The 225,528-nt window shown below is 70.1% G+C and carries 221 protein-coding genes, 3 rRNA genes and 2 pseudogenes (2 of these 226 only partly in view); 94 read left to right on the forward strand and 132 right to left on the reverse strand.

The window, feature by feature from the left end; all coding sequences use genetic code 11:
- Together OG866_RS18615 and OG866_RS18620 are read right to left on the reverse strand one after the other, a co-directional pair.
- Positions 1-507 carry the start of an FG-GAP and VCBS repeat-containing protein gene (locus OG866_RS18615; protein WP_329336092.1) on the reverse strand. It extends 870 nt beyond the left edge of the window, so 507 of the gene's 1,377 nt are visible here — the first part of the coding sequence; it begins with the start codon at positions 505-507; its stop codon lies off the left edge, out of view.
- A 16-nt stretch (positions 508-523) separates the two neighbouring features.
- A complete protein-coding gene (locus tag OG866_RS18620) occupies positions 524-979 on the reverse strand; it encodes an ATP-binding protein (RefSeq protein WP_329336094.1) in 456 nt (151 codons plus the stop codon).
- Between the two features lie 117 nt (positions 980-1,096).
- Between OG866_RS18620 and OG866_RS18625 the strand changes: the two genes are divergently transcribed.
- The 3 genes and pseudogenes from OG866_RS18625 (at position 1,097) to OG866_RS18635 (ending at position 2,896) form a co-directional block, all read left to right on the forward strand.
- Positions 1,097-1,951 carry a helix-turn-helix domain-containing protein gene (locus tag OG866_RS18625; protein ID WP_329336096.1) on the forward strand — a complete coding sequence of 285 codons (855 nt, stop codon included), beginning with the start codon at positions 1,097-1,099 and terminating at the stop codon, positions 1,949-1,951.
- Positions 1,948-2,127 carry a DUF397 domain-containing protein gene (locus OG866_RS18630; protein ID WP_329336098.1) on the forward strand — a complete coding sequence of 60 codons (180 nt, stop codon included), beginning with the start codon at positions 1,948-1,950 and terminating at the stop codon, positions 2,125-2,127. Before OG866_RS18625 ends, OG866_RS18630 begins: the two co-directional genes overlap by 4 nt.
- 14 nt (positions 2,128-2,141) lie before the next feature.
- Positions 2,142-2,896, forward strand: a pseudogene (locus OG866_RS18635) (PIG-L deacetylase family protein).
- 9 nt (positions 2,897-2,905) lie between these two features.
- Here OG866_RS18635 and OG866_RS18640 read toward each other — a convergent pair.
- A complete protein-coding gene (locus OG866_RS18640) occupies positions 2,906-4,825 on the reverse strand; it encodes an AMP-dependent synthetase/ligase (RefSeq protein ID WP_329336100.1) in 1,920 nt (639 codons plus the stop codon).
- A gap of 266 nt (positions 4,826-5,091) precedes the next feature.
- Complete coding sequence (locus OG866_RS18645) at positions 5,092-6,375, reverse strand: acetyl-CoA C-acetyltransferase (RefSeq protein WP_329336103.1); 1,284 nt, start codon at positions 6,373-6,375, stop codon at positions 5,092-5,094.
- A gap of 103 nt (positions 6,376-6,478) precedes the next feature.
- Between OG866_RS18645 and OG866_RS18650 the strand changes: the two genes are divergently transcribed.
- Both OG866_RS18650 and OG866_RS18655 read left to right on the forward strand, forming a co-directional pair.
- Positions 6,479-7,744, forward strand: a complete 1,266-nt coding sequence (locus OG866_RS18650; protein ID WP_329336105.1) for a 3-oxoacyl-ACP reductase — start codon at positions 6,479-6,481, stop codon at positions 7,742-7,744.
- Entirely contained in the window at positions 7,744-8,610 is an 867-nt protein-coding gene (locus OG866_RS18655; protein ID WP_329336107.1) for a MaoC family dehydratase, read from the forward strand. Before OG866_RS18650 ends, OG866_RS18655 begins: the two co-directional genes overlap by 1 nt.
- On the opposite strand, the gene OG866_RS18660 is transcribed toward OG866_RS18655, so the two are convergent.
- The 10 genes from OG866_RS18660 to OG866_RS18705 form a co-directional block, all read right to left on the reverse strand.
- A complete protein-coding gene (locus tag OG866_RS18660) occupies positions 8,594-8,947 on the reverse strand; it encodes a hypothetical protein (protein WP_329336109.1) in 354 nt (117 codons plus the stop codon). The two genes, OG866_RS18655 and OG866_RS18660, sit on opposite strands and share 17 nt — an antisense overlap.
- Before the next feature lie 70 nt (positions 8,948-9,017).
- On the reverse strand, positions 9,018-9,674 hold the full coding sequence (locus tag OG866_RS18665) for a TetR/AcrR family transcriptional regulator (RefSeq protein ID WP_329336111.1): 657 nt from the start codon (positions 9,672-9,674) through the stop codon (positions 9,018-9,020).
- Positions 9,675-9,765: 91 nt separating this feature from the next.
- Complete coding sequence (locus tag OG866_RS18670; protein WP_329336113.1) at positions 9,766-10,077, reverse strand: DUF4229 domain-containing protein; 312 nt, start codon at positions 10,075-10,077, stop codon at positions 9,766-9,768.
- 115 nt (positions 10,078-10,192) lie between these two features.
- Positions 10,193-10,714, reverse strand: coding sequence for a GNAT family N-acetyltransferase (locus tag OG866_RS18675; RefSeq protein WP_329336115.1), 522 nt, complete (start codon positions 10,712-10,714; stop codon positions 10,193-10,195).
- 28 nt (positions 10,715-10,742) lie between these two features.
- A complete protein-coding gene (locus OG866_RS18680) occupies positions 10,743-11,390 on the reverse strand; it encodes a UdgX family uracil-DNA binding protein (protein ID WP_329336117.1) in 648 nt (215 codons plus the stop codon).
- A gap of 79 nt (positions 11,391-11,469) precedes the next feature.
- The gene (gene mqnE, locus OG866_RS18685; RefSeq protein WP_329336119.1) at positions 11,470-12,633 is read right to left on the reverse strand and encodes an aminofutalosine synthase MqnE; all 1,164 of its coding nucleotides are present in this window, start codon (positions 12,631-12,633) and stop codon (positions 11,470-11,472) included.
- Between the two features lie 42 nt (positions 12,634-12,675).
- Positions 12,676-13,131: an Lrp/AsnC family transcriptional regulator gene (locus tag OG866_RS18690; RefSeq protein ID WP_079306730.1), complete on the reverse strand. Its 456-nt coding sequence runs from the start codon at positions 13,129-13,131 to the stop codon at positions 12,676-12,678.
- A gap of 79 nt (positions 13,132-13,210) precedes the next feature.
- A complete protein-coding gene (locus tag OG866_RS18695) occupies positions 13,211-13,867 on the reverse strand; it encodes a UbiX family flavin prenyltransferase (RefSeq protein ID WP_329336123.1) in 657 nt (218 codons plus the stop codon).
- A gap of 135 nt (positions 13,868-14,002) precedes the next feature.
- Complete coding sequence (mqnP, locus tag OG866_RS18700) at positions 14,003-14,905, reverse strand: menaquinone biosynthesis prenyltransferase MqnP (RefSeq protein WP_329336125.1); 903 nt, start codon at positions 14,903-14,905, stop codon at positions 14,003-14,005.
- On the reverse strand, positions 14,902-16,359 hold the full coding sequence (locus OG866_RS18705) for a menaquinone biosynthesis decarboxylase (protein ID WP_329336127.1): 1,458 nt from the start codon (positions 16,357-16,359) through the stop codon (positions 14,902-14,904). The genes mqnP and OG866_RS18705 overlap by 4 nt, the downstream gene beginning before the upstream one ends.
- An 89-nt stretch (positions 16,360-16,448) precedes the next feature.
- On the opposite strand from OG866_RS18705, the gene OG866_RS18710 reads away from it, so the two are divergent.
- Together OG866_RS18710 and OG866_RS18715 are read left to right on the forward strand one after the other, a co-directional pair.
- Positions 16,449-16,829 carry a PLD nuclease N-terminal domain-containing protein gene (locus OG866_RS18710; protein ID WP_329336129.1) on the forward strand — a complete coding sequence of 127 codons (381 nt, stop codon included), beginning with the start codon at positions 16,449-16,451 and terminating at the stop codon, positions 16,827-16,829.
- Positions 16,829-17,713, forward strand: a complete 885-nt coding sequence (locus OG866_RS18715) for a LysR family transcriptional regulator (protein ID WP_329336131.1) — start codon at positions 16,829-16,831, stop codon at positions 17,711-17,713. Before OG866_RS18710 ends, OG866_RS18715 begins: the two co-directional genes overlap by 1 nt.
- Here OG866_RS18715 and OG866_RS18720 read toward each other — a convergent pair.
- Positions 17,610-18,560: a DMT family transporter gene (locus OG866_RS18720; protein ID WP_443063647.1), complete on the reverse strand. Its 951-nt coding sequence runs from the start codon at positions 18,558-18,560 to the stop codon at positions 17,610-17,612. The two genes, OG866_RS18715 and OG866_RS18720, sit on opposite strands and share 104 nt — an antisense overlap.
- 217 nt (positions 18,561-18,777) lie before the next feature.
- On the opposite strand from OG866_RS18720, the gene OG866_RS18725 reads away from it, so the two are divergent.
- Positions 18,778-20,178, forward strand: a complete 1,401-nt coding sequence (locus tag OG866_RS18725; protein WP_329336132.1) for a purine-cytosine permease family protein — start codon at positions 18,778-18,780, stop codon at positions 20,176-20,178.
- On the opposite strand, the gene OG866_RS18730 is transcribed toward OG866_RS18725, so the two are convergent.
- Positions 20,160-20,756, reverse strand: a complete 597-nt coding sequence (locus tag OG866_RS18730; protein WP_329336134.1) for a hypothetical protein — start codon at positions 20,754-20,756, stop codon at positions 20,160-20,162. The two genes, OG866_RS18725 and OG866_RS18730, sit on opposite strands and share 19 nt — an antisense overlap.
- Before the next feature lie 46 nt (positions 20,757-20,802).
- A complete protein-coding gene (locus OG866_RS18735; protein WP_329336136.1) occupies positions 20,803-21,129 on the reverse strand; it encodes an ArsR/SmtB family transcription factor in 327 nt (108 codons plus the stop codon).
- 104 nt (positions 21,130-21,233) lie between these two features.
- Between OG866_RS18735 and OG866_RS18740 the strand changes: the two genes are divergently transcribed.
- Positions 21,234-22,214, forward strand: coding sequence for a quinone oxidoreductase family protein (locus tag OG866_RS18740; RefSeq protein ID WP_329336139.1), 981 nt, complete (start codon positions 21,234-21,236; stop codon positions 22,212-22,214).
- Here the strand turns inward: OG866_RS18740 and OG866_RS18745 are convergent.
- Together OG866_RS18745 and OG866_RS18750 are read right to left on the reverse strand one after the other, a co-directional pair.
- On the reverse strand, positions 22,211-23,953 hold the full coding sequence (locus OG866_RS18745) for a protein kinase domain-containing protein (RefSeq protein ID WP_329336141.1): 1,743 nt from the start codon (positions 23,951-23,953) through the stop codon (positions 22,211-22,213). The genes OG866_RS18740 and OG866_RS18745 overlap by 4 nt on opposite strands.
- Positions 23,950-24,675 (reverse strand): LppU/SCO3897 family protein, encoded by a 726-nt coding sequence (locus OG866_RS18750; protein ID WP_329336143.1) that lies wholly within the window; start codon positions 24,673-24,675, stop codon positions 23,950-23,952. The genes OG866_RS18745 and OG866_RS18750 overlap by 4 nt, the downstream gene beginning before the upstream one ends.
- A gap of 87 nt (positions 24,676-24,762) precedes the next feature.
- Here OG866_RS18750 and OG866_RS18755 point away from each other — a divergent pair, with 87 nt between their 5' ends.
- Together OG866_RS18755 and argG are read left to right on the forward strand one after the other, a co-directional pair.
- On the forward strand, positions 24,763-25,359 hold the full coding sequence (locus tag OG866_RS18755) for a TetR/AcrR family transcriptional regulator (protein WP_329336145.1): 597 nt from the start codon (positions 24,763-24,765) through the stop codon (positions 25,357-25,359).
- Between the two features lie 103 nt (positions 25,360-25,462).
- Positions 25,463-26,917, forward strand: coding sequence for an argininosuccinate synthase (argG, locus tag OG866_RS18760; RefSeq protein ID WP_329336147.1), 1,455 nt, complete (start codon positions 25,463-25,465; stop codon positions 26,915-26,917).
- A 103-nt stretch (positions 26,918-27,020) separates the two neighbouring features.
- On the opposite strand, the gene OG866_RS18765 is transcribed toward argG, so the two are convergent.
- Positions 27,021-28,388: a cytochrome P450 gene (locus OG866_RS18765; protein WP_329336149.1), complete on the reverse strand. Its 1,368-nt coding sequence runs from the start codon at positions 28,386-28,388 to the stop codon at positions 27,021-27,023.
- Between the two features lie 108 nt (positions 28,389-28,496).
- Positions 28,497-29,756: a PucR family transcriptional regulator gene (locus tag OG866_RS18770; protein ID WP_329336151.1), complete on the reverse strand. Its 1,260-nt coding sequence runs from the start codon at positions 29,754-29,756 to the stop codon at positions 28,497-28,499.
- 92 nt (positions 29,757-29,848) lie between these two features.
- On the opposite strand from OG866_RS18770, the gene OG866_RS18775 reads away from it, so the two are divergent.
- A complete protein-coding gene (locus OG866_RS18775) occupies positions 29,849-30,298 on the forward strand; it encodes a nucleoside deaminase (RefSeq protein WP_329336152.1) in 450 nt (149 codons plus the stop codon).
- Positions 30,279-31,268, forward strand: coding sequence for an isopenicillin N synthase family dioxygenase (locus OG866_RS18780; RefSeq protein WP_329336154.1), 990 nt, complete (start codon positions 30,279-30,281; stop codon positions 31,266-31,268). Before OG866_RS18775 ends, OG866_RS18780 begins: the two co-directional genes overlap by 20 nt.
- On the opposite strand, the gene OG866_RS18785 is transcribed toward OG866_RS18780, so the two are convergent.
- From OG866_RS18785 to hemL, 8 genes are all read right to left on the reverse strand, one after another.
- Positions 31,255-31,665, reverse strand: a complete 411-nt coding sequence (locus OG866_RS18785; RefSeq protein ID WP_329336156.1) for a hypothetical protein — start codon at positions 31,663-31,665, stop codon at positions 31,255-31,257. The two genes, OG866_RS18780 and OG866_RS18785, sit on opposite strands and share 14 nt — an antisense overlap.
- A 63-nt stretch (positions 31,666-31,728) precedes the next feature.
- Entirely contained in the window at positions 31,729-32,826 is a 1,098-nt protein-coding gene (ccsB, locus tag OG866_RS18790) for a c-type cytochrome biogenesis protein CcsB (protein ID WP_329336158.1), read from the reverse strand.
- The gene (resB, locus tag OG866_RS18795) at positions 32,823-34,526 is read right to left on the reverse strand and encodes a cytochrome c biogenesis protein ResB (RefSeq protein WP_329336160.1); all 1,704 of its coding nucleotides are present in this window, start codon (positions 34,524-34,526) and stop codon (positions 32,823-32,825) included. Before resB ends, ccsB begins: the two co-directional genes overlap by 4 nt.
- A 3-nt stretch (positions 34,527-34,529) precedes the next feature.
- Positions 34,530-35,252 carry a cytochrome c biogenesis CcdA family protein gene (locus OG866_RS18800; protein ID WP_329344183.1) on the reverse strand — a complete coding sequence of 241 codons (723 nt, stop codon included), beginning with the start codon at positions 35,250-35,252 and terminating at the stop codon, positions 34,530-34,532.
- A 64-nt stretch (positions 35,253-35,316) separates the two neighbouring features.
- The gene (locus OG866_RS18805) at positions 35,317-35,949 is read right to left on the reverse strand and encodes a TlpA family protein disulfide reductase (protein ID WP_329336162.1); all 633 of its coding nucleotides are present in this window, start codon (positions 35,947-35,949) and stop codon (positions 35,317-35,319) included.
- Positions 35,950-36,015: 66 nt separating this feature from the next.
- Positions 36,016-37,287, reverse strand: a complete 1,272-nt coding sequence (locus tag OG866_RS18810) for a polysaccharide deacetylase family protein (RefSeq protein ID WP_329336164.1) — start codon at positions 37,285-37,287, stop codon at positions 36,016-36,018.
- Between the two features lie 112 nt (positions 37,288-37,399).
- Positions 37,400-38,083, reverse strand: a complete 684-nt coding sequence (locus OG866_RS18815; RefSeq protein WP_329336166.1) for a histidine phosphatase family protein — start codon at positions 38,081-38,083, stop codon at positions 37,400-37,402.
- Positions 38,080-39,399 (reverse strand): glutamate-1-semialdehyde 2,1-aminomutase, encoded by a 1,320-nt coding sequence (gene hemL / locus OG866_RS18820; RefSeq protein ID WP_329336168.1) that lies wholly within the window; start codon positions 39,397-39,399, stop codon positions 38,080-38,082. Before hemL ends, OG866_RS18815 begins: the two co-directional genes overlap by 4 nt.
- Before the next feature lie 512 nt (positions 39,400-39,911).
- Between hemL and OG866_RS18825 the strand changes: the two genes are divergently transcribed.
- On the forward strand, positions 39,912-40,349 hold the full coding sequence (locus OG866_RS18825; protein WP_003974483.1) for a hypothetical protein: 438 nt from the start codon (positions 39,912-39,914) through the stop codon (positions 40,347-40,349).
- A gap of 64 nt (positions 40,350-40,413) precedes the next feature.
- On the opposite strand, the gene OG866_RS18830 is transcribed toward OG866_RS18825, so the two are convergent.
- A complete protein-coding gene (locus tag OG866_RS18830) occupies positions 40,414-41,748 on the reverse strand; it encodes a tyrosine-type recombinase/integrase (protein WP_329344184.1) in 1,335 nt (444 codons plus the stop codon).
- A gap of 554 nt (positions 41,749-42,302) precedes the next feature.
- Between OG866_RS18830 and OG866_RS18835 the strand changes: the two genes are divergently transcribed.
- The 6 genes from OG866_RS18835 to OG866_RS18860 all read left to right on the forward strand — a co-directional run bounded on the left by OG866_RS18835 (position 42,303) and on the right by OG866_RS18860 (position 49,055).
- Positions 42,303-42,536 (forward strand): helix-turn-helix transcriptional regulator, encoded by a 234-nt coding sequence (locus OG866_RS18835; protein ID WP_443063538.1) that lies wholly within the window; start codon positions 42,303-42,305, stop codon positions 42,534-42,536.
- A gap of 579 nt (positions 42,537-43,115) precedes the next feature.
- Positions 43,116-44,285, forward strand: a complete 1,170-nt coding sequence (locus tag OG866_RS18840; RefSeq protein WP_443063539.1) for a DUF3631 domain-containing protein — start codon at positions 43,116-43,118, stop codon at positions 44,283-44,285.
- 375 nt (positions 44,286-44,660) lie between these two features.
- Positions 44,661-45,068, forward strand: a complete 408-nt coding sequence (locus tag OG866_RS18845; protein ID WP_329336171.1) for a plasmid mobilization protein — start codon at positions 44,661-44,663, stop codon at positions 45,066-45,068.
- 4 nt (positions 45,069-45,072) lie between these two features.
- Entirely contained in the window at positions 45,073-46,749 is a 1,677-nt protein-coding gene (locus OG866_RS18850) for a mobilization protein (RefSeq protein WP_329336173.1), read from the forward strand.
- Positions 46,750-46,984: 235 nt separating this feature from the next.
- Positions 46,985-48,634: a hypothetical protein gene (locus OG866_RS18855; RefSeq protein WP_329336175.1), complete on the forward strand. Its 1,650-nt coding sequence runs from the start codon at positions 46,985-46,987 to the stop codon at positions 48,632-48,634.
- 25 nt (positions 48,635-48,659) lie between these two features.
- On the forward strand, positions 48,660-49,055 hold the full coding sequence (locus OG866_RS18860) for a hypothetical protein (RefSeq protein WP_329336177.1): 396 nt from the start codon (positions 48,660-48,662) through the stop codon (positions 49,053-49,055).
- 38 nt (positions 49,056-49,093) lie between these two features.
- Here the strand turns inward: OG866_RS18860 and OG866_RS18865 are convergent, their stop codons facing one another.
- The 4 genes and pseudogenes from OG866_RS18865 to OG866_RS18880 all read right to left on the reverse strand — a co-directional run bounded on the left by OG866_RS18865 (position 49,094) and on the right by OG866_RS18880 (position 51,570).
- Positions 49,094-49,549, reverse strand: coding sequence for a WbqC family protein (locus OG866_RS18865; protein ID WP_329336178.1), 456 nt, complete (start codon positions 49,547-49,549; stop codon positions 49,094-49,096).
- A 74-nt stretch (positions 49,550-49,623) separates the two neighbouring features.
- Positions 49,624-49,905, reverse strand: a pseudogene (locus OG866_RS18870) (WbqC family protein); the annotation flags it as partial.
- Complete coding sequence (locus tag OG866_RS18875) at positions 49,841-50,530, reverse strand: YdcF family protein (protein ID WP_329336179.1); 690 nt, start codon at positions 50,528-50,530, stop codon at positions 49,841-49,843. The gene OG866_RS18875 and the pseudogene OG866_RS18870, both read right to left, overlap by 65 nt.
- Positions 50,527-51,570: a helix-turn-helix domain-containing protein gene (locus tag OG866_RS18880; RefSeq protein WP_329336180.1), complete on the reverse strand. Its 1,044-nt coding sequence runs from the start codon at positions 51,568-51,570 to the stop codon at positions 50,527-50,529. The genes OG866_RS18875 and OG866_RS18880 overlap by 4 nt, the downstream gene beginning before the upstream one ends.
- A gap of 119 nt (positions 51,571-51,689) precedes the next feature.
- On the opposite strand from OG866_RS18880, the gene OG866_RS18885 reads away from it, so the two are divergent.
- From OG866_RS18885 to OG866_RS18900, 4 genes are all read left to right on the forward strand, one after another.
- Positions 51,690-52,100, forward strand: coding sequence for a hypothetical protein (locus OG866_RS18885; RefSeq protein WP_329336182.1), 411 nt, complete (start codon positions 51,690-51,692; stop codon positions 52,098-52,100).
- Positions 52,097-52,528 (forward strand): hypothetical protein, encoded by a 432-nt coding sequence (locus tag OG866_RS18890; RefSeq protein ID WP_329336184.1) that lies wholly within the window; start codon positions 52,097-52,099, stop codon positions 52,526-52,528. Before OG866_RS18885 ends, OG866_RS18890 begins: the two co-directional genes overlap by 4 nt.
- A gap of 68 nt (positions 52,529-52,596) precedes the next feature.
- The gene (locus OG866_RS18895) at positions 52,597-53,718 is read left to right on the forward strand and encodes a hypothetical protein (RefSeq protein ID WP_329336186.1); all 1,122 of its coding nucleotides are present in this window, start codon (positions 52,597-52,599) and stop codon (positions 53,716-53,718) included.
- Entirely contained in the window at positions 53,715-54,068 is a 354-nt protein-coding gene (locus OG866_RS18900; protein ID WP_329336200.1) for an ASCH domain-containing protein, read from the forward strand. Before OG866_RS18895 ends, OG866_RS18900 begins: the two co-directional genes overlap by 4 nt.
- Before the next feature lie 726 nt (positions 54,069-54,794).
- Here OG866_RS18900 and OG866_RS18905 read toward each other — a convergent pair.
- The gene (locus OG866_RS18905) at positions 54,795-55,331 is read right to left on the reverse strand and encodes a helix-turn-helix domain-containing protein (RefSeq protein WP_329336202.1); all 537 of its coding nucleotides are present in this window, start codon (positions 55,329-55,331) and stop codon (positions 54,795-54,797) included.
- Between the two features lie 330 nt (positions 55,332-55,661).
- On the opposite strand from OG866_RS18905, the gene OG866_RS18910 reads away from it, so the two are divergent.
- The 4 genes from OG866_RS18910 to OG866_RS18925 all read left to right on the forward strand — a co-directional run bounded on the left by OG866_RS18910 (position 55,662) and on the right by OG866_RS18925 (position 58,193).
- Positions 55,662-56,096, forward strand: coding sequence for a hypothetical protein (locus tag OG866_RS18910; RefSeq protein ID WP_329336204.1), 435 nt, complete (start codon positions 55,662-55,664; stop codon positions 56,094-56,096).
- A gap of 258 nt (positions 56,097-56,354) precedes the next feature.
- Entirely contained in the window at positions 56,355-56,627 is a 273-nt protein-coding gene (locus OG866_RS18915) for a multiubiquitin domain-containing protein (RefSeq protein WP_329336205.1), read from the forward strand.
- Positions 56,605-57,789 carry a ThiF family adenylyltransferase gene (locus OG866_RS18920; protein WP_329336207.1) on the forward strand — a complete coding sequence of 395 codons (1,185 nt, stop codon included), beginning with the start codon at positions 56,605-56,607 and terminating at the stop codon, positions 57,787-57,789. Before OG866_RS18915 ends, OG866_RS18920 begins: the two co-directional genes overlap by 23 nt.
- Entirely contained in the window at positions 57,786-58,193 is a 408-nt protein-coding gene (locus OG866_RS18925) for a DUF6527 family protein (RefSeq protein ID WP_329336209.1), read from the forward strand. Before OG866_RS18920 ends, OG866_RS18925 begins: the two co-directional genes overlap by 4 nt.
- Positions 58,194-58,465: 272 nt before the next feature.
- On the opposite strand, the gene OG866_RS18930 is transcribed toward OG866_RS18925, so the two are convergent.
- The 3 genes from OG866_RS18930 to OG866_RS18940 all read right to left on the reverse strand — a co-directional run bounded on the left by OG866_RS18930 (position 58,466) and on the right by OG866_RS18940 (position 62,869).
- The gene (locus tag OG866_RS18930) at positions 58,466-59,644 is read right to left on the reverse strand and encodes a winged helix DNA-binding domain-containing protein (protein WP_329336211.1); all 1,179 of its coding nucleotides are present in this window, start codon (positions 59,642-59,644) and stop codon (positions 58,466-58,468) included.
- A gap of 188 nt (positions 59,645-59,832) precedes the next feature.
- Positions 59,833-62,298: a molybdopterin oxidoreductase family protein gene (locus OG866_RS18935; protein ID WP_329336212.1), complete on the reverse strand. Its 2,466-nt coding sequence runs from the start codon at positions 62,296-62,298 to the stop codon at positions 59,833-59,835.
- Positions 62,299-62,392: 94 nt separating this feature from the next.
- The gene (locus OG866_RS18940) at positions 62,393-62,869 is read right to left on the reverse strand and encodes an SRPBCC family protein (RefSeq protein WP_329336213.1); all 477 of its coding nucleotides are present in this window, start codon (positions 62,867-62,869) and stop codon (positions 62,393-62,395) included.
- Positions 62,870-62,974: 105 nt separating this feature from the next.
- Here OG866_RS18940 and OG866_RS18945 point away from each other — a divergent pair, with 105 nt between their 5' ends.
- From OG866_RS18945 to OG866_RS18970, 6 genes are all read left to right on the forward strand, one after another.
- Complete coding sequence (locus tag OG866_RS18945; protein WP_329336215.1) at positions 62,975-63,319, forward strand: DUF3040 domain-containing protein; 345 nt, start codon at positions 62,975-62,977, stop codon at positions 63,317-63,319.
- A gap of 112 nt (positions 63,320-63,431) precedes the next feature.
- Positions 63,432-64,964, forward strand: coding sequence for an FAD-dependent oxidoreductase (locus OG866_RS18950; RefSeq protein WP_329336217.1), 1,533 nt, complete (start codon positions 63,432-63,434; stop codon positions 64,962-64,964).
- Between the two features lie 74 nt (positions 64,965-65,038).
- The gene (locus OG866_RS18955; protein WP_329336218.1) at positions 65,039-65,224 is read left to right on the forward strand and encodes a hypothetical protein; all 186 of its coding nucleotides are present in this window, start codon (positions 65,039-65,041) and stop codon (positions 65,222-65,224) included.
- 280 nt (positions 65,225-65,504) lie between these two features.
- Complete coding sequence (locus tag OG866_RS18960; protein WP_329336220.1) at positions 65,505-66,191, forward strand: HemK2/MTQ2 family protein methyltransferase; 687 nt, start codon at positions 65,505-65,507, stop codon at positions 66,189-66,191.
- Positions 66,175-66,405, forward strand: coding sequence for a CDGSH iron-sulfur domain-containing protein (locus OG866_RS18965; RefSeq protein ID WP_329336222.1), 231 nt, complete (start codon positions 66,175-66,177; stop codon positions 66,403-66,405). The genes OG866_RS18960 and OG866_RS18965 overlap by 17 nt, the downstream gene beginning before the upstream one ends.
- Positions 66,402-67,406, forward strand: coding sequence for an iron-containing redox enzyme family protein (locus tag OG866_RS18970; protein ID WP_329336223.1), 1,005 nt, complete (start codon positions 66,402-66,404; stop codon positions 67,404-67,406). Before OG866_RS18965 ends, OG866_RS18970 begins: the two co-directional genes overlap by 4 nt.
- Positions 67,407-67,421: 15 nt before the next feature.
- On the opposite strand, the gene OG866_RS18975 is transcribed toward OG866_RS18970, so the two are convergent.
- The 7 genes from OG866_RS18975 to OG866_RS19005 all read right to left on the reverse strand — a co-directional run bounded on the left by OG866_RS18975 (position 67,422) and on the right by OG866_RS19005 (position 72,500).
- Complete coding sequence (locus OG866_RS18975) at positions 67,422-67,832, reverse strand: nuclear transport factor 2 family protein (protein WP_329336225.1); 411 nt, start codon at positions 67,830-67,832, stop codon at positions 67,422-67,424.
- Positions 67,833-67,834: 2 nt separating this feature from the next.
- Complete coding sequence (locus OG866_RS18980) at positions 67,835-68,641, reverse strand: MBL fold metallo-hydrolase (RefSeq protein WP_329336227.1); 807 nt, start codon at positions 68,639-68,641, stop codon at positions 67,835-67,837.
- Positions 68,642-68,711: 70 nt separating this feature from the next.
- Positions 68,712-69,329, reverse strand: coding sequence for a DsbA family protein (locus OG866_RS18985; RefSeq protein ID WP_329336228.1), 618 nt, complete (start codon positions 69,327-69,329; stop codon positions 68,712-68,714).
- Positions 69,330-69,594: 265 nt separating this feature from the next.
- A complete protein-coding gene (locus OG866_RS18990) occupies positions 69,595-70,089 on the reverse strand; it encodes a MarR family winged helix-turn-helix transcriptional regulator (RefSeq protein WP_329344187.1) in 495 nt (164 codons plus the stop codon).
- Positions 70,090-70,178: 89 nt separating this feature from the next.
- Positions 70,179-70,841: a hypothetical protein gene (locus OG866_RS18995; protein WP_329336230.1), complete on the reverse strand. Its 663-nt coding sequence runs from the start codon at positions 70,839-70,841 to the stop codon at positions 70,179-70,181.
- Positions 70,842-70,884: 43 nt separating this feature from the next.
- Positions 70,885-71,577, reverse strand: a complete 693-nt coding sequence (locus OG866_RS19000; protein WP_329336231.1) for an NAD(P)-dependent oxidoreductase — start codon at positions 71,575-71,577, stop codon at positions 70,885-70,887.
- Between the two features lie 11 nt (positions 71,578-71,588).
- On the reverse strand, positions 71,589-72,500 hold the full coding sequence (locus OG866_RS19005) for an EamA family transporter (protein ID WP_329336233.1): 912 nt from the start codon (positions 72,498-72,500) through the stop codon (positions 71,589-71,591).
- Positions 72,501-72,585: 85 nt separating this feature from the next.
- Here OG866_RS19005 and OG866_RS19010 point away from each other — a divergent pair, with 85 nt between their 5' ends.
- Complete coding sequence (locus OG866_RS19010; RefSeq protein ID WP_329336235.1) at positions 72,586-73,479, forward strand: LysR family transcriptional regulator; 894 nt, start codon at positions 72,586-72,588, stop codon at positions 73,477-73,479.
- Here the strand turns inward: OG866_RS19010 and OG866_RS19015 are convergent.
- The 5 genes from OG866_RS19015 to OG866_RS19035 all read right to left on the reverse strand — a co-directional run bounded on the left by OG866_RS19015 (position 73,472) and on the right by OG866_RS19035 (position 79,143).
- Positions 73,472-74,671 (reverse strand): ArgE/DapE family deacylase, encoded by a 1,200-nt coding sequence (locus OG866_RS19015; RefSeq protein ID WP_443063648.1) that lies wholly within the window; start codon positions 74,669-74,671, stop codon positions 73,472-73,474. The genes OG866_RS19010 and OG866_RS19015 overlap by 8 nt on opposite strands.
- 354 nt (positions 74,672-75,025) lie before the next feature.
- The gene (locus tag OG866_RS19020; RefSeq protein WP_329336239.1) at positions 75,026-76,438 is read right to left on the reverse strand and encodes a HAMP domain-containing sensor histidine kinase; all 1,413 of its coding nucleotides are present in this window, start codon (positions 76,436-76,438) and stop codon (positions 75,026-75,028) included.
- A complete protein-coding gene (locus OG866_RS19025) occupies positions 76,439-77,236 on the reverse strand; it encodes a response regulator transcription factor (protein WP_329336241.1) in 798 nt (265 codons plus the stop codon).
- Positions 77,237-77,353: 117 nt separating this feature from the next.
- Positions 77,354-78,025 carry a CE1759 family FMN reductase gene (locus OG866_RS19030; protein WP_329336242.1) on the reverse strand — a complete coding sequence of 224 codons (672 nt, stop codon included), beginning with the start codon at positions 78,023-78,025 and terminating at the stop codon, positions 77,354-77,356.
- Positions 78,025-79,143 carry an LLM class flavin-dependent oxidoreductase gene (locus OG866_RS19035; RefSeq protein WP_329336243.1) on the reverse strand — a complete coding sequence of 373 codons (1,119 nt, stop codon included), beginning with the start codon at positions 79,141-79,143 and terminating at the stop codon, positions 78,025-78,027. Before OG866_RS19035 ends, OG866_RS19030 begins: the two co-directional genes overlap by 1 nt.
- Positions 79,144-79,267: 124 nt before the next feature.
- Between OG866_RS19035 and OG866_RS19040 the strand changes: the two genes are divergently transcribed.
- Positions 79,268-80,692: an MFS transporter gene (locus OG866_RS19040; protein ID WP_329336245.1), complete on the forward strand. Its 1,425-nt coding sequence runs from the start codon at positions 79,268-79,270 to the stop codon at positions 80,690-80,692.
- Positions 80,693-80,771: 79 nt separating this feature from the next.
- Here the strand turns inward: OG866_RS19040 and OG866_RS19045 are convergent, their stop codons facing one another.
- Positions 80,772-81,665, reverse strand: coding sequence for an NADP-dependent oxidoreductase (locus OG866_RS19045; RefSeq protein WP_329336246.1), 894 nt, complete (start codon positions 81,663-81,665; stop codon positions 80,772-80,774).
- Positions 81,666-81,811: 146 nt separating this feature from the next.
- Between OG866_RS19045 and OG866_RS19050 the strand changes: the two genes are divergently transcribed.
- Complete coding sequence (locus OG866_RS19050) at positions 81,812-82,222, forward strand: winged helix-turn-helix transcriptional regulator (protein WP_329336248.1); 411 nt, start codon at positions 81,812-81,814, stop codon at positions 82,220-82,222.
- Here OG866_RS19050 and OG866_RS19055 read toward each other — a convergent pair.
- Both OG866_RS19055 and OG866_RS19060 read right to left on the reverse strand, forming a co-directional pair.
- Positions 82,219-82,695: a MarR family winged helix-turn-helix transcriptional regulator gene (locus tag OG866_RS19055; RefSeq protein WP_329336250.1), complete on the reverse strand. Its 477-nt coding sequence runs from the start codon at positions 82,693-82,695 to the stop codon at positions 82,219-82,221. The two genes, OG866_RS19050 and OG866_RS19055, sit on opposite strands and share 4 nt — an antisense overlap.
- Positions 82,696-82,818: 123 nt before the next feature.
- Complete coding sequence (locus tag OG866_RS19060; protein ID WP_329336252.1) at positions 82,819-83,310, reverse strand: hypothetical protein; 492 nt, start codon at positions 83,308-83,310, stop codon at positions 82,819-82,821.
- Positions 83,311-83,419: 109 nt separating this feature from the next.
- Between OG866_RS19060 and OG866_RS19065 the strand changes: the two genes are divergently transcribed.
- Positions 83,420-83,755 carry a YnfA family protein gene (locus OG866_RS19065; RefSeq protein ID WP_329336254.1) on the forward strand — a complete coding sequence of 112 codons (336 nt, stop codon included), beginning with the start codon at positions 83,420-83,422 and terminating at the stop codon, positions 83,753-83,755.
- Positions 83,756-83,768: 13 nt separating this feature from the next.
- On the opposite strand, the gene OG866_RS19070 is transcribed toward OG866_RS19065, so the two are convergent.
- A complete protein-coding gene (locus OG866_RS19070) occupies positions 83,769-84,203 on the reverse strand; it encodes an ester cyclase (protein ID WP_329336255.1) in 435 nt (144 codons plus the stop codon).
- Between the two features lie 188 nt (positions 84,204-84,391).
- Between OG866_RS19070 and OG866_RS19075 the strand changes: the two genes are divergently transcribed.
- Genes OG866_RS19075 through OG866_RS19085 form a run of 3 tightly spaced genes read left to right on the forward strand, consistent with a single transcriptional unit; the run spans position 84,392 to position 86,608 of the window.
- The gene (locus tag OG866_RS19075) at positions 84,392-85,156 is read left to right on the forward strand and encodes an SDR family NAD(P)-dependent oxidoreductase (protein ID WP_329336256.1); all 765 of its coding nucleotides are present in this window, start codon (positions 84,392-84,394) and stop codon (positions 85,154-85,156) included.
- Complete coding sequence (locus OG866_RS19080; RefSeq protein WP_329336258.1) at positions 85,156-85,305, forward strand: hypothetical protein; 150 nt, start codon at positions 85,156-85,158, stop codon at positions 85,303-85,305. The genes OG866_RS19075 and OG866_RS19080 overlap by 1 nt, the downstream gene beginning before the upstream one ends.
- A 40-nt stretch (positions 85,306-85,345) precedes the next feature.
- Positions 85,346-86,608, forward strand: coding sequence for a GNAT family N-acetyltransferase (locus OG866_RS19085; RefSeq protein ID WP_329336261.1), 1,263 nt, complete (start codon positions 85,346-85,348; stop codon positions 86,606-86,608).
- Positions 86,609-86,646: 38 nt separating this feature from the next.
- Here the strand turns inward: OG866_RS19085 and OG866_RS19090 are convergent, their stop codons facing one another.
- Entirely contained in the window at positions 86,647-87,840 is a 1,194-nt protein-coding gene (locus tag OG866_RS19090; RefSeq protein WP_329336262.1) for an RtcB family protein, read from the reverse strand.
- A 204-nt stretch (positions 87,841-88,044) separates the two neighbouring features.
- On the opposite strand from OG866_RS19090, the gene OG866_RS19095 reads away from it, so the two are divergent.
- The 3 genes from OG866_RS19095 (at position 88,045) to OG866_RS19105 (ending at position 91,276) form a co-directional block, all read left to right on the forward strand.
- Positions 88,045-88,866, forward strand: a complete 822-nt coding sequence (locus OG866_RS19095) for a DUF3558 domain-containing protein (RefSeq protein ID WP_329336264.1) — start codon at positions 88,045-88,047, stop codon at positions 88,864-88,866.
- 108 nt (positions 88,867-88,974) lie between these two features.
- A complete protein-coding gene (locus tag OG866_RS19100) occupies positions 88,975-89,880 on the forward strand; it encodes a DUF3558 domain-containing protein (protein WP_329336266.1) in 906 nt (301 codons plus the stop codon).
- A 115-nt stretch (positions 89,881-89,995) separates the two neighbouring features.
- Positions 89,996-91,276 carry a DUF2637 domain-containing protein gene (locus OG866_RS19105; protein WP_329336268.1) on the forward strand — a complete coding sequence of 427 codons (1,281 nt, stop codon included), beginning with the start codon at positions 89,996-89,998 and terminating at the stop codon, positions 91,274-91,276.
- Positions 91,277-91,352: 76 nt separating this feature from the next.
- On the opposite strand, the gene lysS is transcribed toward OG866_RS19105, so the two are convergent.
- Entirely contained in the window at positions 91,353-93,086 is a 1,734-nt protein-coding gene (gene lysS, locus OG866_RS19110; RefSeq protein ID WP_329336270.1) for a lysine--tRNA ligase, read from the reverse strand.
- A 246-nt stretch (positions 93,087-93,332) separates the two neighbouring features.
- Here lysS and argS point away from each other — a divergent pair, with 246 nt between their 5' ends.
- Positions 93,333-95,090 (forward strand): arginine--tRNA ligase, encoded by a 1,758-nt coding sequence (gene argS / locus OG866_RS19115; RefSeq protein WP_329336271.1) that lies wholly within the window; start codon positions 93,333-93,335, stop codon positions 95,088-95,090.
- Positions 95,091-95,125: 35 nt separating this feature from the next.
- Here argS and OG866_RS19120 read toward each other — a convergent pair whose 3' ends face one another.
- Positions 95,126-95,545: an ATP-binding protein gene (locus OG866_RS19120; protein ID WP_329336273.1), complete on the reverse strand. Its 420-nt coding sequence runs from the start codon at positions 95,543-95,545 to the stop codon at positions 95,126-95,128.
- A 113-nt stretch (positions 95,546-95,658) separates the two neighbouring features.
- On the opposite strand from OG866_RS19120, the gene OG866_RS19125 reads away from it, so the two are divergent.
- The 3 genes from OG866_RS19125 to OG866_RS19135 are packed head-to-tail and all read left to right on the forward strand — an operon-like array spanning position 95,659 to position 97,408.
- Positions 95,659-96,486, forward strand: a complete 828-nt coding sequence (locus tag OG866_RS19125; protein WP_329336275.1) for a helix-turn-helix domain-containing protein — start codon at positions 95,659-95,661, stop codon at positions 96,484-96,486.
- Positions 96,483-96,662 (forward strand): DUF397 domain-containing protein, encoded by a 180-nt coding sequence (locus OG866_RS19130; RefSeq protein WP_329336277.1) that lies wholly within the window; start codon positions 96,483-96,485, stop codon positions 96,660-96,662. Before OG866_RS19125 ends, OG866_RS19130 begins: the two co-directional genes overlap by 4 nt.
- On the forward strand, positions 96,662-97,408 hold the full coding sequence (locus OG866_RS19135; RefSeq protein ID WP_329336279.1) for a DUF4253 domain-containing protein: 747 nt from the start codon (positions 96,662-96,664) through the stop codon (positions 97,406-97,408). The genes OG866_RS19130 and OG866_RS19135 overlap by 1 nt, the downstream gene beginning before the upstream one ends.
- On the opposite strand, the gene OG866_RS19140 is transcribed toward OG866_RS19135, so the two are convergent.
- Complete coding sequence (locus tag OG866_RS19140; protein WP_329336281.1) at positions 97,374-98,627, reverse strand: aminotransferase-like domain-containing protein; 1,254 nt, start codon at positions 98,625-98,627, stop codon at positions 97,374-97,376. The genes OG866_RS19135 and OG866_RS19140 overlap by 35 nt on opposite strands.
- A gap of 212 nt (positions 98,628-98,839) precedes the next feature.
- On the opposite strand from OG866_RS19140, the gene OG866_RS19145 reads away from it, so the two are divergent.
- Positions 98,840-99,034 carry a hypothetical protein gene (locus tag OG866_RS19145; protein WP_329336283.1) on the forward strand — a complete coding sequence of 65 codons (195 nt, stop codon included), beginning with the start codon at positions 98,840-98,842 and terminating at the stop codon, positions 99,032-99,034.
- Here OG866_RS19145 and OG866_RS19150 read toward each other — a convergent pair.
- Complete coding sequence (locus OG866_RS19150; RefSeq protein ID WP_329336284.1) at positions 98,980-100,287, reverse strand: helix-turn-helix domain-containing protein; 1,308 nt, start codon at positions 100,285-100,287, stop codon at positions 98,980-98,982. The genes OG866_RS19145 and OG866_RS19150 overlap by 55 nt on opposite strands.
- Positions 100,288-100,462: 175 nt before the next feature.
- Between OG866_RS19150 and OG866_RS19155 the strand changes: the two genes are divergently transcribed.
- Complete coding sequence (locus OG866_RS19155) at positions 100,463-101,164, forward strand: DUF4232 domain-containing protein (protein WP_329336286.1); 702 nt, start codon at positions 100,463-100,465, stop codon at positions 101,162-101,164.
- On the opposite strand, the gene hemB is transcribed toward OG866_RS19155, so the two are convergent.
- The 6 genes from hemB to OG866_RS19185 all read right to left on the reverse strand — a co-directional run bounded on the left by hemB (position 101,158) and on the right by OG866_RS19185 (position 107,986).
- Positions 101,158-102,162, reverse strand: a complete 1,005-nt coding sequence (gene hemB / locus OG866_RS19160; RefSeq protein WP_329336287.1) for a porphobilinogen synthase — start codon at positions 102,160-102,162, stop codon at positions 101,158-101,160. The genes OG866_RS19155 and hemB overlap by 7 nt on opposite strands.
- 141 nt (positions 102,163-102,303) lie before the next feature.
- The gene (locus tag OG866_RS19165; RefSeq protein WP_329336288.1) at positions 102,304-104,013 is read right to left on the reverse strand and encodes a bifunctional uroporphyrinogen-III C-methyltransferase/uroporphyrinogen-III synthase; all 1,710 of its coding nucleotides are present in this window, start codon (positions 104,011-104,013) and stop codon (positions 102,304-102,306) included.
- The gene (hemC, locus tag OG866_RS19170; RefSeq protein WP_329336290.1) at positions 104,010-104,969 is read right to left on the reverse strand and encodes a hydroxymethylbilane synthase; all 960 of its coding nucleotides are present in this window, start codon (positions 104,967-104,969) and stop codon (positions 104,010-104,012) included. Before hemC ends, OG866_RS19165 begins: the two co-directional genes overlap by 4 nt.
- The gene (locus OG866_RS19175) at positions 104,966-106,699 is read right to left on the reverse strand and encodes a glutamyl-tRNA reductase (RefSeq protein ID WP_329336292.1); all 1,734 of its coding nucleotides are present in this window, start codon (positions 106,697-106,699) and stop codon (positions 104,966-104,968) included. The genes hemC and OG866_RS19175 overlap by 4 nt, the downstream gene beginning before the upstream one ends.
- The gene (locus OG866_RS19180; protein WP_329336294.1) at positions 106,696-107,463 is read right to left on the reverse strand and encodes a redox-sensing transcriptional repressor Rex; all 768 of its coding nucleotides are present in this window, start codon (positions 107,461-107,463) and stop codon (positions 106,696-106,698) included. The genes OG866_RS19175 and OG866_RS19180 overlap by 4 nt, the downstream gene beginning before the upstream one ends.
- Positions 107,464-107,698: 235 nt before the next feature.
- On the reverse strand, positions 107,699-107,986 hold the full coding sequence (locus OG866_RS19185; RefSeq protein WP_329336296.1) for a glutaredoxin family protein: 288 nt from the start codon (positions 107,984-107,986) through the stop codon (positions 107,699-107,701).
- Positions 107,987-108,104: 118 nt separating this feature from the next.
- Here OG866_RS19185 and OG866_RS19190 point away from each other — a divergent pair, with 118 nt between their 5' ends.
- The 3 genes from OG866_RS19190 to OG866_RS19200 all read left to right on the forward strand — a co-directional run bounded on the left by OG866_RS19190 (position 108,105) and on the right by OG866_RS19200 (position 111,634).
- A complete protein-coding gene (locus OG866_RS19190; RefSeq protein WP_194083959.1) occupies positions 108,105-109,025 on the forward strand; it encodes an HAD family hydrolase in 921 nt (306 codons plus the stop codon).
- Between the two features lie 351 nt (positions 109,026-109,376).
- Positions 109,377-110,153, forward strand: a complete 777-nt coding sequence (locus OG866_RS19195) for an ECF subfamily RNA polymerase sigma factor, BldN family (protein ID WP_329336298.1) — start codon at positions 109,377-109,379, stop codon at positions 110,151-110,153.
- A 245-nt stretch (positions 110,154-110,398) separates the two neighbouring features.
- Positions 110,399-111,634, forward strand: a complete 1,236-nt coding sequence (locus OG866_RS19200; RefSeq protein ID WP_329336300.1) for a DUF5667 domain-containing protein — start codon at positions 110,399-110,401, stop codon at positions 111,632-111,634.
- A gap of 64 nt (positions 111,635-111,698) precedes the next feature.
- Here OG866_RS19200 and OG866_RS19205 read toward each other — a convergent pair whose 3' ends face one another.
- The 12 genes from OG866_RS19205 to OG866_RS19260 all read right to left on the reverse strand — a co-directional run bounded on the left by OG866_RS19205 (position 111,699) and on the right by OG866_RS19260 (position 125,010).
- The gene (locus OG866_RS19205) at positions 111,699-112,757 is read right to left on the reverse strand and encodes a lysophospholipid acyltransferase family protein (RefSeq protein WP_329336301.1); all 1,059 of its coding nucleotides are present in this window, start codon (positions 112,755-112,757) and stop codon (positions 111,699-111,701) included.
- 14 nt (positions 112,758-112,771) lie between these two features.
- Complete coding sequence (locus tag OG866_RS19210; protein WP_329336303.1) at positions 112,772-113,845, reverse strand: NAD-dependent epimerase/dehydratase family protein; 1,074 nt, start codon at positions 113,843-113,845, stop codon at positions 112,772-112,774.
- A 236-nt stretch (positions 113,846-114,081) separates the two neighbouring features.
- Complete coding sequence (locus OG866_RS19215; protein WP_003948845.1) at positions 114,082-114,180, reverse strand: 30S ribosomal protein bS22; 99 nt, start codon at positions 114,178-114,180, stop codon at positions 114,082-114,084.
- Positions 114,181-114,301: 121 nt separating this feature from the next.
- Entirely contained in the window at positions 114,302-114,514 is a 213-nt protein-coding gene (locus tag OG866_RS19220; RefSeq protein WP_004984898.1) for a helix-turn-helix domain-containing protein, read from the reverse strand.
- A gap of 129 nt (positions 114,515-114,643) precedes the next feature.
- Positions 114,644-115,459 carry a phosphatase gene (locus OG866_RS19225; RefSeq protein ID WP_329336304.1) on the reverse strand — a complete coding sequence of 272 codons (816 nt, stop codon included), beginning with the start codon at positions 115,457-115,459 and terminating at the stop codon, positions 114,644-114,646.
- Positions 115,460-115,922: 463 nt separating this feature from the next.
- Positions 115,923-117,098 carry an acetoin utilization protein AcuC gene (locus OG866_RS19230; RefSeq protein WP_329336305.1) on the reverse strand — a complete coding sequence of 392 codons (1,176 nt, stop codon included), beginning with the start codon at positions 117,096-117,098 and terminating at the stop codon, positions 115,923-115,925.
- Complete coding sequence (locus OG866_RS19235) at positions 117,049-118,266, reverse strand: MFS transporter (protein ID WP_329336307.1); 1,218 nt, start codon at positions 118,264-118,266, stop codon at positions 117,049-117,051. The genes OG866_RS19230 and OG866_RS19235 overlap by 50 nt, the downstream gene beginning before the upstream one ends.
- A gap of 82 nt (positions 118,267-118,348) precedes the next feature.
- On the reverse strand, positions 118,349-119,062 hold the full coding sequence (locus tag OG866_RS19240) for a VC0807 family protein (RefSeq protein WP_329336308.1): 714 nt from the start codon (positions 119,060-119,062) through the stop codon (positions 118,349-118,351).
- An 81-nt stretch (positions 119,063-119,143) separates the two neighbouring features.
- Entirely contained in the window at positions 119,144-119,788 is a 645-nt protein-coding gene (locus OG866_RS19245) for an HAD family hydrolase (protein WP_329336309.1), read from the reverse strand.
- A 61-nt stretch (positions 119,789-119,849) separates the two neighbouring features.
- Positions 119,850-119,966, reverse strand: a 5S ribosomal RNA gene (rrf, locus tag OG866_RS19250).
- Between the two features lie 96 nt (positions 119,967-120,062).
- Positions 120,063-123,183: ribosomal RNA gene (locus OG866_RS19255) — 23S ribosomal RNA — on the reverse strand.
- Between the two features lie 301 nt (positions 123,184-123,484).
- Positions 123,485-125,010 (reverse strand): 16S ribosomal RNA (locus tag OG866_RS19260).
- Together the 16S, 23S and 5S rRNA genes form the textbook arrangement of a ribosomal RNA operon.
- A gap of 842 nt (positions 125,011-125,852) precedes the next feature.
- On the opposite strand from OG866_RS19260, the gene trpS reads away from it, so the two are divergent.
- A complete protein-coding gene (gene trpS / locus OG866_RS19265; protein WP_329336310.1) occupies positions 125,853-126,872 on the forward strand; it encodes a tryptophan--tRNA ligase in 1,020 nt (339 codons plus the stop codon).
- A gap of 46 nt (positions 126,873-126,918) precedes the next feature.
- Here trpS and proC read toward each other — a convergent pair whose 3' ends face one another.
- The 3 genes from proC to OG866_RS19280 form a co-directional block, all read right to left on the reverse strand.
- A complete protein-coding gene (gene proC, locus OG866_RS19270) occupies positions 126,919-127,728 on the reverse strand; it encodes a pyrroline-5-carboxylate reductase (RefSeq protein WP_329336311.1) in 810 nt (269 codons plus the stop codon).
- Positions 127,729-127,849: 121 nt separating this feature from the next.
- On the reverse strand, positions 127,850-128,638 hold the full coding sequence (locus tag OG866_RS19275) for an ABC transporter permease (protein ID WP_329336312.1): 789 nt from the start codon (positions 128,636-128,638) through the stop codon (positions 127,850-127,852).
- On the reverse strand, positions 128,635-129,471 hold the full coding sequence (locus tag OG866_RS19280; protein ID WP_329336313.1) for an ABC transporter ATP-binding protein: 837 nt from the start codon (positions 129,469-129,471) through the stop codon (positions 128,635-128,637). Before OG866_RS19280 ends, OG866_RS19275 begins: the two co-directional genes overlap by 4 nt.
- 253 nt (positions 129,472-129,724) lie before the next feature.
- On the opposite strand from OG866_RS19280, the gene OG866_RS19285 reads away from it, so the two are divergent.
- Positions 129,725-131,167 carry a SulP family inorganic anion transporter gene (locus OG866_RS19285; protein ID WP_329336314.1) on the forward strand — a complete coding sequence of 481 codons (1,443 nt, stop codon included), beginning with the start codon at positions 129,725-129,727 and terminating at the stop codon, positions 131,165-131,167.
- On the opposite strand, the gene OG866_RS19290 is transcribed toward OG866_RS19285, so the two are convergent.
- From OG866_RS19290 to OG866_RS19300, 3 genes are all read right to left on the reverse strand, one after another.
- Positions 131,131-131,898, reverse strand: coding sequence for a class I SAM-dependent methyltransferase (locus OG866_RS19290; RefSeq protein WP_329336315.1), 768 nt, complete (start codon positions 131,896-131,898; stop codon positions 131,131-131,133). The genes OG866_RS19285 and OG866_RS19290 overlap by 37 nt on opposite strands.
- A gap of 74 nt (positions 131,899-131,972) precedes the next feature.
- The gene (locus tag OG866_RS19295) at positions 131,973-132,476 is read right to left on the reverse strand and encodes an EamA/RhaT family transporter (protein WP_329336316.1); all 504 of its coding nucleotides are present in this window, start codon (positions 132,474-132,476) and stop codon (positions 131,973-131,975) included.
- Positions 132,477-132,619: 143 nt separating this feature from the next.
- Positions 132,620-132,949, reverse strand: a complete 330-nt coding sequence (locus tag OG866_RS19300; RefSeq protein ID WP_329336317.1) for an SH3 domain-containing protein — start codon at positions 132,947-132,949, stop codon at positions 132,620-132,622.
- 181 nt (positions 132,950-133,130) lie between these two features.
- On the opposite strand from OG866_RS19300, the gene OG866_RS19305 reads away from it, so the two are divergent.
- Positions 133,131-135,221 carry a serine/threonine-protein kinase gene (locus OG866_RS19305; protein ID WP_329336318.1) on the forward strand — a complete coding sequence of 697 codons (2,091 nt, stop codon included), beginning with the start codon at positions 133,131-133,133 and terminating at the stop codon, positions 135,219-135,221.
- Positions 135,222-135,330: 109 nt separating this feature from the next.
- Here the strand turns inward: OG866_RS19305 and ilvD are convergent, their stop codons facing one another.
- The 4 genes from ilvD to OG866_RS19325 all read right to left on the reverse strand — a co-directional run bounded on the left by ilvD (position 135,331) and on the right by OG866_RS19325 (position 139,800).
- Positions 135,331-137,184: a dihydroxy-acid dehydratase gene (ilvD, locus tag OG866_RS19310; RefSeq protein WP_329336319.1), complete on the reverse strand. Its 1,854-nt coding sequence runs from the start codon at positions 137,182-137,184 to the stop codon at positions 135,331-135,333.
- Positions 137,185-137,306: 122 nt separating this feature from the next.
- Positions 137,307-137,933 (reverse strand): TetR/AcrR family transcriptional regulator, encoded by a 627-nt coding sequence (locus OG866_RS19315; RefSeq protein ID WP_329336320.1) that lies wholly within the window; start codon positions 137,931-137,933, stop codon positions 137,307-137,309.
- On the reverse strand, positions 137,930-138,754 hold the full coding sequence (locus OG866_RS19320) for a sugar phosphate isomerase/epimerase family protein (protein ID WP_329336321.1): 825 nt from the start codon (positions 138,752-138,754) through the stop codon (positions 137,930-137,932). Before OG866_RS19320 ends, OG866_RS19315 begins: the two co-directional genes overlap by 4 nt.
- A gap of 113 nt (positions 138,755-138,867) precedes the next feature.
- Complete coding sequence (locus OG866_RS19325) at positions 138,868-139,800, reverse strand: Ppx/GppA phosphatase family protein (RefSeq protein WP_329336323.1); 933 nt, start codon at positions 139,798-139,800, stop codon at positions 138,868-138,870.
- Positions 139,801-140,039: 239 nt separating this feature from the next.
- Here OG866_RS19325 and OG866_RS19330 point away from each other — a divergent pair, with 239 nt between their 5' ends.
- A complete protein-coding gene (locus tag OG866_RS19330) occupies positions 140,040-140,810 on the forward strand; it encodes a hypothetical protein (RefSeq protein WP_329344189.1) in 771 nt (256 codons plus the stop codon).
- A 29-nt stretch (positions 140,811-140,839) separates the two neighbouring features.
- Here the strand turns inward: OG866_RS19330 and OG866_RS19335 are convergent, their stop codons facing one another.
- Positions 140,840-142,528 carry a BACON domain-containing protein gene (locus OG866_RS19335; protein ID WP_443063540.1) on the reverse strand — a complete coding sequence of 563 codons (1,689 nt, stop codon included), beginning with the start codon at positions 142,526-142,528 and terminating at the stop codon, positions 140,840-140,842.
- A 188-nt stretch (positions 142,529-142,716) separates the two neighbouring features.
- On the opposite strand from OG866_RS19335, the gene OG866_RS19340 reads away from it, so the two are divergent.
- From OG866_RS19340 to disA, 3 genes are all read left to right on the forward strand, one after another.
- Positions 142,717-143,409 (forward strand): hypothetical protein, encoded by a 693-nt coding sequence (locus OG866_RS19340; RefSeq protein WP_329336327.1) that lies wholly within the window; start codon positions 142,717-142,719, stop codon positions 143,407-143,409.
- Between the two features lie 77 nt (positions 143,410-143,486).
- Positions 143,487-144,896, forward strand: coding sequence for a DNA repair protein RadA (radA, locus tag OG866_RS19345; RefSeq protein ID WP_329336328.1), 1,410 nt, complete (start codon positions 143,487-143,489; stop codon positions 144,894-144,896).
- A gap of 82 nt (positions 144,897-144,978) precedes the next feature.
- Positions 144,979-146,103, forward strand: a complete 1,125-nt coding sequence (disA, locus tag OG866_RS19350) for a DNA integrity scanning diadenylate cyclase DisA (protein ID WP_329336330.1) — start codon at positions 144,979-144,981, stop codon at positions 146,101-146,103.
- Positions 146,104-146,107: 4 nt separating this feature from the next.
- Here the strand turns inward: disA and OG866_RS19355 are convergent, their stop codons facing one another.
- Positions 146,108-146,938: a hypothetical protein gene (locus OG866_RS19355; protein ID WP_329336332.1), complete on the reverse strand. Its 831-nt coding sequence runs from the start codon at positions 146,936-146,938 to the stop codon at positions 146,108-146,110.
- A 410-nt stretch (positions 146,939-147,348) separates the two neighbouring features.
- On the opposite strand from OG866_RS19355, the gene OG866_RS19360 reads away from it, so the two are divergent.
- The 5 genes from OG866_RS19360 (at position 147,349) to cseC (ending at position 152,012) form a co-directional block, all read left to right on the forward strand.
- On the forward strand, positions 147,349-148,329 hold the full coding sequence (locus tag OG866_RS19360; protein WP_329336333.1) for an A/G-specific adenine glycosylase: 981 nt from the start codon (positions 147,349-147,351) through the stop codon (positions 148,327-148,329).
- Between the two features lie 236 nt (positions 148,330-148,565).
- The gene (locus OG866_RS19365) at positions 148,566-149,108 is read left to right on the forward strand and encodes a SigE family RNA polymerase sigma factor (protein WP_059193955.1); all 543 of its coding nucleotides are present in this window, start codon (positions 148,566-148,568) and stop codon (positions 149,106-149,108) included.
- Entirely contained in the window at positions 149,093-149,815 is a 723-nt protein-coding gene (locus OG866_RS19370) for a hypothetical protein (RefSeq protein ID WP_443063541.1), read from the forward strand. Before OG866_RS19365 ends, OG866_RS19370 begins: the two co-directional genes overlap by 16 nt.
- A 134-nt stretch (positions 149,816-149,949) precedes the next feature.
- Positions 149,950-150,654: a two-component system response regulator CseB gene (gene cseB / locus OG866_RS19375; protein ID WP_329336337.1), complete on the forward strand. Its 705-nt coding sequence runs from the start codon at positions 149,950-149,952 to the stop codon at positions 150,652-150,654.
- Between the two features lie 11 nt (positions 150,655-150,665).
- Positions 150,666-152,012 (forward strand): two-component system sensor histidine kinase CseC, encoded by a 1,347-nt coding sequence (cseC, locus tag OG866_RS19380; protein ID WP_329336339.1) that lies wholly within the window; start codon positions 150,666-150,668, stop codon positions 152,010-152,012.
- A gap of 200 nt (positions 152,013-152,212) precedes the next feature.
- Here the strand turns inward: cseC and OG866_RS19385 are convergent, their stop codons facing one another.
- The gene (locus tag OG866_RS19385) at positions 152,213-153,787 is read right to left on the reverse strand and encodes an MDR family MFS transporter (protein ID WP_329336341.1); all 1,575 of its coding nucleotides are present in this window, start codon (positions 153,785-153,787) and stop codon (positions 152,213-152,215) included.
- A 120-nt stretch (positions 153,788-153,907) separates the two neighbouring features.
- On the opposite strand from OG866_RS19385, the gene OG866_RS19390 reads away from it, so the two are divergent.
- Positions 153,908-154,504, forward strand: coding sequence for a TetR/AcrR family transcriptional regulator (locus tag OG866_RS19390; protein WP_329336343.1), 597 nt, complete (start codon positions 153,908-153,910; stop codon positions 154,502-154,504).
- Between the two features lie 7 nt (positions 154,505-154,511).
- Here the strand turns inward: OG866_RS19390 and OG866_RS19395 are convergent, their stop codons facing one another.
- Positions 154,512-155,066: a M23 family metallopeptidase gene (locus OG866_RS19395; RefSeq protein ID WP_329336345.1), complete on the reverse strand. Its 555-nt coding sequence runs from the start codon at positions 155,064-155,066 to the stop codon at positions 154,512-154,514.
- A 365-nt stretch (positions 155,067-155,431) separates the two neighbouring features.
- Between OG866_RS19395 and OG866_RS19400 the strand changes: the two genes are divergently transcribed.
- From OG866_RS19400 to OG866_RS19410, 3 genes are all read left to right on the forward strand, one after another.
- The gene (locus OG866_RS19400) at positions 155,432-158,503 is read left to right on the forward strand and encodes an NACHT domain-containing protein (protein WP_329336346.1); all 3,072 of its coding nucleotides are present in this window, start codon (positions 155,432-155,434) and stop codon (positions 158,501-158,503) included.
- Positions 158,504-158,620: 117 nt separating this feature from the next.
- Positions 158,621-159,211: an HAD family acid phosphatase gene (locus OG866_RS19405; protein ID WP_329336348.1), complete on the forward strand. Its 591-nt coding sequence runs from the start codon at positions 158,621-158,623 to the stop codon at positions 159,209-159,211.
- Between the two features lie 60 nt (positions 159,212-159,271).
- Entirely contained in the window at positions 159,272-162,301 is a 3,030-nt protein-coding gene (locus OG866_RS19410) for an NACHT domain-containing protein (protein WP_329336350.1), read from the forward strand.
- 67 nt (positions 162,302-162,368) lie between these two features.
- Here OG866_RS19410 and OG866_RS19415 read toward each other — a convergent pair whose 3' ends face one another.
- Positions 162,369-164,894: an ATP-dependent Clp protease ATP-binding subunit gene (locus tag OG866_RS19415; protein ID WP_329336351.1), complete on the reverse strand. Its 2,526-nt coding sequence runs from the start codon at positions 164,892-164,894 to the stop codon at positions 162,369-162,371.
- A 556-nt stretch (positions 164,895-165,450) separates the two neighbouring features.
- On the opposite strand from OG866_RS19415, the gene OG866_RS19420 reads away from it, so the two are divergent.
- Positions 165,451-166,293, forward strand: coding sequence for an SCO3374 family protein (locus OG866_RS19420; protein ID WP_443063649.1), 843 nt, complete (start codon positions 165,451-165,453; stop codon positions 166,291-166,293).
- Between the two features lie 9 nt (positions 166,294-166,302).
- On the opposite strand, the gene OG866_RS19425 is transcribed toward OG866_RS19420, so the two are convergent.
- The 10 genes from OG866_RS19425 to OG866_RS19470 all read right to left on the reverse strand — a co-directional run bounded on the left by OG866_RS19425 (position 166,303) and on the right by OG866_RS19470 (position 174,916).
- The gene (locus tag OG866_RS19425) at positions 166,303-166,638 is read right to left on the reverse strand and encodes a histone-like nucleoid-structuring protein Lsr2 (RefSeq protein ID WP_329336353.1); all 336 of its coding nucleotides are present in this window, start codon (positions 166,636-166,638) and stop codon (positions 166,303-166,305) included.
- 225 nt (positions 166,639-166,863) lie between these two features.
- Positions 166,864-167,412 (reverse strand): amino-acid N-acetyltransferase, encoded by a 549-nt coding sequence (locus OG866_RS19430; protein WP_329336354.1) that lies wholly within the window; start codon positions 167,410-167,412, stop codon positions 166,864-166,866.
- A gap of 9 nt (positions 167,413-167,421) precedes the next feature.
- A complete protein-coding gene (locus OG866_RS19435) occupies positions 167,422-167,868 on the reverse strand; it encodes a BlaI/MecI/CopY family transcriptional regulator (RefSeq protein ID WP_329336355.1) in 447 nt (148 codons plus the stop codon).
- 135 nt (positions 167,869-168,003) lie between these two features.
- Complete coding sequence (locus OG866_RS19440) at positions 168,004-168,189, reverse strand: hypothetical protein (protein ID WP_329336356.1); 186 nt, start codon at positions 168,187-168,189, stop codon at positions 168,004-168,006.
- A 202-nt stretch (positions 168,190-168,391) separates the two neighbouring features.
- The gene (locus OG866_RS19445) at positions 168,392-169,297 is read right to left on the reverse strand and encodes a hypothetical protein (protein ID WP_443063650.1); all 906 of its coding nucleotides are present in this window, start codon (positions 169,295-169,297) and stop codon (positions 168,392-168,394) included.
- A gap of 166 nt (positions 169,298-169,463) precedes the next feature.
- Complete coding sequence (locus OG866_RS19450; protein ID WP_126273529.1) at positions 169,464-170,261, reverse strand: type III pantothenate kinase; 798 nt, start codon at positions 170,259-170,261, stop codon at positions 169,464-169,466.
- A gap of 5 nt (positions 170,262-170,266) precedes the next feature.
- Positions 170,267-171,244 (reverse strand): carboxylating nicotinate-nucleotide diphosphorylase, encoded by a 978-nt coding sequence (gene nadC / locus OG866_RS19455; RefSeq protein WP_329336358.1) that lies wholly within the window; start codon positions 171,242-171,244, stop codon positions 170,267-170,269.
- A gap of 5 nt (positions 171,245-171,249) precedes the next feature.
- Positions 171,250-172,965, reverse strand: a complete 1,716-nt coding sequence (locus tag OG866_RS19460; RefSeq protein WP_329336360.1) for an L-aspartate oxidase — start codon at positions 172,963-172,965, stop codon at positions 171,250-171,252.
- A complete protein-coding gene (gene panC, locus OG866_RS19465) occupies positions 172,962-173,963 on the reverse strand; it encodes a pantoate--beta-alanine ligase (protein WP_329336361.1) in 1,002 nt (333 codons plus the stop codon). The genes OG866_RS19460 and panC overlap by 4 nt, the downstream gene beginning before the upstream one ends.
- Complete coding sequence (locus OG866_RS19470; protein ID WP_329336363.1) at positions 173,960-174,916, reverse strand: Rossmann-like and DUF2520 domain-containing protein; 957 nt, start codon at positions 174,914-174,916, stop codon at positions 173,960-173,962. The genes panC and OG866_RS19470 overlap by 4 nt, the downstream gene beginning before the upstream one ends.
- A gap of 174 nt (positions 174,917-175,090) precedes the next feature.
- Here OG866_RS19470 and OG866_RS19475 point away from each other — a divergent pair, with 174 nt between their 5' ends.
- Positions 175,091-176,254, forward strand: coding sequence for a threonine aldolase family protein (locus OG866_RS19475; protein WP_329336365.1), 1,164 nt, complete (start codon positions 175,091-175,093; stop codon positions 176,252-176,254).
- Positions 176,255-176,409: 155 nt separating this feature from the next.
- Complete coding sequence (locus OG866_RS19480; protein WP_329336367.1) at positions 176,410-177,510, forward strand: DUF5937 family protein; 1,101 nt, start codon at positions 176,410-176,412, stop codon at positions 177,508-177,510.
- 18 nt (positions 177,511-177,528) lie between these two features.
- Here OG866_RS19480 and OG866_RS19485 read toward each other — a convergent pair whose 3' ends face one another.
- The 3 genes from OG866_RS19485 to OG866_RS19495 all read right to left on the reverse strand — a co-directional run bounded on the left by OG866_RS19485 (position 177,529) and on the right by OG866_RS19495 (position 180,168).
- A complete protein-coding gene (locus OG866_RS19485) occupies positions 177,529-178,161 on the reverse strand; it encodes an AAA family ATPase (protein WP_329336368.1) in 633 nt (210 codons plus the stop codon).
- Positions 178,162-178,210: 49 nt separating this feature from the next.
- On the reverse strand, positions 178,211-178,882 hold the full coding sequence (locus OG866_RS19490; protein WP_329336370.1) for a response regulator transcription factor: 672 nt from the start codon (positions 178,880-178,882) through the stop codon (positions 178,211-178,213).
- Between the two features lie 83 nt (positions 178,883-178,965).
- Positions 178,966-180,168 carry a sensor histidine kinase gene (locus OG866_RS19495; RefSeq protein ID WP_329336372.1) on the reverse strand — a complete coding sequence of 401 codons (1,203 nt, stop codon included), beginning with the start codon at positions 180,166-180,168 and terminating at the stop codon, positions 178,966-178,968.
- Between the two features lie 118 nt (positions 180,169-180,286).
- Between OG866_RS19495 and OG866_RS19500 the strand changes: the two genes are divergently transcribed.
- A complete protein-coding gene (locus tag OG866_RS19500) occupies positions 180,287-181,327 on the forward strand; it encodes an SAM-dependent methyltransferase (protein WP_329336374.1) in 1,041 nt (346 codons plus the stop codon).
- Here OG866_RS19500 and OG866_RS19505 read toward each other — a convergent pair.
- Positions 181,292-182,443, reverse strand: a complete 1,152-nt coding sequence (locus tag OG866_RS19505) for an NADH-quinone oxidoreductase subunit D (protein ID WP_329336375.1) — start codon at positions 182,441-182,443, stop codon at positions 181,292-181,294. The genes OG866_RS19500 and OG866_RS19505 overlap by 36 nt on opposite strands.
- Before the next feature lie 31 nt (positions 182,444-182,474).
- Here OG866_RS19505 and OG866_RS19510 point away from each other — a divergent pair, with 31 nt between their 5' ends.
- Both OG866_RS19510 and OG866_RS19515 read left to right on the forward strand, forming a co-directional pair.
- Complete coding sequence (locus OG866_RS19510) at positions 182,475-182,978, forward strand: PH domain-containing protein (RefSeq protein ID WP_329336376.1); 504 nt, start codon at positions 182,475-182,477, stop codon at positions 182,976-182,978.
- Positions 182,975-184,318 (forward strand): PH domain-containing protein, encoded by a 1,344-nt coding sequence (locus OG866_RS19515; RefSeq protein WP_329336378.1) that lies wholly within the window; start codon positions 182,975-182,977, stop codon positions 184,316-184,318. Before OG866_RS19510 ends, OG866_RS19515 begins: the two co-directional genes overlap by 4 nt.
- A 136-nt stretch (positions 184,319-184,454) precedes the next feature.
- Here OG866_RS19515 and OG866_RS19520 read toward each other — a convergent pair whose 3' ends face one another.
- Complete coding sequence (locus OG866_RS19520) at positions 184,455-185,939, reverse strand: hypothetical protein (protein ID WP_329336379.1); 1,485 nt, start codon at positions 185,937-185,939, stop codon at positions 184,455-184,457.
- A 133-nt stretch (positions 185,940-186,072) separates the two neighbouring features.
- The gene (locus OG866_RS19525; protein ID WP_329336382.1) at positions 186,073-187,200 is read right to left on the reverse strand and encodes an alpha/beta hydrolase; all 1,128 of its coding nucleotides are present in this window, start codon (positions 187,198-187,200) and stop codon (positions 186,073-186,075) included.
- A 233-nt stretch (positions 187,201-187,433) separates the two neighbouring features.
- Here OG866_RS19525 and OG866_RS19530 point away from each other — a divergent pair, with 233 nt between their 5' ends.
- The 6 genes from OG866_RS19530 to OG866_RS19555 all read left to right on the forward strand — a co-directional run bounded on the left by OG866_RS19530 (position 187,434) and on the right by OG866_RS19555 (position 192,694).
- Positions 187,434-189,245 (forward strand): phosphatidylglycerol lysyltransferase domain-containing protein, encoded by a 1,812-nt coding sequence (locus OG866_RS19530; protein WP_329336384.1) that lies wholly within the window; start codon positions 187,434-187,436, stop codon positions 189,243-189,245.
- 111 nt (positions 189,246-189,356) lie between these two features.
- Positions 189,357-190,325 carry a dihydropteroate synthase gene (folP, locus tag OG866_RS19535; protein WP_329336385.1) on the forward strand — a complete coding sequence of 323 codons (969 nt, stop codon included), beginning with the start codon at positions 189,357-189,359 and terminating at the stop codon, positions 190,323-190,325.
- A complete protein-coding gene (locus OG866_RS19540) occupies positions 190,322-190,828 on the forward strand; it encodes a nuclear transport factor 2 family protein (protein WP_329336387.1) in 507 nt (168 codons plus the stop codon). Before folP ends, OG866_RS19540 begins: the two co-directional genes overlap by 4 nt.
- Positions 190,829-191,154: 326 nt before the next feature.
- Positions 191,155-191,514, forward strand: a complete 360-nt coding sequence (folB, locus tag OG866_RS19545; RefSeq protein ID WP_329336390.1) for a dihydroneopterin aldolase — start codon at positions 191,155-191,157, stop codon at positions 191,512-191,514.
- Entirely contained in the window at positions 191,511-192,122 is a 612-nt protein-coding gene (gene folK / locus OG866_RS19550; RefSeq protein ID WP_329336391.1) for a 2-amino-4-hydroxy-6-hydroxymethyldihydropteridine diphosphokinase, read from the forward strand. Before folB ends, folK begins: the two co-directional genes overlap by 4 nt.
- 86 nt (positions 192,123-192,208) lie before the next feature.
- Positions 192,209-192,694 carry a DUF3180 domain-containing protein gene (locus tag OG866_RS19555; protein ID WP_329336392.1) on the forward strand — a complete coding sequence of 162 codons (486 nt, stop codon included), beginning with the start codon at positions 192,209-192,211 and terminating at the stop codon, positions 192,692-192,694.
- 15 nt (positions 192,695-192,709) lie between these two features.
- On the opposite strand, the gene folE is transcribed toward OG866_RS19555, so the two are convergent.
- The 6 genes from folE to dacB form a co-directional block, all read right to left on the reverse strand.
- Positions 192,710-193,315, reverse strand: a complete 606-nt coding sequence (gene folE / locus OG866_RS19560; protein WP_329336393.1) for a GTP cyclohydrolase I FolE — start codon at positions 193,313-193,315, stop codon at positions 192,710-192,712.
- A gap of 123 nt (positions 193,316-193,438) precedes the next feature.
- Complete coding sequence (gene ftsH / locus OG866_RS19565; protein WP_329336395.1) at positions 193,439-195,478, reverse strand: ATP-dependent zinc metalloprotease FtsH; 2,040 nt, start codon at positions 195,476-195,478, stop codon at positions 193,439-193,441.
- A gap of 196 nt (positions 195,479-195,674) precedes the next feature.
- Positions 195,675-196,235 carry a hypoxanthine phosphoribosyltransferase gene (hpt, locus tag OG866_RS19570; protein WP_329344192.1) on the reverse strand — a complete coding sequence of 187 codons (561 nt, stop codon included), beginning with the start codon at positions 196,233-196,235 and terminating at the stop codon, positions 195,675-195,677.
- 53 nt (positions 196,236-196,288) lie between these two features.
- Positions 196,289-197,386, reverse strand: a complete 1,098-nt coding sequence (gene tilS / locus OG866_RS19575) for a tRNA lysidine(34) synthetase TilS (RefSeq protein WP_329336398.1) — start codon at positions 197,384-197,386, stop codon at positions 196,289-196,291.
- 175 nt (positions 197,387-197,561) lie between these two features.
- A complete protein-coding gene (locus tag OG866_RS19580; RefSeq protein WP_329336400.1) occupies positions 197,562-198,692 on the reverse strand; it encodes a zinc-dependent metalloprotease in 1,131 nt (376 codons plus the stop codon).
- Positions 198,693-198,774: 82 nt separating this feature from the next.
- Positions 198,775-200,352, reverse strand: a complete 1,578-nt coding sequence (gene dacB / locus OG866_RS19585; protein ID WP_329336401.1) for a D-alanyl-D-alanine carboxypeptidase/D-alanyl-D-alanine endopeptidase — start codon at positions 200,350-200,352, stop codon at positions 198,775-198,777.
- A 79-nt stretch (positions 200,353-200,431) separates the two neighbouring features.
- Between dacB and OG866_RS19590 the strand changes: the two genes are divergently transcribed.
- The gene (locus OG866_RS19590) at positions 200,432-200,923 is read left to right on the forward strand and encodes an inorganic diphosphatase (RefSeq protein ID WP_194078292.1); all 492 of its coding nucleotides are present in this window, start codon (positions 200,432-200,434) and stop codon (positions 200,921-200,923) included.
- Positions 200,924-201,059: 136 nt separating this feature from the next.
- Complete coding sequence (locus OG866_RS19595; RefSeq protein ID WP_329336403.1) at positions 201,060-202,733, forward strand: threonine/serine ThrE exporter family protein; 1,674 nt, start codon at positions 201,060-201,062, stop codon at positions 202,731-202,733.
- A 96-nt stretch (positions 202,734-202,829) separates the two neighbouring features.
- Here OG866_RS19595 and OG866_RS19600 read toward each other — a convergent pair whose 3' ends face one another.
- Positions 202,830-203,711, reverse strand: a complete 882-nt coding sequence (locus OG866_RS19600; RefSeq protein ID WP_329336405.1) for a DedA family protein — start codon at positions 203,709-203,711, stop codon at positions 202,830-202,832.
- Positions 203,712-203,844: 133 nt separating this feature from the next.
- Here OG866_RS19600 and OG866_RS19605 point away from each other — a divergent pair, with 133 nt between their 5' ends.
- A complete protein-coding gene (locus tag OG866_RS19605) occupies positions 203,845-204,210 on the forward strand; it encodes a YbjQ family protein (protein WP_329336406.1) in 366 nt (121 codons plus the stop codon).
- 18 nt (positions 204,211-204,228) lie between these two features.
- On the opposite strand, the gene OG866_RS19610 is transcribed toward OG866_RS19605, so the two are convergent.
- The gene (locus OG866_RS19610) at positions 204,229-204,990 is read right to left on the reverse strand and encodes a MerR family transcriptional regulator (RefSeq protein ID WP_329336408.1); all 762 of its coding nucleotides are present in this window, start codon (positions 204,988-204,990) and stop codon (positions 204,229-204,231) included.
- Between the two features lie 120 nt (positions 204,991-205,110).
- Here OG866_RS19610 and OG866_RS19615 point away from each other — a divergent pair, with 120 nt between their 5' ends.
- Entirely contained in the window at positions 205,111-206,394 is a 1,284-nt protein-coding gene (locus OG866_RS19615) for an ion channel protein (protein ID WP_329336409.1), read from the forward strand.
- Between the two features lie 23 nt (positions 206,395-206,417).
- Positions 206,418-207,818: a glutamate decarboxylase gene (locus OG866_RS19620; RefSeq protein ID WP_329336411.1), complete on the forward strand. Its 1,401-nt coding sequence runs from the start codon at positions 206,418-206,420 to the stop codon at positions 207,816-207,818.
- A 3-nt stretch (positions 207,819-207,821) separates the two neighbouring features.
- Here the strand turns inward: OG866_RS19620 and OG866_RS19625 are convergent, their stop codons facing one another.
- The 6 genes from OG866_RS19625 to OG866_RS19650 all read right to left on the reverse strand — a co-directional run bounded on the left by OG866_RS19625 (position 207,822) and on the right by OG866_RS19650 (position 213,329).
- Entirely contained in the window at positions 207,822-208,577 is a 756-nt protein-coding gene (locus tag OG866_RS19625; protein ID WP_329336413.1) for an ABC transporter permease, read from the reverse strand.
- A complete protein-coding gene (locus OG866_RS19630; RefSeq protein ID WP_329336415.1) occupies positions 208,574-209,512 on the reverse strand; it encodes an ATP-binding cassette domain-containing protein in 939 nt (312 codons plus the stop codon). The genes OG866_RS19625 and OG866_RS19630 overlap by 4 nt, the downstream gene beginning before the upstream one ends.
- Positions 209,513-209,585: 73 nt before the next feature.
- A complete protein-coding gene (locus OG866_RS19635) occupies positions 209,586-210,227 on the reverse strand; it encodes a PadR family transcriptional regulator (RefSeq protein ID WP_329336416.1) in 642 nt (213 codons plus the stop codon).
- A 10-nt stretch (positions 210,228-210,237) separates the two neighbouring features.
- A complete protein-coding gene (locus tag OG866_RS19640) occupies positions 210,238-210,789 on the reverse strand; it encodes a DinB family protein (RefSeq protein ID WP_329336418.1) in 552 nt (183 codons plus the stop codon).
- 106 nt (positions 210,790-210,895) lie between these two features.
- Positions 210,896-212,356 (reverse strand): aldehyde dehydrogenase family protein, encoded by a 1,461-nt coding sequence (locus OG866_RS19645; RefSeq protein ID WP_329336419.1) that lies wholly within the window; start codon positions 212,354-212,356, stop codon positions 210,896-210,898.
- Between the two features lie 148 nt (positions 212,357-212,504).
- Positions 212,505-213,329, reverse strand: a complete 825-nt coding sequence (locus OG866_RS19650; RefSeq protein WP_329344195.1) for a helix-turn-helix domain-containing protein — start codon at positions 213,327-213,329, stop codon at positions 212,505-212,507.
- A 355-nt stretch (positions 213,330-213,684) separates the two neighbouring features.
- Between OG866_RS19650 and OG866_RS19655 the strand changes: the two genes are divergently transcribed.
- Positions 213,685-214,170, forward strand: a complete 486-nt coding sequence (locus OG866_RS19655; RefSeq protein WP_329336420.1) for an ATP-binding protein — start codon at positions 213,685-213,687, stop codon at positions 214,168-214,170.
- 92 nt (positions 214,171-214,262) lie between these two features.
- On the opposite strand, the gene OG866_RS19660 is transcribed toward OG866_RS19655, so the two are convergent.
- From OG866_RS19660 to rpmG, 8 genes are all read right to left on the reverse strand, one after another.
- Positions 214,263-214,523 (reverse strand): DUF397 domain-containing protein, encoded by a 261-nt coding sequence (locus OG866_RS19660; protein ID WP_059194009.1) that lies wholly within the window; start codon positions 214,521-214,523, stop codon positions 214,263-214,265.
- Between the two features lie 148 nt (positions 214,524-214,671).
- Positions 214,672-215,139, reverse strand: coding sequence for an SRPBCC family protein (locus OG866_RS19665; protein WP_329336422.1), 468 nt, complete (start codon positions 215,137-215,139; stop codon positions 214,672-214,674).
- Positions 215,136-215,492, reverse strand: a complete 357-nt coding sequence (locus OG866_RS19670) for an ArsR/SmtB family transcription factor (RefSeq protein ID WP_329336424.1) — start codon at positions 215,490-215,492, stop codon at positions 215,136-215,138. The genes OG866_RS19665 and OG866_RS19670 overlap by 4 nt, the downstream gene beginning before the upstream one ends.
- A 69-nt stretch (positions 215,493-215,561) precedes the next feature.
- Entirely contained in the window at positions 215,562-215,933 is a 372-nt protein-coding gene (locus OG866_RS19675; RefSeq protein WP_329336426.1) for a VOC family protein, read from the reverse strand.
- 65 nt (positions 215,934-215,998) lie between these two features.
- Positions 215,999-216,235 carry a 30S ribosomal protein S18 gene (rpsR, locus tag OG866_RS19680; RefSeq protein ID WP_329336427.1) on the reverse strand — a complete coding sequence of 79 codons (237 nt, stop codon included), beginning with the start codon at positions 216,233-216,235 and terminating at the stop codon, positions 215,999-216,001.
- Positions 216,236-216,240: 5 nt separating this feature from the next.
- Positions 216,241-217,722 (reverse strand): GTP-binding protein, encoded by a 1,482-nt coding sequence (locus OG866_RS19685; RefSeq protein WP_329336429.1) that lies wholly within the window; start codon positions 217,720-217,722, stop codon positions 216,241-216,243.
- Entirely contained in the window at positions 217,722-217,979 is a 258-nt protein-coding gene (locus OG866_RS19690; protein ID WP_329336432.1) for a type B 50S ribosomal protein L31, read from the reverse strand. Before OG866_RS19690 ends, OG866_RS19685 begins: the two co-directional genes overlap by 1 nt.
- 8 nt (positions 217,980-217,987) lie before the next feature.
- Positions 217,988-218,152 (reverse strand): 50S ribosomal protein L33, encoded by a 165-nt coding sequence (gene rpmG, locus OG866_RS19695; protein ID WP_329336434.1) that lies wholly within the window; start codon positions 218,150-218,152, stop codon positions 217,988-217,990.
- A 63-nt stretch (positions 218,153-218,215) separates the two neighbouring features.
- On the opposite strand from rpmG, the gene rpmB reads away from it, so the two are divergent.
- The 4 genes from rpmB (at position 218,216) to OG866_RS19715 (ending at position 219,940) form a co-directional block, all read left to right on the forward strand.
- Positions 218,216-218,452, forward strand: a complete 237-nt coding sequence (gene rpmB, locus OG866_RS19700) for a 50S ribosomal protein L28 (RefSeq protein WP_329336435.1) — start codon at positions 218,216-218,218, stop codon at positions 218,450-218,452.
- Positions 218,452-218,757 carry a 30S ribosomal protein S14 gene (rpsN, locus tag OG866_RS19705; protein ID WP_329336436.1) on the forward strand — a complete coding sequence of 102 codons (306 nt, stop codon included), beginning with the start codon at positions 218,452-218,454 and terminating at the stop codon, positions 218,755-218,757. The genes rpmB and rpsN overlap by 1 nt, the downstream gene beginning before the upstream one ends.
- A gap of 45 nt (positions 218,758-218,802) precedes the next feature.
- Positions 218,803-219,300 carry a hypothetical protein gene (locus tag OG866_RS19710; RefSeq protein WP_329336438.1) on the forward strand — a complete coding sequence of 166 codons (498 nt, stop codon included), beginning with the start codon at positions 218,803-218,805 and terminating at the stop codon, positions 219,298-219,300.
- A 109-nt stretch (positions 219,301-219,409) separates the two neighbouring features.
- A complete protein-coding gene (locus OG866_RS19715) occupies positions 219,410-219,940 on the forward strand; it encodes a DUF4232 domain-containing protein (protein ID WP_329336440.1) in 531 nt (176 codons plus the stop codon).
- Positions 219,941-219,946: 6 nt separating this feature from the next.
- Here the strand turns inward: OG866_RS19715 and OG866_RS19720 are convergent, their stop codons facing one another.
- The gene (locus tag OG866_RS19720) at positions 219,947-221,068 is read right to left on the reverse strand and encodes a DUF2786 domain-containing protein (protein ID WP_329336442.1); all 1,122 of its coding nucleotides are present in this window, start codon (positions 221,066-221,068) and stop codon (positions 219,947-219,949) included.
- Between the two features lie 65 nt (positions 221,069-221,133).
- Here OG866_RS19720 and OG866_RS19725 point away from each other — a divergent pair, with 65 nt between their 5' ends.
- From OG866_RS19725 to OG866_RS19735, 3 genes are read left to right on the forward strand one after another with little or no spacing between them, the layout of a single operon-like run.
- Positions 221,134-221,760, forward strand: coding sequence for a LysE family translocator (locus OG866_RS19725; protein ID WP_329336444.1), 627 nt, complete (start codon positions 221,134-221,136; stop codon positions 221,758-221,760).
- Between the two features lie 56 nt (positions 221,761-221,816).
- Positions 221,817-222,554: a Clp protease N-terminal domain-containing protein gene (locus tag OG866_RS19730; RefSeq protein ID WP_329336446.1), complete on the forward strand. Its 738-nt coding sequence runs from the start codon at positions 221,817-221,819 to the stop codon at positions 222,552-222,554.
- A 39-nt stretch (positions 222,555-222,593) separates the two neighbouring features.
- Positions 222,594-224,273 (forward strand): bifunctional 3'-5' exonuclease/DNA polymerase, encoded by a 1,680-nt coding sequence (locus OG866_RS19735; protein WP_329336448.1) that lies wholly within the window; start codon positions 222,594-222,596, stop codon positions 224,271-224,273.
- Between the two features lie 28 nt (positions 224,274-224,301).
- Here the strand turns inward: OG866_RS19735 and OG866_RS19740 are convergent, their stop codons facing one another.
- Positions 224,302-225,528, reverse strand: partial view of an AfsR/SARP family transcriptional regulator gene (locus tag OG866_RS19740; protein WP_329336450.1) — the final stretch only. The gene runs 1,968 nt beyond the window's last position; the window shows 1,227 of its 3,195 coding nt (coding positions 1,969-3,195); the start codon falls outside the window, past its right edge; it ends in the stop codon at positions 224,302-224,304.

Here is a 225,528-nt window from a genome sequence, read left to right on the forward strand (position 1 = left end):
ACCGGTCTCGATCTGCTTGCCGAAGCCGTAACCGGCGTGGGCGGTGACCTTGAGACGGACCGCGCCGGTGCCGGAGAGGCCGGACTTCGCACCCCACAGGATCGTGACCGCACCCGCGCTCGTCTTGGTACCGACCTTCTCGGTGAAGTCGGCGACCGCGAGGTCGGCGTAGCCGTCACGGTTGAGGTCGGCGGCGGCCATGTCGTCACCGAAGGCGTCGACGTAACCGCCCGCGTCACCGGGCGTGCCCGGGATACCCGCGCTGGCCTGCGTGAAGGTCTTGGTGGTGGTGCCGGGACCGGTTGCCGTCCCGTACGTCACGACGACCCCGCCGCTGAGGTCGCCGGTCACGAAGTCGCGGTAACCGTCGCCGTTGAAGTCGTCGGCGTACTTTGCCGGGGTGGCGGCGGTCGCGGTGCCCACGGAGAGGGTGAGCAGCCCGCCGGCCGCCAGGGCGACGGCCGTGGCCGAGGCGAGGGCCGGGCGGAGGGTGGTGCGCGTGAACATGCGTCTCCTGCGTGATCTAAGTCTGGTGGCTGGGAGACTCACGGCGGCGGGTGATGGTTGTGGCAGGTGACCCGGGTTCCTTGAGGGGGAGTTCGGCCCAGACGGTCTTGCCGACAGTGCGCTCCGTGACGCCCCAGGCCTGCGCGAGCAGTGATACGAGGATCAGGCCGCGGCCGTTGGTGGCGTCCGGGTCGGTGACGTAACGGAGTCGGCGGTCGTGGCGGGCGTCGCTCACCTCGATACGGACCGTGTCCTCGGGAGTGAGCCTGAGGCGGAGTTCGAAGTCGCGGCCGGGGACTCTGCCATGGGTGACGGCGTTGGCGGCGAGTTCGGCGACGACCTGTTGGGCGGTGTGGTTGACCTCGCTGTCGTAGGGGTGGCCCCAGGTGTCCAGCTGGTGCGCGGTCAGGCGTCGGGCCAGGCGGGCGCCGCGAGGCGTGGCGCTGAGGCGGGTGGAGATTTCGGTGTTCACGTGACTGAGCGTGGTGGGTTGTCTTTACGCTGGCCAGGTGCGACTCGGCGACGGTGGGTAGTTGTACGGGTGCGGTGGGTTGGGTGTACGGCTTGTCGGGTGGGAGGGGTGAGGTGGGTGAGCGAGCGGAGGGCGGAGACGCCTGCGGAGGTGGAGGGGACGACCGGGTTGTTCGTCGCGCTCGGCAAGATGCTGAGGTTCCTGCGCGAGCGGAAGGGGCTGACGCAGAAAGAGTTCGGGGAACTGGTGGGATACGGACCAGACGCTGTCTCGGCCATGGAGCGCGGGGTGCGGACGCTGCGGCCCGAGGTGCTCATCAAGGCGGATGAAGTACTCGGCGCCGGTGGGTTGTTGCTGGAGGTGATCCCGGAGGTCGAGTCGGCGATGACGAAGGCTCGGACTCGGCATCCGGAGTGGTACCGGGATTACGCGGGGTTGGAGGCGGAGGCGGTTGAGCTGCATTTCTACGCCAACAACGGCGTCCCCGGGCTCTTGCAGACCGAGGATCACGCACACGTCGTCTTCGCGAAGCGGCGGCCGTTTCTCGACGAGGAGACGATCGAGAGGCGGGTCGCGGACCGGCTCTCACGACAGCAGGTCTTCGAGCGTCGGCCAGCGCCGATCGTGAGCTATGTCCTCGAAGAGGTTGTGCTGGACCGGCCTATCGGCGGGCAGCGCGTGCACGCGGACCAGCTGCGTCGCCTGCTGAGCGTGGGGCAGATGCAGAACGTCGAGATCCAGGTGATGCCGACGGCGGTTGAGGAACACCCCAACCCTGGAAGCGGGTTCAACCTGCTGGTGCCCAAGGGGCATGGACAGGTGGCTTACACCGAGGCTCAGGGGTATCCCCGGTTGATCACCGATCCGGAGGAGGTCCGGAAGATCGCGGACCGCTATGGAATCATGCGGGCGATGGCGCTCTCCCCCTCGGATTCCCGGAAGTTGATCGAGCAGAAGCTGGAGGAGCTATGAACAACGAGCAGCTCACCTGGTTCAAGTCCAGCTACAGCGACGGCGAGGGCGGCGAATGCCTCGAAATCGCCACCTGCCCCCACACCATCCACCTCCGCGACTCCAAAACCCCCGAGGCCCCGCACCTCACGCTGGCCCCTTCCACCTGGGCTGCCTTCATCGGCGTTTTCAAGTGACCGTTGGGGCCGCCGTGCCCCTCCCCAGCCTCCTCGCCGTCCTCGCCCACCCCGACGACGAGTCCCTCTCCGCCGGTGGCGTCCTCGCCCAGCACGCCGCCTCCGGTGCACGCACCGCCGTGGTCACCGCGACCTGGGGCGAAGACACCCACCGTGCCGGTGAGCTGGCGGATGCGCTGCGCATCCTCGGCGCCGGGAAGCCACGGATGCTGGGGTACGCCGATGCGCGCGTGCCGGAGTCGGCGGCCGGCCGCCCGCGCCTCTGCGACGCGCCTCTCGACGCCGTCGTAGGGGAACTCGTCGCGCATATCCGGGAGTTCCGGCCCGATTTCGTCGTCACTCATGACGCCTACGGCGGGCTCACCGGGCATCCCGACCACATCCACACCCACCGGGTGACCGCCCTCGCGGTCCAGGCAGCCAACTGGCCGCACCTCTACCCCGAGGCCGGCGGCCCTGGCAGCCCACGGCCCTCTACCTCGCCACCCACCCCGACTCCGCCGCCCGTGAGCTGGGCGGGCAGCTTATGCGGCCGGGGCGGGCCTGGTACAGCGTCCCCGACGAATGGATCGCGGCCGCCATCGACGTAAGCCCTTGGATCGATACGAAGCTCCGCGCCATCGCCGCCCACCGTAACGAGGTCGTACGCGGCGCCCTGCCCGGGCGGCTCGCCGCGTTGCCGTTCGCTGAGCGGGCCCGGCTGATGTCCACGGAGTGGTACGTCGGCCACGGCGCCGCAAGCCCCGCGCCGCCCCGGCCGACGTTGTGAACCCCGCCCTCAGCGCTCGTACAACCCCTCGATCTCCCGAGCGAACTCCTTCATCACCGTCTCCCTCCGCAGCTTCATCGACGGTGTCAGATGTCCCTCCGCCTCCGTGAAGTCCCGGGGCAGGACCTCGAAGCGGCGGATGGATTCCGGGCGGGAGACCAGCTTGTTCGCCTCGTCCACCGCGCGCTGCATGATGGCCCGCAACTCGTCGTCGCCCGCCAGAAGTTCGGCCGGGACCGGGTGCTTGCCGTTCATCTGGCGCCAGTGGGTGATGCCCTCCATGTCGAGGGTGATCAACGCCGCGACATAGGGGCGGCGGTCGCCCACCACCATGCACTGGGAGATCAGGGGGTGCTGGCGCAGCCAGTTCTCCAGGGGGGCTGGGGCGACGGTCTTGCCGCCCGCCGTGATCAGGAGCTCCTTCTTTCTGCCGGTGATCGTCAAGTAGCCCTCGTCGTCCAGGCTGCCGATGTCGCCCGTGGCGAACCAGCCGTCCGTCGACGCCGGAGTGACACCGCCCGCGTTCGGGTCCCAGTAGCCGCGGAACACCGGGCCGCCCGCGAGGAGGATCTCGCCGTCCGCCGCGATGCGGACCTTCATGCCGGGGAGGGGCCAACCGACCGTGCCCAGACGGGACTTCAGCGGAGGCGTCACCGTCGCCGCGCCCGTCGACTCCGTCAGGCCGTAGCCCTCGTAGATCTCCATGCCCGCCCCGGCGAAGAACGCGGCGATGTTGCGGCCGAGCGGTGAGCCGCCGGAGATGATGTGGCGGACCCGGCCGCCCATGGCGTTGCGGATACGGCGGTAGACCAGGGGGTCGTAGAAGGTGCGGGCGGCCTTCAGGGCCGTACTCGGGCCTCCGCCCGTGCCCGCCGCCTTCGCCTCCAGCGCCTCGCCGTAGCGGATCGCCACGTTCGCCGCGCGGTCGAAGGCCGAGACCCGGCCGCCGCTCTCCGCCTTGGCGCGCGCGTTGTTGAAGACCTTCTCCAGCATGTAGGGGATGACGAGGAGGAACGTCGGGCGGAAGCTGGCCATGTCCGCCAACAGGTCCTGCGACTTCAGGCTCGGCGCGTGGCCCAGGCGGACCCGGGCCCTGATACACGCCACCGCCACCATGCGGCCGAAGACATGGGACATGGGGAGGAAGAGGAGGGTCGCCAGTTCCTCGTCCGAGCGGGACTTGAAGACCGGGTGGAGGATCTCGATCGCGTTGTCGACCTCGGCGAGGAAGTTGCCGTGCGAGATCGCGCAGCCCTTGGGGCGGCCGGTGGTGCCGGAGGTGTAGATGACGGTGGCGAGGGTGTCGGGGCCCAACATGCCCCGGCGCACGTCGACTTCGGCGTCGGGGACCTGGGTGCCGAGCTCCGCCAGGCGGTCGACGTGGCCCTTCTCGATGACCCACAGGTGGCGCAGGTCGGGCAGGCGGTTCAACTCCGGGCCGAGGGCGGAGGCTTGGGACACCGTCTCCGTCACCAGGGCCACCGCGCCCGAGTCCTGGAGGATCCAGCGGGTCTGGAAGACGGAGGAGGTGGGGTAGATGGGGACCGTGACCAGGCCGGCCGCCCAGGCGGCGAAGTCGAGGAGGGTCCACTCGTAGATCGTGCGGGCCATGACGGCGATACGGTCGCCGGGCACAAGGCCCTCCGCTATCAGGCCCTTCGCCAGTGCCAGCACCTGTGCGGCGAAGTCGGCCGCCGTCACGTCCGACCAAGCCCCGTCCGGCGTACGCCGACTGAGGACCCGGTCCCCGGGGGCCGCCTCCGCGTTCTCGAACGGCAGGTCGGCCAGGGAGCCGTGCGTCACCGGCGGCACGACCGGCGGGACCGCGACCTCCCGGACCTCGCCGTCCAGCCGGCGTATCTCCGGTGCCACGAGCACGGGCGCGCCGTCGTAGTCGGTGGCAGCGGCATAGGGCAGGGACGACGACATGGGCAGCTCCTGGGGCGCGCAGCTGGATACCGCTCTGCTGCATAGGTACGCACCGGGCGTACCCGGACGTTCACCGGCGAGTGCGACTTGTGGGGTTACCGGCGGTTAGGGGTCGTGGGGGACCCGGCGATCCTAGGAGGCGCAGGTGGCGAGCTTGTGAGGGTTCAGGGAGCCTCTCGGGCCGGGTCTGTGCAACATCTGGCGCAAAGTGAGCGTTTGTCAGCTATGCGTGAACCAATGCCGGGAAACGGCCCTTACTACGGCCCTTACTTCGGCCGTTCCAGCACCGCCGTCACCCCCTGCCCGCCCGCCGCGCACACCGAGATCAGCCCGCGCCCCGAACCCCCGCGCTCCGCCAGCAACTTGGCCAGCGTCGCCACGATCCGCGCGCCGGTCGCGGCGAAGGGATGCCCGGTGGCGAGGGACGAACCGGCCACGTTCAGGCGGGCCCGGTCCACCGGGGCCAGCCCCGCCTTCTCCCAGGCCGCCAGCGTCGCCAGCACCTGGGACGCGAACGCCTCGTGCACCTCGACGAGGTCGAAGTCGTCCATCCCGAGCCCGGCCCGCTCCAGCATGCGCGGCACGGCGTGCGCCGGGGCCATCAGCAGGCCCTCCTCGGCGGGGTCCCCGGCGACGAAGTCCACGGCCGCCGTCTCGTACACCGTCAGATACGCCAGCGGTTGCAGACCGCGCTGCTCCGCCCACTCCTCCGAGGCCAGCAGGACGACCGCCGCGCCGTCGGTGAGGGGCGTCGAATTCCCCGCCGTCATGGTCGGGTCGGGTCCGTCGACGCCGAACACCGGTTTCAGTGCGGCCAGTTTCTCCACCGTCGAGCCCGGGCGCAGGTTCTGGTCCCGGTCCAGACCCCGGAACGGCACCACCAGGTCCTGGAAGAAGTCGCGTTCGTACGCCGCCGCCAGCCGCTGGTGACTCGTCGCCGCCAGCTCGTCCTGGGCCTCGCGCGAGACACCCCAGGCGTGTGCGGTGACGGCCGCGTGCTCGCCCATCGACAGACCGGTGCGGGGCTCGGCGTTGCGCGGGATGTCGGGGACGAGGTGGCCGGGGCGGACGCGGGCGAGCGCCTTGAGGCGGCCCCCGAGGGACTTCGCCCTGCGGGCCTCCAGCAGGATGCGCCGCAGGTCGTCGTTGACGCCGAGGGGCGCGTCGCTCGTGGTGTCCGCGCCGCCCGCGATCGCGGACTCGCTCTGGCCGAGGGCGATCTTGTTGGCGGCGGCGATGACCGCCTGGAGCCCGGTGCCGCAGGCCTGCTGGATGTCGTACGCCGGGGTCGTCGGCGCCAGCTTCGAGCCGAGGACCGTCTCGCGGGCCAGGTTGAAGTCGCGGGCGTGCTTGAGCACGGCACCGGCGACGAACTCGCCGACCGCGCCCGGCTGTTCGAGGCCGAAGCGGGTCACGAGGCCGTCCACCACCGCCGTCAGCATCTCCTGGTTGGAGGCGGTGGCGTACGGGCCGTCGGAGCGGGCGAAGGGGACGCGGCTGCCGCCGACGATCGCGACCCGGCGCGTCACGGGTGCCCGAAGAAGGCTCATCTCGACCTGCTCCTCATGCGTGACATAGGCGTGTGTGACATAGGATTACCTCCGGTAACCTTACTCCAGAGTCAGCAAGAGAGCACCGAGTGGGGAGACGGCCATGGCCGACCGCTATCTGCGCTTCACCGGCACCGCGCCCGGCCGTTTCCTGACCCGCCGACTGGGCCTGCCGCAACCGGCGGAACTCATCCGCTGGTCACCCGAGAGAACCTCTCTCCAAGGCGAGGTCCTCCACCTCACCGCGGGCAAGCCGGCGCCCACAGCTGTGGAGCACCCCTCCGCCGTCGTCCTCGACGCCACCGGCGTACAGGACGTCGACGGCCTCGCCGGCGTCCACGCGGCCCTGCACCCCGTCGTCCGGTCCGTCGCCGCGAGCGGCCGGATCGTCGTCCTCGGCGCCCCCCTCGACCCCGCCGACCACCACCAGGCCGCCGCCCAGCAGGCCCTGGAGGGCTTCACGCGCTCGCTCGGCAAGGAGATCGGCCGGGGCAGGACCGTCAATCTCGTACGGCTCACCGACCGGGCCGCCGCCGAGTCCACCCTGCGCTTCCTGCTCTCGCCCAAGTCGGCCTATGTGAGCGGGCAGGTGATCGAGGTGGGCGCCGCAACGGCAGCGGTCACCGTCGACCCGGACCTGCCCCTCGCCGGTCGCACCGCCCTCGTCACGGGCGCCGCACGCGGGATCGGCGCGGCCGTCGCCGAGACGCTGGCCAGGGACGGGGCCCATGTCGTCGTACTGGACGTACCGCAGGCCGAGGCCAAGGCGCGGGAGCTCGCGCGTCGACTCGGTGGCAGCGCCCTCGCGCTCGACATCACCGCGGCCGACGCGGGCGAGCGCGTCGCCGCGGAACTCCCCGACGGCATCGACGTGTTGGTCCACAACGCCGGGATCACCCGGGACCGTCGGCTCGTCAACATGCCTGCCGACCTGTGGAGTTCGGTCCTCGACGTCAATCTCGCGAGCGTACTGCGCACCACGGACGCACTGTTCGCCGCCAAGGCGATCAAGGAGAACGGCCGGATCGTCGCCACCGCTTCCATCGCGGGGCTCGCCGGGAACGCCGGGCAGACCAACTACGGGGCCAGCAAGGCGGGTGTGGCCGGCCTGGTGCGCTCCCTCGCGCCGCGCGCGCTCGCCGAGCACGGGGTGACGGTCAACGCCGTGGCCCCCGGGTTCATCGAGACGAAGATGACGGCCGCGGTGCCGCTCCTCATCCGTGAGGCGGGCCGCCGGATGAACTCCCTTGCCCAGGGCGGCCTTCCGGTCGACGTGGCCGAGACGACGGCCTGGCTCGCGCACCCGGCGTCGGGTGCGGTGAACGGGCAGGTCGTACGGGTCTGCGGCCAGAGCCTGCTGGGGGCGTGATGACGGACGTCACCCTGCGCCGCTCCCCCGCGCTCGCCCCACTGCTCGCCCGGGGCGCGCTGCTGTCCCTCTTCAAGCGGCCCCGCCCGGACGCCGACTTTCCCCGCACTCGCCTTGTCCTGCCCGCCCTGCGCGTCGATCTGGCTCGGCTGGCGGCGTACGAGAGGGTGTGCGGGTTCGCCACGGGCGACGACGCGCTGCCGGTGACGTATCCGCATGTACTCGGCTTCCCGCTGGCGATGCGGCTGATGAGCGCCCGGGAGTTCCCGCTGCCGCTCCTCGGCCTGGTCCACACGTCGATCGGGATCACCCGGCACGGGCCGCTGCCCGCGACCGGGGCGTACGAACTCACGGTGTACGTCGCCGAGTTGGCACCGCACCGGCGCGGCACGGAGGCGACGGTCGTCACGGAGGTGCGGGTCGGCGAGGACGTCGTATGGGAGTCGCACAGCACCTACCTGGCACGGCACCGCACCACGACCGCGACCGCGACCGCGTCCGAGCCGGCGGCCGAGCGCGTCGGGCAGGCGCCGCTGCCCCCGCTCGCCGAGTGGCGGCTGGCCGGTGACATCGGCCGCCGGTACGCCGCCGCGTCCGGCGACCGCAACCCCATCCACCTCCACCCGCTCACCGCCCGCCTCTTCGGCTTCCCGCGCTCCATCGCCCACGGCATGTGGACGGTCGCCCGCTGCCTCGCCGCGCACGGCACCCCGCACGTGGGTGAGGTGCGGGCGGAGTTCAGGGCACCGGTGCTGCTGCCGGGGACGGTGACGTACGGGGCGGAGGGCGACCGCTTCGAACTGCGCGGCGGGGACCGGGTCCATGTCACCGGCGTGGTGAACGACCGGGTCACCGACGGACGTTGACCCCGCCGATGAGCCCCCAGGCGTCGATGCGGACGGTCGGCCCACCGGGCGCGGCCGGGCCGTCGTCCCGCACCCCGCCCAGCCGGATGCCGTGCACCTCCACCCGCACCTCGGGCCGGACCCTGAGGCTCACGCCCCCGATCAGGCTCAGCTTGGTGATACGCAGTTCGGCGCCGTCCGGGATGTCGACGTCCGTGAGGTCGATGTCGGCGCCGCCGATGAGGGAGGCGGTGAGGGTGCGCTCATGGAGCGTCGCGCCCTGGAGACGGTGACCGCCGATCAGGCTCACCTTGATGTCGGTCTTCCGCGGCTGCTGTTCCCCGTTGCTCTTCGTCATGGGGACGAAGGTACGGCCGGAGCCTTCCCCTCCCCCAGTGTCCGGCGTCCGGCATCCCTCATGACAACTGTCATGCCTCGGCGGCGACCACGGGCGGCGACCAGGGCCGCCCCTCCATGAGGTTCCCCAGCCCGGCCCAGGCGAAGTTCATGAGGGTGGCCGCGGCCTGCCGTGCCGTGACACCCGGCGTCGCGTTGGCCCACGCGGCAAGTGACTCTGCGGCCCCCACCAGCGCCTCCGCCAGCCCGGCGACCTCCCGTTCGGGCAGATCCGGATCGCGGTGCGCCTCCCGGGCCGCGACCACGATCAGCTGCGTCACGAACGCGACGATCTCCTCCCGCATCGCCGTGACCTCGGCGACGAACGCCTCACCGTGGATCCGGGCCTGCAAATGCAGCACGGACCAGCCGTCGGGGTTGCCCCCGGTGTGGGTGAAGAACGCCAGCAGCCCGTCCCAGAGCTGCCGGTCGGCGGGCAGATCGGTGCGCACGCCGACCCTGATCGCCGCGGTGAGCGCGTCGGCCTCGCGGCGGATGCAGGCGGTGAAGAGGTCTTCCTTCGAGTTCAGATACAGGTACACCAACGGCTTGGACACGCCCGCCAGTTCGGCGATCTCATCCATCGACGCGGCCATGTACCCCCGCTGCCCGAAGGTCCGCACGGCAGCGTCCAGCATCTGCTGCTCCCGCACCGCCCGCGGCATCCGCTTGCTCCTCACGGCACCCATGGGGCAAGCCTACGGGCGGATTTCACAGAAACTTCCCTCAGCGCCCCGCCCAAGCGAGACAGCGAGGACGGGCCGCGAGAGCCGAAGCGGCTCAGGAAGCCTGCGGTGCCTGGTCGCCCTGTGCTCGCGCCGCGTCGTCCGCGCCGTCCTCCTGGTTGCGGTTGGCGTCCAGGTTGGACTTCATGCGGTCGACGCGCTCGGCGACCTGGATGGAGGCGCGGTCACGCTCCTTGCGCAGGACGACGAAGCTGATCGGGGCCGAGATCAGCAGGGAGAGGAGGACGATCCACATGCCGTTGGAGTCGCCGAGGCCGCGCGGGGCGACGCCGGAGTAGACGAGGCCCCAGACGACCACGAGGCAGCCCACGAAGATCCCGAGGCGCATCAGTGTGTAGCGGAGCATCTCAATCCACTCTTCCGTTCCGGCTGAAAGTTCCCCTGAACATTCCCAAAGGGCACCTTCCAGTGAAGCACGCCCCCTCCCCGATCTTGCAGGGGGCCTCAGGTCACCGAGCTCCTCAGAACAGCGGCAGCCACATCATGATGTCGTCGCGATAGTCCTCCGCCGAGACCCGCAGCCCGCCCGGCACCCGGCCGACCTCCTTGTACCCGGCGGACGCGTAGAACCGCTCAAGCCCGAGCCCACCCCGGCAGGTCAGCTTCAGCGCTTCCAGGCCGAGAGATCGCGCGTGCTCCTCCACCGCCGCCAGCAGAGCCCGCCCGTGCCCGCCGCCCTGCAGCGCCGGGTCGACCATGACCGTGTAGAGCCAGGCGTAGTGGCTCTGGAGGCGGTGCGCGTTGAACCCGAAGAAGGCGGTGGCCCGCAGCCCGCCCTCCGCATCGAAGCCCGCAAGCAGCCGATGCCGCCCCGCCGCGGTCGACTCCGCGTACCGGTCCACGTCCGGCCGTACGTCCTCGTACGTCGTCGTCCCGACGAACCCGACCGCCCCACCCGCGTTGTTCACGTCCACCCACAGGCGGGTCAGCTGGTCGAGCAGGGTGGGGGTGACCTCGGGGTCGAGGCGGTACGTCAGGTCCATGATCCCCGAGTCTAGGCAGGGCCCCCGTTCACCCCAGGGCCCGGGCGGCCACCCCCAGATCGGCCACGAGTCCCCGGTACGCCGCCTCCCGGTCGTCCGACCTCAGCACGGCGGACGGATGCACGGTCGGCACCAGCCGCTCGGCCCTCCCGTGGATCTCCTTCTCCAGCACGGTCCCCCGCACCTCCGTCACCCGGAACGACGACCCGAGCAGCGCCTTGCCCGCGGTGGCACCGAGAACGACGATCAACTCCGGCTCCACGACCGCCAGTTCCGCCGCCAGCCAGGGCCCGCACGCGGTCATCTCCCGCAGACTGGGCGCCTTGTGGATCCGCCGCTTACGCGGCTCGGCCCGGGTGAACTTGAAGTGCTTCACGGCGTTGGTGACATACGCCTCCGCCGGATCGATCCCGGCTTCGGCAAGGGCCCGGTCGAGCAGCTTCCCGGCGGGCCCGACAAAGGGTTTCCCTTGCCGGTCCTCCTGATCACCGGGCTGCTCACCCACGAGCATCACGCGCGCGGACGCCACACCCTCACCGAAGACAGTCTGGGTGGCGTCCCGGTGCAGCGGGCAACCCCGGCAGTCGGCGGCGGCGCGACGGAGCGCAGGGAGCCCGCCCCGGTCAGGAACAAAGGGCTCTGCGGTGTACAGATCCTCGGGCGCCTTCGTGATCATGCGCCCCGAGTACCCACCTGAGGGGCGCGGGGAACTGCGCGACCAGCCCCCACCCACCCGCAGACAAAAAAGGGCGAGGTCACACCCTCATCGGCTGAGGCGACTCCCGACGCCCCGCGTCAGGCCCCTCGTACTCCCGAATCACCTCGTACCGAGTGTTCCGCTCCACCGGCCGGAACCCCGCGTCCCGGATCAGGTCCAGCAGATCGTCCCGCGTCAGCTTGTTCGGCGTACCGAAGTTGTCCGCGTCGTGGGTGATCTTGTACTCGACGACCGAGCCGTCCATGTCATCGGCGCCGTGCAGCAACGCCAGCTGCGCGGTCTGGACGCCGTGCATGACCCAGAAGACCTTGACGTGCGGAACGTTGTCGAAGAGCAGCCGCGAGACCGCGAAGGTCTTCAGCGCCTCCGCACCGGTCGCCATCTGGGTACGGGCCTGGAGCCGGTTGCGTACCTTCCCGTCCTTCATGTCGACGAAGTCGTGCTGGTAGCGCAGTGGGATGAAGACCTGGAAGCCGCCGGTCTCGTCCTGGAGCTCCCGCAGCCGCAGCACGTGGTCGACACGGTGGCGGTGCTCCTCGATGTGGCCGTAGAGCATGGTGGCCGGGGTCTTCAGACCCTTCTCGTGCGCCAGCCGGTGGATGCGGGACCAGTCCTCCCAGTGGGTCCTGTGGTCCACGATGTGCTGCCGGACCTCCCAGTCGAAGATCTCGGCGCCACCGCCGGTCAGGGACTCGAGGCCCGCGTCGATGAGCTCGTCGAGGATCTCGGACGCCGTCAGCCCGCTGATCGTCTCGAAGTGGTGGATCTCCGTCGCCGTGAAGGCCTTCAGGGAGACGTTCGGCAGGGCGGCCTTCAGCTCGCGCAGGGAGCGCGGGTAGTAGCGCCACGGGAGATTCGGGTGCAGGCCGTTGACGATGTGCAGCTCGGTGAGGTTCTCGCCCTCCATCGCCTTGGCGAGCTTCACCGCCTCCTCAATGCGCATCGTGTACGCGTCTTTCTCCCCCGGCTTGCGCTGGAAGGAGCAGTAGGCGCAGGAGGCCGTGCACACGTTGGTCATGTTGAGGTGCCGGTTGACGTTGAAATGGACCACGTCACCGTTCTTGCGCGTGCGCACCTCGTGCGCGAGCCCGCCCAGCCAGGCCAGGTCGTCCGACTCGTACAGCGCGATGCCGTCCTCGCGGGTCAGCCGCTCACCGGCCCTGACCTTCTGCTCCAGCTCGCGCTTGAGCCCGACGTCCATGCGTGACACCTCTCTCAGACCGACTGCGGATAAACCGTACGCCTACGCCTCTTCCGGAAGCTCTCCGACCCGGTTCTCCCACTTGGTGGAGAGCACGATGGTGGTACGGGTCCGGGAGACACCCTTGGTCCCGGACAGCCGCCGGATGATCTTCTCCAGGCCGTCGACGTCGCTCGCCCGCACCTTGAGCATGAACGAGTCGTCGCCCGCGATGAACCAGCAGTCCTCGATCTCCGGCAGGTCCTTCATCCGGCGGGCCACGTCCTCGTGGTCGGCGGCGTCGGAGAGGGAGATGCCGATGAGGGCGGTGACGCCGAGGCCGAGCGAGGCGGCGTCGACGGTGGCGCGGTAGCCGGTGATGACACCGGCCGCCTCCAGCCGGTTGATGCGGTCGGTGACGCTGGGTCCCGACAGACCGACGAGGCGGCCCAGCTCCGCGTAGGAGGCCCGGCCGTTCTCCCTCAGGGCCTGGATGAGCTGCCTGTCCACCGCGTCCATGCGATCGAAGCCTTCCGCTGAAGAGGATCCCGAAAGTTCCCGAAGTGATGAGAGGTACTGCGACTTGCTCAGATGGCGCCTACGTCGTGCGGGTTCCGGACCCGCCGCCGAGTTCGCCCTTCCACCGCCGGTACAGCCGGTGCTCGACCCCGGCCGCGTCGAGGACCCGTCCGGCGACGAAGTCGACGAGGTCCTGGATGTGGGTGGCCCCGGCGTAGAAGGCGGGCGACGCCGGTACGACGGTCGCGCCGTGGTCGTCGAGGGCGACGAGGTGCCGCAGCGTCTGGCCGTTCAAGGGGGTCTCCCGTACGGCGACGACGAGCGTGCGGCGCTCCTTGAGGGTCACGCTCGCGGCACGCTGGAGCAGGTCCTTGGAGAGCCCGAGGGCCACTCCCGCGACGCAGGCGGTGGAGGCCGGCACGATCAGCATGCCCTTGCTGGGATACGACCCCGAGGACGGCCCGGCCGCGAGGTCACCGGCGTTCCAGTACCGCACGCGCGCGATGTCGGCGTCGAAGGTCCCCGGCTTTCCGTCGGCCCCCCTGGCCAGCCATTCCCGCAGGTCGTCCTGCCAGTGCGCGTCCCGGAAAGCGATCTGGGTCTCGTCCAGCAGCGTCAGCCGCGAGGCCCTGCTGACGACCAGGTCGACGTCCTCCCCCGCCTCCAGCAGCGCCCGCAGCACCGCAGCCGCGTACGGCGTCCCGGAAGCTCCGGACACCCCCACGATCCAAGGCACGCGCTGCGTTTCTCCTGCGTTCACCCTCCCGAGCCTACCGGCGGGTCAGGGAGACTTCAGGACCGGTGGGGCGCTTCGGGGTCGACGGGGAGGCCCCGCCATGGCTGTCCGAGCCGCATCCGAGCCGCATCCGAGCTACACGGTCAGGCCCCGGACCAGCAGATCCAGCAGCGCGCACACGAACAGGGCGATCCCGATGAAGCCGTTGACGCTGAAGAACGCCCTGTTCAGGCGGGTCAGGTCATGCGGGCGGACGATGTTGTGCTCGTAGACGAAGGCTCCCGCGACGATCATCAGACCCACCCAGAAGAACCCGCCGGCGTCCGTGGCCACGGCGTACCAGACGAGGAGGGACATGGTCAGGAAGTGGCAGACCCGCGCTCCCCAGATCGCGGCCGGGATGCCGAAGCGGGCCGGGACCGACAGGACGCCGATCTCGCGGTCGGTCTCGACGTCCTGGCAGGCGTAGATCAGGTCGAAGCCGCCGATCCAGATGCCGACGGCGAGGCCGAGGAGCACTGCGTCCCAGGACCACTCGCCGGTGATGGCGAGCCAGCCGCCGACCGGGCCCATCGCCTGGGCGAGGCCGAGGATGGCCTGGGGGTAGTTCGTGAACCGTTTGCCGTAGGGGTAGACGACCATCGGGATGACGGCGACCGGGGCGAGGGCCAGGCACAGCGGGTTCAGCAGGGCCGCCGAGCCCAGGAAGATCACCACCGCGACCAGCGCGCCCGTCCACGCGTGCCTGACCGACATCGCGCCGGTCACCAGCTCACGCTGGGCCGTGCGCGGGTTCCGGGCGTCGATCTCGCGGTCGATGATCCGGTTGACCGCCATGGCGAAGGTGCGCAGGCCGACCATGCAGATGGTGACCAGCAGCAGCCGGCCCCAGTGGATGTTCTTGTCCCACTCGAACATCGCGGTGAGCGCCGCGATGTACGCGAAGGGCAGCGCGAACACCGAGTGCTCGATCATGACCAGTCGGAGGAAGGCCTTGGTGCGTCCCGGCTGGGGGATCGCGGCAGACGCTGAACTCACAGTCCGTATTCCTTCCACCGGCGGTCCACCTTCGCCGCCGTCTCCGGGTCCGACACCACCATGTCGGGCCAGCCGCCGTCGCGCGTGTAGCCCTCCTCGGGCCACTTCCTCGTCGCGTCGATCCCCGCCTTGCCACCCCAGAACTGCTGGTAGGAGGCGTGGTCGAGATGGTCGACCGGTCCTTCGACGACCGACAGGTCGCGCGCGTAGTCCGTGTTGCCGAGGGCCCGCCACGCCACCTCGTGGAGGTCGTGGACATCGCAGTCCGAGTCGACGACCACGATCAGCTTCGTCAGGGACATCATGTGGGCGCCCCACACAGCGTGCATCACCTTTTGGGCGTGCTTGGGGTACTTCTTGTCGATCGAGATGATCGCGCAGTTGTGGAAGCCGCCCGCTTCGGGCAGGTGGTAGTCCAGGATGTCCGGCACGATGATCTTCAGCAGGGGGAGGAAGAAGCGCTCCGTCGCCCGGCCCAGCGGTCCGTCCTCTGTCGGGGGCCGTCCTACGACGATCGACTGAAGCAGCGGCCGCTTGCGCATCGTCACGCAGTCGATCGTCAGCGCGGGGAAGGGTTCCTGCGGGGTGTAGAAGCCCGTGTGGTCGCCGAAGGGCCCTTCCGGCAGCATCTCTCCCGGCTCCAGCCAGCCCTCGATGACGACCTCGGCCTGCGCCGGCACCTGGAGCGGCACGGTCTTGCAGTCGACCATCTCGATCCGCTTGCCGGCGATGAACCCGGCGAACAGGTACTCGTCGATGTCACCGGGGAGCGGGGCGGTCGACGCGTACGTCACGGCCGGCGGACAGCCGAAGGCGATCGCGACCGGGAGGCGTTCACCCCGGCGGGCCGCCACCTGGTAGTGGTTCCGGCTGTCCTTGTGGATCTGCCAGTGCATGCCGATCGTGCGCTTGTCGTGGCGCTGGAGGCGGTACAGACCGAGGTTGCGGATGCCGCTCTCGGGGTCCTTGGTGTGGGTCAGGCCCAGGTTGAAGAAGGAACCGCCGTCCTGCGGCCAGGTGAACAGCGCCGGGAGCTGGTCGAGGTCGACGTCGTCACCGGTGAGGACGACCTCCTGCACGGGCGCGTCCCCCGACTTCACCTTCTTCGGCGGTACGTGCGTCATCGCGCCGAGCTTGCCGAAGGCCTCCCGCACACCCACGAAGCCGTGCGGCAGCTCGGGACGCAGCAGCCCGCCGATCTTGTCGGAGATGTCCTCGTACGACTTCAGCCCCAGCGACTTCAGCAGCCGCCGGTCGGTCCCGAAGACGTTCATCGCGAGGGGCATCGAGGAGCCCTTCACGTTCTCGAAGAGAAGCGCGGGGCCGCCTGCCTTGTTGACCCGGTCGACGATCTCCCCGACCTCCAGATACGGGTCGACCTCGGCCTTGACGCGCTTGAGGTCGCCCTCGCGTTCCAGGGCCCTGAGCAGCGAGCGAAGATCGTCGTAAGCCATGCGTTCCAGTATCCGGTACCGGCTACCCTGGCCCCGTCACCGGGGCCGTCCCACGCCCCGCCACCATCTCCTGGGGGAACGCACCACTCATGCTCAGGTATCTGCCCTTCCTGCTGGTCCTGGCGCTGTGGATCTACGCCTTCATCGACTGTCTGAACACCCCCGAGGAGCAGGTCAAGGGGCTGCCGAAGGTGGTCTGGGTGATCATCGTGCTGCTCTTCGGCGAGGTCCTGGTCGGCCCGGTCGCCTGGCTGGTGGCCGGCAAGCAGCGGGGGCCCGCCACGGCGGGCGGCGCGCCGACGGGCGGAGCCCGGTTCGTCGCCCCGGACGACAATCCCGAGTTCCTCAAGTCCCTCGCCGAGGACAACAAGAAGGACGAGGCCCTCCTGAAGGACTGGGAGGCCGACCTCCGTCGCCGCGAGGAAGAACTCCGCAAGAAGGAACAGGGCGAGGACCCCAAGGACGCCTGATGGAGCTGCGGCTGCTGGTCACCTTCGAGAAGGTCGCGACCGTGCTCAGCTTCACCCGGGCCGCCGCCGAGCTGAGCTACGCCCAGTCCAGTGTCACCAGCCAGATCCGTGCCCTGGAGGACTCCCTCGGCGCCCAGCTCTTCGACCGGCTGGGCAGCCGGATCCGGCTGACGGAGGCCGGGGAGCGGCTGCTGCCGTACGCCCGCCGGATCATCGAGCTGAGCGAGGAGGCGCGGGCGGCCGTCGCCGGGACCGAGGAGCCCTCGGGCACGCTCGCCGTGGGCACCATGGAGTCACTGACCTCGTACCGGCTGTCCCCGCTCCTGGAGTTCTTCCACCACCGCTATCCGAAGGTACGGCTGTCGCTGCGCACGACCCTCGGTGACGAGACCCGGCAGGCGCTGCGGCAGGGCACGTACGACGTGGGCTTCCTGATGGAGGCGGAGACGGCGCATCCGGGCCTGGAGAGCGAGGTGCTGGCGGTGGAGCCGCTGGCGCTGGTGGCGGCGCCGGAACACGCGCTCAAGGGGCGGAAGTTGACGACCGCCGACCTCCTGGGCCGGCCCCTGCTGGCCACCGAACCCGGCTGTGCCTACCGTGACTTGTTCGAGCGGGAGCTCAACTCGCTCGGCGGACCGGCCGACTTCATGGAGTTCGGCACGATCGAGGCCACCAAACGCGCGACGGCGGCCGGTCTCGGCATCGCGCTGCTGCCGGAGATCACGGTCGCCGCCGAACTCGCGGAGGGCTCCCTCGTACGACTGGACTGGGAACCGCCGTTCACACTCCGGACGCAGCTCGCGTGGCGGTCCGGGAAACGGCTGCCGGCGCATGCCCGGCTGTTTCTGGAGCAGGCGCGGAAGCTGGTGTCCGAGCAAGGGTGACCTTGAGGCTCGCCAGCACGATCAGCGGGACGCCCAGCGCCTGCACGAGGCCGATGTGGTGGCCGTACACCGCCCAGTCCATGCCCATCGCGACGGCCGGGTAGACGAAGGCCAGGACGGCGATCTTCGAGAGCGGCAGCCGGGCGTAGGCGGCGTACATCAGGACGTACATCAGCCCGGTGTGGATGAACCCGAGTCCGACCAGCCAGCCCCAGCCGCCCGCGCTCGTGCCGCTCATCGCGCCGAAGTCGGCGAAGGGGAGCAACAGCGGGATCCCGACGAGGACTTGGACCAGCGCGATGAGATGCGGCCGGACGCCGGTGATGCGCTTGGTGACGAGGGTGGACAGACCATAGAGGAGCGCGGCGAGCAACGCCTGGCCGACGCCCAGCAGATAGGAGCCGCCGCCGGTGAAGTCCCCTGGTGTGACGCCTGATACGAGGATCAGTCCCGCGAAGGCCAGGCCGATCCAGCCCGCCTTGGCGGCGGTGAGCCGCTCCCGGAAGAGGAGCGCGCCCAGCAGCACCACGTAGAACGGCTGGGTGTGGTAGACGACCGTGGCGACGGAGATCGAGGTGTTCTCGTACGCCTCGAAGAGGAACACCCAGTTGAAGACGATGAACACGCCGCCCAGGACGGCGAGTCCGAGGGTGCGCGGGGTGAAGCCGTGGTCGCGGAGCCAGCCGCGGGCCAGCACGTAACCGCCCAGCGCCAGGGCGCCGAAGACGACGCGGAAGAAGACGACGTCGAAGGGGGAGGCGCCCGACTCGACGACGAAGACGCCGAGGGTGCCGGAGAGGATCATGGCGGTCGCGAGTTGCGCGATGCCCTTGCGCTCGGAAGTCATGTCGGAAGTCATGTCGGAAGTCATGTCCTGACCGTAGGAGCGGGCATCGGCGCAGGTCCACGCGCCAGTGGGGCGTCCTGCCGATGGGCCCATCGGCCCCGCCGATGGGTGCGGGCCGGACGCCGGCCGGTGCGTGCAGGTTGTACGCCGGTGGGCCGTCCGATGCGGACAATGCGCCCCTGCCGGGCGGGCCGTCGGGGCCGGACACTTACCTCGCATGACGACTGCCACCACGGCCGGCACGGCCGCCCCCGCGTACGGCGACAAGGTCATCGCCGTCGAGACGGCCGGCTCGGAGCCGATCCCCGACGCCGAGCGCCACGGTAGCCCGCTCCAACTGCTGTGGACCTGGGCGTCCCCCAACATCGAGTTCGCGACGGTGTACATCGGCGTGATCTCGGTGCTGTTCTTCGGGCTGAGCTTCTGGGAGGCGACGGCGGCACTGCTGCTGGGCACGGGCCTGGGCGCGGTGACGCACGGCGTGCTGTCGCTGGACGGGCCGCGCTTCGGCGTCCCGCAGATGGCGATCGGCCGGTTCGCCTTCGGATACCGCGGCAACCTGCTCCCGTCCGGGGTCAACGCCTTGGTGGCGGGGGTGGGTTGGTTCGCGGTGAACAGCGTGAGCGCGGCTTTCGCCCTCAACACGCTGACAGACCTGCGGCCTCTCCCCTCCCTGTTGATCGTGGTCGCGGCCGAGATCGTGATCGGCTTCATCGGCCACAACTTCGTCCACGCCTTCGAGAAGTACGCGTTCCCGGCACTGGCGGTGATCTTCCTGCTGGCCGGGGTGTGGACCTTCAAGGAGGCCGGTGACCTGGGAGCCGGCGCGGGCGGCGGCATCGGCGGCTTCCTGCTGGCGTTCAGCACGGCCTGGGGGTACGCGGCGGGCTGGAACCCGGGGGCGTCGGACTACTCGCGCTATCTCCCGCGTACGGCCGGCCGGTTGCGGACGGCCGTGTATCCGGCGGTGGGCCTGTTCGTGTCCATCGCGGTGGTGTCGGTCATCGGCGCGGCCTCGGCGACGATCGTGGCACCGGAGAACGCGACCCCGACGGGCGCCTTCACCGGCCATCTCCCGGGCTGGCTGAGTGACTTGGTGCTGCTGGCGATCATCCTGGGCGCGGTGTCGGCGAACGCGCTCAACGTCTACTCGTCGGCGATGTCGATCACGTCGCTCGGGCTGAAGCTGCCCGCCTGGCTGGGGCGGAGCGCGATCGTCGTGCTGTGCGGGCTCGCCGGTACGGGGGCGGCGTGGGCGTCGCTGGCGGACGCCGGGCACGCGTACGAGGCGTTCCTGCTGGTGATCGCCTACTGGGTGGGGCCGTGGCTGGGCGTGGTGCTGGTGGAGCGGTGGCTGCGGGCGCGGACGCCGGTGCCGGAACTGGCGGGGCGGCTGGGCGACCGGCGGTTCTCCAACTGGCCCGGAGTGGCAGCCCTGTTGGCGGGCATCGCGGTGTCGGTGCCGCTCTTCTCCAACCAGGAGAAGTACGTGGGGTGGGTGCCGGAGCGGTGGCCGTCCTTCGGGGACATCACCTGCCTGGTCGGGTTCGCGGTGAGCGCGGGGCTGTACGCCGCCCTGCGCAAGGCCGCCAAGCCGGCTCAGTCCTCCGCCGCGTAGGCCTGGTCGACGTACTCCACCCTGATGTACCGGGCGCCGAACGCCTTCTCGACGAGGGGTGCGGCCGTCCCGGGATCGTCCACGCCCACCCGCACGAACCCCCGCTCGTCGACCCCGACCTCACGCAGCTGGAAGGTGCCGTCCCAGCGCCTCATGTCCTCGCCGATCCGCTCGGCGAGGGCGTCGAGGGTCCTGCGGTCGACGTCGGCGGGGTGCAGCCGCAGCTTCACGCCCTCCTCGGCGGCGTCGCAGACGGCCGTGTCGAAGTCGTGGCCGGGGATGCGCCAGACGTCGGCGGCGTTGGCGTCCTCGTCGACGCCCATGCCGGTGTAGACGTCGGCGTACTCGCCCGCGGCCAGCTTGTCGATGCGGCCGAGGGTGCGCTCCAGCGGTGTGTCACCGCCCAATGACGCGGCGCGGGTGCCGACGCACCAGTCCTCGGCGGGCGGCGAGGGCGGGACGGTCGCCTCGACCTCGACGTCCGCGTGCCCGTTCTCCGACGCGTCGATGTACAGGGCCGCCCCCACCACCACACCGGCGGTGGCCACGGCCGCCACGATCCAGCTGCGGTTCCTCATGCGACTGTGACGCGGGAGCGGGCGAAGAGGTTCAGCGGGGTTCAGCTCAGTCGCCCCGCAGTACCAGCTCCAGCAGCCCCGGGAAGCGGGCGTCGAACTCCTCCCGCCGCAGCCGGTTGACCCGCTTGGGCCCCTCGTCGCGCTGCTCGACCAGCCCGGCGGCGCGCAGGACCGCGAAGTGATGGCTCTTGGCCGCCTTGCCGACGGGCACGTCGAAGGTGCCGCAGCTGCGCGACCAGTCGTCGGAGGCGGCCAACTCCCGTACCAGCTGGGCCCGTACGGGGTCGGCGAGGGCGGCGAGCGCGGTGAGGACCGGGACGTCGTCCGGGTGGGTGTGCTCGGGGGCGGCCCGATGACTGGTACCGGCGGCCATGCTGTCCTCCCGATGGCGCTTGCGAGTGTTCGATGAAAACCATACAGTCACGAGTGTTCGCTTTTCGTTGAACAGTCTGAGCGGTCCAGAACGGGGTGTGTGGCATGCGCGCGATCGAGTTCCAGGAGTACGGCGGTCCCGAGGTCCTCAAGGCCGTCGAAGCGGAGGTCCCCGAGCCGGGCCCCGGGCAGGTGAGCGTCGACGTGGCGTACGCCGGGATCAACTTCGCCGACCTCAAGGCGCGGGAGTCGGGCTACCGGGTGCCGCGGCTGCCGTACGTCCCCGGCCTGGAGGTCTCCGGCCGGATCCGGGCCGTCGGCGCCGGGGTCACCGGGCTGGCCGTCGGCCAGGAGGTCACCGCGCTGACCGAGGGCGGCGCCTACGCCGACGTGGTCGTCGCGGACACGGCGACCGTCTTCCCGGTCCCCTCCGGCGTCGACCTGCGCACCGCCGCCACCCTCCCCACCGTCCTGCCGACGGCGTACGCCCTCGTCCACGCGGTGGGCAGGCTCAAGGCCGGCGAGACCGTCCTGGTGCAGGGCGCGGCGGGCGGCATCGGCACGGTGGTCGGACAGCTGGCGAAGGCGGCCGGCGGCACGGTGTACGGCGTGGTGTCGAGCGCCGCGAAGGCCGCGTACGCGCGCGAGTACGGGTACGACGAGGTCTTCGTCGGCGGCTTCGAGGCACCGGTGCGGGAGGCGACGGGCGGACGCGGGGTCGACCTCGTCCTCGACCCGGTCGGCGGCGACACCCTGCGCTCCGGCCTCGCCTCCCTCGCCGTCTTCGGCCGCCTGGTCTCCTTCGGCAACGCGAGCGGGGCGGCGGCGTGGAGCGTGGGCCAGCCCGAGCTGTATCCGTACGGCGTCACGGTCGGCGGCTTCTCCATCCTCACCCTGGCCCAGACGGCCCCCGCCGAGCTGCGGACGCTGGCCGAGCGGGCGTTCGCGAAGGTCGCCGACGGGACCGTGACCCTCCCGGTCACCGCCGAGTTCGCCCTGGAGGAGGCCGCGGAGGCCCACCGTCTGATGGGCGCGCGGACGAGCACGGGCAAGCTGCTGCTGCGGGTGGCCGGACAGGGCGCCTAGTAGGCCACCGTGTCGCACCAGGTCTCCGCCCAGGCGGAGGCGCCGTACTTGTTGGCCGCGCGCACCGTGACGCAGACCTCGTCGCCCGAGTACGGGCCGGTGATCGTGTAGCTGGTGCCGCCGGTGGAGTAGACGGTGTCGACGTTCTTCTTGGTGAAGTTGCTGCCCTTGTTGGTGTAGTGGATGTCGTAGCGGGTCGCGCGGGAGACCGCCGACCAGCTCACCTTGATCGGCATGTCGCAGGCTCCGACGCAGGAGTTGACGTAGTCGAGCCGGTAGCTCGTCAGGTTCGGCGGCGGGGAGCCGGTGGACGAACCGGACGAGGACGAACCGGAGGAGGACGAACCGGAGGAGGAGGACGAACCGGAGGAGGAGGAGGACGAGTCGTCGGTGTCGTTCGTTGTGCCGGAACTGCCGGAACTGCCGGAACTACCGGAACCGCTCCCGCTGTTGGAGTCTCCCGAGCCGTCCTGAGCCTGGGATCCCGAGCCCTTCTCCCCTCGGTCCGACGCCTTCGACTTACGAGCCGACGGCGACGGCTTGCCCGTAGGGCTCCCCTCGGACGCGGACACCGACGGGGACGGGGTGGCCGCGGACGAGACGGTGACCGACGGGGTGGCCTGGGCCTCGTCCTGCGGTGCGAACGTGTACGGCAGGTTCTGGAAGGCGAGGGTCGTACCGGTCACCACCACGACCACCGGTACGACGGCGAGCGCGACGCGGGTACGCCGGCGACGCTCGCGCCGCTCCGGAACAGCCGGGGTGGCGGCGGGCGGGACGTCGGGCAAGGTCGGGGTGCGTACCGGCGCGGGCAACTCGTCGGCCCCCGGCACCCGTTCGGCGAACGCCGCCCGCTCCGCCAGCCGCTCGGCGACGGGCGCAGGCCACGACGCGGCCACGGCCACGCCCTCGAACTGCCGCAGCAGCTCCGCCGCCGTCGGCCGTCCCTCCGGGTCCTTGTCGAGGCAGAGGGCGACGACCTCGGCGAGCTCCGGGTCCAGTGCGCGCAGCGGAGCCAGGTCCGGCTGCTCGTGCACGATCCGGTACAGCACCCCGTGCCCGGACTCCTCGCCGAAGGGCGGCCGCCCGCACGCCGCGTACGCGACGACCGAGCCGAGGGCGAAGATGTCGACGGCGCCGGTCAGCCTCCGTGCCCCGGAGGCCTGTTCGGGCGACATGTAGGCGGGGGTGCCGACCACGAGGCCGGTGCTGGTGAGCTGGCTCTGCTCGGCCGCGCGGGCCACACCGAAGTCGATGAGGGTGAGGCCGTCGAGGGTCAGCATGACGTTGGACGGCTTGAGGTCCCGGTGGACCATGTCCAGCGCGTGCACGGCCGCCAGCCCCTTCACCGTCTCCCGGAGCAGCAGCCACAGGGACTCGGCGGGCAGAGGGCCGCCGTTCGCGTCGAGGGCCTCGCCGAGGGTGAGACCGGGGACGTACGCGGTGGCGAACCAGGGCGGCTGGGCGGTGGCGTCGCTCGCGAGCAGCGGGGTGGTGGCGCCGGCCGGCAGGGACGCCAGGTTGTCCAGCTCCTGGCCGAAGCGGCGCAGGAACTTCTTGTCCTCGCCGACGATCGAGGGCAGGACCTGCTTGACGGCGGCGTACCGGCCCTCGTGGACGCCGAGATAGACCCGGCCCATGCCTCCGGCGCCGAGCCGCCCGACGAGCGGGATCGGTCCGATGACCCGTGGGTCGTCGTCGGTGAGCGGCTCCACGATGTCGTTGTTCTCTTCACTCACCGGGCGTATGCCCCCAGGCCGACGAGGCAGTACACGTACTCGTTGATGGCCGTCCCGTTCATCGTGTAGCGGTACGAGAAGGCGTACTCCGTGCGCGGGTTGGCGTTGCACTGGCTCATGTCGGAGCTGAAGGGGATCGTCTGGATCACCTTGTAGTGCGCGTCCGACGCCGAGCAGTCGACCTCCTCGACGTCGTCGACCTCCTGCGCGGTGGTGGAGTCGGGGAGCGTGCCGTTGAGACAGGTGCCGGAGGTGTAGGGGTCGGGGGCCTCGGTCTCCTCGGCGTACGGGTCGTCCGTGTAGGGGTCCTCCGACTCGTAGGGGTCCTCGGAGTACGGGTCGTCCGTGTACGGGTCGTCCGTGTACGGGTCGTCCGTCCCCGAGTACGAGTACGTCGGCGAGCTGTAGGACGAGCTGTACGGCGAGGCGTCGTCCGTGCTGTCGTCGTCTCCCCTGTTGGCGACGACAGCCACGAACACCACCAGGGCCACGACCGCGAGGACCCCCACCCACTTCGCCCCGCCGGTCCCGCCCGGCGCACCCGCGGTGACGCGGACGCGCAGCAGCACCTCCTGCTGGCCGACCCACAGCCGTACGAGGTCGCCGTCCCGGGCGGGAGGCACCCGGACGCGGACCGCGCCCGTCGGCAGCTGCACGGTGACGACGGCGCCGACAGCGGCCTGCTGCGGCGTCAGCGAAATGGAGGTCTCCTGTTGTGACACAGGGACGAGTGTGGAGCACCGCGCGGCCGTATTGGAGATCTTTTCTAGAAATTCACTTCAGAAAGCACGTGTTCTACTCTGGCCGCGATGAGCCCCAAGCAACAACGCGGCGAGGCCACGGTCGAGCAGCTCCTCGACGCCGCTCTGCGGGTGTACGCGGAGTCGGGCGAGCAGGGCCTGACCGTCACCGCGATCACCAAGGCCAGCGGCGTCAGCCTCGGCAGCCTCTACCACCACTTCGGCAGCATCAACGGACTGACGGACGCGTTGATGCACCGCTGCCTGGGCCGGCTGCTGGGCGAGCTGGCGACGGCCTTGCAGCAGACCCGTACCGCCCGCTCGGGCATCCGGGCGCTCGTCCTGACGTATCTGGCGTTCATTCGGGAGCACCGTGACGCGGCCCTGCTGCTGCACTCCCCGCTCGCCGACCGGCGCGGCATGGCGCACGGCAAGGAGGTGCGCGACGCCCAGGAGGCACGCCTCTCGCCGTTCGCGCTGTGGATCGAGCCGCGGGTGAAGTCGGGAGAGCTGGCACCGCTGCCGCTCGGGCTGATCGAGTCGCTGGTGCTGGGGCCGGTGATCGGGGTGGCGAGGCGCTGGCTGTCCGGCATCGACGACGTGGACCTGGACGAGGCGACGCGGATCTTGCCGGAACGTATCTGGAGGTCAGTGGCGGGAGAGTGACGGGGGACGTGACGGAGGACGCGACGGGGGACGTGACAGGGACCACTCCCGAGAAGCTATTCGGGGGTTTGCATGACCATGCATCGCCATGCATAATCTTCCTATGTCCAAGGTCCTCACCTCCCTCCCCGTCGGCGAGCGCGTCGGCATCGCCTTCTCGGGCGGCCTCGACACCTCCGTCGCGGTCGCGTGGATGCGCGACAAGGGCAGCGTCCCCTGCACCTACACCGCCGACATCGGCCAGTACGACGAGCCCGACATCGCCTCGGTGCCCGGCCGCGCCAAGGCGTACGGCGCCGAGGTCGCCCGCCTGGTCGACTGCCGCGCGGCGCTGGTCGAGGAGGGCCTGGCCGCGCTGACCTGCGGCGCGTTCCACATCCGCTCCGGCGGGCGCGCGTACTTCAACACCACGCCGCTGGGCCGTGCCGTTACCGGCACGCTGCTGGTGCGGGCGATGCTGGAGGACGACGTCCAGATCTGGGGCGACGGCTCGACCTTCAAGGGCAACGACATCGAGCGGTTCTACCGCTACGGCCTGCTCGCCAACCCGCACCTCAGGATTTACAAGCCCTGGCTGGACGCGGACTTCGTCACCGAGCTCGGCGGCCGCAAGGAGATGTCGGAGTGGCTGGTCGCCCACGACCTGCCCTACCGGGACTCGACCGAGAAGGCGTACTCCACCGACGCCAACATCTGGGGCGCCACGCACGAGGCGAAGACCCTGGAGCACCTGAACACCGGCCTGGAGACCGTCGACCCGATCATGGGCGTCAAGTTCTGGGACCCCTCGGTCGAGATCGCCGCCGAGGACGTGACGATCGGCTTCGAGCAGGGCCGCCCGGTCACGATCAACGGCAAGGAGTTCGCCACGGCGGTCGACCTCGTCATGGAGGCCAACGCCATCGGCGGCCGCCACGGCCTGGGCATGTCCGACCAGATCGAGAACCGGATCATCGAGGCCAAGAGCCGCGGTATCTACGAGGCGCCGGGCATGGCCCTGCTGCACGCCGCGTACGAGCGTCTCGTCAACGCCGTCCACAACGAGGACACCCTCGCCCAGTACCACATCGAGGGCCGCCGCCTCGGCCGGCTGATGTACGAGGGCCGCTGGCTGGACCCGCAGGCGCTGATGATCCGTGAGTCGCTTCAGCGCTGGGTCGGCGCGGCGATCACCGGCGAGGTCACCCTGCGGCTGCGCCGCGGCGAGGACTACTCGATCCTCGACACCACCGGCCCGGCGTTCTCGTACCACCCGGACAAGCTCTCCATGGAGCGCACCGAGGACTCGGCCTTCGGCCCCGTCGACCGCATCGGCCAGCTGACCATGCGCAACCTCGACATCGCCGACTCCCGCGCCAAGCTGGAGCAGTACGTCGGCCTCGGCCTGATCGGCACCGGCAGCCCCACCGTCGGCGCCTCCCAGGCCGCCGCGACGGGCCTCATCGGCACCATGCCGGAGCTGCCCGAGGGTGGCGCCGAGGCGATCGCCTCCCGCGGTGAGGTCTCCGAGGACGAGGCCCTGCTGGACCGCGCGGCGATGGAGTCCGGCACGGACTGACGGCCGTACGCGACACCTCACGCGACACCTCACAGCCGAAACAGCCGAATGCCGGCCCCTCCCACCGGGGCCGGCCTTCCGGCATTCGGCGAAGAGCGAGTCCCTAGAGACCGGCCCCGGCCCGGGAGCGGTCGCGGGGGCGGACGGTCATCCGCAGGGCGCGCGGCCGTACGGTGAGCCGGGCGACCTGGCGAACGACCTGGCCCTCGGCGAGCTCCAGCCGTACCGAACGCAGCATCGTGGCGAGCGCCGTGACCATCTCGGTGAGGGCCAGCCGGTCCCCCATGCACTTGTGCTTGCCGTCCCCGAAGGGCAGGAACGCGCCCGGCGGAAGCGTCTGCGCGGCGTCGAGCCACCGGTCCGGGTGGAAGGCGAGGGGGTCGGGGAAGCGCGCGGGGTCGCGGTGCAGGGCGTGCTGGCAGTAGGCCAGTTCGGTGCCGGCGGGCAGCGTCCACCCGCCGAGCCGGGTCTCCTCCATGGTGCGCCGGGTGACCAGCCAGCCGGGGTGGTGCAGCCGCAGGGTCTCGGTGATGACCCGGTTCAGGTACGGCAGCCGGGGCACGTCGTCGAAGGTCACCGGCCGTTCGCCGAGGACCTCGTCCAGCTCGGCCAGGACCGTGGCCTCGACGCCGGGGTTGCGGGCGAGTTCGTACAGCGTCCAGGACAGCACCGACGCGGTGGTCTCGGTGCCCGCCACGGCCAGGGTGAAGATCTCGGAGCTGATCTGGTGCCCGGTCAGCGGCCGACCGGTCTCCTCGTCGACGGCGCGCAGCAGCATGGAGAGCATGTCCCCGGTGTCGTGCCCGGAGGCCTGGAGTTCGTCGACGGCGGTGTTGATGGTGGCGCGCACCCCGGCACGGGCCCGGTCGAAGCGGCGGTTGAAGGGCAGCGGCAGCCGCTCGGCCCAGTCGGGCAGCATCATGCGCACGCCGACGCCGTTCATCACCACCGAGAGGTTGCTGCGCAGCCGCTGGAAGATGGCCTCGTCGAGGCTGCCGGCGAACACCGTCTTGGCCAGCATGTCGAGGCTGAGCCCGACCATCGCCTCGCGCACGTCGAGAGGCCGCCCGCGCTCCCAGGCGGCGACGGTGGCCGTCACCTCGGCGCGCATGAGGTCGACGTACCGGCTGATCTCGGTGTGGGCGAACGCCGGTTGCAGCTGGCGGCGTTTGCGGACGTGGTTGCGGCCGGTGGCGGTGACGACGCTGTCGCCCAGCAGCTGGCCCAGCTTGTCGTAGAGGCGTCCCTTGTCGAGGCTGGGGCCGAGGGCCTTGAGCATCTGGTGGATCAGGGCCGGGTCCTGGACGACGATGGTGCGCGTCCCTGGCTGTAGGACGATCTCGACGAGGGGTTCCCGTGTCTCGCGCAGGGAGTCGATGAAGCCGAGGTTGTCGCGCATCTTCAGCGCGTGGCCGATGAGCGGAAACGATCCTGCGGCCCGGGGTATGGGGGGAGGCGCAGTGGACGTCACGGGTCATCCCTTCACGGCAGTCATGGGCGCCCTATGGCTTCCCTGACCTTTCCCCAGTGCAATCCTGTCATGAACGTGTCCTGCGCCACGTGGGACGACCGGCCGGCCTCAGGCCACCGTCCGCAGCCCGCCCAGCGCCTCTCCTCCCTTGCCCCGCACCACCCGGTGCGCACAGGCCGCCGCCAGCAGCTCCCCCAGCAGATCCGGATCGCCGATCTCCAGCCCCAGCAACGACTCGATCCGCTCCAGCCGTTGGTAGAGGGACTGGCGGCCGATGTGGAGCAGCGCCGCCGTGCGGGTCGGGGAGCAGCCGTTGCGCAGATGGGTCTCCAGCGTGCGCACCAGGTCGCTCGGGTGGGCCGCCTCCCAGTCGAGGAGCGGGCCCAGCGCGTGCTGGACCAGCCCGGCGAGGCGCTCACGGTTGGCGTCCACACCGCCCCGGGTCAGCTCCCGCTCCAGGGCGAGGGCCCGCGAGGAGGTCACCAACGGGCCGTCGGGAGCGGCCGGTTCGGCGGCCGGCACGGTCAACGCCAACTCCAGCGTCGTACGGGCCGCCCGCAGCGTGTCGCTCCAGCGCAGCCAGCCGCTCCCCGCGGCGACGGCGTGCCCGACCGCCACCGTCAGACCGGGCGCGGCGGTGGCGCGGAAGGCGTCCTGCACCGCCCGCACCGGGTCACCGGCGCGGACCGCGGGCAGCGCCAGCAGCGCCAGTACGTCCCCCGGGAACGCGGCCCGCAGCCCGCTCGCCCCGCCCAGCACCCGTACCGCCCGGTCCACCGCCCCCGTCTCCCGCGTCCCGTGCACGGACACCCCGAGCAGCCGCACCCCCGGCCCCGGATGGAACCCGGCGAGCGCCGCCCGCGCCTCCACCTCGGGCTGGTTCAGCGCCGCCCGGTCGGCGAGGTCGGCGAGCAGGGCCGCCGTATGGTCGTCACCCCAGGGCCGTACGACATCGCGCCCCGACAGCCCCCGCGCCACGATCGCCCGGTTGGCGGCCTCCGTGATCCGTACGAAGGGCACGACCCGGCGCAGCGCCAGCAGCGGCAGGCCGAGGCGGCGGGCCTCGTCGGTCACCTCGGCGGGCATGGCGGGCAGCGACCGCCCGACCTCCACCGCGAGCCCGGCGGCGCCGCGGGCGGCCAGCTCCCGCACGTACCGCCGGCGCACCTCCTCCTCGGCGTCCGTGAGCCCGAACCCGTTGGTGAGCAGCAGTTCGCCGCCGTCGAGGAAGTTGGCCCCCTCGTAGACCTCGCTCGAATGCACCCAGCGCACCGGCCGGTCCAGGCCCTCGGCGCCCGCGAGCAGCTCGGGCTCGGTGGCGCGGACGGGGTCGAGGGCCAGGATCTCGCGGAGGGTGAGTGCGGGCATGCGCGCCTCCCGACAGTTCGTCCGGCTGTGGGCTGCCCGGAGAGTACTTTCCGCACGTTGCCCTCGTGTTTCGGTCACAGCAGAGTGGACGTATGGATCAGGTTCAGGCACACACCTGGCTGGCGACCGCCGTCGCCGAGGCCCGCGCCGGGCTCGCCGAGGGCGGCATCCCGATCGGCGCCGCGCTCTACGGCGCCGACGGCACGCTGCTCGGCCGCGGCCACAACCGGCGCGTCCAGGACGACGACCCGTCGACGCACGCGGAGACGGCGGCGTTCCGCGCGGCGGGCAGACAGCGCTCCTACCGGGGCACGACGATGGTCACCACGCTCTCCCCCTGCTGGTACTGCTCCGGCCTGGTCCGCCAGTTCGGTATCTCGCGGGTGGTGGTCGGCGAGGCGGCCACCTTCCACGGCGGGCACGACTGGCTGGCGGAGCACGGCGTGGAGATCGTGCTCCTCGACGACCCCGCATGCGTGTCGATGATGCGCGACTTCATCGAGAAGAACCCGGCTCTGTGGAATGAGGACATCGGTGAGTGAGCCCCGTATCCCGACGATCGATCTGAAGCCGTGGACGGACGGCGACCCCGAGGTCCGGGCCGGCTTCGCCCGTACCGTCGACGAGGCGCTCCAGACCGCCGGGTTCCTGCTGGTCACGGGTCATGGCGTGGACCCTGCCCTGCGCGCGGCCATCCGCGAGGCCGCACGCGCGTTCTTCCGGCTCCCCGCCGACGTCAAGCAGCCGTACGCCGTGAAGGTCGGCGGGCGGGGCTGGCTCGGGCCGGGCGCGGAGGCGAACGGCTACTCGGAGGGCACGGAGACCCCGCCCGACCTGAAGGAGTCGCTGTCCTTCGCGACGCACGAGCCGTTCGACGACCCGGTCGTCAACGCGGAGTGGTACGCGCCGAACGTCTGGCCCGGCGAAGTCCCGGAGCTGCGGGCGCTGGTGGAGGAGTACCTGGAGAGGATGGCCGCCCTGGAGAAGGAGCTGTTGAGTCTGCTGGGTGAGGCCCTCGGCCTCGAACCCGACTTCTTCTCCCGCCACATGGACCATCCGACCTACGGCTTCAACATCAACTGGTACCCGGGGACCGAGGTCGTCGGCCAGCCGGAACCCGGCCAGTTCCGCATCGGCCCGCACACCGACTTCGGCACGGTGACGATCCTCGACCGGCAGGCGGGCAAGGGCGGGTTGCAGGTGTGGACGGACGCCGGCGGCTGGGAGGACGCACCCTTCGACCCGGACGCGTTCACCATCAACATCGGTGACCTGATGGCCCGTTGGACGGGAGACCGCTGGCGCTCGGGCCGCCACCGCGTCCTCCCGCCCCCCGCCGACGCCCCCGCCGAGGAGCTCATGTCCCTCGTCTACTTCGGCGAGTGCACCCCGGGGACGCGGGTGGAATCAGTCCCGGCGCCCATCGGACGCGTGGCGTACGAGCCGGTGGACTCGCATGTGTATCTGCGGGGCCAGCTGGACTCGATCACGGTCGACGTCACGACTGACTGAGGCTCTCCACGAGCCGCTCGAAGCGCGCCCGCCAGAGCGGCTCGGCGGCCCCTTCTCCCTGGAACTCATGCTGGAACTCATGGGTGAACCGCAGGACCGAACCGTCCTCCCCGTCCCGCTCCAGATGAAACCGGACCCGGCCGCCCTCCACGGTGTACTCGGCGACCCGCTCCACATCCCACGCGGTGACCTGCCCGGCCCCCAGCTCCCCCAGCCCGACGGCCCCACCGAGCCGGGGTTCGAGCACCTCGACCCCGGTGAGCCAGCCCCCCAGCCCCTCGGCGGTGGCGAGCACCGGCCACACCACCTCCATGGGCCGCGGAAGCCGCACCAGGAAGTGGAGGATGCGCGTGTTCCCGTGGCTCTGGCTGCTGCCCTGCTCAACGGATCCACTCATGACACCAGCGTGACGCGTGGCGCGGCGATCCGCACGCTGCCCGCCACGCGTCCGGGTACGGACTTACACGCCCGCGTAGGAGTGCTTTCCGCTCACGAAGATGTTGACGCCGTAGTAGTTGAACAGCCAGCAGCCGAAGGCGAGGAGAGCCAGGTAGGCGGCCTTGCGGCCCTTCCAGCCGGCCGTGGCGCGGGCGTGCAGGTAGCAGGCGTAGGCGACCCAGGTGATGAAGGCCCAGGTCTCCTTGGGGTCCCAGCCCCAGTAGCGGCCCCACGCGTCGCCCGCCCAGATCGCGCCCGCGATGATCGTGAAGGTCCACAGCGGGAAGACCGCCGCGTTGACCCGGTACGAGAACTTGTCGAGGGAGGAGGAGGCCGGCAGGCGCTCCAGGAAGGACGTGGCGAACTTGCCGGGCTTGCCGCCGCCCGCGAGCTTGCTCTCGTAGGAGTCCTTGAACAGGTACAGGATCGTGGTGACCGCGCCCACGTAGAAGACCGCGCCGCACAGGATCGCCGTGGAGACGTGGATGTACAGCCAGTACGAGTGGAGGGCGGGAACCAACTGGTCGCTGGCGGTGTACAAGACAGTGACGGCGATACCGAGATCGAGGAGGACCGAGGTGATGAGGAACAGGCCCATCCAGCGCACGTTCTTCTTCAGCGCCAGCAGCGAGAGGTACACGCCGACGGCCACCGTGGAGAAGGTGATGTTGAACTCGTACATGTTGCCCCAGGGCGCCCGCTCCACCGAGGCCGCGCGGGCGATGACCCCGGCGAGTTCGATGAGGAAGGCGAGCACCGTGAGGGACACGGCGATACGCCCGTAGAGGTCACCCTGCTCGTCCCCGCCGTGCGCCCCGGGCCCGTCCGGCACGTCCCGCTGACCGGCAGCGGCCCGTACGACGACCTGCGGCCGTTCCAGTACGGCGGTGGAGCCGCCCTTCTTCACCGTGACCGCCGGCGCCTTGCGCTCCGCCGGGTCGGCTGTCAGCGCGGCGGCCGTGCGGCCGATCTTGCTGCGGCTGCCGAAGATCCATTCGGTGATGTAGGCGAAGAAGGCCAGCGTGTAGACGGCCATCGCGGAGTAGATCAGCGTGTTGCTGAGGTTCGCGAGATGTTCGTTGGTGGCGGCGGCCAGATCCGTCGCAGCGGCGAGAGTCACTTCTCGAGCCTTTCGGCAGGTACGACTTGGGGGTCGGGTGTGTCGGTGGAGTCTTCGTCCGGTTCGGGTGCACCGGGAGCCTGGTCGTAGAGGACGTCGGCGAGGGCGCCGAGTTCCTCGGGCACCTTCGCGGACTCGCTGCGGCCGAGTCCGGCCATCTCGACGACCGTGACGCCGTCGTCGCCCCTGACCGCCCGCACCCACACCCGGCGGCGCTGGATGAACAGGGAGCCGGCAAGGCCGAAGATCGCGGCGATGGCGCCGGCCAGCGCCCAGCCGCTGCCGGGCTGGCGGGTCACCTGGAAGTTGGCCCACTCCTCGGTGGACTCATAGGTGATCGAGCCGGCGCCGTTCGGGAGCTTCATGGTCTGGCCGGGCCGCAGGTTCTCCCGCTGCTGGCCCTTGGAGTCCTTGAACGCCTTCAGATGCGACTTGTCGAGCTGGTACACGCTCTGCGGGACACCGGAGTCGACACCCAGGTCGCCGTAGTAGCCGGCCAGGTTCAGCACCGGGTTGCCCAGCGCGGGGAAGGTGGAGGACACCTCGTTGCCGGGGGTGTACGTCGGCAGGAAGAAGGCCTCGAAGCCCAGCTGCTGCCGCACGCCCTTGGCGTCGCGGTAGCCGTCCATGACCTTGACGACACCGGAGGAGGTGATGTTGCTGTCCAGCGGCAGCAGCGGCACCGCGTCGTGGTAGACGACATTGCCCTTGCCGTCGCGGACCGTGATGACGGGCGCGTAGCCGTGGGCGGTCAGATAGACCTTCGAGTCGCCGATCTCCAGCGGCTCGTTGACCTTGACGGTCGTCTTCTTGGCCTTGCCGTAGGCGCCCACGCTGTAGGAGAGGGCGGCCTGGAAGGTGCGCGCGGTGCCCCGGTTGGGGCCGTTCTTCTCGTAGGTGCCCTGGAAGTCGTTCAGTTTGAAGCTGAACGGGTCCAGGTCGTCCTGGGTGAAGAGGCTGCCGGACTTGAAGTCGTCGTACTGGGTGAGGGTGTTGGAGAACCCGCCGCCCTCGACGATCAGCTTGTTGCCCTCCATCTTGAACAGCTGACCCCAGGCGAAGGCGATCAGCATCACGATGAGGGCGATGTGGAAGGCGAGGTTGCCGACCTCGCGCAGATAGCCCTTCTCGGCGGCGACCGCGTCACCGGCGAGGTGCGCGCGGAAGCGGCGCTTCTTGAGCAGGGCGAGGGCGGCGGCGCGGACCTGCTCGGGCTCGGCCTCGGTGCGCCAGGTGGTGTACGCGGGCAGCCGCGTCAGGCGCCTCGGGGCACCCGGCGGACGGCCGCGCAGTTGGCCGACGAACTGCCAGGTGCGCGGGATGATGCAGCCGACGAGGGAGACGAACAGCAGGATGTAGATCGCGGAGAACCACACCGAGCTGTAGACGTGGAAGAGGCCGAGCTTGTCGTAGAGGTCACCGAGGGTGGGGTTGTCCTTGCGGAACTGGGCGACCTTCGTCTCGTCGGTCCCGGACTGCGGGATCAGCGAGCCGGGGATCGCGCCGAGCGACAGCAGCAGGAGCAGCAGCAGCGCGACCCGCATGGAGGTGAGCTGGCGCCAGAACCAGCGGGCCCAGCCGATCACGCCCAGGGAGGGCATGTTCAGGGTGTCCTCGGGCGCGGTGGACAGCTGGGAGCCGGCGGCGCCGAGGTCCTCTTCGCCGGTGGGCGGGGTCGGGTCGGTTGTCGTCTTGCTCATCGATCAGATCCCCACAGTGAAGCCGTTGGACCAGGCCTGCATCTCCTGCACGATGCTGTCCCAGGCGCCGGTCAGCAGCAGGACACCGGTCAGGATCATCATGGTGCCGCCGATGCGCATCACCCAGACGTAGTGCTGCTTGACCCAGGCGAAGGCGCCGAGCGCCTTGCGGAAGGCTACGGCAGCGAGCACGAAGGGGACACCGAGGCCGAGGCAGTAGGCGACGGTCAGTATGGCGCCGCGCAGGGCGCTGCCGTCCTGCATGGCGAGCGTCTGCACCGAGGACAGCGTGGGCCCGATGCAGGGCGTCCAGCCGATGCCGAACAGGGCGCCGAGCAGGGGGGCGCCGGCCAGCCCGGTGGCGGGCCGGGTGTGGAAGCGGAACTCGCGCTGGGTGAGCCAGGGCATCATGCCCATGAAGAAGACGCCCATGAGGATCATGAGGACGCCGAGCACCTTGGACAGGACGTCCCGCTCCTCCTGGAGGGTCTGTCCGAAGTAGCCGAACAGCGCCCCGCCGGAGACGAAGACGATGGTGAAGCCGAGGACGAACAGGGAGGCACCGGCGGCCATCCGCCCGCGCCGGGCCTCGGCGAGATCGGTGCCGCTGACGCCGGTGACGTACGACAGATAGCCGGGCACCAGCGGCAGGACGCAGGGGGAGAAGAAGGAGACGAGTCCGCCGAGCAGGGCGATCGGCAGGGCGAGCAGCAGGGCGCCGCTCATCACGGTGTCGTTCTGCCCCACCCCGGCGGCGAGCGTGGTCACTCCGGTGACGGCCGCGCTCACGTCACTTCTCCGCGAGGACGGGCTTGATCATGCCGAGCAGTGTGTCCTCGCTGAGCGCCTGCAACGCGCGGGCGGCGAGCTTGCCGTCCCGGTCGATGACGAGCGTGGAGGGGATCAACTGCGGGTTGAGGGTGCCCTTCTTGAACCGGAGCATCTGCTTGCCCGTCGGGTCGTAGATGCTCGGGTAGGTGATCCCGAACTCCTTCTCGAAGGACTTCGCGAGGGTGGTGCTGGCGTCCCGCGTGTTGAGGCCGACGAACTCGACGCCCTGGCCCTTGACCTTCTCGTAGACGGTCTGGAGGTTCTTCGCCTCGGCCCGGCACGGAGAGCACCAGGAGCCCCACACATTGACGACGAGGACCTTGCCCTTGTAGTCGGCGGTGGACAGCTGCTTGCCGTCGATGGTCTCGCCGGACAGCTCGGGCGCCGCGGTCCGCTTGCCCTCGGCGACGGTGTCGACGCCGTTGTTGCCGGTGATGAAGTTGGTGTCGCCGCCACCCCCCGACACTCCGCCGGAGGTGCACGCGGACAGGGTCAGCGCGGCGGCCGCCGCGGCTCCGGTCAGGAGCAGGGCCCGGCGACGGGTGCGCGTGGTGCGGTTCGGGCGCTGGGGGGCGCTGCTGGCGGCACTCATGTGAAAAGTTTCGCATGCCCGTTCCGGGGATCTTGCGCACCCCCCTCGCGGGCGGAAACCCGCATATCAGGCGGCGTTCACCGAGCTCTTCTTCGTGTCCTTCATGTAGGAGGCCCAGCCCCCGGCAGGTGCCTGCCCGACATCCAGCCCGCGCAGCTTCTCCAGCACCTCGGGCCGCTGTACGTCCATCCAGTCGACGAACTGCCGGAAGGAGACGAGGCGTACGTCCTCGCCCTTCTCCTTCTCGGCGGCGATGTGCTTCAGCGCCTGCTCCACGGCGTCCATGTAGATGCCGCCGTTCCAGTGCTCGAAGTGGTTGCCGACGAAGAAGGGGGCACGATTTGTCTCGTATGCCCGCTGGAAGCCGGCGATGTACGCGTCGGCGGACTGCTTGCGCCAGCCCGGGTAATTGTGGCTGGGCGCGTTGGTGGAGTTGATCGACTGGTTGGCGAGCATGTTGTAGTCCATCGAGAGGACCTCGAAGCTGCGCCCGGGGAACGGGATCTGCTGGAGCGGCAGATCCCACAGCCCGCCCGTCTTCACCGGCCACACCTGCCGCCCGCCGGGCGAGGAGGCGTCGTACCGCCAGCCCAGTTCCTTGGCGGTGGGCAGCAGATTGTCCTGCCCGAGCAGACAGGGCGTACGACCGCCGACGAGCTCCTTCTCGTAGTCGAAGGGAAGGGCCGGCAGATCGGTCCACCCGGTGTTGGTCCGCCACTCCTTCACAAAGGACTTGGCCTGGTCGATCTCGCTGCGCCACTGCTGGGGCGTCCAGTTGCCGACGCTGCCGTAGCCGCCGCAGAAGTGGCCGTTGAAGTGGGTGCCGATCTCATGGCCCTCCAGCCAGGCCCGGCGCACGTTGGTGAGGGTGGCCTTGACGTGGTCGTCGGTGAGATAGCCGATGTCGGAGGCGCCGACCGGGTTGTTGGGCGGGTCGTAGAGCCGCTTCTTCGACTCGGGCAGCAGATACAGCCCGGAGAGGAAGAAGGTCATGTGGACGCCGTGCTCCTTGGCGAGGTCCAGGAAGCGTGGGAAGAGCCCGTTGCCGACCTCCCCCGCCCCGTCCCAGGAGAAGACGACGAACTGCGGCGGGGTCTGCCCCGGCTCCAGCGGCTCGGGCCTGGCGGGCTGGCCGGGCTGCTTGCCGGTGTACGAGGTGGAGCCGTCGCCGATGGGGCGGGCGCTGGGTGTCTTCTTGCCGGGTTTGTCGCCGGTGGTGGAACCCGGAGCCGGGCTCGGCCCGTCTGACGACGTGAGAGTGCCGCACCCGGCGAGCCCGACGGCGGCGGCACCCCCGACGCCGAGTCCTATTGCTCCCCTGCGGGTGAGAGTGCGCATGGCATTCCCCGTTCGTCACGTTCTCTGGTGGTCACCCCTTCAGAGGCCGGGACGAACGGAGGCGTTCCGTCTGTTTTTTCGCGATTACGTAACAGACCCGCCCAAGGGGAACTCAGGCCCCGAAGGCCTTGTCCTTGCCCTTGACCGGCTTGGCGCCCGCACGCAGATGCGCCGGGACGAGGTCGATCGCCGGCTCGGAGTAGCCCACCGACACGATCTTGTCGCCCTGGTACGTGAACGTCGTCAGCGAGGCGAGCGTGCACTGCCGCTTGCGCGGGTCGTGCCACAGCCGGCGCCGCTCGACGTAGGACCGCACGATCCAGATCGGCAGCTGATGGCTGACCAGCACCGCCTCGTGCCCCCGCGCCGCGTCCTTCGCCGCGTCCAGCGCCCCCATCATGCGGACGACCTGGTCGACGTACGGCTCACCCCAGGACGGCTTGAAGGGGTTGACGAGGTGCTTCCAGTTGTCGGGGTTCTTCAGCGCGCCGTCGCCGACGCCGAAGGTCTTGCCCTGGAAGACGTTGTCGGCCTCGATGAGCCGCTCGTCGGTCGCGAGGTCGAGGCCGTGCGCCTTGGCGATCGGCGTCGCGGTCTCCTGCGCCCGCTCCAGCGGGGAGGCGCAGACGTACGTCACGTCCCGCGAGGAGAGGTGCTCGGCGACCCGGTCGGCCATCTGCCGGCCCAGCTCGGAGAGGTGGTACCCGGCGAGGCGGCCGTAGAGGATGCCGTCCGGGTTGGCGACCTCGCCGTGCCGCATGACGTGGACGACGGTGATGTCAGTGTTGCCGGTCATGCTGCCGTGGCCTCCGCTGCCGCACGGGCCGCCGCCGGAAGGGCGTCGGCGATCTTCTGAACCGCCTGCTCGTCATGGGCGGTGGAGACGAACCACGACTCGAAGGAGGAGGGCGGAAGGTAGACGCCCTGCGCCAGCATCGAGTGGAAGAACGCGGTGAAGCGGAAGGACTCCTGCTTCTTGGCGTCCTCGTAGTCGCGCACCTCGCGGTCCGTGAAGAAGACGGAGAACATGTTGGAGGCGGTCTGCACCCGGTGTGCGACGCCTTCCTTGGAGAGCGCCTCGGTGACCAGCGACTGGACGGCCGCCGACACGGAGTCGACCTTGTCGTACGCCGCCTCGTCGAGCAGGCGCAGCTGGGCGAGACCGGCGGCGGTGGCGACCGGGTTACCGGAGAGGGTGCCGGCCTGGTAGACGGGCCCGGCAGGAGCGAGGTGGGCCATCACATCGGCGCGCCCACCGAACGCGGCGGCGGGGAACCCGCCACCCATGACCTTGCCGAAGGTCATGAGGTCGGGCTCGACGCCGTCGATGCCGTACCACCCGGCGCGGCTGGTGCGGAAGCCGGTCATGACCTCGTCGGAGATGTAGAGGGCGCCGTTCTTGGAGCAGGCGTCCTTGAGCCCCTGGTTGAAGCCGGGCCGCGGCGGGACGACGCCCATGTTGCCGGGCGAGGCCTCCGTAATGACACAGGCGATCTCACCGGGGTGCCGGTGGAAGGCCTCCTGCACGGCTTCGAGGTCGTTGTACGGCAGCACGATGGTGTCGCCGGCCTGGGCACCGGTGACGCCGGGCGTGTCGGGAAGCGCGAAGGTGGCCACCCCGCTGCCCGCGGCGGCGAGGAGCGAGTCCACGTGACCGTGGTAGCACCCGGCGAACTTGATGACCTTGGTGCGTCGGGTGAAGCCGCGGGCGAGGCGGATGGCGGACATGGTCGCCTCGGTGCCGCTGGAGACGAGCCGCACCTGCTGGAGGGGCGCGATCCGCTCGACCATCTCCTCGGCGAGCGCGACCTCGCCCTCGCCGGGCGTGCCGAAGGAGGTGCCGCGCGAGACGGCGTCCTGCACGGCGGCGATCACGTCGGGGTGGGAGTGCCCGAGGATCATGGGCCCCCAGGAGCAGACCAGGTCGACGTACTCACGCCCGTCGGCGTCGGTGAGATACGGACCGCGGCCCGACACCATGAACCGGGGCGTGCCGCCCACGGCGCGGAAGGCGCGCACCGGGGAGTTCACGCCGCCCGGTGTGACAGTGGCCGCACGGTCGAACAGGGCCTGTGAGGCAGGCGCATCATATGAATAGGGCGTTTCGCTCATGACCTGCGACTTCTCCGACCTCTCGGACTCCGGTGGGCGACTTTCCTCCTCAGGGTAGGCCAGGGCCCCTCCGGAGCTCCCCCGGCCGACCGCGGGCTGAGGTGCGGTGGCATCTGCGAAACTGGGACCTGATACACACAGCTCGTACGGCCCGTGGTGCTCGACAGGCCGCGAAGATCCCTGTGAGGATCCCGGTGAGGATCCTGCGGACAGGTGTTTCAACGCACGTTTCGGCGGGCGGCCGTGGGGGAGGTCACTGACACGATGATCGGGTTGCGCGGCGGGGGCCACGCGTCCTAGAAAAGCAGTCGGGTGGAGATATGCATCGCGGTGGCGGACTGGGCGAGGGGACTGATGACCTGGGTCCTCGACGTGCCCGGCGGGGAAGGCACCGACGCGACGCGGAGGAAGCCGCAGAGGCAGCACGTGTACCGGGTGAGTCAGAGGCGGACGATCGACGTATCGAACGTCGGATCGATCGGCTGAGGTCGGGGAGCAGGAATGGTGGTCGGGTGGGGGTGACGTACAAGTACTTCGGCGCGCCCGACGGCGCGACCGCGGCCCGCGTCCCGATCTCGATGCGCCCCGAGGAACTCGGCGGCGACGAGCTCGGGATGAACGGCATGTTCACCAAGATCAAGCCGGAGACGATGGCCGCCATGGTCCTCACCGGCATAGAGGGCGTCCCGCTCCACAAGGTCCCCCCGCTGGAACTGGTCGTCCTCCACCCCGACTACGCGGTGGTCAAGCTCCCCATGACGGTCGTGGACCCGCTCCGGGGCATCGGCGAGGAGGCGGTGGGCGCCGCGGCGTTCATCTGGTCGACGGTGCCGGACCGGGGTGGCCCGCGGGACGCGTTCAACGTGTACCAGCTGCTGCACGAGTGGCAGGACTTCAGCCATCGGCTGCATGAGGCGGGGCATCAGCCTTATTGCCTTGTTTGGCCGTGAGCTGGGGTTTCTTGCAGGTTGGGCGGGGTCTACGGGCCTCGCCCTTTTTGGTGCCGGGGGGCCGTCAGGCGGCCAGGGCACATTGAGGGCACATTGGTTTTGCTGGGGGTGCTGATGTGCCCTGGGTACCGGGCCGGTCGCCCTCGTCTTCCGCCTCGGCTTCTTCCGTGAAGGCGTCGTCGATCGCCTTGCGCGTGCGAGTCTCGCTGGACGGCAGCAGGTGCGTGTACGTCCGTAGCGTGAAGCCTGGGTCCGAGTGTCCGAGGTACTCGGAGAGCGCCTTGATGCTCTCCCCCGCGTCCAGGAGCACGGAGGCGTACGCGTGCCGGAGGGCGTGCATCCCGTCGTCCGGCGCCGCCTGGAGGTAACGCGCGCCGCGCTCGCGGGGAGGGATCACGCCAGCCGCGGCAAGGGCGCGCTTCCAGTCGCCCATGTTGAAGACACTTCGGTTGTACGCCCGAGCCTTCGCATCGACGAAGAGGAGGCGGAAGGTCTTCGGTTCGCCGTCCGGTTTGGCCCAGGGCAGGGTGACTGCGGTCAGCGGGAACTCCTTCATGTGAGCCTTGATGGCTGCGGCGAGTTGGGCCGGCAGGGGCACTGACCGGATCTTGTTGCCCTTAGGCAGGGCGAAGACGGGCTTGGTGCCGACGAGCCGCACCTGACGATTGACGTGGATCCAGCCGCCCTTGAAGTCGATGTCCTCGACGGCGAAGCCGAACACCTCGCCCTGGCGAAGGCCGCAGCCGAAGGCGAGCTTGCCGCCGGCCTGGAAGCGCTTCGGGAGTCCGGCGATGACCGCGCGGACTCGCTCCAGCGACCAAGGGATGATCTTCTTCTTGGTCGCGGTCGGGAGCTTGACCGACTTCGCCTTGCAGGGCTTCTTCGGCAGCAGCCCGTCCTCCACGGCCGAGCCGAGGATGCTGGAGAGGATGTCGAAGATGCCCTCGATCGTGGACACCTCCAGGCCGCCGTCCTGGAGCGTGCGGATCCAACCCTGAATGATCGAGGGCTGGTTGAGGGATCGAAGTTCGCGTCGACCGAGGTGCTCGACGATGTGGTTGCGGACGGTCGCCTCGTAGCGCAGGGCGGTCGTCGGCCCCACGGAGTTCGCGTCGAGCCACTTCTGCGCGTAGGCCCCGAGCGTCTGCTTCGTCTCGGCTGGGACGACGTAGGAGCCGCGCCGTATCTCGACGTCGACTTCGGCGGCGCGGTTGTCGGCCGCAGCCTTCGTGTCGAAGTTCTCCTTGCGCTGTTGCCCGTCCAGGTCGCGGTAGCGGACCTGCCAGCGCTTGCCGACGCCGTGGTCAGCGGTGGGGACCATCCGCTTCGTACGGCCCTTGTGGTCGCCGCACTCGGCTTCGGCGGGCTTGGGGTGGGACTTGTGCCAGCGGTCGTACACGTCAGCCAAGAGGGGCCCCCTGGATGACCTCGGGGGTCTGAGGGGCGGTGTGGAGGCCGCTGGGGCCTATTTCGACAGGTCGGGTTTCCATGACAGATAGCTGTAACTTGCAGCCGGACGCCATGGCAAGGGTTAGTTCTTAAACTCTCCACAAGTCGTTCCGGGGTGAAGTGGTGTTCGTCTCATCAAATTCCGGAACACCACAAGCCTTTCCGGGTCGGCGACCGTGCTACCTTCCCTCGGCATCAAAAAGATGGGCGATTTAGGCGTCTATCAGCCAGGGTGCCCGGTGGGCTGACCGCACCCCTCCCGACATCCAGGCCACAGCTCTGAACTGTAGAGGTACCGGATTCCGGCACTTCCGCCAGTCACGTGGCCGCAGTAAATTTCGGCTGCCATAGGCGCGATTTCGGCAACCGGGGATCGCCCCTTACTGTTTTGCTCTTCCCCAGCCATGCCGGAGAAGTAGACCAGAGAATCGGAAGCTTCTTTGGGTCTCCCCTGGGGGGATAGCCGCCTTGGCCGCACCACCCATCCAAAAACCTGAACCCGATATGGAGACCTCATTGCCGAACCACTTGCCGCGTCTTGCCGCCGCCGAGCGTGACCAGCTCGCCACCCCCACCGACGTGGCCGCCTACCTCGGGGTGCCGGTGAAGACGCTCTACCAGTGGAAGTACCGGGGCACCGGCCCCAGCGTCCACAAGGTCGGCCGTCACCTGCGCTACCGCTGGCGGGAGGTGGACACGTGGCTGGATGCCCAGACGTCGTACGACCTCACGGTCTGACCCCGCGTCCGGCGCGGCCAACGAAGCGGCCCCCGGCGCGCCAACGCCGAGGGCCGAAGTATTCCCAACTGATCGCCCATCCCTGAACGAACGAGCGGGTGAGGGGCAGGACCTTGCCCGTCCTGCCCCCACCGGAGAGGAACGCCTATGGAGGACTCTACGTCCCCCAACTCCACGAACACCTCCCCCACCGGCTGGCCCACGCCCGCCGTCCCCGGCGAAGGCATCCCCTGGCGCCGCAGGGATCCGGCGGACACACGGTCTCCCGCGTCGGGGCCCGTCGGACACCCGGCAGATGCGCACGCACACGGGGACCGTCCCCAGCTGTCTGCTGATGCTGCTGTTGGGGACCGTCCCCGCGCCGTGCCCACTGCTCGGTCCCCGCATGCCCCGGTCCCCGAATCGACGTCAGGCGCAAACCCGCAGGCCAACGCCGTGAAATCGGGGACCGGTCCCCAAGAGGCTGCAGTTGCACCAGGGGACCGCAATGGGGACCGTGAGCACCGTCCCCGCCAGTCGCCGGGGACCGCCCCGCAGGAGGGGGCCGGTCCCGGTGAGGGTGCGGAACTGCTGGATGAGTTGCGGGCGACGATCGGCAAGTACGTCGTGCTGCCCAATGAGGAGGCGCTGACCGCGGTCACGCTGTGGGTGGCGGCCACGCATATCCAGACCGCTCTGCAGCACGCGCCGCGTCTGGCAGTCGTAGGCCCGACGAGGGGCTGCGGCAAGTCCCGGGTGCTGGACGTCCTCCACGAGACCGTCCACCAGCCGATCATGACGGTGAACATGTCCACGGCGGTGCTGTTCCGGGTGATCGGCAAGAACCCGCACACGATCCTGGTGGACGAGGCCGACACCATCGTCGGCCCCAAGGCCGGCGAGAACGAGGAACTGCGCGGCCTGCTGAACGCCGGACACCAACGCAACCGGCCCGCCTGGCGCATCTCCGGTCCGGAGCACAAGCCGACCCCGTATCCGACCTTCGCCATGGCCGCACTGGCCTCGATAGGCGACCTGCCCGACACGATCACCGACAGGGCGGTCGTGCTCCGCATGCAAAAGCGCAAGCCCGGCGAGAAGGTGACCCCGTTCCGCTGGCGCTACGCCACACCGGAACTGAACGCGCTGCGGGACAGACTCGCCGCCTGGCTGGGACCGCTGCGCGGCACGGCCAGCCGCATGGCGCCCACGATGCCGGTGGAGGACCGGGCGGCGGACACCTGGGAGCCGCTGGTGATCATCGCCGACTTGGCCGGCGGCCACTGGCCCGCCAGTGGCCGTGCGGCCTGCGTGGCGATGACCCGCTACGAGACCGTCCAGGACCAGCAGACCAACCTGAAGACGCGACTGCTGCGCGACATCCACCGCATCTTCGAGGCACACGGCAACCCTGAGGCCCTGTCCTCCCTGGATCTGGTCACGGCCCTGCTCCAGGACCCCGACGCTCCCTGGGCGGAACACGGCACCAAGGGCCTCAACGCCTACCACCTGGGCAGCATGCTCCGGGGCTTCGAAATCCGCCCGGCCAACTACCGGTTCGACAAAGGCAGGCAGGCCAAGGGGTACGCCCGTAACCAGTTCCTCGACAGCTGGGCCCGGCACTGCCCCGGCCTCACCGGGACGACGCCCGCCCCCGCGCACGACGCCCCACCCGCGCGCCCCACCCAGGGCAAGCCGCCCGCGGCCCTGACAGGTCAGCTACCCGTCGGCCCGCCAGGCGGCCCGGCTGGCCCCAATCGCGCCCGCTGACCCGCCTCTCCCTGGGTCCATATCGCTTCGTCGCATCCGTCCCCGCGCAGGTCAGCGCGGGGACGGATGTCCTCACCGGGACGGACGGCTCCGTACCTGCCCGAGTGTCCGTACCTGTCTTGACCAGGCATGGGACGGATGCGACGCGCGTGACACAGTCCCTCACCACCGGAGCACACCATGCAAGAACAGCACCACGAGCTCCCCACAGCTCGGCAGCAGACGGACACCACACCAGCCCCAGACAGCGCAGCAAGTTGTCGGATAAGGAGTCCTTACCCGGCCCCCGCCCCGGGGGAGGCGGAGGCATCCGGCGCAGGGGCGCCGGGGTCGTTCGGCCCGGGGGTGCCGAACGAGACAGGGGGCGAATCGTCGTTGCACGAGCGCCACCGCCCCGCGCCGCGTCGTCGTCTGCGTGACAAGCAGCTGCGCGAGCGCCGTGTCCATCCCCGTTATAGCGACGCCGAGTTCGCCCTCGTCCAGAAGGCCGCTGCCCTGAGCCGCATGAAACCCGGCGGCTACGTCGCCGAATGCGCCCTCGCCGCCGCCCGCGCCGACGACCCCACCGCAGCCGTCGCCGACTACCGCACCCTGATGAAGACGCTGATGGCCGCCAACGGGCAGCTCGGCAAGGTCGGCAGCAACCTCAACCAGCTCACCTGGCACCTCCACCAGGACGGCGCCTGGCCCCACACCGACACCGTCCAACGGCTCCTGGCCCGCGTCGAGGCGTCCATCGCCGAGCTGGACGCAGCGGTCGCCCAGATCACAGAGGGACGGTGAGTCATTGATCCCGAAGATCATCCTCGGCAAGGGGCCGAAGGCGACGCGCCGCACGATCGGCTACCTCTTCAGCAAGGGCCGGGCCAACGAGCACATCGACCCGCACTTGGTGGCTTCCTGGAACGATTTCGCCCCCGACCCTGGCCGCAGCCCCCACCGCGACCCGAAGGAGGTGGAGGATCAGCTCGCCGCGCAGCTCGATCAGCCCGTGAAGATGCTGGGCGACAAGGCACCCAAGCACACCGTGTGGCACTGCCCCATCCGCGCCGCACCCGAGGACCCGATCCTCACCGACGCCCAGTGGGCCGACATCGCCCGTCGGATCGTGGCTGCCGCCGGCATCGCCCCCGAAGGCGATACGGAAGCCTGCCGCTGGGTGGCCGTCCGCCACGCCGACGACCACATCCACATCGCCGCCACCCTCGTACGCCAGGACGCCCGCCGCCCTCGACGCGACTACGACCAGCGGGCCGTCCAACGCGAAGCCCGCCAGATCGAAGTCGACTACGGGCTACGGCGGTTGAAGCCGGGCGACGGCACCGCCGCCAAACGCGCCACCAGCAAGGAGCACTTCAAGGCCAAGCGTCTGGGCCAGGAAGCGGCCACACGTGAGGTCCTGCGGCTACGGGTCCGCCGTGCCGTCGCCGCTGCAGCCGACGAGGCCGAGTTCTTCGCCCTACTGGACGCCACCGGCGTGACCGTGCGCCTCAAGCTCGGCCCGTCTGGCGACGCCCTCGGCTGCAACTTCGCCCTGCCCGGCGACACCAACGACAAGGGCGAGCCGGTCTTCTACTCCGGCTCCACTCTCGCCCCCGACCTCTCCCTCCCCAAGATCCGCCAACGCCTCGCCACCACCAGCCCCGAACCTGCCCCCGCTCGCCCGGGCAACCCCTGGCACCAGGCCACCGCCGCCACCGAACGCATCCCTCACCACCTCACCCACGGCGACGACCCCACGGCTCAAGGACAGTTGGTCGCGCTCGGCGCGGCTCTGGACCTCCTGCCGGTCACCGCGCCGGCCGCGCTCAGGGCCAAACTCCAACAGGCCGCGGCTGCCTTCGAGCGCGCCACCCGCTCCCGCATCACCGCCGACTTCAACAGCACCCGCGTCCTACGCGGCAACGTCCAGGCGATCTTGCGCGACCGCCCCCAGGACCGGGATGGGACCGGATTCACGATGCTCTTGGACGCCATGCTCACTGCCGTGGCGTTCGCGATGCACTGGCACCGTACCCGCCAGCATGCCCAGCAGGAGGTGGCCGCACAGCAGGCCCTCCTCCACCTGCAGGTCGCGTACGCGCGGGTCGCCGAGCCGGTCCTGACCGACCTCGCGAACCGCTCCCCCAGCCTCCAGATCAAGCGCCGCTTCGCCTACCACCTCCAGGAGGTCGTACCGGAACACGCCGAGCGCATCCTCAACGACCCCGCCTGGGACGCACTCACCACCGTGCTCGCCGAGGCAGAAGCGGCGGGACACAACGCGGCCACCGTCCTCGACCAGGCGCTCGGCCGGCGCACCCTGGAGGACGCCCACAGCCCCGCCCGCGTACTGACCTGGCGCATCCGGCGCCTCGGCGAGCGTCATGCCCCCAGCCCACGAGCGCAGACAGCCACCGCACGCCACGCCGTAGAACGCCACGCCATGCCAGCGTTGCAGCAACTCCGGAGTCGGAAGCACTGATCAGGCTCTCGTCGAGCCATCAACTTCTGGATGCACGACGAAGCTCCGAGTATCCGAACCACGGGCTGATCGACTTCGGACTACAGGCGCCTTTCGGTCAATGTTCAACAGGGCATCTCCGTGCACGGCTTGTGCCGGTTTGCGGTCTGGTCGCGCTCGTCGAGCACGTGGACGATGCCCCTCTGTGCCTGCCGAGGCGTCATCGCGGCCGGCCGGTAGAAACGGGGGTGGGGAGTTGGCGTTCGCAGAGCACCAGTCAGCCTTTTCGGCGCCTGCGATACCGCTGGGGACTGCGGACGGTGCCGGGGAAGTGATCCGGCACGGCGCGTACACCGAGGGCGTCACTCGCCGGTTGAGTGCCGCTGCCTTCGCCCGTACGGACTGGCTCGCCGTACTGTGCACCCAACTGGCGGAACTATGGAAAGCGCTGAAGGCAGCGGTGCGGAAACGCCTGCGATGGCTGTTCCCCGCCAAGGAGGAAGTAAAGGCCGCCGACACCGCCGAGCCGACGCCTCCATCGGTCGTGCTGGGCGAGGACTACGCGGTCTGGGTCCGGCGTCGCATCAAGAAGTCAGCCCGGCCGGTGCCGGTCTACGGATTCCACCAGGAACCCGTCATTCACGCGAGCGACCGAGCCATCCGCCACATGCGAAGACGACGGGCAGCCGTCTTCGCAGTGATCACGCTCGTCGTCTGGCAGACGATCGCCGGCGCTCTGACCGCGGGCTGGGCAGCCCTGGTTCTATTGGCCGGCGTGTGGGGCGTCTACCTGGTCGAGCGCTATCTGGCGCAGGAGCGGTTCAACGCTCTCTTGGCTGGAGAACTACACGCGCCCGCCCCTGCCGCGCAGGCTCACGCCCTGCCGTACCTCCACGAGCGTCGCTCAAGCGGGGACAGGCATCGGTTCCTCGGAGCAGGTCTGCAGGCATGGCATGAGGCGGTCATCGGCATCGACATCGAGCCCGCCCCCGAGGGCCAAGACGAGGAAGGAGACACCACCGGATCGGTCCCAGGCTTCGGTTCGCCGGGGCAAAGCCCGGGCCAGCCGGACACGGCCGAGGTGGCCAAGGCGGTCTTGGAGGCGCTGGCCAAGCACAACAAGCCTGTGGCCCGCAAGCCGCTGAAGCACTTCACCGTCGCCCAACTGCACGCCCATGTCGCACGCCGCCTGGACGACCCGGCGCCTGCTCATCACCGAGACCACCCCATCCCGCGCATGGAGGTCATCGGGATCGCCGGTATCCACTACAAACGCTGGGACCAGATCGACGACGACACGTGGCGCAGTCTGCACACGCTCGCCGTGGACAGCTTCGGTGACAAGCCCGCCGAAGAGATCGCCCGCCGCTACATCTGGGCTCGTGTGACCGCCTGGAACGGCGACCTCATCGCCGCCATACTCGTCCACTTCGCCTACCAGGGCGGCTTCCTACGCGTCACCGTCCGCCCGCACATCATGGGTCCGCTCAACCCGAAGGTCGCCGGACTCAAGCCCGCCGACCCCCGCACCCTCAAGTGGCTTGGCCGCACGGCCTTCAACGCCCTCGGCGACATGTACGTGGGGCTCGACCGGCTCATACGCCGCACGCCGCGCAAGCGCCCTGAACTCGATCCCGGCAGCGGACCGGTCAGCCTTCGCGAGGTCCATAGCGTCCGCTGGATCGATGACATGCACACGAACGACGACGCCCGCTACTACGTGCAGATGATGCAGCGCCGCGTCTTCGACTCCACCGAGATCTTCCTGCGCAACCACAACGTCGACATCGCCGCCTACCAGCAACAGGCCACCGCGATCTACAACTTCGGCGTCATGAACGGCGGCACCATGACTGGCCCCGTGCAGGCCACGCCGTTCTCCGCCAACCCCTCCATGACGAACTGACCGGCAAGACCCCCAGGAGCCCCGCATGGCCAGCCGCCGCCAGCCCGACCCGGTCCCGAACGGTCCCAACTTCGGGATCATCAACACCGGTCACATGACCGGGCCCGCCCAAGCTGCAGCATTCTCCCAGAACGTCAGCCAGACCAACAACATCACCAACGAAGCCGTCACCGAAGCCCGCGAAAGCATCGAGGGACTCCGACGCCGCCTGGAAGAACTGCGCGGCCAGTACCCCGAAGTGGACGCCGCCCTGCGCGACCTCGACATGATCACCCCGCGCCTGGACGAACCCGAACGCGATCCCGGCACCCTGCGCTACATGCTCCAGAACCTCGTCGAACGCTGCGGCGGCATCCCCAACCTCCTCACCGCCGCGCAACTCGTCCAGTCCACCGTCCTGGCGCTGCTCCCCGGCTCCTGACCAGAGGAAAGACGTCTCCCTCGAAGGCTTCGGCTCGGTTATGCAGGGACTCCAAGGTGATGGGCATCTCGTTGGGCAGTCAGTTGGTTCGCCAGCTCCGCGGGCCCGATCTTGCTCAGGGCCCAAAGGCTGCTTGATCGCCTGGCCCACGCCCAGAGGGAGTCGCCCACAGGGGTGTGGAAAGGGACCACGGGAATGCCATGGACATCGAAGGGGCCGGTGTCAAGGTAACGCAGACCGCCGGTGCCGCACAGGTAGTGGGTGCTACAGGTGGCTGCCGCAAGGTCGGCGAGGCGCTCGGACCGTCCTTGCCTGGTCGGGATCTCGCTGCTTTCCGGCACGTCCCCTGACCATCCGACGACGTTGAGCAGGGCAATTGTCGATGTTCGGGCGAGATCAGCCACGCGATCCGTGGTGGCAAGGTCGTCCACGAGCGCGTCCACGACCTCAGAGACCGCATCCCAGTAGGGGCTGCCGCCGTAGTACTGCCGCACGAGCAGCTGAACCGTCCGCGCGACCGCCCGGGATCAACGAGCCGCGCCTGGCTGATCAGCGTCGAGCGCCCGTTGGGCAGGTGCGTCGGGAGTGTGAGCCACTGCTGCCGTGCGGGCTCGTCCAGGGCCGCCAGCCGAGCCCGGTGCTGGTAGTCGCGCCGAGCGAACTGGACGTCGTCCAGCACGATCCACCGGTCGGCGGCGTACAGCTTGGCGAGCGTGGACAGCCGTGGGAAGAGGTTCGGCTGGTGGATCGCGCACACCCCGCCCGGCGGGCCGACGTGCGACGGGTCAGGTGCTGATGAGGCGGCTGTCGAAACCCGCACCCAGGAGGCGTTCGTAGGCGTCATGCACATCCCCCGGTACGTCCTGCTCGACGGCGAAGCCGAGCTTCGGGTACTCGATCACCCGTTGCAGGTCGCCGACGAGCATGTCGACGACGAGCTTCTCGTCGCCGATGGACTTGATGTAGTCGTCCAACTCCAGTGGCTCGGAGGCGCACACCAGCTCCACCTCGGGCCACAGCTTGCGGCAGGTCGCGTACGAGCGGCGCTCCATGTACGGCTTCGAGATCAGCAGCAGCGACTCCACCGCGATGCCGGCCTCGGCCAGCAGCTCGCGGGAGAATGTGATGTTCTGGCCGGTGTTCGCGGCCTTCGCCTCGACCAGGATCGCCTCGTCCGGCACACCCAGGCTCAGCGCGTGCTCGCGGTAGTGCACGGCCTCGCCGCGCGGGAAGCGGGCACTCGTAGTGGGGCTGTTGCCGCCGCTGAAGACCACAACCGGGAACAGGCCGTCGCGGTACAGATCGACGGCCGTGGTGGCCACCCCGAGGTCGTGGCTGCCCAGGCCGATCGCCGCCGAGCAGAGCCGCTGTTCGTGGCCCATCTGGTGGTAGTTCCAGATCAGAGTCGCGTCGTGGAACTGCTCTTCGGTGATCTGGCGCTGCTCGTGCTGGGGCACTGGCACTCCCTGGCTCATCCCTGCTGGCCCGTTCGGATGCCCTCGATGCTGCGCAGCTGGTGGCTCAGCCCGTACTGGCGGGCCACCTGTGCCGCCTGATCGAGGACGGACAGCCCATCATTCCGGGTCGCCGCATCCGACAGAAGGATGTGCCCGTACGCGGTGTCCAACCGCACCCGCTGCATCGGGGAGTCGACCGTGCCCGTGGTGCGCGCGATGTCGATGTAGTGCAGTGCCTCTGTCAGGTCGCCGATACCGCGATGCGCGAGGGCCAGCTTCTGGTGCGCCACGGACCAGTCGTCAGGCTCGCCGAGTTCCTCGAACTCGCGGGTGGCGGCCGTCATGACTTCCGTGGCGTAGCCGTTGTTGCCTTCCTTGCTCAGGGCCGTGCCGATCCACAGCAGGGCCCTGGCTCGGTCGCGTCGGCTGAGGCGTTCGTCCGCGGCGAGCTGCTCGTATCGATGAGCGGCGGCATCGAGCTGGCCTGACATCTCCCGTACGACAGCGAGGGACAGCTCAATCTGGGCCACCCTGCGCGGGATGCCGAGCTCGGAGAACATGCCGCGCGCGGTGAGGTAGGACTGGCGAGCGGACAGTGGGCCGAGGATCGCGCCCTGGTCCCGTTGCACATCGCCGAGCAGGACAAGCGAACGCCCGTACAGGTATAGGCCCTTGTCGTCGAGCTCGTGGGGGCCTTGGCTGACCAGCCACCGATTCAGCAAGGTCGAGGCGAAGGGAAAGTCCTGACGGCTGACACAGACCACGGCGCGCTCGATGTCCTCGGTCCAGGTCTCGTAATCCGCCGGTCTCACGGCTTTCCGCGCGGGGAACAACAGCGTTTCGAACCGGGCCTGGGCCGCGGTGTCCGCCCGTGCGAGCGCGGTGTCGAGGATCGCCTGTGTGTCGGGACGGGGCTGAGTTCCGGCGCCGAGGCTCTCCCACTTGGCCACCGTGCGCAGAGCCACACCGAGGTGCTCGGCGAAGGCACGGGTGCTCATACGCAGGGCGGCGCGAAGGGCTCTCGCCTCCTGGCCTGTCCACTGCTGCACGTTGACCACGGATTACCTCCCTCCGTCACGTATGGAAGCACTCTCGGTGACGACGTAGGGCGGGAAGTGCAACGGAAGTGCAACAGCAGGTCATTTCAAGGCCGTTCACGGCAGCCGACGCTGTGCTCATGGACGACGAGCTCATCACGGAACGCCGCCCCGTAGCCTTCCCCCAGGTCTTCGGCTACCTGCGCCATGCAAACCCGGCCCGTCACAGCGCACTTGTCAGCTGCCTCACCGAGTACTGCCGACGACACGAACTCGCCCTCTGCGGCGTCTTCATCGACCGCGACACCACGGCAGCCATCCGCTCGCCGGCCTTCGTCGGACTCGTCGACGCCCTCGAACTGCCCGACACATACGGTGCCGTGACCCTCGCGCTGAACCACCTCGGGCCCAAGGGCCTCAATGCCGAGCGAAGGCGACGGATAACAGCGGCGGGTGCCCGCCTGATCGTGGTCCGTACCTCCAAGCCGACGACGGGGGCTGCACTGGCCTGCGGCTCCAGCTCCAACCTCCAGCGACAGGCGGACACATGACATCCGTGCGTGACGCGCTGCGCAGCGCCCCCATGGTCAGCGACGTGCCCGGCCTGCGCCTGCTGAAGGTCGGCGACGGCTGGGACCTCGTGCGAACCTCTGCCGAGACGGGCCTACTGGCCTTAGCCCACCTGCGGGCAACCGGCGCCACGATCGGCCCGGTGCTCTATGACGGACCCAACGAGCGCCTCTACTACGCCATCGAGCCTGGCACCGCCGACTGCTGGAACGACCTGCCCGTACGGCATCTCTGCGCCAACAGCTGGCTCGTCGCACCCGGCTGGGAGGTGATCGACGACTGGTACGGCGGCTGGTGCGAACTTCCCGACGACGACACCCTCACGGACGCCGAAACCCTCCGGATGGCGCTCCAGCACCCGTACGTCACCGCTGACAACGCGAAACGCCGCTCCGCCGCCTGCCTCTGAAGCCCCGCGGCCCCGCCCCACACCTAGCAGCGGCGCCTTTCCTCCGACCCGACTGCAGGGGGACATCCGTGACGACCCACCCCGTCTCACCGAACACCGTCCTCGCCAACGCACTTCTCCGCACAGAGGACGTCCTGACCCCACGCATCCTGGCCACCCCACCCGAGCGGATCGTGCTGGTCGTCGGCACCCAGATCAACGGTGCCCCGCACATCGGCACCTCGCTCGTCCAGTCCCTCGCGTTCGCCATGGCCGCCCGCCTGCGCGACCGATTCGGCATCCCCAGCACGGTCGTCTTCAGCGCCCTCGACAACGCCCCGTACGAACTGGCCACAGACCCAGCCAGCGGACATCGTTACCAGCGCGCCTACGCCCAAGCCCTCGGCGAGAAGGCCCTGACCGACCTCGTGACCGCGCTATACCAACCCCTGTTCACGGCCCTGACCCGGCGCCTGGGCATCCCCCACCATGTCGAGACCTACACCCAGCAGCAAGCCGGCGAATACTTCCGCCGAACCTGGCTACGGCTCCTCCCCCGCATCGACGCAGCCCGCTGGTGGCTGGCCCCGTCCACCGGCACCCCACACCTCCGAGTTCCGTGCCCCCAACACGGCTGTGGCTGGTCCGAGAAGCACGCTGAACGCACCAGGGTCCTCCTCACCGACCGGGAAACCGCCGCCGTCTCCGCGGTCTGTCTCCACCACGGCCCGTACCGAGCCACCATCACGCCCACCACCGGCGCCTACCTCGACCTGGCGACCCTGTACCGCAACCTGGTCAAGGAACTCACGCTCACGAGCACGCCGACCCGGGAAACCCTGTACGTCATGGTCAAGGGCGGCGACTGGGTCTTCGGCTCCATCCTGGTCGACGAAGCCCTCCAGGCCGTCGGCCTCACCCGTGCACAGCTACCCGCCCGGCTGTTCTGCCCACAGGTCGTCACCGACACCGGCGCGAAACTCTCCAAGTCGCTCATCCGCCAAGGCCATGCCCCCTTGTCTGAGGGAGCGGCCCGCTGGATGCTCGACACCCGGGAATGGCCCGGCACCGTCACCGAGTATGCGGACCAACTGCTGGCCATGACCCAGACGATGCTGTCCGACCCCCGTCACTTCTTCCGCTCGTACTCCGCAGCCGAGATCGGCCGCCTGATCACCGCACCAGCGCCCAGGAGCATTTCCGCCCCATGAGCAACACCACCGGCCGCGTCCACGAACTCAACCTCTACCGCCAGTACTTCGACCTCGTCGCATCAGGCGAGAAGACCATCGAGGTACGGGTCAAATACCCCCACCTCGCCGACCTCGCCGCCGGCGACACCATCCGCTTCCGCATCAAAGGCACCGAGGAGACCTGCGAGGTCACGGTCAAACGGGTCACCGAGTACTCCAACTTCGAGGCCCTGCTCGACGGCGAGGGGCCCTCCAACGTCAACCCCACCGCCACCCGTGACGAGCAACTCGCCCGTATCCGGGCCATCTACCCACCGGCGAAGGAAGCCCTTGGCGCCATGGCCATCCGGATCGGCCTTCTCCCCTGACTCGGAGCCCGCCCCACCGAGGTGCGGTCCTACTCGGTGTCCCGCTCCCCAGAGGTCCCGGGCGGCGGCGCGGTGGTCGTCCGCGGGATCAGCGTCGTCGGCAGGACGTGTGCTGCTCATGGTCCGCGTCGGAGTCGTCGATCAGCCGCAGAGCCAGTTCGCCGGCGGCACGGCCCATCTCAGAGGGTTGCGGGCGGGTGGCCACGCTCCTGGCGCTGACGATCGTCGTGCTCTACCCGACCTCATGGCGCTCAAGGAGTCACTGTACGGGACCAAGGGGCTGGACCCGCGACCGGCTTCATCAGCGGCACCAGGTCGTTCGTGGGGCTGCGGAACTATGCCGACATCTTCGGCTCCGCCGGAGAGCAGTTCTGGGACACCACCTTGTTCACCGTCGTCACGGTCGGCCTGGAGGCGGTGATAGGCGTGGCCATAGCCTGATCATGCAGAGGGCTACAGCCGCACCGCGAACCACTCACCCGCGTCCGCAATGAGCTCCGCTCTCCCGCCTCCGCCTGAACTGCATCGATCTCAGAACCTGACGAGGAGGATGTCGAATCCGGCGCTCAGAAGCCACTCGTAGCATCTCAGGCCACAGCTGGCGGCCGGTCCCACACGAACGCGTCCATGTACGGCTTGGAGATCAACAGCGCTGAAGCCCGGACGAACTCGGCGGACCGGCAGCGTACTGAGCCTTCACGAGTGGGACGAGGGCCCGGCTGCCCCTCAGAAGGCAGGCACGCTGTAGATGAATTCCTTGCCCCCTCGGTCAGGGCCCCCGGAACGTTCACGCCGGAGTGCTCCCGCTTCCAAGAGACGCTTGAGCCGATTGTTCGCGTTGGGCAAGGAGATGTGCAGTTCCTCGGCAAGCTCCGCCGCACGGAAGGCACTGAGTTTGCGTGCGCGCTGATAGGTGTCCGTCAGGACTTCTGCATCCCCGAGGAGGGTGTGACTCTCGGCATCCACGGCAAACTGTTTGCGCCTTTGCAGACACACGTTGACTGCGTCCCGGGTCTCCTCGTTCAATCCTGCGAGCTGCACGGCTGCCACGGCATGACCTTCAGCCGAGAGAAGCGTGTAGAACTTGCCGAGGAATTCGTCCGCGAAGCTGTTGGTCATCGCAACGACGCCGACGAAGTCGATCGTCAGCATGGGCAGGACATCAGACTGCCGCAGGTGCTCTTCCAGGTCGGCTCGCGCTGCCGCCCCTCGGGCGCGCGTGAAGAGGAACTCGCCGTAGGGCTGTACGGGGAAGGTGCTCATTCCTTGCCTCGTCGTTTTCATTGAACGCATTGAAGCATAGTGAGGTTACGGCGCAAATGAGACTCTCAGCCATGCCCATGTGCCGTCCACGGGCATGCCCGTGGTGAAGCCGCGTACGGCAGGTGCACCCGCGAGATGTCTGGCGGCTCGCACCAACCCGTGCCCACTTCGCAGGACAAGCCGGGTTGGCCCGGTGCCGCCAGCCTGATTGAGCAGGTCAGGCAGCCCGTTGCCACGACCTCCCCCGGTACCGCTGATGCCACGGCGGAGGGCCCTACGGAGTGCAGTTTCACTGTCTGCCAAGTCGGCGTGGTCGGGGTTTCGGCTCAGATGGGCGAGGACCCCAATGCCGTTGTCGCAGATGGCTACTTCCAGGCGACGGGTTCCAGTGGTCTTTCCGGTGTACGTCTGGGCAGCTATATAGGCACCCCCAGGGCCGCACCCATGGCTGACGGCATTGTCGATCAGCTCACCGACACTGCGGGCGACCTGAGCACCCGGAGACGCACCAAGGTTGGCAACAGCGAGAAGACCTATGCGCTCACCTACGTCGTCGGCGGTCTCCGGGGTCAGGAGAGTGGTCTCAAGGAGAGTCGCGCGATGGTCACGCCGGTCGTCGAACGGAACGGCCCCAACGACAGTGGCGCCCTCGGGAAGCTGGGCGAGGAGGTCCATCCGCTGCAAGTAGGAGGCGACACGAGGATCGGAGGGGAGACGCAGCACACTCTCCCCGGACATGACAGAAGCAGCTTGGGCGAGTGCTGATACGGCGGCGAGGTCGAGTGGGCTGATGAACTGCAGCCGCGTGGCGTCGACGGTGAGGGGCTCGCCGGGGCGGAGATGGAGAGCCAGGTCGGCGCGGAGCAACGGGTGGCGTCCGACGAGTTCGAGTAGCACGACAGACCAGGATGCCAGGGGCACCGCCCAAGAACGGGTGTCACCCGTTCAGGCGTGTCGCGTGCGACTGCGGTGACCCGTGGTACGGTTTCACTGGCTTCAATGAAACCGACGAGAGGAGCCGAGATGCCTGACGTCTCCGCAGCCCCCAACGCCCACCAGCGCGACTACAAGATCGTCGTGAACGCACGCGAGAAGACCGTCCACCAGGACACCCTGACCTTCGAGGAGGTGGTCCGGCTGGCCCTCGATCCCGTCCCATCGGGCCCGAACGTCCTCATCACGGTCAGCTTCCGGCACGCCCACCAGAAGCCCGCCGACGGCACCCTGAGTACCGGCGAGAGCGTCCAGATCAAGAACGGGACGGTGTTCACCGTTGTCGCCACTGACAAGTCGTAGCGCCGACCTGAAGCGCCTCCAGGACGAGGGCTTCGAGGTCGAAGTGAAGGACGGTCACCTACTCATCCACCATGTCCCGTACGTGGCAGCAGACCGTACGGTGCAGTTCGGAGTCCTGGTGTCGGAGCTGACGTTGGCCGGCGACGTCACCACGACCCCGGGCACCCACACAGTCCACTTCAGCGGCGGCACGCCCTGCGATGCCACCGGCAAGCCGCTGAGCAAGCTCATCAACGCGACTACCAGCGACGTGCTGGCGGGCGTGCAGACAGCGTGCATGTTCTCCAGTAAGCCGGTCGGGACGGGCGTGTACGTCGACTACTACGAGAAGATCACCGCGTACGTGGCAATCGTTTCCTCCCCGGCCCACACACTGGATCCCGACGCAACGGCGCAGACGTACAGGGTGGTGCCCTCCGAGCCGCAGGACTCCGTTTTCCGCTACGCCGACACTGCGTCCAGCCGGGCCGGCATCGGGGCCGTCAGTCAGCGTCTGGCCGCGATCGAGAACGTGGCGATCGTCGGCCTGGGCGGAACCGGCGCGTACATCCTTGATCTGATCGCCAAGACCCCGGTCGCACGGATCCATCTGTTTGACGGCGACCGCTTCCTTCAGCACAACGCCTTCCGCGCACCCGGTGCGCCCTCCGAAGAGGAACTGCAGGGGGCGCCGCTGAAGGTCGACTACTACGCGGACCTCTACGGAAAGATGCGGACCGGCATCGTCCCGCATCCGATGTTCGTGGACGAGACGACCATCGAGGGACTGCGCGGGATGGACTTCGTGTTCCTCGCGCTCGACAAGGGAGCGATCAAACGTCCGATGGTCGGCCGACTCGAGGAGTACAGCATCCCCTTCATCGATGTAGGCATGGGCGTCCTCGTGTGCGACACCTCCCTGACGGGCCTGCTACGGGTGACCACCAGCGTTCCCGGCCAGCGCAACCACGTCCATGAACGGCAGCGAATCCCCTTCGCCGACTCGGACGAGGACAACGCATACGCCAGCAACATCCAGATCGCCGAGCTGAACGCGATGAACGCCTCGCTCGCCGTAGTGAGGTTCAAGAAGGTCTACGGTTTCTACGTCGACCTCGAGCACGAACACCACAGCGTCTACCAACTGGACGGGAACGTTCTCACCAACGAGGACACGGGGTGACGGACGCTCGGATCGCACATGTGTTCGTCGACTGCGTTCCCGAGCAGTTAGACCAGGGCGTGGTGTACATCTCCATCCGCTACGCCCTGGTCACCCACCTGTGCTGCTGCGGCTGCGGGTACGAGGTCGTCACTCCCCTCGCGCCCCGGGAGTGGAAGCTGACCTTCGACGGAGTCTCGATCTCCCTGCACCCCTCGATCGGGAACTGGAGCTTCCCGTGCAAGTCCCACTACTGGATCCGCAACAACACAGTCGCATGGGCTAGGCAGTGGACCGAGAAAGAAATCTCCGCCAGCCGCAGACCTGTGTACCCAACAGCTGAGGCCATGCCCCGAACGAGGCCGAGGGCTACGACCTTCCTGGCCCCTTTCAAGTGGCTGACCGCACTGCGGAAGCGCAAGTGAGGGCACATCCAGGGCACATGAGCCTGGGAAACGGCGTTGACCCGTGAGAACTACCGAGAGGAGTTTTCCCAGGTCAACGCACATTCCCTTGCGAAACCCCAGGTCAGCGCCCTCCCATCACCAATCGCTGCACGAGTGGCAGGACTTCAGTCACCGCCTCCATGAGGCGGGGCATCAGCCGTACTGCCTGGTGTGGCCGTGAGCTGAGGTTCCATGATCTGCGGGCGGGGTTTTCGGACCCCGCCCTTTTTCATGTCCCACGCCGGCGCCGCTCAGGCCCTGAGCCGGGACTCCAGCGGTGTGCGGAAGCTCGGGCGGATGCGGATGTCGCCGAAGAACTCGGTCAGGCGGGCGGCCTCGGCCGTGACGGCGGTGCGGGCGTCGCGGGTGAGGCGGATGCCGGGAAGTTCGGCGGTGACGATCTCGCCGTCGGGGCGCTGGGTCCAGGCGCCGATGACTCGGCCGTTCCACCACACCGTGGGGCCGATGTTGCCGTTGGTGTCGAAGAGCTCGGTGGTGTGGGCGGGGTCGAGGTACCAGTCGCGGCCCCGCCAGCCCATCGGGGTGGGGTCGAGGGCGGGGAGCAGGGCCGCCCAGGGCCCGGGGTCGGCGGGCGCCGCCAACTGCTCCGGCAGGGCGTGGCCCTGGCCCTGCGCGAGGTCGACGTCCACGGCGTCCGTGCCGGCCAGGGCCTTGCGGGTGGCGGTGAGGGTCCAGCCGGTCCACCACTTGACGTCCTCGGTGGTGGCGGGGCCGAAGGCGGCCAGATAGCGGCGGGCGAGGTCGGCTCGCGCCGCGTCGGCGGGGAGCTCGGGGTGGGGTTCGGCCACCGTCCAGCGGAACTGCGAGGAGGCCCAGCTGCCCAGCGGCCGGCCCCGGCGGATCCTGCCCTCGGCGGCCAGCACCCCGAGGACACGGCTGGTGATGCGCGGCCTCGCCTCGTAGGCCTTGCCCGGCGCCATGACGACCTTCTGCTGCAACTCGGGTACCGCCTCCCCCAGTTGGGCCGCCGTCGCCTCCCCGAGGCCGGCCAGCGCGGTGAGCACCTCCTTCTCCAGGGTGGCCAGGCGGCGTTCGTCGTACCCGAGTTGTTCGCCGAGGAGCTTGAGCAGCCCGGTCCGTTCACGGGCGGCCACGGCGCGTGCCGTCGAGGCGTCGACGACTGGGGCGAGGGAGCGCGGGACGACGAACATGGTGCGGCGCATGCACAGCATCCGGATCAGCGTGTGGTCCGTGTACAGGGCGCGTTCCAGGTCGGCCGTCGAAGGGGTGGCCATGCGCGCGGCCACCGTCAGGTACACGCTGGCCGGGTCGGTGGCGTGCAGGCCCAGTACGGCGTCGGCGACCTGCTCGGAGCTGTTCGCGCGGGTGGCGGGGGTGAGGAGGTGACGGGTGGCGAGCAGGGCTCGACGGTGGTCATCGGTGATCTTGGGGCGGGCGGTGTGGGTCATGGCGAGTGGGCGGCCCGGTGAGTCCGCCGTGGACCGTCCTTTCACGTTCGCTCCGGCTTGCGGACACGACGCTACGAGGGAATGCGGCCAGCTGCCGTCCTAAATGGACCATTGCCTCCGCCGGGCACACAGTCACCTCCACCACCATGCACCCAGTCACCCCCCACCCCGCCCTCCGGTGCCTACCCCTACCCCGCCCCGTCCCCCGTCGCTTGTCGTGCGATCGCCGTCTTGCCGCCCGTGGTTGCTGGTGCTGGGCAGGGGCCGGACGGGGCGGAGGCTGTGGTGGTGGGGGCCGGGCTGAGGGCTCCGGCGGCGGGGGCGATGAGCGTCAGTCGGGCGGCGGCCGTCTTGAACAGGGGCTGTTCGGAGACCGGGTCCCAGTCGGTGACCGTCGTCTCGTTCGCCGCCCGGCCGCCGCCCTTGCCGGGGCGGTCGCCCTCGGGGGTGTCCCAGTAGCCGTAGTGGAAGGGCAGGAACAGCATGCCGTCGCGGATGCCCGTGATCCGCAGGCGCCCGCGCAGCGAGCCCCGGCGGCTGGTGACCTCGACCAGGTCGCCCTCCGCCACACCGTGCCGCCGCGCCTCCCCGGCGGAGATCTCCACCCACACCTCCGGTGCGGCGGCGTTGAGTTGCGGGGTGCGGCCGGTCTTGGTGCGGGTGTGGAAGTGGTAGATCGTGCGGCCGGTGTTCAGCTGCAACGGGTAGGTGGCGTCCGGGAGTTCATCGGGCGGCACGTAGTCCGCCGGCTTCAGTACGGCCCTGCCGTCCGGGTTCAGCGCGCGATAGTCGGCCTCCGTCATCGAGTCGCCGGTCATCACGTCCTTGCCGTACGACTCGCAGGTCCCCGGCGCGGCCCAGGTGATGCCGCCGGCATAGAGGCGTTCGGTGCCGTCGGGTGCCGCGTCCGTGCAGGGCCACTGGATGCCGCCCGCCTCACGCAGGCGGTCGTAGGACAGGCCGGTGTAGTCGCAGGGGCGGCCCCGGCTGCACTCCTGCCAGGCCCGGAACGCCGACTCGGGGTCGTGCCAGTGGATCAGCGGGCCGCCGTCCTGGTCGCGGAAGTCCATCCGGCGGGCGTAGTCGAGCAGGATGTCGAGGTCGGGGCGGGCCTCGCCGGGCGGTTCGACGGCCTTGCCGGAGAGATGGACCGTGCGGTCGGCGTTGGTGAACGTGCCGGTCTTCTCGCCCCAGGTCGCGGCGGGCAGGACGACGTCCGCGAACCGGGCGGTCTCCGTGAGGTACAGGTCCTGGACGACCGTGAACAGGCTGTCACGGCGCAGGATGCCGCGGATGCGGTGCAGTTCCGGCAGGGACACCGCCGGGTTGGTGCCGGAGATCCACAGCAGCCGGATGTCGCCCTGCTCGGCCTTGCCGAAGATCTCCATCGCCGGGGTGGGCGGGGCGTCGTGCGGGATACGGGACGGCTCGACGTTCCAGACCCGGGCGAGGTCGGCGACATGGTCGTCGTTCCGCCAGTTGCGGAAGCCGGGCAGGTCGCCGTCGGCGCCGCACTCGCGGGTGTTCTGGGCGGTGGGCTGGCCGTTCATCTGGAGCACCCCGCAGCCGGGGCGGCCGAGCATGCCGCGCAGCAGCTGGAGGTTGTTGACCTGGCAGGCGGCGGCCGTGGCCTGGTGGGACTGGTACACGCCCTGAAGCACGGTGGACAGCAACCGCTCGGCTCCGCCCAGGAGTTCGGCCGCCTCGACGATCTTCGCGGCCGGTACGTCACAGATGCCGGCGGCCCAGGCGGGGGTGCGGTCGGCGACGCGGGCGGCGAGGTCGTCGTAGCCGACGGTGTGGGCGTCGACGTAGGCGTGGTCGACTCGGTCGGTACGGATGATCTCGTGCAGGAGGGCGTTCAGCAGGGCCACGTTCGTGCCGGAGCGCGGAGCGAGGTGGACGGTGGCGTGGCGGGCGACCGGCGTAGGACGCGGGTCTACGCACAGCAGTCGCGGCGGATCCCCGCCCGCCAGCCGGTCCAGGACCCGCATCCACAGCACCGGCTGGGTCTCGGCCATGTTGTGCCCGAACAGGGCGATGACATCGGCGTGGTCGACGTCCGTGTACGAGGCGGGCTGGCCGTCGCACCCGAAGGTCTCCTTCAGCGCCTCGGCGGCGGTCGCCGTGCACAGCCGGGTGTTGCCGTCGAGGTGGTTCGTTCCCAGGCCGGCACGGACGATCACCGCGAGGGTGTAGTACTCCTCCAGGAACAGCTGGCCGCTGGTGTAGAAGCCGAGCGCGTCGGCTCCCCGCTCGGCCAGCAGCCGCCTGGTGCGGTCGACGATCCGCTCCATCGCGGTGTCCCAGCCACAGGGGACGAGGTGTCCGCCCTCCCGGACCAGCGGGGTGGTCAGCCGGTCCGGGGAGTGGTTCGCCTGCCAGCCGAACAGGTCCTTCGGGCCCAGCCGGCCATGGTTGACCCGGTCCCGGGAACGGCCGCGTACGCCGACGATCCGGCCGTCGACGACCGCGATGTCCATCGCGTCCCCGTTGGAGTGCAGCAGCGATGCCGTCGGCACCCACCGCTGCACCCCCTCCACGGTGACACCGGGCGCCAGATAGGAGTCGACGCGCACGGGCCACGTACCGTCACGGTCGTAGGGGGTGCGCTCGCCCCAGGGCTGCGCGATCCGGTCCACCTCGGGCTGCATGGCGCGCTCAGGACCTCTCGGCTGTGATCAGCCAGACCTCTCGGCTGTGATCACCGACCTCTCGGCTGGGATCAGACCAGGCCTCTCGGCTGGATCAGAGGGACGTCATGCCCGGGTCCTCGGGGCGGATCCGCCCGCGCCAGCCACCGCTGTCGCCGCCGCCCTCGACGTAGTCCTTGAAGCGGTGCAGGTCGCCGGAGACCCGGCGGTCGATCATGCCGAGCGCGTCCGCGCTCCGTTCGGCGACGCCGCTGGGCTCGACGTCCATGGTCAGCTCGACCTTGGTGTGCATGTCGTCCACCCGCTCGAAGCGGACCGAGCCGCGCTGCCGGGTGTCACCGCCGACGGAACGCCAGGTGATCCGGTCGTCGGGCAGCTGGTCGACGATCTCGGTGTCGAACTCGCGCCGGACGCCACCGATGCTGGTGGTCCAGTGGTTGTGCCGGTCGTCGAGCTGCGTCACCTCGTCGACGCCCTCCATGAACTTCGGGAACTCCTCGAACTGGGTCCACTGGTTGTACGCCCGGTGCAGCGGCACCTCCACCTCGACCGTCTTCTTGACCGTGCTCATGGGTTCCTCCCTCATCTCTTGCGTGCGTGCACCGCGCCGAGTACCCGGGAGGCGTCACCTCACCCCGGCGGGGAACCCGGCCGGGGACGAAAGAGGTGCCGAATCGTGAACGACCGCAGCGACCGCGACGACGTGGTGCTCTCGCCGCACGAGCGTCTGGCGCTCCGCCGTATCGAGGCGGAGCTGAGCGGTGACCGCCGCCTGACCCGCCGTATGCACCGGCTCCTGCACCACCGCGCCGGCCGCCCGGTCTCCCGCCGCGGGCTGCCGCTGTCCACGGCCGCCCTGCTGAGCGCCTCGGTGTTCCTGGTCGTCATGGGCGTCCGCACCTCCGACCCCGTCCTCCTGTGGTGCTTCGCCGCGCTGTGGCCCCTCACCCTGCTTCAGGCGTTCCGGCTGCTGTGCCGCGTCACCGAGGCCGGGCCCGAGACGAAGACCAGCGATCGCTGAGGAGCCGAGGAACCGAGGAGCCCAGGCGCCGAGAAACCCTGGAACCACAGCACAGAGGAACCGCCGCGCAGAGGAGCCACAGCGCACAGGAACCACAGAACAGGAGACGGCCATGGACGCCGACGCAGGACTGAGGGGGTCGTACTGGCTCGAAACGGCCCCGCCGGGCACCCTCGCCCCGCCGCCCGCCGCCGATCTCACCGTCGACGTCGCCGTGATCGGCGGCGGCATGGCCGGGCTGAGCACCGCCTGGGAGCTGGTCCGGGAGGGCCGTGAGGTGGCCGTGCTGGAGGCGGGCCGGCTCGCCGCCGGGGTGACCGGCCGGACCACGGCCAAGCTGAGCGCCCTGCACACCCTCGTCTACGACCGGCTGCGCCGCACCCGCGGGGCCGAGGGGGCGCGGCTGTACGCCCGTTCACAGACGGACGCGATCCAGCACGCGGCGGACATCGTGGCGGAGCTGGGCGTGGACTGCGACTGGGAGGAGGCGGCAGCGTTCACCTACGCCGAGGAGACCGAGGGTGTCGCCGAGCTGAGGGCGGAGGCGGAGGCGGCACGCGAGGCGGGCCTCGACGCCTCCTTCGTCACCGCCACCGACCTGCCCTTCCCGGTGGCGGGCGCGGTCAAGGTGGTGCGGCAGGCCCAGTTCCACCCCCGCAAGTACCTGCTGGCGCTCGCCGAGGACCTGCGCCGGCGCGGTGGCACGGTGTACGAGGACACGCGGGTCGTCGCCCTCACCGAGGGCGAGCCGTGCGTCCTGTCGACCGAGGCCGGGGTGACGGTACGGGCGAACGACGTCGTGGTCGCCACCCATTACCCGGTGTTCGACCGGGCCCTCCTCTTCACCCGGCTCTCCCCGCGCCGCGAGCTGGTCGTGGCCGGCCTCCTGGACGCGGACCGGGCCCCGCGGGACATGTACATCACGCCGGAGCAGAACACCCGCTCGGTGCGCAGCGCGCCCTACGGAGACGACGCCGGCGTACGGCTGCTCATCGTCACCGGCGAGCACTTCACGCCGGGCACCGCGGACGTCGACAAGCGCTTCGCCCGGCTTTCGGACTGGGCCGAGAACCGCTTTCCCGGCCTGACCCTCACCCACCGCTGGGCGACCCAGGACAACGACTCCACCGACTCCGTGCCCCTGGTCGGCCCGCTCCACCCCGGCGCCCGGCACACCTACGTGGCCACCGGCTTCGGCGGCTGGGGCCTGAGCGGCGGCATCATGGCGGGCTCTCTGCTCAGTGAGCTGATGGCGGGCCGCGAGGTCGAGTGGGCCGGGCTGTACGACCCGCGCCGCCTCGGCTCCGTGGTCCGCGAGGGCGTGTCCTTCCTCAAGCACCAGACGCAGGTCGCCCGGCACTTCGTCGGCGACCGGCTGCCGCCCCTGTCGGGCCCGGCGCCGGAGGAACTGGCGCCGGGCGACGGTGCCGTGATGCGGGTGGGCGGCCACCGCTGCGCCGTGCACCGGGACGCGGACGGCGGCCTGCACGCGGTCTCGGCGAACTGCACCCACCTCGGCTGTGTCGTGGCCTTCAACCGCGCGGAACAGGCCTGGGAATGCCCCTGCCACGGCTCCCGCTTCGCCCCGGACGGCAGCATCCTCCAGGGGCCCGCGGTACGCCCGCTGGAGCGGCGTGACATCTGAGTCCCGCCGTTTCCGCACCGCCCCCGAGGGAACTCGGCCGCCATCTCGACGAGACAGGAAGAAGTTGAACCGCCGTGACCGCGCCCACCGTCAAGAACGACACCACCGCCGCCCTGCGGGTGGCCAGGACGGGCTGGAGGAAGGCCCGCATCGTCCGTGAGAAGGGCGTGCGCACCTGCATCTCTCCCGTCGAGGACGGCAGTTGCCCGCCCACCACGGACACGGCGGCCGAACCCAACATCGTCCGCGGCGACGACTGACCGGAGACCGGCCGAGGGCTTCTCCCCTCCCGGAGGAAGCGGGAGGGCACTCGTCATCGACCGGCCGCTCAAGAGCCCCCCCCGACTGACGAGACCGGGCCCCGCCCGGCAGACAGCACCACACCACGAACCCCCGGGCCGCGCCCCGCGGACAGCACCACAACACGACCCCCCGGCCGCGCCCGGCGGACAGCACCCCACGAACCCCTGACCGCAACACCCGCAGCACCCTGGCACCCCCTCGGCACCCCCTTGGCCCTCGACCACCCCCAGGAGCCCCATGACCCCCACCACCGTCGGCTGCCCCACCCCCGCCGACCCGCGCCGCTGCTGGGTCCCGCGGGGCGTGTACGCACCGCAGACCGACACCCGGCTGCTGGGGCGGGCCCTGCGCCGCGAACCGATCACCGACCGGACGGACGTGTTGGACCTGGGCACCGGCAGCGGGGCGCTCGCGGTCGAGGCGGCACGACTCGGCGGGCGGGTGACCGCGGTCGACATCTCCTGGCGGGCGGTCGCGGCGGCCTGGTGCAACGCCGTGCTGAACGGCCAGAACCTGCGCGTCCGCCACGGCGACCTGGCCGCGGCGGTCCCCGGCCGCCGCTTCGACCTGGTGCTCGCCAACCCGCCCTACGTCCCCGCGCCCGGCTCGGCCCGGCCGCGCGGCCCCGCCCGCGCCTGGGACGCGGGACCGGACGGCCGGCTGCTGATCGACCGGGTCTGCGACTCCGCGCCGACGGTCCTGCAACCGGCGGGCGCCCTGCTGCTCGTCCACTCGCATCTGTGCGGCGTCGACGCCACGCTGGACCGTCTCACCGGGGCCGGTCTGCACGCGGAGGTCGTCGACCGCACCCGGCTGCCGTTCGGCCCGGTCCTGCGCTCCCGGCTCGGCTGGCTGCGCGACCGGGGTCTCGCGAACGGCGACACGACAGAGGAGCTGGTGGTGATCCGTGGCCGCCGCGTCTGACCGCCCCCGCCGCATCCGTGTCCAGCGCGACGGGCCCCTGCTGATCGAAGGGCCGGTCGAAGTGGTCGACGAGAACGGCGAGGTGACGGTGTCCGACCGTTTCGAGGTGGCGGTCTGCACCTGCCGCCGCAGTCGTCTGTTCCCGTGGTGCGACACCAGCCACCGCCGCCGCGAGAGGCGAGCCGGCGCGCCCGACGAGGGCGGCCCCGCATGACCACCGCCTCCCGGCATCGCCCCCCGCCCCTGCCCACCCCCCGCGGCCCGCTCTCCGCCGCGCTGCGGGCGGCCCTGCTGGGCACGGCACCCTCCGAAGGCATCCCGGACGCCGCGGACTCCCCCGCCTACGGCGACGATCTCCAACTGGCCCTCTACACCCTCTACGAGCTGCACTACCAGGGCTTCGAGAACGTCCCCGACACCCTGGAGTGGGACAGCGTCCTGCTGGCGTTCCGCGGCACCCTGGAGGACCGTTTCCTGCGGGCCCTGCGCGAGGACGTACCGCCCACCGGCACCACCGCGGCCACCGCCCTGGACGAGCTCCAGGTCGAACCGGCCGCCGACCCCGACGGCACGAGCGTCTCGTTCTTCCTGCGCGACGAGGGCACCCTCGGCCAGCTGCGCGAGTACGCGGCGCTGCGCTCGCTCTACCACCTCAAGGAGGCCGACCCGCACGCCTGGGTGATCCCCCGGCTGCGCGGGCGGGCCAAGGCCGGGATGGTGGCGGTGGAGTTCGACGAGTTCGGCGCGGGCCGCCCGGACGAGATCCACGCGGAGCTGTTCGCCGACCTGATGACGGACCTGAAGCTGGAGACGGCGTACGGCCACTATGTCGACGCGGCCCCGGCGGAGGCGCTCGCCACCGTGAACCTGATGTCCCTGTTCGGCCTGCACCGGGCGCTGCGCGGCGCGCTCGTCGGCCACTTCGCCGCCGTGGAGGTGACCTCGTCCCCCGGCTCCCGCCGCCTCGCCGAGGCGCTGCGCCGGGTGGGCGCGGGTCCGGCGGCCGTACGGTTCTACACCGAGCACGTCGAGGCGGACGCCGTGCACGAACAGGTCGTACGGCGGGACGTCGTCGGCGGTCTGCTGGAGAGCGAGCCGGAGCTGGACGCGGACGTGGTGTTCGGCGTCCGCGCGACCGCGTGTCTGGAGGACCGTCTGGCCGCCAGGCTGCTGGGAGCCTGGCGGCGGGGGACGACGGCACTGCGCCGCCCCTGACGGACCACTGGCGGATCAGTCCGTCATCGCGTCCCGGACAAGCGCGGTGTCGACGAACTGTTCGAAGCGGACGATGAGTCCGCCGCGCACGACGAAGGAGTGGGCCACGCGGACGTCGATCGCCTTGCCGGTGGCCTTGTTGACGGCGCTGTAGCGGGCGAGGACGACGACGCGGTCGCCGTCGACGACATAGGTGTCGTCGTGGGCGGTCCAGCCGTCCCAGTCCTGGCCCAACTTCTCCATCACGTTGGCGGTGACACCCTCGGGGGTGCGGTAGGTGCCGGCGAGGGGGAAGCCCGCCATCTCCGTCCACTCCACGTCGGGGGCGAGGGTGGCGCGCAGGGCGTCGAGGTCACCGGCGGCGGAGGCCAGGTACTGACGGCGGACGACGTCGGCGGGGGCGGGGGAGGTCGCGAACTCGGTCATGGTCAGCCCCACGTCATCTCGCCCTTGGCGACCTTCGCGCCGATCTGCGCGGCGATCAGCATGCCGTTGTCGGGGTAGCGGGCCACGAGCGCCTCGGTCAGCGCCGGGCCGTCGGCGGCCTTGGCGAGCTCTTCCTCGAAGGCGAGGAGGTAGTCGCGGGTGGCGGTGATGGCGGAGGCGTCGGCGGCGGTGCCGGGCAGCCGGTGGCCGGGCACGACCAGCTGCGGGTCGAGCGCGGCCATCTCGTCCAGGAGCTTGATCCAGGCGGCGCGGGACTCGGGGGTGGCGGTGTCGGCGACCCAGACGTGCTCCTGCTGGAAGAGCAGGACACCGCCGAGGAGGGCGCGGTGCTCGGCCTGCCACAGGTAGTGGCGGTCGGACAGTTCGGGGGTGCCGCCCCTGAGTTCGAAGCGGTGGCCTTCGAGGGTGAGGTCGCCGGTCAGCGGCTCCAGGTCGACCAGGCGGGTGGGCAGGTTGGGGCCGAGCGCGGCCCAGGCCTTGAGCTTGCCCTCGTAGGAGTGCTGGATGTGCTCGATGACGATCGGGGTGGCGAGGAACCTGGCCTGGGGGAAGGCGTCGGCGACGACCTCGGCCCCGAAGTAGAAGTCGGGGTCGGCGTGGGAGACGAACACGGTGGTGAGCGTCTTGCCGGAGTCGAGGATCTCGGCGACCAGGCGGTGGCCGTCGGCGCGGGTGAAGGCGGCGTCGACGAGGAGGGCCTCGCTCTCACCGGTGACGAGCGTGGCGGTCTTGTTCTTGCTGCCGGCCGGGAAGTCGAGGTCGAGGACCTTGAAGTCGAGCGTGCTCATCGAAGACTCCTTCAGAAAAGAGAACGGGGACGGGGACGGGGCGGGGACAGGGTGGGGACGGGGAGCGGGGTCAGTGGATGCGGAGGGACGCCAGGCGCCGGTCGACGTCGTCGGCGGTGGCGTGACCGTGCGCGAGGACGGTGACGAGGTCGCCGTCGAGGCCGAGGAGGGTGGGGAAGCCGGTGACGCCGAGTTCGGCCGAGCGGCGGAAGTCGGCCTCGGCCGCGTCCTGTGCTCCGGGCGCCTCGAAGGCGGCGACGACGGCCTCGGCGTCCAGACCGGCGGCCTCGGCGACCTTCCGGTAGGTGGCGGGGTCGGAGAGGCTCAGGCCGTCGACGTAGAAGGCCCGCTGGAGGGCGACGGCGAGGTCGGCGGCCCGGTCGGGGGCGGCCTGGCGCAGGGCGGCGACGCCGCGGGCGGCGGCCTCGGAGTCCATCACGAAGGAGCCGTCGGCGATCAGCCGGTCGTAGGCGGCCCCGAACTCGGCGCCGGTCAGCTCGGCGATCTGGGCGTTGGCGCCCTGGACGTACCCGAACTCACGGATCGGCACCCGGCGCGACCCGGTGAACAGGCCGCCCGAGACGACCTCGACGGGCAGCTCGGGGTGGCGGGAGACGACCTCGCGCAGAGTGCCGGAGAACCCGTGCGACCAGCCGCAGTAAGCATCGAAGACGTGGACGAGCTTCATCGGGACCTCGGCAAAGGGTGTGGGGCGCCCGCCGGAAGCGAGCATTTCACCTGACACAACAGTAACTGATCTGTCAGGTATTTCCCCGGAAGGATGACCGGCGATGTGACAGCCGCCACACCAGAGCACCGTCAGTCAGTGAACCAGCGTCCCCCGCCGCCCGCAGCCCGAAGCCGACCGGCCGATGCCGGACCCCACGGCCCTCCATCCCCTCCGGCCCACCGACCCCGCCCCCGCCTGCCCCCGCCCCAAGCCTGCCCCCGCCTCAGGGCAACCGCGGCAGCACATCCCGCGCGGAGTGGCTCAGGATGCGCAGGTCCTCGGCGAACCGGTCACGGTCCTCGGCCGGCAGCGGCGCCAGGAAGTACCGCCGGATGTTCTCCACGTGCACCCGCGAGGCCCGCACCGCCGTCCGCTCCCCCAGCTCGGTCAGCCGCACCAGCCGCCCCCGCCGGTCATCGGGGTCCTCGGCGCGCTCGACGAGCCCGGCCGCCTCCATCCGGTCGACCAGGCGGGTGGCGCCGCCGGTCGTCAGCACCTGCTCCTGGGCGACGGCCCGCATGGACAGCCCGGCCCCCTCGGCCCGTCCGAGGATGAGCAGCACCTCGAACATCAGATGGCTGATCCCGCACTCCTCCTCCAGGGCCCGCCCCAGGAGGTACTCCAGCCGGTTGGCCGCCCCCTGGAGCCGTCCGAAGGCCAGCACCAGCGGATTGTCGGCGGCCTCCTTCGCCGTAGAGATCTCCGCCCGCTCGTCCACGTCCCGCCGCCCTTCTCGTTCGCCCACGTGCGATCCACAGATCATGCCGTGCACGCGGGCCCACCCACCTCCCGGTACCGCCACCGCGCCTACGCGGGACCGAACACCGGCGGCCGTACATCGTCCCCCGCGGGGCCGACGTCCCCCTCCTCCCATGCGGGGTCGTAGGCGCACGGGACACTGGCGCCGCCCAGGAAGTACGCGCGGTCCGGGAACCAGGTGAAGGACATCCGCTCGTCGCCGTCGTCCCGCTGCACGAACAGGCTCCAGTCCTGCCCGTCCGTACCCTCCCGATACGACGTGACCTCCCAGCCGTCGTCCTTCAGCCGCTGGTGCAGCCGCCGCAGCCCGGGCACGGCCTGGCTCGCCGGCACCTCGTCCAGGGCCCAGTCGTGGCTCATCGTGTAGGCACCGTCGACCGTCTTGTCGTCCAGTCCCAGCGGCCCCCCGTCGTAGCAGAAGCCGGAGTCGAAGGTGTTCTCCGTACTGACACCGACCTTCTCGACGCCCGGCCGCACGGTCCGCGTGAACCCCAGGACGTCGTACGCCTCCTGGGACCGTTCGAAGGCCCGCTCCGCCATCTCCTCGGGCGCGACGCGGGGATAGTCCGCCGCCCCCGCCGAACCCCAGGTGAGCTGGACGAACACCAGGACGAGAACCCCGAGCAGGACGACGAGCACGGCACAGCCGCAGCCGAGGGCACCGGCGCCGGTGGGGTGGGGCGGACGGGCGGGGGAATCGTTCGAGGACATGCGAGGACGCTAAGCCGCCCCGGGGCACGCCGGATGGGCGCGATCACTCGCTCCGCCCTGGGTACGGGTACTCATCCTCCTCAGCCGCCACCACCGTGAAGTGCCGCTCCCCGCCCGGGTTCTCCAGTTCGTCGAGTACGGCGACGGCCAGATCCTCGGCACTGACCCACGACCGCCCGCCGGCGTCGGTGAGGAGTGTGTCGCCGCCCCGCCGGTAGCGCCCGGTCCGCGTACCGGGCTCCAGCAGCCCGGGCGGGCTCAGATAGACCCAGTCGGCACCCAAATGCCCCTCACACGCCCGGAGTTGAGCGACGCCCGCCTCGGCGACGGCCCGCAGCTCGGCCGGCACGTACGCGGGGTCATGGGCCACCAGCAGCTCCCCCGCCCCCGGACTGCGCAGCGCCCCGGCACCGCCGACCACGAGCACCCGGGCGCCGAGCCGCGCGCCGGCGTCCAGCACGGCACGGGTCGCCCCCACGAGAAACTCCTCGTCCGCCGGATGACTCCGCACGGCGAGAACGAGGACGTCCGCGCCACTCCCCATCAGCACCTCGGCGAGGGCCGCCGAGTCACCGACATCGACCGCGACCCGGGTGACCCTCTCCGCCCCGGACTCCCCCTCGGCCTCCCCCTCCGCCTTCCGCGACAACGCGAGCACCCGATGCCCCCGCCCCCCGGCCTCGGCGGCGACGCGACGGCCGACCATCCCGGTGGCGCCGAGCACGGCAATGGTCATGTCGTTCCTCATCAACGACGTCCTCTCTCTGTGCAGGTGGCCCGACTCGGGGCATCCAGCTGCGCCGCGACCATCGCGGCCAGCGCCAGCACGAACCCGAGGGTCTGCGGCAGGCTCAGTGACTCGCCCAGTACGACGCCCACGACGGCGGCGACCAGCGGGGACAACAGCACCAGCGGAGCCGAGGCGCCCACCGGCAGCCTGCCGATCCCGCGGGACCACAGCATGTGGGCGATGAGCCCGCCCATGCTGCCGAGCCACAGATACCCGGCGACGGCCCCGGAGCCGATCCGCTCCGGCACCCCCTCACCGACGAGGGCGAGCGGCACCAACACCAGCCCCCCTGCGGCAAGTTGCCAACTGGCCAACGCCAGCGGCCCGACCCCCGGCGGCCACCCCCAGCGCTTCAGCAGAACGATCCCGGCGGCCATGGACGCCGTACCGCCGAGGCCCGCCACCACGCCCACCGCATCCAGTCGCGCCCCCGGCCCGAGCACGACGAGCCCGACCCCGAGGACACCGGTCACACCCCAGGCCCAGCGCCAGAGGGTCGGCCGGTCGTGCAGCACGGCGGCGGCGAGCCCGGCGACCAGCAGGGGCTGCGTGGCGCCGAGGGTGGCGGCGACTCCGCCGGGGAGCCGTTCGGCGGCGAGGAACAACAGGGGATACAGGGCACCGATGTTGAGCACGCCGAGCACCGCGGCCTTCCACCACCACGCCCCGCGCGGCAGCACCCGGGTGAGGACGAGCCCGACCAGCCCGGCGGGCAGGGCGCGCATCAGCCCGGAGAACAACGGATGCCCGGGCGGCAGCAGTTCGGTGGTCACGGCGTAGGTGGTCCCCCAGGCCGCCGGGGCGAGCGCGGTCAGCGCGACGGTGGCGGCCTGCCGGGCCTGCGGCGGCCGTTCGGTCAAGACACTCATGAACCAAATATCAACGCGGCCACCGATGAATCCAACACATGATTGGCATAGCACCCATGCACACCGACCATGCATGATGCGAGGCATGGACCTCCAGCAGATGCGCTACGCCGTGGCCGTCGCCGAAACCCGCAACTTCACCCGCGCCGCTGAGCGCTGCGATGTCGTCCAGTCCTCCCTCAGCCACCGCATAGCCGGTCTGGAAAGGGAGTTGGGCGTGAAGCTCTTCGCCCGCACCAGCCGCCGCGTCGAACTGACCAGCGCGGGCGAGGCGTTCGTCGCCGCGGCGCGCGAGTGCCTGGCCGCGGCCGACCGCGCGGCGGCCGACGCCGCGGCCGCGACAGGGGTGGTACGGGGCCGGCTCGCCGTGGGCGTGATCGTGACGACGGCCGCGGTGGACGTACCGGAGCTGCTCCAGCGCTACCGGGCCAGGCACCCCCAGGTCCGGGTCGCCCTGCGCTCGGGCCGCAGCGACGACCTGGCGGCGGCCGTCCGGGACGGCAAGCTGGACATCGCCTTCCTGGGCCTGCCGGAGAGCCAGCGCCCCACGGACGTGGAGGCCCTGGCCCTGGACCACGACAAGCACGCCCTCCTCGTCCCGGCCGCGCATCCCCTGGCCGGCACGCCCCGCGTCACCCTGCGCCAGATCGCCGGCGAGACCTTCGTGGACTTCGTCTCCGGCACCCCCGCCCGGGCCCAGTCCGACCAGGCGTTCGCCGCCGCGGGCCTGACCCGTGACGTCGCCTACGAGGCGGGAGTCGTCGAGCTGATCACCCGCCTGGTCGCCCGAGGCCTGGGCGTGGCGCTCCTCCCGTCGGCGTTCATCACCCCGCTCGCAGCAGCGGACCCGGCCCTGGCCCTTATCCCGGTGTCCGACGGCCCGCGCCGCATCGAATACCTCATCTGGAGCCGCTTCAACCCGAGCCCGGCGACCAGGGCGATGCTCAAGGTGCTCGGCGTACCCGAGACCGTCACCTGACCCCGACGGTCCGCAGCACAGCAAGCGCCAACGTCCTTGCCACGCCCACCACTTCCCCCACCGACACACACTCCCGCGCACTGTGGGCGACCTCGATGTCCCCCGGCCCGTACTGCAAGGCAGGCACCCCGGCCCCCGCGTACAGCCGAAGATCGCTCCCATAGGTGGCCCCCCGCTCCCGCAACGACCCGCCACCCCCCGCATCCGCATGCGCGTCCCGCAACACCCCGACCAACGGATGCCCCTCCGGCAGCCGCCCACTGGCGAACTGCCCGCCCGGCCAGCTCACCCCCACGGGATGCTCCCGCAGCCAGGGATCACGACCGCAGACCTCCGCCACCCACCGCTCGAACTCCGCCCGGGCAGCGGCCGGTTCCTCCCCCAGCCGCACCCCGAGCCGCCCCTCCGCCACCAGCACATCAGGCACACTGCTGGCCCAGTCCCCGGCCCGCACGGTCCCCACCGACACCGCGTACGGGATCGGATACTCGGCGAGCAACGGATGCGGCTCCCGATTGCGCAGCGCCTCCAGTTCCCCCAACGCCCGATGCACCCCCATGTACGCATCGACGGCGCTGACCCCCTTCTCCCGCGAACTGGCGTGCGCGGCAAGCCCGTTGACGGTCAGCCGAAAGGTCAACGCCCCCGCGTTGGCGGTGACCAGCGTCCCGCCGGTCGGCTCCCCGATGACGCACACATCACCCCCGTACCCCCGCTGCAAAGTGCCGAAGGCACCGAGCCCCCCGTCCTCCTCCCCCACTACGAAATGCACACCGACCCGCCCCCTGAGCCGCACCCCGGCCGCCCGCAGCGCCCCCACCACAGCCAACTGCGCGGCCAGCCCGCCCTTCATGTCACAGGCCCCCCGCCCATGAACGACGTCCCCCACCACCCGAGGCACAAAGGGATCCCCCACCCAGGCCCCCGGATCCCCGCCCGGCACCACATCAACATGCCCCTGCAACACGAAGAGGGGCCCGTCCCCACCCTCACCCATGTGCCCGACCAGCCCCCAGGCCTCCTCACGAGGAGCCTCACTGCCGGGAAACTCCGGCTGCGCGCGCAACGCGTCCAGGTCCATGCGCCACAGATCGACATCAAGCCCGAGAAGCTCCAGCCGCCGCCCCAACAGCTGCTGAATCTCCGCCTCAGCCGCACTCCCGGTCACACTCGGCACGGCGATGAGCTCCATCAACGTACGCGCGACCGCGGCCTCATCGATGGCATCGAGCACAGCGGCTTCATGATCAAGCAACAAGGAGAACCTCCCGGCAGTTCGGATCTGCGGGAGACGCTACGACGTCCCGGGGCGGGCCCCGTAGCCCCCCACGGAGCCGCAGCGCGCAACGGCGGGAAGCGGACGTGTCGGGGGGCCGCCCGCAGCGGTTGGCGCGTCAACACGGCCGCGTTGATAACCAACCGATTCCGCGCCGTTCCGAGGACGGACACCCCCCGGCACAGCCCCGACCCCCACCCCACCGAACCGCGCACAACGCACCGGAACCCACACCGCAACCGAACCCGCACCCGCACCCGGGCAGCCCGCTCAGCCACCCCCCACGGTGAACCCGATGACGACCCCACCCCCGTCCCGCCGAACGGCGAACGGCGCGCCCCCATGGGCCAGCGCCACCTCCCGCACGATCGACAGCCCCAGCCCAGACCCCGGCAACGACCGGGCATCCGCAGCCCGATAGAACCGGTCGAACACCCGCACAAGCTCCTCGTCCCCGATCCCGGGCCCCCGGTCCAGCACTTCCACCCGCACCACCCCCGCACGAGCCGGCCCAGCCACCCGGATCTCGACGGGTCCCCGCCCCTCCCGGTCGAACTTCACCGCGTTCTCCACCAGGTTGGACACCGCCCGGGTCAGCATCCCCGGCCGCCCGTCCGTCGACGTGTCGCCACTGGCCCGCACCAGGATCTCCCGCCCGGTACGCCGCCGGGCCACCCCCGCCACGTCCTCCGCGATATCGGCGAGATCCACCCGCTGCGGCGGCTCGGTATCGGACTGCCCGGCAGCCAGCTCGACCAGCTCGTTGACCAGGTCGGTCAGCTCCCGCGCCTCTTGCCCGAGGTCGGCGACCAGCTCCTCCCGAGTCTCCGGAGGCAGCTCGTCGATCCGCCGCAGCAGCGAGATATTGGTCCGCAACGAGGTCAACGGCGTCCGCAGCTCATGCCCGGCGTCCTGCACCAGCCGTCGCTGATCCTCCTCCGACTGCGCGAGCCGCCCGAGCATCCGGTCGAAGGCCCGCCCGAGCCGCCCCACCTCGTCATAGCCGGTCACCGGCACCTGGACCCCGAGCCGCCGCGTACGAGCGACGTCCTCCGCCGCGGCCGTCAGCACCACCAACCGCCGAGTGATCCGCCGAGCGAGCCACCACCCGAACAACCCGGCACCGACCACCACCGCCGCCATGAGAATGAGCGTCCGCTGCTGAAGCGCCTGCAACAGATCCTCGGTGTCACTGAACTCCTGGGCGACCTGCACGGCCCCCCGCCCGCCCCCGAGCGACACGGTGGCCACGCGATACACATCGCTGCCGACGTCGACGTCCTTGTGCTCGGTCAGCTCCCCGGCCGCCCGGGCCCCGGCGACAGCCCGGTCGGCATCCGTCACGGGCAGCCCAGGACTACCAGGATCGACGACGGACCCGTCCGCCCCCAGCACCTGCACGTCCGTACGGGCCGGCCGCACCAGGTCATGCCCGGGCGCCGACGACGAGAAGTCCTCCGGCGCCATCCGGTGCTGCCGCACCTCGTCCCGCAGATCCTGGACGACCTCGTCGAACACGGACTGCTGATCGACCCGCACGAGCCGCGCCGCCGCGCTGTAGGACAGGATGCCGACGAGCACGGTGACGGCGGCGGTGACGGCCGCGAAGGACACGGCGAACGTGGTCGCGAGGGACACCAGCCCGGGCCGCCGCCGACGCAGCAGCCGCGCGAGGCGTCCCACTCAGTCCTCCCGCAGCACGTACCCCACGCCGCGCACGGTGTGGATCAGCTGCGGCGCCCCCGGTTCGTCGAGCTTGCGCCGCAGATAGCCGACGTAGACGGCGAGGTTCTTCGACCCGGGTCCGAAGTCGTAGCCCCAGATCCGGTCGTAGATGGTCGAGTGGTCGAGCACGATCCCCGCGTTGCGGACCAGCAGCTCCAGCAGCTCGAACTCGGTACGGGTCAGCTCCAGCTCCCGCCCGTCCCGCCATGCCCGCCGCGCCTGCGGATCCATCCGGATCCCGGCGGCTTCGAGATACCGCTCGGGTACCACCCTCTGCGCGACGTCAGCGACCCCCGAAACCGAGCCGGCACCCGGCCCCGAACCAGCACCCGTACCACCGCCCCCGCTCCCACCGCCGACACCACCGGCGGCACCACCGCCGGCACCGCCCCCGGTCCGCCGCAACAGCGCCCGCAGCCGGGCGAAGACCTCTTCGACGTCGAACGGCTTCAGCACATAGTCGTCGGCGCCCGCGTCCAGCCCGGCGATCCGGTCCTGGGTCTCCACGAGCGCCGTCAGCATCAGGATCGGTGTCCGGTCACCCTCGGCCCGCAGCACCCGGCACACCTGGAGCCCGTCGATCCCGGGCATCATCACGTCCAGGACGAGCACGTCCGGCGGGGTGCGGTGCGCCTGTGCGAGCGCCTCGACCCCGTCGGCGACCGCGGTGACCCGGTAGCCCTCCAGGGTGAGGGCGCGCTCCAGCGCATGACGGATGGCGCGGTCGTCTTCGGCGAGTAGCACGGTCTGAGGCACGCCTCCATAGTGCCAAGGCATCCGCCGGTTCAGCCGGGTGAGCGACCCGACGATCAGCCTTTTTACCCGCCTCTCACCGTCACAGAGGCAACCGCACCCCGTCCCCCTACCGTCCTCTCATCGCCGCGGCGACAACGCGGCGAGCTGCTCGGCGAAGGGCACGACCTCCAAGCCGCCGCCCTCGCCGCGCCGAGCGGCCGGCAGCGACGCACCCGCTCCCGACCTCCCCGACGCCCCGCTCATCAGCCCGGCCATCAACCCGGCCAACTCCCCCGCGGCCCGCTCGATCCGCCCCTCAAGCCCTTCCGCACCCCAGTCCTCGGAGGCGGCGTAGACGGCGGTCGGCACGACCACGGCCCGCAGATAGGCGAACAGCGGGCGCAGCGCGTGCTCCAGCACCAGCGAGTGCCGGGCGCTGCCGCCGGTCGCGGCGACGAGCACCGGCTTCCCGACGAGCGCGTCGTTGTCGAGGACGTCGAAGAAAGACTTGAACAGCCCGCTGTACGAGGCGGAGAACACCGGCGTGACGACGATCAGCCCGTCGGCCGCGGCCACCGCCTCCTGCGCGGCGGCCAGCGCCTTGCCGGGAAAGCCGTTGGTGAAGAAGTGCGCGATCTCCACGGCGAGCTCACGCAACTCGACGACCTGCACATCCACCGGCACATCCACCGCTGCGTCCACCGCGGCATCCACCGCCGCCGCCCGCCCCACGGCCGCGGCCAGCCGGTCGGCGAGCAACCGCGTGGAGGAGGGCACGCTCAGCCCCGCCGAGACGACGACAAGCTTCATCACACGGTCTCCTTCTTCACATCGGCCTTCGTCGCGGCGGCCTCGGTCTTCGCGGCGGCCAGCAGCGACGCATGGGTGGGCGCCTCCGGCACATCATCCGGCCGCCCCTTCGCGAACTCCTCGCGCAGCACCGGAACGACGTGCTCGCCGAGCATGTCGAGCTGCTCAAGGACCGTCTTCAACGGCAGCCCGGCATGGTCCACGAGGAACAGCTGGCGCTGGTAGTCACCGGCGTACTCGCGGAAGCTCAGCGTCTTCTCGATGACCTGCTGCGGGGAGCCCACGGTCAGCGGCGTCTGGTCGGTGAAGTCCTCCAGCGAGGGCCCGTGTCCGTACACCGGCGCGTTGTCGAAGTACGGCCGGAACTCCCGCACCGCGTCCTGCGACTTGGCCCGCATGAACACCTGACCGCCGAGCCCCACGATGGCCTGCTCGGGGGTCCCGTGCCCGTAGTGGGCGTAGCGCGTGCGGTACAGCTCGACCATCTGCTTCGTGTGGTCGGCCGGCCAGAAGATGTTGTTGTGGAAGAAGCCGTCGCCGTAGTAGGCGGCCTGTTCGGCGATCTCGGGCGAGCGGATGGACCCGTGCCAGACGAAGGGAGCGACCCCGTCGAGCGGCCGCGGGGTGGAGGTGAACCCCTGGAGCGGCGTACGGAACTTCCCCTCCCAGTCCACGACGTCCTCGCGCCACAGCCGCCGCAGCAGCGCGTAGTTCTCGATCGCGAGGTTGATGCCCTGCCGGATGTCCTGCCCGAACCACGGATACACCGGGCCGGTGTTGCCGCGTCCCATCATCAGGTCGACGCGCCCGTCGGCCAGATGCTGGAGCATCGCGAAGTCCTCGGCGATCTTCACCGGGTCGTTGGTGGTGATGAGGGTCGTGGAGGTGGAGAGCACGATCCGCTCGGTCTGCGCGGCGATGTAGCCGAGCATGGTGGTCGGCGAGGACGGCACGAACGGCGGGTTGTGGTGCTCGCCGGTCGCGAAGACGTCGAGACCCACCTCTTCGGCCTTCAGCGCGATGGCGACCATGGCCTTGATGCGCTCGCGCTCGGTCGGCGTCCGCCCTGTCGTGGGGTCCGGCGTGACGTCGCCGACGCTGAAGATCCCGAACTGCATGGCCGATCACCCTCCAAGTTGTTGACCGTTCAACTATACCCCTGAACGGCCACCCCGCCCCCGGTATTCCACGCACGACGAAACCCGGTTGACACCTGGCGAGCCACCCCACATATTTATCTGCGTGACGCAGACACTGCACGAGACAAGCAAATCTGAAGCCGCTCTCCCCGCCCGCGCCCGCTGGGCGATCCTGGCCGTGATCCTCGCCGCCGATGTCCTCGACCTCCTCGACGCGACGATCACCAACATCGCCGCCCCGACCATCACGGCCGACCTCGGCGGCGGCCCCGGCCTGGTCCAGTGGCTGGGCGCCGCCTACGCCCTCGCCCTCGGCGTACTGCTCGTCCCCGGCGGGCGACTGGGCGACAAGTACGGCCGCCGCAGACTGTTCCTGACCGGCCTCGCCGGTTTCGTCGCCGCCTCACTGGCCTGCGGACTGGCCCCCACCCCCGCGACCCTGGTCGCCGCCCGCCTCGTCCAGGGCGCCTTCGGAGCCCTCGTCATCCCCCAGGGCTTCGGCATCCTCGGTGCCACGTGGCCACGCGACCAGATCGGCAAGGCCTTCGCCCTGTTCGGCCCCGCGATGGGACTCTCCGCCGTCGGCGGCCCGGTCCTGGCCGGTTTCCTGGTCGACGCCGACCTCGCGGGCCTCGGCTGGCGCCCCATGTTCCTGATCAACCTGCTCCTGGGCGGCGCCGCACTGCTCGCCGCCGCCCGCCTGCTCCCACGGGACACCGGCGACAGGTCCGTCTCCGTGGACGGTCCCGGCTCCGCCCTCCTCGCGGGCGCGATGCTCGGCCTGCTGGGCGGCCTGATCGACGGCTCGGCTGGGGGTACCTCCTCTGGGGGAGCCTGGACGACCCGCCCCCTGGTCCTCCTTCTCCTCGGCCTCGCCGCGTCCGCCGCCTTCTGCCACCGCCAGCGCACCGCGGCCCACCCGCTCATCGAGCCGTCACTCCTGCGCAACCGGGGCTTCGCCGCGGGCCTCACCCTCGGCGTGGCCGCCTTCGCCGCGACGTCGGGCCTCCTCTACGTCATCTCCCTCTTCCTCCAGCAGGACCTGGGCCGCACCCCCGCCGACACCGCGCTGGGCCTGATCCCCCTGACCCTCGGCATCGTGATCGCCTCGATCGCCTGCCACGGCCTGATCCACACCTACGGCCGCCGCCTGGCCACCACAGGCCTGCTGATCCTCCTGGCAGGCTGCGTCTGGCTACTGCTCCAGATCCACCACACCGGCACCCACACCACCACCTGGCATCTGCTCCCGCCCCTGCTGATCCTCGGCGTGGGCATGGGCACCTGCTTCGGCACGATCTACGACCTCACGATCGGCGACATCGCCCCCACAGAGGCCGGCAGCGCCAGCGGCTCCCTCAACGCGGTCCAGCAACTGGCCAACGCGACGGGCGCGGCGGCGGTGACGACGGTGTACTTCCACACGAACAGCACGATCAGCCTGCTGGTGGTGGCAGCGGCGGTGGCAACATGCCTGCCCTTGGCGGCACTGCTGCCACGCAACCCGCAAAAGGAACAGCACCACTGACGCCGCTCAGGGGCGCGGGGGACTGCGCGACCAGCCCCCACACACCCGCACCCGCCACCCAACAAGCCGCACCGAGCTATCAGGCACCCGGCACCAGCACAACCCGCCCCCGAACCCCACCCTCCCCCAACCGCGCATGAGCCTTCCCCGCATCCTCCAGCGAGAACGTCTCGGCAACCCGCAGACTCAACACCCCGGAATCCACGAGCCCCACCAACTCCGCAAGCCGCCCCCCATTGGCACTGACCTCAACAGCCCCCGCCCGAACCCCCCGCACACCCTCAGGAGCAGCCTGCGGAATCACCCCCACATAGGCCCCTCCATCCCGCACCCACTCAAGCGCCGCCGCCCCAAGAACGGCCGCATCCAGCACCGCGTCGAACGAACCCGGCCGCCCCTCGACCACGAACTCCGCAGCCCCCAGCGACCGCACCAGCTCCTCATCCCCCGCCCGAGCCAGCCCCGTCACCACAACCCCCCGCTCGGCGGCAAGCTGCACGGCAAACCCCCCGACCGCCCCCGCGGCCCCGGTCACCAGCAAGGACTCCCCCGCGGAAAGCCCCAGCAGATCCAGCGCCTGCACAGCCGTCAGTCCGTTCAACGGCAACGTCGCCGCCTCCACCGCCCCCACCGTCCGAGGCGCCAGCGCCACCGCGTCCGTCGGCACGACGACGTACTCCGCATGCGTCCCCAGCGGCTTCACCATCCCGTAGTCGAGGGCGACGACCTCGTCCCCCACGCTCCACGCGCTGGCGACACCCACCGCGTCCACGGTCCCGGCCACATCCCAGCCCAGCCCGATCCGCTTCCCCGCGCCCCCGAAGACGCCCTGCCGCACCCCGGCGTCGACGGGGTTCAGCGTGGCCGCCGCCACCTTGATCCGCACCTCACGCGCGGCCGGTTCGGGCACCTCCGCCGCCACGACCTCGACGACCTCGGGCCCACCGAACGCGTTCACGACCGCAGCACGCATGACTGCCAACTCCCTTGAGAAAACCGGCTGTTGGCGACCACCGAAGATCCCGGCGACCGCGCTCCATCTGCCGGCAACCCTAGGAAGAGTTACTATCTCCTGGTAAGTAGTTACCTGAGAGTGCGTATGTCCCCCAGAGGTGAGCCATGGCGACCATGACGGCGGCCCAGCGACGCGAACAGGCCCGCGCCGAGTACGACGCGTTCATCAAGGGCTGCCCCACCAACCAGCTCCTGGACCGACTCAGCGACAAGTGGGTCAGCCTCGTCGTCTCCGCCCTCGCCGGCGGCACCATGCGCTACAGCGACCTCGGCCGGAAGATCGCCGGGGTCAGCCCGAAGATGCTCACGCAGACCCTGCGCTCACTGGAGCGCGACGGCATCCTGGCCCGCACGGTCACCCCGTCCGTCCCGGTCCGCGTCGACTACGAACTCACCCCGCTCGGCCACAGCCTGGCCCTGCTCCTGACGGCGGTGAAGGACTGGGCGGAGACCCACATCGACGAGGTCCACGAGGCCCGCGACCGCTACGACACCCAGGACGAACAGGTCGCCTAGAGGTCCCCGGCCCGCAACCGCTCGACCTGCCGCGCGCTGAACTCCGTCGTACGCCTCATGTGCTCGATGAGCAGCGCCAGTTGGTCGTCACCGAGGTCGTCGAAGAGCGCCACCCAGCCGCCGCCCAGCTTGTCCCACACGCGCCCGAACTCCGCGACCTTCTCCGGCACGGTCGTCACGAGCACCCGCCGCCGGTCGGCCGCGTCCCGCTGCCGCACGACATAACCGGCCCGTTCCAGCCGGTCCACGAGCCGCGTCGCCGACCCGGTCGTCAGCCCCGTCAGCTCGGCGACCCGGCCCGTCGTCACCGGACCGCCCTCCAGGGTCAGCAGGTTCAGACACTGCAAATCAGTGGGGTGCAGGCCGACATGGTCGGCGACGGCCTGGTTGAAGAGGGCGTACGAAGCCATGTAGCGCCGGGAGACCCCGGACAACTCGTCCAGCATCCGCTCACGTGACGTACCGCCACCCATGAACCCGCCACCCTTCGTCTGCGCCGTGCAGAAATCGTACGACGCACACACCCGCCGCCCTCTCAGCGCCGGTCGGAAACACGCGTCGGTCGAAGGCAGGCGTCAGTCGAAGGCAGGCGTCGGTCAGAAGTAGTACGTGTCCCCCGTGTCCAGCACCAGCACCCGCTGCCGGTCGTTGGCCCGGTTCCGGTCCACCGCCCCGCCGCTCCACACCGTGTCGATGTCCACCAGCACCTCCGACGGCTCCCCGCGCAGCCGCAGCCGTAGCTCGATCTGCTCCCCCAGCCCGTCCGCGTCCAGCGCCCCCACCCGGCACAGCACCACCCGCGCACCCGAGCGCGCGCACCCCTCCGGCAGCTTCTGCCGGTTGGCCAGCGGCTCCGACCAGCGCAGCCGTACCGTCGCGTCCGGGACCGCCGACGGCCCGTGGTTGCGCGGCGTGAACCGCACATCGACCTGTCCGGCGGCCATGGAGGCGGCCCCGTGATAGGCGAGGTCGGCCTCGGGGGCGTAGTCGAACCACCCTCCGTCGGGCCCGTCGGCCGCGACCGCGGCCGGAGCCACACCACCGACCGCCAGCACCGCCGCGACGCACAACACACCAAGAACCCGCATACCGCCCACTCCTCCGAGGAGACTCCACCGTGGTCGTACGGATGTATCCCACGTGGAGCGGCGGGCAGGCGCCGTCCATCAGGTGAAGCCGCTGTGCGAGCCTGCTGCCATGCACGTCCTCCGCTCCGCCACCCTCTTCGTCGTCGCCGCCCTCTTCGAGATCGGCGGCGCCTGGCTGGTGTGGCAGGGCGTACGGGAGCACCGCGGCTGGCTCTGGATCGGCGGCGGCGTCCTCGCCCTCGGGGCCTACGGTTTCGTCGCCACCCTCCAGCCGGACGCGCACTTCGGCCGGATCCTGGCCGCGTACGGCGGGGTCTTCGTCGCCGGTTCGATCCTGTGGGGCATGGCCGCGGACGGCTACCGCCCCGACCGCTGGGACATCACGGGCGCACTGATCTGCCTCGCGGGCATGGCGGTCATCATGTACGCCCCGCGAGGACAGTGACCCCCGCCCCGCGTCAAGGGGTCTCGTCGGGCAGCAGCCCCAGCTGTCCCAGGAACTCCATCTCGTCGAAGTAGAGCCGGTACTCCGTGATCCGGCCGTCCTTCACGGTGGCGAGGTCCACCCCGCGGATGCTGACCTCCTTGCCGGTGGCGGGCAGGGTGCCGCCGTCGGGCAGATACAGCGGGCCGGTGTTGTGGCCGCGGTAGACGCCCTCGTCGATGGCGGTGTCGCCGACCTCGTAGGAGTGCAGCGGCTCGAACCGGCCGTCGGGGACCGACTCCGTCATCTGCCGCCAGTACTCCACGATGTTGTCGCGTCCGTGGATCTCGCCCTCGTCGGGTGTGTAGGCGACGGCGTCCTCCGCGTACAGCTCGCCGAGGACCCTCAGGTCCGGGTGCGCGGTCACCGCGTCGGTGAGCCGGTCCATGACCTCACGCGCTTCTCCCATGATCCACCTCCGTCTTCCGGGGGATCACCCCCCTCATCTTCTCACCGGCCCGCGATACGGACCGCCCGGAGGGGAGCGCGGGAGCCCGCCTATCCTGGGGAAGGCCACCGAAAGCCACCGAATGCCGTCGAAGGCCGCCCGAAGGCCATCCGCAGGCCCTTGACCGCCGACCCGAGGAGCTCCCGCCCATGCCCAGCGCAGCGTCCCGCATCGCCGTCGTCACCGGTGCGAGCAGCGGCATCGGCGCCGCCACGGCCCGCGGGCTGGCCGCCGCCGGCTACCGCGTCGTCCTCACCGCCCGCCGCAAGGACCGTATCGAGGCGCTGGCGGAGGAGATCAACGCCGCGGGCCACCAGGCCACCGCGTACCAGCTGGACGTCACCGACCGCGCCGCGGTCGACGAGTTCGCCGGCGCCTTCAAGACGATCGGCGTCCTGGTCAACAACGCGGGCGGCGCGCTCGGCGCCGACCCGGTCGCGACCGGCGACCCGGCCGACTGGCGCACGATGTACGAGACGAACGTCATCGGCACCCTCAACCTCACCCAGGCCCTGCTCCCCAAGCTGATCGCGAGCGGCGACGGCACGGTGGTCGTCGTCTCCTCCACCGCGGGCCACGGCACCTACGAGGGCGGCGGCGGTTACGTGGCCGCCAAGCACGGCGCCCACGTCCTCGCCGAGACCCTCCGGCTGGAGATCGTCGGTCAGCCGGTCCGGGTGATCGAGATCGCGCCCGGCATGGTGAAGACGGACGAGTTCGCGCTCACCCGCTTCGGCGGCGACGAGGACAAGGCCGCCAAGGTCTACCAGGGCGTCGCCGAGCCCCTGACCGCCGACGACGTCGCCGACACGATCACCTGGGCCGTCACCCGCCCCGCCCACGTCAACGTCGACCTCCTGGTCCTGCGCCCGCGCGCCCAGGCGTCGAACACCAAGGTGCACAGGGAGCTGTGATGACCGGGGCCGACGAGGACGCGGAGCAGCGCCGCCTGGCACTGGAGACGAAGCGCGAACGTATCGCCTGGTACTACCTCGGTTACTTCCTCTTCGGCATCCACATCGTGGCGTTCGTGATGATCTACGCGGTCACGCACGCGAAATAGGGAAGCGCGACAGCGAAACCGCACCATAGGGTCACCGCCTGTGGACAGACACGTACCCTTCGAGGCCCTGCACAACTTCCGCGACCTGGGCGGATACCGGACGGCGGACGGCCGCCGCATCCGCCCGGGCGTGCTGTACCGCTCCGACTCCCTCGGCAAGTTGACGCCCGGCACCCCCGACTGGTCCCGCTTCCTGTCCCTCGGCATCCGCACGGTCATCGACCTGCGCTACCCGTGGGAGATCGACCACCAGGGCCGCGCCCCAGCCGACGACTCCTACGACTACATCAACCTCAGCATCGAGCACCGCCCGTACAACCAGGCGGCGTTGCCCCCGGAGGTGGACCCCGGCCCGTACCTGGCCGAGCGCTATCTTCAGGTGGCCGAGGACGGCAAGAAGGAGATCCGCGAGGCACTGGAGAGAATCGCGGACGCGTCGAGTGCGGCCCCCCTCGTCTTCCACTGCGCCTCCGGCAAGGACCGCACCGGCGAACTGGCGGCGCTGGTCCTGACGTTGCTGGGCATCGACGAACGCACGATCATCGAGGACTTCACCCTCACCGAACTGGCGGCCCCGGCCCTCCTGGCCGACTGGCAGGCCCGCAACAACGGCCAGTCCCCGACCTGGCTGGGCTTCGGCAGGGCCCCGGCATCGGTGATGCGCGGCTTCCTGAACCTCCTGAAGGAGCGATACGGCTCGGTGGAGGGATACGTGACACAGGCCCTGGGCGTGGACGCGCAGTCCCTCTCGGCGAAGCTGGCGGCGAACCTCCTGGAGCCGGCCCCCACCACGCACCCCCCGCTGACCTACCGAAGGGCCGCACCGCAGGACGCCGAACTCCTCGTCCGCCTCCGCGACTCGGTGGCCCTGTGGATGCTGGCCCGGGACATCGACCAGTGGAAACCCTCCGAGAAGGACGCGACCCACTTCCGCACCCGCATGACCGAGGGCGAGGTCTGGCTGGCCTACGCCGACGGCCACTTGGCCGGAGCGTACGAACTCTGGTGGACCGACGAAGCGGCCTGGGGCCCGCGCCCCGCGGACGCGGGCTACATCCACCGCCTGATGACGACCCCCCACCTGGCCCCACCGAACACGGGCAGGGCCCTCTTGACCCACGCGGAGTCCCGCATCACAGCGACCGGCCTCCCGCACGCCCGCCTCGACTGCCTGTCCACCAACCCCCGCCTCCGCACGTACTACGAGTCGGCGGGCTACACCGTCGTTGGCGAACAGCCCGCAAAGGACGGCGGCTTGGGCAGCCCGTACGCGGTGACCCTGCTGGAGAAGCGGCTGCCGTAAGGCAGGAAGGCCCCGGCCGGAGCCGGGGCCTTCTCGCGTCAGCCCTTGACGCAGACGACCTGCTTCAGCTTCGCGACGACCTCCACGAGGTCCCGCTGCTGGTCGATGACCTGCTCGATCGGCTTGTAGGCGCCCGGGATCTCGTCCACGACGCCGGAGTCCTTACGGCACTCCACGCCCCGCGTCTGCTCCTCCAGGTCCTTCGTGGAGAAGCGCCGCTTCGCGGCGTTCCGGCTCATGCGCCGACCCGCGCCGTGCGAGGCCGAGTTGAAGGCCTTCTCGTTGCCGAGACCCTTCACGATGTACGAACCCGTCCCCATCGAGCCCGGGATGATCCCGTACTCGCCGGAACCGGCCCGGATCGCGCCCTTGCGGGTGACGAGCAAGTCCATGCCCTCGTAGCGCTCGCGGCTCACATAGTTGTGATGGCAACTGATCTCGGGCTCGAAGGTCGGCCTGGCCTTCTTGAACTCCTTGCGGATCACGTCCTTGAGGAGCGCCATCATGATCGTGCGGTTGTACTTCGCGTACTCCTGAGCCCAGTAGAGGTCGTTCTGGTACGCCGCCATCTGCGGGGTGTCCGCCACGAAGACGGCGAGGTCACGGTCGACCAGGCCCTGGTTGTGCGGGAGCTTCTGGGCGATGCCGATGTGGTGCTCGGCCAGTTCCTTACCGATGTTGCGGGAACCGGAATGCAGCATGAGCCACACCGAACCGGACACATCTATGCATACTTCGCAGAAGTGATTTCCGGAGCCGAGTGTGCCCATCTGCTTCGCGGCCCGCTCCTCCCGGAACTTCACCGCGTCAGCGACCCCGTCGAACCGCCCCCAGAAGTCGTCCCACCCCCCGGTGGCCAGCCCATGGAACCGCCCCGGCTCCACGGGACTGTCATGCATCCCCCGCCCCACCGGAATGGCCTGCTCGATCTTCGATCGCAGCCGCGACAGATCCCCCGGCAGATCATTCGCCGTGAGGGACGTCTTCACCGCCGACATCCCGCACCCGATGTCCACCCCGACCGCGGCCGGGCACACGGCCCCCTGCATCGCGATGACGGACCCGACCGTCGCACCCTTCCCGTAGTGGACGTCCGGCATGACCGCCAGGCCCTTGATCCACGGCAGGGTCGCGACGTTCCGCAGCTGCTGGAGCGCACCCTCCTCCACCGACGCCGGGTCGGTCCACATACGGATGGGAACCTTCGCGCCCGGCATTTCCACGTACGACATATCGTCCTCATTCCCCCGGAAACCAATGCAAAGTCTCAAATCGCAAAACCGGCGCCAAGGTCAATGAAAGGGACAACGGACCGGCGTCCACGGCTGTGCGTGCGATACACATGGTGCGCAGGGGGCACCCCGGCCCGGCAAGCGAATAACCAGCGGCTACCAGCAGCTATCGGTAGCTACCAGCAGCATCGAGAGGAGCCGACCGTGCAGCGGAAGGCGTACGTACCCGGCGTCGCGGCCCTCCTCGTGGCGCTGCTCGCCGCCGGCTGCACCAGCGGTTCGGACACCGGCGGCACGGACGACAACTCCAACCCGGGCGACGTCGGCACCGCCTCCGCCGTGGCCGAGCCCGGCCGGTACCGCACGCTCCCGGAGCCCTGTCGCGCGGTCGGCCAGGACACCCTCGACGCCCTCCTCCCCGGCATCCAGCAGCTCACGGACGAGGACCAGCAGACGAAGGCGTACGAGGGCACCCCGACGACCACCTTCGACACGGACCGCAAGGTCGGCTGCCAGTGGAAGGTGGAGTCGGCCGACGCCACCGACCATCTCCTCGTCGACCTGGAGCGTGTCGTGTCGTACGACAACTCCGTCAGCGACGACAGCCAGGCGCAGGCGCTGTTCGCGGAGCAGCAGACGGCGGCGCACCTCCCGGAGCCGTCCGAGTCGGCGGTGTCGGACGTGAGTTCCTCGGCGACGCCGAGCGACGACGCCTCGGCCTCCCCCTCCCCTTCCTCCTCTTCCTCCTCTTCTTCCGCCCCCTCCGACGGGTCCACGTCGGCCGATCTCCAGCCCCGTGCCCTCGATGACCTGGGCGAGGAGGCATTCCTGAACGACGTGGTGAGCAGTTCGGGTTCGACGGCCCAGCAGCGCACGGTGACTGTGGTGTTCCGCACGTCCAACGTCATCGTGACGGTCGAGTACGAGGAGCAGCCGACGACGGTCGGGACCGCCCCGGACAGCAAGGAAATGCAGGACAGGGCGAGGAATCTGGCCTCCGAGCTGGCGGACGCGCTGGCGGGCTGAAGCCCCTTGGTGACGTTCCGCAATGCCGGTGAACAGAACCGCACAGCTTTCTCACCGCGTACCGTGGCCCCTCGGACCCGATCCGACCGCAGGAGCACGAGCAGCGTCATGAGTGAAGGAACCATGCAGCGAGCAGCAGCACAGAGCGACCAGCGTGACCCGCGAACGAAGCGCGCCCACCGGGTGCTTCTCGGCGCAGCCGCCGTCCCCCTGATGCTGGTGGCCACGGCCTGTTCCTCGGACTCCGGCTCATCGGCGGACGACAACGCCGCCGGCAGCGGCAGCAGCGGCTCCGAGACCTCCGCGTCGGTCAGCGCGTCGCCGACCGTGCAGGCGGCGGCGTACAAGTCGCTTCCGGACGCGTGCGACACCCTGGCGAAGGGCACGCTCGGTGACCTCGTCCCGAAGGCGCCCAAGTCCGGCAAGCAGGGCAAGTCCGACGACATCGCCACGCGGGGCAGCTGCTCCTGGTCGAGCCTCGACAACAACGGCGTCAAGGGCTCCCAGTTCCGCTGGCTGAACGTCTCCCTCCTCCGCTTCGACTCCGATGCCACGCGCGGCGAGGGCGACAAGCTGGCGCAGGAGTACTTCGACAAGCAGGTCCAGGACGCCCAGGCGGTGGACGGCGCGAAGAACGCGAAGACGGAGCCGGTGACGGGCACGGGCGATCAGGCCACGCTGGTCCGTTACGACCTGAAGAAGAAGGAAGGCGCCTTCAAGCAGCAGACGCTGGTCACGCGCGTCGAGAACGTCGTCGTCACCCTCGACTACAACGGCGCGGGCCTGGCCGGTGAGAAGACGCCGAGCGCCGACTCCCTCGCGAAGCTGGTGAAGTCGGCCGCGAAGGAGGCGGTGGCGTCGGTGACGAAGGCGAACACGGGCGGCGGTGGCGCCGGTACGACCAGCCCCTCCCCGTCCGCGTCGAAGTCGGCGTCGAAGTCGGCCTCGAAGTCGCCGTCCAAGTCCGCCTCTCCCTCCGCATCTCCGTCCAAGTCGGCCGCGAAGAAGAGCTGACAAACCGGTGAGGCGGGGCTGACGAGCCCTACCGGCCACCCGTGCGCCGCACACATGTGCCACTCTGTTGCGCGCAACAACACGCAAGGGGAGGGGAGTACGGGTGGCCGCGCCTATGCAGCTGACTCGGATGCACCGCGTTCTCATCGGCGTGGTCGTGTTCGGCGCAGTGATCATCGCCGGCATCGGCTTCGCGGGTTCGTACGCCGCAGTCCGCGAACTCGCCATCAAAAAGGGCTTCGGGAACTTCAGTTACGTCTTCCCGATCGGCATCGACGCGGGCATCTGTGTCCTGCTGGCCCTGGATCTGCTGCTGACCTGGATCCGCATCCCCTTCCCGCTGCTCCGCCAGACGGCGTGGCTGCTCACGATCGCCACGATCGCCTTCAACGGCGCGGCGGCCTGGCCGGACCCGCTGGGCGTCGGCATGCACGCGGTGATCCCGGTCCTCTTCGTGGTGGCCGTCGAGGCCGCCCGCCACGCGATCGGCCGCATCGCCGACATCACGGCGGACAAGCACATGGAGGGCGTCCGCCTCACCCGCTGGCTGCTCTCGCCGATCCCCACCTTCCTCCTGTGGCGCCGTATGAAGCTGTGGGAGCTGCGCTCCTACGAGCAGGTCATCAAGCTGGAACAGGACCGCCTGGTCTACCAGGCCCGCCTCCACTCCCGCTTCGGCCGCGCCTGGCGCCGCAAGGCCCCGGTGGAGTCCCTGATGCCGCTGCGCCTGGCCCGCTACGGCGTCCCCCTGGCGAAAACGGCGCCGGCGGGTCTGGCGGCAGCGGGCATCGAGCCGGTGCTCCTGCCTCCGGCGCCACAGCCTGAACCGGTCGCCGACCTGACCGCGGGCAGTCGTGCCGCTGGAGCGGCGCCCGGCCCACAGATGGCGGCACCCCCCGGCGGGCAACGCCTGGAGCTGGACGGCAACCCCCACCCGGAGCAGCCGGTCCCCGAGCCCACCCCCGAAGAGAGCCCCTGGTTCAACGTCCCCCAGCAGATCGAGTACCAGGGCGGCTACGACCCCAGCTACGACCCGCAGCAGCAGTACGAGCAGTGGTACGAGGAACAGCTCCAGGCCGAGCAGTACCAGCAACAGCAGCAGCCGGTCTACGACGAGCCCTCCCCGGAGGAGACCGGCAGCTTCCCCATCCCGGTGACCCCCCAGCGCACCCGCGAACTCGGCGAGGGCGGCGGCAGCCCGGAGCCGGACGAGGAGTCGTACTACCAGGTCTTCAAGAAGTCGATAGGCGGCACCGGCTACCCGACCCCGCGTGAGTTCAGCGAGAACGTCGAGGCCGAGTTCAGCCTCACCCTCCCGCCGGACGAGGCCAAGCGCATGGTCAACCGCTTCACGAACCGCTACAACGCGGAACTGGAAGAGGACCACATCGCGTAACGGCGCCCTGCGCCGGGAAGCTCATGACCGAGAAGGGGCCCCGTGCGCGCACGCACGGGGCCCCTTCCACTGCCTCTTACTCGCCGAGCAGGCTCCGCACCCGCTCCTGGCCCACCGCCAGCAGCAGCGTGGGCAGCCGCGGACCGGTGTCACGGCCGACCAGCAGGTGGTAGAGCAGCGCGAAGAACGTCCGCTGGGCCGTCTTGATCTCGGCCGGCAGCTCCTTGGGCGTGGCGTCGGCGGGGAACCCGGCCTGCACCTTCGGCACCCCGTACACGAGGTGGGTCAGCCCGTCGAGCGACCAGTTCTCCGCAAGGCCCGCCAGGAGCAGCCGCAGGGATTCCCGGGACGCCTCGTCGAGGGACTTCAGCAGCTCGGCGTCGGGCTCGTCGCGCACGATGGTCCGCTGGTCGGCGGGGACGTGCGTGTTGATCCAGGCCTCGGCCTTGTCGTAGCGGGGACGGACCTCGTCCAGGGACGCCGGCGGGTCGGACGGATCCAGCTCGCTCAGGATCCGCAGCGCCTGGTCCTCGTGCCCGGCGGTGATGTCGGCGACGGACGCGAGCGTCCGGTACGGCAGCGGACGCGCCGTACGCGGCAGCTCCCCGCCCGCCGTCCGCACCGCACGGGAGTGCGCGGCGACGTCGGCGGGGAGAGCGGCCCCCTCCGCCACCTTGGCGTCGAGCTTGTCCCACTCGTCGTAGAGCCGCTGGATCTCCTGGTCGAAGGCGATCTTGAAGGACTGGTTGGGACGGCGGCGGGCGTACAGCCAGCGCAGGATCTGCGGCTCCATGATCTGGAGCGCGTCACCGGGCGTCGGGACCCCGCCCCGCGAGGACGACATCTTGGCCATGCCGCTGATGCCGACGAAGGCGTACATGGGCCCGATGGGCTGCTTGCCGCCGAAGATCCCGACGATCTGCCCGCCGACCTGGAAGGAGGACCCGGGAGACGAGTGGTCGACACCGCTCGGCTCGAAGACGACCCCCTCGTACGCCCACCGCATCGGCCAGTCGACCTTCCAGACCAGCTTGCCGCGGTTGAACTCGTTGAGCCGCACGGTCTCGGCGAAGCCGCACTCGTTGCAGGTGTACGACAGCTCGGTGGTGGCGTCGTCGTACGAGGTGACCGTCGTCAGGTCCTTCTCGCAGTTGCCGCAGAACGGCTTGTACGGGAAGTACCCGCCGGAGCCGGCGGACCCGTCGTCCTCACCGGCCGCACCCGACCCCTCGGCGGCCTCCAGCTCGGCCTCGTCGAGAGGCTTCTGCTGCTGCTTCTTGGCGGGGGCCTTCTTCGTCCGGTACTGGGCGAGGATCGCGTCGATGTCGGCGCGGTGCTTCATGGCGTGCAGGATCTGCTCGCGATACGTCCCCGCGGTGTACTGCGCGGTCTGGCTGATGCCGTCGAACTCGACGCCCAGCTCGGCGAGCGCGTCGACCATGGCGGCCTTGAAGTGCTCGGCCCAGTTCGGGTACGACGAGCCCTTCGGCGCCGGCACGGAGGTCAGCGGCTTGCCGATGTGCTGGGCCCACGAGTCGTCGACCCCGGCGATGCCCTGGGGCACCTTGCGGTAGCGGTCGTAGTCGTCCCAGGAGATCAGGTGCCGTACCTGGTGACCACGGCGGCGGATCTCGTCGGCGACCAGATGCGGGGTCATGACCTCGCGCAGGTTCCCCAGGTGGATCGGCCCCGAGGGTGACAGCCCGGATGCGACGACGACCGGTTTGCCCGGGGCCCGACGCTCCGACTCCTCGATGACCTCATCCGCGAAACGGGAGACCCAGTCGGTGGTCTCGGTGCTCTGAGCCACGGGGCACGTCCTTCTTTCTCCAGGGCAGCCGCACGGTCAACGGCTGGCGCCACCATTGTCCCAGCTACCACGGCGAGCGCGAAAACGCCTTTTCCTGGACGCGCCCCCAGGGCGGCGCAGCCGCCCCTTGGGGGCGCGGGGAACTGCGCGACCGGCCCCAACCGGGCCGCGCGCAAAAATCCGCTACACCCCCCATGGGATACTGACGGGGTCTATCAATCCCACGAGGAGAACGGCTCCCACCCCATGGCCCCGGTCCAGTCCCTCAGCGCCTCCGTCCAGCAGCAGCTCGCGTCCGCCCTCTCGGCCACCCTGCCGGAGGCCGGCGACGTCGACCCGCTGCTCCGACGTAGCGACCGGGCGGACTACCAGGCGAACGGCATCCTCGCCCTCGCCAAGAAGGCCAAGGCCAACCCCCGGGAGCTGGCCACCCAGGTCGTCGCGCACATCACCACCGGTGACCTGATCAAGGACGTCGAGGTCTCCGGCCCCGGCTTCCTGAACATCACGATCTCCGACAAGGCGATCACGGAGACCCTCGCGGCCCGTGCCGCCGACGGCGACCGTCTCGGCGTCCCCGTCAAGGACCAGCCCGGCATCACGGTCATCGACTACGCCCAGCCGAACGTGGCCAAGGAGATGCACGTCGGCCATCTGCGCTCCGCGGTGATCGGCGACGCCCTGCGCGGCATGCTCGACTTCACCGGCGAGCAGACGATCGGCCGGCACCACATCGGCGACTGGGGCACCCAGTTCGGCATGCTCATCCAGTACCTGATCGAGAACCCGGCAGAACTGTCCGCGGAGACCGACACGGACGGCGAGCAGGCCATGTCGAACCTGAACCGGGTCTACAAGGCGTCGCGCGCGGTCTTCGACTCCGACGAAGCCTTCAAGGAGCGCGCCCGCAAGCGGGTCGTCGCCCTCCAGTCCGGCGACAAGGAAACGCTCGACCTGTGGCAGCGGTTCGTGGACGAGTCGAAGGTCTACTTCTACTCCGTCTTCGAGAAGCTCGACATGGAGATCCGGGACGACGAGATCGTCGGTGAGTCGGCGTACAACGACGGCATGCCGGAGACCGCCCGCATGCTGGAGGAGATGGGCGTCGCGGTGCGCTCCGAGGGTGCGCTCGTCGTGTTCTTCGAGGAGATCCGCGGCAAGGACGACAAGCCGGTCCCGCTGATCGTGCAGAAGGCGGACGGCGGCTTCGGCTACGCGGCCTCCGACCTGACGGCGATCCGCAACCGTGTCGTCGACCTGCACGCGACCGCGCTGCTCTACGTCGTGGACGTGCGTCAGTCCCTGCACTTCAAGATGGTCTTCGAGGCGGCGCGTCGCGCGGGCTGGCTGACCGACGAGGTCACCGCGCACAACATGGCCTACGGCACGGTGCTGGGCGCGGACGGCAAGCCGTTCAAGACGCGTGAGGGCGAGACGGTCAAGCTGGAGGACCTGCTCGACGAGGCGGTGCAGCGGGCGGCCGAGGTCGTACGGGAGAAGGCGCTGGATCTCAGCGAGGCCGAGATCCAGGAGCGGGCGGCGCAGGTCGGCATCGGCGCCGTGAAGTACGCGGACCTGTCGACGTCGGCGAACCGGGACTACAAGTTCGACCTGGACCAGATGGTGTCGCTCAACGGCGACACGTCGGTGTACATCCAGTACGCGTACGCCCGTATCCAGTCGATCCTGCGCAAGGCGGAGGCCGTGGCACCCGCCGCGCACCCGGAGCTCGAACTGCACGCGGCGGAGCGGGCGTTGGGTCTTCACCTGGACGCGTTCGGGGACACGGTCTTCGAGGCGGCGGCGGAGTACGCCCCGCACAAGCTGTCCGCGTACCTCTACCAGCTGGCATCGCTGTACACGTCGTTCTACGACAAGTGCCCGGTGCTGAAGGCGGACACGGAGGAGCAGAAGGAGAACCGCCTCTTCCTCTGCGACCTCACCGCCCGCACCCTCCACCAGGGCATGGCGCTCCTGGGCATCAGGACGCCTGAGCGCCTCTAGCGGCCCCTGGAAGCCCCACAACTGCGGGTAGCCGACTAGCCAGACGGGCTCCCGGCAGGGTGGACGAACTCGCACCACACCACCTTGCCGGGGTCCCGCTGCCCCACCCCCCACTTGTCGGCGAGCGCGGCCACGAGAAACAGCCCGCGCCCGCCCTCGTCGGCGTACTCCGGAACGCATGGCTCCCCGCCTCCGCTGTCGTGCACCTCCACCCGCAGTACGTCGCCGTCGTACCGCACCCGCAGCAGGAACCCGCGTCCGGGCGGGGCGCCGTGGAGGAGGGCGTTGGTGGCCAGCTCGCTGACACAGAGCGACAGATCATCGGCCCGTTCCCACGCGCCCAACCCCCAGTAGACGAGCGACCACCGCGCGAACAGCCTGGCGGCGGCCACGGAGCGGCGGTCGCGCCGATAGAACTGGTCGCGCTGGACGGGGAGTTGGCTTGACTCAATCACGGGACGAATGTCGCGCAGAGTCACTAACGTGGATCAGCGAGTGAACCCGTACAGATTTTTTGTACGGGCTCCGACCCGGTGACGTACGTGGGCCCTGGGGGATGGAGACCACCATGAGCGCGAAGAAGCCGCCGCGGCCGAAGAACCTGACCTCGATGAAGATGCTGGGCAAGCAACTCGGCGCGGCTCGCCGCGCGATGGGCTTCACCCAGGCTGCCCTGGCCCAGCTGGTCCAGGTCGACGAGGAGACGATCGCGTCGATCGAGCAGGGCAGGAGGGCGCTGAAACCGGACCTGGCGGCCCTGCTGGACGAGGTCCTCCAGACCAAGGGAATGCTGGCGGCGGGGGTGGCGAACCTGCCGGAGATCGACCAGTTCCCGATGTGGGCGGAGCTGTACATGGAGCATGAGCGGGAGGCGATCGCGTTGTCCTGGTACGACAACGCCATCGTTCCCGGCCTGCTGCAAACCGAGGCCTACGCCCGCGCTCTGCTGGCCAGCCGCATCCCGGCCTACGACTCGGATGAGCTGGAGACCAAGGTCGCAGCGCGCATCAGCCGTCGAGAGATCCTGCACCGCAAAGTTCCACCGACCCTCAGCTTCGTCGTCTGGGAGCCCGCGCTCCTCATGCCCACCGGAGGACCCGAAGTCCACCTTGAGCAGCTCAGCTTCCTGCGCGAATGCTCCGAACTCCCCTGCGCCTCGCTCCAGGTCCTGCCGCTCAACCGCCCCTATCACGCGGGGGACGCCGGGCCGTTCATCCTCGTCGAAACACCTGACCACCAGCACCTCGCGTACACCGAGTCGCAGCGCGGTAGCCAGTGGGTCTCCGACCCAAATGAGGTGTCCATCCTGGCGCGCAAATATGCGATGCTGCGGACGCAGGCCCTCACCATCGAGGACTCAAGACGCCTGCTGGATCGTCTGCTAGGAGAGCCATGAGCACCGCACTTCAGTGGTTCAAGTCGAGCTACAGCAGCAGCGAAGGCGGCGCTTGCCTCGAAGTCGCCACCACCCCCCGCACCATCCACATCCGCGACTCCAAGAACCCGGCAGAAACGGGCCCCACCCTCCAAGTGACCCCTTCCGCCTGGGCCGCCTTCCTCGCAACCGCCTGATGGCAAGCCTGCCCAACCCTCTGCCCACGCTGGACTCCCTCGAACTCGGGCTGCCGCCGGGCAAGTTGCTCGGCACCACACTGTGGCTCGCGGACGCCCCCGCGCAGCCCGGTGACTGGACGACGTACCAGCAAGGGCCGCCCGCGGTCGGTCTTCTCCCCGTCCTCATCGACGTCGGCGCGGGCCACGGCGGGCCGGAGGTATGGGAGTTGGCGCCCGGGGAGATGTCGTATCCCGGCGATCACGACCCCGAGGAGATCCTGTCGGACTTCTGGGAGGAGTGCTGCGCGGGCGAGGCCGGTGACTGGCCCGGCCTCGCGGCCCCGCTCGCCGCGCAGGGCACCCCCGATGCCGTGGCCGCCGACGTCGTCGACTCGCTGCTGGCCGGCGGGGGCCCGCTCAAGGACCCCCGTCCCGCCCTGGTCCCGGCACGCCGCAGCGCGGACATCCCGACCACGATCGGCTGGCTGGGGCCGACGAACTACGCCGACGACACGGCCCTCCTCAGCGCGGTCCTGCGCTCGTGGGAGGACCGCTTCGGCATCCGCGTCGTAGCGCTCGGCTTCGACCAGCTGCTGGTGTCCGTCGCCGCCCCGCCCACGACCCTCGACGACGCACTCGCCGTGGCCGCCGAGCACTTCGCCTTCTGCCCGGACAACATCTGGCAGAGCGCCGACACCACGCTCCAGGCCTACGCGGAACGCCAGTTGCTCAACCAGCCCGCGTGGCACTTCTGGTGGGACTGACCCCCCTCAGCCCTTCCCCCAACCGCCGCAGCCCCTCCCCGATCCGCTCCGGCGTCTCGGTCACAAAGCACAGCCGCAGGGTCGCCCGGTCCGGCTCTCCGGCATAGAAGGGCGCGCCGGGGACGTAGGCCACGTCGTGCCGTACGACCTCGCTGAGCAGCGCCGTCGTGTCGTACGACGAGGGCAGCCGAACCCACAGGAACATGCCGCCTTCGGGCCGCTGCCAGCTCGCCCCTTGCGGCAGCACCTCAGCGAGCCCGGCCAGCATGGCATCGCGCCGCTCGCCGTAGACGCCCGCGACCCGGACCACGTGGGCGTCGAGGTCGTTGTCGGCCAAATACCGTGCGGCGGCAAGCTGGTTGACGGTCGGGGTGTGCAGGTCGGCGGCCTGCTTGGCGACCACACAGGCCCGCCGAAGCGCCGCCGGCGCCCGCAGCCATCCCAGCCGCAGCCCCGGGGCCATGACCTTGGAGAAGGAACCGAGCAGCACGGTCCGGTCCGCGGCCTCCGCGTGCGCGGCGATCCACGGCACCCGCTCCCCCTCGAAGCGCAGCTCGCCGTACGGGTCGTCCTCGACGACCCACAGCCCGTGCCACGCGGCGACGGACGCGACCGCGGCCCGCCGCTCCGCGGAGACGGTACGGCCGGTGGGGTTCTGGAAGGTGGGCACGGTGTAGAGCAGCTTCGGCCGTTCCCGTACGACGAGTTCGGCGAGCGCCTGCGGGTCCGGCCCGTCGGCATCCCCGGGCACCCCGAGGACCCGGGCGCCCGCGAAGCCGAACACCTGAAGTGCCGCCAGATAGCAGGGCTCTTCGACCAGGACCGTGTCGCCGGGCTCCACCAGGGCGGTCGCGAGCAGGGACAGGGCCTGCTGGGAGCCGGTGGTGACCAGCACGTCGTCGGCGTCGGTGGGCAGCCCGCGCACCGACATCCGCGCGGCGAGCGCGGCCCGCAGCGTCGGCTCGCCCTCGGTCGTGGAGTACTGCAACGCCTGCGCGGGCGCCTCCTCCAGTACGGCCCGGAAGGCGGCCGCCACGCCCTCGGCGTCGAACAGCTCGGGGGCCGGGAGCCCGCCCGCGAAGTTGATGACCTCGGGCCGCGCGGTGACGGCGAGGATGTCCCGTACCGGAGAACCACCGATCGACCGGGCCCGCGCGGCGAGCGGAGGCGCGGGGGCGAAGACGTCTGCGGATGCTGCGGGAGCGCTCGTAAGGGTCATGCGGAGCACCCTAGACACTTACCTGCCCTCTACAAGCAGATTTCCAGGATCCGGTCCCCGTCCCACGCCACCCGCCCGGGACGGAACGAAACCGCAGCTCAGAGCCCGTCCCACCACTCCGACGTCCCGAATTTCCCGCCACCCCTGGCCTCGCCCACGCACGACCCCACAAGCTGGGCCCGCCGAACTCCCCCACCAGAGAGGGCCGTGTCATGTCGAGGTCCGCACCCACCGCCCGCCCCGCCCGGCTGCTCGCCGCGCTGACGGTCGTGGTCGCCGTGTTCACCCTCACGGCGTGCGAGGACGGCGAGGGCATACGCGACGAGGGCCCGTCGTCCTCGACGTCCCGGACTCACGACGACCCGTCGCCGGCCTCCCAGGCATCCCCGCCGAGCGGGAACTCGTAGGCGGGCCGCCCGTTGTTGCCGGAGGTCCGGAAGGGCTTGCCCCCGTCGTCGATCCGCAGCGTGCCGCTGCGCGAACCGCTGGACCAGTCGAGCTCCAGATACCAGCTGACGTCGTACGCGGAGGCGTCGGCCCGGATGTAGTAGACCTCGGGGTCCGACTCGCTCACCTTGAACGGGAAGTCCCGGTGCCCCGCCTCGGGCACGACCGCGGGCCGTGTCGCGTCGAGGGCCACGGTGAAGGACCGGGTCGGCACATTGCCGCCGCAGCCCACGCCCGGGTATCCCATCGCGTAGTCGTTCCAGGCGACCGGCGACCGCTTGCCGGCCATGTGCACGGTCAGATCCTTGACGACCACCGTCTCCGCACCGGTGCCCTGCACGGTGAGCGTCACATACTGCTCCCCCGACGACACCGCCCCCGTGGCCGCCACCCACGCCGCCGCGTCCTGCTCGATCGGCGGCGGAGGCACCTCGCCGGGCGGCTTGTCGATGAGATAGCGCTGGGAGCAGGGGCTCTCCCAGGAGTACGGGGCGGCCGCGACGGTCAGCGGAACGGCGGTGGAGGAACCGGCCCCGGAGGAGACCGAGGGCGTGACGGTCGCCTGCGCGCCGGTGCCCTTCTCCTTGCCCTTGTCCTTGTCCTTCGCGGTGGCCGTGGGTGAGGCGGACGGCGAGCTCTTCGAGGGCGACGGCGACGCGGACCCGCCCTTGCCCGCCCCGTCATCACCGGCGACGGACACGGACCCGGCGGGCCGCTCACCCCGGTCGTCGTCCCCACCCGAGGGCAGCCCCAGGGCAAGCCCGACGGCACCGAGGACAGCGGCGACGGCGATCGCGGCGACGAGGGCGGTACGCCGCCGACGACGAGGCTGCACCTCAGGCACCTCAGGCACCTCAGACACCACCGGCACCACCGGCACCACCGACGCCTCAGGCACCACCGCCGCAACCGCCGCAACCGGCGCCGCTGCCTCGGCCGTTGGCGTGGCCGCCCCCTTCTTCCCCCTCCCCGCGTCCGCCAGCACCCACCGCCGATGCAGTTCGACGAGCTCATCCGGCGACGCCTTGCACAGCCGCGCGAGCCGCTCGACCGGCGCGTAGTCGGTCGGTACGGCATCGCCGTTGCAGTAGCGGTGCAGCGTCGACGTACTCATGTGAAGGCGCTTGGCGAGCACTCCGTAGCTGAGTCCGGAGCGGTCCTTCAACTCACGCAAAAACTCGGCGAAAGCGTCCGCGGCAGGGCCGTCGGTCACTGTTCTCCACCCCCGTATCGTCCCGTTCCCACGTTCCAGGAACGGACTGTTCTCCCAGGTCAGAACCCTTTTCGGCGTTCCAGCATCCCGAATGGTCCGTCAGCTGTGGCGGCCGGGACGCGATCCCCCACAAGCTTTGATCATCCCAACCAGCGCTTCCGAAAGGGAACTTGCCATGCGCATCGTCCGCCACCACCTGCTCGCCGCCGCCGGAGTCACCCTCGCCACCCTCGCACTGACCGCGTGCAATGACGGAACGGGCACGACGGACGAGGGGGCGTCAAAGCCGACGGCATCGGCGACTTCGACCGCGACGCCGACGACCGCGACGCCGACGACGCAGAAGCCGGCCGCCGACAAGCCGGCCGCCACTCCGGCGGGCAGCTCCACGAAGTCCCCGTCACAGAAGCCTTCCACAGCCCCCACCGAGGACGACAACGACCCCGCGGCCTACGCCTTCTGCAACGGCTCCAACACCACGACCACCGCCCAGCCGGTCTCCCGCCCCCTGAACCACATGCTCCTGACAGTGCAGAACACGGGCTCCAAGCCCTGCAACCTCACCTACTACCCGGTGCTGCGCTTCGACGAGATGCAGTGGGCACCGCGGCCGGTCGAGGCCTCGCACCCCCAGGCGGTCGTCACCCTGAACCCGGGTGAGTCCGGCTACGCCGGTGTGCTCCTGTCGGCCGCCGACGGCAGTGGCGACGGCGGCACGACGGGCAAGAAGCTGGCGGTCATGTTCCAGGCGGGCACCCCGAACAGCGACGGCGGCGCGTCGGCGACCCCGGCGCTGCCGGCGAAGGGCGTGTACTACGACAGCACCCTGACGCCGACGTACTGGCAGACGACGGCGGACGACGCCCTGTCCTACTGACGACCGTCGTTGAGCATGCGGGCAGCCTCAACGGCCCAGTAGGTGAGGATGTTCTGCGCTCCAGCGCGCTTGATACCCGTGAGGGTCTCGAGAATGGCCCGCTCCCGGTCGATCCACCCCTTCTCGGCGGCGGCCTCGATCATCGAGTACTCGCCGGAGATCTGGTAGGCGGCGACGGGAACGTCCACGGAGTCCGCGACCTTGGCCAGGATGTCGAGGTAGGGCCCGGCCGGCTTGACCATCACCATGTCGGCCCCCTCCTCCAGGTCGAGGGCCAACTCCCGCAGCGACTCCCGCGCGTTGGCGGGGTCCTGCTGGTAGGTCTTGCGGTCCCCCTTCAGCGAGGACCCGACGGCCTCACGGAACGGCCCGTAGAACGCGGACGCGTACTTGGCGGTGTAGGCGAGGATGGCGACATCCTCCCGCCCGATCTGGTCGAGGGCGTCACGGATGACACCGATCTGCCCGTCCATCATCCCGCTGGGCCCGACCACATGGGCCCCGGCATCGGCCTGCACCTGAGCCATCTCGGCGTACCGCTCAAGGGTGGCGTCATTGTCGACGCGCCCTTGATCATCGAGCACCCCGCAATGCCCGTGATCGATGGTCTCGTCGAGACACACGTCGGACATCACCAGCAGCTCGTCGCCGACCTCGGCCCGCACATCGCGCAGCGCGACCTGCAAAATCCCGTCAGGATCGGTCCCCGGAGTCCCCAGAGCGTCCTTCTTGCTCTCCTCCGGCACCCCGAAGAGCATGATCCCGGAGATCCCGGCGGCGACAGCCTCAGCCGCAGCCTTCTTCAAACTGTCCCGGGTGTGCTGCACAACGCCGGGCATGGCAGCAATCGGCACCGGCTCACTGACGCCCTCCCGCACAAACGCGGGAAGGATGAAGTCAGCAGGATGCAGCCGAGTCTCAGCGACCATCCGCCGCATCACGGGCAAGGTCCGCAACCGCCGAGGCCGACTACCAGGAAACGATCCGTACTTCGACATACCCCTAAGCTACGCCCGCCCCACACCCCCCGTTACCGACGCCCAGTCGGCGCCGCACGGCCGGACAGCGAGCCCCCACACACCAGAACGGGCCGCCGCAGGCATCAAAGCCCACGACGGCCCGCACAAGCACAGAGCACGTCAGGTAGTAGTCCGCCTCCGCCGAGCCCCCGGCCGCCGCTCGCTCGGCCGAGTCACCGGGTCCCCGGCCTCAACCGCCGCCGCACGCCGCTTCAGCCCGAAGTCGGCCAGCGCCTCGGCAAGCTTGTGCACGGACGGCTCGGGAGCCATCACATCCACCCGCAGCCCATGCTCCTCGGCGGTCTTGGCCGTGGCAGGCCCAATACACGCAATGATCGTCACGTTGTGCGGCTTACCGGCGATACCCACCAGGTTCCGCACCGTCGAGGACGACGTGAAGAGAACGGCGTCGAAGCCACCCCCCTTGATCGCCTCCCGCGTCTCGGCCGGCGGCGGCGAGGCCCGCACGGTCCGGTAGGCGGTGACGTCGTCGACCTCCCACCCGAGCTCGATCAGCCCGGCCACCAGCGTCTCGGTGGCGATGTCGGCGCGCGGCAGGAAGACCCGGTCAATGGGATCGAACACAGGGTCATACGGCGGCCAGTCCTCAAGGAGCCCCGCAGCCGACTGCTCCCCGCTGGGCACCAGATCCGGCTTCACACCGAACGCGATCAGCGCCTTGGCGGTCTGCTCACCCACCGCGGCCACCTTGATGCCCGCAAAAGCCCGAGCATCAAGCCCGTACTCCTCGAACTTCTCCCGCACGGCCCTGACGGCGTTGACCGACGTGAAGGCGATCCACTCGTACCGCCCCGTCACCAGCCCCTTCACCGCCCGCTCCATCTGCTGGGGCGTGCGCGGCGGCTCGACGGCGATGGTCGGCACCTCGTGCGGCACGGCACCGTACGACCGCAGCTGGTCGGAGAGCGAGGCCGCCTGCTCCTTCGTACGCGGCACGAGCACCCGCCACCCGAACAGGGGCTTGTTCTCGAACCACGACAACTGGTCGCGCTGGGCGGCGGCGGAACGCTCACCGACCACGGCTATCACCGGCCGCCCGCCCTCCGGCGAGGGCAGCACCTTGGCCTGCTTGAGCGTCAGGGCGATGGTGCCCAGGGTGGCGGTCCACGTCCGCTGACGCGTGGTCGTACCGGCGACCGTGACCGTCATCGGGGTGTCGGGCTTACGGCCCGCGGCCACCAGCTCACCGGCCGCGGCGCCGACGGAGTCGAGGGTGGTCGACACGACGACCGTGCCGTCCGAGGCCCCCACCTCCGTCCAGCACCGGTCGGAGGCGGTCCGGGCGTCCACGAACCGCACGTCCGCGCCCTGGGCGTCCCGCAGGGGGACACCGGCGTAGGCGGGCACACCGACCGCGGCCGCGACCCCGGGAACCACCTCGAAAGGCACCCCGGCGCGGGCGCACGCCAGCATCTCCTCGGCGGCGTACGCGTCGAGCCCGGGGTCCCCGGACACCGCACGCACGACCCGCCTGCCGCCCCGCGCGGCCTCCATGACAAGATGTGCGGCATCCCTCACGGCAGGGACACCCGCGGTTGCTGATGAACCGTCAACAACCGTCAGCTGAGGCGCGCCTGTGCCCGGAAGCGGGTCCGCGGAGGACCCCGGTTCCGTGTTCACGACGGCGACGCCTGAACGGGCGTGGACGCGTACGACGTCGAGCACCTCGTGCTCGGCGACGAGGACGTCCGCGCTCGCCAGCGCCTCCACGGCGCGCAGAGTCAGTAGTCCCGGATCCCCGGGTCCGGCACCCAGGAAGGTGACGTGCCCGTGTTCAGGACCGGCGGCAGGAAGGGCGGTGGGGCTCACTGTGCTCGCTCCCCCATCAGACCGGCCGCGCCCTGGGCAAGCATCTCGGCCGCGAGTTCACGGCCGAGCGCCATTGCTTGGTCGTATGTCTCGGGCACGGGACCGGTGGTGGACATCTGCACCGTACGAGAGCCGTCGGTGGTACCGACCACCCCTCGCAGGCGCATTTCCTTGACAACGTGCCCGTCGGCCAGCAGGTCGGCCAGCGCGCCCACAGGGGCGGAGCAGCCGGCCTCCAGGGCGGCGAGCAGCGACCGCTCGGCAGTCACGGCGGCCCGCGTGAACGGGTCGTCGAGCTCTCCGAGCGCGGCGATCAGCTCCGCGTTGTCCGCGGTGCATTCGATCGCGAGTGCTCCCTGGCCGGGAGCGGGCAAAACCGTGTCGACCGACAGGAAGTCGGTCACTTCCTCGCTGCGCCCGATGCGGTTCAGCCCGGCCGCGGCCAGCACCACCGCGTCCAGCTCACCGTCGTGCACGTACCGGATCCGGGTGTCGACGTTCCCCCGGATCGGCACGGTCTCGATGTCCAGCCCATGGGCGCGTGCGTACGCGTTCAGCTGGGCCATCCGCCGCGGCGAGCCGGTACCGATCCGGGCCCCGCGGGGCAGGTCGGTGAACTTCAGCGCGTCCCGGGCGACGATGACGTCCCGCGGGTCCTCGCGCTGCGGGATCGCGGCGAGCGACAGCTCGTCGGGCTGCCCGGTCGGCAGGTCCTTGAGCGAGTGGACGGCGAAGTCCACCTCACCCTTGAGCAGCGCCTCCCGCAGAGCGGTCACGAACACACCCGTGCCGCCGATCTGCGCGAGCTGCTCCCGCGACACATCTCCGTACGTCGTGATCTCGACGAGCTCGACGGGCCGCCCGGTCACCTGGCTCACGGCGTCCGCCACCTGCCCGGACTGGGCCATGGCGAGCTTGCTCCGCCTGGTCCCGAGCCGTAGCGCCTTGGTACTCATGCCGACCCTCGGTCTTTCTCATTGGTGTTGCTGTCCTCGGCCCGGGAGACGGCGGCCACCGTCTCCGGGTCGAGGTCGAACAGGGTCCGCAGCGCGTCCGCGTACCCGGCACCGCCGGGCTCGGCCGCGAGCTGCTTGACCCGTACGGTCGGTGCGTGGAGCAGCTTGTCCACCACGCGCTTCACGGTCTGCGTGATCTCGCCGCGGTGCTTCTCGTCGAGCCCCGGGAGGCGCCCCTCCAGCCGGGCCATCTCCCCGGCCACCACATCGGCGGCCATGGTGCGCAGCGCGACGACGGTGGGCGTGATGTGCGCGGCCCGCAGTGCGGCCCCGAACGCGGCCACCTCGTCGGCGACGATCCGCCGCACCTGGTCGACATCGGCGGCCATGGGAGCGTCGGCGGAAGCCTCGGCCAGCGACTCGATGTCCACGAGCCGCACCCCGGCGATCCGGTGCACGGCGGCGTCGATGTCGCGGGGCATGGCGAGGTCGAGCAGGAAGAGAACGGGTGCGGGCCGCTGCGCTTCGGCGACGGGCTCGGGCTTACGACGCTCAGGGATCCGCCCGACGGAAGCGGCGGCGGCGGCGAGCGCGGCGATGGCCTCGGCCTCGTCGACAACAGAGGCGGCGTTCTGCGGCCGGGGAGCGTTGTCGACCCAGGCGGCGTGCTGCTCAAGCTCGGAGGCGGCCATCCCGGCAACGGCGGCTTCGCCGAGCACGGAGAAGCCGGGGGTGTTCAGGTCGAGGGGGCAACTGTCGTCGTCCACAGAGCCTGCGGGCAGTCGTGCCGCCTGGGCGGCACGGGTGGGCGCAGACGGCACCCCGCCGGCGCCGGGCCGCGCCACGTCCCCGCGCCCAACCCCCACATCCGGCACCCGCCCACGAACGGCCCCCGAAACGGCGTCACCAGTGAGCACCAGCCCGGTCGCGCCCGTACAAGAGACCACGACATCGGCACGTGTCAGCTCGCCCGGCACCGCATCCATCGGTACCGAGCGGGCCACCACGTCCCCACCAGCGGAGTCGGAAGAGGCGCCCTCATTGAGAATCTCGACCAGCCGCGAGGCCCGCTCGGCGGTCCGGTTGGCGATGACCACCTCACCGACCCCGGCCCGCACCAGCGTCGCCGCGGCCAGCGAGGACATCGACCCGGCCCCGATAACCAGCGCCTGCTTGCCCCGGGCCCAGTCCGCGACCTCTCCGCCGGAGGCGAGCTGCTCCAGCCCGAACGTCACCAGCGACTGTCCGGCCCGGTCGATCCCGGTCTCGGAGTGCGCCCGCTTGCCGACCCGAAGCGCCTGCTGGAAAAGATCGTTGAGCAGCCGCCCGGCGGTGTGCAGATCCTGCGCCTTGGCCAGCGAGTCCTTGATCTGCCCGAGGATCTGCCCTTCCCCGACGACCATGGAGTCGAGCCCGCAGGCGACGGAGAACAGGTGGTGAACCGCCCGGTCCTCGTAGTGCACATACAGATAGGGAGTGAGTTCCTCCAGCCCCACCCCGCTGTGCTGGGCGAGCAGCGTGGACAACTCGGCGACACCGGCGTGGAACTTGTCGACGTCGGCGTACAGCTCGATGCGGTTGCAGGTGGCGAGCACCGCGGCCTCGGCGGCCGGCTCCGCGGCGACCGTGTCCTGGAGCAGCTTGATCTGGGCGTCGGCGTTCAGCGCCGCCCGCTCCAGCACGCTGACCGGAGCGCTGCGATGGCTCAGCCCTACGACGAGGAGACTCATGCCGGCATCACGGCGGGTACGTCCCCGTCGGGCCCTTTGTCGGCGGACTCGGTGCGCGCGGCGGCGGCCGGAGCTCCCCCGTCGTTCCCGGCGGCGGCCTCCTCACCGGCCTTGCGCTGCTCGTGGAAGGCGAGGATCTGAAGCTCGATCGACAGGTCCACCTTGCGTACGTCGACGCCGTCCGGAACGGACAGCACGGTCGGCGCGAAGTTCAGGATGGAGGTGACACCGGCGGCCACGAGCCGGTCGCAGACCGGCTGGGCGGCACCGGCGGGGGTCGCGATGACCCCGATGGAGACGCCGTTGTCCTCGATGATCTTCTCCAGATCATCGGAGTGCTGCACGGGGATCCCGGCGACGGGCTTGCCTGCCATGGCCGGGTCGGCGTCGATGAGCGCGGCGACCCGGAAGCCACGGGAGGCGAACCCGCCGTAATTGGCGAGGGCGGCGCCGAGGTTGCCGATACCGACGATCACGACCGGCCAGTCCTGGGTCAGCCCCAGTTCACGGGAGATCTGGTAGACGAGATACTCGACGTCGTACCCGACACCACGCGTTCCGTAAGAACCGAGGTAGGAGAAATCCTTGCGCAGCTTCGCGGAGTTGACCCCCGCCGCGGCCGCGAGCTCCTCGGAGGAGACCGTGGGGACCGAGCGCTCCGACAGTGCGGTCAGCGCGCGGAGGTACAGCGGAAGCCTGGCGACGGTGGCCTCGGGAATCCCTCGGCTACGGGTCGCCGGTCGGTGAGTTCGGCCAGTTGCCACGGTGCTCCTGCGGGTAGAGCGGGGCTGAAGGCGGTCACACGTACCCAGACCGCCCCGTCGAAAGCAGGCTATGTCTTTGTGAACGCGTGCACAAAGATGGTGTCCGATTTGCCCGGCCAACGTGACCGGCGTCACGCACTGCGGTCTCGGGGGCAAAACGGGTCACTCTCCTCACGAATCCCACCCCCAAGGCCAAGCCGCCAACGATCCTAAGCGAGTTTGCGGATCGTTTGGACTACTCGGTCAGTGCCCTACGCAGTCGATCTTCGTTCACCCGCCAGAACGTGTGCTGTTCACCGTCGACGAGTACGACCGGAATCTGCTCCCAGTACTGGTCGTGCAGCGTCTGATCTGTGGAGATGTCCTTCTGCTCCCACCGCGCCCCGACCTCGCCACACACCCTCTCCACCACGGCCTGTGCGTCATCACACAGATGACAACCGGGCTTGCGGATGAGGGTGACCAGCCGGTCCTGAGGCGCCACGGACGGCTTCCGGCGGAAAAGAGGACTCATACCGGCCATTGTCCCGCGCCCCTCGACCCGCCCGCGAGCAGTCCTTTAACGGCGGAGTCGCGGAGAGTTCACACCCTCCAAACCTCTCGACTCCGGAAGCTCCGAACAAACTGGCTATGCTCACGCCATGGCCGCTCTCGGATGGCTCACTCCCCGTAGGCGCTCCGCCACGGCGCGGAGCGTGTTGGCAGGCGAGGCCTCGGCGGAGGCCGCGCGCAAGTCGTCACAGGAGGTCGAGGAGACCTCAACCCCGGAACCGGAGTTCCCGGTACTCGGCGACGACAAGGCAGCCGCCTTCTTCGACCTCGACAACACGGTGATGCAGGGCGCCTCGCTCTTCCACTTCGGCCGGGGCCTGTACAAGCGGAAGTTCTTCGAGACCCGCGACCTCGCCAAGTTCGCCTGGCAGCAGGCCTGGTTCAGGCTGGCCGGCATCGAGGACCCCGAACACATGCAGGAGGCCCGCGACTCGGCCCTCTCCATCGTGCAGGGCCACCGCGTCTCCGAGTTGATGTCCATCGGCGAGGAGATCTACGACGAGTACATGGCCGAGCGCATCTGGCCCGGCACCCGCGCCCTCGCCCAGGCCCACCTGGACGCGGGCCAGAAGGTATGGCTCGTCACGGCGGCCCCCGTGGAGATCGCCCAGGTGATCGCCCGCCGCCTCGGCCTGACCGGCGCGCTGGGCACGGTCGCGGAATCGGTGGACGGCGTCTACACCGGCAAGCTGGTCGGCGAACCGCTCCACGGCCCCGCAAAGGCGGAAGCGGTACGCGCGTTGGCCTCGGCGGAGGGCCTGGACCTCTCCCGCTGCGCCGCCTACAGCGACAGCCACAACGACATCCCCATGCTCTCCCTGGTCGGCCACCCCTACGCGATCAACCCGGACACAAAACTGCGCAAGCACGCCCGCCAACTGGACTGGCGCCTGCGCGACTACCGCACCGGCAGGAAGGCCGCGAAGGTCGGCATCCCGGCGGCAGCGGGAGTAGGCGCGGTAGCCGGAGGCACTGCGGCCGCGATCGCTCTTCATCGCCGGCGCCGGTAACCCACCCAGGGGCGCGGGGAACTGCGCGACCAGCCACGACGCACCCGCACCCAAATCCCAACCGATACCCCCCACCACCCTCACCCAGTCCTCTTGTCGGCACACGGCCACAACACGCCCCGACCCTGACCGGAACTCGATCTCAAACGATCAACAACCGGTCACTCTGCGGTACTTGAGAGGGCATCAATCGGTTACAGAAGCGACGTAATCGATGAATAGAGCAACTGGGTGTAGCAGTGCCTGCACGAAGCGTTATTCTCCTCAGACGCAATCCGGTACCCCTCCGTCGCTACGACGGGTGAACGGTCCCGTACTGCACGTGATGGAAGCTCTGCCTCTGGGAGTCCCGTGTACTCACACGTCGGGGTTGACGCCTCGGGCCTGGCTACGCTGCGCGCGACGGTCAACAACCTCATGCGCTTCGTCCCCACCGCGTACGCCGTCCCCGCCCTTGCCGTAGCCACCGCACCAACCGGCCCGTGCTACGCACTGGCCGAGAGCAGCGCGGCCGTCGGCAGAAGGGGACGCTCGGCCGGCGCGGCCACCACCACCGCCCGCCGTCCCGCGGCGGACAGCGACAGCGCCCGGATGATGGACCTCGTGGAGCGGGCCCAGGCCGGCGAGGCCGACGCGTTCGGGCGGCTCTACGACCAGTACAGCGACACCGTCTACCGGTACATCTATTACCGCGTGGGCGGAAAGGCGACCGCCGAGGACCTCACCAGCGAGACGTTCCTGCGGGCGCTCAGAAGGATCGGCACCTTCACCTGGCAGGGCCGCGACTTCGGCGCGTGGCTCGTCACGATCGCCCGCAACCTCGTCGCCGACCACTTCAAGTCGAGCCGCTTCCGCCTGGAAGTGACCACCGGCGAGATGCTCGACGCCAACGAGGTCGAGCGCTCCCCGGAGGACTCGGTCCTGGAGTCCCTCTCCAACGCCGCGCTCCTCGACGCCGTGCGCCGGCTCAATCCACAACAGCAGGAGTGCGTGACGCTCCGCTTCCTCCAGGGCCTGTCCGTCGCCGAGACCGCGCGCGTGATGGGCAAGAACGAGGGCGCGATCAAGACCCTCCAGTACCGGGCCGTCCGCACCCTCGCCCGGCTGCTGCCGGAAGACGCCCGCTGACTCACGCCACGCTCCGCCACTTTCCGCGACACCCAACTCACGGTCGGTTAAAGTCCGTTGACTTCGCGATCCGATCATCCGCAGTCCGTAACCCAAGTGCCGCGCCGCTCGTTGTGCGGGATGCAGGCTCCCTGTGGTCACTCCCTGGCCGACTTCGATCACTCGATCGAGTGCATGCGGTCAGGGCGTGCAACCCTCAGGACCCCCTGGGGAGTCGACCGTCATGACGAGAGGAGGTGCCGCCAGTGATCGCGAACGTATCGGCGCACCGGCGGGCGAACGCCTTCGCCCAGGCCCTGGAGGACGAGTCCGACCGGGGCACGGCGGCCCAAGAGGCCGAAGGACCGGCGCCCGACCCGGCCGCCGCCGAACAGACCGGGAGCGGCCGCATGGTGGCCCTCGCGGAATGTCTCGGCGAGCTGCCGAAACCGGAGCTGGATCCCGAGGTCAAGGTCGTCCAGCGGGCCCAGCTGGTGGCAGCGTTCGAGGCCATGCTCCAAGAGGGCACCGTCGGGGGCGAGACAGGCAACGCGTCGGTGCCCGAGCAGCGCTCGCATCGCGCGCGAGGCGCCCACCGGGCGACCGGACTGGGCAAACTACGACCGCGTTCCCGGCTCACCAAGGGCCTGGCCGCCGGCGGGCTCAGCGTCGGCGTGGCCGCGGGAGCCTTCGGCGGGGTCGCGGCGGCCAGCTCGGACGCCCTCCCCGGCGACTCCCTCTACGGCCTCAAACGCGGCATCGAGGACTTCAAGCTCAACTACCTGTCCGACGGGGCCGACGAGCGCGGCCAGTCCTATCTCGACCAGGCCTCCACCCGGCTCAACGAGGCCCGCAGGCTGATGGACCGCGACCGCGGCGGCCAACTGGACCACGAGTCGCTGGGCGAGATCCGCCGCGCCCTGTCGGGCATGCAGTACGACGCCTCAGAAGGCCACCGCCTGCTGCACGAGGCGTACGAACGCGACCCGGACTCCCTCGGCCCCATCCAGGCCCTGTCCTCCTTCTCGCGCTCGCACCGCGAGGTCTGGGGCGCCCTCCGCGACCGCCTCCCGGTCCAGCTGGGCGACGTCAGTCAGCAGGTGTCGTCGGTGTTCGACGCCATAGACGAAGAGGTCGCCCCGCTCGAGTCCCTGCTCCCCCAGCCCCCCACCCAGGGCGGCGGCACGGGCAGCAGGCAGAGCGGTTCCGGTACGGCGTCCACGGGCACCTCCGGCTCCGACCGCTCGACGGCCCCGAGCAAGGGCAGCAACACGTCCGACGGCACGGGCACGGGCTCCGGCAGCCCCAGCCACTCCGCCTCGTCCGGCAGCGAGGACGGCCTGCTGGGCGGCAACACCGGCGGCCTCCTGGACCCCCCGGAGACCGGCACCAGCACCTCCACGCCCACCACCACCCCGTCCACCGAACCGGACGTCACCCTCCCGCCCCTCCTCCCGGGCCTCCTGCCCGGCCTGGGCATCGACGGAGAAGACGCGAGCTAGAGACGGCCGTACGACAGTGGGGGCGCCCTTCTCAGGAAGGGCGCCCCCACTGTCGTACCACCAACTAGAAGAACACCGACCGCCGCTGCACCAGCAACTTGTAGAGCGTGTGCTGGATCTGTTCGCGTACCTGGTCCGTCAGGTTGAACATCAGCATCGGGTCCTCCGCCGCCTCCGGCGGATAGCCGTCCGTGTGGATCGGCTCGCCGAACTGGATCGTCCACTTCGTCGGCAGCGGAATCGCACCGAGCGGACCGAGCCACGGAAAGGTCGGCGTCAACGGGAAGTACGGGAAGCCGAGAAGGCGGGCCAGGGTCTTGGCATTGCCGATCATCGGGTAGATCTCCTCCGCGCCCACGATCGAGCACGGGATGATCGGGGCGCCGTTGCGCAGGGCCGTCGAGACGAAGCCGCCGCGGCCGAACCGCTGGAGCTTGTAGCGCTCGCTGAACGGCTTGCCGATGCCCTTGAAGCCCTCCGGCATGACCCCGACCAACTCGCCCTGGCCGAGCAGCCGTTCGGCGTCCTCCGCGCAGGCCAGGGTGTGGCCGAGCTTACGGGCCAGCTCGTTCACCACCGGCAGCATGAAGACCAGGTCCGCCGCCAGGAGGCGCAGATGCCGGCCCGCGGGATGGTTGTCGTGGACGCCGACCTGCATCATCAGGCCGTCCAGCGGCAGCGTCCCGGAGTGGTTGGCGACGATCAGCGCGCCGCCCTCCGCCGGGATGTTCTCGATGCCCTTCACCTCGACCCGGAAGTACTTCTCGTACACCGGCCGCAGCAGCGACATCAGGACCTGGTCGGTCAACTCCTCGTCGTAACCGAAGTCGTCGACGTCGTAGTCCCCGGTGAGACGGCGGCGCAGGAACGACAGACCACCGGCGATACGCCGCTCGATACCGCCGGTACCGCCCTCGTCCTGCGGCCCGACCGGCGGCGACTGTTCCTCACGCGTCACAGGAACATCATCCTGCGCCGACGCCCTGCTGGGCAGGGGTTGGACCTCACGGACCAGCGAGGACTCCTTACGCCGGCTCCCCGCACCGCGCCGCCGCGCCGGCCGCTGCACGGCAGCCCCGCGGGACCTGTCGTCGTCGAACGGAATGACCTTGGCGTCCGCCATCGTTGATGCGCTCCTCAGTTGGCGCTCTGCGTCGGGGGGTGGCTCGGAAGGTGGCCGCCGCCCAGGGCGGGCAGCGCGGCGATCCGGTCGACGGCCCCCGCGAGGGCCTCCGGCGGCAGCAGCCCGGGACCGCGGACCCGCGCGAAGTCCGCGAAGGTCTCCGCCGTCGTGTACTTCGGCCGGAATCCGAGCGTCTCGCGCATCTGGACCGTCGACACGACCCGGCCATGGGTGAGCAGCCGGATCTGTTCGGGCGAGAAGTCCGTCACCCCCAGCGTACGGACCAGCGAGCCCGCCCAGGTGACGGCAGGCAGCAGCAGCGGCACGGTCGGCCGCCCGAGCCGCCGCGAGCACTGCGAGAGCAGCAGCACCCCGTCGCCGGCGATGTTGAAGGTGCCGCTGTTGAGCGTGCCCCGCTCCGGCTCGTGCGAGGCGATGCGCAACACCTCGATCACGTCGTCCTCGTGGACGAACTGCAACCGGGGGTCGTACCCGAACACGGTCGGCAGGACCGGCAGCGAGAAGTACGAGGCGAGCGGCGTGTCCGCGCTCGGCCCGAGGATGTTGGCGAACCGCAGCACACACACGGCCACATCGGGCCGCCGCCGCGCGAACCCGCGCACATAGCCCTCGACCTCGACGGCGTCCTTGGCGAACCCGCCGCTGGGCAGGGACTTGGGCGGGGTGGTCTCGGTGAAGACAGCGGGATCTCTGGGCGCCGACCCGTACACGTTCGTACTGGACTTCACCACCAGCCGCTTGACCGTCGGCGACTTCTGACAGGCACCGAGCAGCTGCATCGTGCCGATGACGTTGGTTTCCTTGACCGTGGTCCGGCTGCCACTGCCGAGCGCCATCGCCGTCACGTCCAGGTGTACGACGGTGTCGGCGGCCGTCTCGGCCAGTACGCGCGCGATGGTCGGCTGCCGGATGTCGGCCTGGATGAAGTCGGCACCGCCCAGATGGTGCTCGGGCGGCACGGCGTCCACGGCGATCACCCGGTCCACCCGCGGGTCACGCTGGATGCGTCGGACGAACCGGCCCCCCAGTTGACGGGCCACTCCGGTCACGAGCACGACCTTGCCCAAGATCAGCGCCTTCCTTCCCGCACTCGTCCCCCTGCGTACCCTGCCGCGTTCCCCGTCTGCGGCCAACCTAGCGGGTCGATGTTGCGCTGTGATGACCGCCCAATGCACGAAGTGACGACATCCACAGTCGTACGACCAGACCAGGCCATGTGAAGGAGTGCTGCACTCCGGGTATGCGTGTGGCCCCCCACCGGGTGTGGTGGGGGGCCACAGTCACACTGCCTGCGCAGCGTCGCTTACTTCTTGTTGCGACGCTGAACGCGCGTGCGCTTGAGCAGCTTGCGGTGCTTCTTCTTGGCCATCCGCTTGCGCCGCTTCTTGATAACAGAGCCCACGACTACCCTCGCTCACTTCTCATCACTCGGTGCTGGGCGCCATGGGCCCATACGACCTACAAGGGGCCAGCCTACCCGCCCGAGCGCTGAGGTCGTAATCGAGGGCGTCGCCGACCGATGATCAGGCGGTTTCCACCCCCACATAACTCTCGCGAAGGTACTCGTGAACCGCTTGCTCGGGGACGCGGAAGGACCGCCCCACCCGGATCGCGGGCAGATGACCGCTGTGCACCAAGCGGTACACGGTCATCTTCGACACTCGCATCACCGAGGCGACTTCCGCCACGGTAAGGAACTGAACCTCGTTCAGAGGCCTCTCGCCAGCTGCAGCCATGACACACCTGAACCTTCCGCACTCGACGGCCACCGGCTTCCCCTTCCGGTGACTCTTCGTCGCTGCGTGCTCACTCCCCAATGTAGGGGCGGGTGATGCGAGTGGGGAAGAGGTGCACCCATCGGCGGCCTACTGTGACAGACACGCTCGATTGAGTACGTAGCGGGTAAGCGGCCGGTAGTAATCGGACCGCACAGCGTCATCAAGTGGAACGACGACGGACACGACCCCTTCGGCCTCCCCCACGAACAACGCGGGATCATCCGTGTCGGCCAGCCCAATGGCCTCAAACCCCAGCTGACCTGCCCCGCAGACCCACCCGTGGTCCCCGATGACAAGCTCGGGCAGCCCCACGCCCTGCTCCGCGGCGGCCCCCAGCACGGTCCGAACCGGGAGCGGCGAATGCGTGTGTACGCCGGTCGCACGACCGGAGCTCAACTCGCCGGGTTCCCGCACCAGCGCGACTCCTCGTACGTAGTCAAGGTTGTACGTGCGTAGTCCGAACCGGGTCGTTATGTCGACACAGTGACCCTGCGCTGGGGTGAGGACGGTACATCCCGCCGCCGACAGCGCGTCCGCCAACCCGGCGTAGAACCCGAGCAGCCGATGCGGATGACCGGTCCCCAGCAACACCGTGGCGCCACGCTCCGCGACAGAGCCGAGCCGAGCAGCGAAGGCGTCAAGCGCGACGAGAGTCCGCTCAGGATCGATCACATCATGGCCAGTTGTATGCCCGGGATCGCCAGAAACCCCGCACTTATCGGCCATCAACCCGATCAAATCCCGCTGCTCCCAAGTCCGCTCGGGATCAAGCCCGATCAGCACCCTAGGATCCCGAGCGGCGAAAAGCCGATAACTCCGCAGACTCTCCTCCCGCGAGGTAGCCACGGTCCCGGCCAGACGAGCAGCCAACAGATGGGCGCGCATCGCGCCGGTGCTCAACACGGGAGCGATGCTGACGGACGCAACGACCGACCGACATGGGAACACGAAAACACCGCACAGTTGGCGTAACGACACCCGCCCCACTGCCCCAGCCACGCGCAGTCGCACCACAGCGCCCGACACCCACCCAAGCAGCGGCCCACCCGTCCACCACAGCTGCGGCCAGTCGCACCACAGGGCCGACACCCACCCACCCACCACAGCTACCGGCAGTCCCACCGCAGCGCCGACACCCACCCGCCCGCCGCAGCTGCCGGCAGTCGCACCACAGGGCCTGCGTCCGCCCATCCGCCGTAGCTGCGGGCAGTCGTGCCGCTGGGGCGGCACGGGTGGGCGCAGCGGCACCCCGCCAGCGCGGGCGAGCGAAACCCACCCCCGCCCAGCACCGACGCCGGGCAACCACCCAGCCCAGCCCGGCCAGCCGAGCCGAGCCGAGCCGAGCCGAGCCGAGCCGACAGCAGCCCTACGCCAACAACCCCCGCAACGGAAACACCGCCCGCCGAGTAGCCAGCACCGCCTGATCCAGCCGGTCCGCCGGGTCGTACCCCGCCTCCCAGCCCGCCCACTCCACCGGCCACCGCCCATCAGTCATCCGCATGGGCGCCAACTGCCGCGTACGCGCGAACACTTCCTGCCGCCAGCTCTCCGGAACCACACTCTCCGGCGCCAACTCCCGCCCCGCAGCGATCCCCACGAGATGCGTCCACGACCGAGGCACGACGTCCACCACCGCGTACCCGCCCCCGCCCAACGCCACCCACCGCCCGTCGGCGTAAGAGTGCGCCAGCTCATGACAGGCCACCTGCACAGCCCGCTGCGCATCCAACGACACGGCCAGATGTGCCAACGGATCCTCGAAGTGCGTATCCGCCCCGTGCTGCGTCACCAGCACCTGCGGCCGGAAGTCGGCCAGCAGCTCAGGCACCACCGCATGGAACGCCCGCAACCACCCCGCGTCCCCGGTCCCCGCAGGCAACGCGACATTGACCGCACTCCCCTCCGCAGCACCCGCCGCCCCGGTCTCCTCGGCCCACCCGGTCTGCGGAAACAACGTCCGCGGATGCTCGTGCAGCGAGATCGTCAGAACCCGCGGATCCTCCCAGAACGCCGCCTGCACCCCGTCCCCGTGATGCACATCGACATCCACATACGCGACCCGCTCCGCCCCCAACTCCAACAACCGCGCGATCGCCAGCGAAGCGTCGTTGTAGATACAGAACCCCGACGCACCCCCCGGCATCGCATGATGCAGCCCACCCGCGAAGTTCACCGCGTGCAGCGCGTCCCCGCGCCACACCGCCTCAGCAGCCCCCACCGACTGCCCCGCGATCATCGCGGACACCTCGTGCATCCCGGCGAAGGCGGGATCGTCCAGCGTCCCGATCCCGTACTCCCCGACCGCCGCCCCGGGATTCTCCGACGCCGCCTTCACGGCCTCGATGTAGTCCTCCCGGTGCACCAGCCGCAGCGTCGACTCCCCGGCGGGCTTCGCGGCCACGACCTCCAGCTCCCGGTCCAGCCCGAAGGCACTCACCAGGCTCCGGGTCAGCGCAAGCCGGACCGGATCCATCGGATGCTCCGGACCGAAGTCATATCCCGTTACTGCCTCGTCCCACATCAGCTGTGCGCGGCCGCTCATGCCCGCCACCGTATCGGTCCGGTTGAGCGGCGAACGACCGGGCGTACACAAGCGTCACCAGCACCAACACCATCGGCACCAGCATCGCCCCGCGATAACTCCAGGCGTCGCCCAGCGCCCCCACCAACGGCGAACCGATCAAAAACCCCACATAGTTGAAGACATTGAGCCGGGCGACAGCCGCATCGGACGCCCCCGGAAACAGCCGTCCGGCCGCCGCGAAGGTCTGCGGCACCAGCACACACAGCCCCAGCCCCAGCAACGTGAACCCGAGCATCCCGACCCACGCCCCCGGCGCCGAAGCCACCACCGCGAACCCGAGCGCGGCCACCACGGCCCCCGCCCGCACCACCGTCACGGCCCCGAACCGCCGTACCCCGAAGTCCCCGAGCCCCCGCCCGATCAGGGTGGTGATCATGTAGACGTTGTACGGCACGGTCGCCAACTGCTCCGAGCTCCCCAGCACGTCCTGCAAATACTTGGCGCTCCAGTTGGAGACGGTCGAGTCCCCGATGTACGCGAAGGTCATCACCAGACACAGCGGCAGCAGCGCCTTGAAGACCACACCGCCCCCGCCCCCGCCAGCCTGCGCCTCCACCGGCTCGGGATCACCGCTGTCGACGTACCACCGACTCCCGACGAAGGCGGCCGGCAGCAGCACGACCACCACCGGCAGATACGACACGAACAACGCCAGATCCCAGTGCGCCCCCACCCACGCCAGGGACGCGCCCACGATCCCGCCCAGGCTGAACACGGCATGGAAGCTGAGCATGATGCTCCGCCCGTACGCCCGCTGGAGACTGACCCCGAGCATGTTCATCGAGGCGTCCAGCGCACCCACGGCGAGCCCGAAGGCGGCCAGCGCGATCGCCAGCTCGACCATCGCGTCCCCGGCCCCGACCCCGAGCAGCGCCAGCAGCACGACCGGCTGGGCCCAGCGCAGCAGTCGGCTCGGCGGTATTCGCTTCACCACCTTCTCGGTCGTGACGCTCCCGACCCCGGCCAGCACCGGTACGGCGGCCAGGAAGGCCGGCAGCAGCGCGTCGGAGATGCCGTACCGGTCCTGGATCGCCGGAATCCGCGTCACCAGCAAGGCAAAGGCGACCCCCTGCGCAAAGAAGCTGAACGCCAACGAGGCCCTACCGCGCCGCAGCACATCTGTCATGGCGGCGAGCGTAGGGCCCCGGACTACCCGTGGGTAGATCCAGCCAAAGATGAATTTCCCTCAGCTTTGACGAGCAAGCCCGTCAGGCGGCGATGGCGACCCCCACCTTGGCAGCCTTCTCGGCCCCGGCCTCAGCCTCGACCTCCGCGGCGATCATCCGCTCCATGGGCCCGGCGGCCAGCGCCCCACCGACCACCATCCCGAGCACCATCGCCCCGACCATGACGACCGAGCCCAGCCACACCATGGTGTCCACGGGCACGGTGTACGCCCCCACGATCCGCACCACGCACTCCGCGAGCAGCACCACACCCCACACCACCGAGAAGACCCGCTCGGCCCGCCGGAAGTCCGCCGAGGCAGAACCTACGGCGGTACCGCCCAGGAGCCGCTCCCACGCTGCCTGCTTGGCCGCGTCCGCCTTGACGAGGAAAGGCTTGAGAGCGGCCGTCATCATCGGCCGCCCCAGCACCACCGACACCAGGATCCCGATCCCGACCGTGCTGCTGACCGCACTGTCCTTGGCGAGCATCAGCCGCGGATCCCCGGTGACAAAGCTGAGCAGCAGCGACACGACGTTCACGACCAGGATGAGCCCCGCGAGCCCGTTGGCCTTCCGCTCCCTGACCGCACACCACACCGTCCGCCCGGCAGGCACCACACTGCTCCAGGCCAGCGCCGCGAAGGTACTCATCCCGAAGGCGTCCCGGAAGAGGTAGTACGACCCGACAGGCACCGCCACGTCCAGGACCAGGGGGCGGAAGGGGTTCTGCTTGCTCGTACTCGTCGTCTTCATGCCCTCAGCTTCTCGTCCGCCGGGGGTCTCCCAGTAGAAACGATCGTCCGGAGCTCGCCATGACAAATGTCAGGCGCGAGGTCACCGCAGCAGACCCACCAAGTCCCCCATGTCGGAGAAGAGTTGAGTGGCATCGGCGAGCTTGGCGGCAGGCGTCATGGCGGTGAACCCGTACACCTCCATGCCGGCCGCCACAGCCGCCTGCACCCCCAGCGGACTGTCCTCGACGACGACACACCGCTCCGGCGCCACCCCCATCCGCTCAGCGGCGTACAGGAACAGATCCGGCGCCGGCTTACCCCGCCCCACATCCTGCGAACTGAAGACCCGCGACTCCTCGAACCACCGGTCCAGCCCCGTCGTCCGATGCCCCACCCGAATCCGCTCATGACTCCCGGACGAGGCCACGCAGTACGGCACTCCGGCGCCCGCCAGCTCCTCCAGCACATCCACCGCACCGCCCACGGGCTTCAACTCCCGCTCGAACGCGTCAAACACCCGCCCGTGAAAGACGTCGTCGAACTCCGCCGGCAACGGCTCCCCCGTACGCTCCAGCACCAGATCATGGATCCGATGCATCGCGGACCCCATGTAGTCCCGGATGGAGTCCTCGTACGAGGTCGGGTGCCCGAGCTCCGTCAGATAGGCGGCCAGCAAGCGATTGGAAATCGGCTCGCTGTCCACGAGGACACCGTCATTGTCGAAAATCACCAGGTCATAGCGCATGACCCTGAGCCTAAACGCAGAAAACCCCGCACCGAACCGGTGCGGGGTTTTCTCAAATTTTGTTCGGCGGCGTCCTACTCTCCCACAGGGTCCCCCCTGCAGTACCATCGGCGCTGTAAGGCTTAGCTTCCGGGTTCGGAATGTAACCGGGCGTTTCCCTCACGCTATGACCACCGAAACACTATGAAACTGTCAAACATGCCGCACCACACCCGTGACCATGGGCATGGGGCCGTTCGTGGTTTCAGAACCAACACAGTGGACGCGAGCAACTGAGGACAAGCCCTCGGCCTATTAGTACCGGTCACCTCCACCCATTACTGGGCTTCCAGATCCGGCCTATCAACCCAGTCGTCTACTGGGAGCCTTACCCCATCAAGTGGGTGGGAATACTCATCTCGAAGCAGGCTTCCCGCTTAGATGCTTTCAGCGGTTATCCCTCCCGAACGTAGCCAACCAGCCATGCCCTTGGCAGAACAACTGGCACACCAGAGGTTCGTCCGTCCCGGTCCTCTCGTACTAGGGACAGCCCTTCTCAATATTCCTGCGCGCGCAGCGGATAGGGACCGAACTGTCTCACGACGTTCTAAACCCAGCTCGCGTACCGCTTTAATGGGCGAACAGCCCAACCCTTGGGACCGACTCCAGCCCCAGGATGCGACGAGCCGACATCGAGGTGCCAAACCATCCCGTCGATATGGACTCTTGGGGAAGATCAGCCTGTTATCCCCGGGGTACCTTTTATCCGTTGAGCGACGGCGCTTCCACAAGCCACCGCCGGATCACTAGTCCCGACTTTCGTCCCTGCTCGACCCGTCGGTCTCACAGTCAAGCTCCCTTGTGCACTTACACTCAACACCTGATTGCCAACCAGGCTGAGGGAACCTTTGGGCGCCTCCGTTACTCTTTAGGAGGCAACCGCCCCAGTTAAACTACCCATCAGACACTGTCCCTGATCCGGATCACGGACCCAGGTTAGACATCCAGCACGACCAGACTGGTATTTCAACGACGACTCCACAACCACTGGCGTGGCCGCTTCAAAGTCTCCCAGCTATCCTACACAAGCCGAACCGAACACCAATATCAAACTGTAGTAAAGGTCCCGGGGTCTTTCCGTCCTGCTGCGCGAAACGAGCATCTTTACTCGTAGTGCAATTTCACCGGGCCTATGGTTGAGACAGTCGAGAAGTCGTTACGCCATTCGTGCAGGTCGGAACTTACCCGACAAGGAATTTCGCTACCTTAGGATGGTTATAGTTACCACCGCCGTTTACTGGCGCTTAAGTTCTCAGCTTCGCACGCCCGAAAGCGCACTAACCGGTCCCCTTAACGTTCCAGCACCGGGCAGGCGTCAGTCCGTATACATCGCCTTACGGCTTCGCACGGACCTGTGTTTTTAGTAAACAGTCGCTTCTCGCTGGTCTCTGCGGCCACCCCCAGCTCGGAGAGCAAGTCCCCTCACCAGTGATGGCCCCCCTTCTCCCGAAGTTACGGGGGCATTTTGCCGAGTTCCTTAACCATAGTTCACCCGAACGCCTCGGTATTCTCTACCTGACCACCTGAGTCGGTTTAGGGTACGGGCCGCCATGAAACTCGCTAGAGGCTTTTCTCGACAGCATAGGATCATCCACTTCACCACAATCGGCTCGGCATCAGGTCTCAGCCTTAATGAGCGGCGGATTTGCCTACCACTCGGCCTACACCCTTACCCCGGGACAACCACCGCCCGGGATGGACTACCTTCCTGCGTCACCCCATCACTCACCTACTACCACCTTGGTTCGGCGGCTCCACCACTTTCCTTTCCCCGAAGGGTCCGGAACGGCTTCACGGCCTTAGCATTAATGGGTTCGATGTTTGACGCTTCACAGCGGGTACCGGAATATCAACCGGTTATCCATCGACTACGCCTGTCGGCCTCGCCTTAGGTCCCGACTTACCCTGGGCAGATCAGCTTGACCCAGGAACCCTTAGTCAATCGGCGCACACGTTTCTCACGTGTGTATCGCTACTCATGCCTGCATTCTCACTCGTGAACCGTCCACCACTAGCTTCCGCTGCGGCTTCACCCGGCACACGACGCTCCCCTACCCATCCATACAGGCGTTGGCCCTATTGTATGAATGACACGACTTCGGCGGTACGCTTGAGCCCCGCTACATTGTCGGCGCGGAATCACTAGACCAGTGAGCTATTACGCACTCTTTCAAGGGTGGCTGCTTCTAAGCCAACCTCCTGGTTGTCTGTGCGACTCCACATCCTTTCCCACTTAGCGTACGCTTAGGGGCCTTAGTCGATGCTCTGGGCTGTTTCCCTCTCGACCATGGAGCTTATCCCCCACAGTCTCACTGCCGCGCTCTCACTTACCGGCATTCGGAGTTTGGCTAAGGTCAGTAACCCGGTAGGGCCCATCGCCTATCCAGTGCTCTACCTCCGGCAAGAAACACACGACGCTGCACCTAAATGCATTTCGGGGAGAACCAGCTATCACGGAGTTTGATTGGCCTTTCACCCCTAACCACAGGTCATCCCCCAGGTTTTCAACCCTGGTGGGTTCGGTCCTCCACGAAGTCTTACCTCCGCTTCAACCTGCCCATGGCTAGATCACTCCGCTTCGGGTCTTGAGCGCGCTACTCTATCGCCCTATTCGGACTCGCTTTCGCTACGGCTTCCCCACACGGGTTAACCTCGCAACACACCGCAAACTCGCAGGCTCATTCTTCAAAAGGCACGCAGTCACGAGAACAAGGCAAGCCTTGTTCCGACGCTCCCACGGCTTGTAGGCACACGGTTTCAGGTACTATTTCACTCCGCTCCCGCGGTACTTTTCACCATTCCCTCACGGTACTATCCGCTATCGGTCACCAGGGAATATTTAGGCTTAGCGGGTGGTCCCGCCAGATTCACACGGGATTTCTCGGGCCCCGTGCTACTTGGGTGTCTCTCAAACGAGCCGCTGATGTTTCGACTACGGGGGTCTTACCCTCTACGCCGGACCTTTCGCATGTCCTTCGCCTACATCAACGGTTTCTGACTCGTCTCACAGCCGGCAGACTGTGAAAGAGAGATCCCACAACCCCGTATACGCAACCCCTGCCGGGTCTCACACGCATACGGTTTGGCCTCATCCGGTTTCGCTCGCCACTACTCCCGGAATCACGGTTGTTTTCTCTTCCTGCGGGTACTGAGATGTTTCACTTCCCCGCGTTCCCTCCACATACCCTATGTGTTCAGGTATGGGTGACAGCCCATGACGACTGCCGGGTTTCCCCATTCGGAAACCCCCGGATCAAAGCCTGGTTGACGACTCCCCGGGGACTATCGTGGCCTCCCACGTCCTTCATCGGTTCCTGGTGCCAAGGCATCCACCGTGCGCCCTTAAAAACTTGGCCACAGATGCTCGCGTCCACTGTGCAGTTCTCAAACAACGACCAGCCACCCGTCACACACCGCTCACGCGATGCTTCACCGGGGCCGGCATCGAGGGGGTTCATTCCCTCAGACACCCAACAGCGTGCCCGACACCCTCGCCACTCATGATCAGCTTTCCACGCTCCGAAGAGCAGTACTGGCAGTCCGAGATGACTGAAAGTGCCGAATAATCAACGTTCCACCCATGAGCAACCAGTGCGAGACATTCGCTCGCATGCTGGCCTCTGGACAACCTTGCGGCTGCCTAGAAGTGCTCCTTAGAAAGGAGGTGATCCAGCCGCACCTTCCGGTACGGCTACCTTGTTACGACTTCGTCCCAATCGCTGGTCCCACCTTCGACAGCTCCCTCCCACAAGGGGTTGGGCCACCGGCTTCGGGTGTTACCGACTTTCGTGACGTGACGGGCGGTGTGTACAAGGCCCGGGAACGTATTCACCGCAGCAATGCTGATCTGCGATTACTAGCAACTCCGACTTCATGGGGTCGAGTTGCAGACCCCAATCCGAACTGAGACAGGCTTTTTGAGATTCGCTCCACCTCACGGTTTCGCAGCTCATTGTACCTGCCATTGTAGCACGTGTGCAGCCCAAGACATAAGGGGCATGATGACTTGACGTCGTCCCCACCTTCCTCCGAGTTGACCCCGGCGGTCTCCTGTGAGTCCCCATCACCCCGAAGGGCATGCTGGCAACACAGGACAAGGGTTGCGCTCGTTGCGGGACTTAACCCAACATCTCACGACACGAGCTGACGACAGCCATGCACCACCTGTACACCGACCACAAGGGGGGCACTATCTCTAATGCTTTCCGGTGTATGTCAAGCCTTGGTAAGGTTCTTCGCGTTGCGTCGAATTAAGCCACATGCTCCGCTGCTTGTGCGGGCCCCCGTCAATTCCTTTGAGTTTTAGCCTTGCGGCCGTACTCCCCAGGCGGGGAACTTAATGCGTTAGCTGCGGCACCGACGACGTGGAATGTCGCCAACACCTAGTTCCCACCGTTTACGGCGTGGACTACCAGGGTATCTAATCCTGTTCGCTCCCCACGCTTTCGCTCCTCAGCGTCAGTAATGGCCCAGAGATCCGCCTTCGCCACCGGTGTTCCTCCTGATATCTGCGCATTTCACCGCTACACCAGGAATTCCGATCTCCCCTACCACACTCTAGCTAGCCCGTATCGAATGCAGACCCGGGGTTAAGCCCCGGGCTTTCACACCCGACGTGACAAGCCGCCTACGAGCTCTTTACGCCCAATAATTCCGGACAACGCTTGCGCCCTACGTATTACCGCGGCTGCTGGCACGTAGTTAGCCGGCGCTTCTTCTGCAGGTACCGTCACTTTCGCTTCTTCCCTGCTGAAAGAGGTTTACAACCCGAAGGCCGTCATCCCTCACGCGGCGTCGCTGCATCAGGCTTTCGCCCATTGTGCAATATTCCCCACTGCTGCCTCCCGTAGGAGTCTGGGCCGTGTCTCAGTCCCAGTGTGGCCGGTCGCCCTCTCAGGCCGGCTACCCGTCGTCGCCTTGGTGAGCCATTACCTCACCAACAAGCTGATAGGCCGCGGGCTCATCCTTCACCGCCGGAGCTTTCAACCACCACAGATGCCTGCGGTAGTGGTATCCGGTATTAGACCCCGTTTCCAGGGCTTGTCCCAGAGTGAAGGGCAGATTGCCCACGTGTTACTCACCCGTTCGCCACTAATCCCCACCGAAGTGGTTCATCGTTCGACTTGCATGTGTTAAGCACGCCGCCAGCGTTCGTCCTGAGCCAGGATCAAACTCTCCGTGAATGTTTACCGGTAATCCGGTGCACACACACGAGAGCGGAACCACCGGAGGAATAATCCGATGGTTCACAGCGTCCTCGCTGTATGTTTCTTCAAAGGAACCTCGCCCCAACCGGAACCGGTCGGAGACGGGGTATCAACTAAATCTGGCGTTGATTTTTGGCACGCTGTTGAGTTCTCAAGGAACGGACGCTTCCTTTGTACTCACCCGAGAGACTCTCTCAGGCTTTCCTCCGGGCTTTTCCCTTCGGTCTTGCGTTTCCGACTCTATCAGACCGTTTCCGGTTCCGATTTCCTCGGTGCTTTCCAGGTTTCCGCTTTCGCGTTTCCCTTTCCGGCGGTTCCGACTCTATCAGATCCTTTCGGGCCTGACTCCCAGTCAGCGGGGCTTGTCTTCCCGGCCGTTGGGCCGTTCCGACGAGTGAGACTTTAGCGGATTCCCGGCCCCCGAGCTAATCGGGGGTCCGCGTCCTTTCGAACGTGGATTCCTCATTTCGCGAATACGCACGCCAATACGCACGACGACAGGTCGTCGATTGTTTGCTGGTACCTGCGGAATGGCTGTCCGGGGACCGACCGGAGTCGGCTCTCACGTCGGACAACTCGGAGAACACTACGGACCGGGTCCGGGTGTGTCAACCCCACCCCGGAGGGGACCCTCCAGGCGTACTGTGGGACGCATGACGACGCGTACGTACACCCAGCTGTGGTGGGCCGCCTGACGGCGGCCGGACCTACGTATGCACTCAACGGCCGCCGCTTCGGCGGCCGTTCTCGTATCTCCTCCGGAGCTCCAGGGGGACGGCCCGCACAGGCGGCGGTCCCGACCAGGAGATGGAGTAGAGATGACAAGGGTCTTCAGTGGGGTCAAGCCGACCGGGCATCTGACGCTGGGGAACTACCTGGGGGCCATGCGGCGGTGGGCTGCCGTGGACCAGCACCAGGCCGACGCGCTCTTCTGCGTCGTAGACCTGCACGCGCTGACCGTGGACCACGATCCGGCGCGGGTGCGGCGGCTCAGTCGGCAGGCGGCGACCCTGTTGCTTGCCACGGGGCTGGATCCGGAGCTGTGCACCGTGTTCGTACAGAGTCATGTGGACGAGCACGCGCGGCTGTCGTATCTGCTGGAGTGCGTGGCCACGGACGGTGAGATGCGGCGGATGATCCAGTACAAGGAGAAGGCCGCGCGGGAGCGGGAGCGTGGCGGGAGTGTGCGGCTGTCGCTGCTGACGTATCCGGTGCTGATGGCGGCGGACATCCTGGCGTACCGGACGGACGAGGTGCCGGTCGGAGACGACCAGGCGCAGCATGTGGAGCTGGCGCGGGACATCGCGGTGCGGTTCAACCAGCGGTACGGCCATACGTTCGTGGTGCCTCGGGTCACGCGTCCCGGTGTGGCGGCTCGGGTCATGAATCTTCAGGATCCGGCGTCGAAGATGGGGAAGAGCGACGACGTCGGGCCTGGGATCGTCTATCTGCTGGACGAGCCGGACGTCGTACGGAAGAAGGTCATGCGGGCGGTGACCGACAGTGGGTCCGAGGTCGTGTACGACCGGGAGGCTCGGCCGGGGGTGGCCAATCTGCTGGAGATCCTCGCGGCGTGCTCGGGTGGGAACCCCGAGGAGCTGAGCGGTGTATATGAGTCGTACGGCGCCTTGAAGAAGGACACTGCGGACGCCGTGGTGGAGGTTCTGAGGCCCGTGCAGGAGAGGCACAAGGAGTTGTGCGCGGATCCTGGCTATGTGGAGGGGGTGCTGCGGGATGGTGCGGAGAAGGCTCGGGCGATGGCCCGGCCGACCGTGGATGCCGCGTATCGGGCGATCGGGCTGCTGCCGGCGGCTGCCGATATCGGGGTGACCGCTTAGAGCATGCGCTGGGCCGCCCCTCCCTGGGGTGGGGCGGCCGGTGTCGTCAGTTGTTGCCGGAGGCCAGTTCGCGGCTGCGGTCGCGGGCGGCTTCGAGGGCGGCGATGAGGGCCGCTCGTACGCCGTGGTTCTCGAGCTCGCGGATGGCGTTGATCGTCGTGCCCGCGGGGGACGTGACGTTCTCGCGGAGCTTGACGGGGTGTTCGCCGCTGTCGCGGAGCATCGTGGCGGCGCCGATCGCGGACTGGACGATGAGGTCGTGGGCCTTGTCGCGGGGCAGGCCGAGCAGGATGCCGGCGTCCGTCATGGCTTCGACCAGGTAGAAGAAGTACGCCGGGCCGGAGCCGGAGAGGGCGGTGCAGGCGTCCTGCTGGGACTCGGGCACGCGCAGCGTCTTGCCGACGGCGCCGAAGATCTCCTCGGCGTGGGCGAGGTGGTCGGCGGTGGCGTGGCTGCCGCCGGAGATGACGGACATGGCCTCGTCGACGAGGGCGGGGGTGTTCGTCATGACGCGGACGACCGGGGTGCCCGCGGCGAGGCGCTCCTCGAAGAAGGAGGTGGGGATGCCTGCCGCACCGCTGATGATCAGTCGGTCGGCGGGGACGTGCGGGGCGAGCTCGTCCAGGAGGGTGCCCATGTCCTGCGGCTTGACCGTAAGGATCAGGGTGTCGGCGGTCTTGGCGGCCTCGGCGTTGGTGACCGGCGTGACTCCGTAGCGCGCGCGGAGTTCTTCGGCTCGCTCCTGCCGGCGGGCGGTGACGAGGAGGCCGGCCGGGGCCCAGCCGCCTCGGATCATTCCGCTGAGCAGGGCTTCGCCGATCTTGCCGGTGCCGAGGACTGCGACTTTCTGGGTCATGGCTGCGGGTGCCCTCCGGGGGTTGCGTCGTCCGGGGTTCATCCTCGCACCGGGGGTGGGGGTGTGGCTCGGTTGTCCGGTGGGCGGGACGTCGGCCGCTGTCCGGGTGCGCGGGTGTCGGCTATTGCGTCCTGCGCCTCAGCGTCGCCGCGCCCAGGCCCAGGACCAGCAGGGCGCAGCCGGCCACGATCAGGGCGTCGCGGACGAAGGTGGCGGTCATGTCGGTGTGCTTGAGGACCTCGTTCATGCCGTCGACGGCGTAGGACATGGGGAGTACGTCGGAGATGGCCTCCAGCACGGGGTGCATGTTGTCCCGGGGTGTGAACAGGCCGCAGAGGAGGAGCTGGGGGAAGATCACGGCCGGCATGAACTGGACGGCCTGGAACTCGGAGGCGGCGAAGGCCGATACGAAGAGGCCGAGGGCGGTGCCGAGGAGCGCGTCGAGCAGGGCGACCAGGAGGAGGAGCCAGGGGCTGCCGGTGACGTCGAGGCCGAGGCCCCAGAGGGCGAGGGCGGTGGCGAGGGCGGACTGGATGATCGCGAGGGTGCCGAAGGCGAGGGCGTAGCCGGCGATGAGGTCGCCTTTGCCGAGGGGCATGGCGAGTAGGCGTTCGAGGGTGCCGGAGGTGCGTTCGCGGAGGGTGGCGATGGAGGTGACGAGGAACATCGTGATCAGGGGGAAGATCCCGAGGAGGGAGGCGCCGATGTTGTCGAAGGTGCGCGGGCTGCCGTCGAAGACGTAGCGCAGCAGGAACAGCATCACGCAGGGCACCAGGATCATCAGCGCGATCGAACGCGGGTCGTGGCGGAGCTGGCGCAGGACGCGGGCCGCGGTGGCGAGGGTGCGGGAGGCGTTGAGGGCGCTGGTCGGGGCTGGGGTGACGGGCGTGGTGGCGGTCGTGGTGCTCATCGGGTCGTCTCCCTCTCGTTCTCCCGCTTGCTCTCCTTCTTGTTCTCCTTCTTGTTCTCCTTGCGTCCCGCTGCGACGGCCTCGTCCACGAGGTGCAGGAAGGCGTCTTCGACGGTGTCGGAGCCGGTGCGGGTGCGCAGGGCGTCCGGGGTGTCGTCGGCGAGGATCTCGCCCTCGCGCATGAGGAGGAGGCGGTGGCAGCGCTCGGCCTCGTCCATGACGTGGGAGGAGATGAGGAGGGTGGCGCCGCGCTGGGTGGCGATGTCGTGGAAGAGGTTCCAGAGGTCGCGGCGCAGGACGGGGTCCAGGCCGACGGTGGGTTCGTCGAGGACGAGGAGTTCGGGGGTGCCGAGGAGGGCCACGGCCAGGGAGACGCGGCTGCGTTGGCCGCCGGAGAGGTTGCCGGCGAGGGAGTCGGCGTGGCTGGTGAGGTCGACGTCGTCGATGACCCGGGTGACGTCGGTGTGGCGGCGGTCGGCGGCGGCGTGGCCGGGGGCGAGGATCGCGGCGAAGTAGGCGAGGTTCTGGCGGACGGTCAGGTCGTCGTAGACGGAGGGGGCTTGGGTGACGTAGCCGATGCGGGTGCGCAGGGCGGGGTGTCCTGCGGGGTGGCCAAGGACGTCGAGGGTGCCGGTGGCCTTGGCCTGGGTGCCGACGACGGAGCGCATGAGGGTGGATTTTCCGCAGCCGGAAGGACCTAGGAGGCCGGTGATCTGACCGCGGGGGACGGTGAAGTCGAGGCCGCGTAGGACGGTGCGGGGGCCGCGGACGACGGTGAGGCCTTCGGCGTGGACGGCAGGGGTGTCGGGCGGCCCGGAAGAATAATTCATCATGCGATGAATAATGCTCTCGGGCCCCGGGCTCGTCAAGCAGCGTGCGTACGGCGGGCGCGGCAGCGCAGGCGCGTGATGGCGTGACCGGAGGCAGACGATCCGGCCGGTGCGCCTCAAGAGCCCCCTGTGGCTCGGTGGAGCGGGCTGCGCGATCAACTCCCCTTCCTGACAATGGGATTCAGTGCCGTGTACTCCCCCGACACGGCGCGCCCACGCATCTCCTGATCGCTTCGCAACCGGAGGTGCTCCTGTCATGCGTGTTCTGCGCGATGGCGTACACAAGGCCGATCTGTTCGCTTCCCTCGTCGTGTTTCTCGTGGCGCTGCCGCTGTGCGTAGGGGTCGCCATAGCCTCCGGTGTGCCCGCCGAGCTGGGGCTGGTGACCGGGATCGTCGGCGGGCTGGTCGCCGGGGTGCTGCCTGGCAGCAGCCTCCAGGTGAGCGGGCCGGCGGCGGGACTGACGGTGCTGGTCTACGAGGCCGTGCACCGGTACGGGATCGCGGCGCTCGGGGTGCTGGTGTTCGGCGCCGGGCTGGTGCAGCTCGGGCTCGGGGTGCTGCGGCTCGGGCGGTGGTTCAGGGCGGTGTCCGTGGCGGTCGTGCAGGGGATGCTCGCCGGGATCGGACTGGTCCTGGTCGCCGGTCAGGTCTATGCGCTGGGCGACGTGACCGCGCCCGGGGGCGGGCTCGCCAAGCTTTCCGGGCTGGTGTCGCTGCCGGCGCTGCTGGATCCGGTGGCGTTGTCAGTGGGGGGTGCCACTGTTGTCGTACTGCTGCTGTGGCCGCGATGGCAGCGCGGGGCGCGCCTGGTGCCCGCGCCGCTGGTCGCGGTCGGCCTCGCGGCGGCGGTGACCGGGGTGTTCGGCCTGGAGGTGTGGCGGGTCGAGGTGCGGGGGCTGCTGGATGCCGTACGGCTGCCGGAGGCAGCGGATGTCGGCCGGCTGACGGAAGTCGGCGTGTTGGGGACGGTCGTCGCGTTCGCGCTGATCGCGTCGGCGGAGTCACTGTTCAGCGCGGCGGCGGAGGACCGCCTGCATGACGGGCGGCGTACGGACTACGACCGTGAGCTGATCGCGCAGGGCGCGGGCAACGCGGTGTGCGGGGTGCTCGGGGCGCTGCCGATGACCGCGGTGATCGTGCGGAGCGCCGCGAATGTTCAGGCGGGGGCTCGCACCAAGGCGTCCCGGGTGCTGCACGGGGTGTGGCTGCTGCTCTTCACGGTCGTCGTCCCCGGGGTGCTCGGGGTGATTCCGGTGGCGGCGCTGGCCGCGCTGCTGGTGCACGCCGGGTGCAAGCTCGTGCCGGTGCGGGAGGTGCGGGTGCTGTGGCGCGGGCATCGGGGGGAGGTGGTCGTGCTGGTGGTGACCGCGACGGCGATCGTCGTGGGCGATCTCTTCGAGGGGGTGTTGGTGGGGTTGGCGCTGGCGGTGGCGAAGACCGCGTGGGACGCCAGCCATGTGCATGTGGAGACCGAGGACCGTGGGGAGGCGGGGCTGGTCGTCCGGGTGCTGGGGCATGCGACGTTCCTGCGGCTGCCGAAGCTGCTCGACGCGTTGGAGGCCTTGCCTCGCGACCGGGAGGTACGGCTGGAGCTGGGCGGGCTGCGGCATCTGGACCACGCCTGCGCGGCGGCCCTGGAGGGGTGGGCCGCCGGGCGGGGTCAGGCGTTGATGGCGACGAACAGCTTCACGTCGTAGGTCTCCTCGACGATTCCGTCCGGGAACACCTCAAGCAGGTGCCGGCGCTCCTCGGTGAGGAAGGCCGTGGTGTGTTCCTCGTCGGCGACCAGGAAGATCGAGTGGCTGCCGAGGTTGGCCAGGTGGGCGTCGACGGGGAGGCGGCGGCTCCAGCGGACCGTGCGCTGGGTCAGGTCGAGGCGGCCGGAGGGGTCCACAGCGTGGGCGCCGACGTTCCGCTGCTCGGCGGTGACGTTCACGGCGAAGTGGCGCTCGATCCGCCGTGAGGCGTCGGCGATCCATGGCACGTCGTGGGCGTCGGTGTTCCACCACAGCGCGAGCGCGCCGCCCGGGCGCAGCACGCGGAATGCCTCGGCGCCGGCGAGGGCCGGGTCGGTCCAGTGCCAGGCCTGGGCGTAGGTGACGAGGTCGACGGAGGCGTCGGCCAGGGGGAGGGTGTTGCCGTTGCCGCGGACGATCGGTATGTCGGGGTGGCTGTGGCGGAACTGGGCGGCCATGCCGTCACCGGGTTCGACGGCGAGCACGTCGGCGCCGCGGGCGTGCAGCAGGGCGGTGGCGATACCGGTGCCGGCGCCGATGTCCGCGACGCGGGCGCCGGTGAGGGGCCGGCCGGCGAGGTCCTCGACGGCGTCGAAGAGAGCGGGCGGGTAGGAGGGGCGGTTCGCCGCGTACTGGGCTGCGGCGGCGTTGAAGGAGTGGGCACGGGCGGTGTGCGAGGAGGCCGTCGTCATACCGCCATGGTGGCGGAGGTGGGTGCGGGGTGCGATGAGTTCTTGGTGAGAGGGGAGGCGAGGGCCGTCTGCGCTCAGGAGCGGCGGCGCTTCTTCGACGGGTTGCCGGTGCGGCGGGTGGTGCGCTTCTCGTACTGCTTGAGGGCCGTCTCGTACTCCTCGCGGTGGAGCTTCTCGCCCGGGGCCTCGGTGAGGGAGCGGAAGAAGTAGGCGAGGAGGGACCCGACGAAGCCGATGGCCAGCAGGCCGCGCAGGGACGCCTGGCGGTCGGGGTCGGGGCGCTTGGTGAAACCGTCCCAGGTGTGGCGGAAGGCCAGGGCGCTACAGATCGCGAACATCACGACCATGAGGAGGGTGACGAAGCTGCCGATGTCGGCGATCGCCAGGCCCTCGTAGGCGAAGCGGAGGACGAGGCAGGAGACGGCAGCTGCCGCGAGGGAGCCCGCGGCGGCGGCGACACGGCGGAGGGTGTAGCCGTCGGTGTGGTCGACCCAGGTCGTGCCGAAGAAGCGGATGGGTTCCGGGCGGGGCCCGGTCGCGGGGCCCGCGCTGTCCTGGGTGCCGTGTTCGTCGCTCACACGTCGATTATGGCCGGGGACGGGCGCGGGCCCCGCGGGGGCTCAGCAGCGGCCGGCATGCAGTCGTCGCTGCCTGTCCTCAGGTACGTGTCCGAGATGCAGCCCCCGTCGGGGAGCTTGGCCCAGATGTCCGAGGTTGGAGATCAGACCGAGCAGCGCGGGCGGACGTAGCCGTCGCTGCCGGTGAGCACATAGGCGTCCGAGACGTACTTGCCGTTGGCGATGGAGTCCCAGATGTTGCTCGTGCCGTAGGGGCCCGCGATGGTCGTGCCGGGCGTCTGGCACAGGATCGCGACCTCCGCGCCCTCGGGCAGCACGTCGACGATGGAGTAGGTGGTGCCCGGTCCGCTGCGGACGTTGAGCCGCACCCCCGGCGCAACCGAGTAGTAGCGCACGGCCGTTGCCGCGGCCATCGCCGTCACGGCGATCTCGTGCTCGGCACCCTCGGTCTCTTCGACACGGTCAACCGACATGAAAAGCCTCCCCCGTTGAGCCCCACGCTTGTCGTGGGCCCCGTTGATTCCCCCGCGACGCGTCCCGAAACAGACGTGCGCGACTCGAACACGAACGCTAGCAAGCCGCCTCTGTCTCGTACGAGTCATCGACTAGGCTCCGTGCGTCGCGCACGCGGACGAACAGCACGGGGGTGGTCCCATGGCGCCACAGCAGAACACCGGAGCGGACGCGGAAGCGGAACTTCCCGCATACGCCGGTCACTATCGTCTGGAAGCACGCCTCGGGTCCGGCGGCATGGGCGTCGTGCATCGTGCGCGCAGCGCCTCGGGGATGACGCTCGCGGTGAAGGTCGTACACGCCGAATTCGCCAGGGATCCCGAGTTCAGGGGACGTTTCCGGCAGGAGATCTCCGCGGCGCGCAGGGTCAGCGGGGCGTTCACCGCGCCCGTCGTCGATGCCGATCCGGAGGCCGAACGGCCCTGGATGGCCACGCTGTTCATCCCCGGCCCGACTCTCGCCGACGAGGTCAAGCGGAACGGCCCCATGCCGACGGCCCAGTTGCGCCGGCTGATGGCGGGGCTGGCCGAGGCGCTGCGCGACATCCACCGGGTCGGTGTCGTCCACCGTGATCTCAAGCCGAGCAACGTGCTGCTCGCCGAGGACGGGCCCAAGGTCATCGACTTCGGCATTTCTCGGCCAAAGGACAGCGAACTGCGCACCGAGACGGGGAAGTTGATCGGCACGCCGCCCTTCATGGCACCCGAGCAGTTCCGGCGACCGCGGGCCGTCGGCCCCGCCGCAGACATCTTCGCGCTGGGGTCCGTGATGGTGCACGCGGCCACGGGGCGGGGGCCGTTCGACTCCGACAGCCCCTATGTCGTCGCCTACCAGGTCGTGCACGACGAGCCCGACCTGACCGGCGTACCGGAGAATCTCGCGGCGCTGGTCGAGCGGTGTCTGGCCAAGGAACCCGAGGACCGGCCCACGCCGGACGAGTTGATGCGGGAGCTGCGGTCGGTCGCGGCCTCGTACGACACCCAGGCGTTCATCCCCGCGCAGCGCACCGGCGAGACGCCCGCGCAGCCCGAACCGCGCCCCGTGGAGTCAAGGAAGCGGCGGCCGGGCAAGGGGGCGGCGATCGGGGCCGGGGCGCTGGGCCTCGTCGCGCTGGCGGCACTGGCCTCGGTCCAGCTCGTCGGCGACGGGGACGCCGGCCCGCGCAGCAGTGCGGCACCGGCCACGTCCGCCGGGTTCGGCCCGTGGGCCGCCCGGCCGAAGGGCGCGGAAGGCGGTCTGCCCCGGTGCTCGTACGGCGGCGGGCGGCTGCTGTGCGTGCAGACCGGGCTGGTCGCCGGTCTCGATCCCGCCGACGGCCATGTGCTGTGGCGGCACCCGCTCGGTGACGGCGACTCCCCCAGCGAGCCGCCGGTCTTCTCCGGCGGCCTGGCGCACGTGGTGACCCACGCGGGCCGGCGGCTGCTCGCGCTCGATCCGGCGACGGGCGCCACACGGTGGAAGCTCGACCTGTCCGCGTACCGGGGCTTCGCCCACGCCCGCGGAACGCTGCTGCTGACCGGCGCCGACGGCAGGGCCACCGGCGTCGACAGCGCGACCGGCGAGATCAAGTGGCGCAAGCGCCTGCCCGGTTCGGCCGACTCCGGCTTCGCGTCGTTCCCCGACAGCCCCTGGGCCTACCGCACCGGCAGATCCGCGGACGGAACCAGTACGCGCGTGACGAGAGTGGACCCGGCCTCGGGCGAGGTGGAGCGGGACGACCGGCTGGACGGTGCGCTGCGCCCGGTCGGCACCTCGGACGGCGCCGTCTTCTTCCTGGCCGACGGCGGCGGTTACGGCGAGACGAGCGCCGTGGTCCGGTACGACCTGGAGTCCGGGGCGGCGCGGCGCGTGCCGCTGACCGTGCCCGTGGACCAGGCGCAGGCCACCGTGCGCGGCGACCGCGTCTGGCTGCTGGGCACGGGCGGCTCGCTGGTGGCGGTCGACATGGGCGCGAAGAGGCAGCTGTGGTCGCTGGAGACGGCCGTGAGCCAGGGTTCGGCACCGGTGAGCGACGGCCACCGGGTGTATGTCACCGCCCCCGACGGCCGGCTGCTCGCCGTCTCCGCCACCGGCGGACGGCTGCTCGGGCAGACCCGGCCGCGGCTCGGACCGCACGCGGACCAGGTGACGTCGTCGCTGCCGGTCCCCGTCCTCACCGACGGCCACGCCTACGCCACCGCCCCCGACGGCACCGTCTTCGCCGTCGACGCGCAGGCCCCGTCGGCCTGGTAGCAGCCGAAGGGGCCACCCCCCGAAGGAGATGGCCCCGTAGGTCGGAATCCCGTACGGCAGGACCCCTGAGTCAGGACCCCGTACGGCAGGGCCCCGTGCGTCAGGGCGTTCAGCCCAGCTTCGACACGTCCCGCACCGCGCCCTTGTCCGCACTCGTGGCCATCGCCGCGTAAGCGCGGAGTGCGGCCGAGACCTTGCGCTCGCGGTTCTTGGGGACGTACGCCCCGCCCAGCGCCTGCTCACGGCGGGCCAGCTCCGCGTCGTCGACGAGGAGGTCGATCGTGCGGCCCGGGATGTCGATGCGGATGCGGTCGCCGTCCTCGACGAGGGCGATGGTGCCGCCGGCGGCCGCCTCGGGGGAGGCGTGGCCGATCGACAGGCCCGAGGTGCCGCCGGAGAAGCGGCCGTCGGTGACGAGCGCGCAGGCCTTGCCGAGGCCGCGGCCCTTCAGGTACGAGGTCGGGTAGAGCATCTCCTGCATGCCCGGGCCGCCCTTGGGGCCCTCGTAGCGGATGACCACCACGTCGCCCTCCTTGATCTCCTTCAGGAGGATCTTCTGGACGGCCTCTTCCTGCGACTCGCAGACGACCGCCGGGCCCTCGAAGGTCCAGATGGACTCGTCGACGCCGGCCGTCTTCACGACACAGCCGTCGACCGCGAGGTTGCCCTTGAGGACCGCGAGGCCGCCGTCCTTGGAGTAGGCGTGTTCGGCGGAGCGGATGCAGCCGCCCGCCGCGTCCTCGTCCAGCGTGTCCCAGCGCTCGGACTGGGAGAAGGCCTCGGCGGAGCGGACGCAGCCCGGGGCCGCGTGCCACAGTTCCACCGCATCGGCGGAAGGGGAGCCGCCGCGGACGTCCCAGGTCTTCAGCCAGTCCGCCAGGGACGGGCTGTGGACCGAATGGACGTCCTCGTTCAGGAGGCCGGCGCGGTGCAGTTCGCCCAGCAGGGCCGGGATGCCGCCCGCGCGGTGCACGTCCTCCATGTAGTACGTGCGGTTCTTCGCCACGTTCGGGGCGACCTTGGCCAGGCAGGGCACGCGGCGCGAGACCGCGTTGATCTCGTCCAGGCCGAAGGGGACCTCGGCCTCCTGGGCCGCGGCCAGCAGATGCAGGATCGTGTTGGTCGAGCCGCCCATGGCGATGTCGAGCGCCATCGCGTTCTCGAAGGCCGCGAAGGTGGCGATCGAACGCGGCAGGACCGTCTCGTCGTCCTGCTCGTAGTAGCGCCGGGTGATGTCCATGACCGTGCGGGCCGCGTCCTCGTACAGCCGGCGGCGGGCCGTGTGCGTGGCCAGGACCGAGCCGTTGCCGGGGAGCGAGAGGCCGATGGCCTCCGTCAGACAGTTCATCGAGTTGGCGGTGAACATGCCGGAACAGCTGCCGCAGGTGGGGCAGGCGTTCTCCTCGATACGGAGGATGTCCTCGTCCGAGATCTTGTCGTTCACGGCGTCGGAGATCGCGTCGACCAGGTCGAGCGTGCGGACCGTGCCGTCCACCAGCGTGGCGCGGCCGGACTCCATCGGGCCGCCGGAGACGAAGACCGTCGGGATGTTCAGGCGCAGGGCCGCGTTGAGCATGCCCGGCGTGATCTTGTCGCAGTTGGAGATGCAGATCAGGGCGTCGGCGCAGTGGGCCTCGACCATGTACTCGACCGAGTCCGCGATCAGGTCGCGGGAGGGGAGGGAGTACAGCATTCCGCCGTGGCCCATCGCGATGCCGTCGTCCACCGCGATCGTGTTGAACTCGCGCGGGATGCCGCCGGCCTCGACGATCGCCTGGGAGACGATCCGGCCGACCGGCTGGAGGTGGGTGTGGCCCGGAACGAACTCGGTGAAGGAGTTCGCGACGGCGATGATCGGCTTGCGGCCGATGTCCGCACCGGGTACACCGGAGGCGCGCATAAGGGCGCGTGCGCCCGCCATGTTGCGGCCGTGGGTGACTGTGCGGGACCTCAGCTCGGGCATCGTCGCTCGCTCCTTCAGACAGATATGGCTGCTATCGAGCGTACGCCGGTCATCCAGAGGGCGGACAGGGTGTCCGGAATACGGGACGTATGTCTCAGCCAGAGGCACCTGGGTTCACTGCCTCAGGGGTTGGTCAGATGCCCCTGCACCACCGGCGCCACCCGGGCGATGATCTGCTCCACGTCCGCCGAGGCCAGCGGCTCCACCTTGATCACGTACCGGAGCATCGCGATCCCGACCAGCTGTGCGGCGGCCAGCTCGGCGCGCAGTTCCGCGTCCGGGGCGTCGAGCTCACCGGCGATGCGGCGCAGCAGCTGCGCGGAGACCAGGCGGCGAAAGACGGTGGCGGCGGCCTCGTTGTTCACCGCCGACCGGACGATCGCGAGCAGCGGCTTGCGGGTCACGGGGTTCTCCCAGAGCCCGAAGATCACCCGGGTCATCCGCTCGCCGACGTCGTCGAGCGGCCCTTCGAGCACGGTGTCCCGCACGATCAGCGCCGGCGCGAAGGCCACCTCCACGGCCGCCTCGAAGACCTGCTCCTTGGTGCCGAAGTAGTGGTGGACCAGGGCCGAGTCGACCCCGGCGGCCTTGGCGATGCCGCGCACCGACGTCTTCTCGTACCCGCGCTCGGAGAACTCCTCGCGGGCGGCGGCCAGGATGCGGTCGCGGGTTCCGGCGGATTCCGTACGAGGAGGTCGGCCCCGGCGTCGCGAGGAGGATCCCTCTCCGGCCGCCGTCACGCCGCTCATCGCCGGGGCACCTTCACCGCCGACGCCAGATGGAGCCGGGTGAACGCCAGCGCCTCCGCCAGATCGGCCTCACGTTCGGCGCTGGACATCGCGCGCCGGGTGTTGACCTCGATGACGACATGGCCGTCGAAGCCGGTCAGGGCGAGACGTTCCAGCAGCTCGGCGCAGGGCTGGGTGCCGCGCCCGGGGACGAGGTGCTCGTCCTTCGCCGAGCCGCGCCCGTCGGCGAGGTGGACATGGCCGAGGCGGTCGCCCATGCGGCCGACCATCTCCATCGCGTCGGAACGGGCCGTCGCGGAATGGCTGAGGTCGATCGTGAAGTGCCGGTAGTCCTCTTTGGTGACGTCCCAGTCGGGGGCGTACGCGAGCATCTCGCGGTCGCGGTAGCGCCAGGGGTACATGTTCTCGACGGCGAACCGTACGTCCGTCTCGTTGGCCATCCGCCAGATCCCCTCGACGAAGTCGCGGGCGTACTGGCGCTGCCAGCGGAACGGGGGGTGGACGACTACCGTGCTCGCGCCCAGCTTCTCGGCGGCGGCCTGGGCGCGCTGGAGCTTGACCCAGGGGTCGGTGGACCAGACGCGCTGGGTGATGAGCAGGCAGGGGGCGTGCACGGCGAGGATCGGGATCTGGTGGTAGTCGCTCAGCCTGCGCAGGGCTTCGATGTCCTGGCTGACGGGGTCGGTCCACACCATGACCTCTACGCCGTCGTAGCCGAGGCGTGCGGCGATCTCGAAGGCCGTCGCCGTGGACTCCGGGTAGACGGAGGCCGTGGAGAGCGCCACCTTCGCATCCGGGATCCGTACGACTGGTTCTGCCACGGGGGTCAGCCTAAAGGGTTGGGTCGGGTGGGTGCGGGGTGCCTGTTCGCCGTTGTGGGGTTTGCCACGGGCGGGTGCGGGCGCGTTCGTGGTGGCTCGCGCCCCTGGGGTGTCTACACCGAGCCCATGTGATCAAGTCGCCGCAGGATGACGCCCTCCCTGAGCGCCCAGGGGCAGATCTCCAGCTTCTCCACGCCGAACAGGTCCATCGCGCCCTCCGCCACCAGGGCGCCCGCGAGGAGCTGTCCGGCACGGCCCTCCGAGACCCCCGGCAGCTCGCTGCGCTGCGCCTCCGTCATGCCTGCCAGCTGGGGTACCCACGCCTCCAGGGACTCACGCTTCAGCTCACGCTGGACATAGAGGCCCTCGGCGGAGCGGGCGGCGCCGGCGAGGCGGGCCAGCTGCTTGAAGGTCTTGGAGGTGGCGACGACGTGGTCGGGGGCGCCGAAGCGGGCGAACTCGCCGACCGTGCGGGCGATCTGGGCGCGGACATGACGTCGTAGGGCCCTGATCGCCTCCGGGTCCGGCGGGTCGCCCGGGAGCCAGCCGGCGGTGAGGCGGCCGGCGCCGAGCGGCAGCGAGACCGCCGCGTCGGGCTCCTCGTCGATGCCGTACGCGATCTCCAGGCTGCCGCCTCCGATGTCGAGGACGAGCAGCTTCCCGGCCGACCAGCCGAACCAGCGGCGGGCGGCGAGGAAGGTGAGACGGGCTTCTTCGGCGCCGCTGAGGACCTGGAGCTCGACGCCGGTCTCGGTGTGCACGCGCGCGAGGACGTCGTCGGCGTTGCTGGCCTCGCGCACGGCGGAGGTGGCGAACGGCAGGAGATCCTCGACGCCCTTGTCCTCGGCGGCCTGGAGGGCCTCCTTGACGACCGCTATGAGTCGGTCGACCCCTTCGGGGCTCACGGCCCCGGCCTCGTCGAGGAGTTGGGCCAGGCGCAGCTCCACCTTGTGCGAGTGCGCGGGCAGCGGGCGCGCGCCAGGGTGTGCATCCACCACCAGCAGATGCACCGTGTTCGATCCCACGTCGAGGACACCGAGTCTCATGTACGGAACGCTACTGCCAGCCGAACCGGGCGCCGTCCCCGGAGCCGTCCTGGGCGACTTACCCTGGACGCGTGCCAAAGACCAAAAAGGCGAAGAATGAGCAGGCCGCCCCGGCCTCCGACGCTTCTTCGCAGGCGAAGTCGCAGGTGAAGTCATCGGGGTCGTCGGGGAAGTCGTCGGCGACCGCGTCGGCGGACTCCCAGAAGTCGCAGCTGGTGACCGAGGTGAAGTCGCCGAAGATGTCGAAGAAGGCCCGGGCCGCGGACGAGAAGGGGCTCGACTTCGCGCGCGCGTGGGTGGAATTCCCTGATCCGGCGGACGACGAGCAGGTCTTCCGGTGCGATCTGACATGGCTGACCTCTCGCTGGAACTGCATCTTCGGCAGCGGCTGCCAGGGCATCCAGGCGGGCCGCGCGGATGACGGGTGCTGCACGCTGGGCGCGCACTTCTCCGACGAGGACGACGAGAAGCGGGTGGCCGGGCATGTGGCCAGGCTCACCCCGGAGATCTGGCAGTTCCATGACGAGGGCCGGGAACACGGCTGGATCTCGGAGGACGAGGACGGCGACCGGCAGACCCGGCCCTTCCAGGGTTCGTGCATCTTCCAGAACCGTCCCGGCTTCGCCGGCGGTGCGGGCTGCTCGCTGCACATCCTGGCCATAAAGGAGGGCCGCGAGCCGCTGGAGACCAAGCCGGACGTCTGCTGGCAGCTTCCGGTGCGGCGGACGTACGAGTGGATCGACCGGCCCGACGACACCCGGGTGCTCCAGGTGTCGATCGGTGAGTACGACCGGCGCGGCTGGGGTCCGGGCGGCCATGACCTGCACTGGTGGTGCACGTCGGCGACCTCGGCGCACGGCGCGGGCGATCCGGTGTACGTGTCCTACGGCCCGGAGCTGACCGAGCTGATGGGCAAGGCCGGCTACGACCGCCTGGTCGAACTGTGCGAGGAGCGGCTGGCCTCGCAGCTGCCCCTGCTGGCACCCCATCCTGCGGACCCGGTGGACTGACCACTCCACGTCCACTGCCACTGTCACGGCTAGGACGTCGACGGGCTCGGGTCGCCGCTGTCGCTGGGCGGCGGCGTGCTCGCCGGGTCCGACGGGGCCGTGTCGCTCGGGGTCGGGTCCGGGTCGGGCGACGAGGGCGGTGGGTCGCTCGGGCTGGGGTCCGTAGGGGCTGACGTGGTGGGTGTCGGGTCGGAGGACGAGGGCGGCGGGTCGGCGGGGGTGCCGGGGTCGGTCGGGGTGGGCGCGGTGCCGTACCCCTCGATGGAGACGACGGCTCCGGCCGGTGACACGGCCACCCGCGCGCTCCAGTAGCCCGACGGCTCTCGCAGATGGTCCACGTACACCTTGATCGTCAACGCTTCGCCGGGAGCGAGGGTTCCCGAGGACTGGCTGAGGTAGAGCCAGGAGGCGCCGGTGGTCGCGGACCAGCGGACCTGGGTGTCGCCGGTGGCGGTGAGGGTGATCAGCGTGGTGTCGCCACTGTTGTCGGCCGTGACCTCCAGCCGGCCGGCGCCCTTCTTGCCCGCGCCGGTGACGCTGATGACCTCCACGGACACGTCGGGCTTGTTGCCCTTGGTGAAGCGGTCGCCGGGCCGGATGCCGGCGTTGGCCGCGTTCTCGTAGCCGTCGCCGACCGCCTCGCCGTCCAGGCCGCCGGGGCCGCGCGCCTCACTGGCGGAGGCCGAGCGGCCCTCGGCGCCCTCGGCGGTGGGCGTGCCCCTGTAGGCGGCCCAGAGCGCCAGCACCGGGGCGGCCACGACGGTGGCGACGACGGTCGTGGTCACGGCACGCGCGCGGAGGCGGTCGCGGCGGGCCGCGCGGTCCTTCGGGTCCATCGGAAAGCCACGCCGGTCGAAGCGCGGTGCGGCGGCGCCCCGCGCGCGCGGGAGGTGCGCCATGGCGATGTGCAGGGTCGCGCGGGGTGCCTCCAGGACGGGCAGCTCGGAGGGGGTGACGCTCGCGCCGGGCCAGCGGCAGGTGACCGCGCGCTCGGCGGTACGGCGGCAGCGCGGGCAGTCGTCGACATGCCGGACCAGTTCGCGGCGCACGGCCGTGCTGAGCACCATCTGGTGGTCGCCGGTGAGGCGGGCGACGCCCGGGCAGGTGCCGGTCTCCACGACGGCGAGCGCCGCGCGGGTGCGCTCGACCTCGCAGGCGGCAGCGGCGAGCAGTTCACGGGCGGCGGTCAGGTCCATGCCGAGGACGGCGGCGACCTCGTGGGCGGCGAGATGGTGGCGCACGGCGAGTTCGAGGGCCTCGCGCTGCTCCGGGGTGGTGCCGGCCGCCTCCGGCCAGGCGAGCAGGCCGAGTTCACGCCGGCGCTCCTCCTGGACCTGGTCGGAGACGGACGGGCCTGCCGGGTCCCGGTGAGGGGTGTGGCGGCCCGCCGCGTGGGTGGCCTGACGTTTCTGCTTGGCCTCGGCCAGCTTGCGCAGACAGGCCCAGCGGGCCAGTGCGTACAGCCAGGCCCGGCGGTCGCCGGCCGCGTCCGGGCCACGGCGCCTCTCGGCGAGGGCCAGGACGTCACCGAGCGCTGCGGTGGCGGTGTCGTGGTCGCACAGGACGGACAGGCAGTAGGTGAACAGGCCGTCCAGGTACGGCTCGTAGCGCGCGGGCGGGCGCTGCGCCAGTGTGCGCGCGGCACCGCGATCGCGCGCCTCCCGTTGCGCCCGATGTGCGCCGGTGGTGCGGGTCGAGGTCTCCGGACTGCTGCTCATCACCCGTGGACCGTAGGACGCGGCAGTTGACCCCTTCCTGCACCTTGAGCACTTTTACTCCGTACGGGTGAAACGATCCCTCATAAGGGGACAGGAACCCTCAGTTCCGGCGATCTGAGTGTGACGTACGCCATTTCCTGAGTAGCCGTACTCATGTCCGGTTCATCGCGCGCTCACAGACTTCGGGCATGAAACGAATTTCCCTGATGCCGCTGACGGCACTGACCGCACTGTGCGGGCTCACGCTCGCGGGATGCGGCGACGAACGGGCGGCGGACGCCTCCGCGCGGACCGAGGTCGACCGGGTGCAGCCGGGTTCCTCGGCCGCCCCCTCCGCCTCCCCCACCACCCGGCCCGACCCGGCCGACGACGAGTCCGGCGACTCCGAGTTCCTCGCGTTCATGATGCTCCTCAACACGGTCGCCGAGCCGTGCCTGCCGGAGCTTCCGACCGCGGTGCCCCCGGAGGAGCCGGAAGCGACGGAGGAGCCTCCCGCCACGCCCCTGCCCGAGCTGCCCCTCCCGGACGAGCCGCCGCCCTCGAGCGAGCCGCGCGACCCCGAGGAGGCCTTCCAGGAGATCGAGCTGAGCTCCGTCGAGAAGTGCGACGCCCGCCAGCACGTCCGCCGCATCACGAAGGCCCTCGCCGCCGGCCCCGCCGACCCGGCACCGGGCGAGGTCGCCACGGTCCTGCGCGGGCTCGGCTACCTCGACGAGCGCATCGACGGCCCGCAACGCACGCGTGGCGGCGTCGAGTTCACCCTCGACCTGCGGGTGATGGGCGGCTCCCTGTGCCTGTCCGGCAGCACGACCGGCACGAAGACCACGATCGAGCCGTACGGCGCGGACGTGGAGGTCGACTGCACGGAGGTGCGGAGGTGAGACGCGGAGACTGAGCCGTGGCGGGCCTTGACCGGGCCGTGGCGGACGTTGTCAGTGCGGGCGGCTACGGTTTCGTCATGGCTGCCCGTACGAAGACCGCCAAGGACCGCCCCGCCTTCCGCTGCACGGAGTGCGGCTGGCAGACGGCGAAGTGGCTCGGCCGCTGCCCCGAATGCCAGGCATGGGGCACGGTCGAGGAGTACGGCGCGCCCGCGGTGCGTACGACGGCACCCGGTCGCGTCACCACCTCCGCCCTGCCCATCGGCCAGGTCGACGGCCGTCAGGCCACCGCCCGCTCCACCGGCGTACCCGAACTGGACCGCGTGCTGGGCGGCGGACTCGTCCCGGGCGCGGTGGTGCTGCTGGCGGGCGAGCCCGGCGTGGGCAAGTCGACCCTGCTCCTCGACGTGGCGGCCAAGGCGGCGAGCGACGAGCACCGCACCTTGTACGTCACCGGTGAGGAGTCGGCCAGCCAGGTCCGGCTGCGCGCCGACCGCATCAAGGCCATCGACGACCATCTGTACCTCGCCGCGGAGACCGACCTGGCCGCCGTCCTCGGCCACTTGGACGCGGTGAAGCCGTCCCTGCTCATCCTGGACTCCGTACAGACGGTGGCCTCACCGGAGATCGACGGTGCCCCCGGCGGCATGGCCCAGGTGCGCGAGGTGGCGGGCGCGCTCATCCGGGCCTCCAAGGACCGCGGCATGTCCACCCTCCTGGTGGGCCATGTCACGAAGGACGGCGCGATCGCGGGCCCGCGCCTGCTGGAGCACCTCGTGGACGTGGTCCTCTCCTTCGAGGGCGACCGGCACGCGCGCCTGCGCCTGGTCCGGGGCATCAAGAACCGGTACGGCGCGACGGACGAGGTCGGCTGCTTCGAACTGCACGATGAGGGCATCACGGGCCTCACCGACCCAAGCGGACTTTTCCTGACCCGTCGTGACGAACCGGTCCCCGGCACCTGTCTGACGGTCACCCTGGAGGGCCGCCGTCCCCTGGTGGCCGAGGTCCAGGCCCTGACGGTCGACTCGCAGATCCCCTCCCCCCGGCGCACCACCTCCGGTCTGGAGACCTCCCGCGTCTCGATGATGCTGGCCGTCCTGGAGCAGCGGGGCCGGATCAGCGCTCTCGGCAAGCGGGACATCTACTCCGCGACGGTCGGCGGAGTGAAGCTCTCGGAGCCCGCCGCGGACCTGGCCATCGCCCTCGCGCTGGCCTCCGCGGCGAGCGACACCCCGCTGCCCAAGAACCTCGTCGCGATCGGCGAAGTAGGCCTCGCGGGCGAGGTCAGACGGGTCACGGGCGTCCAGCGCCGACTGGCCGAGGCGCACCGTCTGGGCTTCACCCACGCGCTCGTGCCGGGCGACCCCGGCAAGATCCCTGCCGGCATGAAGGTCCTGGAAGTCGCCGACATAGGGGACGCCCTGAGAGTCCTTCCGCGTTCGCGTCGGCGAGAGGCCCCACAGGACGCGGAGGAGCGCCGGTAGACTTTGCCCTGGTCTCGCCCGTCCGTACGAACCGCGTGTGCGAAACGGGAGCACCAGAAGAACCTGCGACCGGAGGAGTGCAGTGGCAGCCAACGACCGGGCAGCAGCTCCCGGAAAGTCCGGCGGGAGCTCCGGTGCCGATGGCCTGATGCGCGCCTCACTGAGCGCCGTGGCACCCGGCACGGCCCTGCGCGACGGCCTGGAGCGGATTCTCCGCGGCAACACGGGCGGGCTCATCGTGCTCGGATTCGACAAGACCGTGGAGCCGATGTGCACGGGCGGTTTCGTCCTGGACGTCGAGTTCACGGCCACGCGCCTGCGTGAGCTGTGCAAGCTGGACGGCGGCATCGTGCTCTCCACGGACGGCTCGAAGATCCTGCGGGCCGGCGTCCAGCTGGTCCCGGACCCGACGATCCCGACGGAGGAGACGGGCACCCGCCACCGCACGGCGGACCGCGTCTCCAAGCAGGTCGGCTTCCCGGTCGTCTCGGTCTCCCAGTCGATGCGTCTGATCGCCCTCTACGTCGACGGCCAGCGCCGCGTCCTGGAGGACTCCGCGGCGATCCTGTCCCGCGCGAACCAGGCCCTGGCGACCCTGGAGCGGTACAAGCTCCGCCTCGACGAGGTCGCGGGCACGCTGTCGGCGCTGGAGATCGAGGACCTGGTCACGGTCCGGGACGTCTCGGCGGTGGCCCAGCGCCTGGAGATGGTCCGCCGGATCGCCACGGAGATCGCCGAGTACGTCGTCGAACTCGGCACCGACGGCCGCCTCCTGGCCCTCCAGCTCGACGAGCTGATCGCGGGCGTCGAGCCGGAACGCGAGCTGGTCGTCCGGGACTACGTCCCCGAGCCCACCGCCAAGCGCTCCCGCACGGTGGAGGAGGCCCTGTACGAACTCGACGCCCTCACCCACGCGGAGCTGCTCGAACTCCAGACGGTGGCAAAGGGGTTGGGCTACACGGGTTCGCCGGAGGCCCTCGACTCGGCGGTGTCCCCCAGGGGCTTCCGCCTCCTGGCGAAGGTCCCGAGGCTCCCCGGCGCCATCATCGACCGCCTGGTGGAACACTTCGGCGGCCTACAGAAGCTCCTCGCGGCAAGCGTGGACGACTTGCAGACGGTCGACGGCGTCGGCGAGGCAAGGGCGAGGAGCGTACGGGAAGGTCTCTCGCGGCTGGCCGAGAGCTCCATTCTGGAACGCTACGTATAAGCCCTTAGTCGCTCTCCAGCACGAACGACGTCTGCACCTTCGCAAACCCGGGCGCGGCCAGCTCCACCAGATACGTCCCCGCCCCCGCCACCCCCGCCGGAGGCGTCGCGCACTCCGGCGCGCTCGGCTTACGGTCCCACTTCACGGTGTACGTGATGCTGCTGCCGGCCGGCGCCCGGAACACGAGGTTCCCCGCGGTCTTCGGGCAGTCGGCGGACGACCAGTAGTCGTCGTCCTCCGCGGCCTGAGTGATCGTCAACACCGCACTCTTCGGCCCGAGATCGACCTTGCAGTCGCCGCCTGAGGAGTTCGCCGCGGTCACCAGCAGGGTGGGCGTCTCACCGGGCTCGTACCCGTTGTGGAGGCTGCGCACGGTCAACTTCACCGCACCGGGCGTGCAGTTGGGCAGTGCGGAGCCCGCGGGCACCGTGTCGCTTTGACCGACACCGCTGCCCGCACCGCCGCCGGCCGCCCCGCCGTCCGAACCGCCGGAACCGGAGCCGCCGGAGGCCCCGGAACCCTCGGTGGACCCGGAGCCATCACCGGACGCGTCATCGGACCCCGATCCACCGGAGCCCCCGCCACCGCTCGACTCGTCGCGCCCGCCCGGGGCTTGACTGATCGCCGGCCCGGAACTCGTCGGCCCGGGGGTGATGGAGGTCGCGGGATTCTTGCCGTTGGACCCGTCGGCACCGTTCTTGCCGCCACCGCCGCCCGAGGTCACCACCCACGCGATCAGCAGCGCCAACAGGGCCAATACAGACAGCAGTACGGCCCTCCGACGCCAGTAGATGGTGGAGGGAAGCGGCCCGACCGGATTGCGCAGAGATCCCACGGCGCAAACTGTACGAGAGATCGGCGGCTCCGCTGCCCCTACCCGCCGCGAGGGATCACAACTTTTCCGGATCATCATTCCGGTCGCGGGTGTTCCACCCCCGCCTGTCGTCGGGTGCGACCCCTGACGATCGCGGAGTGTGATCACATCGGTCCATCGCCTACGGTCAGTGACCATCCCTCCGGGCAATTCGTCTCCACAGGGTGACGCGCCGCCTCCCGAAGGCACGCGAGTTCGCGATCGCGGCACTTGCACCTCTGGCCACGGCTCTGGCGTACGAGTGGTCACCCCGGCCGTGGTCGCCTGCGACTGGAGAAACGGCACTGCTGGCGATCGTCAGGTGCCGTCGTACACCTCGGGGGTGGCGGTGCCCCCGCGCCCCCTCCCCCGCATGGCAGGATCGGAAGGCCATGACTGCGCCCCTCACCACACCCCCCGCCCTCTCCGAAGCCGAAGCGGCAGCCGAGGCCGCGGCCGGGAGCGAAACCCGGACCGACGCCCGAGCCGACGCCCCCGCCGGAGAGCACCTGCACGCCCCCGTCATCGACTGGTTCGACGAGCACGCCCGCGATCTGCCGTGGCGGCGCCCCGAGGCCGGGCCGTGGGGGGTGATGGTCAGTGAGTTCATGCTCCAGCAGACACCGGTCGGCCGCGTCCTGCCGGTCTACGAGCAGTGGGTGGCCCGCTGGCCGCGCCCCGCCGACCTCGCCCAGGAGGCGCCCGGCGAGGCCGTACGCGCCTGGGGCAGGCTCGGATATCCGCGGCGGGCGCTGCGCCTGCACGGCGCCGCCGTCGCGATAACGGAACGGCACGGCGGCGACGTACCCACCGACCACGCCCAGCTGCTCGCGCTGCCCGGCATCGGCGAGTACACCGCGGCGGCCGTCGCCTCCTTCGCCTACGGGCAGCGGCACGCGGTCCTCGACACCAACGTCCGGCGGGTCTTCGCGCGGGCCGTCACCGGGGTGCAGTACCCGCCGAACGCCACCACCGCGGCCGAACGCAGGCTGGCCCGCGCCCTGTTGCCGGCGGACGAGCCCACCGCGTCCCGCTGGGCCGCCGCGTCCATGGAGCTCGGCGCGCTGGTGTGCACCGCCAAGAACGAGTCCTGCCACCGCTGCCCGATCGCCGCGCAGTGCGCCTGGCGGCTCGCGGGCAAGCCCGAGCACGACGGTCCGCCGCGGCGCGGACAGACGTACGCCGGTACCGACCGCCAGGTGCGCGGCAAGCTGCTGGCCGTCCTGCGCGACGCGCACGCGCCCGTGCCGCAGGCCGCGCTCGACCGGGTGTGGCACGAGCCGGTGCAGCGCGCCCGGGCCCTGGACGGACTCGTCGCGGACGGGCTCGTGGAGCCGCTGTCCGGCGGTTTGTATCGGCTGCCGTTGACGTAACGCCGCACAGACACCGCCCCAAATCCCCCTGAACCGGCGCCATTCGCTGCGCCGGTTTACCCCTTTACTGCTTCCGTTACACAACCGACGGACAGCCGAGGGCTAGCCGCGCGCTGCTCCGCACAGCCCCGTGACAACCGCTCCGTAGCTTCATTGGCGTACCGCAGGACGGCGGCACACAGGCAATGAGGAACCGGCGGCAGGCAAGTCGGAAACGGGGATGGAGGCGGTCGGTCATGGCGCAGGGAGAGGTGCTCGAATTCGAGGAGTACGTCCGCACCCGGCAGGACGCGTTGCTGCGCAGCGCCCGTCGCCTGGTCCCGGACCCGGTCGACGCACAGGACCTGCTTCAGACGGCGCTGGCGCGGACGTACGGCCGCTGGGAGACCATCGAGGACAAGCGGCTGGCGGACGCCTATCTGCGCCGGGTCATGATCAACACCCGGACCGAGTGGTGGCGGGCCCGCAAGCTGGAGGAGGTGCCGACCGAGCAGCTCCCGGACGCCTCGGTCGACGACGCCACCGAGCAGCACGCGGACCGCGCCCTGCTGATGGACATCATGAAGGTGCTCGCCCCCAAGCAGCGTTCCGTGGTCGTCCTGCGACACTGGGAGCAGATGTCCACGGAGGAGACGGCCGCCGCCCTCGGCATGTCGGCCGGAACGGTCAAGAGCACGCTGCACCGGGCCCTCGCCCGGCTCCGCGAGGAGCTGGAGAGCCGCGATCTGGACGCACGCGCGCTGGAGCGTGAGGAGCGGGAGCGTTGCACGGCGGCCTGACCGACAGGGCTCGCGGCGCCGACGGGACATGCGGCGCCGACCCCGACCCCGTACCGGGGCGGGGCGCTTTCCAGGCGGCGATGACGGCGGTGGCCGTACTCGCCGCCCTTGCCCTTTTCGCCTCCGCCTGCGCCACCGGTGGCACCGGCACACGCGACGAGGGCCCGGCCCACGTCGAGACCTCGGCCGGTACGGAGATGGCGGTGGGCGCCGCGCCCTCGGCGACGGCCTCGTACTCCGGCAATCTGACCAAGACGGAGGCCGCCCAGCTGCTCAAGGACGACCCCTCGGTCTCGGCGGAGGTCAAGAACGACCTCCAGCCCTGCACCGGCGACGACCCGCCCGTCGACGTGACCTCCGGGGACCTGACCGGCGGCACCGCGCGTGACGTCGTGGTCAACGTGCTGACCTGCGGCGACATCATCGGCATAGGGGCGTACGTGTATCGCCTCCAGGACGGCGCGTACGAGAATGTGTTCAAGGCCGAGGAGCCCCCGGTCTACGCGCAGATCGACCGCGGCGACCTCGTGGTGGACAAGCAGGTGTACGAGAAGGGTGACGCGGTGGCGGAACCCTCCGGCGAGTACGTGTTCATCTACCACTGGACGGCGGGCCACTTCGTGAAGCGCTGGGACCAGTACAGCGAGTACGGCGAGACGTCCGGGGACACGGCCCGGGACACGCCCACTCCGGTGCCGACGACCTGAATTCCGGAACACCCTGGATTCCGTGAACCGATCGGGCCCTCCGGAACGATCACCTTTCGACAGCAAGACGAAAACGCAAGACCAAGACCAAGCCGCAAGACCAAGCCGCAAGACCAAGGACAGAGAGCAGCGGGATGGCAGACCAGACTCACGTTCTGTTCGTCGAGGACGACGACGTCATCCGCGAGGCCACCCAGCTCGCCCTGGAGCGGGACGGCTTCGCGGTCACCGCGATGCCCGACGGCTTGTCGGGCCTGGAGGCGTTCCGGGCGAACCGCCCGGACATCGCCCTGCTCGACGTCATGGTCCCGGGCCTGGACGGCGTCAGCCTGTGCCGGCGTATCCGGGACGAGTCGACCGTGCCGGTGATCATGCTGTCGGCGCGCGCGGACTCCATCGACGTCGTGCTGGGCCTGGAGGCAGGCGCCGACGACTATGTGACGAAGCCGTTCGACGGCGCCGTGCTGGTCGCCCGGATCCGCGCGGTGCTGCGCCGCTTCGGACACGCGGGCGGCGGTGACCGGGGTGAGGAGTCCGCGTCGGCGGCGGACGGCGGTGTGCTGACCTTCGGCGAGCTGGAGATCGACACCGAGGGCATGGAGGTGCGCCGGTCCGGCGAGCCGGTGGCGCTCACTCCGACCGAGATGCGCCTGCTCCTGGAGTTCTCCTCCGCGCCGGGCACGGTCCTGTCCCGAGACAAGCTCCTGGAGCGCGTGTGGGACTACGGCTGGGGCGGTGACACGCGCGTGGTGGACGTCCATGTGCAGCGGCTGCGGACGAAGATCGGCCAGGACCGCATCGAGACGGTCCGTGGCTTCGGCTACAAGTTGAAGGCCTGAGCGGGGCGGACATGCGGGGGACATTTCAGCGCCTGGTTCCGGCGCGGCTGGAGCGTACGGGCATTCGTACGGGACTGCGGTGGAAGCTGAGCGCCGCCATCGCGTTCGTCGGGGCACTCGTCGCGATCGCGCTGAGCCTGGTCGTGCACAACGCGGCCCGGGTCTCGATGCTGGACAACGCCCGCGATCTCGCGGACGAGCGCATCCAGATCGCCCAGCGCAACTACGACCAGTACAAACGACCGAACCCCTTCCCCAACGTCAAGATCAACGACTCCTCGCTGCCGGCGGAGCTGCGGGAGAAGGTCGAGCACGGGCGCCGGGCCACGTACGTGACCGACCGGCCCGGCGGGGAGCCGGACATCTGGGCCGCCGTACCGGCCGCCGACGGGAACGTGCTCTCCCTGCACACCACGTTCACCGACCGCAGCACCGACATCCTCAACGACCTCGACCAGGCCCTGGTCATCGGCTCCATCGCGGTGGTCCTCGGCGGCAGCGCCCTCGGTGTGCTCATCGGGGGCCGGCTGTCGAGCCGGCTGCGCAAGGCGGCGACCGCCGCGGGGCAGGTCGCGAGCGGTGAGACGGACGTCCGGGTGCGGGACGCCATCGGCGGTGTCGTACGGGACGAGACCGACGACCTCGCGAGCGCGGTCGACGCGATGACGGACGCGCTGCAACAGCGCATCGAGGCCGAGCGCCGGGTCACCGCCGACATCGCGCACGAACTGCGCACCCCGGTGACGGGTCTGCTGACGGCGGCCGAGCTGCTGCCGCCCGGCCGGCCCACGGAGCTGGTCCTGGACCGGGCGAAGGCGATGCGCACCCTCGTCGAGGACGTGTTGGAGGTGGCCCGCCTGGACAGCGCGTCCGAGCGGGCGGAGTTGCAGGACATCCTGCTGGGCGAGTTCGTCAGCCGGCGGGTGGCGGCCAAGGACCCGGAGATCGAGGTCCGCGTGGTGCACGAGTCGATGGTCACCACCGACCCGCGGCGCCTGGAGCGCGTCCTGTTCAACCTCCTCGCCAACGCCGCGCGGCACGGCAAGCCGCCGATCGAGGTCACCGTCGAGGGCCGCGTCATACGCGTCCGCGACCATGGCCCCGGCTTCCCCGAGGATCTCCTCGCCGAGGGCCCGAGCCGTTTCCGCACGGGCAGCGCGGACCGCGCGGGGCACGGCCACGGCCTCGGTCTGACCATCGCCGCGGGCCAGGCCCGGGTGCTGGGCGCCCGGCTCACCTTCCGCAACATCAGACCGGCGGGCGCGCCGGAGGGGATGCGGGCGGAGGGTGCGGTGGCGGTGCTGTGGCTGCCGGAGCACGCGCCGACGAACACGGGGAGCTATCCGATGATGCCGTGAGGTTCGGCGCGTCACTCCCGGGTGCCGTTGTCGTCACGGAGGACCGCCTCGATGCCGTACGGCATGCAGAAGGCCCCCGGGGCGGACACCGGCCGGGGGCCTTCAGCTCATCTGCGCTTGCGCGCTTCAACTCATCTGCGCTGCCGCGCTACTGCGCTGCCGCGCTACCGCGCGCTTCTGCTCGATCGCTCACCGACGGGTCAGACGGCCTCGACCATCGGCGTCGGAGCCGCGGCGGCCTCCGTGTCCGTCTTCGGCCCCGCTCCCTTCAGCGCCACCTCCTTGACGAACACGGCCGCCACCAGCGCGACCACCGCGACGACGGAGCCGAGCAGGAACGCCGAGTGGGTGCCGGCGGACACCGCCTGCTGGTACGCCTCGCGCAGCGCGTCCGGCAGCTTCTCCAGGCTCGCCGCGTCCAACTGCGCGGACTGCTCGGTCATCTTGGCACCGGCCGTTCCGCCCTGGTCCGCCATGACGTCCTGGACCCGGTTGTTGAACAGGGCGCCCATGATGGCGACGCCGAACGACGATCCGAGCGTCCGGAAGAGCGTGGTGGACGACGAGGCGACGCCCATGTCCTTCATCTCGACACTGTTCTGCGCGACCAGCATGGTGATCTGCATCAGGCAGCCCATGCCGAGCCCGACGACGGCCATGAACACACCGGACGTGACGCGTGAGGTGCCGGTGTCCATCAGCGACAGCAGGTACAGGCCGATGACCATCAGCGCACTGCCGAGGACGGGGAAGACGTAGTACCGCCCGGTGCTGGTGGTCACGCGCCCCGCGACCATCGAGGTCACCAGCATGGCGCCGAGCATCGGCAGGAGCAGCAGACCGGAGTTGGTCGCGGAGGCGCCCTGGACGGACTGCTGGTAGAGCGGCAGGTAGAGCGTCGCGCCGAACATCACGAAGCCGGTGACGAAGCCGATGACCGACATCAGCGTGAAGTTGCGGCTGCGGAAGATGTGCAGCGGCACGACCGGCTCGGCGGCCTTGGTCTGCCAGAACACGAACCCGATCAGCGAGGCCACGCCGATGCCGATGAGCTCCATGATCCGCGCGGACGTCCAGGCGTACTCGGTCCCGCCCCAGGTGGTGACCAGCACGATCGAGGTGATGCCGACGGTCAGCAGCACGACACCGAGATAGTCGATGCGCGCCTTGGACCGCTTCTTCGGCAGATGCAGTACGACGCTGATCGCGGTCAGCGCGACGACGCCGAGCGGCAGGTTGATGTAGAAGGACCAGCGCCAGCCCCAGTTGTCGGTGATGGTGCCGCCGACCAGCGGTCCGCCGATCATCGCGAGCGCCATGACGCCGGCCATCATGCCCTGGTACTTGCCGCGCTCGCGCGGCGGGATGAGGTCACCGATGATCGCCATGACGCCGACCATCAGACCGCCGGCGCCGAGGCCCTGGACGGCGCGGAACCCGATGAGCTGGGGCATGTCCTGTGCCATACCGCTGAGCGCGGAGCCGATCAGGAAGATCACGATCGATGTCATGAAGGCGCCCTTGCGCCCGTACATGTCACCGAGCTTGCCCCACACGGGTGTGGAGGCCGCGGTCGCGAGCGTGTACGCCGTCACGACCCACGAGAGGTGTTCGAGTCCGCCCAGATCGCCGACGATCGTCGGCATCGCGGTGCCCACGATCATGTTGTCGAGCATCGCGAGCATCATTGTGATCATCAGGGCGAGCAGGACGACCCGCACGCTCCTGGGTTGCTTGCCGTCTACTGCTTCGTGCGTGTCCGCCGTGTCCGCCATGCTTTCCACTCCCCCAGCTACTTACTTGCCGACCGGCAAGTTGACTACACTGGGGAAAGTAGACCCCTAACTAGCCGGGCGTCAAGTAAGTTTTGGTCAAAGCCAAGGGCTTCACGAAGAATGGGCGGCACCATGGACGGCACCAAGCAGCGGCGCCGCGGGAACACCCGCCAGCGCATCCAGGACGTGGCCCTCGAACTCTTCGCCGAGCAGGGCTACGAGAAGACGTCACTGCGCGAGATCGCGGAGCGTCTGGAGGTCACGAAGGCGGCGCTGTACTACCACTTCAAGACCAAGGAAGAGATCCTGGTCAGCATCTTCGACGATCTGACCCAGCCGATACTCGACCTGATCGAGTGGGGCAAGGCGCAGCCGCACACCCTGGAGACCAAGCAGGAGATCGTACGGCGCTACAGCGACATCCTCGCCGACGCCACCCCCCTGTTCCGCTTCATGCAGGAGAACCAGGGGACGGTACGGGAACTGCGGGTCGGCGAGGACTTCAAGGGGCGTATGCAGGGCCTGCGGGACATCATGATCGACCCGAAGGCGGACCTGATCGACCAGGTCCGCTACGTCAGCGCGATCTTCACCCTGCACGCCGGAATGTTCTTCCTCCAGGACATCGACGGCGACCAGGAGGCCAAGCGCAAGGCGGTCCTACAGGTGGCGTCGGACCTGGTGACCCAGGCCCACCACGGCTCCGGCGAGGCGTAGACCGGGCTCAGACCTTCACACCCTTGGAGCGCAGGAAGGCGACCGGGTCGACGGCCGAGCCGTAGTTGGCGGTCGTACGGATCTCGAAGTGCAGGTGCGGCCCGCTGGAGTTGCCGGTGTTGCCGGACAGGGCGATGCGCTGACCGGTCTTGACGACCTGGCCGACCTTGACGTCGATGCGCGAGAGATGGGCGTACTGCGAGTAGAGCCGGTTGCCGTGCTTGATGACGATGGCGTTGCCGTACGCGGAGCCGTCACCGGCGCCGTTGCCGCCGGCCTTGACGACGGTGCCGCCGTGCGCGGCGAAGACCTTGGTGCCGCTGGACACCGCGAAGTCCTGCCCGCTGTGGGTGGACTGCCACATGCCGCCGGCCTGCGCGAAGCTGGCGCTCAGCGTGTACTTCTTCACCGGGTCGATCCAGGAGGCGGCCGAGCTCGTGCCCGCCGCGGACGCGACCCCGGTCCCCAGCACGGCCGAGGCACCCAGGCCGGCAGCCACCACGGCGACGCGGGTGCGGAGCGCGGACGTACGGGAAGAACGGGAAGAGCTGCGCGAGAACATCGAAACCTCATGGGGACGGGGACAGAAAAACCACCCGGCGCACAGGCATCCGCCGGATGGGGCATCCCTTGGTAACCCCGACATCCCGGAACGCCCAAACCACTGATCTACGACGGAAGCTAGTACTTCATCCGAAAACTTCCGCATCCTTGACAGAGGGCGCACTAGGGACGAATCCACCCAGGAGTACGGAATGCACTCAGGTGTTCCGGGGCAAAAGTCCTTTTTGCCCATTTCGGGCTTACTGCTATGCGGCTTAGTAACGGACAAATCGCCTGTGCGGCATGTCACCGGGTGCGGAGATCCAGGGACGCGGAGATGTGACGGGGGCTACGCTGCGGGGTCTCGACTCAGGGGGAGGCCGGGTGGAACTCAAGGCCGTCGCGACGAAGGAACTTGCTCAGCGGACCGGCGCCTCTGTCGGCCGCCTGGTCCATGAGGCGTTGAGGTCACCGGGCGGTCCGCCGTTCCCGCCCGAGGAGCGAATGCCGGTCACCGAGGCCCTTCTGGCGCGACTGGTCCGCCTGGCACACGTCGACATGAATGGCCTGACGGCAGTGCGCCCGGGGTATCGCGAAGTGGCCCGGCAACTCCGCCGTAAAGCACGAAACGATCCGAGCCTCTCCGCCGAAGCCGCGTCCTTCGTGGACCTCGTCACTGACTGGCTCTGTCTCCAGTTCACCGTCCTCCCCTGCCAACCCGCCGCCCGCACACCGCACGACTGGTCACAGCTCCTGGCCGAACTGATCATCAAACTCGATGAATTGGCCCCGGGAGGCGGCCTCCCGGACCTCCGCGACGCGCGGTTCCACCGCCACTACCTGACCTACGTCGCCAAACGCCACGGCCAATTGACGATCTACGGCGTGGACCTGGTGAATTCCCCCTCCAAGTGGCCGCTGGAAGTCGCCTATCTGAGCCTTGAGGTCTCGGCACCGAAGACCGACTGGCTCCTCACGACGAACGAGTTGACCGTGGGCGTCGACGACCACCGGCCCCTCTCCCCCCTCCCCGCCGACCAGGTCCTGGCCCACCACGACCGCGTCCTCCTGCGCGGCGTGGCCGGCTCCGGCAAGACCACCCTCGTGCAGTGGCTGGCCGTCTCCGCCACCCGGGCCGACCCGGACGGCGCGATGTCCCACCTGTACGGCCGCGTCCCGCTGGTCATGCCCCTGCGCACCCTCACCCGGCACGGCGAGCCCCTCCCGGCCCCCGACGGCTTCCTCGGGGCCTCGGGCTGCCCGATCGCCGAGACGCAGCCGGAGGGCTGGACCGACCGCGTGCTCACGCAGGGCCGCGGCCTCGTCCTGATCGACGGCATCGACGAGATCCCGGAGGCGGAACGCGACCGCGCCCGGACATGGCTGAGCGAACTGATCGCCGCCTACCCCGACAACCGCTGGCTGGTGACGTCCCGCCCGAGCGCCGTCCAGGACGACTGGCTCGCCGCCGACGGCTTCACGGAACTCACCCTCTCCGCGATGAGCCCCGCCGCCGTCGCCACGTTCATCGCGCACTGGCACAAGGCGGCGGCCACCGGAAACGCCGACGAGGACAACCAACTCACCGCCTACGAACAGCAGCTGCTCACCGCCATCCGCAGCAAGACCGACCTCGGCCGACTCGCCACCAACCCCCTGATGTGCGGCCTGATCTGCGCCCTGCACCGCGACCGGCGCGGCTATCTCCCGCAGGGCCGGAAGGAGTTGTACGAGGCGGCGCTGGCGATGCTGCTGACCCGCCGGGACCGCGAACGCGCGGTCCTCACCACGGGCGGCGCGGAACTCCAGCAAGAGCCCCAGACCCAACTCCTCCAGCGTCTCGCCTACTGGCTGATCCGCAACGGCCGTACGGAGATGGACCGCGACCGCGCCGAGCAGATCGTCGCCGACATGCTGCCCGCCGTACCGTCCGCCGCGGCCCTCGGCGATGCCAAGGCCGTGTTCCGGCACCTCCTCGACCGCACCGGTCTGCTCCGCGAACCCGCCCCGGACGCCGTCGACTTCATCCACCGCACCTTCCAGGACTACCTGGGCGCCCGGGCCGCCGTGGAGATCTGGGACATCGGCCTGCTCGTCGAACACGCGGTCGACGACCAGTGGGAGGACGTGATCCGTATGGCCGTGGCCCACGCCCGGCCGCGGGAACGGGCGGAGATCCTCCAGGGACTGCTGGCGAAGGGGGACGCGTGCGAGAAGGGGCGGGAACGGAGCCGGGTGTTCCTGCTCGCGGCCGCTTGCCTGGAGCATGCGACGGAGTTGGATCCGAAGGTGCGGGGGGCGGTGGAGGAGCGGGCGGCGACGCTGATTCCGCCGACCACGCCGCAGGAGGCCGAAGCGCTCGCGGCGGTCGGCCCGCTGGTCCTGGATCTGCTGCCGGGGCCGGAGGGTCTCACTGAGGCGACCGCTCTCCGCGTGGTGACGACCGCTGTGCGCGTGGCTTCCGACACGGCCATTCCGTATCTGGCGCGGTTCGCACGGCATCGGTCCCCGTCGGTCCGGTATCTACTCACGACATGCTGGAGCAAGTTCGACGCCGAGCAGTACGCGAGGCAAGTCATCGCCCACGTCCCCCCTGAAGGAGCCATCCTCCAGGTCGAGAGCCCGGCGCAAGTGCGAGAACTGCGTTCAATGGGCGGGCGCCCCCTGGTGTTCTTCCGGGGAGCGCTGCCCCAGCACGAGATAGCGGCATACGTCGCCGAGGTCCAGCCGACCGACGTGACCATCGGGGGCAACCCTGAGCTGACCGACCTCTCCTCGCTGGCAGAAGCCACGGGGCTGATCAGTCTGTCGGTCATGGACTGCCCCCGCCTCATCGGCGTGGACAACCTCCGGGGCCTGAAACTCCAGTGGCTCACCCTCGAACGCCTCGGTCGCCACCTCGACCTGGGCCCCCTCGCCACCCTCGACCATCTCCAGATGCTCAGTTTCGCTCTGCCGGGGCATGGCCTCTGGTCCATGGCGATGCTTCCGACCCACGCCCCGCTCCGCTGGCTCAATCTCGGACTGAGAACGCCCGCACCCGAGGACGGGCTGTTCGGCCTGAGCCGCTTCGCGGAGCTCAGGACCCTGATGCTGAGCCCGGCCGCCAGCCCCTCGTCCACCGCCGAATGGTCGGAGCTGCACAGACTCGGCGAGCTGTTCACGCTCCGGCTTTCCGCGGCCTCCCTGCAACTGTGCCCGCCCGCCACGACGTTCACCACAGTGAGCCGTCTGACCCTCGACACGGACCCGAGCGAGCAACCGAACCTCGTACGACTCCCTGCCCAGTTCCCCGCCGTGACTCACCTGGCCCTCGCAGCCACCTTCGACTCCCGACCGGACTGGGACCTCACCCCCCTCAAGGACCTGCCCGCCCTCCAGCAGCTCACCCTGCCACCCTCCGGCGTTCACACCCTCGCCCTCGACCAGCTCCCCAGCCACATCCAGATCAAGTAGTGCACGCCTCTTCCCACTTACCCCCCAGTAACCTTACGGTTCCCCTCGCGCCACCCACGCCAACCACCATGCCCTCGTCAACGGCAGCAGCACCGGCAGTGAGAGGACCCCCCACCCATGACGAACCGACGCCCCTTGGTGCGCCGCATGACCGTCACCGCCGTCTCCACGGCGACCCTCGTCGCACTCGCCGCCCCGGCCGACGCCGCCGAGGACGTCGGTTACGCCACCTGGCAGCAGGACTGCCAGACCGTGATGGACCAGGCACTGCCGTACCTCAAGCAGCGGATCGCCGCGACGAAGCCCGGTGAGAAGCAGGCGATCGTCTTCGACATCGACAACACCACCCTGGAGACCGACTTCGGCTTCAGCTACCCGCAGCCGGCCAACAAGCCGGTCCTCAACATCGCGAAGTACGCCCAGGACCACGGCGTATCGCTGTTCTTCGTGACGGCCCGCCCCGGCATCATCTACTCGGTCACCGACTACAACCTCGACCACGTCGGTTACGACGTCTCCGGTCTCTACGTCCGCAGCTTCATCGATCTGTTCAAGGACGTCGCCGCCTACAAGACCGCCCAGCGCGCCGACATCGAGAACAAGGGCTACACGATCATCGCGAACATCGGCAACAGCGCCACCGACCTCTCGGGCGGCCACGCCGAGAAGACGTACAAGCTGCCGGACTACGACGGCCAGCTCTCCTGACCCAGCAGGTCAACTGCCGATATCCTCACCCCCGTTCACGCGATCACGGGGGTGAGGCGGATGGACCCGGCGGTCCTCGGCAGCAAGTTGGCGTCCAGCCTGATGGCGTCCCTGGTCAGGAAACTCTTCGCACCGGACGCCCCGGGAGCGGGCCTGACCGACAAGCCCGTACGTCTGTCCTCCCTGGTCTCCTTCCGTGGCGAGAAACGCACTCTCGGCGACAGGGAAGTCCGCGCGCTGGCCCGTCGCATGGTCGGCGCGGCCACCGACTCGCCCGGTGAGCCGCCCTTCCCCGGCGACGAGGAAACGGCCGTCGTCGAGGCCCTCACCGCCCGGCTGCTGGCCCTGGGCGACCTGGAGATGGACGACGTACAGGCGGTCGACCTCGGCCACTGGGAACTGGCGCGCGCCCTCGCCCGCGCGGCCCCCTCCCCGGCCGGCCTGTCCACCGACGCCGGCTACTTCCTCGACTCGGCGACCGAGTGGGCCTGCCTCCAGATCCTGGAGTTCTTCACCCGCAGGTCCACCTTTGTCACCCGTACCCTCGTCGAACAGTCCCGCAGACAGGCCGTGCTGATCGCGAAGACCGACGAGCTGCTGGCCCGCACCCCCCGCCCCGGCGCCGAGGACCGCACCTTCGAACGCCGCTATCTCCGCCATGTCGCCGAGCGCCACAACCACATCACCATCTACGGCATCGACCTGCGCGACTCCCCGGACCGCTGGCCGCTGGAGGTGGCCTATCTGAGCCTGGAGGCCACCGCGTCGGAGGAGCGGGGGAGGGCGGAGGAACTCGCGTCCGGCGGGCCGGTCACCGTCCAACTCCCCGCCGAGGAAGCCCTCTTCGCCCACGACCGTGTCCTCCTGCGCGGCGACGCCGGCTCCGGCAAGACCACCCTGGTGCAGTGGCTGGCGGTGACGGCGGCCCGTGAGGGCCTGCACATCCCGTACGTCCTTCCCCTGCGCACCCTGATCCGCGCGAGTGAGCTCCCCTCGCCGCACGCCTTCCTGAAGGCCGTGAGCTGTCCGCACACACCACCGGACGGCTGGACCGAGCGCGTCCTCGCGGCCGGCCGCGGCCTGGTCCTCGTCGACGGTCTGGACGAGATCCCCGCCGCCGACCGCCACCGCACCCGCGACTGGCTGCTCTCCCTCATCCACGCCTTCCCGGGCAACCGCTGGCTCCTCACCTCCCGCCCCACCGCGGTACGCCCCGACTGGCTGGCGACCGAGGGCTTCCACGAACTCCTCCTGTCCCCGATGCGCCGCGCCGAGGTCGCCACCTTCGTCCACCGCTGGCACACGGCGGCCCAGGCCCCGGAGTACGAGGGCCCCCTCCTCGACTCCCTCCGCACCAAGCGCGACCTGGCCCGGCTCGCCACCAACCCGCTGATGTGCGGCCTGATCTGCGCCCTGCACCGCGAACGCAGGGGCTATCTCCCCACCGGCCGCAAGGAGTTGTACGACGCCGCCCTCACGATGCTGCTCGCCCGCCGGGACCGGGAGCGGGGCATGGAACCCCACCTCGCGGAGGAAGCCCAGCTGGAGCTCCTTCAACGCCTCGCCTACTCCCTCGTGTTGAGCGGCCGAACGGAAATGGACACCGGCACGGCCGAAGGCATAGTGGAACGCTGCCTCCCCTCGATCGCCTTGCTGGGCGACGCGGCGACGACACTCAGGGCGCTCCTTCTGCGCAGCGGTCTCCTGCGCCAACCCGCCGACGGCGTCGTCGACTTCGTCCACCGCACGTTCCAGGACTACCTGGGCGCCCGCTACGCGGTGTCGGAGGGCCACCTGGACGTCCTGCTCAGCCACGCCGACGACACCCAGTGGGAGGACGTGATCCGACTGGCGGTGGCGCATGCGCGGCCACGGGAACGCTCCGTACTGCTCCAGCAGTTGCTGGACCGGAAGACCCCCCGGCTGACTCTGCTGGCGCTGGCCTGCCTGGAACACGCGACGGCCCTGGACCTCACGGTGCGAACGGCGGTGGAGGCACAGGCGGCCGCACTGATACCGCCGCGCACGAAGGAGGAGGCGAAGACACTGGCGGAGGCCGGGCCCCTGGTCCTTGAGCTGCTGCCGGGGCCGGAAGGGCTGACGGACGAGCAGGCCCTGGGCGTCACGGTCGCGGCCTCGCTCCTCGCCTCGGAGGAGCCGGAGGGCGCCCTGGCGGTGCTGCGCCGGTTCCGCGAGCATCCGGACTTCGACGTACGCCGGCAACTCGCCGGTACCTGGCACCGGTTCGACGCACAGGAGTACGCGGCCGTGGTCCTGGACCACCTGAAGCGCCGGAGCCTCTTCATCACCTGCACGTCCGCCGAGCAGCGCGCCGCCCTCGCCGGGATGCGGCCCTGGCACCGCCTGGCCTTCGAGGGCGCCCACTCCGCGCAGGAGATCCTCGCGGCCGTACCCGAGCCGACGGCCGTGGCGGCGCTCGACCTCTACGCCAATCCCCTCCTCGGCGACCTGGCGGAGCTGTCACCGTTCAGCACGCTCAGCGGGTTGTTCCTGGAAGACTGCGCGACTCTGCACGGGGTCGACCAGCTGCCCACGCTCATGAGCCTCGGCTTCAGCAACGTCGGCGATGTGACCGCGCTGACGTCACTGAGGTCCCTCCACAGTCTCTCCCTCTCCCAGGAACTGCCGGGCGCCGCCCTCACCGACGCCCTGCCGCTCGACGCGCCACTGGGGTTCCTGTTCCTGGGCCGGGGCAGCATCGACACCACGGGCCTGCGGGGGCTGCGGCACTGGTCCGGCCTGGACACCCTCAGTCTCGGCCCGCTGACCACCGAACTGTCGGTCGCCGACTGGCAGGAGGTCGCGGAGCTTCCCGAACTCACCGACCTCTACCTGAACGCCAGGATCATCCGGGACTTCCCCCACTCCATCGAGCTGATGCCCGAACTCCCCGGCATCACAGTGCTGCGGATCCCCAACATGTACGGCGCCGAGGACCTGGCACCGCTGGTCCCGCGGCTGCCAGGGGTGCGCTCGGTCATCCTCCAGAACAATCCCGAGCGGCCCTTCTCCGCCGCCGCCTACGCCGGTCTCTTCCCGGACATCGAGATCACTCTCGACCAGCGCTGAGAAACGGCGAAAGGCGAAGGGGCCGGCACCCGAAGGCACCGGCCCCTTCCGCGCATTCCCTGAAGGGCTACGCGTCCTTGCTCAGATTCGGCCCAGCCCCGCCGGCCGCCTGCTCGATCGGCGGAACGTCCGGCAGCGCCGACTTCTCCTCGCCGCGGAAGGTGAAGGTCTGGGTCTCGCCCTCGCCCTCCGTGTCGACGACCACGATGTGACCGGGACGCAGCTCGCCGAAGAGGATCTTCTCCGACAGCGTGTCCTCGATCTCGCGCTGGATCGTGCGCCGCAGCGGACGCGCGCCCAGCACCGGGTCGTAACCCTTCCTGGACAGCAGCTCCTTGGCGGACGGGGAGAGCTCGATGCCCATGTCCCGGTCCTTGAGGCGCTCGTCCACCTTGCCGACCATGAGGTCGACGATCGCGAGGATGTCGGCCTGGGTCAGCTGCGGGAAGACGACCACGTCGTCGACGCGGTTGAGGAACTCGGGCCGGAAGTGCTGCTTGAGCTCGTCCGAGACCTTGTTCTTCATGCGCTCGTAGTTGGACTTCGTGTCACCCGTGGCCGCGAAGCCCAGGTTGAAGCCCTTGGAGATGTCCCGGGTACCGAGGTTGGTCGTCATGATGATGACCGTGTTCTTGAAGTCCACGACCCGGCCCTGGGAGTCGGTCAGGCGACCGTCCTCCAGGATCTGGAGCAGCGAGTTGAAGATGTCCGGGTGGGCCTTCTCGACCTCGTCGAAGAGAACCACCGAGAACGGCTTGCGCCGCACCTTCTCCGTCAGCTGGCCGCCCTCTTCGTAGCCCACGTATCCGGGGGGCGAACCGAAGAGCCGCGAGACCGTGTGCTTCTCGCTGAACTCCGACATGTCGAGGGAGATCAGCGCGTCCTCGTCACCGAAGAGGAACTCGGCCAGGGCCTTCGACAGCTCCGTCTTACCGACACCGGACGGGCCGGCGAAGATGAACGAACCACCGGGACGCTTCGGGTCCTTGAGGCCCGCACGCGTACGACGGATCGCCTTCGAGAGCGCCTTGACGGCGTCCTTCTGGCCGATGACCCGCTTGTGGAGCTCGTCCTCCATGCGCAGCAGACGCGACGACTCCTCCTCGGTCAGCTTGAAAACCGGGATGCCGGTGGCGGTCGCGAGGACCTCGGCGATCAGCTCGCCGTCGACCTCGGCGACGACGTCCATGTCGCCGGCCTTCCACTCCTTCTCGCGCTTGGCCTTCGCGGCGAGGAGCTGCTTCTCCTTGTCGCGGAGAGAGGCCGCCTTCTCGAAGTCCTGCGAGTCGATCGCGGACTCCTTGTCCCGGCGGACACCGGCGATCTTCTCGTCGAACTCGCGGAGGTCCGGCGGCGCGGTCATCCGGCGGATGCGCATCCGGGAGCCCGCCTCGTCGATCAGGTCGATCGCCTTGTCGGGGAGGAAGCGGTCCGAGATGTACCGGTCGGCCAGGGTCGCGGCCTGGACGAGGGCCTCGTCCGTGATGGACACACGGTGGTGGGCCTCGTAGCGGTCGCGCAGACCCTTGAGGATCTCGATCGTGTGGGGGAGGGAAGGCTCCGCCACCTGGATCGGCTGGAAGCGGCGCTCAAGGGCCGCGTCCTTCTCAAGGTGCTTGCGGTACTCGTCCAGAGTCGTCGCACCGATGGTCTGGAGCTCACCGCGGGCCAGCATCGGCTTCAGGATGGAAGCCGCGTCGATGGCGCCCTCGGCGGCACCCGCACCGACGAGCGTGTGCAGCTCGTCGATGAACAGGATGATGTCGCCGCGGGTGCGGATCTCCTTGAGCACCTTCTTCAGGCGCTCCTCGAAGTCACCGCGGTAGCGGGAGCCGGCGACCAGCGCGCCGAGGTCGAGGGTGTAGAGGTGCTTGTCCTTGAGGGTCTCGGGCACCTCGCCCTTGACGATGGCCTGGGCGAGACCCTCGACGACGGCGGTCTTGCCGACGCCGGGCTCACCGATCAGGACCGGGTTGTTCTTGGTACGGCGGGACAGCACCTGCATGACCCGCTCGATCTCCTTCTCGCGCCCGATGACCGGGTCGAGCTTGGACTCACGAGCGGCCTGGGTGAGGTTCCGGCCGAACTGGTCGAGGACCAGGGACGTCGAGGGGGTGCCCTCGGCAGGCCCGCCGGCGGTGGCGGTCTCCTTGCCCTGGTAACCGGAGAGCAGCTGGATGACCTGCTGCCGCACCCGGTTGAGATCTGCGCCCAGCTTGACCAGGACCTGGGCGGCGACGCCCTCGCCCTCACGGATCAGGCCGAGCAGGATGTGCTCCGTGCCGATGTAGTTGTGGCCCAGCTGAAGGGCCTCGCGGAGCGACAGCTCCAGGACCTTCTTGGCACGGGGGGTGAAGGGGATGTGCCCGGACGGGGCCTGCTGGCCCTGGCCGATGATCTCCTCCACCTGCTGGCGGACCGCCTCGAGCGAAATCCCGAGGCTCTCAAGGGCCTTGGCGGCGACACCCTCACCCTCGTGGATCAGGCCCAGGAGGATGTGCTCGGTGCCGATGTAGTTGTGGTTGAGCATCCGGGCTTCTTCCTGAGCCAGGACGACAACCCGCCGCGCGCGGTCGGTGAACCTCTCGAACATCGTTAATCGCTCCTCAGAGCGGTCAGGCAGTGGGGGGAACTTCCCCTCCCTGTCCTTCCGCAGCTTAGTCCCGCAAGCGGGGACCGCTCATTCCAACTGCCGACACCGTCCTTGGCCTCCTGACCCCGAACGCCGACATCTGCTCCAACCTGATGGTGCGAGACGATGTTCCCGCAGGCCAGACAGTTACCCCTACCTTCAGTACGCCGATGGCGAACGTGAGACGGCCTGTCCTGCGTGTCGCCCCCTCCCACTAGGGATGTCTTACCCGCTGGGACTGACACTCCATGCGGCGCGCCCCCGTTCCCTCCGCTATGGGCGAACAACGTTGCGCTTCCCCGCACCCCCGGAAGCCCCCTTTTTGGCGACGCTGCGCATTCGCCGGAACACCCAGCGTAACTCGCACGCTTCTCGGACGGTTGCACTTGTCATGGTTGGCACTCTCCCCCCTGCCACTGCCCCGGTCACCCCCTCTCCCCCGTCGGCCACCACCGTCCCGCTCCCCCGTCGGCCGCTCGACGCGAGCGATCAGGTCCGCCGGTGGTACGAGAACGAACTGGGGTGGCCGACGGTGCCCGACACCCCGGGAACTCCGGTACGACTTTCCGTGGGGCCCCGCTTCGACGTCCTGGACGTCCCGGCCGAGGCGGGTCTCACCGCGCTGCGCCACCTGGCGCCGGGCTCCCCGGTGGCCGTACGGGGCGGCCGGATGCTGATCCTGCTGGCCGCGGGCAGCGCGGACGAGGTGCCGGGGATCCTGGACTGGCTGGAATGGGGTTCGCTGCCGCTCGATCTGAGGATGATCGGAGAGGGCGGCGTCATGGACGCCCCGCTGCCTCCCGAGCCGGCTTCGGCCCTGCCGACCGCACCGCTGCCCCCTGGAGCAGGCTCACGCCCGCCGGCGGTACGACCGCCCTACGGGGACAGCCCGCGCCGCCCGGATGCGCCGTCGTCGCCCGGAGCCCCGCAGCGCTCCTCCGCGCCGGGGGCCGCCGAAGCCGTACGGCTTCCGCTCGTGCCCCGCCCGACGCCGCCGGGTGTCATCGACGCGACAGTCTTCGATCCGGCCGTCAATGCGGCCGCCTTCACCCCTGCCGCCTTCAACCCGGCCGCCCTCAGCCCTGCCGGCTTCGACCCGGCCGTGCCTGGATCGCCGTCCGAGCCGGATTCCGCCGGGCCGCGACCGCTCCCCCGCGGGGCCTCCGGCGCTCTCCAGGGGGCCGCCGTGTGGCTGCGGCCCCCCGAGGCGGGATGCGAGGTCGAGGCCTCGCTGCCGACGCTGTCGGCCCTGGGGGGCGGTGGGGGCGCCCCCGATCTCGTACGAGTGCTGGACACGGTGGCCACGCAGTGCCACCGCCTGCGACTGCGCGCGTGCGCTCAGCCACCCGCCTTTTCCTAAGCGTCGCGCTCAGGCGTTGGCCTTCTCGTAAGCCTCGCGAATGGCCGCGGGAACACGACCGCGGTCGTTGACCTCGTGACCGTTCTCCTTGGCCCAAGCGCGGATCAGCGCGGTGTCCTGGCTGCCACCGGAAGCGGCGCGCGCCTTTCCACGACCGCCCGCGGCACGACCTCCGGTACGACGACCACCCTTGACGTAAGGGTCGAGAAGGCCACGGAGCTTGTCCGCATTGGCAGTCGTGAGATCGATCTCGTACGTCTTGCCGTCCAGCGCGAACGTCACGGTCTCGTCCGCCTCGCCGCCGTCGAGGTCGTCGACAAGAAGGACCTGAACCTTCTGTGCCACCGGATTTCCTTTCATCGATAACTTTGAGGACCCGGGTCTGCGGCGTCCGCCGTTTCGCCGCCCCCTGTTATATGCAGTACTGCACTACGCCGGAAAGCAAACCGCTTTTGCTGGAAAAACACAAACCCCTGGGAGAGACTGACCGACCACCCTCAGTCCGGAAACATGCGCGTTTCGGACATAGGGAACCTGGGCAGGGCCGTACCGTGGAATAGGGCATGACGATCACAGATGCAGAAGCATCCGGCTGTTGCCCAAGGTGTTCGGTTTCACTCGTTCGAGACCCAGGAACTCCGCGACACCCTCGTCATAGGAACGCAACAGCTCCGCGCGGACATCGGTGTCAACGGGCGTCTCGCCGATCTCGACGAAGCCGTGCTTGCCGAAGAAGTCCACTTCGAAGGTCAGACAGAAAACACGCCGAACACCGAGCCAGCGAGCGGTGTGCAGCAACTTCTCCAGCAACTGATGGCCGACACCGGCACCCTTCAGGCCCTGCTTCACCGCGAGAGTACGAACTTCCGCGAGGTCTTCCCACATCACGTGCAGTGCGCCGCAGCCGACGACCTCGCCGTTGTCGTCCCGTTCGGCGACCCAGAACTCCTGGATGTCCTCGTAAAGCGTCACCGTGGCTTTGTCGAGCAGGATGCGTCGCTGGACGTACTCGTCAAGGAGGCTGCGTACCGCCTGGACATCGCTGGTGCGGGCCCGCCGGACGGTGATGGCTTTTGCGCTGACTTCGGGGCTCCGGGCGGACGCGCTCTCTGCTGACATGTGCGGACGCTATCGCCCGCCGCCGTCCGGTGCCGAGCCGGGGTTCTCACGGCTGGTTTCCCCGGCGGTATCCGTCGCGGCCGGTTCCGGGGTTTCCGGTCCTTGGACGATCCGTACGGCGTCCCGCAGCGCGTGGCGCTGTTCGTCGCTCATCATGCCGAAGAAGGCGACGAGAGCGGCGGCGGGGTTGTCGCTCTGGGACCAGGCGTCGTTCATCAGCGCGGCGGCGTAGGCGGCGCGAGTGGAGACGGCCTCATATCGATAGGCCCGCCCTTCGGCCTCCCGTCGCACCCAGCCCTTCTGATGGAGATTGTCCAGAACGGTCATCACCGTGGTGTAGGCGATGGACCGTTCCTGCTGAAGATCTTCCAGGACTTCCCGAACGGTCACCGGGCGGTTCCACTTCCACACCCGCGTCATGACCGCGTCTTCGAGTTCTCCCAATGGGCGAGGCACAGTTCAGCACAATAGTGGGAGATCTAGGTATTCGCGTGCCGGACGTGCACTTTCACCGGCAAACAAGAACAAAAAGGGCGTACGACTCGGAAAACGAGGGAGTCGTACGCCGGTGAGGGCGGGGGCGGACGCCTGTCAGACGTCGGTCTTCACGGAGGCGGAGGCCTGGCGGGACCCCTCCACGCGCGCGAGGGCGGCGTCGACGACGGCGTCCTCCTTGGCCTTGTTGGCGCCGCCCTGGGTCTTCACGATCACCCTGATCACACCGATGAAGAACACCGCCATGACGACGGGGGGCACGAGCGCGGAGACGTAGTCCATGCGTCCAGGGTAGCCACGGGCTCCACGCGCGCGGGCCCGGGGTACGCGTGCCGGGCTCATCACCCTTTCCCGGGCGCGGCGACAGTTCACCGACGGGACGGCGAAAGCCCCTTCGCCGACGCACGCCCGCGGGGCCGGGGATGGAAGCACCCCGGCCCCGCGGTCGATGTCGATGTCGATGTCGTGGCGAACGCCTGGCGGGTCAGCCCGCGGCGAGCTGCTGCGGCGAGCTCGTGGGCGGGGGCGATGCGGGCTTCCGGCGTGGGAAGACCTCACCCGGGGTGGGGATGGGACGTTCCGGCTTGGGGGCCGCAGGCGCCGGGCCCGGCTTCTCCGCGGGCTTCTTCACAGGGGCCGCCGGCTTCTCCGGCTGCTCGGCGGAGGCCTCGCCGCGCACTCCGACACGGCTCCCTCCGGAGACCTCGGCGAACGCCCCGACAAGGACCTCACCGGACATCACACCGGACGTCCCAGGCCTGGCTTCGTCAGACATCACGCGGGGCCTCCCGGGCCGGGCTTCGTCAGACATCACGCCGGACCTCACGGGCCGGGCCTCACCAGACATCGCGCCGGATGCCCCGGAACCGGCCTCGCCACCCGATTCCCCACCCGGTCCTCCGCCCGATTCCTTTCCCGCGGCCCCCTCCGAGGCCTCCGGGGTGGCCGAGAGGCCCCCGGGGAGGGCCAGGAGGCGGGTGCGGGAGGCTGGGACGGCTGGAGCGGCCCGGCGGGCGGTGCCGCGGGCCAGACGGGCGCGTACGTCCTGTTCGGCGAGTTTCTGGCAGCGGTCCAGCAGGGCCGCCGCGGTGGGGTTGCCGCGCAGGGCGCGCAGCGCGGCGAGGTCGTCGGGGTCGGGGCGGTACCCGGCTCCCAGCGCCTCCTCCAGGAGGGCGAGGTAGCCGGCGGCGGTGCCGGGCAGGGCGGCGCGGTACCGGGCGAGGTCGGCCACCAGGAAGGCACGCAGCCGGGCGCCCTCACACAGCGCCTCGTCGAGGGAGTCGGCGAGGCGGAGGCAGTCCTGGACGTCCTCGGCCGAGGCGGTTCGGGGGTGAAGGGCGAGGGCGAGAGCGCGGCGGAGCACACGCAGCTCCTCCACACCGAACGCCATGCCGCCGCGGGATCCGTATGGCGTGGGCATGCGGCGACGATACGCGCTAATCAGACAAATTTGACATAACGGGTGGGCGTGGCGCGAGGGGACACCCGGTTGCCCTCACACCACCGCGCGCCCGGCGCCAACGGCTGGGGCATGCGTGCCACCCGCACCCGCCGGATCACATCCGCGACACGTTCCGCTCGTACACCAGCCGCAGCCCCACCAGCGTCAACCAGGGCTCGTGCTCGTCGATCACCGAGGACTCGCCGAGGACCATCGGCGCGAGCCCACCCGTGGCGATCACGGTCACGTCGTCCGGGTCCTCCGCCAGCTCCCGGGCCATCCGGTTGACGACGCCGTCGACCTGGCCGGCGAAGCCGTAGATGATGCCCGACTGCATCGCCTCGACCGTGTTCTTGCCGATGACACTCCGCGGCCGGGCCACCTCGATCTTCCGCAGCTGCGCGCCCCGGACGCCGAGCGCCTCGACCGAGATCTCGATGCCGGGCGCGATGACCCCGCCGATGTACTCCCCGCGCGCGGAGACCGCGTCGAACGTCGTCGCCGTACCGAAGTCGACGACGATCGCGGGGCCGCCGTAGAGCTCGACCGCGGCGACCGCGTTGATGATGCGGTCCGCGCCGACCTCCTTGGGGTTGTCGGTCAGGATCGGCACGCCTGTCTTCACGCCCGGCTCGACCAGGACCGCCGGCACGTCGCCGTAGTAGCGCCGCGTGACCTCACGCAGCTCGTGCAGCACCGAGGGGACCGTCGCGCAGATGGCGATGCCGTCGATGCCGTCGCCCAGTTCGTCGCCGAGCAGCGGGTGCATGCCCATGAGGCCCTGGAGCAGCACCGCGAGCTCGTCGGCCGTGCGGCGGGCGTCCGTGGAGATGCGCCAGTGCTCGACGATCTCCTCGCCGTCGAACAGGCCGAGGACGGTGTGGGTGTTGCCTACGTCGATCGTGAGGAGCATCGCGACTACTCCGCCTCACGCAGGTCGAGACCGATGTCCAGGATCGGCGAGGAGTGGGTCAGGGCCCCTACGGCGAGGTAGTCGACGCCCGTGTCGGCGTACGCGCGCGCGTTGTCCAGCGTCAGCCGGCCCGAGGCCTCCAGGGCGGCGCGCCCGTGCACGAGCGCCACCGCCTCCTCGCACTCGCCCGGCGTGAAGTTGTCCAGAAGGATCAGATCCGCGCCCGCGTCCACGACCTCGCGCAGCTGGTGCAGGGTGTCGACCTCGACCTCGATCGGCACGTCCGGGAACGTCTCCCGTACGGCCTTGAAGGCCTGGGCGACGCCGCCGGCGGCCACCACGTGGTTGTCCTTGACCAGGGCGGCGTCGGACAGCGACATCCGGTGGTTCACGCCGCCGCCCGCGCGTACCGCGAACTTCTCCAGGGACCTGAGTCCCGGCGTCGTCTTCCGCGTGTCACGCACGCGTGCCTTCGTGCCGTCCAGCGCGTCGGCCCACGCGCGCGTGGCGGTCGCGATGCCGGACAGCCGGCACAGCAGGTTGAGCGCGCTGCGTTCGGCGGTGAGCAGGTCACGCGTGCGCGTGGTGACCGACAGCAGCTTCTGCCCGGCCTCCACCCGGTCGCCGTCCTCGACGTGCCGCTCGACCTCGAACTCGTCCTCGCAGACCACCGAGACGACCGCCTCGGCGACCCGCAGGCCGGCCACGACGCCCGCCTCGCGCGCGACGAAGTCGGCGGTGGCGACGGCGTCCTCGGGGATGGTCGCGACGGTCGTCACGTCCACCCCGTGGTCGAGGTCCTCCTGGATGGCCACGTTGGCGATGTCCTCGACCTCCACGGGGTCGAGCCCGGCGTCGGCCAGGAGCTGGGCGAGCGCGGGGTCGAGCCCGCACTCCAGGTACTCCTCGCCGCCGTCCGCGCCACAGGCACAGCCGTCGCCGCAACCGCCGGACGAGGCGAGGGGAAGGTCGTGGGTGCTCACTGCTGTCACTGCTCCTGAAGGGGCCGGCGGGTCGGGGGGAAGTCTGCGGTATCCGTGGTGTGTACGGCGAGTGTGCGGTCCGGATTCAGCCGTACGACGATGTGGCGGCGCCATGCCGCGTCGTCGCGGTCGGGCTGGTCCTCGCGCCAGTGGCAGCCGCGGGTCTCCTCGCGCTGCTGGGCGGCGGTGACCAGGACGCGGGCCACGCACAGGAGGTTGGTGGCCTCCCAGGTGTCGACGCCGGGCTCGGCGGTCTTGCCGTTCTCGTCGAGGGCGTCACGGGCCTCGGCGTGCAGCCGCTGGAGCTGTTCGGCGGCCTGGGCGAGGGACGCGGCGGAGCGCAGGACGCCCGCGCCGCTCGTCATGATCCGCTGGATCGCGAAGCGGGCCTCGGGCGACTGCAAGGGGTGCGCGGGCGTCTGGGGGTGCTCGACCGGCTCGGGCACGCGCGCGTGGAGGCCGTTCGCCGCGTGGGCCGCCGTGATGTCCGCGGCGATGCGCTCGGCGTAGACGAGGCCCTCGAGGAGGGAGTTCGACGCGAGCCGGTTCGCGCCGTGCACGCCGGTGCAGGCGACCTCGCCGCACGCGTACAGGCCGGGAACGGTCGTACGGCCCTGGGAGTCGGTGCGCACGCCGCCGGAGGCGTAGTGGGCGGCCGGGGCGATCGGGATGGGCTCGGTGACCGGGTCGATGCCGTGGACGCGGCAGGCGGCGAGGATCGTCGGGAAGCGGTGCTCCCACATGTCGGCGCCGAAGTGCCGGGCGTCGAGGTACATGTGCTCGGCGTCCTGAGCCAGCATGCGGCGCAGGATGCCCTTGGCGACGATGTCGCGGGGCGCGAGCTCGGCCAGTTCGTGCTGGCCGACCATGAAGCGCACGCCGTCGGCGTCGACGAGATGGGCGCCCTCACCGCGTACGGCCTCGGAGACGAGGGGCTGCTGGCCCTCCGCGTCGGGGCCGAGGAAGAGCACGGTGGGGTGGAACTGGACGAACTCGAGGTCGGAGACCTCCGCGCCCGCGCGGAGCGCGAGGGCCACGCCGTCGCCGGTCGACACGGACGGGTTGGTGGTCGCGGAGAAGACCTGGCCCATGCCGCCGGTCGCGAGGACGACCGCGGGGGCGTGCACGGCGCCCACGCCGTCGTGCTGGCCCTCGCCCATGACGTGCAGGGAGACGCCCGCCGTACGGCCGTCGGCGTCCGTGAGCAGGTCCAGGACGAGCGCGTTCTCGATGGTGCGCACGCCTCGCGCGCGTGCCGCCTCGACCAGGGCGCGGGAGATCTCCGCGCCGGTCGCGTCGCCGCCCGCGTGGGCGATGCGGCGCCGGTGGTGGCCGCCCTCGCGGGTGAGCTCCAGGCCGCCCCCTTCGGACTCGTCGAAGTGGGCGCCGGTCTCGATGAGGCGGCGCACGGCGTCGGGGCCCTCGGTGACGAGGATGCGGACGGCCTCCTCGTCGCACAGGCCCGCGCCGGCGACCAGGGTGTCGTCGAGGTGCTGCTCGGGGGTGTCGCCCTCGCCGAGGGCCGCGGCGATGCCTCCCTGCGCCCAGCGGGTGGACCCGTCGTCGAGGCGGGCCTTGGTGACGACGACGGTCCTGAGGCCCGCGGCCTCGCAGCGCAGGGCCGCGGTGAGACCGGCGACGCCGGAGCCCACGACCACGACGTCCGCGTCGATCGACCACCCGGGTGCGGGCGCGTGCAGTCGTATGCCTGTCCTGGTCACGAGGCGGCTCCGAAGGTTCCGAAATCGAGCGGAAGGTTGTCGATCAACCGGGTCGTCCCCACCCGGGCGGCGACGGCGAGGACGGCCTCGCCGGTGAAGTCGTCCTTGATCTCGCTGAAGTCGGAGGGGTCGACCAGCGCCAGGTAGTCCAGCTCCAGTGGCGGCGTGAGGCGCGCGGCGTCGTCGAGGACCAGGCGTGCGGCGGCGCGCACGGCCGACGGGGCGCCCGGGATCGCCTTCGCGACGGCGTGCGCGTCGGCGGCCGCGCGGGACTCCCCTATGGCGCTCAGCGCCTCGGCACGCGCGTGCGTGGCGGGCACCTCACGCGCGCGGGCCCGCAGCGCCTCCTGTGCGGCGTGCCGGTCGCGGCCCGCGAACAGGGCCTGGGAGAGGGCGAGGGCCGTGCGGCGCTCCTGGGGCGAGAGGTAGCGGTTGCGGCTGGACAGGGCCAGGCCGTCGTCCTCGCGCACGGTCGGTACGCCGACGATCTCGACGCCGAAGTTCAGGTCGCGCACCATGCGCCGGATGAGGGCGAGCTGCTGGGCGTCCTTCTGCCCGTACAGGGCGACGTCGGGCCGGGTCAGGTGCAGCAGCTTGGCGACGACCGTGAGCATGCCGTCGAAGTGGCCGGGGCGCGAGGAGCCTTCCAGGCGCTCGCCCATGGGCCCCGCGCTGACGCGGACCTGGGGCTCGCCGCCGGGGTAGACCTCGTCCACGGAGGGAGCGAACACGGCGTCCGCGCCCGCCTGTTCGGCGATCTTGATGTCGGCGTCGAGGGTGCGCGGGTAGCGGTCGAGGTCCTCGCCCTGGCCGAACTGGAGGGGGTTCACGAAGACGGTGACGACGACCTCGCCCTCCGGCCCCGCGATCTCGCGCGCGGTGCGGATCAGGGTGGCGTGCCCCTCGTGCAGGGCGCCCATGGTCATCACGACGGCGCGGCGGCCGTCGCGTACGCGTGCGTGGAGCTCGTCGGCGGTGCGCAGCAGGGTGGTGGTCATCCGGCGTCTCCCTCGGTGCCGTCGGTGCCGTGAGGCCCGCTGGTTCCGTTGGTCCCGTTGGCGAGTACCCCGAGGAGGTCCTCGGCGAGTTCGGGCTTGAGCAGCCCGTGGGCGAGCGCCCGGTCGGCGGTCGCGCGGGCCATCGCCAGATATCCGGCGACGGTCTGCGGGGAGTGCTTGCGCAGCTCGGAGACGTGCGCCGCGACGGTGCCGGCGTCCCCGCGCGCGACGGGGCCGGTCAGGGCCGCGTCGCCGGAGCGCAGGGCGTTGTCGAGGGCGGCGCCCAGGAGTGGGCCGAGCATCCGGTCGGGGGCGGTGACGCCTGCTTGCCGCAGCAGCTCCATGGACTGGGCGACCAGCGTGACCAGGTGGTTGGCGCCCAGCGCGAGCGCCGCGTGGTAGAGCGGCCGGTGTTCCTCGGCGATCCATTCGGGCTCGCCGCCCATCTCGATGACGAGGGCCTCGGCGGCCATCCGCAACTCCTCGGGCGCGGTGACCCCGAAGGAGCAGCCGGCAAGCCGCTGGACGTCCACGGGCGTGCCGGTGAAGGTCATCGCGGGGTGCAGGGCCAGCGGCAGCGCGCCCGCGCGCAGGGCGGGGTCGAGGACCTTCGCGCCGTACCGCCCGGAGGTGTGCACCAGCAGTTGTCCCGGCCGCACGGCGCCGGTCTCGGCGAGGCCCTCCACGAGGCCGGGCAGGGTGTCGTCCGGGACGGTCAGCAGGACCAGGTCGGCGCGCTGGAGGACCTCGGCGGGCGGCATGAGCGGAACGCCGGGGAGCAGCTCCGCGGCCCGCTTGCGGGAGGCGTCGGAGACTCCGGAGACGGCCACCGGGCGGTGCCCGGCGAGCTGGAGGGACGCGGCCAGCGCGGGCCCCACGCGTCCGGCGCCGACGACGCCGACGGTGAGGCGCGCGGGGCGGTCCCTGGGGTCTGGCTGTTGGCTTGTACTCACGCGACGGAGGCCTTCCCGTTCCAGTCCGCATCTGGGTACCGGACGATTTCTCGTCATGTTAACGCGATTGGTTCGAGGGGCGTCCGGTTGTCCACAGGCTGTGGGTTTCCCCACGCCGCGGGCGGACGGAAATACGAGTGCCCGCGGGACGGGCCGCGGGGGATGATCCCCGGCATGAACGATGCTGCGGAGCAGGTGGACGAGAAATCGGCGGAGGAGCTGCTGCGGGAGCGGCGCCGGAACGCCGTACGGGCGGCGCGGCGGGTGCTGTGGCGCGGCGGGGCGAGCGGCACGATGCGGGAGCGGCTCGCGTCACTGGCGGAGGCCGCCCCCGAGGTCTACGACGTGGAAGAGCCCGCGGACATCTACGGCAACGGGGTCGTGACGGCCCTGGAGGAGCGAGTCGCGTCCCTGCTGGGCAAGGAGGCCGCCGCGTTCTTCCCGACGGGCACCATGGCCCAGCAGGTCGCCCTGCGCTGCTGGGCGGCCCGCACCGGGAACCCCACGGTCGCCCTGCATCCGCTGGCCCACCCCGAGGTCCACGAACGCCATGCCTTCACCCAGGTCAGCGGCTTGCGCCCGGTGCGCCTGACGAGTGAGCCCCGGCTGCCCACCGCCGACGAGGCGCGTGACTTCGACGAGCCCTACGGCGCGCTGATGCTGGAACTGCCTCTACGGGACGCCGGATTCGTCCTGCCCACCTGGGAGGAGCTCACCGAGGTCGTGGAGGCGGCGCGGGAGCGCGACGCGGTGGTGCACTTCGACGGCGCGCGCCTGTGGGAGACCACCGTCCACTTCGGCCGCCCTCTGGACGAGATCGCGGGCCTGGCGGACAGCGTCTATGTGTCGTTCTACAAGTCCCTCGAAGGCTTCGCCGGCGCGGCACTCGCCGGCCCGAAGACCCTGGTGGACGAGGCGAAGACCTGGCGGCACCGGTACGGCGGGATGGCCTTCCAGCAGTTCCCCACGGCGCTGTCCGCGCTCGTCGGCCTGGAGCGCGAGCTGCCCAGACTGCCGGAGTACGTGCGCCACGCGCGCGTGGTGGCCGCCGCGCTGCGGGAGGGGTTCGCCGAGTCGGGCGTGGCGTGGGCGCGTGTGCATCCCGAGGAGCCGCACACCCACCAGTTCCAGGTCTGGCTGCCCTATGACCCCGATGTGCTGGTCGAGGCGGCGCTGCGGCAGGCGGAGGAGACCGGGACGTATCTGTTCCCCGGCTACTGGGACCGCGGCGGACCGGGCCTGGCCCTCGCCGAGGTCACCGTCGCCGCCGCCGGCCTGGAGTGGACGGCCGACGACGTGAAGGCGGCGGTGGCGGACTTCGTGGCGCGACTGCCGTAGGGCTCCGTGGGTGGGGCCCTGATGGAGGGCGCGGTGGGTGGGGCGTGCCGTAGGGGCTCAGTGCGTGGAGCGTGGCCGACTGCCCAGCAGGCGCCGATTGACGGCTGCCGTCAATCGGGGACGGCGTTGTCAGTGGCGGAGTGCACCATGAAGGCATGAGCGTGCGCATCGACATCACGGGGCTGCGGCCGGATGGGGTCGCCGTCGTGCCCTCGCCCCTCGCGGAGCTCGGGATGGCGCTGCACGCGCTGGCCGAGCCGGGGCACCACCCGGGTCTACAGGGCTGGGTGACGGGCGTGACGGCCGGCCTGGACCCCCATCTGGCCGACCGGATGTGCGACGCGGACTTCCTGTGGCGCTCGACCTTCTCGGACCTGTTCCTGCCATACGCGGGCCTGCCGGGCGGCACCCTCCCCGGCGCCACGCTCGCCGAGGAACTGGACCTGCTGGACAAGCTGAGTGACGAGCAGTTCGTCGACGCGGCCCTGGAGTTCAGCTGCGCGATGCCCTACGGCGTCGGCCCCAGTCCGCTCGTCGACACCGAGCTGGGGCGCCGCGCCCTGGAGCTGGCCGCCGCGCGGGGGCCGCGGCAGCAGCGGTTCAGCGAGCTGCTGCTGACGGATCCGCCCAAGATCCGGGCCTGGCTGCGGCAGTTCCTTCAGGACTGCGACGAGGCGTTCTTCGCGCAGGCCTGGGCTCGTCTGAGTCATCAGCTCGCGGCGGACGCCCGGCACAAGACGGACCTGCTGCGCCGCAAGGGCCTGGCCGAGGCCCTGGCCGCCGTCTCCCCGGCGGTCACGCTCGACGAGGCCGCGGGGGAGATCACGGTCGACAAGCTGAGCGTGGGCCGTACGGCCACCGAGAGCGGCGCCCTGCTCCTCGTACCCACCAGTCTCGGCCGGCCCCACCTGTCCGTGCTGTACCGGCGGGACTGGCAGCCGGTGGTGCAGTACCCGGTCGGCTCGCCGGAGCTGACGCCTCCCTCGTCCGTGGAGCAGCTCGCGCTGCGGATGACCGCGCTGTCCCACCCCGTGCGGATGCGGATCTGCCGCAATCTGGCCCGCAGCGCCTACACCACGAGCGAGCTGGCGCAGGTGCACGGCATGACCGCCCCGGAGATATCCCGGCACCTGGGTGTGCTGAAGAAGGCGGGCCTGGTCTCCACGCGCCGCCGGGGCCGCTACGTCCAGCATCAGCTGGACATAGCCGTCGTGGCCCGGCTGGGCAGCGACTTCCTGGAGGGCATCCTGCGCTGACCGCGTCGCCCGCGCGGCTCAGTCGAACCGGATGTGCTTCACCCCGATCCGCGCCTGCCTGAGCCGCGTCCGCAGCGCACCCTCGTTGTTCGGCCGCAGCCGCAGCCCCGCGAGGACGGCGATGCGGTCGGCCGTCTTCGGCACGGTCGAGTCGTCCGTCCACAGATGTTCGGCGAACTCGGGCTCGCGCAGCCGCTCCAGACAGTGGTCGAGCTGTTGCACGGCCCAGGTCTCGCGCCCCAGGCCGGCGTTCTTCCCGCCGACGAACTGAAGGAGGTGCCCGAAGCCGCGTTCCCGGAGCCGCTTCATGACCGTCTCGCGCTGAGCGAGGAGCGTGAAGTGGCGTACGTCGTGGCCGAGTTCGCCCAGCCGTCCCACGGTCTCGGCGAAGTAACCGGAGTTCGTGACCGTCATGGGAGCGATGACCACGCCGTCGTGTTTGGTGAGGGCCAGGTCGAGGACTTCCACGACGCCCTGCCGCCATGCGGTCAAGTCCTGGAAGTTTCCCCGCAGTTCGGGCGGCAACATGCGGCGCAGCCCGAAGCCGGCGTGCTCGGGGTCGCAGACGACGCTGCCGGGCAGACGGCGCTGGATCTCGTACGCGGTCTGGGTCTTGCCGCCACCGAAGGGGCCGTTGATCCAGAGGAGCATGCGCAGACCTTAGTGGGCGGCGGTCACGCGCGCGTCACGGTCGCCCGGTTCAGCCGTGCCCCCCGGCCCGCACCAGCCCCGTCTCGTACGCCAGGACGACCACCTGGACCCGGTCCCTGAGCCCGAGCTTGGTCAGGATGCGGCCCACATGGGTCTTCACGGTCGCCTCGGACAGCACCAGGCGGGCCGCGATCTCGCCGTTGGACAGTCCCTGGGCGACCAGCACCATGACCTCGCGCTCACGGTCGGTGAGCCGCTCCAGCTCCTTGTGCTGGGGCTCCTTGCCGGCGCTCGGCAGCATCGGCGCGAACCGGTCGAGGAGGCGGCGGGTGGTCGAGGGGGCCACCACCGCGTCGCCGCTGTGCACCGCGCGGATCGCGGCGAGGAGCTCGCCGGGCGGCACGTCCTTGAGCATGAAGCCGGACGCGCCCGCCTTCAGCCCGGAGAAGGCGTACTCGTCGAGGTCGAAGGTGGTCAGGATCAGCACCTTCGGCGGGTTCTCCTCCTGACAGATGCGCCGGGTGGTCTCCACCCCGTCCAGCTTGGGCATGCGCACGTCCATCAGCACCACGTCGACGGTCGTCGCGCGCAGCACCTGGAGGGCCTCGACGCCGTCGCCCGCCTCCGCGACGACCTCCATGTCCGGCTGGGCGGCGAGCACCATCCGGAACCCGGTGCGCAGCAGCACCTGGTCGTCGACGAGCATCACGCGGATCGTCATCGGGGCCTCTTCCGTCTCTCTACAGGGCTTCTTGGTCGGTCGGCGGGGTCGTGACAGGTGTCAACAGGGGGCGTGCGTAGGCGTCAATGCGCCGGTTTGAGCGGGAGCAGGGCGCTGATACGGAATCCTCCGCCCGGACGCGGTCCCGCATCCAGCGTGCCGCCGACCATACCGACGCGCTCGCGCATCCCGATCAGGCCGTGGCCCTGGCCGTCGGCACCGCCGTCCTCGTACAGCTCGTGCGGGGCGCCCTTGCCGTCGTCCTCGACCAGCAGACCGAGCCCGTCGTCGAAGTACACCAGGCGCACGCTCGCGCCCGCGTTGGGCCCGCCGTGCTTACGGGTGTTGGTGAGCGCCTCCTGCACGATGCGGTACGCCGTGAGCTCGACGCCGCTGGGCAGCGGGCGCGGGGTGCCCTCCACCTTGAAGTCGACGGGGAGGCCGGAGGTACGGCACTGCTCGACCAGGTCGTCGATCTGCTCGACGTCGGGCTGCGGGACGTACTCCCCGACCTCCTGGTGCTCGCCGGTGCGCAGCACGCCCAGCAGGCGGCGCATCTCGGCGAGCGCCTGGCGGCCGGTCGAGGAGATCGTCTCCAGGGCCTTCCTCGCCTGGTCGGGCGCGGCGTCGAGGACGTACGCGGCGCCGTCGGCCTGGACGACCATCACCGACACGTTGTGCGCGACCACGTCGTGGAGCTCGCGGGCGATGCGGGCGCGTTCGGCGGCGACCGCGACCTTCGCCTGCGCCTCGCGCTCCTTCTCGAGCCTGCTCGCGCGCTCCTCCAGCTGCGCGAAGTACGCGCGGCGGGTGCGTATCGAGTCGCCGAGCACCCAGGCCAGCGCGAACGGCACCGTCTGGAAGACGATGAGCGCCGCGTTGGCCAGGGCGCTCGCGTCGTGGTTCCACCACCGCAGATGCGCCACGCACGCCGCGCTCAGGCCCATGGCGAGCGCGAGCCGGGACGCCCAGCGGGCGCCGGTCGCGGCGACGGTGTAGACGATGACGAGGAACGCGAAGTCGCCCGGCGTCGTCGAGACGTCCGTCAGCAGCTGGGCGACGCCGATGGCGATGGCCAGGAGCAGCATCTTCTCCGGCATCCGCCGGCGCAGCGCGATCACCAGGCACAACAGGAGGATGACCGGGATGATCGCGGCCTCCGCGTCGGTGCCCTCGTCCGACTGCTCGGCGACTTCGAACATGACCGAGATCCCGAACAGGAAGACGGCCCAGAAGCCGTCGACCCATGTCGGGTGCCTGCGGAGGAAGTCATAGAGGCGCTGCACGTAACCCAGCGTAGGGAAGCGTGAAGTGTGCAGGGGTCAACCGGAGGGTCGATCCATGCGCCCCCGGCATACTCCCCAAGGTGGAGGCCCCGCTCCCCTGTACGCATAGTCTGGCGCCGTGACGGACGGGACGGCTGACGAGTGGCGCGGCTGGCGGGCGGCGACGGAGGCCGCCCTGTACGGCCCCGACGGCTTCTACCGCGGCCCTGAGGGCCCGGCCGGCCACTTCCGTACGTCCGTCCACGCGTCGCCGCTGTTCGCCGAGGCGGTGGCCCGGCTGCTGTGCCGGGTCGACGAGGCCCTGGAGCGGCCCGCGGCGCTCGGCTTCGTCGACATGGCGGCCGGCCGGGGCGAGCTGGTCACCGGGGTGCTCGCGGTGCTTCCCGCGGACGTCGCGGCCCGTACGCGCGCGTACGCCGTGGAGATCGCCGACCGCCCGCCCGGCCTCGACCACCGGATCGAGTGGCTGCCCGAGCCCCCGAAGGGGATCACCGGGCTGCTGTTCGCCAACGAGTGGTTGGACAACGTGCCGGTCGAGGTCGCCGAGGTGGACTCCGCGGGGGTCGCGCGGCGGGTGCTCGTACGGCGGGACGGCACCGAACGTCTCGGCGAGCCGCTCTCCGGTGCGGAGGCGCGGTGGCTGGCGCGGTGGTGGCCGCTGCCCGCCGAGGAGGGGCTGCGGGCGGAGATCGGGCTGCCCCGGGACGAGGCGTGGGCGGACGCGGTCGCGTCCGTGGGGCGGGGGCTCGCGGTGGCGGTCGACTACACGCACGCCGTGGACGCGCGCCCCCTGTTCGGGACGCTCACCGGGTTTCGCGCCGGGCGCGAGACGGCGCCCGTGCCGGACGGATCGTGCGACATCACGGCGCACGTCGCGCTGGACGCCGCGCGGGAGGCATGCGCCGCACCCAGCGGGCGCGTACTGACGCAGCGCGCGGCTCTGCGCGCCTTGGGGGTCGCAGGCGCACGCCCCCCGCTCACGCTCGCGACCACACAACCCGCGGCCTACGTCCGCGCCCTCGCGAGCGCCGGCGAAGCCGCCGAGCTCACCGCGCCCGGGGGCCTCGGTGACTTCGGCTGGCTGCTCCAGCCCGTGGGCATCGAGAGCGCGCGCCTGGGAGACCTACTTGTCGATGTCCCCGACCACGAAGAACAGTGACCCGAGGATCGCCACCATGTCCGCCACCAGCGTCCCCGGCAGCAGCTCCACGAGGGCCTGGATGTTGTTGTACGACGCCGAGCGGAGCTTGAGCCGGTACGGGGTCTTCTCGCCCTTGCTGACGAGGTAGTAGCCGTTGATGCCGAGGGGGTTCTCGGTCCACGCGTACGTGTGGCCCTCGGGCGCCTTCAGTACCTTGGGGAGCCGCTGGTTGATCGGCCCCGGCTCCAGCTCCGCGAGCCGGTCGAGGCAGGCGTCGGCGAGGTCGAGGGCGTTGTGGGTCTGCTCCAGGAGGACCTCGAAGCGGGCGAGACAGTCGCCCTCCGTCCGGGTCACCACCCTCAGGGTGTCCTGAAGCTCCCCGTAGGCGAGGTACGGCTCGTCGCGGCGCAGGTCGAAGTCGACGCCGGAGGCGCGCGCGATGGGCCCGCTCACGCCGTACGCGTGCACGGCCTGCGGGGCGAGGGCGCCCACGCCGCGTGTGCGCCCCCGGAAGATCTCGTTGCCGAGCACCAGGTCGTCGTACACGTCCATGCGGGAGCGCACGGCGGCGACGGCGGCACGCGCGCGTCCCGCCCAGCCGGCCGGGAGGTCCTCCTTGAGGCCGCCGACGCGGTTGAACATGTAGTGCATGCGCCCGCCGGAAACCTCCTCCATGACGTTCTGGAGCACCTCGCGCTCCCGGAACGCGTAGAAGACCGGCGTGATGCCGCCGAGTTCCAGGGGGTACGACCCGAGGAACATCAGGTGGTTGAGGACCCGGTTGAGCTCCGCGAGCAGGGTGCGCGTCCACACCGCGCGCGTGGGGACCTCCATGCCCAGCATGCGTTCGACGGCGAGCACCACGCCCAGCTCGTTGGAGAAGGCCGACAGCCAGTCGTGGCGGTTGGCGAGCATGATGATCTGGCGATAGTCGCGCGCCTCGAAGAGCTTCTCCGCGCCGCGGTGCATATAGCCGATCACCGGCTCCGCGTGCTGGATCCGCTCGCCGTCCAGGACGAGCCTGAGGCGCAGCACACCGTGCGTCGACGGGTGCTGGGGCCCGATGTTGAGCACCATGTCGGTGCTCTCCGCGGCGCCGCCGATACCGACCGTGGTCTCCGTCGTGGGAGTCATGGACACAGTCTCTCCTACGTACGCTGACCCTATGGAGACGGGGAGCGGGCAGGACACGGGACCGGTGGCGGGCGAGCCGGTGTGGATCGGGCTGCCCCCTGGGCTGCTGCGGATGCGTCGGCTGTTGCTGGTGGTGTGGCTGGGGCTGATCGCGCTCGCGCTGGCTCTGCTGCTCGGCGTGTTCGCGGGCCCGGTCTGGGCCGCGTGCGCGCTGCTGCCGCTCGCCGTCATCGCCTGGGGCTGGGTGATGCTCGGCCGCAACTGGGCCTCCTGGCGCTACGCCGAGCGCGCGGACGACCTGCTGATCAGCCGGGGCGTGCTGTGGCGCGAGGAGACGGTGGTGCCGTACGGGCGGATGCAGCTCGTCGAGGTCACCTCCGGTCCCGTGGAACGGCACTTCGGGCTCGCCAGCGTCCAGCTCCACACGGCCGCCGCGGCGACCGACGCCACCATCCCCGGCCTCGAACCGGCCGAGGCGGAACGGCTGCGCGACCGGCTCACCGAGCTCGGCGAGGCCCGATCGGCGGGCCTGTGACGACGCCGGGCCTCGACGACGGCGTCCCCGAGCTGCGGGCGAAGTCGCCGGTGACCGAGCGGCGGCTGCACCCCGTGACCCCGCTCAGACGGGCGTGGGCACCCGTGGCGGTGCTCATCGGGTGGGCGGTGCACGACCCCGACCAGACGCAGCGCCAACTGACCAGGCTCACGACCACGACGCTGCTGATCGCGGTCGCCGTCCTGGTCCCGGCCGCCGCCCTGTACGGCTTCCTCACCTGGTGGTACACGCACTTCGCGGTCACCGAGTCCGAACTGCGCATCCGTACCGGTCTGGTGTTCCGGCGCACCGTGCACATCCGGCTGGAACGCATCCAGGCCGTCGACGTCACCCAGCCGCTCCTCGCGCGCGTGGCGGGCGTCGCCAAACTGAAACTCGACGTCATAGGCGCCGACAAGAAGGACGAGCTCGCCTTCCTCGGGGAGCGCGAGGCGCGCACGCTCCGCGCGGAACTCCTCGCGCGCGCCGCCGGTTTCGCGCCCGAGACGGCGCACGAAGTCGGCGAGGCTCCGGCGCGCGAGCTGCTGCGCACGTCCCCGCGTGACCTCGCGATCGCCCTCGTGCTGACCGGCGCCACCTGGGGCGCGCTGGTCGCCGCCCTCGTCGTACCGCCCCTCCTGTGGTTCGCCACCCACAGCCTGTGGACGGTCCTCGCCACCGGGCTGCCCCTGCTCGGCGCGGCGGGCGCGAGCAGCGTGGGGCGGTTCGTCGGCGAGTACGACTGGACCGTGGGCGAGTCGCCCGACGGACTCCGGATCGACCACGGGCTCCTTGACCGCACGCACGAGACAGTGCCGCCGGGGCGGGTGCAGACCGTGCGGATCGTGGAGCCGCTGCTGTGGCGGCGGCGCGGCTGGGTGCGGGTGGAGCTGGACGTGGCCGGGTCGTCCAACTCGGTGCTGGTGCCGGTCGCTCCGCGCGAGGTCGCCGAGGCCGTCGTCGCGCGCGTGCTGCCCGGCGCGACGGTGCCGCCGCCGACCGCACTGTCCCGGCCGCCGCGCCGCGCCGGACGGTGCGTGCCGGTGTGGTGGCGCGGCCACGGACTCGCCGTCACGGACGCGGTGTTCGCGGCCAGGCAGGGACTCCTGAGGCGCAGCGTCGCCCTCGTGCCACACGCGAAGGTGCAGAGCGTACGGCTTGTTCAAGGCCCTTGGCGGCGCCTGTGGCGGCTCGCCGACGTCCATGTGGACACGGGGGCCGGCAAGACCGTCACCGCCCGTCTGCGGGACGCGGAGGAGGCGGCGGAGCTGCTGCGGGCGCAGGCCGAGCGCTCACGGACGGGACGCCGCGACGCGCCGCCGGACCGCTGGATGGCCTGACGACGGCACCGCCGCGCGAAAACGGCGAGGCCGCGCGGCCCCGACCGGGAACCGCGCGGCCTCGCCGCCGCGCGAAAACGGCGAGGCCGCGCGGCCCCGACCGGGAACCGCGCGGCCTCGCCGCCGGGCGACTCGCTCAGGAAACCGCGCTCCGCAGCCCCTGCACGTCGATCTGCTCCGTCTCGTCGTGCGCCGTCAGGTCGATGACCTGGCCGACACCGCGCGACTCCGCGTCGGCCGGCTTGAACTCCGCCTCGGCCTCGGCCTTGTGGAGCGCGAGCGCCTCCTGGCCGACCACGTCGGCGAGGTCCTCGTTCTGCACCGCCTCCAGCGCGGCGGACGCCTTCTGCATGCCGAAGAAGTCGAAACCGCCCTCGACCGTCGCACGCCGCACGGGCGCCGCCGGTACGACGGCCACCGCGGTCGGCGCGACGAAGTGTCCGGAGGGCTGCTGCACGGGCTGGGCCGGCTTGGCCGTCGTGGTGGGGGTGATGGCGACCGCGCGCTCGTGCCCGTCGGCCGCCACGGGCTGCCCCTGCGCCTCGTCCTCCTGCGCGGACTGCGTGGCCTCCGCTGCGGAGTCGCCGGAAGCGTGGACCTCGGCGGCGACGGGGCCGACCTGGGCCGGCACGTGCTTCGCGGGGGTGTCGCCCTTCGGACCGCCGTCACCGTCCGGCGTCCCGTCCCCCTTCGGGGAACCGTCGCCCTTGGGCCAACCCTCGCCCCGGGGAGCATCCGTGGAGGCATCCGTGGAGGCATCTGTAGACGCGTCTGTAGACGCGTCCTTGGGAGCGTCCGCAGCGGCGTCTTCGAAGGCCTCGTCGCCCTTCAGCGACGGCTCCCCCGCGTCAGCGGAGTCAGCGAAGTCGGCGTCACCGGAAACCTCGTCGCCCTTGTCGGCGGCACCCGCGCCATCCGCGTCCAGCCGCGCCAGCGCCACCTTGGCCCGCAGGAACAGCTGCGAACCCTCCGGCGAGAAGACCGCGGGCGTCTCCGGCTTGTCGTCGACCTCGGCGGCCTCGGCGCTCTCCGCGGCGTCGGCGGCCTCCACGGGCTCCGCGCTCTCGACGTCCTCATCCTCGACCGGGACAGCCACAGCCCCGGCCTCCTCGACACCGACCACGGGAACCGGCACCGGCACCGGCGGCAGCGCGCGGCTCGGCGCAGTGGCCGCTATCTCCAGGAGACGGCGGCCCTCCAGGGCGCTCGCCCGCTCGGTCTCCGCCGTGGCGTACCGGCGCAGCAGCGCGGCGTGCTCATTGCGCAGGCCCGCGAGTTCGGACCGCTTGGCCCGCAGCCGCTGCTCCAGCTTGGCGCGCAGTTCGCGCGACTCCTCAAGGTCGGTCTCCAGTTCGGCGACCCGCTCCTCGAACCGCCACTCGTCGCCGGCACGCGCGCGCGTGAGGTCGGCGACCTGCTTGCCGGCCTGCGCGTCCCAGCGGCGCATGACGGCTGCACCGACCACCGCCGTCGCCGCCGCGCTCGCGGCGATGACACGCAGCACGGCCTGTTGCGAGAACACCCAGGGGCCGAAGGCGCAGACGAGCGAGACGCCTGCGATCGCCGACGGGGGAAGCAGCCTGTGCAAGGGCGGTGAATGGCGGTGACGTCCACGTGGCATGGCCAGAAACTTACCGCGCGTAGGCGAATCGTGGTGCCCCGGCCCGTAAAAACACAGCCATCCCGAGGCTTTCACACGACATCAGGAATCAGACCGGCCACCGAATTCGACATCATCAAGATCGTTTCCGGTCTCACCGGTCGCTCAACCGCCCGCTGATCCACTGGAGGGTCGCCGGAATCTCCCGCCGCCAGGTGTTGAAGTTGTGCCCGCCGCTTTCGAGGATGATCGACGAGATGCGGGTCCGGTCGGTCTCCTTGACGCGCTCTATGAACTTCAAGGTGTCCTTGTAGTTCGACTCGCCCACCTTGCTGCTGCTGACGAGCAGTGAAGTGTCGGGCGCCGGCTCGTGCTTGAGGTACCACCACAGATCGGCGCGATTGCGGAGTTCCTCGTTCCCCTGGAAGAGATCGCCCGTGGTGGGATCGATGGGCGCCTTGTAGTACGGCGAAAGACCCGCCCCCGCGGCGTACACCTCCGGGTGGTGCATGGCGAGCTTCAGCGCGCAGTAACCGCCCGTGGAGTCGCCGATGACGCCCCAGCTGCCCGGCTTCTTCCCCACCCTGTAGTGCGCGAGTACGGCGTCCGGCAGATCCTTGGCGAAGAACGACTCCGTCTGCGGTCCGTTCGGAATGTCGACGCACTCCGTGTCCCGCGGCGGCGCCACCGTCGGCCGCAGCATCACCAGGATCATCGGCTGCATACGGCCGTCCTTGGCGAGCTCCGACGCCGTGCTCGGATAGTGGAGTTTGTCGACCAGCGCCCGCGCGGTGCCCGGATATCCGGTGAGGACCACGGCCGCCGGGAACGTCCGCGTGCGGTACTGCGGCTGGAAGTACTCCGGCGGCAGGTAGACGAACGCGGACGTCGCGATGTGCGTCGTACGGCCCACTATGTCGACCTGCTGGATCTGTCCGGCGCGCTGCGGCCGCCCACTGCCGGTCTCCTTGACCCGTCCCACGTCCGTCACCTGGAGCGGGCCGCCGGACCCGCCGTTCGCCGTATGGTCCACGACGACGCCCTGCTCGTCCTCCTGCCCGAACAGGTCGGCCCAGCTCGCGTAGAACCCGAAGGCCTGGTTGGCGCCGAGCCCGAGCGCCGCGAACAGCGCCAACTGGGTCGCGAACAGCAGGCCCACGCGCCCGCTGACGGCCCGCCAGCTGCGCCGGGCCAGCCGTGGCCACAGCCATACCGTGCCGACGAACAGAGCCACGGCCGACGCGATCGCCAGCACCAGCACGTTGTTGCCCGTGAGACCCATGGTTGCTTCCTGCCTGCGCTTTCTCCCCGTACCGGCACGCCTCCCGCGGATCTTCGCGAGGGCTTGTCCGGCCCTTTTCCCGGCCTTTGAACCGGCTTTGGAGAAGTGAGTGAACCTCTCTCCCCGAGACACCGTCCTAGAGGGCGCAATGTCGCCGGATGCCCGAAACGGGCCCGGATCCAAGGTCTCTCGCAGAACTACGGGATGCGATGTCTGTCAGGACAGATGAGGAAATGTCGGGCGGGGTTCCGAGCCGATCACCGCGCGTGCGGCGCGTACCGCGTGGCCCGCGCCCCGAGGCCGTCCCGGTCCTGGTCGCCAGAGCCTGCGCGGTGGTGGGGCTTCTGGACATCGCCGCGGGGGTGTTCCCGCGCTTCCGTCACAGCCGTATGCACACCCTGGCCGAGGTGCTGCCCGGCGCGCTCGGCCCGTTCGCCGCGGCGCTCTCCCTGAGCGCCGGCGTGCTGCTGCTCCTGCTCGCGCACGGCCTCAGGCGCCGCAAGCGGCGGGCCTGGCGGGCCGCCGTGGTGCTGCTGCCGGTCGGCGCGGTCGCGCAGTTCACGTACCGCCACTCCCCGCTGGGCGTGCTCATCTCGCTCGCCCTGCTCGCGCCGCTGCTGATCCACCGCGACCAGTTCAAGGCGCTGCCCGACCCGCGCAGCCGCTGGCGCGCGCTCGCCAACTTCGTCCTCATGGGCGCCGGTTCCCTCTTCCTCGGACTGGTCATCGTCAGCGTCCACCCCAAGACGCTGGTCGGCGACCCGAGCCTGGCCGATCGCATTACCCACGTGCTGTACGGCCTCTTCGGCTTCGAGGGCCCGGTCGACTACCAGGGCAACACCTCCTGGACCGTCGCCTTCTCCCTCGGCGCCCTGGGCCTGCTCACGGCCATCACCACGATCTACCTGGCGTTCCGCCCCGAACACCCCGCCGCGCGCCTCACAGAGGACGACGAGGCCCGTCTGCGGGCCCTGCTGGACAAGCACGGCGGCCGCGACTCCCTCGGCCACTTCGCCCTGCGCCGCGACAAGGCCGTCGTCTTCTCCCCCAGCGGCAAGGCCGCGGTGACCTACCGCGTCGTCTCCGGCGTCATGCTCGCCAGCGGTGACCCCATCGGCGACGTCGAGGCCTGGCCCGGCGCCATCGAGCGCTTCATGGACGAGGCCAGGGCCCACTCCTGGACGCCCGCCGTCATGGGCTGCTCGGAGACGGGCGGCGAGGTGTGGACCCGCGAGACCGGCCTGGACGCCCTCGAACTGGGCGACGAGGCGGTGGTGGACGTCGCGGATTTCTCCCTCGCCGGGCGCGCGATGCGCAACGTGCGCCAGATGGTCAAGCGCATCGAGCGCGCGGGGTACGAGACCCGCGTACGGCGCGTCCGTGACCTCGGCGACGCCGAGCTGGAGCGCATCCGCCGCGCCGCCGACGACTGGCGCGGCACCGACACCGAGCGCGGCTTCTCCATGGCGCTGGGCCGCATCGGCGACCTCGCCGACGGCGACTGCCTGATCGCCACCGCCCACAAGGCCGACGAACAGCCCGGAGAGTACGGCGACCTGAAGGCGATCCTGCACTTCGTGCCCTGGGGCCACGACGGCGCCTCCCTGGACCTGATGCGCCGCGACCGCTCGGCGGACCCCGGCATGAACGAACTCCTCATCGTGGCCGCGCTCCAGGCCGCCCCGAAGTTCGGCATCGCGCGCGTGTCGCTCAACTTCGCCATGTTCCGATCCGCCCTCGCGCGCGGCGAGAAGATCGGCGCGGGCCCGGTGCTGCGCGCCTGGCGCGGACTGCTGGTCTTCCTCTCCCGCTGGTTCCAGATCGAGTCCCTGTACAAGTTCAACGCCAAGTTCCAGCCCCGCTGGGAGCCCCGCTTCGTCGTCTACCGCGCCTCCGGTGACCTGCCCCGCATCGGCTTCGCCGCCATGCAGGCCGAGGGTTTCGTGAACCTCGCCCTCCCTCTGCCGCGGTTCCTGCGCCGCCGCCGGACCGCCGCACGCGCGTGCGCGCACGCGATGGCGGAAAGAGACGTACGCGCGGCATGACTCCTGGCGCCCCGGACAGGCCCGGGCGGAAGCCCCACCCCCTCTCCAGCCCGGGGGCTTCCGCTCGGGCCGCACGCCGATACGGCTCCGCGCGGGGCCTAGGCTGAACGTATGAGCAAGCAGATCGGACGCGGGCGCGTCGCCGGCCTACCGGCATGGGACCGCTGCGCGGTCATGGGAGTCGTGAACGTCACGCCCGACTCCTTCTCCGACGGCGGCCGCTGGTTCGACACGACCGCCGCCGTCAAGCACGGCCTCGCCCTCGTCGAGGAGGGCGCCGACCTGGTCGACGTCGGCGGCGAGTCGACCCGCCCCGGCGCCACCCGCGTCGACGAGGCCGAGGAGCTCAAGCGCGTCATCCCGGTCGTCCGCGGCCTCGCCTCCGAGGGCGTCACCGTCTCCGTGGACACCATGCGCGCGTCCGTCGCCGCCCGGTCCCTCGCCGCCGGCGCCGCCCTCGTCAACGACGTCAGCGGCGGCCTCGCCGACCCCGCGATGATCCCGGTCGTCGCCGAGGCGGGCGCCCCCTTCGTCGTCATGCACTGGCGCGGCTTCCTGGAGGGCGGCAACGTCAGGGGCGTCTACGCCGACGTCGTCACCGAAGTCGTCGACGAACTGCACGCACGCGTGGAGGCCGTCCTCGCCGGCGGCGTCTCCCCCGACCGCATCGTCGTCGACCCCGGTCTCGGCTTCTCCAAGGACGCCGAGCACGACCTCGTCCTGCTCGCCCACCTCGACCGCCTGCTCGCCCTCGGCCACCCGCTCCTCGTCGCCGCCTCCCGCAAGCGCTTCCTCGGCCGCGTCCTCGCCTCCGACCCGCAGGCCGCACCACCGCCCGCCCGCGAGCGCGACGCCGCCACGGCCGCCGTCTCCGCACTCGCGGCGCACGCCGGCGCATGGGCGGTGAGGGTGCACGAGGTGCGCGCGACGGCGGACGCGGTACGGGTCGCGCGCGCCGTGGAGGGGGCGCGGACCGCTACCTTCACGCCCCGGGCCGACTCCCCCGGAAGCACCCCCGAGACCACCCCCAGGACCACCCCCGAGAGCACCCCTCAGCACACCCCCGAGGCCGCCTCGTGAGCGCCCCCCACACCGATGTCGAGCAGGTGGAAGCCGCCAACACCGCGTTCTACGAGACCCTGGAGCGCGGCGACTTCGAAGAGCTCTCCGGGCTCTGGCTCACCCCGGCCGACCTCGGGGTCGACGAGGAGTACCACGACCCGGCCGACGCCGGCGTGATCTCCTGCGTGCACCCCGGCTGGCCCGTGCTCACCGGCCGCGGCGAGGTCCTCAGGTCGTACGCGCTGATCATGGCGAACACCGACTACATCCAGTTCTTCCTCACCGACGTCCATGTCTCCGTCACCGGCGACACCGCCCTCGTGAACTGCACCGAGAACATCCTCAGCGGCGGTCCCGCCCCCGACGGCGAGGACGGCGAACTCGGCCCGCTCGTGGGCCAGCTCGTGGTCGCCACCAACGTGTTCCGGCGCACGCCCGGCGGCTGGAAGCTCTGGTCCCACCACGCCTCCCCGGTTCTGGCCGAAAAGGACGAGCCCGAAGGGGACGACACCCCGTCCTGAGTGGGTAGGCGCACCCCAAGGCCCTCTGGACCGAAACCGGACCGGAACCGGACCAGGACCGGACCAGGACCGGACCAGGACCGGACCAGGACCGGACGGCCCAAGAAGTGGTTGGAATCACGAACCCCTGGGTAGGGGCGGCTACCAACCCGTGAGCCGCCGGGTTCCCCAGGGGAAACACCCGGTGAAACCTCCTGGCCCCGGCCCGGCCCCATGCCCCCGTGGCCCGGTGCTGTCAGTGCCCGCAGGTAGATTCGTTCGAGGCCGGTGTGCCGCCCGCACCCGGTACGAACCGGCCATTACCGACGATTGCAGGAGTGATTCGCGTGGATCGTGTCGCGCTGCGCGGCCTGAAGGCCCGCGGGCACCACGGCGTGTTCCCCAGGGAGCGCGAGGAAGGCCAGACCTTCATCGTGGACCTCGTCCTGGGCCTGGACACCCGCCCGGCCGCCGCCGACGACGACCTGTCGAAGACCGCGCACTACGGCATCGTGGCGGAGGAGGTCGTGGCCGTCGTCGAGGGCGAGCCCGTCAACCTCATCGAAACGCTCGCCGAGCGCATCGCCCAGGCCTGTCTGAAGCACGAGGGCGTCCAGGAGGTCGAGGTCTGCGTCCACAAACCGGACGCACCGATCACGGTCCCCTTCGACGACGTGACGATCACCATCACCCGGAGCCGAGTATGACCGCGTCCTTCGCCACGGGTCCGAGCGACCCGACCGTCCAGCCGGTACCCGCCTCCGTCGTCCAGCAGGTGGACGCCGCCGACACCACCCTGCACAACCCCAAACGCGCCGTGATCTCCCTCGGCTCCAACCTGGGCAACCGCCTGGAGACCCTCCAGGGCGCCATCGACGCCCTGGAGGACACCCCCGGCGTCCGCGTGAAGGCCGTCTCCCCGGTGTACGAGACCGAGCCGTGGGGGGTGGAGCCGGGCAGCCAGCCGTCGTACTTCAACGCGGTGGTCGTCGTGAAGACGACGCTCCCCCCGTCCTCCCTGCTGGAGCGGGCCCACGCGGTCGAGGAGGCCTTCCACCGGGTCCGCGACGAGCGCTGGGGCGCGCGCACCCTGGACGTCGACATCGTCGCGTACGCCGACGTCGTCTCCGACGACCCGACGCTCACCCTCCCCCACCCGCGCGCCCACGAACGCGCGTTCGTCCTGGCGCCGTGGAACGACGTGGAGCCGCAGGCACAGCTCCCCGGCCTCGGCCCAGTCTCCGGCCTCCTCGCCGACATCACGCGCGACGGCGTCGAACCCCGCAAGGACCTGGAACTCCGGCTGCCCGAATAGTCGTTAAGGTCAACAGCACGAGCGTCGGGCACAAGGATCAGGGCAACCACACCGTCCCTGCCATCCGGGGGAGCTGAAGGGTCACCGTGAGAGAGCTGCGCATCAGGCTGCTGGCCGGCGTGTTCATCGTCGCCGGAGTCCTGTCCTGGGCGGGCGCCCGCCTGTGGGCCTCGATCGGGACCCTTCCCAGCGTCCCCCTGGCCGCCCCCATCGTCCTCGCCCTGATCGCCGTGGTCCTGCTGTCCACGGCGCTGTCGATCCGCGCCCGCCTCAAGGCCCAGCGCGAGCGCCGCCCCGAGGCCAAGGGCGTCGACCCCCTGATGGCCGCCCGCGCCGTCGTCTTCGGCCAGGCCAGCGCCCTGGTGGCCGCCCTGGTCTCCGGCATGTACGGCGGCACGGGCGTCTTTCTGCTGGAGTCCCTCGACGTCCCCGCCCGCCGCGACCAGGCCATCTACGCCGGCTTCTCGGTCCTGGCGGGCATCGCGGTGATAGCGGCCGCCATCTTCCTGGAGCGCGTCTGCAAGCTCCCGGAGGACGACGACAACAACACCGGGGCAACCTCGGCGGCGTGAGCCTTACCCGGCCGCCTACCGCGCCATGATCAGGCTCATCGCCTCATTACGGGTCGCGGGGTCACGAAGCTGCCCACGCACCGCGGACGTTATGGTCTTCGCCCCGGGCTTACGGACCCCTCGCATCGACATGCACATGTGCTCGCACTCGACGACGACGATCACACCCCGCGGCTCCAGGATCTCCATCAGGGAGTCGGCGATCTGCGTGGTGAGTCGTTCCTGCACCTGCGGCCGACGGGCGTAGACGTCCACGAGCCGGGCCAGCTTCGACAGCCCCGTGATCTTGCCGTCGACGGACGGGATGTACCCGACATGGGCAACTCCGACGAACGGCACAAGATGATGCTCACAGCTGCTCAGGACTTCGATGTCCTTCACGAGCACCATCTCGTCATGCCCCAGGTCGAACGTCGTCGTCAGCACGTCCTCGGGCTTCTGCCACAGCCCCGCGAAGATCTCCCTGTACGCCCGAGCCACCCGCCCCGGGGTCTCCTTCAGCCCCTCCCGGTCCGGGTCCTCGCCGACCGCGATCAGCAGTTCGCGAATGGCGTTCTCGGCGCGCTTCTCGTCGAACTCGCCGATGGAGCCTTCGCCGTCCAGCGTCACGGGGTCGGTCATCTGGTGCCTCGTTCCTCGGTGTCCCTGCCTGCACGGCTGAAAAACGCCGCACCCCCCAGGCTAGAACCTGGGGGGCGCGGCATCCATCCCGGGCCTGGTGAGGACACCGAGGCGTAGGAAGGGTCAGCTCTCCGGGCGCTCCTCGGGAGCCGGCTCGGCCACGGGGGCGGACTCCGCCGCCGTGACCTTGGCGGTCGAGATCGCCGGGGTCGCGCCGTTGGCGCCGTTCGTCAGTGCGAGCTCCTTGGGGGAGAGCACCGGCGGACGGGTGGACGGCGTACGGCGGGAGGAGCCGGTCCAGGCGGGCCTGGCCGGGCGCTTGACGATCGCGGAGAAGATCTCGGCGATCTCCTCCTTGCCCAGCGTCTCCCTCTCCAGCAGCTGGAGGACGAGGTTGTCGAGGACGTCGCGGTTCTCGACCAGGATCTCCCAGGCCTCGTTGTGCGCGTTCTCGATGAGCTTCTTGACTTCCTCGTCCACCAGGGCGGCGACCTCTTCCGAGTAGTCGCGCTGGTGGGCCATCTCACGGCCGAGGAACGGCTCGGTGTTGTCGCCACCGAACTTGATGGCGCCGAGACGCTCGGTCATGCCGTACTGGGTGACCATCGCGCGGGCCGTTGCCGTGGCCTTCTCGATGTCGTTCGCGGCGCCCGTGGTCGGGTCGTGGAAGACCAGTTCCTCGGCCGCGCGACCGCCCAGCATGTAGGCGAGCTGGTCGAGCATCTCGTTGCGGGTCGTGGAGTACTTGTCCTCGTCCGGGAGCACCATCGTGTAGCCCAGGGCACGGCCACGGGACAGGATGGTGATCTTGTGGACCGGGTCGGAGTTGGGTGAGGCCGCCGCGACCAGGGCGTGTCCGCCCTCGTGGTACGCGGTGATCTTCTTCTCCTTGTCGGACATGATCCGGGTCCGCTTCTGCGGGCCCGCCACGACGCGGTCGATCGCCTCGTCCAGCATGTGGTTGTCGATCAGCTTCTTGTCCGAGCGGGCCGTCAGCAGCGCGGCCTCGTTCAGCACGTTGGAGAGATCGGCACCCGTGAAGCCCGGCGTACGGCGGGCGACGGCCGAGAGGTCGACGTCCGGGGCGACCGGCTTGCCCTTCTGGTGAACCTTGAGGATCTCCAGACGGCCCTGCATGTCCGGGCGGTCGACCGCGATCTGGCGGTCGAAGCGGCCGGGGCGCAGGAGGGCCGGGTCAAGGATGTCGGGCCGGTTCGTGGCGGCGATCAGGATGACGCCGCCCTTCACGTCGAAGCCGTCCATCTCGACGAGCAGCTGGTTGAGGGTCTGCTCGCGCTCGTCGTGACCACCGCCGAGGCCGGCGCCGCGGTGGCGGCCGACCGCGTCGATCTCGTCGACGAAGACGATCGCCGGGGCGTTCGCCTTGGCCTGCTCGAAGAGGTCACGGACTCGGGAGGCACCGACACCGACGAACATCTCGACGAAGTCGGAACCGGAGATCGAGTAGAACGGAACGCCGGCCTCGCCCGCGACGGCACGCGCGAGCAGGGTCTTGCCGGTGCCGGGAGGACCGTAGAGCAGGACGCCCTTGGGGATCTTGGCGCCGACGGCCTGGAACTTGGCCGGCTCCTGGAGGAACTCCTTGATCTCGTGGAGTTCCTCGACGGCCTCGTCGGACCCCGCGACGTCCGCGAAGGTCGTCTTGGGGGTGTCCTTGGTGATGAGCTTCGCCTTGGACTTCCCGAAGTTCATGACCCGGGAGCCGCCGCCCTGCATCTGATTCATCAGGAACAGGAAGACGACAACGATGAGGACGAAGGGAAGCAGGGAGAGCAGGATGCCGACGAACGCGTTCTGCTTGGTCGGCGAGACGGTGTAGCCGTCGGGAATCTGCTTCTGCTCGAACTTGGTCTGAAGTGTCGCGGCGAGGTTCTGGCCCTGGTCGCCGATGTAGCTCGCCTGGATCTTCGAGCTGCCGTCGACCTTCTCGCCGTCCTTGAGCTCGACCTTGATGGTCGACTCGTCGCCGGTGGTCAGTTTGGCCTGCTGGACCTTGTTGTCATTGATCGCCTGGACGACCTGGCCGGTGTCCACCGTCTTGTAGCCACCGGACGAGCCGACGACCTGCATCAACACGACCACGGCAAGGACGGCCAGCACGATCCACATGACCGGCCCACGGAAGTATCGCTTCACGTCCATCCATACGGAGCGGTGTCGCCCCGTCCCTCCTGCCATAGTGAGTTTGATAAGACAGTTCTTCTGACGGTACCCCAGCTTTGTTGCCCAAAGCCGCACCGGACGGCTGAACGAGCCCGTCTGCATGCTCCAACGGCGCGAAGCCCGCCGGGGTTCCCGATCGTCTCAGGAAGACGGCTCGCTTGGCCCCAAGGCCGGGTCAGCCGCCGTAGACGTGGGGCGCGAGCGTACCGACGAACGGGAGGTTGCGGTACTTCTCGGCGTAGTCGAGGCCGTAGCCGACGACGAACTCGTTGGGGATGTCGAAGCCGACCCACTCGACGTCGATGGCGACCTTGGCGGCGTCCGGCTTGCGCAGCAGCGTGCACACCTTGAGCGTCTCGGGCTCGCGGGAGCCGAGGTTGGACAGCAGCCACGACAGGGTCAGGCCGGAGTCGATGATGTCCTCGACGATCAGGACGTGCTTGCCCTTGATGTCGGTGTCGAGGTCCTTGAGGATCCGGACGACACCGGAGGACTGGGTGCCCGCGCCGTACGACGACACGGCCATCCAGTCCATGGTGACGGGGGTGGACAGCGCCCGCGCGAGGTCGGCCATGACCATCACCGCGCCCTTGAGGACGCCGACGATGAGCAGGTCCTTGCCCGCGTACTCCGCGTCGATCTTCGCGGCCAGCTCAGCCAGCTTGGCGTCGATCTCTTCCTTGGTGATGAGCACCTCTTTGAGGTCGGTGCCCATGTCTTTCGCGTCCACCCGCATCACTTTCGGTCGTCCCACCGGCCTGTCCGTCGCCTCTCGCGGAGGGACGGGATTCAGCCTTGCCGAATCACCAGTCTGCCACCCTGACGCTGGGCGACGACCTTGCCGGGGAGATTGATGGCCCCCTGGCCGCGCCAGCCGGTGATCAGCCGGTCGACTTCCTCGATGTGGCGGGCGAACAGCGAGCCCGCCGGGGCGCCTGCCTCGATGGCGGCGCGGCGCAGCACACGGCGGCGTACGGCGGGCGGCAGGGCGTAGAGCTTGGCGCACTCCAGCAGGCCGGCCGCGTCGCGTACGGCGGCCGCGGCCTGGCTCGCCCAGGAGTCGAGGGCGTCCGCGTCGTCGCGGGAGAGCTGGGCCGTACGGGCGAGTGCCTCGACGACTCCTTTGCCGAGCGCCTTCTCCAGGGCAGGCAGGCCTTCGTGGCGCAGCCGGGAGCGCGTGTACGCCGGGTCGGCGTTGTGCGGGTCGTCCCACACCGGGAGCGCCTGGACCATGCAGGCCTTGCGGGCGGTCTGCCGGTCGAGCTGGAGGAAGGGGCGGCGGTAACGGCGGGCGGCCCCCGGACCACCGGAAACGGCGGCCATTCCGGACAGGGAGCGGATGCCGGAGCCGCGGGCGAGGCCGAGCAGGACGGTTTCGGCCTGGTCGTCGCGGGTGTGGCCGAGCAGGACGGCGGTGGCGCCATGGCGTTCGGCCGCCGCGTCGAGGGCGGCGTAGCGGGCGTCACGGGCGGCGGCCTCGGGGCCGCCTTCGCGGCCGACGGTGACGGCGACGGACTCGACGGGGTCGAGGCCGAGCCCGCGCAGGCGCAGGGCGACTTCCTCGGCGCGCAGGTCGGAGCCGGGCTGGAGGCCGTGGTCGACGGTGACACCGCCGGCGCGGATGCCGAGCTTGGGGGCCTCGAAGGCGAGGGCGGAGGCGAGGGCCATGGAGTCGGCGCCGCCGGAGCAGGCGACGAGCACGAGCAGCGACGGCGAGCGCTCGCGCGTGGAGTCGCCTGAAGAAGGTGAGGAGTCGTCAGAAGAATGCGACGAGCCGCCGGAGGGATGCGAGGAGTCGCCGGAAGAACTGGTGTGGTCGTTGAGGATGTCGTGGAGGACGCGGCGGACCGCCAGGCGTATCGCCGCGACCGCAGGATGGGGACCCATGTCCGGTTCCCTTCATGAAGTTTTCGGGGGTTAGCCCGAGGTTCGGTCACTCAGAGTGTGTAGATGGTGACAGAACCGGGCCGTTCCCCGAGCATTGCACGCCTACCCAGGGCTCACGGTCCCTCGGACGGGTGATTGGAGGGGCGTTCGCCTGCCGTCGGCCGGATTTCTTTGACTATTCGGCTTTGCGGTGCACCCGCGCGATCCAGTCCGCCGGTTTGGCGATCTCCGCCTTGGTGGGGAGGGTGTTGGGCGAGGTCCACACCCGGTTGAAGCCGTCCATGCCGGTCTCGTCGACGACGGCCCGTACGAAGCGTTCGCCGTCACGGTACTGCCGGAGCTTGGCGTCCAGACCGAGCAGTTTGCGCAGGGCCATGTCGAGCCGGGAGGCGCCCTTGGCCCGCCGCTGCTGGAACTTCTCGCGGATCTCCTGGACGCTCGGCACGACGGCCGGGCCCACCCCGTCCATGACGAAGTCGGCGTGCCCCTCCAGGAGGGACATGACGGCGGTGAGGCGGCCGAGGATCTCGCGCTGGGCCGGGGTCTGCACGATCTCCACGAGCGAGCGCCCGCCGTCGTCCTCCTCGGCCTCGGGACGCCCGCCGGCCAGCGACTGGGCGGCCTCGCGGATGCGTTCCAGGACGGTCATGGGGTCGACGTCGGTCTCCCCCAAGAACGACTGGATTTCACCCTCCAGGTGGTCCCGCAGCCACGGCACCGCGGTGAACTGCGTGCGGTGGGTCTCCTCGTGCAGGCAGACCCACAGGCGGAAGTCATGGGGCTGTACGTCGAGTTCGCGCTCCACGTGCACGATGTTCGGGGCGACGAGGAGGAGGCGGCCGCCGCCGTGCTCCCCCGCGGGAAGTTCACGGGTGGCGGGGGCGAAGGTCTCGTACTGGCCGAGGACGCGGGAGGACAGGAACGACAGCAGCATGCCGAGCTCGACACCGGTCACCTTGCCGCCGACGGTGCCGAGGACCGCGCCGCCGGGCGTGTTGCCGCGCCGTTCCTGCATCTTGTCGAGGAGGGGCTTGAGGATCTCCCGGAAGCCGGCGACGTTGGCCCGGACCCAGCCGGGGCGGTCGACGACGAGGACCGGGGTGTCGTGGGCCCCGTCGGTGCCCATCCGGGTGAATCCGCGGACGTGTTCCTCGGAGGCCTTGGCGTGCCGGCGCAGCTCGGCGACGACGGCGCGGGCCTCGTCGCGGCTCACCTCCGGGCCCGGCCGGACCAGCCGGGTCGCGGTCGCCACCGCGAGATTCCAGTCGACCATCTGAGAAGAAGCAGCACCACCGATGCTCGTCATGCGTCAACCGTACGTGAGCGTTCCCGCTTGGGGCAGGCCGCGGAGACGTCGGCCCGGCGGCGTCGGCTTCCCTGGCGACCCGTCAGCCGCAGCCGCACGCGGCCAGCGCCGTCGCCGCCTTGTCCAGGGCCGACTGGGCCGCGTCCTTGCTCGTCGTGTTCGACGCCAGGAACGCGAAGGCCAGGAGACGGCCGTCCTGGTCGACGACCGTGCCCGCCAGCGTGTTCACGCCGGTGAGGGTGCCGGTCTTGGCGCGTACGACGCCGGCCGCGCCGTCGGCCGTGTAGCGGGTGGTCAGCGTGCCCGTGAAGCCGGCCACGGGGAGGCCGGTGAGGACCGGGCGGAGTTCGGGGTGGGCGGGGTCGCCGGCCTTCGCGAGGAGGGCGGTCAGGAGGTCGGCGGTGAGCTTGTCGTCACGGTTCAGCCCGCTGCCGTCCTTGAAGGACACGCCGGTCACGGGGAGTTGCAGCTTCTTCAGCTGGGCGCGGATCGCCTTGCCGCCGCCGTCGAAGTCGGCGCGCGTCTTGGTGGCCACGGCGGTCTGGCGGGCCAGGGCCTCGGCGATGTCGTTGTCGCTGTTGGTCAGCATGCGCTCGACGAGGGTGGACAGGGGCGGTGAGGAGACCTCCGCCAGCGTCTGCGCGCGGTCCGTCGCCTTGGACAGGCCCGGGGACGTGGTCTTGATGCCCTCGGCCTCCAGGAAGGCGGCGAACTTGCGGGCCGCGTCGTCGGCCGGGTCCGGCGCCCGGAGGGCGGTACCGCTGGTGGAGTCGTCCGTGCGGGCCTCGTCGGCCATCAGGGGGCTGACCTGGGCGAGGTTGGCGTCGACGCCGATGGGGTGGAGTCCGGAGCCGGCGTAGAGGGTGGTGTCGTACGACAGCGTCACCTTCCGTACGTCGTCCTTCTTCAGGGCCTTGGCCGTCCGCACGGCCAGCTCGCGCAGGCTCGCCCAGCCCTCCGCGTCCTTGCGAGCGGTGAGGGTGGGGTCGCCGCCGCCGACGAGGACGAGTTCATGGGTGCCGGGTTCCAGGGCGGTGCGGGTGGTGAGGCGGTGGTCGGGGCCCATGGCCGACAGGGCGGCCACCGCGGTGGCGATCTTGGTGGTGGAGGCGGGCGTGAGGGCGTCGTCGGCACCGGCGCCGTACAGGCGCTTGCCGGTGGCCACGTCGACGACCGCGGCGGTACGGCGGCTGCCGAGCGCCGCGTCCTCCAGGAGCGGGGTGAGGACGGCGGTGAGGGCCTGGCCGCTCGGCGCGGACTTCACGGTGTTCGTGGCGCCGCCGAGGCCGGTGAGGACGGAGGAGGCGCTCGGGGCGGGCTCGGGCCCCGCTGCCGTCGTACCCGAATCACCGCCGTGATCTGCGCCACCCGTGTGCTCCAGGGCGACCGCGTGGTCCCGCTCAGCCGTACGCTGACCGGTGGAGTCCCAGGGGCCCGCGGCGGTCACCACGACGGCCGTCAGGGCCAGGCCGGCGGTGGCCGCGCCCGCGGTGTACTGCCAGGTCTTGACCGTCGTCAGACGCGTGACCTGCGGTTTCGCCGCGTTGACGGCTCGTGCCAGCTGGGGGCGTACGGCTGCCAGACGGGGTCGGACGGCGTTCGCGAACCGCGCCACATGCGGTCTCGCGGCCCGCCAAGGCCTCAGTTCAGGCACGACCACCAGCCCCTTTCGCGATCACACACCTGCGTGAGGGACACTTAACCACCAGAACTATGTGCTGATCATGGAGGAGCGTCCGGTGGAGTTCGACGTCACGATCGAGATCCCGAAGGGTTCGCGGAACAAGTACGAGGTGGACCACGAGACCGGTCGGATCCGTCTGGACCGTCGCCTCTTCACCTCGACCGCCTACCCGACCGACTACGGCTTCGTCGAGAACACTCTCGGCGAGGACGGCGACCCGCTGGACGCGCTGGTCATTCTTGACGAGCCGACGTTCCCGGGCTGCCTCATCAAGTGCCGTGCGATCGGCATGTTCCGGATGACGGACGAGGCCGGCGGCGACGACAAGCTGCTGTGCGTCCCGGCGACCGACCCGCGTGTGGAGCACCTGCGTGACATCCACCACGTGTCGGAGTTCGACCGCCTCGAGATCCAGCACTTCTTCGAGGTCTACAAGGACCTGGAGCCCGGCAAGTCCGTCGAGGGCGCCAACTGGGTCGGCCGGGTGGACGCCGAGGTCGAGATCGAGCGTTCGTACAAGCGCTTCAAGGAGTCCGGCGGCCACTGAGCCTCCTGACGACGTCTGTCGCGAACGGGCCGCACGCACACGCGTGCGGCCCGTTCGCGTATCCGCGCACCGGTGGGGAACGTGTCTGTGCGCATACTGAGGCGACGGATGGTGCCGTACAGGGAGCGATACGCAAGTGACGTCGGCGGAGGACCGCAAACCGCAGTCGGACGAGGCGAGGAGCGTCTACGACCCCGAGATCACGTCCGAGTTCGCCATTCCGGACGGGTTCGTCGTGCCGAAGGCGGGCGGGGGCGAGTCGGAGACCTCGTCGGAGTTCGCCGTCCCGGACGGCTTCCACGTACCCGAGACGCCGGTCGTGGAGTCGGAGGGCTCGGCGTTCAGCACACCGCGCACCTACAGCGCCCGACACGCACCGCCCGCGTTCACACCGCCGACCGGGATTCCCGTGGTCTCGCTGACCAAGGACGTGCCCTGGCAGGACCGGATGCGCACGATGCTGCGGATGCCGGTCGCCGAGCGGCCCGCGCCGGAGCCGCTGCACAAGGAGGACGAGACCGGGCCCGCCGTTCCGCGCGTGCTCGACCTGACCCTGCGTATCGGGGAGCTGCTGCTGGCGGGCGGTGAGAACGCGGAGGACGTGGAGGCGGCGATGTTCGCCGTCTGCCGCTCGTACGGCCTCGACCGCTGCGAGCCGAACGTCACCTTCACCCTGCTGTCGATCTCGTACCAGCCGTCCCTCGTCGAGGACCCGGTGACGGCCTCCCGGACCGTGCGGCGGCGCGGCACCGACTACACCCGGCTCGCGGCCGTCTATCAGCTGGTGGACGACCTCAGCGACCCCGAGACGGCGTTCTCGCTGGAGGAGTCCTACCGGCGGCTCGCCGAGATCCGCCGCAACCGGCACCCGTACCCCGGCTGGGTGCTGACCGGGGCCGGCGGACTCCTCGCGGGCGCCGCCTCGGTGCTCGTCGGCGGTGACGCGATCGTGTTCGTGGCCGCCGCGCTGGGCGCGATGCTCGGCGACCGGCTGGCGTGGCTGTGCGCGGGGCGCGGGCTGCCGGAGTTCTACCAGTTCACGGTCGCCGCGATGCCGCCGGCCGCGATAGGGGTCGCGCTGACCGTCGCGGACGTGGATGTGAAGGCGTCCGCGGTCATCACCGGTGGGCTGTTCGCGTTGCTGCCGGGGCGGGCGCTGGTGGCGGGGGTGCAGGACGGGCTGACCGGCTTCTACATCACCGCGTCGGCGCGGCTGCTGGAGGTGATGTACCTGTTCGTCGGCATCGTCGTGGGCGTGCTGGTGGTCCTGTACTTCGGGGTGCAGCTGGGGGCCGACCTCAACCCCGACGTCGCGCTGATCATCGAGGAGCGGCCGCTGTGGCAGATCGGGGCGTCGATGCTGCTGTCGCTGACGTTCGCGGTGCTGTTGCAGCAGGAGCGGTCGACGGTGCTGGTGGTGACGCTCAACGGGGGTGTCGCCTGGTCGGTGTACGGCGCGCTGCACTACGTCGGGGAGATCTCGCCGGTTGCCTCCACGGCGGTGGCCGCGGGGCTGGTGGGGCTGTTCGGGCAGATGATGTCGCGGTACCGGTTCGCTTCCGCGCTGCCGTACACGACCGCGGCGATCGGGCCGTTGTTGCCGGGTTCCGCGACGTACTTCGGGCTGTTGTCGATCGCGCGGGACGATGTCGACAAGGGGTTGGTGTCGTTGGCCACGGCGGCGTCCTTGGCCATGGCCATCGCCATCGGGGTCAATCTGGGGTCGGAGATCTCGCGGTTGTTCCTGCGGCTTCCCGGTGGGGCATCGGCGGCGGGGCGGCGTGCCGCCAAGCGGACGCGGGGATTCTGACGCCGGATGCCTACCAGCTCGGTACCTGATGTCCGACGGCGACTGCGGGTTGTTCGTGGTTGATCGCGCAGTTCCCCGCGCCCCTTAAGGGCGCTTCTAGTAACCCTGGTTGTTGTAGGGGTACTGCTGGTTCTGCTGGTTCTGCTGGTTGTCGTAGCCCTGCTGCTGTGGGTACTGCTGGGCATACGGCTGCTGGGCGTAGTACTGGTCGTCGTAGCCGTACTGCTGCTGGTCCCCGTAGGACTGCGGAGGCTGCTCGTCGTTCGACGGGATGCGGCGGAGCTGGGTCGTCGCGTCGTCCATCGGCGGGGGCTGGTAGGCCTGGGGCTGCGGGGTTGCCGGGGTTTGCGCCGCCGCCCTCTTCTTCTTGGCGCGCTCGCGGAGGTACTCGATGATGATCGGGACGACCGAGACGAAGACGATGAGGACGAGGATCGCCTCGACGTTCTTGTGGATGACGTCGATCTGACCGAGCCAGTACCCCGCGAGGGTGACGCCGGTACCCCAGGCGACGCCGCCGATCACGTTGTACGTCAGGAACGTGCGGTACTTCATACGGCCGGCGCCCGCCACGATGGGGGCGAAGGTGCGGACGATCGGGACGAAGCGGGCCAGGACGATCGCCTTGGGGCCGAATTTCTCCATGAACCCGTGCGCCTTCTCCAGGTTCTCCTGTTTGAAGAGCTTGGAGTTGGGGCGGCTGAAGAGCCTGGGGCCGAAGAACTTGCCGATCATGTAGCCCACTTGGTCGCCGAGGACGGCGGCCAGCACGATCAGGAGGCAGACCAGCCACAGCGGCTGGCTGATGAAGTCGCCCTGCGCCACGAACAGACCCGCCGTGAACAGCAGGGAGTCGCCGGGCAGGAAGGCGAAGAGACCCGACTCGGCGAAGACGATCAGCAGGATGCCGGGAAGGCTGAACGTCTCGATCAGATAGTCAGGGCTGAGCCACTCGGGGCCTAGCGCGAGCGTGGTCACGGGTCTGTGGCTCCTGGTGCTGGGGGGAAGGGCCGGGGGTGCTGCCCAAAAGTATCAACGCAGGCGTCGGAGCCCAGGTTCCATGGGGCCGCCGAGGATGCGCTGTGAGCTCTCCGGGAGAAAGCTGTGTGCCATGAGTATCGATGATTTCGGTGGCGGCCAGGGGCCCCAGCCCGATGTGCTCGTGGTGACCACCAACGACGTGCCCGGCTTCCAGGTGCAGGAGGTACTGGGGGAGGTCTTCGGGTTGACCGTGCGCTCCCGGCATCTGGGCAGCCAGATCGGCGCGGGGCTGAAGTCGATGATCGGCGGTGAGCTCAAGGGGCTCACCAAGACGCTCGTCCAGACCCGCAACCAGGCGATGGAGCGGCTCGTGGAGCAGGCACGCGCGCGTGGGGCGAACGGCGTGCTGATGTTCCGCTTCGATGTGACGGAGGCGGCCGACGTCGGCACGGAGGTGTGCGCCTACGGGACCGCGGTGGTCCTGGCCCGGGAGTGAACCCCCGGGCCAGGACGCCTAGGAGGCGTGCCGGGCGGCGTTGGCCCGGATCGCGTCCCTCAGATGCTCGGCCAGGCCCTCGCCCATGGAGTCGTAGAACGCCTTGAAGCGCTCGTCGGAGACGTACATGTCACCGAAGCACAGGTGCATCTCGTAGGGGATTTCGAAGTAGTACCTGCTGATGTGCTGCCGGTGTTCCTCGGCGAGGTCCATGGCCGCCTCGCCGGACGGCTGCTCGCCGGCCGTCACCAGGGCCGCGTACCGCGCGCCCCAGTCGTCGACCTCGGCCTGGATGCGCTTCCAGTCCTCCTTGGTGTACGTCGCGGCGCGGCGCTGGGACTCGGTGTACGCCTCGGTGCCGCCCCAGCGCTGTTCGGCCTCCTCGGCGTACTGCTCGGGGTCCTTGTCGCCGAAGACCTCGAAGCGTTCCTCCGGTGTCAGGTTGATGCCCATCGTGCGTGCCTCCATGGCCTGCTCCACGGCCGCCGCCATCTTCGTCAGCTTCTCGATCCGGGCGGTCAGCAGGTCGTGCTGGCGGCGCAGGTGGGCGCGCGGGTCCGTGGCCGGATCGTCGAGGAGGGCGGCGACCTCGTCGAGCGGGAAGCCGAGCTCCCGGTAGAACAGGATCTGTTGCAGCCGGTCGAGGTCGGCGTCGCTGTAGCGCCGGTGGCCCGCGTGGCTGCGCTCGCTGGGCGCGAGCAGGCCGATGTCGTCGTAGTGGTGCAGGGTGCGCACCGTCACTCCGGCGAAGCCGGCGACCTGTCCCACGGAGTAGCTCACTTCTCCGCTCCTTCCCTTCTCGGTACGCCGTCCACCGTGCGTCCTCACGCCACGTGAGGTGCAAGCCCACCGGGGGCGCCTCCGGATGTGGTGCCCGTTTTGCCCGCTTATCGTGAGCCCGTGGCCCAGGACACCGCGCAGCAGGCACCCGCAGCCCCGGCGACCCCGGCCCGCGCGCTGCTGCCCCTGATCCTCCCGGCTCTCGCCGTGGGCGTGGGTGCGAGCCTGATCTTCCTCGGGGTGAGCGCGGCGGCCGAGGCGTTCCAGGACGTGCTGTGGCGGAACCTGCCGGACGCCCTCGGTGTGGGCCGGTACTCGGTGCTGTGGATGCTGGTCATGCTCACCGCGACCGGGGTGGCGGTCGGTCTGGTGGTGTGGAAGGTGCCGGGGCACGCCGGACCCGACCCGGCGACCATGGGCCTGGACGCCCCCGTGCTGCCGCTCGTCGTGCTGCCGGGGCTGGTCCTCGCGACCGCCCTGATGCTGGCCGGCGGGCCGAGTCTCGGCCCCGAGAACCCGATCATCGCCGTGAACGTCGGGATCGCCTTCTGGCTCGGGCGGCGGCTCCTCCCCCGGCTGCCGGGCGGGCTTTGGCCGGCGCTGGCGGAGGCGGCGACGATCGGCGCGCTGTTCGGTACGCCGGTCGCGGCGGCCCTGGTCATCTCCGAGGCGCTGGCCGGGCGGCAGGTGAAGGGGGCGTTGTGGGACAACGTCTTCGCACCGCTGGTCGCCGCCGCCGCGGGCGCCCTGACGACCACCCTGGTGGCCCATCCGTCCTTCGATCTGCATCTTCCCGCGTTCGGGCGGCCCGGCTGGGGCGATCTGCTGGCGGCGGTGGTGATCTCGTCCGCGGCGGCCCTGTTCGGCATGTGTGCCGTCCGCGCCTTCCCGTACGTCCACGCCGCCTTCGCCCGGCTGCGGCACCCGATGCTCGCACTGCCCGTGGGCGGCCTCGTGCTGGGGCTCCTGGCCGCCGTGGGCGGTCGTCTCACGCTGTTCAAGGGGCTGGAGGAGGTCGGGGAGATCGCCGCCCACCCGGACGGCTGGTCGGCCGGGGAGTTCGCCACGATGACCGTGGTGAAGCTGGCCGCGCTGCTGGTCGCCGCGTCCTGCGGCTTCCGCGGCGGACGGATCTTCCCCGCCGTGTTCGTCGGCGCCGCCCTCGGGCTGTGCGCCCACGCCCTCGTCTCCGGCGTCCACCCCGCCGTCGGTGTCGCCACGGGTGTGCTGGGCATGCTCCTCGCCATCACCCGGCAGGGCTGGGTGAGCCTGTTCACGGCCGCGGCGCTGGTGGCCTCGCCGACGATCCTGGCCCTGCTGTGCATCGCCTCGCTGCCGGCCTGGCTGCTGGTGACGGGGCGCCCCCAGATGCAGTTGCGCGACGACGGAACCCCGGTCCGCTGAACCCCATTTCGAGGAGTCGATCGATGCCGCTCCACAAAGGTCCCGACAAGCACGACGAGCGCCCGATGTCCGTCAACCCCTTCTACGGGGAGGCCAATCCGGTCGGCGGCATGACCGAGGCGCCGCCCAAGCACCGGCTCCCGGACGCTCCTCTGCCGCCCTCGACGGCGTACCAGCTGGTGCACGACGAGCTGATGCTGGACGGCAACTCCCGGCTCAACCTCGCCACCTTCGTCACCACCTGGATGGAGCCGCAGGCCGGCATCCTGATGGGCGAGTGCCGGGACAAGAACATGATCGACAAGGACGAGTACCCGCGCACCGCCGAGCTGGAGCGGCGCTGTGTGGCGATGCTCGCCGACCTGTGGAACGCGCCTGATCCGGCGGCTGCCGTGGGCTGTTCGACCACCGGATCGAGCGAGGCCTGCATGCTCGCCGGGATGGCGCTGAAGCGGCGCTGGAGCGGGCGGAATCCGAAGCCGGGCGCCCGGCCCAATCTGGTCATGGGCATCAACGTCCAGGTCTGCTGGGACAAGTTCTGCAACTTCTGGGAGGTCGAACCCCGGCTCGTCCCCATGGAGGGCGACCGCTTCCACCTCGATCCGCAGGCCGCCGCGGCGCTGTGCGACGAGAACACCATCGGGGTCGTCGCGATCCTCGGCTCCACCTTCGACGGCTCCTACGAGCCCGTCGCCGACCTGTGCGCCGCCCTGGACGAGCTCCAGGAGCGCACCGGCCTCGACATCCCGGTGCATGTCGACGGGGCGTCCGGCGGGATGATCGCGCCCTTCCTCGACGAGGACCTGGTCTGGGACTTCCGGCTGCCGCGCGTCGCCTCCATCAACACCTCGGGGCACAAGTACGGCCTGGTCTACCCGGGCGTCGGCTGGGCGCTGTGGCGCGACCACGACGCCCTGCCCGAGGAACTGGTCTTCCGCGTCAACTACCTGGGCGGCGACATGCCGACCTTCGCCCTCAACTTCTCCCGGCCCGGCGCCCAGGTGGTCGCGCAGTACTACACGTTCCTGCGGCTGGGCCGCGAGGGCTACCGAGCGGTGCAGCAGACCACCCGGGACGTCGCCGGGCGCCTCGCCGAACGCGTCGAGGCCCTCGGTGACTTCCGGCTCCTCACCCGCGGCGACCAGCTGCCGGTGTTCGCCTTCACCACCGGGCACGACGTGACGGCGTACGACGTCTTCGACGTGTCCCGGCGGCTGCGCGAGAGCGGCTGGCTGGTGCCGGCGTACACCTTCCCGCCGAACCGCGAGGACCTGAGCGTCCTGCGGGTCGTCTGCCGCAACGGCTTCTCCGCCGACCTCGCCGAGCTGTTCGTGGAGGACCTGCGCCGGCTGCTGCCCGAACTGCGCCGCCAGCCGCACCCGTTGACCAAGGACAAGGGTGCGGCGACGGGCTTCCACCACTGAGGGCTACCGGCTGAGCGCCCCGAACCGCCGTACCGCCAGCGGGAAGAAGACCGCGAGCAGCGCCAGCGGCCAGGCCACGGCCGGCCACACCTGGTCCGTGCCGAGGCCGCCGAACAGATCCCGTACGGCCGTCGCCGTGCGGGACATCGGGTTCCACTCGACCACCGTGCCGAGCCAGTCCGGCATGGACGCGGGGGTGGCGAGCGCGTTGGACAGGAAGCCGACCGGCCAGACCAGGATCTGCACGGCCTGCACCAGCTCGGGCTTCCCGGCCACCAGGGCCAGGAAGATGCCGATCCAGAGCATGGCGAAGCGGAAGAGCAGCAGCAGCCCGAGGGCGCCCGCGAACGCCAACGGGCCACCGCCCGGCCGCCAGCCGAGCGCGAACCCGACGCCGACGAGGGCCCCGAGCCCCACCGCCGACTGGAGCATGTCCGCCACCGAACGCCCCACCAGCACGGCCCCGTTGGCCATGGGCAGGGAGCGGAAGCGGTCGATGACGCCCTTGTCGAGATCCTGGGTGAGGGCGATCATCGTGCCCTCCAGGCCGAAGGCCATGGTGAGCGCGAGCATCCCGGGGACCAGATAGTCGACGTACTCCCCCTCGACCCCTCGGCCACCGCCGATGAGATAGCCGAACATCAGCAGCAGCATCACCGGGAAGACCAGGCCGACGACGACCCGCACCGGCTGGCGTGCCCAGTGGGCGAGTTCGCGCCGGGTCATGGTCCAGGAGTCGGTCAGCGCGTAGGTGCTCATGCGGCCTCCTCGGTGAGGTGCAGGAACACCTCGTCCAGCGTCGGCCGCCGCAGCGCCACGTCCTCCGCCTCGATCCCCGCCTCCTCCAGCGCCCGTACGACCCCGGAGAGTGCCGCCATCCGGTCGGTGACCGGGGCGCTGAGCAGCCGGCGGTCGGTGTCGACGCGGACCCCGGCCCGGTCGACCGGCAGCAACGCCACCGCCGCCCCCAGTTGGCCCGCGTCCCGCAGCACGACGTCGATGCGGTCGCCGCCGGTCGCCTTCTTCAGCTCCTCCGGTGTGCCGTCCGCGACGACCCGGCCCGCGTCCACGACCGAGACGCGGTCGGCGAGCTGGTCGGCCTCCTCCAGGTACTGCGTGGTGAGCAGGACCGTCGTACCGCCGCCGACGAGTGACCGGACGGCCGCCCACACCTCGGCCCGCCCGCGCGGGTCGAGGCCGGTGGTCGGTTCGTCCAGGAAGAGCACCTCCGGTTCGGTGATCAGGGAGGCCGCGAGGTCCAGGCGGCGGCGCATGCCTCCGCTGTAGTGCCGTACCGCCTTGCGGCCGGTGTCCGCCAGACCGAACCGCTCCAGGAGTGCGTCGGCACGCGCGCGTGCCCGGCGCGCGCCCAGGTGGTAGAGGCGGCCGAACATCTCCAGGTTCTGCCGGCCGCCGAGCTCCTCGTCGAGCGCCGCGTGCTGGCCGAGCAGTCCGATGCGCAGGCGTACGGCATAGGCCTGCCGTACGACGTCGAGTCCGGCCACCTCGATGCGGCCCGCGTCCGGCCGCAGCAGGGTGGACAGGATGCGGACCAGGGTGGTCTTTCCGGCGCCGTTCGGCCCCAGCACTCCGTGCACCGTGCCCCGGGCGACCGTGAGGTCGAGCCCGTCGAGCGCCGGTCTGTCGCCGTACTTCTTGCGTGCTCCGTCGACGGTGATCGCCGCGTCGGTCACTGCAACTCCCTCGCTAGTCAAAGTTGACTACCTGATCGAAGGTAACCCCGCGAAGTCCATTGGTCAAACTTGATCAGTCAGCATCCTCCGGATGCCGCTCCCCCGTCGCGTACGGGTTCTCCTCGCCCTCGGTGAGGACCCCGACGAACGGCTCGCCCTCCCCCGCGAAGACGTACGCCCCGTCCTCGACGCGCCCGATCAGGCCCTGGATCCAGGCGAGTTCACCGTCGGCCGTGTGGACCCAGAGGTTCATGATCTCGCCGATGTGACCGAGCTGCCCGGGGCCGTCCTCGGGGATGTAGTGCTCCGTGACGGCCCCGCGCCACTCCTCGATGCGCCGGATGCGTTCCTTCAAGAGGGACACCGCCTCGGCGCGCGGGAGGTCGACCATGAAGCCGATGGCCGCCGACTTCACGTCCATCTTCTGGTCGTAGGAGGTCAGCGCCTCGCGCAGCAGCCGCAGGAACTCCTCGGTGCCCGCGTCGGTGATCTCGTACTCCGTGCGGGGCGGGCCACCGGCCGTGGACGGTGCGATCTCGTGCGCGCGCAGGAGCCCTTGCTTGGCCATCTGCTTGAGCGCGTGGTAGATCGAGCCGGGCTTGGCGTTGGACCACTCGTGCGCGCCCCAGTACTCCAGGTCGTTGCGCACCTGGTAACCGTGGGCCCGCCCGTGCTGGCGCACCGCGCCGAGCACGAGGAGACGGATCGCTGACATGCGGTCCAGACTAGGCCGCGCCCTCCCCACCCTGGTCGAGGGCCACCAGGTCCCAGGCCGACCTGCCGTCCAGGGACTCCCGGATGACGTCCGCGTGGCCCGCGTGCCGGGACAGCTCGCGGATCAGGTTGAGCAGCATCCAGCGCACGGAGACCCGGCTGTCCGGCGGGAACCAGGGGTCGTTCGGGAGCGGGAAGGTGTCGTCGAGGCTCGGGACCGAGCGGACGTACGCCTCCGTCTCGGCGGCGACCTTCTCCGCGTACGCCAGCTGCGACTCGACCGTCTCGCCGTCGACCAGGGCGAAGCACTCGTGCCAGTTCGCCTCGGTCCGCTGCACGGCCGGCGGCTCGCCCTTGGCCCGGGCGACCCAGCCCTGCTCGACCTCGACCACGTGCTTCAGCAGCCCCGCGAGGGACAGGTCGCTGGCGCTGGGGCGGGACGCCGCCTGCTCGTCCGTCAGCCCGAGCAGCGAGCGCCGGACGGCGCCGCGCTCCGCGGCCAGATAGCCGAGCAGCGCTCCGCGCTCGTCGCCGTGCGCTTCCGCGGGAACGTGGGTGACCATGAGCGGCCGCCTTTCATCGGAATCAGCTGGTTCTCCCTGACACCGACGAAGCTACGGGCCCTTGCGGTCAGGTTCTGTCCGCAAGGGCCCGCCGCGCGGGAACCGTCTAGAACGGGAAGCCGCTCCGGCCGTGCTGGACCGAGATCCACTTCAGGGTGGTGAAGGCGTCCAGCATCGTCTCGCCGTTGAGGCGGCCGATGCCCGAGCTCTTCTCGCCGCCGAAGGGGACGATCGGCTCGTCGTGGACGGTGCCGTCGTTGACATGGAACATGCCGGTGTCGATCTGCTTGGCGAAGTTCACGCCGCGCTCGATGTTGCCGGTGTGGACGGCGCCGCTGAGGCCGTACGGGGTGTCGTTGACGACGCGGACGGCCTCCTCCTCGCCGTCGACCGGGATGAGGAAGGCGACCGGGCCGAAGACCTCCTGCTGGAGCAGGGCGGAGTCGGCGGGGAGGTCGGTGAGGACCGACGGGGAGACCAGGTTGTCCCTCGTCTCGCCGCGCAGCAGGGCCGTCGCGCCCTCGGCGAGCGCCTGCTCGACGGTGCCCGAGACGGCGTCCGCCTGGGAGGAGTTGATGACCGGGCCGATGACGGTCTGCGGGTCGCGCGGGTCGCCGACCTTGAGGGACTTGACCTTGGCGACGAACTTCTCGGTGAACTCGTCGGCTATCGAGCGGTCGACCAGGACGCGGTTGGCGGCCATGCAGACCTGGCCCTGGTGGACGTACCGGCTGAAGACCGCGGCGTCGACCGCGTAGTCGATGTCGGCGTCGTCGAGGACCACGATGGCGCTGTTGCCGCCGAGTTCGAGGACCGAGCGCTTGAACTGCGAGGCGCAGACGGTCGCGACATGGCGGCCGACCTTGTCGGAGCCGGTGAAGGAGATGACCTTCGGGATCGGGTGCTCCAGGAAGGCGTCGCCGATCTCCGCGATGTCGGTGATGACGACGTTCAGCAGGCCCTTGGGCAGGCCCGCGTCCTCGAAGATCTTCGCGACCAGGGAGCCACCGGTGATCGGGGTGTTCTGGTGCGGCTTCAGCACCACGCCGTTGCCGAGCGCGAGCGCCGGGGCGACCGACTTGAGGGAGAGCAGGAAGGGGAAGTTGAAGGGGCTGATCACACCGACGACGCCGACCGGTACGCGGTAGACGCGGTTCTCCTTGCCGTCGATCGGCGAGGGGATGATCCGGCCCTCGGGGCGCAGGGAGAGGTGGATCGCCTCGCGCAGGAACTCCTTGGCGAGGTGGAGTTCGAAGCCGGCCTTGAGGTACGTGCCGCCGAGCTCGGCGATGATCACCTCGGTGATCTCCTGCTCCCGCTCCTCGATGAGGCGCAGGGCCTTCTCGAAGACCGCCCGGCGGGCGTACGGGTTGGTGCCGGCCCATTCCTTCTGGGCGCGGGCGGCCGACTTGTAGGCCTCGTCGACCTCGTCGACCGTGGCTATCGTGATCGACGCCAGCTTCTCGCCGTCGTACGGGTTGAAGTCGATGATGTCCCAGGAGCCGGTGCCCGGGCGCCACTCACCGTCGATGTACTGCTGGGCCAGGTCGGTGAAGTACGACGACATGTGATCCCCAAATCACTAGCGGACACGGTCGCTTGTGGGCGCGCGACCAACATCACGGTCTGATCACACGTCATCGTACTTGCGGCACAAGCGAGTTGGGGACAGAGAGCTAAGTTATGGGGAGAACCCTCGGGGGTGCCGGGCGACTTCAGGAGAGCTGGAGCAGACCCCGCAGCAGGTCCCGGCTCTCGTCCGGCCCCGGACTGTCCTGCTGGAGCTCCTTGAGGGCGCTCTCGTACTGGGCGACGTCCTCGCGCTTGTCCAGATAGAGGGCGCTGGTGAGCTGCTCCAGATAGACGACGTCGGTGAGATCGGACTCCGAGAAGCTCAGGATCGTGAACGCGCCGCTCTCGCCCGAGTGGCCGCCGAAGCTGAACGGCATGATCTGGAGCCGGACGTTGGGGCGCTCGGAGATCTCGATGAGGTGCTGGAGCTGGCCCCGCATCACCTCGCGGTCGCCGTAGGGGCGGCGCAGGGCGGCCTCGTCGAGGACGATGTGGAAGTCGGGGGCCTTCTCGGCGACGAGGTACTTCTGCCGCTCCAGGCGCAGCGCCACCCGCCGCTCGACGTCGGCCTCGCTCGCGCCCTTCATACCGCGCCGGACGACCGCACGTGCATACGCCTCGGTCTGGAGCAGCCCGTGCACGAACTGCACCTCGTACGCGCGGATGAGGGAGGCGGCGCCCTCCAGACCCACATAGGTGGGGAACCAGCTCGGCAGGACGTCGGAGTAACTGTGCCACCAGCCCGCCACGTTGGCCTCGCGGGCGAGGGAGAGCAGTGACATGCGCTCGGCCTCGTCCGTGATGCCGTACAACGTCAGGAGGTCCTCGACGTCCCTGGTCTTGAAGCTCACCCGGCCCAACTCCATCCGGCTGATCTTCGACTCGGAGGCCCGGATGGAGTAGCCCGCGGCCTCGCGCGTGATCCCCCGCGCCTCACGCAGTCGCCTGAGTTGTGATCCGAGCAGCATGCGCCGCACCACCGATCCCGGCTCTCCCGCGCTCACGTTCGCCAGCCTCCCCAACCGTCTTCCAGGGGCCGAAGTCTGCCACTAAAACACTTCGAGCTGTACTCGTCCGATTACAGAGATGGAAAGAAGCCAAAGATTCCACACAGGAGGGAGCGAGGAGAAGGCAAGAGAGAGAAGGAAGTTGGCGGAAAAAATGCCCAACAAGCGGTACGGGAGCGTCCAATTCGGTCACGTGCACGTGCATCTGCACCTTGCATCTGCACCACACATCCGAAACCATGGTCCCGCGCAACCGCTGCATCGCAACGACCGCGAGTTCCCGGGAGTGCCTCGCATGGGGATGAATGGATCGACCATGCTCGAGCCGTTACGGCAGGGCCTTCCGCCGCTGGATCCCACGGCCGTGTCCAACGCCGCCTCCTGCGCTCTGCCCGCCCGCTACGAAGCGGTGCGCGAGGCACGGCAGTTCACCCGCAGAACACTCGACCAGTGGGACATCGGTGACCGTTTCGACGACGTCTGTCTCGTGGTCTCCGAACTGGTCACCAACGCCCTGCGGCACGGACTGCCGACGAGCAACGGCCGCGCTCTCGATCAGGTCCCGCCGGTGCGGCTGCATCTGATGCGCTGGACGGACCGGCTGGTGTGCGCGGTGCGCGATCCCAGCCACGACAGCCCGGTGGCGCGCGATTCGGACGACTTCTCGGCGGAGTCCGGCCGGGGCCTGTTCCTCGTCGACTCCTTCGCCGACAGCTGGGGCTGGCATCCGCTCGCCGGCACCCTCAACGGCAAGGTCGTCTGGGCCCTGTTCCTGCTCCAGCCGCGGGAATCCGCCGAGTGAGACCCCGCGGCGTTTTTCGGTGCCGCGCATCTACGCGCGTCACCGCCCGTAGGGAGCCGGTCACCCCGGGCTGACCGGGGTCCCGCGCGACCTCACCCGGCTATCAGGTGGTCGAACTCGCCGTCCTTCACCCCGAGGAGCATCGCCTCGATCTCCGCGCGGGTGTAGACGAGCGCCGGACCGTCCGGGAAACGCGAGTTACGCATGGCCACGCCGCCGTCGGGCAGCCGCGCGAACTCGACACAAGAACCCTGCGAGTTGCTGTGCCGGCTCTTCTGCCAGGCCACCCCGCTCAGATCCGTGGCCGCCATGCCGTTGTACACGTCCATGCCGTTGTACACGTCGTGGTCCACAGGTCGCTCCCCGGTGGTGCGGTGGCCTTGGGGCCATTGATGCAATGGTCAACTGGTCCGGATCATAGCTCTGTTCACGTGCAGATGCATGAGCAGATGCACGTGCACGCGGGGTGTTCCCGTGGTTACAGATGTGACGTACGCGGTGCTACATCCGTTCCAGCGCGTCCCCCAGAGCCCGCATCACATGCGACCTCCAGCCCCCGTCCATGATCGTCCGGGCCATCAGCTGCGCGGGGTCGTCGGGGTCGAATCCCTCGTGTACTAGAAAGAGACGCGTTCCACGCCCTTCCTGTTCCACCTTCCACGTGATGGTCCAGTCGGCGGAGTTGGCGGGATCGGCGTCGGTCCAGCGGACGCTCAGCATCCGCTCCGGCTCATAGGCGAGAACCTCCACGTCGACCGTGCCGGAGAAGGTGGTGTTGGGCCGTGGGACGGAGGTCATCGTGTACCGGTGACCGACCTCAAGACGGAACGCCTCGGCCCCTCGCATCTGCCACTGCGCGAGCAGTTCGGGCTCGGTGAGGGCGCGCCAGACCTTGGCGGGCGGGTGCGGGAAGAACTGGTCGACGCGGATGACGGTGAGGTCGTCGTCGCCTTCGGGTGCGGTGCTCATGAGGCGCCATCGTCGGGCATACGGTCCAGCAGTTCGCCGAGCTCCCTCAGCCGGCCGCGCCAGAACCGCTCGTACGGGTGGAGCCAGTCCTGCACCTCGGCGAGCGGGGCCGCCTCCAGGCGGTAGATGCGCTGCCGGCCGGAGCGCTGCTCGGCGACGAGGCCGGCGTCGCGGAGCACCTTGAGGTGCTCGGAGAGGCTCGGGCGGGCCATGTCGAAGTGGGCGGCGAGGGCCTGGACGGGCTGGGGGCCGCCGTCGCGCAGGAGTCGCAGCACCTCGCGGCGGGTGGCGTTGGCGAGCGCGGCGAACACCCGGTCCGCCGCGGCCTCTTCACGGACCCCGGCTGCGGTCATGCCGGCCCTCCTCGCGGTGCGCCTCTGGTGGCGGCGCTTCTAGTGGTGGCGCTGCTGGTGGTGGAGCCGCTAGTGGCGCGCTTCCGTCAGCAGCATCAGACCGTTGCCGTCGGGATCCGCGAACGAGGCCATCCGGCCCCAGGGGAGCTCGTCGGGACCCTGCACGCGGACGCCCGCCTCGACGAGCCGCGCGCAGTCGGCGTCGACGTCGGTCGTCACCAACATGATCCCCCGTGCCTCGCCGGGCTCGAAACCGCCCATCCCCGGACCGGAGAGCGTGAACACGGTCTGCGCCCCGGCGGGCGCCACCTGGAGCCACCGCCCCTGGGGCAGGTCGAGGTCGGCGGTGACGTTCATGCCGAGGACCTCGGTGTAGAAGCGCAGGGCGCGGTCCTGGTCGGCGACGGGGAGGGTGACGAAGGAGGCGTGGGTGATGGTCATACAGAACACAATAGGTAGGTGATTCCCTACGCGTCAAACGTAGGGAATCACCTACCTATAGCCGCTCACCTGGCGCTGGAGTACGGCAGCAGCGCCATCTCCCGGGCGTTCTTGATGGCCCGGGCCAGCTGTCGCTGCTGCTGGGCGGTGACCCGGGTGACGCGACGGCTGCGGATCTTGCCGCGGTCGGAGATGAACTTCCGCAGCAGGTCGGTGTCCTTGTAGTCGATGTACGTCACTTCGGCCGCGTCCAGCGGATTGGGCCGGTTCTTGGCGGGCTTGCGCTCGGGCTTGCGGGGCATGCGGGTCAGACCTCCAGGAGGGTGTCGAAGGCGGGCGGCAACCGCTTCCAGGCGGCGCGGCCCGCGGCGTACTCGGCGTCGGTCAACAGGCAGGACTCCAGCAGCCGTTCGAGTCCGTCGCGGTCGAGGGCGGGGGAGGTGAAGACGAGGTGCTGGCAGCAGTCGCCGTGCTCGGGGTGCCAGTCCAGCGCGGCGGCGGCGCGACGCACCGGCGGGACCATGTCCCAGGCGGCGTCGGGGAGGGAGGCGAGCCAGGGCCCGACACTCTCCACGCAGAGCGCGCCCCCGGCCGCGTCCCAGTGCAGCAAGGTGTCCGGCCGGTCCGCGAGCCAGAACCGACCCCGGCTGCGGGCGGCGGCACAGGTGATGTCCTCCAGTGCCTCATAGAGCCGCTCCGGATGAAAGGGCCGCTCCCGGTGCCATACGAGGGTGGAGACCCCATGAGCATCGGCCTCGGCGGGCAACAGCGCACAGGCGGGATGCTGAGCCGCGGCAGCGGCCTCGACATCGAACCCGGCGAGGGCAGCGCGGGCCAGGGGCGAGAGGGGGCGCGCGTGCGAGTCGGGGACACGGGCGGGGGTGGCGTGACCTGCCGGGGCCGGCTCCGGGGGCCGCACCGGAGGGATCGGCCCGCCCGCACTAGAGCTCTGTGCCGAAGGGGACGGCTCGCCCGGCACGGAGCCCGCCCCCGCAGGGACTGGTCCACCTGGCACGGAGCCCGCCCCCGGAGGGGCTGACCCGCCCGGCAGGAAGCCCGCCCCCGAAGAGGACGGCTCGCCCGGCAAGGCGTCCTGCGGCAGACGGGACGGCTCGCCCGGCATCCCGCCCCGCGCCGAAGCGGACGGTTCGCCCGGCACGCCGCCCCGCGTCCACGGGAAGGCCTCCCCCGTCAAGTCGCCGGTGTCGATCGGGATCTGGTGGGCCGTCGGGTGGAGTTGGGACAGGAGTTCGTGGTCCTCGGCGTCGGCCTCCTCCGAGGTGGTCACGGCGAGGATCGGGGCGTACTCCAGTTGGCGGGCGAAGGTGTCGGCGATCGTGCGTTGGTCGGTGGCGGCCGCGGCGAGGCCGCGTTCGGCGAGGTCGTCGCCGTTGCCGAGGTAGGGCAGGACCAGTGCGGGATCGACGGCGGTGATGACGCCGGTGACGGTGAGGCCGCCGGCGGTCACCACCTCCGCCATGGCCTTGGGCTCGACGGAGTCCCACAGTTCGACCACGGCGAGCCGGGCCGGCCCGTCCGCCGCCAGGCGGCGCAGCTCGGGCACCAGGTCTTCCCTCAGCGCACAGCACGCGCAGTCGTTGACCAGGGGTGTCTCGGCGGCGGAGAGCAGACCTGAGGCGTCGCGCACGGTGCGGACCACCGTGCCCGCCGCCGCCGTCGCCAGGTCGTGGTGGAGTACGACGCTGCCGGGCACGTCGGCGAGGAGCCGCGCGACGGCCGCCTTACGGGCGTCGGCGTGCAGCCCGCCGACGATCACGACCGAGAGCATCAGCCGCGCTCCCCCGGCCGGCCGTACCGGCGCTCGAAGCGCTCCACGCGGCCGGCGGTGTCCAGGACGCGCGCGGTGCCGGTGTAGAAGGGGTGGCTGACGTTCGAGATCTCGACGTCCACGACCGGGTAGGTGTGCCCGTCCTCCCACTCGATCGTCTTCTCGCTCGTCATCGTCGACCGGGTGAGGAAGGCGTGGTTCGCGGCCCGGTCACGGAAGACGACCGGTCCGTAGGGCGGGTGGATTCCGTTGCGCATGGCGGTGGTCAGCGCTCCTCTCGGAAGTCGACGTGGCGGCCGGCGAGCGGGTCGTACTTGCGCAGGGTCATCCGGTCCGGGTCGCTGCGGCGGTTCTTGCGGGTGACGTAGGTGAAGCCGGTCCCGGCCGTGGACCGGAGCTTGATGACGGGGCGGAGTTCGTTGCGAGCCATGCCGTGTATCTTACTGAAAATGAATTCCATTTACACAACGGCTTCGAGAGAGGTGCGTCACCCATGTCCGCCCACTGCATGCTGACCGGCGCCCGGCCCGGCTTCGGCAACCGCATCTCCCACTCCCACCGGCGCACTTCACGCCGCTTCGACCCCAACATCCAGTCCAAGCGCTACTGGCTGCCGAGCGAGAGCCGGTACGTGCGGCTGCGGCTGAGCACGAAGGGGATCAAGACCGTCGACACCATCGGCGTCGAGGCGGCCGTGGCCCGCATCCGCGCCCGGGGAGTGAGGATCTGATGGCCAAGAAGAGCAAGATCGCGAAGAACGAGCAGCGACAGCAGATCGTCGCCCGGTACGCGCAGCGGCGCGCCGAGCTGAAGGAGATCATCCGGCGGCCGTCGTCCACGGAAGCCGAACGGCAGGACGCCCGGCGGGAGTTGGCCAGGCAGCCGCGCGACGCCAGCGCCACCCGGGTGCGCAACCGCGACCAGGTGGACGGCCGGCCGCGCGGTTACTTCCGGGCCTTCGGCCTGTCCCGGGTGAGTCTGCGGGAGCAGGCGCACGCCGGGTACCTTCCGGGGGTCCGTAAGTCCTCCTGGTAGCTTGCTGCGGTCGTAGCCTCGCCCGTAATCCGCCAGGGAGCTTCCATGACATCGGCTTCGGTGAACTTCTCGCGCACCTCGGCTGCCGCGGCCATGGCTCTCGCGGGTGTCCTCGCGCTGGGCGCGTGCAGTTCGGACGACGGCTCGGACTCCGACGGCTCGACGCCGAGCGCGACCGCCTCCGCCGACGGTTCGGCCGGCGGTTCGGCCTCCTCGTCCGCCTCCGCCTCCGGTGACCTCGCGGGCAGCTGGCTCACCACCGCCAAGGGCAAGGCCGTCGTCCTGATGGTCAACGGCACCGAGGCCGGGCTGTTCGCGACCGGCGGGACGGTGTGCAGCGGGACCGCGGGCGAGGAGTCCGGGATGCAGATGATCCACCTCAAGTGCACGGACGGCAGCAAGGGCCGGGCGACCGGGATGGTCGACTCGGTCGACAAGACCACCCTCAAGGTGACGTGGGAGGGCGGCCTCGGCGCGGAGACGTACACCAAGGCGGAGGGCGGGCAGCTGCCGTCGGGGCTGCCGACGGCGAGCCTCGGCTGAACAGAACCGGGGATCGGCGGGGGCGGGCAACCGCTCCCCGGGCTCGTGCGTGATGATCCTTGCACGCGACTCAGCGGCAGCACGCCGCCCGGAGCATCCAAGGACCCCCATGCGCGCCCTCCCCCTCGCCGCCGCCACCCTCGCCGCGGCCTTCCTGCTGACCGCCTGTTCCGACGACGACGGCGGCGAGGCCACCGGCGCCTCCGCCAAGGCCGGCGGCGCCTGCGCGATCGGCGAGATGGGCGTGCGGGTCGGCCCCGCCAACGCCGCCCCGGCCGCCGGCGACACCGGCAACGTGCCCGTGACGCTCACCAACAAGAGCGGCGCCAAGTGCACGCTGGACGGTCTGCCCGGCATGGACCTCATCGCCGGCGGCACCACGGCGAGCGTGGAGTCCGACCCCGCCGCCACCGCCAGGAAGACGACCCTCGCCAAGGGCGCCGCGATCTCCTTCACCCTCACCTATGTCCGGGGCGAGAAGGGCGGCGACGGCAGCCTCGCCGTGACGAGCGCGGACTTCACCCTGCCGGGGTCCACCAAGACGTACGCCTTCAAGTGGTCGTACGGCGATGTCGCTTTGAAGAAGGACGGCGAGACCCCGGACGCCGCCGTGTCCGGGTTCATGGAGTCCAGCGAGTGACCCCGCTCAGCGCAGGGGCTTGCGGGACTTCACCTGCGCCCGGTCCGCCGCGTCCGAACCCTCCAGCCAGCCCGCCTCGTCGCTGACACCACGCAGGCGGGTGGTGGTGGTCTGCGGGAACATGCGGTCCAGGCGGTCGGTGACGGCGACCTCGCGGGTGGCGAGGACCGGGAGCAGGTCGTCGCCGACCTGGTTCTCGGCGGCGGCGCGCAGCCGGTCGCCGACGCGGTGGGCGTAGGCCGCGAGGAAGGACTGCCGGAAGGTCTTGGTGCGCTTGCGGCCACCGGCCCGCTGGGCGGCCTCCGCCTTCGTCATCGCGGACGTGGCCTGCACCAGGAGCGAGGTGTAGAGCAGCTCCACGGCGTCGAGGTCGGGGCCGAAGCCGACCACCGTGGAGAAGGCGAACGCTTCGCTCCAGACCGCGCGGCAGTGGTTCGCGGTCGCCACCGCGTCCAGCAGCACCGCCTTGGCCTGCTCGTACGGCGGCTCGACCCCGATCCGGCAGGCGCCCGGGGAGTCGTGCGTGGGCGCCTGCGCGTCCAGGAGCGCCTCGTCGACACTGTGCCGGGCCATCAGCTCCTGCGCCTTGGCGGTGAGCGCCTCGGCCTCGTCCGGGTAGCCCGTCGCCTCCGCCTTGGCGAGCAGCGCGCGGATCCGGGTGAGCATGCGGGGCTCGGCGGAGGAATGCCGGCTGACGGGCTCGTCCAGGGGTTCGAGGCTGGGCAGTCGCAGCAGCAGCCGGTACAGCTCCAGGACCGAGGTGGCGCGGGCGAAACGGTCCTGCGACGACAGATCGGTCGTCAGCTCTTCGAGCTGAGCCCGCCAGCGGGGACCGCGCGACCGGTCGTCGGGCGCCTGCGCACGGATCAGCGCCGACACGAGTCGTACGTGTACGTCGTCCAGCTCGCGCCGCACCAGCCGTACGACGTCGGCGGGCTGCCAGCCACGGCGCCAGGCCGCCGCGACGAACTCCCGTCCCCGGCGTTCGAGTTCGGGGTCGGCGTCCGGATCGGCGGCGAGGAGGGAGGCGGCCGTGTCGAGGGCGGAGTCGGCGTCCGTGTAGAGGGCGGCCTCGAAGGCGCGGTCGACGGGGCTGGAGGCACTGCTGCCGGCGCTGCTGCTGGTCACGGGGCGATCGTCTCACTCCCTGAAAATCGGGTGCCGCCGCCCGGGGTGGCTCCGAGCATGGCCGCATGGTGGACATGTCTCTCTACGCGGCCTTTCTCGTGGCCGCCTTCGCGCTCTGTGTGACTCCGGGTCCCGACATGATGTTCATCGTGGCGATGGGCGGCCGGGGCGGCCCCGCGGCGGGGGTGATGGCGGCGTTCGGGGTGGCCTGCGCGATGTTCGTGCACACGCTCGCCGCGGCGCTCGGTCTGTCGGCGCTGTTCCTGGCCCTGCCGACGCTGTACCACGTGCTGCGCTGGGCGGGCGCGGCGTATCTGCTGTATCTCGCGGTGAAGGCGTTCCGGGACCGTTCGGTGCCCGGCGAGGGGGCGGCGGCCGGGGCGGGGATGCGGCGGGCGTTCTGGCAGGGCGCGGTCACCAATCTGCTCAACCCCAAGGTGATCCTCTTCAACGTGGCGTTCCTGCCCCAGTTCGTGGCGCCCGAGAAGGGCCACATGTGGGAGCAGTTCCTGGTTCTCGGGCTCTCGATCACGGTGATGGGCTTCGCGGTGGACGGTTCGATCGGGCTGCTCTCCGGGAAGCTGTCGGCGCTGCTGCGGCGCAGCCGGCGGGTGGCGCGGGGGCTCAACATCTTCAGCGGGACGGTGTTCACGGGGCTGGCGGTGCGGTTGGTGGCGTCGGCGCCGAAGTAGCCGAGGGGTGTCAACGGCGGGTTGACAGTGCCGGACTGTCAACCTACGGTTGACACATGACGACGAACCCCAACATCACGTCATCCGTACGCCTCGACGACCTCATCGCGGCCATCAAGAAGGTCCACGCGCAGCCCCTCGAACAGCTGGAGGACGCGGTGATCGCCGCCGATCACCTCGGCGACGTGGCCGACCATCTGATCGGCCACTTCGTGGACCAGGCCCGCCGCTCGGGGGCCTCCTGGACGGACATCGGCAAGAGCATGGGAGTGACCCGGCAGGCGGCACAGAAGCGGTTCGTGCCCAAGGAGGGCGGCGACCTCGGGGCGAACCAGGACTTCAGCCGCTACACGCCACGGGCCCGCAACGTGGTGATGGCCTCCCACAACGAGGCCGTCGCCGCCCGCAACGCCGAGGGCCGGCCCGAGCACCTGCTCCTCGGCCTGCTGGCGGAACCGGAGGGGCTGGCCGCGAAGGCGATCGTCGCGCAGGACGTCCTGCTCGATACCGTCCGCCAGGCCGCGACCGCCGCGCTCCCGCCGGCCGTCGAGGACGCCCCGGAGCTGGTGCCCTACGGCTCCGACGCCAAGAAGGTCCTCGAACTCACCTTCCGCGAGGCCCTGCGCCTGGGCCACAACTACGTAGGCACCGAACACCTGCTGCTGGCCCTCCTGGAGTTCGAGAACGGCCAGGGCCTCCTGTCCGCCCTCGGCGTCACCAAGGAGGCGACGGAGGCGAACATCGCGGCGGCGCTGTCGGAGTTCACCGCGAAGGGCAGCGGCGCGGCGTCCTGATCAGGCCCGTTGTCAGACCCCCCTGCGACACTCGCAACCATGACCGATCGCTGGGCACTCGCCCCGGCCGAGGGTGGTGGTGTGGAGCTCGCCGCCCTCGGCGGGGACGGGCTGCCCGTCGGGGCGGTGGTGCGGGAGGCGGATCTCGCGGCGGCCGTGCGGGGGCGGCCGGAGGTCACGCGGTGGGTGTGGCGGTCCACCGCCGAGGTGTATCCGCGGCTGCTCGCCGCGGGGGTGCGCGTGGAGCGGTGCTACGACATCGAGGACGCCGAGACACTGCTCCTCGGCCACGCCGGGAGATACGGGGAGCCCCGGTCGGCCGCCGCCGCGCTCGCCCGGCTGCGCGGCGGGCCCGTACCGCCCGATCCCCCGCTGCGCTCCGCCGAACCCGGCTCCCAGTCCTCCCTCTTCGAGCCCCAGGCCGTCCGCCTCCCCCTGACCCACCTCCTGGAGGTCTACGCCGACCAGCTGCGCCGCCAGGACGCCACCGCGCACCCGGACCGGATGCGGCTGCTGATCACCGCCGAGTCGGCCGGAATGCTGGTGGCCGCAGAGATGAACCGCGCGGGACTGCCGTGGAGCGCCGACGTGCATCGGGCGGTGCTGCACGAGCTGCTCGGTGAGCGGTACGCCGGTGGCGGGGAGCCGCGCCGGCTCGCCGAGCTGGCCGACGAGGTGTCCGCCGCGTTCGGGCGCCGGGTCCGGCCCGATCTGCCCGCCGATGTGGTCAAGGCCTTCGCGCAGGCCGGCATCAAGGTCGCCTCGACCCGTCGCTGGGAGCTGGAGACCGTCGACCATCCGGCCGTGAAGCCCTTGATCGAGTACAAGAAGCTGTACCGGATCTGGGTCGCCCACGGCTGGTCCTGGCTCCAGGACTGGGTGCGGGAAGGGCGCTTCCGGCCCGAGTTCCTCTGCCATGGAACCGTCACCGGCCGCTGGGTCACCAACGGCGGCGGCGCCCTCCAGATCCCCAAGGTGATACGCCGTGCCGTCGTCGCCGACCCCGGCTGGCGGCTGGTCGTCGCCGACGCCGACCAGATGGAACCGCGCGTCCTGGCCGCCATCTCGCGCGACCCCGGGCTGATGGAGGTGGCCGGCCGCGAGACCGACCTCTACCAGTCCGTCTCCGACCGCGCCTTCTCCGGCGACCGCGACCAGGCCAAACTCGCCGTGCTGGGCGCCGTGTACGGCCAGACCTCCGGGGACGGCCTCAAGAACCTCGCCGCGCTGCGCCGCCGCTTCCCCAAGGCGGTGGCGTACGTCGACGAGGCGGCCCGCGCGGGCGAGGAGGGGCGGCTCGTACGGACCTGGCTGGGCCGCACCTGCCCACCCGTGGCCGGCTCGGGCGACGACGCCGCCGAGGAGGCCGGCATCCCGCAGGACGGACCCGCGGACCAGGGCTGGGTGACGGGCCACGCCTCCGGCACCGCCCGCGCCCGCGGCCGGTTCGCCCGTAACTTCGTCGTCCAGGGCAGCGCCGCCGACTGGACCCTGCTGCTGCTCGCGGCACTGCGGCGGAGCTGCGCGGACATGGCGGCCGAACTGGTCTTCTTCCAGCACGACGAGGTGATCGTGCACTGCCCCGAGGAGGAGGCCGAGCAGGTCGTCGCCGCCATCCGGGACGCGGCGGCGCTGGCCGCCCGGCTGACGTTCGGGGAGACGCCGGTGCGGTTCCCGTTCACCACGTCGGTGGTGGAGTGCTACGCGGACGCCAAGTAGCCCGCACGTACCCGCTCGTCCGGTGCGGTCAGCGGTCGAGCAGATCCCTGAGCTCGGCCAGGACTTCCTTCTTGTCCGTGCCGTCCAGCGCGGCCAGCGCGAGGCGCCACTGCTCGCGCGCCTCCCCGGTCCGCCCCAGCTCCCACAGCAGCAGCCCGTACTGATGACGGGCCAGCCCGCCCGTGTAGCCGTCCGCCCGGGCGTCCGCGCGGCGCAGCAGCTCGGCGTACTCGCTCTCGGCCCGCTCCGCCCGGCCCAGCAGCCGCAGGGCGCGCAGCAGCCCGAGCCGGGACTGGGACTCCCCGTGCCAGTCGCTGTGACCGCCGAGCATGCCGAGGCTCTCCTCGAAGTGCGGTACGGCCGCCGCCGGTTCGCCCAGGGTGAGGTAGGCGTAGCCGATGTTGCAGTGCGCGGAGTGGGCGACGATGACGTTGCCGATGTCGCTCGCGATCGCGAGGGAGCGCCGGTGGTGCTCGATGGCGGCCCGGGGGTCGGTGTGCTCGTACAGGTTGCCGAGATGGCCGTACGCCACCGCGTCGCCCCAGGGGTCGTCCAGCTGCGGCGAGAGCTCCAGGCAGGCGAGGAGCGCCTGCTCGGACTCCGCGTAGCGGCCGAGGCTCTCCAGCAGCAGACCCTTGTTGCCGAGGCAGCGCCGGACCCGGGAGACCACGCCGAGCCGCTGCCAGAGCCTGAGGGCCTGGTCGTTGGTGTCGAGGGAGTCGCCGTGACGGCCGGCCAGGAAGTGCATGCCGGCCAGGTCGCTCAGCGCGTACGCCTCGGCGACCTCGTCGCCCAGACGCCGGGCCAGCTGGAGCGCGACCTGCCCCAGCACCTCCATCTCGGCGACGCGACCGCCGCGTTGGAGACAGGGGAAGAGAAGCCGCAGCAGGGCGGAGACATGGGCGGCGGTGCGCTGGTCGGAGGCGTCGGCGTACCGCTCGGCGAGCGCGACGATGTTGTCCAGTTCCGCGGTGCTCCACGCGAAGGCCTCCTCCGCCGAGGCGAAGGGCGGTACGGACGCCACGTGCGCGGTGTGCTCGGGCGGCTGCGTCGGGGTCGGGCGGCGGCGGTCCCCCTGGTCGAAGCCGGGTACGACGGTCGCGGTGAGGACGCGTTCGGCGACGGCCGTGTACCAGCGCACACCGGTGCGGGCGACGTCCACGGCCCGTCCGCTCTCGGCGAGTTCCCGGGCGAAGTCACGGACCAGGTCGTGCGGGGCGTAGCGGCCGTACGCCGTCTCCTCCAGCAGCGCCAC

The organism is Streptomyces sp. NBC_00663, assembly GCF_036226885.1.
GTDB lineage: Bacteria > Actinomycetota > Actinomycetes > Streptomycetales > Streptomycetaceae > Streptomyces.

Excerpts from the sequence above, each read along its gene's own strand:
- OG866_RS18630 (WP_329336098.1), top strand. The coding sequence starts at position 1,948 with ATGAACAACGAGCAGCTCACCTGGTTCAAGTCCAGCTACAGCGACGGC.
- OG866_RS18640 (WP_329336100.1), bottom strand. The coding sequence starts at position 4,825 with ATGTCGTCGTCCCTGCCCTATGCCGCTGCCACCGACTACGACGGCGCG.
- OG866_RS18645 (WP_329336103.1), bottom strand. The coding sequence starts at position 6,375 with ATGAGCCTTCTTCGGGCACCCGTGACGCGCCGGGTCGCGATCGTCGGC.
- OG866_RS18650 (WP_329336105.1), top strand. The coding sequence starts at position 6,479 with ATGGCCGACCGCTATCTGCGCTTCACCGGCACCGCGCCCGGCCGTTTC.
- OG866_RS18655 (WP_329336107.1), top strand. The coding sequence starts at position 7,744 with ATGACGGACGTCACCCTGCGCCGCTCCCCCGCGCTCGCCCCACTGCTC.
- OG866_RS18660 (WP_329336109.1), bottom strand. The coding sequence starts at position 8,947 with ATGACGAAGAGCAACGGGGAACAGCAGCCGCGGAAGACCGACATCAAG.
- OG866_RS18665 (WP_329336111.1), bottom strand. The coding sequence starts at position 9,674 with ATGGGTGCCGTGAGGAGCAAGCGGATGCCGCGGGCGGTGCGGGAGCAG.
- OG866_RS18670 (WP_329336113.1), bottom strand. The coding sequence starts at position 10,077 with ATGCTCCGCTACACACTGATGCGCCTCGGGATCTTCGTGGGCTGCCTC.
- OG866_RS18675 (WP_329336115.1), bottom strand. The coding sequence starts at position 10,714 with ATGGACCTGACGTACCGCCTCGACCCCGAGGTCACCCCCACCCTGCTC.
- OG866_RS18680 (WP_329336117.1), bottom strand. The coding sequence starts at position 11,390 with ATGATCACGAAGGCGCCCGAGGATCTGTACACCGCAGAGCCCTTTGTT.
- mqnE (WP_329336119.1), bottom strand. The coding sequence starts at position 12,633 with ATGGACGTCGGGCTCAAGCGCGAGCTGGAGCAGAAGGTCAGGGCCGGT.
- OG866_RS18690 (WP_079306730.1), bottom strand. The coding sequence starts at position 13,131 with ATGGACGCGGTGGACAGGCAGCTCATCCAGGCCCTGAGGGAGAACGGC.
- OG866_RS18705 (WP_329336127.1), bottom strand. The coding sequence starts at position 16,359 with ATGGCTTACGACGATCTTCGCTCGCTGCTCAGGGCCCTGGAACGCGAG.
- OG866_RS18710 (WP_329336129.1), top strand. The coding sequence starts at position 16,449 with ATGCTCAGGTATCTGCCCTTCCTGCTGGTCCTGGCGCTGTGGATCTAC.
- OG866_RS18715 (WP_329336131.1), top strand. The coding sequence starts at position 16,829 with ATGGAGCTGCGGCTGCTGGTCACCTTCGAGAAGGTCGCGACCGTGCTC.
- OG866_RS18720 (WP_443063647.1), bottom strand. The coding sequence starts at position 18,560 with ATGACTTCCGAGCGCAAGGGCATCGCGCAACTCGCGACCGCCATGATC.
- OG866_RS18725 (WP_329336132.1), top strand. The coding sequence starts at position 18,778 with ATGACGACTGCCACCACGGCCGGCACGGCCGCCCCCGCGTACGGCGAC.
- OG866_RS18730 (WP_329336134.1), bottom strand. The coding sequence starts at position 20,756 with ATGAGGAACCGCAGCTGGATCGTGGCGGCCGTGGCCACCGCCGGTGTG.
- OG866_RS18735 (WP_329336136.1), bottom strand. The coding sequence starts at position 21,129 with ATGGCCGCCGGTACCAGTCATCGGGCCGCCCCCGAGCACACCCACCCG.
- OG866_RS18740 (WP_329336139.1), top strand. The coding sequence starts at position 21,234 with ATGCGCGCGATCGAGTTCCAGGAGTACGGCGGTCCCGAGGTCCTCAAG.
- OG866_RS18755 (WP_329336145.1), top strand. The coding sequence starts at position 24,763 with ATGAGCCCCAAGCAACAACGCGGCGAGGCCACGGTCGAGCAGCTCCTC.
- argG (WP_329336147.1), top strand. The coding sequence starts at position 25,463 with ATGTCCAAGGTCCTCACCTCCCTCCCCGTCGGCGAGCGCGTCGGCATC.
- OG866_RS18770 (WP_329336151.1), bottom strand. The coding sequence starts at position 29,756 with ATGCCCGCACTCACCCTCCGCGAGATCCTGGCCCTCGACCCCGTCCGC.
- OG866_RS18775 (WP_329336152.1), top strand. The coding sequence starts at position 29,849 with ATGGATCAGGTTCAGGCACACACCTGGCTGGCGACCGCCGTCGCCGAG.
- OG866_RS18780 (WP_329336154.1), top strand. The coding sequence starts at position 30,279 with ATGAGGACATCGGTGAGTGAGCCCCGTATCCCGACGATCGATCTGAAG.
- OG866_RS18785 (WP_329336156.1), bottom strand. The coding sequence starts at position 31,665 with ATGAGTGGATCCGTTGAGCAGGGCAGCAGCCAGAGCCACGGGAACACG.
- resB (WP_329336160.1), bottom strand. The coding sequence starts at position 34,526 with ATGAGCAAGACGACAACCGACCCGACCCCGCCCACCGGCGAAGAGGAC.
- OG866_RS18800 (WP_329344183.1), bottom strand. The coding sequence starts at position 35,252 with ATGAGCGGCGCCCTGCTGCTCGCCCTGCCGATCGCCCTGCTCGGCGGA.
- OG866_RS18805 (WP_329336162.1), bottom strand. The coding sequence starts at position 35,949 with ATGAGTGCCGCCAGCAGCGCCCCCCAGCGCCCGAACCGCACCACGCGC.
- OG866_RS18810 (WP_329336164.1), bottom strand. The coding sequence starts at position 37,287 with ATGCGCACTCTCACCCGCAGGGGAGCAATAGGACTCGGCGTCGGGGGT.
- OG866_RS18815 (WP_329336166.1), bottom strand. The coding sequence starts at position 38,083 with ATGACCGGCAACACTGACATCACCGTCGTCCACGTCATGCGGCACGGC.
- hemL (WP_329336168.1), bottom strand. The coding sequence starts at position 39,399 with ATGAGCGAAACGCCCTATTCATATGATGCGCCTGCCTCACAGGCCCTG.
- OG866_RS18835 (WP_443063538.1), top strand. The coding sequence starts at position 42,303 with ATGGAGACCTCATTGCCGAACCACTTGCCGCGTCTTGCCGCCGCCGAG.
- OG866_RS18860 (WP_329336177.1), top strand. The coding sequence starts at position 48,660 with ATGGCCAGCCGCCGCCAGCCCGACCCGGTCCCGAACGGTCCCAACTTC.
- OG866_RS18875 (WP_329336179.1), bottom strand. The coding sequence starts at position 50,530 with ATGAGCCAGGGAGTGCCAGTGCCCCAGCACGAGCAGCGCCAGATCACC.
- OG866_RS18885 (WP_329336182.1), top strand. The coding sequence starts at position 51,690 with ATGGACGACGAGCTCATCACGGAACGCCGCCCCGTAGCCTTCCCCCAG.
- OG866_RS18890 (WP_329336184.1), top strand. The coding sequence starts at position 52,097 with ATGACATCCGTGCGTGACGCGCTGCGCAGCGCCCCCATGGTCAGCGAC.
- OG866_RS18900 (WP_329336200.1), top strand. The coding sequence starts at position 53,715 with ATGAGCAACACCACCGGCCGCGTCCACGAACTCAACCTCTACCGCCAG.
- OG866_RS18905 (WP_329336202.1), bottom strand. The coding sequence starts at position 55,331 with ATGAGCACCTTCCCCGTACAGCCCTACGGCGAGTTCCTCTTCACGCGC.
- OG866_RS18910 (WP_329336204.1), top strand. The coding sequence starts at position 55,662 with ATGGGCGAGGACCCCAATGCCGTTGTCGCAGATGGCTACTTCCAGGCG.
- OG866_RS18915 (WP_329336205.1), top strand. The coding sequence starts at position 56,355 with ATGCCTGACGTCTCCGCAGCCCCCAACGCCCACCAGCGCGACTACAAG.
- OG866_RS18930 (WP_329336211.1), bottom strand. The coding sequence starts at position 59,644 with ATGACCCACACCGCCCGCCCCAAGATCACCGATGACCACCGTCGAGCC.
- OG866_RS18935 (WP_329336212.1), bottom strand. The coding sequence starts at position 62,298 with ATGCAGCCCGAGGTGGACCGGATCGCGCAGCCCTGGGGCGAGCGCACC.
- OG866_RS18940 (WP_329336213.1), bottom strand. The coding sequence starts at position 62,869 with ATGAGCACGGTCAAGAAGACGGTCGAGGTGGAGGTGCCGCTGCACCGG.
- OG866_RS18950 (WP_329336217.1), top strand. The coding sequence starts at position 63,432 with ATGGACGCCGACGCAGGACTGAGGGGGTCGTACTGGCTCGAAACGGCC.
- OG866_RS18960 (WP_329336220.1), top strand. The coding sequence starts at position 65,505 with ATGACCCCCACCACCGTCGGCTGCCCCACCCCCGCCGACCCGCGCCGC.
- OG866_RS18970 (WP_329336223.1), top strand. The coding sequence starts at position 66,402 with ATGACCACCGCCTCCCGGCATCGCCCCCCGCCCCTGCCCACCCCCCGC.
- OG866_RS18975 (WP_329336225.1), bottom strand. The coding sequence starts at position 67,832 with ATGACCGAGTTCGCGACCTCCCCCGCCCCCGCCGACGTCGTCCGCCGT.
- OG866_RS18980 (WP_329336227.1), bottom strand. The coding sequence starts at position 68,641 with ATGAGCACGCTCGACTTCAAGGTCCTCGACCTCGACTTCCCGGCCGGC.
- OG866_RS18985 (WP_329336228.1), bottom strand. The coding sequence starts at position 69,329 with ATGAAGCTCGTCCACGTCTTCGATGCTTACTGCGGCTGGTCGCACGGG.
- OG866_RS18995 (WP_329336230.1), bottom strand. The coding sequence starts at position 70,841 with ATGTCCTCGAACGATTCCCCCGCCCGTCCGCCCCACCCCACCGGCGCC.
- OG866_RS19000 (WP_329336231.1), bottom strand. The coding sequence starts at position 71,577 with ATGACCATTGCCGTGCTCGGCGCCACCGGGATGGTCGGCCGTCGCGTC.
- OG866_RS19005 (WP_329336233.1), bottom strand. The coding sequence starts at position 72,500 with ATGAGTGTCTTGACCGAACGGCCGCCGCAGGCCCGGCAGGCCGCCACC.
- OG866_RS19010 (WP_329336235.1), top strand. The coding sequence starts at position 72,586 with ATGGACCTCCAGCAGATGCGCTACGCCGTGGCCGTCGCCGAAACCCGC.
- OG866_RS19015 (WP_443063648.1), bottom strand. The coding sequence starts at position 74,671 with ATGGAGCTCATCGCCGTGCCGAGTGTGACCGGGAGTGCGGCTGAGGCG.
- OG866_RS19030 (WP_329336242.1), bottom strand. The coding sequence starts at position 78,025 with ATGAAGCTTGTCGTCGTCTCGGCGGGGCTGAGCGTGCCCTCCTCCACG.
- OG866_RS19035 (WP_329336243.1), bottom strand. The coding sequence starts at position 79,143 with ATGCAGTTCGGGATCTTCAGCGTCGGCGACGTCACGCCGGACCCCACG.
- OG866_RS19045 (WP_329336246.1), bottom strand. The coding sequence starts at position 81,665 with ATGCGTGCTGCGGTCGTGAACGCGTTCGGTGGGCCCGAGGTCGTCGAG.
- OG866_RS19050 (WP_329336248.1), top strand. The coding sequence starts at position 81,812 with ATGGCGACCATGACGGCGGCCCAGCGACGCGAACAGGCCCGCGCCGAG.
- OG866_RS19055 (WP_329336250.1), bottom strand. The coding sequence starts at position 82,695 with ATGGGTGGCGGTACGTCACGTGAGCGGATGCTGGACGAGTTGTCCGGG.
- OG866_RS19060 (WP_329336252.1), bottom strand. The coding sequence starts at position 83,310 with ATGCGGGTTCTTGGTGTGTTGTGCGTCGCGGCGGTGCTGGCGGTCGGT.
- OG866_RS19065 (WP_329336254.1), top strand. The coding sequence starts at position 83,420 with ATGCACGTCCTCCGCTCCGCCACCCTCTTCGTCGTCGCCGCCCTCTTC.
- OG866_RS19070 (WP_329336255.1), bottom strand. The coding sequence starts at position 84,203 with ATGGGAGAAGCGCGTGAGGTCATGGACCGGCTCACCGACGCGGTGACC.
- OG866_RS19075 (WP_329336256.1), top strand. The coding sequence starts at position 84,392 with ATGCCCAGCGCAGCGTCCCGCATCGCCGTCGTCACCGGTGCGAGCAGC.
- OG866_RS19080 (WP_329336258.1), top strand. The coding sequence starts at position 85,156 with ATGACCGGGGCCGACGAGGACGCGGAGCAGCGCCGCCTGGCACTGGAG.
- OG866_RS19090 (WP_329336262.1), bottom strand. The coding sequence starts at position 87,840 with ATGTCGTACGTGGAAATGCCGGGCGCGAAGGTTCCCATCCGTATGTGG.
- OG866_RS19100 (WP_329336266.1), top strand. The coding sequence starts at position 88,975 with ATGAGTGAAGGAACCATGCAGCGAGCAGCAGCACAGAGCGACCAGCGT.
- OG866_RS19105 (WP_329336268.1), top strand. The coding sequence starts at position 89,996 with ATGCAGCTGACTCGGATGCACCGCGTTCTCATCGGCGTGGTCGTGTTC.
- argS (WP_329336271.1), top strand. The coding sequence starts at position 93,333 with ATGGCCCCGGTCCAGTCCCTCAGCGCCTCCGTCCAGCAGCAGCTCGCG.
- OG866_RS19125 (WP_329336275.1), top strand. The coding sequence starts at position 95,659 with ATGAGCGCGAAGAAGCCGCCGCGGCCGAAGAACCTGACCTCGATGAAG.
- OG866_RS19130 (WP_329336277.1), top strand. The coding sequence starts at position 96,483 with ATGAGCACCGCACTTCAGTGGTTCAAGTCGAGCTACAGCAGCAGCGAA.
- OG866_RS19135 (WP_329336279.1), top strand. The coding sequence starts at position 96,662 with ATGGCAAGCCTGCCCAACCCTCTGCCCACGCTGGACTCCCTCGAACTC.
- OG866_RS19140 (WP_329336281.1), bottom strand. The coding sequence starts at position 98,627 with ATGACCCTTACGAGCGCTCCCGCAGCATCCGCAGACGTCTTCGCCCCC.
- OG866_RS19145 (WP_329336283.1), top strand. The coding sequence starts at position 98,840 with ATGTCGAGGTCCGCACCCACCGCCCGCCCCGCCCGGCTGCTCGCCGCG.
- OG866_RS19155 (WP_329336286.1), top strand. The coding sequence starts at position 100,463 with ATGCGCATCGTCCGCCACCACCTGCTCGCCGCCGCCGGAGTCACCCTC.
- hemB (WP_329336287.1), bottom strand. The coding sequence starts at position 102,162 with ATGTCGAAGTACGGATCGTTTCCTGGTAGTCGGCCTCGGCGGTTGCGG.
- hemC (WP_329336290.1), bottom strand. The coding sequence starts at position 104,969 with ATGAGTACCAAGGCGCTACGGCTCGGGACCAGGCGGAGCAAGCTCGCC.
- OG866_RS19175 (WP_329336292.1), bottom strand. The coding sequence starts at position 106,699 with ATGAGTCTCCTCGTCGTAGGGCTGAGCCATCGCAGCGCTCCGGTCAGC.
- OG866_RS19185 (WP_329336296.1), bottom strand. The coding sequence starts at position 107,986 with ATGGCCGGTATGAGTCCTCTTTTCCGCCGGAAGCCGTCCGTGGCGCCT.
- OG866_RS19190 (WP_194083959.1), top strand. The coding sequence starts at position 108,105 with ATGGCCGCTCTCGGATGGCTCACTCCCCGTAGGCGCTCCGCCACGGCG.
- OG866_RS19205 (WP_329336301.1), bottom strand. The coding sequence starts at position 112,757 with ATGGCGGACGCCAAGGTCATTCCGTTCGACGACGACAGGTCCCGCGGG.
- OG866_RS19220 (WP_004984898.1), bottom strand. The coding sequence starts at position 114,514 with ATGGCTGCAGCTGGCGAGAGGCCTCTGAACGAGGTTCAGTTCCTTACC.
- OG866_RS19230 (WP_329336305.1), bottom strand. The coding sequence starts at position 117,098 with ATGAGCGGCCGCGCACAGCTGATGTGGGACGAGGCAGTAACGGGATAT.
- OG866_RS19235 (WP_329336307.1), bottom strand. The coding sequence starts at position 118,266 with ATGACAGATGTGCTGCGGCGCGGTAGGGCCTCGTTGGCGTTCAGCTTC.
- OG866_RS19240 (WP_329336308.1), bottom strand. The coding sequence starts at position 119,062 with ATGAAGACGACGAGTACGAGCAAGCAGAACCCCTTCCGCCCCCTGGTC.
- OG866_RS19245 (WP_329336309.1), bottom strand. The coding sequence starts at position 119,788 with ATGCGCTATGACCTGGTGATTTTCGACAATGACGGTGTCCTCGTGGAC.
- trpS (WP_329336310.1), top strand. The coding sequence starts at position 125,853 with ATGACAAGGGTCTTCAGTGGGGTCAAGCCGACCGGGCATCTGACGCTG.
- proC (WP_329336311.1), bottom strand. The coding sequence starts at position 127,728 with ATGACCCAGAAAGTCGCAGTCCTCGGCACCGGCAAGATCGGCGAAGCC.
- OG866_RS19275 (WP_329336312.1), bottom strand. The coding sequence starts at position 128,638 with ATGAGCACCACGACCGCCACCACGCCCGTCACCCCAGCCCCGACCAGC.
- OG866_RS19280 (WP_329336313.1), bottom strand. The coding sequence starts at position 129,471 with ATGATGAATTATTCTTCCGGGCCGCCCGACACCCCTGCCGTCCACGCC.
- OG866_RS19285 (WP_329336314.1), top strand. The coding sequence starts at position 129,725 with ATGCGTGTTCTGCGCGATGGCGTACACAAGGCCGATCTGTTCGCTTCC.
- OG866_RS19290 (WP_329336315.1), bottom strand. The coding sequence starts at position 131,898 with ATGACGACGGCCTCCTCGCACACCGCCCGTGCCCACTCCTTCAACGCC.
- OG866_RS19300 (WP_329336317.1), bottom strand. The coding sequence starts at position 132,949 with ATGTCGGTTGACCGTGTCGAAGAGACCGAGGGTGCCGAGCACGAGATC.
- OG866_RS19305 (WP_329336318.1), top strand. The coding sequence starts at position 133,131 with ATGGCGCCACAGCAGAACACCGGAGCGGACGCGGAAGCGGAACTTCCC.
- ilvD (WP_329336319.1), bottom strand. The coding sequence starts at position 137,184 with ATGCCCGAGCTGAGGTCCCGCACAGTCACCCACGGCCGCAACATGGCG.
- OG866_RS19315 (WP_329336320.1), bottom strand. The coding sequence starts at position 137,933 with ATGAGCGGCGTGACGGCGGCCGGAGAGGGATCCTCCTCGCGACGCCGG.
- OG866_RS19325 (WP_329336323.1), bottom strand. The coding sequence starts at position 139,800 with ATGAGACTCGGTGTCCTCGACGTGGGATCGAACACGGTGCATCTGCTG.
- OG866_RS19330 (WP_329344189.1), top strand. The coding sequence starts at position 140,040 with ATGTCGAAGAAGGCCCGGGCCGCGGACGAGAAGGGGCTCGACTTCGCG.
- OG866_RS19335 (WP_443063540.1), bottom strand. The coding sequence starts at position 142,528 with ATGAGCAGCAGTCCGGAGACCTCGACCCGCACCACCGGCGCACATCGG.
- OG866_RS19340 (WP_329336327.1), top strand. The coding sequence starts at position 142,717 with ATGAAACGAATTTCCCTGATGCCGCTGACGGCACTGACCGCACTGTGC.
- radA (WP_329336328.1), top strand. The coding sequence starts at position 143,487 with ATGGCTGCCCGTACGAAGACCGCCAAGGACCGCCCCGCCTTCCGCTGC.
- OG866_RS19360 (WP_329336333.1), top strand. The coding sequence starts at position 147,349 with ATGACTGCGCCCCTCACCACACCCCCCGCCCTCTCCGAAGCCGAAGCG.
- OG866_RS19365 (WP_059193955.1), top strand. The coding sequence starts at position 148,566 with ATGGCGCAGGGAGAGGTGCTCGAATTCGAGGAGTACGTCCGCACCCGG.
- cseB (WP_329336337.1), top strand. The coding sequence starts at position 149,950 with ATGGCAGACCAGACTCACGTTCTGTTCGTCGAGGACGACGACGTCATC.
- cseC (WP_329336339.1), top strand. The coding sequence starts at position 150,666 with ATGCGGGGGACATTTCAGCGCCTGGTTCCGGCGCGGCTGGAGCGTACG.
- OG866_RS19385 (WP_329336341.1), bottom strand. The coding sequence starts at position 153,787 with ATGGCGGACACGGCGGACACGCACGAAGCAGTAGACGGCAAGCAACCC.
- OG866_RS19390 (WP_329336343.1), top strand. The coding sequence starts at position 153,908 with ATGGGCGGCACCATGGACGGCACCAAGCAGCGGCGCCGCGGGAACACC.
- OG866_RS19395 (WP_329336345.1), bottom strand. The coding sequence starts at position 155,066 with ATGTTCTCGCGCAGCTCTTCCCGTTCTTCCCGTACGTCCGCGCTCCGC.
- OG866_RS19405 (WP_329336348.1), top strand. The coding sequence starts at position 158,621 with ATGACGAACCGACGCCCCTTGGTGCGCCGCATGACCGTCACCGCCGTC.
- OG866_RS19410 (WP_329336350.1), top strand. The coding sequence starts at position 159,272 with ATGGACCCGGCGGTCCTCGGCAGCAAGTTGGCGTCCAGCCTGATGGCG.
- OG866_RS19415 (WP_329336351.1), bottom strand. The coding sequence starts at position 164,894 with ATGTTCGAGAGGTTCACCGACCGCGCGCGGCGGGTTGTCGTCCTGGCT.
- OG866_RS19430 (WP_329336354.1), bottom strand. The coding sequence starts at position 167,412 with ATGTCAGCAGAGAGCGCGTCCGCCCGGAGCCCCGAAGTCAGCGCAAAA.
- OG866_RS19440 (WP_329336356.1), bottom strand. The coding sequence starts at position 168,189 with ATGGACTACGTCTCCGCGCTCGTGCCCCCCGTCGTCATGGCGGTGTTC.
- OG866_RS19445 (WP_443063650.1), bottom strand. The coding sequence starts at position 169,297 with ATGGCGTTCGGTGTGGAGGAGCTGCGTGTGCTCCGCCGCGCTCTCGCC.
- OG866_RS19450 (WP_126273529.1), bottom strand. The coding sequence starts at position 170,261 with ATGCTCCTCACGATCGACGTAGGCAACACCCACACCGTCCTCGGCCTG.
- panC (WP_329336361.1), bottom strand. The coding sequence starts at position 173,963 with ATGACCACCACCCTGCTGCGCACCGCCGACGAGCTCCACGCACGCGTA.
- OG866_RS19475 (WP_329336365.1), top strand. The coding sequence starts at position 175,091 with ATGAACGATGCTGCGGAGCAGGTGGACGAGAAATCGGCGGAGGAGCTG.
- OG866_RS19480 (WP_329336367.1), top strand. The coding sequence starts at position 176,410 with ATGAGCGTGCGCATCGACATCACGGGGCTGCGGCCGGATGGGGTCGCC.
- OG866_RS19485 (WP_329336368.1), bottom strand. The coding sequence starts at position 178,161 with ATGCTCCTCTGGATCAACGGCCCCTTCGGTGGCGGCAAGACCCAGACC.
- OG866_RS19490 (WP_329336370.1), bottom strand. The coding sequence starts at position 178,882 with ATGACGATCCGCGTGATGCTCGTCGACGACCAGGTGCTGCTGCGCACC.
- OG866_RS19505 (WP_329336375.1), bottom strand. The coding sequence starts at position 182,443 with ATGACTCCCACGACGGAGACCACGGTCGGTATCGGCGGCGCCGCGGAG.
- OG866_RS19510 (WP_329336376.1), top strand. The coding sequence starts at position 182,475 with ATGGAGACGGGGAGCGGGCAGGACACGGGACCGGTGGCGGGCGAGCCG.
- OG866_RS19520 (WP_329336379.1), bottom strand. The coding sequence starts at position 185,939 with ATGCCACGTGGACGTCACCGCCATTCACCGCCCTTGCACAGGCTGCTT.
- OG866_RS19525 (WP_329336382.1), bottom strand. The coding sequence starts at position 187,200 with ATGGGTCTCACGGGCAACAACGTGCTGGTGCTGGCGATCGCGTCGGCC.
- OG866_RS19530 (WP_329336384.1), top strand. The coding sequence starts at position 187,434 with ATGTCGGGCGGGGTTCCGAGCCGATCACCGCGCGTGCGGCGCGTACCG.
- folP (WP_329336385.1), top strand. The coding sequence starts at position 189,357 with ATGAGCAAGCAGATCGGACGCGGGCGCGTCGCCGGCCTACCGGCATGG.
- folK (WP_329336391.1), top strand. The coding sequence starts at position 191,511 with ATGACCGCGTCCTTCGCCACGGGTCCGAGCGACCCGACCGTCCAGCCG.
- folE (WP_329336393.1), bottom strand. The coding sequence starts at position 193,315 with ATGACCGACCCCGTGACGCTGGACGGCGAAGGCTCCATCGGCGAGTTC.
- ftsH (WP_329336395.1), bottom strand. The coding sequence starts at position 195,478 with ATGGACGTGAAGCGATACTTCCGTGGGCCGGTCATGTGGATCGTGCTG.
- hpt (WP_329344192.1), bottom strand. The coding sequence starts at position 196,235 with ATGCGGGTGGACGCGAAAGACATGGGCACCGACCTCAAAGAGGTGCTC.
- tilS (WP_329336398.1), bottom strand. The coding sequence starts at position 197,386 with ATGGGTCCCCATCCTGCGGTCGCGGCGATACGCCTGGCGGTCCGCCGC.
- OG866_RS19580 (WP_329336400.1), bottom strand. The coding sequence starts at position 198,692 with ATGACGAGCATCGGTGGTGCTGCTTCTTCTCAGATGGTCGACTGGAAT.
- OG866_RS19605 (WP_329336406.1), top strand. The coding sequence starts at position 203,845 with ATGAGTATCGATGATTTCGGTGGCGGCCAGGGGCCCCAGCCCGATGTG.
- OG866_RS19620 (WP_329336411.1), top strand. The coding sequence starts at position 206,418 with ATGCCGCTCCACAAAGGTCCCGACAAGCACGACGAGCGCCCGATGTCC.
- OG866_RS19625 (WP_329336413.1), bottom strand. The coding sequence starts at position 208,577 with ATGAGCACCTACGCGCTGACCGACTCCTGGACCATGACCCGGCGCGAA.
- OG866_RS19635 (WP_329336416.1), bottom strand. The coding sequence starts at position 210,227 with ATGTCAGCGATCCGTCTCCTCGTGCTCGGCGCGGTGCGCCAGCACGGG.
- OG866_RS19640 (WP_329336418.1), bottom strand. The coding sequence starts at position 210,789 with ATGGTCACCCACGTTCCCGCGGAAGCGCACGGCGACGAGCGCGGAGCG.
- OG866_RS19645 (WP_329336419.1), bottom strand. The coding sequence starts at position 212,356 with ATGTCGTCGTACTTCACCGACCTGGCCCAGCAGTACATCGACGGTGAG.
- OG866_RS19650 (WP_329344195.1), bottom strand. The coding sequence starts at position 213,329 with ATGCTGCTCGGATCACAACTCAGGCGACTGCGTGAGGCGCGGGGGATC.
- OG866_RS19655 (WP_329336420.1), top strand. The coding sequence starts at position 213,685 with ATGCTCGAGCCGTTACGGCAGGGCCTTCCGCCGCTGGATCCCACGGCC.
- OG866_RS19665 (WP_329336422.1), bottom strand. The coding sequence starts at position 215,139 with ATGAGCACCGCACCCGAAGGCGACGACGACCTCACCGTCATCCGCGTC.
- OG866_RS19670 (WP_329336424.1), bottom strand. The coding sequence starts at position 215,492 with ATGACCGCAGCCGGGGTCCGTGAAGAGGCCGCGGCGGACCGGGTGTTC.
- OG866_RS19675 (WP_329336426.1), bottom strand. The coding sequence starts at position 215,933 with ATGACCATCACCCACGCCTCCTTCGTCACCCTCCCCGTCGCCGACCAG.
- rpsR (WP_329336427.1), bottom strand. The coding sequence starts at position 216,235 with ATGCCCCGCAAGCCCGAGCGCAAGCCCGCCAAGAACCGGCCCAATCCG.
- OG866_RS19685 (WP_329336429.1), bottom strand. The coding sequence starts at position 217,722 with ATGCTCTCGGTCGTGATCGTCGGCGGGCTGCACGCCGACGCCCGTAAG.
- OG866_RS19690 (WP_329336432.1), bottom strand. The coding sequence starts at position 217,979 with ATGCGCAACGGAATCCACCCGCCCTACGGACCGGTCGTCTTCCGTGAC.
- rpmG (WP_329336434.1), bottom strand. The coding sequence starts at position 218,152 with ATGGCTCGCAACGAACTCCGCCCCGTCATCAAGCTCCGGTCCACGGCC.
- rpmB (WP_329336435.1), top strand. The coding sequence starts at position 218,216 with ATGTCCGCCCACTGCATGCTGACCGGCGCCCGGCCCGGCTTCGGCAAC.
- rpsN (WP_329336436.1), top strand. The coding sequence starts at position 218,452 with ATGGCCAAGAAGAGCAAGATCGCGAAGAACGAGCAGCGACAGCAGATC.
- OG866_RS19710 (WP_329336438.1), top strand. The coding sequence starts at position 218,803 with ATGACATCGGCTTCGGTGAACTTCTCGCGCACCTCGGCTGCCGCGGCC.
- OG866_RS19715 (WP_329336440.1), top strand. The coding sequence starts at position 219,410 with ATGCGCGCCCTCCCCCTCGCCGCCGCCACCCTCGCCGCGGCCTTCCTG.
- OG866_RS19725 (WP_329336444.1), top strand. The coding sequence starts at position 221,134 with ATGGTGGACATGTCTCTCTACGCGGCCTTTCTCGTGGCCGCCTTCGCG.
- OG866_RS19730 (WP_329336446.1), top strand. The coding sequence starts at position 221,817 with ATGACGACGAACCCCAACATCACGTCATCCGTACGCCTCGACGACCTC.
- OG866_RS19735 (WP_329336448.1), top strand. The coding sequence starts at position 222,594 with ATGACCGATCGCTGGGCACTCGCCCCGGCCGAGGGTGGTGGTGTGGAG.